The organism is Staphylococcus pseudoxylosus, assembly GCF_003697915.1.
Taxonomy (GTDB): domain Bacteria; phylum Bacillota; class Bacilli; order Staphylococcales; family Staphylococcaceae; genus Staphylococcus; species Staphylococcus pseudoxylosus.
On record NZ_RCVN01000001.1, the window covers coordinates 1 to 230,686 of the forward strand.

Consider the following 230,686-nt stretch of genomic DNA (forward strand, 5'->3'; position numbering starts at 1 on the left):
GTGGCTCTTTAGAGAGTGGTATAAAGGTTTACCTGAGCATACGCTCATGCATAAGAACCACTAGCTCTTAAAAAGCGGAACACCTGAGTACGTACTCAGGCGTAAGAGCCACTAATTCCTACAAGAAGTGGCTCTTTAGAGAGTGGTATAAAGGTTTACCTGAGCATACGCTCATGCATAAGTCCCACTAACTCAATAAATTGAGAGTGGGACTTTACATTTTGTTTTTAAACAGGAATGTGAAGTGTTTTTCGACGAATCGTGGTGCTATTTGGTATATTCGTAAAAATAAATGCATCCATTTAGGTTCATTGATTTCTTGTTTGGTACTGAGCATCCCTTTTATAATTTTATGCGCTAATTCATAAGGATCAAGCATGATGCTTTTATATTTTTGAGCAAAGGCTAATGATGGGTCAGCTTTCTCGTGGAACGGCGTAGCTATTGGTCCAGTATTAACTGTTAATACATGATAATTCGTTTTTTCAATACGTAATGCATTTAGCACTTGATTAAATGCTGCTTTACTGGCCCCGTAATGTGCGGCATAAGCTTGTGTTAAAAATGCAGATTGACTACCAATACCAACGATTGTAGGAAAGTGACTAAAAAATGGTTGTAATGTAGTTAATAATGTATTGAAATTAACTACATTTAAGTTATAAGTATCAAGCATCTCCTCTGTTGAATGTTGTTCTATAGATTTAAAGTAGCCTAACCCTGAACTATAGATAATACCATCAATTGTTTTGCCATTAAATTGATTTTTGAGATTTAAAATTTGTTCTTGAGACTGTAAATCACATTTTAAGACTGTTAATAATGAAGTACCATACTTATTTGCTATCTTTTGTGGATTTCGCGCTAGCACGGTTACATGCACTTGTTTGTTTAATAATAGTTCTAATAAAGCTTGACCTAACCCACTTGTCCCTCCAGTTAACACATAATGCTTGCCAATCATATAGACATCCCTACCCTTTGTTAATTTAATTCTAGTATAAATGAAAATATTTATATGTGTCATCTATAAATATTAGCCATATGTTAAAACTATGTTAGTATGGATACATAAAAACTTAGAGGAAGTGAAATGTTCACATGAAACTAGTATTTTATGGTGCCGGAAATATGGCACATGCAATTTTTACAGGTATCGTTAATTCCAATGTTATTGATTCTAACGATATATATTTAACAAATCGTTCAAATGAAGTTGCTTTAAAAGAATACGCTGATGAATTAGGTGTCAATTACAGCTATGATGATGAAGCTTTATTAAAGGATGCAGATTATGTTTTCTTAGGAACAAAACCTTATGATTTTGATGATTTAGCAGAAAGAATCAAACCGTATATTGTTGAAAATAATAAATTCATATCAATTATGGCTGGTTTACCAATTAGTTATATTCGTGAAAAATTAGATTTTAACAGCCCAGTTGCACGTATTATGCCAAATACGAATGCTCACGTCGGTCATTCTGTAACAGGTATTAGTTTTTCTAGTAACTTTGGAGCAAAATCAAAAGAAGAAGTTGATAGTTTAATTAATGCATTCGGTTCAGCGATAGAAGTCTCTGAAGATAATTTACATCAAGTGACTGCTATTACTGGAAGCGGACCAGCATTTTTATATCATGTTTTTGAACAATATGTCACTGCTGGGACTAGACTAGGGCTTGAAAAAGCTCAAGTCGAAGAATCTATACGTAATTTAATTATTGGAACAAGTAAAATGATTGAACGCTCAGAATTAAGCATGGAACAGCTAAGAAAGAACATAACTTCTAAAGGTGGTACAACACAAGCTGGCTTAAATGCATTAAGTCAACATGACTTAGAAAGTATCTTTGAAGATTGTTTAAGAGCAGCAGTCAACCGAAGTGTTGAATTATCAAACCAAGACGAGGAATAATTCAAATTTAGCTTAATTGACGTTTGTTAATAATTTATAAAAAATGTGGTTAAGACAGAAGAAATGTCTTAACCACATTTTTTAATTTAAGTGAGTAATTAAAATGTCCAAGAATCAAAATCTTTAACGAAAGTAAATGGTGGTGTTGAAGGTTTAGATTTAAGTGCTAAACTAATATCCTCTATTTCATCGAGAGTATATCGATTGCTTAAATGTGTGATTAAACTATATTCCACTTGTGCTGTTTCTATTAAGTCAAACACGTCTTCGATGTGACTGTGATGATAATTATTTGCTAAAGATTTATCACCTTCAATATATGTACTTTCATGGACCATAACATTTGCTTTATCTGCAATAACTGCTTCATTGTTACATGGCATTGTATCGCCAAAAATTGCTATAACAGGTCCTTTGGTTGCTTCTCCTTTAAAGTCTTTCGAAGTATAAATTTGGCCATTATACTCAAAAGTTTCATTGTTTTTAACTTCTTGATATTTAGGTCCTGGCTCAAGACCTATTTCTTTAAGGGCAGCTACATCAATTTTTCCAGATGTATAAGGTGCTTCAATACGATAACCAAATGACGGTATACCATGTTTTAACATATGTGCTTCCACATTAAAACCATTATTTTGATATGATAAATGGTCTTCTATTTCTATGTATGTAATTGGATAATTTAATTTCGATTCAGACAATTGCAAAGTTGTTTCTATAAATGCTTTTATACCTTTTGGTCCGACGACAGTTAAAGGTTTTCCTTCGCCACCTTGAAAAGATCTACTTGTTAATAAACCGGGTAAGCCAAAAATATGATCGCCATGCATATGCGTTATAAAAATATGATCAACTTTACCTAATTTTATAGAGTGATGCAAGATTTGGTGTTGTGTAGCTTCTCCTACATCAAATAACCAAATACTATTGGAGTATGGTTCCAAATTTAAAGCGATAGCTTGTGTGTTACGTTCTTTTGTTGGTAGACCAGCACTCGTACCAAAAAATGTGATTTCCATGCATATGCCTCCTCTTCTTGTTCACATTTTATCACAGAAAAGAATAAAAAATATATTAAAAATAAATTCTTTCAAGCAAAATGGTAGGAACATGTTTGATTATTGTTCTATAATAAATACAGATTTATAAAAAGAATTGAGGTTTTGATCTTGAATACTAAAAATAAAGACATTCCATGCTTAATAACAATTTTTGGTGCAACTGGGGATTTGAGTCATAGAAAATTATTCCCGTCATTGTTCCATTTATATCAACAAGAAAATTTAAATGAGCAAGTTGCTATAATTGGTATTGGTAGAAGAGACTTAACAAATGATGATTTCCGTAATCAAGTGAAGTCATCAATACAAGAACATGTTAAAGATACAAAACATTTAGATAAATTTATGGAACACGTTTTTTATCATAAGCATGATGTTAGTGATGAAGCGAGTTATCAATCATTACTAGAAGTAAGTAATAAGCTTGATAGTGAATTCCAGCTAAAAGGCAATAGACTGTTTTATTTAGCAATGGCACCTAAATTCTTTGGTGTAATTTCAGATTATTTGAAATCATCTGGATTAACAGATACAACAGGCTTCAAACGCCTTGTTATTGAAAAACCATTTGGTACAGATTTAGCATCAGCTGAAAAATTAAATGAGCAATTACGTCGTTCATTTAAAGAAGAAGAAATTTATCGTATCGATCATTACTTAGGTAAAGATATGGTACAAAATATTGAAGTTTTACGTTTTGCCAATGCAATGTTTGAACCTCTGTGGAACAATAAATATATTTCTAATATTCAAGTTACATCTTCTGAAGTGCTTGGTGTTGAAGACAGAGGCGGTTATTACGAATCTAGTGGTGCGCTAAAAGATATGGTACAAAACCATATGTTACAAATGGTTGCCCTACTTGCGATGGAAGCGCCAATCAGCTTAAATAGTGAAGACATCAGAGCCGAAAAAGTTAAAGCATTAAAGTCATTACGTAAACTTGAAACAGAAGAAGTACGCCATAACTTTGTCCGTGGACAATACGACGAGGGTATAATTGATGGTAAAAAAGTTCCTAAATATAGAGATGAAGATAGAGTAGCTGAAGATTCTACAACGCCTACATTTGTATCAGGGAAATTAACGATCGATAACTTTAGATGGGCTGGCGTACCGTTCTATATTAGAACTGGTAAACGAATGAAGAGCAAAACGATCCAAGTAGTCGTTGAATTCAAAGAAGTACCTATGAATTTATATTATGAAACAGATAAAAAATTAGATTCTAATTTACTTGTTATTAATATCCAACCTAATGAAGGCGTATCACTACATTTAAATGCGAAGAAAAATGTCCAAGGTATTGAAACTGAACCTGTGCAATTATCTTACGCTATGAGTGCTCAAGATAAGATGAATACAGTAGATGCATATGAAAACTTACTCTTTGATTGTTTAAATGGAGATGCCACAAACTTTACTCATTGGGAAGAACTAAAATCGACTTGGAAATTTGTAGATGCTATACAAGAAGAATGGAATCAAAACGAACCAGAATTCCCTAACTATGAAGCAGGTTCAAATGGTCCATTGGAAAGTGATTTACTATTAAGTAGAGATGGTTTCCATTGGTGGGACGATATTCATTAATAATTAAGTGAAAAATACGTGGTTTGAATATATAGTTGCTATATAAAAGCTTTATTATCTAGTTATTAAGTTTCGATGTACTGAGTGACCTATTTTAACTACTTCATTTTTGATTACTAACAGATTTATATTAAGAGAGCATGACGTGAAATCAATTATAAATATTTGATTTCAGTTTCGCTCTCTTTTTTCTTATATCTTTTTTGTGTTATTATTTAATTTGTTGAAGTAAAACAGTAGATTAAAACCAGTTATTTACATTTTACCCTATTAATTATTTTTTAGATGTAAGTGGAACGAAAATGATGTAGAATATACTTAATTAGTAAATATGCAAAACATGTAGATATAGCATTAAAATGGTTTGAAAAGTGAAAAGTAGTTAATTGAAAATTAGGAGTGAAAGTTTTGGACGTTATCAAGCAAATACAACAGGCAATTGTTTATATTGAGGATCATTTGCTAGAGCCTTTTCATTTGCAATCACTCAGTGATTACGTTGGTCTTTCACCTTATCATCTTGATCAATCTTTTAAAATGATAGTTGGTCAATCCCCCACTGAATATGCTAGAGCTCGTAGAATGACTTTGGCAGCAAAAGACATTATCAGTGGATCAAGTCGATTAGTAGATGTTGCAAAAAAGTATAATTATGCTAACACAAATGATTTTGCAAATGACTTTAGCGATTTTCATGGTGTCTCACCTATACAAGTAAATACAAAGCGTGATGAATTAAAGATGCAAGCTCGACTTTATATCAAACTTACAACAACAGAAAAACCGCCAAATGCTTATCGTTTAGAGGATACACAAGGTATTTCATTAGTGGGGTATGCTCAGTTTGTTGATTCAGAACATTTAGAAAATCCATTTAAAGTGCCAGATTTTTTAGACGATTTACTAAATGAAGGGAAAATAACTGAGCTTCAACGCTATAATGATATTAGCCCCCATGAATTGTTTGTCGTTAACTGTCCACTAGATGAAGGTATGGAAATATTTGTTGGTGTTCCAAGTGAAAGATACCCTGCTCATTTAGAAAGTCGTTTTTTACCAGAAAGACAATATGCAAAATTCAATTTGCAAGGAGAACTCGATTACGTAGTAAATGAAGCTTGGTATTATATTGAAACTAGCTTACAGATGACTTTGCCATACGAACATAATAGTCTTTACGTGGAAATTTATCCTTTTGATATTTCATTTGACGATCCATTCACCAAAGTTCAATTATGGATGCCTGTTGATCAAGAACAATATATAACAGATGATTTTTAAGTAGTGTCATTACGAAGAACGATTGCACGTTTGTTGTATTGATGCAAAAAGCCTATCTAGAGAGTATAAATGAATAACTGCCAACAAAAACAGTCGTTTTGCTGGCAGTAAGTTTAAAAAAGAATATATTTTGGTAGTTTCTTAAAGTTAGTAAAAATTTAAATTCAAAATCCATTCAGAAGCTGTATTGAATATAATTAAAATATAAATATTGGTATAGGTTGACGTTTATCTTATTAAAAATTAGATGTCGTTAACCTGTACTTTTTTTATTAGAATTTTTCAATTGTCGGTCTATTCATTTCTTAAACGTTAGTTTTTATATAGAGACAACAAATGCTTCAAAAGGTTTGATTGCATTAATATCTATTGCTTCATCTTTATAATTATGAAGTAAAATATCATTCTCATTGACTGGGCCATCATAATTAAACGTAGCAGTTTGATTTGTTAAATTACCTACAATTAGTACTTTTTTATTGTTTAATGTTCTAGTATAAGCAAATACTTGTTCATTATGCTTATCAACTAAGTCGAATGTACCATATGTGTAAATATCATCAGATTTTTTTAAAACAATTAATGATTTATAAAAATTTAATATTGAGTTTGGATCTTGTTGCTGATTGGCAACATTAATTGTTTTATAATTTGGATTTACAGGAAACCAAGGACTATGTTCTGAAAAACCACCATTTGTTTGATCATTCCATTGCATTGGTGTTCTTGAATTATCCCTGTTTTCCATATTATGTTTTTCCAATAATGCAGAAACATCTCCATTTTGTGATTTAACAATATTATATTCGTTAACTACTGCAACATCATTGAAGGTTTCTACACTTTCAAAAGGATAGTTTGTCATACCAATTTCTTGCCCTTGATAAATAAATGGCGTGCCTTGTTGTAAGAAATAAACAGTAGCATGGCTTGTAGCTGATTCATACCAATAATTTTGATCGTCTCCCCATGTTGATACACGACGGGGTTGGTCATGGTTTTCTATAAATAATGCATTCCATCCTATATGCTCTAATTGTTTCTGCCATCTATTAAGAACATCTTTATAGGCTTTGACGTCAAATTTAGAATCACCAGTATTCCATAAGCCCAAATGCTCAAATTGGAATATCATATTAAACTTTCCTTCATTTTCCCCTACCCATTCCACTGCATTTTCCGGGTTTACACCATTTGCTTCACCGACTGTCATTATATCGTACCGACTCAATGATTTTTCTTTCATTTCTTGTAACCAAGTTTGAATCCCAGGTTGATTCATATCCACATCAAATGCAGGGGCATAAGTTTTGCCTTCTGGAACAGGTAAATCTCCTGCTTCAAACGATTTCTTAATATGAGTGATAGCATCTACTCTAAAACCATCAATTCCTTTTTCAAACCACCAATTCATCATTTCAAAAATAGCATTACGAACCTCTGCGTTGTCCCAATTTAAGTCTGGTTGTTTTTTGCTAAATAAGTGGAAGTAATATTCACCTGTTGTTTCATCATACTCCCATGTAGAACCATTAAATATACTTTCCCAATTATTAGGTTCTGATCCATCAGGTTTTGATTCTTGCCATATATACCAATCACGTTTAGGATTATCTTTACTGGATTTGGATTCTATAAACCATGGATGTTCATCAGACGTATGATTAACAACAAGATCAAGAATCAATTTCATGCCACGTTGATGAACTCCTTCAAGCAATGAATTAAAATCGTCCATTGTTCCAAATTCATCCATAATATCTGTATAATCACTAATGTCATAACCGTTATCGTCATTAGGAGATTTATACATAGGACTTAACCATATCACATCAATCCCTAATTCATTTAAGTAATCTAACTTTTCGATAACACCAGGTAAATCACCGATACCATCATTATTAGCATCATTAAAACTTCTCGGATAAACCTGGTACGCTACTGCTTCTTTCCACCATTGTTTGTTCATACTATACCTCCTGAATTGTGGTCGTTGAATCACGTTCAATAATTGATGTTTGTATTAATTTATTAAAATCTACTATATCGTGCCCTTGTATTACATTTATAGCTGATTCAGCTGCTACTTCACCAAGTGATTTTGGATAGATATTCACCGTTGTTTGTGGTGGAGATGCAAATACATTTAAATAAGAATCGTTAAATGTTGCCGTTTGAATGTCTGCAGGAATATGCAACTTTAATTCATAAAAAATACTCAATATTAGATGGTTCAGTAATGTGTCGGATGTAATTACGACAGTAGGTAATGTACGATGTTTAATGAGCTCTTGAAAAAATGACCTAATATACTGGCGATTTTTATCAAAATATACAATTTCTGTAACTGAGCCAGCTTGTTCTATAGCGTTTAGATGGCCAGCTATCCTATCTTTTACAACTTCATAGTCGCCAGTTTCTGCTACAAATAAAAATTTATTATGTCCTTTATCAATTAAGAGACGTGTTAATGACTGCGCTGCACTTACATTGTCATTATCTATATGTATGATGTCATCATTTGTTAAAGACTTGCCAATAATTACATATGGCATAGCATGTGCCTTTAATATATCAATGATAGGGTCATCCTTTTTAGAATAAAGGACTATAAAACCATCAACAGAATGATAATGAATCATTTCCTGAACTTCTAGTTCTATCCCAATAGTTTCACCATTTGTAGTTGAAATTGTGGAATAACCATGTTTTTTACATTCACTAAAAATACCCGAAAGTACATCTAATACAAATGGGTTTTGACTTTCTTCAATAGAAGCAGACTTTTGTATAATACCGATTGTATTTGACTCTTTTGTAGCTAACGTTCTCGCCGCTTGGTTTGGTTGATAATTCAAAGCTTTCATAGTTGCCTTTACTTTTTCACGTGTATGCATGCTAATTCTTGGATTACCACGAATGACTCTCGAAACAGTTGAAGCTGAAACATTTGCTGCTTGTGCAATGTCTTTAATTGTGACCATAAACGTCATCCTTTATTTAGTTTCAAAATGATACTTTATGTTACTAACTCTTATAATAATTAAAGGTGTTTAGCATGTCAAAGAATTTGTGCAAACGCTTGCACAAATTGGATGGTTTGTTGACTTATCAAGATTTGCAAGATACAAAAACTACCCGCAACTAAAGACATATGTCTCTGGTTACGGGTAGTTCATTTTTATAAAATGTAATCAAGCGTTAATCTTAATCTTCAATCCATTGTGTATGGAATACACCATCACGGTCTTTACGCTCATAAGTATGTGCGCCAAAATAATCACGTTGAGCTTGGATTAAGTTAGCTGGTAAGTTTTCTGAGCGATAGCTATCATAATAGTTAATACTTGCAGAGAAACCAGGTGTTGGTACACCGTTTTGAACACCAGTTGCAACAACATCACGTAATGCATCTTGATAATTCGTTACAATATCTTTGAAGTATGGATCTAATAATAAGTTTTGTAATTCAGTATCATTATCATATGCTTCTTTGATTTTTTGTAAGAATTGTGCACGAATAATACAACCTTCACGCCAAATCATAGCTAATTCGCCTAGTTTTAAATTCCATTCGTTATCTTCACTAGCTTTTCTCATTTGAGCGAAACCTTGTGCATATGAACAAATTTTACTCATATATAATGCTTTGCGAATTTTTTCAAGGAACTCATCTTTATTTCCTTCGAATTTAGCACTTGGGCCATTTAATTGTTTAGAAGCATTAACACGCTCTTCTTTTATTGAAGAGATAAAACGAGCAAATACTGACTCAGTAATAATTGTTAAAGGAATACCTAATTCTAAAGCGTTGATTGATGTCCATTTACCTGTGCCTTTTTGGCCGGCAGTATCTAGAATTTGTTCAACTAAAGCTTCGTCTTTACCTTCATCTAATTTAGTAAAGATATCACCAGTAATTTCGATTAAATAACTAGATAATTCTCCAGCATTCCAATCTTTAAAAGTTTTTGAAATTGCTTCATGAGACATACCTAGTAAATCTTTCATCATTGCATAACTTTCTGCAATTAATTGCATATCTGCGTATTCAATGCCATTGTGCACCATTTTTACGTAGTGACCCGCACCGTTAGGACCGATATAAGCGACACAAGCAGCGCCGTCATCAGCTTTGGCTGAGATTGATTCTAAAATATGACTTACTTTATCGAATGCGTCTTGTTGACCGCCTGGCATTAATGAAGGACCAGTTAATGCACCAACTTCACCACCAGATACACCCATTCCGATAAAGTTAACACCACTTTCAGCAAGTGCTTTATTACGTCTAATTGTATCTTGATAGTTCGTATTACCACCATCAATTAAGATATCATCGTTATCTAATAATGGTAATAAGCTATCAATTGTTGCATCTGTTGCAGGTCCAGCTTTTACCATTAATAAAATTTTGCGGGGTTTTTCTAGAGAATTAACAAATTCCTCTATAGAGTATGTTGGATGTATGTTTTTACCTTCAGATTCTGTAACCATTTCATCCGTTTTTGCAGATGAGCGATTAAAAACAGAAACGCTGTATCCACGTGATTCAATATTCCAAGCAAGGTTTTTACCCATTACGGCTAAACCTACTACACCAATTTGTTGTGTCATATTACTAACCTCTCTTATTAAAGTTTTCTAGTATATTGTATCATAAAGACGTAAGAATATTCACTTAATCAGTTTTAAGATTTCTGACTAATTATTTCAACAATCTTTATTAACTGTTCTGCTAACAGATTTAATGAACTAATAGGCATACGTTCATCAGTCGTATGGATATTTTCATACCCTACGCCTAAAATTACAGTTGGTATACCTAATTGATTGATGATGTTGCCATCCGATCCACCGCTAGCAATCACAGCCTCAGGAGCTAATCCTAAAGCGACAGCACTTGACTTAGCTACTTTGGTTACTAGTGCATCATTTGCAATTTCAAAGCCAGGATAACTTTTAATTATTTCAACATCAGCAGTACAGCCGTATTTTTGAGCGGTTTCTTCAAAAACAGACTGCATATGTTCTACTTGGGCTTGTATACTTGACTCAGAATGTGATCGCGCTTCAGCTTTAAGCGTAACTTTATCTGCAACGATATTTGTAGCAGAACCCCCTTCAAAGCGACCGATATTAGCAGTCGTATACGCATCAATTTGACCTAACTTCATTTCACTTACGGCTTTTGCAGCTATATTAATTGCACTGATGCCCTTATTAGGTGTGCTTGCATGTGCTGTTTTACCATATATTGTCGCATTAACTTTCATTTGTGTAGGAGCGTGGGTTACTGTCTTGCCTACATCAACACTTGCATCAATTGCATAACCGTAATCAGCATCCAATAATGTATGATCTAAAGCTTTTGCTCCCTCCAATCCAGATTCTTCGCCCACTGTTATAACGAATTGGATTTGACCATGTGATAATTTATTGTCATTTATTGTTTGTACAAGTTCTAAGATAGATGCCAACCCAGCTTTGTCATCAGCACCTAAAATCGTAGTTCCATCAGAATATATGTAGCCATCATCTTTAATTTGGGGTTTAATATCTTCACCTGGCGTTACTGTGTCCATGTGACTTGTAAAATATACTTTATCTACATCATTCATATTTTCTGTTGCTTTTAATGTGCAAACTAAATTATTAGCGCCCAAATTTTCATTAATGCTTGCATTATCTTCTTCTACAATAACGTCTAAAGCTTCAAATTTGGATTTAAGGAATTGTTGTATGGCTTGTTCCTTACCACTCTCAGAATTGATTTGTACTAATTCTAAGAAAGTATCAATAAGTCGTTGTTTATTTATCATTTATAATTCCCCATTCTTATATTTATGTGTCTCCTCGTTTAGTTTAACGAAATATATATTGTAGTAAAACTAATATGACTCTGTGTTCAGACTAATCATATGCTATAATGACAATATAAAACTAATTTAAATTTGAATATAGTTGGTTAAATGTTATAAATGAACAGATACAGATTAATCCTATTTTCAATGATTTGGAGGAATATACGTTGAACAATAATAAAGTATTGAGAGTTATTATCGTAGTAATGTTAGTAGCTGTTGTACTTGCATTAATATTAACAAGTGTCGTTCCACTAGTGAATTAATCATTAATTAAGTATAAGTTTAAATGTTGTATATCAATCTCTTAAAATAAACGAAGCTCACACATAGTATAGGTACAAGGCTGAGTGTATAAACTCAAACCGCTCTCATACTATGTGTGAGCTTTTTATGTTGCTACAGGTTTTTGATCGCTGTGTAGACGTAATGAACCAAATTGTGATTTAACAGCTAAATATGCTTCTAATTCATTCAATAATTGTAATAGATTCGCACGCGTTCTAAACCCTTCATGCGAAGTTGGCAATTCTAATTTGTTTAATTCTAACCTTATCTCATATAATGAGTGTAGACGTAGCACAGTGTAATCATTGCTATTTACATTGGTAGCGACTTCTGCAAACAAATTAGATATTTTAGACAATAAACAGTCTTTAGTTTCAATGTTTTCAATGATTGCAGACATTCGACGTAAAAGCTCTAATTGTTCCTCACGCATATCAAAATAATGGTAATAAGAGTTTTCATTTCTAACAAAATGATTTTTAACATCTCTAAAAGCGATGGATTTTGCTTTGCGAATCGTATATTTTAATTCGTCAAAAGCTATATTCACATTATTGTTTGGCTTTGTACATGTATTGCTAAACTGTTCAAAAATATAAGTGAATTGTTGTTCAATTTCTTGTTTATAATGTTTTAAATTATTATCTAAACTAGGCATAATAACATTCATTAAGAATGCAATACCCAGACCTACGATTAAAAGAAGAATCTCATTGTAAAACAATTGCAAATCAATGACTGATGCATTGAAAACGTGTAATAAAATAACGCAACTGGTTACAACGCCTTCTTGTACTTTAAATACTACTGTTAACGGTATAAAAAACAGTACAATTAGACCTAAAACAATCGCACTTTGCCCTAACATACTAAAAGCAACAGAACCTAGAATTAGCACCATAAGACATGATACAAAACGAGAAACAATTGCTTGTAGTGAATGCACTTTAGTATGTTTGATGCACAAAACAACTAAAATGGCACTGGAAGCAAAATTATCTAAACCCATTAATTTAGCAATTATGATTCCTAGCGCCATTCCAACTGCAGTCTTAATTGTTCTAAATCCGATTCGATATGGATTTAAACTCATCATCTAATAAGACCTCTATTTTTCGTCACAATAAGTGTCGAATAAGTTTTGTAATTGATTAATCACATCCATCACATCATGGCCTTCGATTTGGTGCCTTTCAATCATTTCTGTGACTTTACCATCTTTGACTAAGGCGAACGATGGACTTGATGGAGCAAAGCCTTCAAAATAGTCTCTAGCTTGTTGTGTAGCTTCTTTATCTTGACCAGCAAATACAGTAACAAGACGATTTGGTAGTTTATCATAGTGCAATGCATGCGTGGCTGCTGGTCTCGCAATACCACCTGCACATCCACAAACAGAATTGACCATTACTAATGTTGTTCCCTCTTGTTTTAAAACATTATCTACTTCTTCTGCAGACGTTAATTGTTCGTAACCCGCTTCTTCAATTTCATTACGTGCTTGATTAACGACATCTGTCATATATAAATCAAAGTTTAAGTCCATAATAAATTCACCTTTCATTTCAAATTGATATCTTCATTCTACTAATATATATTCAATTGTTCAACATGTGTACACACGATTCAATAAACTTTCAAGAATATTTGCTTTTTGGACATAGGTTATATCGCAAAATAAAAGTTATTAGGTTAATTATAAGTTACTTCTTCTTGTTCAAAATTTATATTTTCAAAAAGACTTGAAAGCCCATTCTTAATTTTTACGTTATTTATATTGCTAATAAAATTAATTTATAGCTTATTATTTAAAGTCAGAACAACTACATTAATTATCGAAAATTTTAGGCTGAGACATATATCTTGTGTCTCAGCCTAAAATTTTCTCAACTTTATTAATTTGTAGGTGAATTAGTAAATACTTGTATGTTCAATTGAGTATTGTTCGATACGTGTTTTTACGAAGTTCATAAATCTACCTGCTTGCAAACCATCTAAAATACGATGGTCGATAGATATACATAAGTTAACCATGTTTCGTATTGCAATCATATCATCAATAACTACTGGTTTTTTAATCACAGATTCAATCTGTAATATTGCTGCTTGAGGATGATTTATTATACCCATAGAAGATACTGAACCAAATGTACCTGTATTATTTACAGTAAAAGTACCACCTTGCATATCTTCTGAGCGTAATTTCTTGTTGCGTGCTTTTTGCGCTAATTCGTTAATTTCTCGAGCGATACCTTTAATTGACTTTTCATCAGCATTTTTAATTACAGGCACGTATAATTTATCTTCATCTGCTACTGCTATAGAGATATTAACATCTTTATGCATCACTATTTCAGAATCTTGCCAACTGCTATTTAATAATGGATAAGCTTTTAATCCTTCAGCAACTGCTTTAACGAAAAATGCAAAGAACGTAAGGTTATAGCCTTCACTTTCTTTAAAGCTATTCTTATGATAATTACGTGTTTTAACTAAGTTAGTTGCATCTGCTTCTACCATCATCCAAGCATGGGGAATTTCGTTAACACTGTTCACCATATTTTGAGCTATTTGTTTACGTACGCCATTAACTGGTATTGATGAACCTGGGGATGGATCATTATACGCTGATTGTTGTGATACTTTAGGAGAATCTTTTGGCGCTACAATTGTAGAAGGTGCTTTGTTTGTACCTTCTTTAATGACTTTTTCTATATCTTTCTTCGTTACACGACCTTCAAAGCCTGTACCTACAACTTGATCTAAATCAATTTGATTTTCAGAAGCTAATTTGAAGACGACAGGTGAATAACGGCCATTGTTTTTAGGTCCGTCTGCTTTAGTATTAGCAGTAGTTGAAACTGAATTATTTTGGATGTTATTATCACCTGTTGACTGCTTGTTTTGTAAGTCTTTTTTAACATCTTCAGATTGATTATTCGTAGATTGTTCTTGTTCAGTTTCATTTTGTTCGTCACCAGTATCTAATAGACAAATAATTTCATCTACAGCTATAGTATCGCCTTCTTCGGCTTTTATTTCAGTTATTGTCCCTGCATAAGATGAAGGGACTTCTGCAGTGACTTTATCTGTAATTACTTCACATAATGGATCATATTCTTCAACTTTATCTCCTACCGAGACAAGCCACTGTTCTATTGTTCCTTCATGAACACTTTCACCGAGTTTAGGCATTTTTATTTCCATGATTGTGCCTCCTTAGAATTCTGCGAGTTCACGCATTTTAATTTTTATTTTATCTGGATTAATCATAAACTCGTCTTCGAGTGTCGGTGCAAATGGCATCGCTGGAACATCAGGACCTGCGAGTCTCATTATTGGGGCATCTAAGTCGAACAGACAGTTTTCTGCAATTATAGCTGCTACTTCAGACATAACACTACCTTCTAAATTATCTTCCGTAACTAATAAAACTTTACCTGTTAGTTTTGCTCTTTCGATAATAGTTTGTTTATCTAATGGGTATACTGTACGTAAATCAACAACTTCTATATTAATGCCATCTTCTGATAGCATATCGGCTGCTTGAATACAATAATTTACACAAAGTCCATAAGTAAATACAGTAATGTCGTCTCCTTCACGCTTAACATCAGCTTTACCAATTGGTACTGTATAATACGATTCAGGTACTTCTTCTTTTAGTAAGCGATAAGCTTTTTTATGTTCGAAATATAATACCGGGTCATTTGACTCAATTGAAGCTAATAATAAGCCTTTGGCATCATATGGCGTGGATGGAATAACAATTGTGAGTCCTGGTGTATTTGCAAATACAGATTCCACGCTTTGAGAGTGATAAAGCGCACCGTGAATGCCACCTCCAAATGGAGAACGAATCGTAATTGGACAATGAAAATCATTATTTGAACGATATCTCATTTTAGCTGCTTCGCTCATGATTTGATTTGTTGCAGGTAGAATATATTCGGCAAATTGTATTTCAGCTACAGGGCGTTTGCCTAACATGGCTGCGCCAATACTTGTACCTACGATATTTGACTCTGCTAATGGCGTATCTAAAACACGTGCTTCACCATATTTTTGTTGTAAACCTAATGTGACACCAAATACGCCACCTTTTTTACCAACGTCTTCCCCTAATACAAATACGTCGTTGTCCTTTTCCATTGCTTGATCGAGTCCTTGTTGGATTGCTTCTAAGTAACTTAATTTAGGCATTGTCTAAACTCCCTTCTTCATAAACATGTGTATATGTTTCTTCCGGAGACGGATAAGGTGCTTTTTCGGCTTCTTTAGTTGCTTGGTTTACAATTTCTTTATGTTCACTTTCAACTTTTTCTAACCATTGTTCATTTATAATGCCTTCCTCAAGAAGAAATGTTTTAAATTTAAGATTACAGTCTAATGATTTTAATTCTTCACGTTCTTCTTTAGTACGATATTTATCATCATCATCTGAAGAATGGGCTGTCATTCTTGTACACATAGCTTCAATTAATGTAGAACCCCCACCATTTAATGCACGTTCTCTAGCCTCTTTCATGACTTTATACATTGCAATTGGATCGTTGCCGTCAACGTGTTCGCCATGCATACCATAACCAATAGCACGGTCTGATAGTTTTTCGGCACCATATTGTAGCGAATCTGGAACCGAAATGGCATATTTATTATTTTCAATAACACAAACAAATGGTAATTTATGTACGCCTGCAAAGTTTAATCCTTCATGGAAATCACCTTGGTTAGAACTACCTTCACCAACTGTAGCCATTGCAATATTTGGTTTATTGTCCATTTTCAATGCTAAAGCTGCCCCAACACCGTGTACGATTTGTGTACCAACAGGTGAACTTTGAGATAAAATACCTTTTTCACGTTTACTAAAATGAGATGGCATTTGCTTTCCACCTGAACTAATATCATCACGTTTACCAAATGCTGCTAACATTGAATCTAAAGCTGTCATACCCATATACGTTACAAACGCTAAATCTCTATAATAAGGTGAAGAAATATCTCCTTCTTGCATAGCATACGCCATACCTATTTGAGTAGCTTCCTGTCCTTGACAACTTATAACAAACGGAATTTTACCTGCACGGTTTAATAGCCACATACGTTCATCTATTTTACGCCCTAAATCCATCCATTTATACATTGCTTTTAAATCAGACTCTTCTAGTCCAACTGATTTATAATCAAACATCTTATTTCCTCCTAAATTAAACGTGAATCGATCTGTTCTCAACCTTCAATCCTAATTCCATCAATATTTCAGATAATGATGGATGTGCGTGTGTTGTTAGGCCGAGTTCTAAAGTTGAACCATTCATAAATTGGAATAGCGACACTTCGTTAATTAATTCTGTGACATGGGGACCAATCATATTAAGTCCTAACACAGTATCTTGTTCTTGATCGATTATTACTTCACAAAAGCCACTTTGATTAGTGGTGTTTTCAATAACTGCTTTACCAATTGCTTTAAAAGGTACTTTAACTGCTTTTGCTTTAATGTTTTCAGATTTAGCTTGGTCCATATTCAGTCCAATACTCGCCACTTCAGGTTGCGTATAAACGCATTTCGGCATTTTATTGTAATCAATTGGAAGTGGTGCCTGATCAAACATATGTTCAATTGCGATCATGCCTTCTTTAGAGCCAACATGTGCCAATTGTAAATTACCGATGCAATCACCGGCTGCATAGATATGTTTATCATCAGTTTGCTGATATTCATTAACACGGATATGCTTTTTATCTGTTAACTGAATCTTTGTATTATTTAATCCAATATCTTCGGTATTAGGCAGTCTGCCAATAGATATCAATGCTTTTTCAAATTGTATTATTTCGTCATTTAATGTGATATTAATATGATCTTCGCCGACTGTTATATCAGACTCAGATAATTGTGTATTTTCATAAAATGTGACGCCTCTATCAGTTAATTCATTTCTTAAAGTCTTGGCAATCATTTTACTTTCAGTAGGTAAAATACGTGAGCCAGCTTCAATTACAGTTACATCGACGCCAAAATCAGTCATCAGTGAAGCAAACTCTAAACCGATAACGCCACCACCAATAATAGCTAGATTATTTGGCAATTGTTCCAATTGCAAGATATCATCACTAGAAAGCACAACTTTATGGTCAAACGATAAAAAAGGTAAGGACATAGGTTGTGATCCTGTAGTTATAAGAACATTATTATTAGGGATTAATTCAGATTCACCATCTTCGTATTCTACAGAAATCGTGCCACTTTGTGGTGAGAATATAGAAGGACCTAATATCCTACCTGTCCCATTAAATACATCGATACTGTTATGCTCCATTAAATGGTTAACACCACTAAACATTTGGCTTACTACTTCGTTTTTTCGTTCTTGTATTCGCGTAAAATTTAATTTAAATCCATCAACGTCCACACCAAAATGAGTTGCGTTTGTAATTGTGCGCATAACTTCTGCAGATTTTAACAATGCTTTTGTCGGAATGCATCCTTTATGTAAACAAGTTCCACCTAGTAACGATTTTTCTATTAGCGCAACTTTCTTTCCTAATTGTGAAGCTCTTATTGCAGATACATAACCCGCAGTACCTCCGCCAAGAATGACTAAATCATATTTTTCTTCTGACATATTAATACTCCTAACTATAAGCTTTAACCTTTTCTTTTCCGTCTAGTACGTTTGATGTACGTAATGCCAATGTATCCATTTCTTTTTCTCCTGGATAAATTGTTACAGGTGCAATCCAATCAACGAATGATATTATTTTTTGAACTAATAAATGATTGTAGCTTAAACCACCCGTTAAAATAATTTGATCTACCTGTCCGCGGAAAATAATTGACCGAGCGCCAATAGCATTAGAAACTTGATATGCTAATGCATCAAACGCTAATTTGACTTCGGAGTTTGAATCATATTTATCCGATAATAATTTTAAATCATTTGTTTTGAACATACTAATGAAACCACCTTTTTTACTTAAAAAGTGATTCATCTCTTGTGGTGTGAAATTATGTTTGTATCCAAATTCATAGAGTTGGTCATTGGGCATAGAACCGGCACGCTCTGGACTAAAAGGACCTTCTCCTAACAATCCATCGTTTACATCTACTACCTGCCCGTTTTTATGTGCGCCAACCGTTATGCCTCCACCCATATGTGCAACGATAACATTTACATCTTCGTATGCTTGATGAATCGAGGATGCATATAACCTAGCAACAGCTTTTTGATTTAATGCATGAAATATACTACGGCGTTTAATTTCCTTTAAACCTGTAACTTTTGCAATATCGAATAATTCGTCTACAACGACTGGGTCGATTATAAAAGCGGGAATATTCATCTCTATTCCTAATTCATAACCAATCATACCACTCAGGTTAGATGCGTGTACACCATATTTAAATGCTTTAAGGTCGTCATACATTTTATTATTTATATGATAAACGCCACCTTGCATTGGTTTTAGTAATCCACCTCTACATGCAATCGCATCAAAATTTTTAATTGTGTAATCTGATGTAAGGTTTAATGAGTATATAATCTCTTTGAGTCTTAATGGCTTTTGTTCCAATAATGATGCATTCGTAAGTTGTATATCATGTCGAATCGTGTCATGCCACTTACACTGATGCGCTTCATATACTGCAATTTTTGATGATGTACTACCTAAATTTAAAACTAGAATTCGAGTCATTGTAGCACCTTCTTCTTGAAAATAACATACCTTTTGTATGTTAAGTCTTGATACTTAAAATCAATTACGATAATAGTTAGACGCTATGGACCACTAACTGATTTATTATATTTATAAATTATATTATCTACTTATATATTACATCAAATTCTTACATTATAAAATTAATAACCTGTTTTTGAAATCAATTTAGTAAACTGGGATGTAAAGAAATTTGCAAAATAAAACTTCTTTTATTTATATATTCTAGATAGTCACATCCATAGGATTAAACAATTTGAACAACTGGTTATATCCCATAACTAATTTATTAATTTAATATTTTCAATGCTAATAATAATGAGTCTAGTTTATTTTGTTTCGTATCTGCCCTTGAAGTCAATACAATCGGGAATTTTGCTCCTAAGACTAAACTAGCTACACGTGCACCTGCAAAATAAGTGAAAGATTTGTATAGTGCGTTACCAATATCTATATGTGATACTAATAATGCATCTACATCACCTGCTACGTGGGACTTGATATTTTTTTTAATAACACTTTCCATGCTAATTGCGTTATCAAAAGCTAATGGACCATCGACATATAAATAGTCAGATGTTGTTCTACTAAATATATTCTTGAGCTTTTCAGCATCCGTAGATGACAAGATTTTCTTAGTAGGTTTTTCAACGGATGAAAGAATACCAACTTTAAACTGGTCATAGCCTAGTGCTTTAGAAAATTCAGTTAAATTATTAATAATTTGTTTCTTTTCTTCAACGGATGGATTAATATTTAATGCTACATCACTTAACATCAATGTTTTATGATAAGTTGGCACGTTAAAACATGCAACGTGATTTAAGAAACCGTGTTTAGCAATAAAGCTTTTATTACTCAGTACAAAGGATAATAATGTTGATGACATCAAATTACCTTTGACTAATACTGATACTTTACCAGAAGACAAATCATCAGCACATTGTTTAAAAAGTTCGTTGTCGTTACTAAAATTAAGAATATGAATCCTATTGAGTAATTGTGGATCCATATCAAATGAGCGAATGATCTCTGTAGGATCTTGTGTGTCATATAAATATACATCAATCTCTGTCAAAACGAGCGCTTTCATGATAACGGATAACATTTTTTCATCATTTGCATATAAAATAGCAACATTACCCTTTAAATTATATGAAGAATCAATTAAATGTTGATATTGCATAAAAATCAACACCTTTCTCATTTTATAAAGTGACTATACTTGATATCACTATAAATAGTTATTGAAAATGTACATCGTTAGGCAAGTTGATTTTGTTCTATCATTTCTTTAGCATTTTGACGTGTGATATCAGTTACACTAGCTCCTGAAATCATTCTTGCTATTTCATCTATACGCTCTGAGCCTGAAAGCTCTTTGACGTGTGTTGTAGTACGGTCATCTACTGAATCTTTACTGATAAATAAATGATGATCGCTCATTGATGCTACTTGTGGTAAATGGGAGATACAAATTACTTGAATATGCTTAGCTAAGCCTTTCATTTTTTCAGCCATTTTTTGTGCTGCTTGTCCTGAAACTCCAGAATCTACCTCATCGAATAATATTGCGGTTTGTCCTCGTGTTTTAACGAAGATCGTTTTAAGGGCAAGCATTATACGTGATAATTCCCCACCAGAAGCAATTTTATTTAAACTTTTAAGTGGTTCTCCTTTATTAGGGCTGATTAAAAATTCTACAAATTCAATACCTTCTCGATTTGGAGCATCTAAAGGTTTAAATGAAATTTCTAAATTAGCATCTTTCATTTGTAAATTTTGAATTTCATCTACGATATGATCGCGTAGGGTTTGTGCCACAATTCGACGTTCACGGGATAATTCTGTACCTAGTTTGATTACATCTTCATATAAGCTTTCAATTTCTTGTCTTAACTGTGAAGTGCTTTCTTCGTAGTTTTCGATTTTATTAATTTCATTTTCTAATTTGTCTTGATATTTAATTAATTCAGTAATATCTTTACCATATTTTCTTTTTAAATCATTCAGAACATTCATTCTAGCTTCAAGTTCATTTAAGTAGTGCTCATCAAATTCAGTATTGGTCAATTCATCATACAACTGATGTTTAGCATCTTCTAAAGTATAGTAAAATTGATCGACTTCTTCTTTAAGCGTGTCGTATTTTTCCGGTAGAATATCACTTATGGATTGCAATTGATTGCTCAATTCATATAAGCGATCTGTAATAGCATGCTCGTCTGTTAAAGTAAGATGCGCATTATTTAAAGCTAAACTTAGATTTTCTGAATTTTGTATACGTTTAATGTCTGATTCGAGTTGCGAAACTTCACCGTCGACCAAGTTTGCTTCTTGTATTTCTTCATACTGGAATTTTAGTAAATCTAGACGTTGTAATAAGGCTTGATCGGCAGATTCTAAATCTTCAAGCTCTTTCTTTTTAGCTTTATATTGATCAAAAGTGGTAACGTATTGTTCAAGTAAATTTTTATATTGATTTTCAGCATAGTTGTCGAGTAATTGTAGATGATATTTTTGTTTTAATAAAGTTTGTGTTTCATGTTGTCCATGGATATCTAACAACTCTTGCATAATTTTACGTAAATCTTGCAATGTGACTATTTGATTATTAACCCTACAAATACTTTTACCTGTGTTGAAAATTTCTCTTTTAACTAATAAAAAGTCTTCATCTATATCGATGTCTAAAGCTTCAAGTATCGAAATGGCTTCTTTACTCTCATCAATATCAAATATACCTTCAATAATAGCTTTCTTCTCACCATGTCTTACATAATTAGATGATGCGCGCATACCAATCAGTTGTCCAATGGCATCGATAATAATTGATTTACCTGCGCCAGTTTCACCACTTAACACTGTTAATCCATCACCAAAGTGAACTTCTAATTCATCAATGATAGCGAATTGTTTGATAGATAAAGTCTGTAGCATCCTTTTTAACACTTCCTTACACTTATAATAAATTAAAGATGCGCGTTTTAATTTTTTCACTTGCTAACTCATCTCTACAGATAATCAAGCAAGTATCATCACCACAAATAGTGCCTAAAACTTCCTCCCAATCAATTTGGTCTAAGATTGCACCGATTGATTGCGCATTTCCTGGTAATGTCTTTAGAACTAATAAGTTACCAGTGCCATCTATATTTACAAATGAATCCATTAAATAGCGGCCCAGTTTTTCTAGAGGATGATATTTTCTATCATTTGGCAAACTATAAACATACTGTCCTGTTGGTGTGGGGACTTTTATTAATTGTAATTCTTTGATGTCTCTAGAAACTGTAGCTTGAGTAACGTTTAACTCATACTCATTTAATCTTTTTACTAATTCATCTTGTGTTTCGATTTTTTCGTTTGAAATTATTTCTCTAATTTTAATATGTCTTACTGATTTTTTAGCCATGTATAGCACCTCTATAAACGAATATTTATACATTTATTTTAACACATGCATATCAATACTACTACTAAAGATAGTTGGAATTTTACTTATCTGAAAACGATAACTCTGCATATCAAAAGTGAAATCACAATTTAAAGTACATTTGAATGGTCGGTAAATCATGGTGTATATTATGAATGTGATGAATAATTATTGAATAGTATGTAATTTCTAATATATAAAAATCGGCCTTGTTTTCAAAATAAAGTTTAATATCAAAATATACGAAGTGTATATTATACATTTTTCATAATAAAAAGAGAGCGGGAACAGAAATCAAAATTAGATAAGTGATTTCTCATTCTCGCTCTCAACAAGAACGCATTAAGATTCGCGATTATTAAATAACTCAATAATATAAGTCAAGTTTTCTGTATTGTACTGTTCTGGTAATTGATTTAGACATTCATAAGCTTCTTGTGTATGATATGTCATTTTATCTTCGGCACCTTGTTGTCCTAATAGTGATACATAGGTACTTTTATCATTATCAATATCACTGCCTACGGCTTTACCTAATTTCGCTTCGTCACCATACACATCTAACAAATCATCTTTGATTTGAAACATTAATCCTAAATGCTCGCTAAATGATTCTAATGCATTAGCAACACTTTGTTCTGGCTTAGCAATATCTACTGCAGCCATCACTGCAAATTTAAGTAACGCACCTGTTTTAGCGTTGTGAATTTGTTCGAGTGTGTCGATATTCACTTTGGCACCTTCGCCTTCACTTTGCATATCAAGAGTTTGACCTCCAACCATACCCAAATGACCACTAGCAAAAGTTAAGCGCTTAATTAACTTAATTTTAGCAGTATCATCAACTGCTTCATCATTAACAATAATATCAAATGCTTTAGTTAGAAGTGCATCGCCAGCTAAGATTGCTTTCCACTCACCAAACACTTTATGATTTGTAAGCTTGCCTCTGCGATAATCATCATTATCCATTGGTGGTAAATCATCGTGTATTAAAGAATAGGTATGAATCATTTCTAAGCCAAGCGCCGAAGAAAGCCCAGCTTTATAATCACTAGATAACATCTCTAACGTTAATAGTAATAACACTGGTCTGATTCGCTTGCCACCAGCTTCTAATGAGTAACGCATACTTTCTTCTAAATTTGTATTTAAATCTGAATTTGGGATCGTCTCGGATAATAGTTGGTTAACTTCCGCTGTTAAGTTTTCCATCTTTTTATTCATTTTCATTATCTTCCTTCACGACATCGTCATTATTATCAGTATGCTCATCTGCCATTAATTCGTTGACTTTCTTTTCAGCGTCTTTTAACGTTTCATCGCAAGTTGCTGATAATTTCATACCACGTTGATATAAGTTCAGAGATTCTTCTAATGATACATTTTCGTTATCAAGTTTTTGCACTATATTTTCTAACTCTTTCATCATTTCCTCGAAACTTTGTGTATTACTATTACTCATCATTACACCTTACCTTCTTAACTTGAGCATCAACAACGCCATCTTTCATTGTTAATACTATGTTGTCGTTCTCAGCTAAATCACTAGTACTTGTAATAACATTGTCATCCTTATTAACGATTGTATAACCACGCAACATCGTATTTGTAGGACTCAAATTATTAAGACTTTCTAATTTTCTAGCTAGATTATTTTTTTGATTTTGAATAAAGTTATTCATGACTTTACTTAAATCATCACGCTTTTGAGCATTTGTTATTTGTTCTCTATTGATATTTTGTTTGAAACCTTTAAGGTTAAACTTATTTAACAATAATTGTAATTGCTGTTGATGATTTTTGATTGTTAAATTCATCGACAGGTTAAGTTGCTTTTCTAAATCATCACGTTTTTGAATTTGTTGATCATACAATAATGTTGGTGTTTGAAATTTATAATACGATGATACATGTTGTAAATGCTTTCTTTGTTGCTGTAAATGTTGTTTTATAAAACGAGTAAGCGACAAATTGGTTTGTTGCAAGTATTGACGTAATTCAAATTGATCTGGTGTAGCCATAACTGCTGCTTGTGTTGGTGTAGCTGCACGAACATCTGCAACAAAATCACTAAGTGTGAAATCCGTTTCATGACCAACTGCTGAAATAATAGGTGTAGTACATGCGTATATTGCTTTGACTACATCTTCCTCATTAAAGTTCCATAAGTCTTCTATAGAACCTCCGCCTCGTCCAATAATTATAGTATCTACACCCATATCATCGGCATGTTGTATGTTTTTTATAATATCGTTTTTCGCTTGTTCACCTTGTACTAGCGTATTGATTTGTATTTGTTCTGCTAAAGGATATCTACTGTTGATTGTAGTGTGAATATCTCTAATGGCTGCGCCTGTACCTGCTGTTAACACTGCAATTTTCTTAGGAAACTTAGGTATAGGTTTCTTGTTGTTTTGATCAAAATAGCCATCTTTAGTAAGTTTCTTCTTCAGCTGTTCTAATTTTTGATATAGATTACCAACACCATCTAAATGCATTTTATTGACATAAATTTGATAGTTCCCACGGCGTTCGTATACGGAGACACGTGCCTCTAAAAGTACCTCGTCACCTTCTTTAGGGTCAAAATCAATTTTCGAAGCATTGCCTTTAAACATCATGGCACTAATAACACTATTGTTGTCTTTGACGTTAAAATAGAGATGGCCACTACTATGTTTTTTAAAATTAGAAAGTTCCCCTTTAATCAACACAGATTGTAAATGTGGGTCTTGATCAAATTTATATTTTATATATTTTGTAAGTGTAGAAACACTTAAATATTCTGCCATGTTATATCACTCTTTTATTCAATATTGCTCAATACACCGTTTATAAATTTATAATGATCATCATCACTGAATTGTTTGGCTAATTCCACAGCTTCATTGATGATTACTTTTTGTGGTGTTGAACTATTTAACAATTCATAAGTTGACATTCTTAAAATAATGCGATCAGATTTTAGCAATCTATCTAAAGTCCAATCTTTTAAATGTGGTTGAATTTTCTCATCTAAGACTGATTCATGATCTTTTACACCAGTTACTAGCCAGTTGATAAAATCAAATTCTAAATCAGGATTATCATCTTTAATAAAACTTATCGCTTCATCAATAGTTAATTCATTATTTTTCATTTCAAGCTGAAATAGAGTTTGAAAAGCTTGTGTTCTCGATTCTTTACGACTCATTATAAACTCCCTTAAGCATAGTATTATTTGTAAATCATTTGTATATAGAAATATGATACGTTTTAAAAACAAACGATAATATCAGTTGTATACAAAATGTATTTATAAAGTAAATCTGCTTTATTTAATTTTAATTTATTGGTTCGATATGCGTGATATGGACATTGATTTGACTTGGTTCAATCGTGGTCATTGTAGTTAATGAATTATATATAGCCTGTTGTATTTTTTTAGCTGTTTCTGAGATATTAATTCCATAGGACAAAGTGCAATAAACATCTATATAAATGCCATCTTCTCTTGTATCTACTTTTATACCTCTACTTAATTGTTTCTTACTTATATTTTCGATACTAGTATGTTTTAACTCTTTAAAATGACCTTGAATGCCTTTGATTTCAGATGTTGCTATGCTTGCTATAATTGTTAAAACTTCGGGCGCAATCTCAATTTTCCCTAAATTGGAATGTGTGGACTCTGATACTTTGACCATTTCACTTACCCCCTAATTAGATTCATCATCCATAATATTATATGTTTCTAAGAAATTAGTATTAAATTCCCCACTTCTAAAAATATCATTGTTCAATAGACGGACATGGAAAGGAATCGTTGTGTCTATACCTAATACAAGGTATTCACCTAATGCACGTAAACCTGTCATGATTGCTTCGTCTCTAGTTGGTTCATGAACAATAAGTTTTGCAACCATAGAGTCATAATATGGAGGAATTGTATAATTAGTATAACATGCAGATTCAATTCTTACGCCAAATCCACCTGGAGCCAAGTATTGTGTGATTTGCCCTGGTGAAGGCATAAAGTTTTTATATGGATTTTCAGCATTAATTCTAAATTCCATCGCATGTCCTTCAATTTTAATATCTTTCTGTTTGAAGGGTAACTTTTCACCCATCGCAACTTTTAATTGTAGTTTAACTAAGTCTACGCCTGTAACCATTTCAGTAACAGGGTGTTCAACTTGTATTCGTGTATTCATTTCCATGAAGTAAAATTCATTTGAATCTAAGTCATATATAAATTCAATCGTACCTGCATTTTCGTAATTAACTGCTTTTGCAGCTCTTACTGCAGCATTACCCATTTCTTGTCTTTTTTCTTCAGTTAATATTGGAGAAGGTGCTTCTTCAACAAGTTTTTGCATTCTACGTTGAATGGTACAATCACGTTCACCTAAATGCACCACGTTGCCATAACTATCTCCCATTATTTGTATTTCAATATGTCTAAAGTTCTCGATGAATTTTTCCAAATATAGACCACTGTTACCAAAAGCGGTTTCCGCTTCTTGTTGTGTCATTTTGAAGCCAGTTTCTAATTCTTTTTCATCACGAGCAACTCTAATACCTTTACCACCACCACCTGCAGTAGCTTTGATGATAACTGGATAGCCTATTTGATTTGCAATTTTTTTCGCGTCTTCAATATTTAAAACAAGCCCTTCGCTACCAGGAACAACTGGTACTTCAGCGCGTTTCATTTCTTCTTTAGCTACGTCTTTGATACCCATTTTTTGAATAGATTCAAAGCTTGGGCCAATGAATTTAAGTTGGCATGCATCGCATAATTCAGCAAAATCACCGTTTTCTGCTAAGAAACCATATCCAGGGTGAATGCCGTCACACCCTGTTGATGTTGCTATAGATAAAATGTTTGGGATATTCAAATAAGAATCTTTAGATTGTGTTGGCCCGACGCAGTATGCTTCATCAGCAATTTGAGTATGTAAAGCGTCTTTATCTCCTTCTGAGTATATTGCCACCGTTTGTAAACCTAAATCATGACATGCACGAATAATTCTTACTGCGATTTCCCCTCTATTTGCTATTAAAATTTTATTCATTATTTTACCTTAAATAACGGTTGGCCATACTCTACCATTTGACCGTCTTCTACTAAGATTTCAGCAATTTCACCACTGACTTCGGCTTGTATTTCATTGAATAATTTCATAGCTTCTAATATACATACTGTTGAATCATTTGTTACAGAATCTCCAACTTGAACGTAGGCACTTTCTTCTGGTGACGGTGATTTGTAAAACGTACCAACCATTGGCGCATTAATTGTTTGCAAGTTATCTTCTGCCGTATTAGTATTTGCATTATTATTCGTGCTAATTTCATCAGCACCTTGTGTTCCTGCAGGAGTTGATGCTACGCCTTGTTGTGGTGCTATTTGTTGCATCGGTTGTTGTGAAATTTGAGGTGTTATAATTTCAGTTTCTTTTTCTTTTTTTAAATTTACAATATTGCCTTTATCCTCAATATTAATCTCAGTCAAGCTAGATTGGTCAAGAATTTCTATCAATTCTTTAATTTCTTTAAAATTCATAAATACTGACTCCTTCAGATTGTTTTCATTTACCTTGTTTATTTTACTTTAGTGATATGTTCAATTCAAGCATATACATACTTTCTATAATAAACTGATTAACTTTTATCGTGTTCTATATACCTATAAGCGTGCTGAAATCTAAATTTTTTTGAGTGAGATGGTGTGATTTCTGATTTTAACAAAATAAAGCGAAATATATTGCACATTAAATCGCAATATTTAGCTTCAGGAATCTATAAGTAAATTACATCACTATAATTTAGATATCATCAACTATATAATTGGGTGACAGTTGTTTAATCCACTTCTTTATGTTCAGATACAAATCGATATGTAACAAAGTGTCATACGCTTCATAATGCTTAGGTTAAACATTAAATATAAAGTTAAACATTTATAATTTAACATTTTAATTATAGAATTTATAGTATTCATAAACATTATATTATCTAATATAACCTTTTATATTCATAATAACCATAAAAACCTTTCCAATTTATAAATCGGAAAGGTTTTTGCTCATCACTTTTATTACATATCATTTTTAAATAATAAAATGTTAGGCTCTAGAAATATAACTACCGTCACCTGTATTAATTACAAGTGTGTCTCCTTCATTGACAAATAAAGGTACATTCAATGTATATCCTGTTTCAACTGTAGCAGATTTAGTAGCGCCATTTGCTGTGTCGCCTTTAATACCTGGTTCAGTTTCTGTTACTACAAGTTCAACTGTTTTTGGTAATTCAACACCAAGTGTTTCATTACCGTATGTTTGAATTTGGACTTCCATATTTGCTTTTAAGAAATTTAATTCGTGTTGTAAATAATCTCCTTGTAGCTCCGTTTGATCAAATGTTTGATTATCCATGAAAACATGCGTATCTCCATCGGCATATAGATATTGCATACGACGATTCTCAATCATAGCAGTTTCTACTTTTTCGCCACCTCTGAATGTTTTCTCTTGGATCGAACCAGTTCTTAAATTACGTAGTTTAGAACGTACAAATGCAGAACCTTTTCCTGGTTTAACATGTTGGAAATCTAAAACTTTCCAAATGCCATTATCTACTGATATTGTTAAGCCTGTTTTAAAATCATTAACCGAAATCATTCAGTTTCCTCCTCAATTATAAGGTCTTCTATAAAATAATAAGGTTTTTGGAAGATTTAGTAAAGCGTTCACAGCCATTTTCTTTAATTAAAATGTCATCTTCAATACGAACGCCCCCCAATCCATCTATATATATACCAGGTTCAATTGTAACACAGTTATTAATATCTAATGGCGTCTCAGATTTTCTAGAAAGGTTAGGGCCTTCGTGAACGTCTAATCCAATACCATGACCAAGCGAATGTCCAAACGCCTCGCCATAACCTTTTTCAGTGATATAATCTCTAGCAATAGCATCTAAAGCCTTACCAGTAATACCCTTTTTAGCGGCGTCAATGCCTTTTTGATTCGCCTCTAACACAATATTATATATTTCTTTAAGTTTTGGATCAGGTTCACCTATTGCGAATGTACGAGTGATGTCTGATGAATATCCTTTGTAATATGCACCAAAATCTAAGGTAATTAATTCCCCTGAATTGATAACTTTGTCACTAGCAACTCCGTGAGGTAGCGCGCCACGTTCACCAGAAGCTACAATTGTTTCGAATGAAGTTCCTTCAGCACCAAGTTCTAACATTTTACTTTCTAATTTTGCTTTTAGTTGCTGTTCAGTCATACCAGCTTTCGCGACAGTTAAAATATATTCGTATGCCTCATCAACGATATCTGCTGCTTTTTGAATTAATTCTATCTCTGATCCATCTTTAACTTCACGAATCTTTTCTATCATACCTGAAATACTAATCAAACTAATGTATGATTTACTCAATTGAAGATATGTATCATAGCTGACTAAGTTTCCTTCAAATCCAACATTTTGTACGTCTAATTGTTCAAGTTGCTTTTTGACTTCATCAATTAAACTACCTTCTTGTTTGATGATTTCAAATTCTGGGGCTTGAGCAGTCGCTTGTTCAATATATCTAAAATCAGTTAGTAATAAGTTGTGATCTTTCGTAATAATTAACGCACCACTTGTACCAGTAAAACCGGATAAATAACGTCTGTTAAAGTCAGATAGTACTACCACTGCTTCTAAATGTTTGGCTTCTATAGCGGTATTTAATTTATCAATTCTTGTCATTTGTCATCCTCCTACACAATAAGTTTGTACATTTTCTTTTTATACATTAAAATGATAGCATAATTATTGTATAAATTTATAGTTTTTGAATTAGGAGAGAGTTATGAAGAAAAAAATAGTGGCTATTTTATGTGCTTCATGTGTACTTGCTGGTTGCGGAAGTCAAAACCTTGGTCCTTTAGAAGAAAAGACGACCAAACTTCGCGATGAAAACCATAAGTTAAAGGGGAACATTCAAGAATTAAAACAAGAAATTAGCAAAGAACAAAATAAAATTGCAGCTCTAGAGAAAGATAAGAAAGACATTGGCAAAGCGAAAAGTAATAAAAAGAAAGCTGCTAATTTAAAAGCGTCCTCTACATATTATCAAGATATCGCTAAATTAATTGACCAATATAATGCAATCGAAAGTGATGTATCAAAAAACAAAGGTGATAAGAAAGTACAAGATAAACTTGCAGAACTAAAAAATAAAATGGATACCGCCTTTACGACATATAAAAATGATGTTGATAAAGAAAAAATGGATAGCGAAGATAAAACCAAAAATAAAAATATAACTAAATTGGACAAAGACTTAAATTCAGCATTTAGTGATATTAAAGAGGGTTACGATGCTAAAGATAAGAAGAAGATTCAAAAAGGCCAAAAAGCTTTATCAGTCATCAGTATTAAAGATAGTCAAAGTTAACAATCACATAGGAGTGTTTTAAGTGAAACAAGCAATATTTTATATCGTTATCGCAATTGCCGTCGTAGGATTAGTACTCAATCTTGATGCCTTTATTTTCAGTTTTGTAAGAATGGTCATTAGCTTAGCCATTTTCGGTGGTATTATATACGCAATTTACTATTTCTTCTTCTTAACTGAGGATCAGCGTAAATACAAACGTGCGCAACGTAAGTATAAAAGACAAAATAGAAAGAAAAAGTAACATATACTTGGATATATAAATCCCCGAAAAGATATCTATTTTAAGATAATCTTTTCGGGGATTTATTTTATAATTTATACTTATTCAACATATCTTGATATGTGTTGCTATTTTAAATGTCGAGTGAGCAATTTAAAACGAAACTATTTACGATAGTTCCACTCGTCAGATTTGTATTTATCAATTAACTCATTTATTTCATTTTGTTGTTTTTCATTGAGCTTTAGTGGCTTAAAGTCAATATTCAAACCTTTTTTAAAACCTATTTCAAATGCTTCTTCCATCTCTTCTAAACTAATCTGGCGATCTGAAATATCGTTAATTGCTACAGCTTTTTCTACAAATGCTTGCTTCATCTTATCTTTGAGACGATCATTTTTAAAAACAAACATATCAAACAAATCGTCTATGTCTACATCTTGTAGTAAAGAACCATGTTGTAAGATAACTCCTTTTTGACGAACTTGAGCACTTCCAGCAATTTTACGCCCTTCTACAACTAGTTCATACCAGCTAGGCGCATCAAAGCAAACTGCACTTCTTGGTTGTTTTAAATTTGCTCTTTCCTCTTTTGATTTTGGAATAGCAAATGAAGCATCAAATCCTAAATGTTTAAAACCTTCTAGTAATCCTTCTGAAATTACTCTATAGGCTTCAGTAACTGTAGAAGGCATCTCAGGGTGTGATTCTGGAACGATAACACTATATGTCAGTTCTTTATCATGTAAAACACCTCTGCCGCCAGTTTGACGACGTACAAGACCATAACCTTTAGCATTCACCTTTTCAATATCTATTTCTTTAGTTAGTCTTTGAAAATAACCAACTGATAAAGTCGCAGGGTCCCATGTATAAAACCTAATTACTGGATCTATCTCTCCTCTAGATACAAAATTAAGTAAAGCTTCATCCATTGCCATATTAAAATATGGGTCTTTGCTACCAGTATTTATAAAATTCCATGTTTCTGTCACTTTCAAAACTCCTATCGCTAAATTAAATTGTGATAACAGCATTTTTGTGTTATCGTTTTCAATAATTGTTCAAGTTTGTCAGCAATAACTATTTATCGTGAGAAAAATATTTTGATAAATTGCGCTAACAGTCTTATAATATATAATATCGGTTAATTAGGGAGGATGCAAGATGAGTAACTTTTGGTTTATACCTTTAGCAGTATTAATAATTATCATCGCTTACATGCTAATCAATTATCTTCTTAATAAAAGAGCAGTCACAGAATTAAACCAAAATGAGTTCCATGATGGTTTGCGCAAAGCTCAAGTTATTGATGTAAGAGAAAAAGTGGATTATGATTACGGACACATCAATGGTGCACGTAATATTCCAATTACAATGTTTAAACAAAGATACCAAGGTTTACGAACAGACCAACCTATCTATCTTTGTGATGCGAATGGCATTGCCAGTTATCGTGCAGCAAAAATATTAAAGAAAAACGGCTACACAGATATCTACATGTTAAAAGGTGGATATAAAAAATGGACTGGTAAAATTAAATCTAAAAAATAACTTTATATCTTAAAATTAAAGGCATAAAGTGAATGTTTAAAATAAAAGCGTGGTCAACAATTAAAGTTGACCACGCTTTTTAATTTGCATAAAAAATCGAACTGGATTTATACCAGTCCGATCTTTAAGTGTTTATATATAAAAGGAATTTTCAATATAACTGTGTAAAAGTGTAAACTAACTATTCTTTTTCTGAACGTAAGTTTTCAAATTTTAACACTGGATTTCTTGCTGCTTTGGTTTCATCCAATCTATCAATGATAGTTGTATGTGGCGCTTCTAATACAATATCCGGGTTCTCTTTAGCTTCATTTGCAATTTGAATCATCGTATCACAGAAGTGGTCTAGCGTTTCTTTTGATTCCGTTTCAGTTGGCTCAATCATCATGCCTTCTTCGACATTAAGTGGGAAATAAATTGTCGGTGGGTGTACTCCGAAATCTAATAGTCGTTTAGCCATATCTAGTGTACGAACGCCCTGTTCTTTTTGTTTAGATCCACTCAAGACAAACTCGTGTTTACAATATTGACTGTAAGGAATCTCAAAATGTTCTTTCAATCTTGCTTTAATATAATTGGCATTTAATACAGCAGCTTCAGATACTTCTTCAAGTCCTTTGTTCCCCATACTACGAATATAAGTATAAGCTCTTAAATAGATGCCAAAATTACCATAGAATGGTTTAACGCGTCCTATAGAATTTGTTATATCATTATCATATTTATAAATATCATTTTCTTTGACCACCATTGGTTTAGGTAAAAAGCTCGCAAGTTCTTTTTTTACACCTACTGGTCCAGAACCTGGGCCGCCGCCGCCATGTGGCCCTGTAAATGTTTTGTGTAAGTTTAAGTGAACTGCATCAAACCCCATGTCACCTGGTCTAACTTTGTCCATAATGGCATTTAAATTTGCACCATCATAATATAATAATCCACCCGCTTCATGAACGATATTACGAATATCCATTATGTTTTTTTCGAAAATACCTAAAGTATTAGGATTAGTTAACATGATAGCAGCTGTTTTATCATTAACTAAACGTTTCAAATCATCAATATCTACTTCTCCGCGTTCATTTGATTTAACTGTTACAGACTTAAAGCCTGCAAACGCAGCTGAAGCTGGATTGGTGCCGTGTGCAGAGTCAGGAACAATAACTTCATCACGATGACCTTCTCCGTTTTTTTGATGGTATGCTTTAAAAATCATTAATGCTGTCCACTCACCGTGCGCACCAGCAGCAGGTTGTAACGTTACTTCATCCATACCAGTGATTTCTTTCAACTCTTCTTGTAAACTATGAATAATCTCTAAAGATCCTTGAACTTGCGATTCATCTTGTAATGGATGTGATTCTGAAAATCCAGGAATTCTAGCAATTTTTTCATTTATTTTTGGATTATATTTCATAGTACAAGAACCTAATGGATAAAATCCTGAATCTACACCAAAGTTTTTATTTGAAAGCTCTGTGTAATGTCTCACTAAATCTAATTCAGCAACTTCTGGTAGTTCTGCCTTATTTTTTCTAATATATTTTTCGTCTAGTAATTTTTCAACAGCACCATTATCTATTTCTTTTTTTGGTAACGAATACGCATAGCGACCTTTTTTAGAACGTTCAAAAATTAATGGACTTGATTTACTTACTACCATTTAATTCACCTGCTTTCTTAACAAATGTGTCAATTTCATCTTTTGTTCTCAATTCTGTTACAGCAACTAACATATGATTTTCAAAGGATTCTGTTACTTCACTTAAATCGAAACCGCCTATGATTCCTTCTTGTATAAGTGCATCATTAATATCTTTAACAGGTTTATCGAATTTCACTACAAATTCATTAAACGAAGTTCCAGTTGACACTTCTAAACCAACTTGTTTAAATTGTTCCTTTGCATAGTTTGCATTTTCAAAATTTTGTACTGAAATGTCATAAATGCCTTCTTTTCCTAGTGCTGACATACAAATTGACGAAGCTAATGCATTCAATGCTTGGTTTGAACAAATATTAGAAGTAGCTTTATCACGACGTATATGTTGTTCGCGAGCTTGTAATGTTAAAACAAAACCACGATGCCCATCTGCATCTTCGGTTTGACCTACTAAACGCCCAGGTGTTTTGCGCATTAATTTTTTAGTTGTAGCAAAGAAACCGCAATGAGGTCCACCAAATTGTGCAGGTATACCAAATGGTTGTGTATCACCTACAACAATATCCGCACCAAAACTACCTGGAGGTGTAAGTAAGCCTAATGCTAGTGGGTTAGTATAAACAATAAACAAAGCTTTTTTACCTTCAATAAATGATTGGATTTTCTCTAAATCCTCAATTGAACCATAGAAGTTAGGATACTGAACAGCAACTGCAGCTGTATCATCATCTACAGCTGCTTCTAACTTTTCTAAATCAGTAATAGTACCATCTAAATCAACTTCTACGACTTCAAATTCTTCACGTGTTTTTACATAAGTGTTAAGAACTTGTAAAGCTTGATAATGTAACCCTTTAGAAACTACAATTTTATTTTTACGCGTTTGGTTAAACGCTAAAATACATGCTTCAGCAAAACTTGTAATGCCATCATACATAGATGAATTTGCAATATCCATGTCCGTTAATTCACAAATTAAAGTTTGGAATTCAAAAATTGCTTGTAGTTCACCTTGTGAAATTTCTGGCTGATAAGGTGTATAGGCAGTATAGAATTCCGAACGAGAAATCATCGCATCTACTACTGCTGGTGCGTAATGGTCGTATACCCCTGCACCTAAAAATGAAGTGTGCGTTTCTTTAGTAATATTTTTACTTGCGACTCTACTTAAGCGTTTGGTCAACGTAGTTTCAGCTTCTGCATCTGGAATAGCTAGTTCTCTATTTAATAATATGTCATTGGGTACATCACCAAATAATTCTGCAATTGATTCTGCACCTATAGTATCTAACATTTCTTTCTTATCTTGCTCTGTTAATGGAATATAACGATGACTCACAGTAACACCCCTTTGTATTATTTACTTATTTGATTTTTCTTAACAATTTTCGCTTTAACTTGTCTCTTTCTTACTTGAACTAACACTTCTTTTCCCATTTCAAAAGCATCACGATTAATTAGAGCCAAACCAATGGATTTACCAGTTAATGGTGATTGAGTACCCGAAGTAACCTCTCCAATTTGATTACCTTCTAAATCCAACACTTTATAACCAGTTCTAGGAATACCTTTTTCAATCATTTCTAAGCCGACTGTTCTACGTTTCGAACCATTTTCTTTTTGTTCTTTAAGAACACTTTTGCCAATGAAGTCAGCTTCAATTAATGGTTTGGCTGCAAACGCGATTCCAGCTTCATAAGGTGTGATTTCTTCACTTAAATCTTGACCATGTAATGGTAAACCAGCTTCCAATCTTAGTGTATCTCTTGCTCCTAAACCACATGGCACAACTTTATGTTCTATTAGTTTCTTCCATAAATAAGGTGTGTCATCTGCATCGCAGTAAATTTCAAAACCATCTTCACCAGTATATCCTGATTGTGATAAAATTACGTTTTTCCCAAAAAACGCTACATTTTGTTTAAATTCGAAAGGTTTCATTGCAGATACATCTATATCAACATGTTGTTGAACTAAATTACGTGCATTTGGCCCTTGAATTGCTAATTGACCGTAATCATTCGAAACATTAACTACTTCAACATCGAATTTTTCGGCTTTCTCTTTCATCCAAGCAAAGTCTTTATCTGTATTACCAGCATTTACTACTAATAAATATTGATTTTCATCTAATTTATATGTGATCAAATCATCAATAATACCGCCATTTTCATTACACAGTGCAGTATATTGAGCTTTATTTGTAGTTAAATTTTCAGTATCGTTAGATAGCAAATATTGTACTAGTTGCGCAGCTTCACTACCTTTTATCAGAATTTCACCCATATGACTTACATCAAATAAACCGATTTCTGTTCTAACAGCATTATGTTCTTCTTTAATACTTGAAAATTGGACTGGCATAGCCCATCCACCAAATTCTACGATTTTAGCACCACTATCTATAAAAGTTTGATAAAGCGGTGTTTTTTTCAGTTCATTGGACATGAAGAAACCTCCTATTGTTTAAGTAAATATATTAAAAAAACAGAGTAGACTAAGCTACCCTGTTTAAATTCTCCAGGAATGCGTCACAGTATTATCCTTTTGCCTGAGAGTTTCGTTAAACTTGCACCTTCGGCGATGGACTAAAGTTATAAATAATATAACTAACCATTCTCTCCAATACTGATCATTCGCAAACAATCTCTTCCATAATCTCACTTTGTAATGAGTTTAGAGATTTACTGCTATTTAATTTTATGAATGCGATTTCATTATATCTTGAAACCCTTGAGGAATACAAGCTTTTTAATTCAAAAAGAGATTTATTGTTTGCATTAGGTCTATTGCTATCGTTTTTGATTCTGTTGTAAACAATATTCAAGTCACAATCTAACCATATTACTCGCTTTTGTAGTTTTAAAAAGTTAAATGTTTGATCACTTTCAATAATACCTCCGCCGGTCGAAATAATATGATAATGGTTGATACATTCTTTTAGATACTTGTATTCTAATTCTCTAAAACCCGCTTCCCCTATTTGTGCAAATATATCTGGGATAGATTGAGCTTCTTGTTCCACTATGTACGCATCTAAATCAACGTAGGATAGTTGATTATGCTTTGAAAGATATTTACCTAATGTTGTCTTACCAGTTCCCATAAATCCGATTAATATCAATGGTTCTATTTTAATGTTATTCAAAAATATCTTCCTTCTTCATAAATAAATTAATTTGGTTTTCATAATATTTCTCTATATTATCTAAAGTTTTTAATTGTATACCAATTTGAAATACATAAATTGTAATTAAAGATAAATATAGCATAAATACTACCAACACAAAAGGATAGATGTAGGCATTACTATTAAATATATAGTTGTTTTTCATAAGCATTACCTTTTTCAATTATGTTTAAATTAACTTTCAACGTCTTATAATTTACAACTTTAAATTCTACTGATTTCACATTGTTTAATAATGTTATATTTCCTTTACCGTTTATACTTTTGATTATCTTGTTATTTTTTAATTCATAAATAATATCTTTATCTTTATTTTTTATGACTATTTTACTTTTACGTACGTCATTTACTATAATTTGGGGATTTTTTGCTAACAAGTCACGTGTTAAATCAACAGCAAAAAATTCTAAATCTAAATTGGTTTGATTTGATAAGCGCGCTTCGATAAAGTGCGTTGTTTTAAATAATGAAGGTAATATTGTAAATATCAATATCGTAATGAATAATGCAAACAATACTTCGACATACGTAAACGCTTTAAGTTTTTTTACCATAGCATTTTTCATATTTAGTTCCTTTTCTTGTTATGCAAAGTTTTTGATTACTTAGTTTTAGATGATAAGTATTTAAATCTATACCCTTTTTCAGAACTGATTTGTCATATCGGTACAAGGAGCTAATTATAACCCGTTTCATCTCCATATCAATTATTTTATTTTGAACTTCTTTGGAAAGTTGTAACATGAAAGGGATAAATAAAATACATATCAAGGTTATTGTTGAAAAAGATAAAAGCGCATCTATAAATAATGAACCTTGTAAATTATACTTTTTCATATCTTAAGCGGCCTTTTTCTATATGAAATATTATTTTATATAAAGATTTATCAATACTTAGATATAAAGAACCAAATTTGTTTACATCACCATTTTTGTCGAAGTTTATATAATTTAAATTTGTACGAGGATGTATGTAGGTATTTTGAGGTAAATCGATAGTGGAATTTTGCATATGTTGTTCTTTTACACGGATTTGAGTTGAAAAATCATTGAATATTAATGTGATAGATTGTTGATCTTTAATTGCTTTTGACTTTAAGTAATTAAATTGCATTATTAAGTTATTAATCTTTGAATGTGGTGAAGTTAAGTCATTTTTGTTAAAAGATAGTCGTTGCATTTGTAAAAAAACAAGTAAGCTTACAATGCTTAATATAAATAGCATTTCAATATAAGTAAATGCTCGACTAACTTGCAACTGCTTCACCATCATTAATAGATATTAATGCGCCTGATTTACATCGTTTTTGATTCTCTTTTATATAACCTTCGTTGACGAGTTCGTCCATAGTAGTTGGCTTCTTATTGAATTTCAAGCTATAAGCTTCAATTTGACTATCTACCATTTTAAGCTGTGCTTCACAACTAGTAGTTTGTATGTGTGAAGATTGTTTAGCTATATTAGGTATAATTAATATTAATAATAGGCTTATTATTAGTAAAACCAATAACATTTCAATGAGTGTGAATGCCTTTTTGTTAAACTTATATTTAAAATTTTTCATATATTATTAAACCCTCATTTCATTTTATTGTTTGCATTAAATCAAACATTGGTAACATGATGACTAAATATAATGACACAATCATAATAGCTATTACTAAAAATATACATGGCTGGATAAATTTGATTATGAATTGCATTGATTGTTGAATTTTATCAATAATGATTTCACTATATAATTTTAATTCCACTTCAAGCCGTCCTTTTTTCTCACCTTCTTCTATAAAAATAACTAAATCCTCCTCAAAGCATGATAATTTTTTTAGAATTTCGCTCAATTTCAAACCTCTCTGTGTACCACTCGAGAGCGCTTTTGCTAAATAATTTAAATAACTGTCATCTTTTTGTCCGGAATAAATATCAACAATTTTATGTAGACTAATTCCATTTTTATAAAATAGCGAAAACTCTGAAGATAAGCGAAAAGTTTTATAAAGCTTAAAAAATTTTTGAAACAATGGGCATTGATAACATTAACTTTAATTTATAATGTACAGAGAGCTTTATATATAATAACCAAAGTAGTACCAAAGTTATCAGAACAACAATAATCAAATACCATATGAAAGAAGGCAGATTTACTATTATAAAAGTTAGGTCTCGCTGTACTGAAGTAATTTCTACTCCCATATTATGATATAAATTTTGAAACTCAGGAATAATAGTATGATTAAGAACAATGAGCATAATGATGAATATAGAAAGTAAAAGTAAAGGATATTGTATTGTTTTAAATAAGCGTTGCTTAATCTTATAATTACGTATTAAATACGCTTGAGCATGTGGTAATGTCTCTATTAAATCACCAAACATCTCAGCAAAATAAATTAGCATAATAATTGATTTAGGATACTTTAGTAATTTAAGAATTTGAGAGCAATCAGCACCATGTCTTAATTCCGCTTTAATTAACGATTTGGTTTCTAGCGACCTGATCTTAGTATGCTGTAGTAAAAAATCAAATGAATCACTTAAAGTAAAACCATGTTCCAGTAAGTCTTTTAACTTTGATAGCAAATTAATTTTGTCCTTTTCACTTAATATTGCAAAAGGATAAAATTTAGAGATAACGTTCCATCGATGTTTCACATATCATCCCCTCTTTTGACATTTTGTTTAACTTATAAGATAGGTTATGGAAATCATTGGGTAATGTATAACTGTTTTTAAAGAAATGATAAATATCTTCTCTAGTCATCTGTTCATATACAAGTTCCCTTTTATCTTCTTTAGTAGTAATAAGCCTTTGGTTTAATATACTAATGATTGATTGTATGAGCTGTTGGACTGTTATACCCATTTCTAGCAGCCTTAATATCACACCTTTACAATTACTAGCATGAATTGTCGAAAGTACTAAATGGCCGCTTAAACTGGCTTGTATCACATGTTTAGCTACATTTGCATCTCTTATCTCACCTATTAAAATAATATCTGGATCACATCGCAATATTGCTTTAAAAGAACTTTCATAATTTATCCCTGCCTTTTCATTCAATGAAATTTGCGTTATACCATTTATTAATTGTTCAACAGGTTCTTCAATTGTAATGATATTTAAGTTTAAGTGCTCTTTCGCATAAGACAACATGTGATACATTAACGTACTTTTTCCAGAGCCAGTAGGTCCACTCAATAAAATTAGTCCTTGTTTTTTGTTCATTAGATTATATAAATGCGTTATGTTCTGGTTATTTTTATGTTTTTGAAAATATTGGGGAATAATCCTAATAACGCAACTTTCATTTCCTAGAGATAAAGGAAGGGTTGATATTCTAAGGAAGTAAATTTGTTTTAATTTATAAATATATCTACCACTTTGAGCAACGTTGTGTTTAGAGACATCTAGTCCAGCTTGGTATTTCATATAGGTTAGTAATTTCAAATACGTATTTAATTGCAATGTTTCTATTGATTTCAAATCATCGCGGATTCTAAATTTAATCATAACTTCTTTATCTGCAGGAATAAAATGTATATCTGATGCATCATTATTAATTGCCTTTTCGATCATACTATTAAACAATAGCTTCAATAAAAAAACACCTCCTACATATATACACGTAAGAGGTGTGAAAATTACTTTTATTTTGTATCATTCATATTTACTACAGAAATTTAGCCCTACGCTATTTACCCATGTAAATATGGATTCATTTGTTCATCTTCCACTGTAGTATATGGACCATGTCCTGGGAATAAAGGTAGATCATCATCTAATTCAAATAATTTATCTAATATTGAATTAACTAATGTTTCGTAATCACCTTTATATAAATCAGTTCGACCTATACCCTGTTTAAATAAAGTATCACCCACAACAGCAAACTCATTAAAGACAAACGTCAAACTTCCTGGGGAATGACCAGGGGTATGTAATACGTTGAAATTAAAACCTGCTACATTTGCATCGCCTTCTTCAAGTGGTTGTGGTGTTGCGTGGCTGATAACATTAGGTAATCCATACTGTTTGAATTTTTCTGAACCATTTTTAGTTGTATTTGTTAAGAAATCAAATTCCGATTTATGCATAAATACGGGCACATCGTATTTCTCAATCATGTCATCTAGAGAGCCAATGTGATCAAAATGGCCATGAGTAAGTAATATAGCAACTAATTTTTTATTAATTTGATTTAACTTTTTAATAATTAAATCGCTATCATTAGCCGGATCAACTAAAATGACACTTGTATCATTCTCTATAAAATATACATTTGTTTCGACTAGACCTAAAGATAGACTCGAAATTTTCATTCTAGTTACCTCCGTCGTTCAAATATTTTTCTACTGCCTTTACTTTCTCGTTCATATTGCGTGATTTATCTCTTCGATCATCAATTCTAATATTTGTACATACACGACTTAGCCCTTTATCAAATGGTAATTCATGAATTGCTTGCACCACTTCGAATAAATCTTTTAAATCGCCTTCAATTAACGTGTTCATTGGCGTTAATTGATAATCAATTTTCCCTTGAGCTTTATATTCTTTTAATTTAGTTTGTATTTCGGCAATATATTTACTTACGCTTGGTCCTTCTGTCCCGACTGGTATAACAACTACATCTACGATAGCCATTATTTCACACCATCCTTTTCAATAATATAAGTATAAATTAGCCCTGCAGCACCTGTAATACCTGCATCATTTCCAAGCTGAGCTTGTACAATTTCAGTGTTTTGTTGAGCAGGCGTAAATGTTAAATTATGATATTCTGTTTTAATATTTTCAATTAATATCAATCCTGCAGTAGACATACCGCCACCTAAAACGATGTATTTCGGGTTACTCGTAACGCTGACTATACTACATAAATAAGCGATATAATTAGCTACACGTTCTGTTATAAAGATACAGAATTGATCGCCAGCTTTTGCAGCATCAAAGACTGCTTTTGCGCTTACTTTATTATCTTTAATTAATTGTAGAATTGAAGATTTGAATGTTAGTTTAGGATAATAGAAATTAACTAGGTTAACGACACCCGTAGCAGACGCCACCGTTTCTATACAACCTGATTTTCCGCAATTGCATTTAAAGCGTTGGTCATGGTCTACTCTAAAATGCCCTATCTCAGCACCAGAACCATTATGACCATGCACGATTTCACCATTTGAAATAATACCGCCACCTAATCCAGTACCAAGTGTAATAGCAACTACATCATCTGCACCATTACCCGCGCCTTTGTGCTTTTCACCTAAGGCAGCAACGTTTGCATCATTATCAACATAAACTGGACAATCTACAAATTGTTTGAAAATATTTCGCACATTTACTGTGTCTTTCCAATATAAATTAACCGCTCTGTTTACTTCTCCCGTTTCAAAATTCACAGGGCCAGGCACACCAATTCCAATACCTAAAACATCTGAAAAAGTGTTGTCTGATTTATCTATATGCTGTATGAAAGAATCATATATATTTTTTAATAGTAAATAGCCAGTAGTATCTGAGGTATCTGTATCGATTGACCATTTTGATAAACGGTTAAGATTTTCATCAAAAATTCCTAGTTTACATGTTGTTCCACCAATATCTGCTGCTAATATAATTTTGTTCATTTAATTTTCATCCTTCTCTGATTTATTAAAAGGGTGCACATCCTCTAACTGTAGTTCAAAAACACTTATATATCAAGGGATTTGGAGATTTTACACTAATAAGTATTCCAGATAATAAGCCTTTTTGAATCTAATCTTTATAAACCATTTAATATAGATTTATATTTCCTTATTTACATTTTAATCTTAATCAATTCTCAATTGCAATAATTATGAAACAACTTATCTAACAGTACAAGATACTTGTAATTTATAAGATTTACATGTTAAAAAGCATTAAGTTTAAATTATCAATATAGCGATTATGCTAACTTAAGATAAATAGTCATAATATAATATATTAGGTCGAGACAAAACACTGTCTCGACCTCTGCTACAACTCCGTTTATCCACTTTTTCTTTGGTTAATAATTAATCGACATTTTAAATAGTCATCCTTTGAAATAAGTCCTATGTTATATAGCGATTTTATTTCTTGTTCCATCATTTCATACATGTCTGCTTTATCTTTAAAGTAAACGATAAATCCAAATTTTTTAAGGAGTTGCTGGACGTCATAAAATGTATTAATTTTCTGAATCACTATCATCGCTCAATTCTTTGTTTAAATTAATATAATCATTGTTACTAGGGTCAGACTTTAACGCAGCTTTTATGTATTTCTTAGCTTTATCCTTGTTATCAAGGGACCTGTTTGCAATGGCTAATTGATAGTTCAAGAGTCCTGAATTAGGGTGTGCTCTTAACCCTCTTTCCCATGTTGCAATACCTTCTGCTTTCGAGTCTAACGTTGCTTTAATAAGTCCATTTAAATAATACGTTTCGTCATCGGCATAATCCTTATTAATAGTATGCTTTACCATTTCTTTTGCATCATCATAATTACCTTGTTTCATTTCCTTTGTAATAATCGTATTGTATATATTATCTTCTTTAATTGTAAAAATTCTGATTTGAGCGGCAATAAATAAGACTAGTGTTAATACTATGAGCAACCAGAAACGATTTTTATTTGTTTTAAAATAAAATCCTATTAATGTTATTAACAAACCACCAATGAAGCCGCCTATATGTGCAACAATATTTACATTTTGCATAAACAGTGATAGCCCGATCATAATTAAAAGAACAATTAATAATTGTCCAATTAATTTACGGTTGAACTGTTTACCTACATACATAAATATAAATATTGCACCAATCAATCCGAATATAGCACCACTTGCACCTACAGAAACGGTATCAGTATTAAATGAAAGTGAAGCAAAATTACCAAATAAACCAGCGACAATATATATTACAAGCATTCTCCAATGACCAACGATAGCTTCTACAATTTTCCCAAATATAAATAGACTCAACATATTCATTAAAATATGTTCAAAATTATAATGTAAAAAGATAGAGGTAATCAATCTATACCATTCACCATGTACAACATTAAAATGTACAAGCCCACCTACGTCTAATAATTTTAAATCTGAAAAACGATTTAAAAACAATGTCATAGCTAACCAAATCATAATATTAATAGCAATTATTGTATATGTAACAGGGGCGAACTTAAGCATATGTTTTTCAATAGGATTGTTATTGAGCGCGCGTTGTTTATAGTACGATTTTGTATGCTTGGTTGTACGATGATACATTTTTTTCACAAAGAAATTTGGCATGATTCTTTCTATATGCTCTGCTTCTCTAATGATTTTAACCTTAAATTTAACCGGTTTAGTTTCATTTAAGTTCTCATCTGTAAACATTTTATCTGTAAAAATATATAATTCATAATTCTTGGGTTTAAACCCTAAAAATGTAATGATATTATCTTGGTTTTCTTGGATTCGAGTTTTATCAAATCTAACATCTTGAGTTGAATTAGCGCCATATTTAAATATTACAATACTTTGTGATTTCTTATTCGCTAACCAAACTTCATCATTATCTTTATTTGTGTGAACAACATGATAATTCAGGTATTTAATCCAAGTATATATGCACTTCCAATAATGTTTCTCAGTGATCATATTTGCCTCCATTATTTAGTTGTTGCTATGATTAATTTTTCAACTGGTTCATCATGTTTTTCTGTTTCAAACGAATTTAATTGAAAATCATATAGCAGACTGATAGTAGATTGTTTATTGTTACTTAAAAATCTATCAAAATATCCCCCACCATAACCGATACGGTAACCAATATTATTAAACACGACGCCAGGAACTACTACTAAATCTAAATTATTAGTGATTTCAGTATCTGTATTGACGTGATTAATGCCTTTGTCATCTGGACCAATGTGGTTTAAATCATCTACATGTTTAAATGTCATTTCCTTCGTTTGATAATTTGTTTCGGGTACAAAAACAGTTTTTCCGTCTTCTATCATTTGTTGAATAATAGGATATGTATTTACTTCATGAGGCATCGATAACACAATGCCAATCCGTTGTGATAGTTTATATTCATCTGTATTGAAAAAGTGATCGCTTAGATATTTATCTGCCGCTTGCTTATTCGATTGTTTCATAAATTGTTTCATTAAATTAATATTTTTTTGACGTAATAATTTTTTGGACATTTTGAACCCCTTCCCCCAATACATACTTCTATTATTATAACGTTAAAGATTTGTAATGTCATTTAACTGCTTTTTAAAATAAGCGAAAAAATAACCAGATCCTATACAAGAATCTGGTTTAAAATATTAATTATTTTGTTTCACGGTGCATAGTGTGTTTGTTGTCACGTGCACAGTGTTTTTTCATTTCTATACGTTCAGGATTAGTACGTTTATTTTTTGTAGTAATGTAGTTTCTTTCTCCACATTCTGTACAAGCTAGAGTTACGTTTACGCGCATGCTAATTCCTCCTTACCTTTTCAAAATACGACCTATTAATCATACCATTTAGTTATAAAATTGAAAAGTATTATTTTTCAATAAAGACGACTATATCAGTATTTATAACAAAATCGCTTATTTTATTTTTCAGCTCGTTCTTTAAAATAGTAGTTTATAACATCTCTACCTAAATCTCCACCATTTAACCATGGTTCTGGAACTGGTTGATTGGTATACACAATTGAAAATGCAAGTTTAGGGTCCTTAATTGGTGCATAACCAACATAAGTTGAGTTTACTCTTGATTCACCGTTTTGGAAAACTTCAGCGGTACCTGTTTTACCTGCGGATGGTACTTCGGTATCGTTAAAGCTTTGATAACCTGTACCAGGTTTTTCATTAAACGCCATCTCAAATCCATCTTGAATTTGCTTAATTTGCTCTCCTGAGTTATTTACTCTGTTAAGCACCTTACCCTTAACCTTCTCTTTTACAGGGCCCAATGTATCTTTATTTGTTGCCTGCCTAATTTCTAAGCCAATATGTGGTTGAACTCTATATCCGTTATTACCAATTGTAGAAACATACTGCGCCAATTGTAAAGGTGTATACGTATCGTATTGCCCTATTGCTAAATCAAGGAAATTACCTGGATTATCAGTCAATGGTTCAATTTGTCCATTTGTTTCATTCGGTAAATCAATACCTGTTTTGACACCAAGTCCTACTTGATTCAATCCTTTACGTAGCTTTTGACCTGCCTCAGAAATATCATTTGGTAATGTCATATTTGCTGAATATGGAGACCCAGCCATTTTCAATGCTGTCTTAAACATATAAACGTTAGATGAGTGCATTAGTGCTTCTTTATCGTTTATCGTTTTTCTACCATCTTGGTTAAAGTAAGAGCGTTTTGTCAGACCACCAGCAAATTTCAGTGGTTCATCAACCATTTGGTCACCAACATTAATTGCATTGTTTTGATAACCGGCTAATAAAGTGCCACCTTTTACAGATGAACCAACGGCAAATTGTGATGTAAATGTACCTATGTCATAATCTGTTAAATCGCCGTTCTTATCTATTTGTTTACCAGCCATCGCTAAAATATCGCCGTTATTTGGATTTTGCACAACTATGAGTGCATTATCCATATCTTTAGCGCCTTCACTACGAAGTTTTGATATTTGCTTCTCTAAGTATTCTTCGGTTTTTTTCTGTAAGTCGATGTCAATGCTAAGCACTAAATCATCACCACGGGAACCAGGATTAATGACTTTGGAATCAATGACTTTACCTGATTTATCAGTAGTATACTTCATTTCTTTTTTCTTGCCTTTTAAAATATCATCATATTGATATTCTAGATATGATTTTCCTACACGATCATTACGAGAATATCCTTTAGCCAAGTATTGCTCGGTTAGTTCTTTAGGGATACCCTCTTCAGTCGTAGATACATCTCCAAAGATACCTCTTAATGTATCACCATTAGGGTATTTTCTGTCCCAATCCATTGTTGTATTGACACCTGGCAAATCAGATAATTTTTGTGACACCGCTGCGTATTCTTCATCAGTGACATCCTCATTTTTAATCATTTGTGGGTCAAGCGCTGAACCAGACATCATTTCTCTATAAATAGCTAAGACTTGCAAATCTTTGTCACTTAGTGTGTTGATTTGCTTTTTCCCAATTTTTTTATATAAAGACTCGTCATAGTCGTCTTGAGAAATACTGCCATCATCAAGTAATGCTTGTTCGCTTTGCATTAATGTTCTCGCTTTATTCGGATGTAATTGAATCCAATAGTCTTGTTTATCTCGATCTGTTATTTTGTCAGTATCCATTTTAATTAAATCAGATAGATCTTTAGCAATTTTTAAAACTTCTGTTTGTGAAGTTTTTCTTCCACGCGCATATGTAATCGCTTTTTTAGAAGCGTTATCAACAAGAACTTTACCATTTCTATCTAATATACGCCCTCTCGGTACGGCTTCATTAACTGTTAAATTTTCGCTATTTTTTATCAGTTGTTTATAATGAGAACCCTGTGCAATTTGTAAATAACCTAACCTTAAGACAACTACTGCAAAAATAAATACAATCACACCAAATATAAAACTAATTCTTTTATTCATTGTATTTCTAATTTTTTCATCATTTGACTTTTCTTTTAATCTTTTTAACAAAACAGCATACCTCAATTCAAAAGTTCTCACTACAAATGATATATGAAATTAGCGAATATTTCTATTATTTTAGTTAAAAAAAATGACGACCTAGTAAAAGGCCGTCATATTCGCTAGCTCAATTATTTAGCTGCGTTATATAATTCGTCAACTTTTTCCCAATTTACAACGTTCCAGAATGCACTAATATAGTCTGGACGTTTGTTTTGGTATTTAAGATAATAAGCGTGTTCCCAAACATCTAATCCTAAGATAGGTGTTTTGCCTTCAGTAATTGGATTGTCTTGGTTAGGTGTAGTAACGATTTCTAAGTTACCGTTATTAACTACTAACCATGCCCAACCTGAACCGAAACGTGCTGCTGCTTTGTCTGCAAATTCTTCTTTAAATGCGTCTAAAGAACCCCATTGTTCTTTAATTTTATCAACAACAGTACCTTTTTCTTCTGAGTTTGGAGTTAATAATTCCCAGAATAATGAGTGGTTTAAATGTCCACCGCCATTATTGCGAACAGCTGTTTGAATGTTTTCTGGAACACTGTCTAGATTCGCAACAATTTCTTCAATTGATTTAGATTCTAAATCAGTTCCTTCTACTGCTGCGTTTAATTTAGTTACATAAGTGTTATGGTGTTTGCCATGGTGAATTTCCATTGTTTGTTGATCAATGTGTGGTTCCAATGCATCAAAACCATAAGGTAAATTTGGTAATTCAAAAGCCATAAATAATCATCCTCCTAATTAATCTTTAAATAAAGCATAACAACTAATTTTGATAACAACAATTAATCTGCTTAAAGTTTAATTGAAAAGTTATTGAATAATATTTGTCATCTTTAGTTACTCTACTAGTATATCTCAAATTGGACTTATTTAAACATGTTTATGCAACAATTTTAAAAATTCAATTTAATTCATACGAAAGACCTATGATTTATGGAAAATATTTTGTATTTTGAATCTTATTTGTACAATTTACAATTAAGCTTGCTGACAAGTTTCACACACGCCATAAACTTCTAATTTATGTGTATGGATATCAACTTTAGGAAGAAATGCTTTAATTTGTTCAATAGGACAAAAATCAATTACTTTTGTATCGCCACATGATTCGCATATAAAATGATGATGATGATGATCTGTGCAAGCAATTCTAAATTTCATTTCACCATCTAATTCTGTACCTTCAACTATGCCTAAATCTTTAAATAAATGTAAATTACGATAAATTGTATCGAACGATATGCCAGGGAAATTTTTATCCATTTCTTGTTGGATCATTTTAGCATTGATATATTTATCTTCAGAGACGAATATATCAAGCATTTCACGTCTCTTATTTGTATATTTATGTCCGTGATTTTTAATGATACTAATAGCCTCTTCAGTTTTCATCGTTAGCATCTCCTTTTATTGTTCGTATTTTAAATTTCTGATACATCATCGCAATAGCGAGTATGAGTACAAGTAATACTACAATTACACCACCTGGTGATATATTCATATAAAACGCTAATACGAGTCCTCCAATAACTGAAATTTCTCCAATAACAACGCTTAAAATGATTAACTGTTTAAAACCTTTTGTGAGTCGCATTGAAATTGCTACAGGTAACGTGATTAGTGCACTCACTAATAAGATACCTACTACACGCATAGATGCAGATATAACCATTGCTACAATAATAATAAATATAAATTGAATCCATTTAGGTATTCCTATCACTTTACTATATTCTTCATCAAAAGATAATATGAATAATTCTTTGTAAAAAGAAAGTATAAATACAAGAACAATGATGACAATTACAATAATTGTAAATAGGTCGCTTAATGTGACTGCACTGATAGAACCAAATAGTAGTCCGACAATTTCTTGGTTGAAGCCATCTGCCAAGGAGATAAATATTGCACTTAACGCAATACCAGCACTCATAATAATTGGAATAGCAATTTCTTGATAATTACTGTAAGAAGTTCTTAACTTTTCAATAAGTAATGCACCGATTACAGCATATAAAATACCAAACCACATTGGATTAATAAATGCCAATGTAGGAATTACTGTGACAATAAACATTCCAAATGAAATACCACCAAGTGTGACATGGCTTAATGCATCTGCAATCAATGATAGTCTCCTGACAACAATGAAAGCACCAATTAACGGTGCAATTAAACCGATAAGTAGTCCACTTGCAAGTGAATATCTCATAAAATCAAAATTTAGTAAGGCTTCAATCATGATGAACAACACTCCCTACTATGTTGATGATCAACAAATTGAATAGGGTGACCATAAATTTTTGATATTTCAACTTCGTCTAATGATTTAAAGTCTTCAGTTGTGCCATGAAAATGTAAATGCTTATTCAAGCAAGCAACTTCTGTTGCCGTATCTGCAACAACCCCAATATCATGTGTAACAAGTATGATGGTTACACCTTCTTGTTTTAGTGTGTTCAAAGTCTCATAGAATTCACTTACATGCTTTGCATCAATACCGCTAGTTGGTTCATCAAGAATTAGTACAGATGGTTCACTGATTAACGCACGTGCAATTAATACTCTTTGTTGTTGTCCACCGGATAATTCTGCTATGTTTTTGTCGATCAAATGTTCAATGTTAAGACGTGATAAAACAGTTTTTACACTTTGCTCATCTTTTTTATTGAACCATTGAAATAGTTTCTTACGCTTGGTAAGCCCACTGATAACGACTTCTTTTACGCTAGCTGGGAAACCGGCTTTAAACGCCTGTGCTTTTTGAGAAACGTAACTAATTTTAAGTAAAGACTGATTACCATTATAGTCTTTCCCATCAACATAAATTTGGCCTTTTTGAATTGGTAATAAGCCTAATATGATTTTTAGTAAAGTTGATTTCCCGGCACCATTAGGCCCTACAATTGCAACAAACTCTCCTCGATTAATTTTAATATTTATATTTTCAAGTACTTGTTTGTTGTCAAAATAATAATCTATATTTTTTAATTCGAATACTGGCGTAGACATGTTTTCACCTCGTTCTATACTATACAATGAGATTTTAATTATGTAAATAGTAATGTTTACGAATTAACAAAAAAGAGTAACATGCAAATTCTAAGTGTATTATTAGAATTCACATATTACTCTTCACCGTTCTAGCGGAATAAATCCCCAAAACTTTTCTTCATTTATATTGTTTAAAAGTGATTAATCAGACCCTTTAAAATACGGTCTATTTTTAAGAAACATATTATTGATTTAAAATTTTATTCTTCAAATCTGGATCAAATTGTTGTTGTTTTAACATTTCGATTTCTAATTTATATGGTGGTTTTTTGTTCTTTTTATCTTCACCAACATAAGGTGTTTCTAATATTTTTGGAATTTCTTTAAACGTATCATGATGTACAATATAGTTAAGCGCATCGAACCCAATATAACCAAATCCGATATTTTCATGCCTATCTTTATGTGCCCCAATATCATTTTTACTATCGTTTACATGCACAACTTTAATTCTATCGACACCTATAATTTTATCAAATTCGTTTAAAACACCATCGAAATCTTCTTTTACGTTATAACCAGCATCGTGTGTATGACATGTATCAAAACAGACAGATAGTCTTTCATTATGATTTACTCCATCAATAATTCTAGCTATCTCTTCAAAGTTTCTGCCAATTTCAGATCCCTTACCAGCCATTGTTTCTAATGCTATTCTAACATCATTATCGTTCGTTAGAACTTCGTTAAGACCTTCTATTATCTTTTTAATACCTGCATCTGTACCTTCTCCAACATGAGCACCCGGGTGTAATACGATATCTTTTGCGCCTAATGCTTGTGTACGTTCTATTTCACTTTGTAAGAACTCCACACCAAGTTCAAAGACATGTGGTTTAACTGTATTAGCGATATTTATAATATAAGGTGCATGCACAACGATATTTGATAGATCATGAGCTTTCATTACTTCATGACCTTTTTCAATATTCAATTCTTCGATAGGCTTTCTTCTAGTGTTTTGTGGCGCACCTGTATAAATCATAAATGTAGACTCACCAAATTTGTGTGCTTCCTCAGCTGAGCCTTCTAACATTTTTTTACCATTCATCGATACATGAGACCCTAATAACATAAAATTCACCTATCCTTTTCTATTTTTTCTTTCCTGTCTACTCTTTTGTTTACTAAATTGTTTGCGTTCTTTACGTTTTAAATCATCCAAATCACGCTTGAATTTCTTCTTGTAACCAGGCTTGACTTTTTTCTTATTACTTTTAACTTTATATTTTAATTGATTTGTTAAATGATCGTCTTTATTTTTACGTGATTGACGTAAATTATGCGCTTTAATAGGCTTTAACTCATCGTCTTTAATATCAACGTTTTCAAACTGATAGCCACGTTGTTCAATTAATGCAACATTATTTTCTTCATCAGGGCTGTACAAAGTAATTGCAACGCCTTTATATTGCCCTCTACCAGTACGTCCCACACGATGTGTGAAGAAATCAATATCATTTGGTACATCAAAGTTAATTACATGACTTACACCATCAATATCAATACCACGTGATGCTAAATCACTAGCTATTACGTATTGGAATTCTAAATTTCTAATACGTTTCATTTGTTGTTTACGTTCCCTAGGTGAAAGACCACCGTGAATCATACCTAATTTCAAACCAGCAGCATTAAGTTGGTTAGCTAATTCATCAGCACTATCTCTACTATTACAGAAAATGATACATAAATATGGGTTTAGTATATCAATTAACTTTAAAGTCTTTTCTATTTTAGCTTCGCCTTTTGTCGGAATTAAATAGAATTCTATATTCTTTTTGTTCTTTTCTGTATTTTCTATCTCTACAAAATCTGGATTTTCAAGATATTTATTTAAAAATGGATGTAACGATTTAGGTATTGTCGCACTGAACACTGCAATATGCGCTTTCTCATCTAATCTTGTAGCAATATGATCTACTTCATCTATTAGCCCTAAATCTATCATTAAGTCTGCTTCATCAATAACTAAGTAGGATGCTAAGTGTACATGTAAATCCCCGTGTTTAGCTAAATCATTTATACGTGTAGGTGTACCGATAACAAGTTGTGGTTGATTCTTTGCACGACTACGATCTTTTTCAATATCTGTGCCACCTATGAAAAGTTTTACTGACACATCTTCTTTAAATTTTGTTATATGGCTAGCAACATCAAAAAGTTGTTGCGCTAATTCTCTTGTAGGAGCTACAACAATTGCTTGTGGTTCTTTGTATTCTGTATCTATTGAATTAATTAATGGTAATAAAAATGCATGGGATTTACCTGTCCCTGTTTGTGATTGGCCGATTAAGTTTACTTGTTTTATTATTTTTGGTATTACTCGGCTTTGAATTTCAGTCGGTTGATCAAAATTCAAATCTTTCACAGCATCAATCAGACTTGGTTCTAAATTAAATTTCTCAAATGGGTGATTTGCCATGTCTTGGCCTCCTTAAATCTTCATCTTATCTATTATAAAGCATTACCGTATAATTTTGAACTAAATTATTATCTCAGATTAAATGGGTAATAATTGCTACAAAATATTTGTCAGTAGTAGTATCAATATAAACTCATAACGATATCTCAATATTCTCCGCTAAGAATGCTAACTTTAATAAATTATGATTGTCAAAAATCAATTATATTTTAATTGTCATCCAATATTTCATATTAACGGCTGAAGCATTGAATATGCTTCAGCCACAAATTGTTGTTATAAGTATTCAAAGGGGTCTGTATTTATCTCAGAAGCTTCAATATTAAATGTTTTATCTTCAACATTCAGCCAATCTTCTAAAAGATGGCATAGCCCTTCTCTCATTACATATTCACTGTAATGGTTGATATCTAATAAATTAACACCTGCGATTTTAGCGTCTAAAGCATCATGGTGTTTAATATCACCTGTCACAAAGATGTCAGCACCTTTCTGACTGGCAGCGTACTCAAATCCAATACCTGATCCACCTATTATAGCGACAGTTTCTATGTTTGCGTTGAGATCGCCTGAGAAACGTACACTTGGCATTTTCAATTGCTCTTTAACATGGCTCACAAAATTTTTCACTGTCGTCACTTCTTTAAGCTTGCCTATCATGCCTAAACCATAATTCGCTTGTTTTGTAAGTTCTATAAAATCATAAACCGGTGTTTCATATGGATGGTGTTGTGTAATTAAGTCTTGCGTTAAAGTTCTTTGAGTATATTCAATCATAAATTCTAATTTATATTCTTGTACATGAGAAATTTGATCTTTTTCACCGATATGTGGGTTTGCATTATCAACCGGCTTAAATTGACCCGTGCCAGGGCTTTCGAAAAAGCAGTATTGATAATCCCCCTCTTGAGCTACACCTGCTTCACTTAAAGCTTCTTTAAAATCGCTTAAGTTTTCTTCTGGAATGAATACTTGAACTTTGTAATACGCTATATTTTCAGGATTTAAAATCTGCTGTTTTTCTAAACCTAATTTATTAGCAAGCATCGCATTCACACCTTTTGGATAAACATCCAAATTAGTATGTAATGCAATAAGATTAACATCGTTTTTGATTAGTTTACGTATGATTAGCCCATAACCTTCTTGTTGAGTAATATTTTTTATCCCTTTAAAAATTAGAGGATGATGACAAATTATTGTATTACAGCCTTTATTTAACGCTTCATCAACAATCTCTTTAGTACAATCGAGTGCTGTTAATATGCCTGTTACTTTGTTAGCTTTATCACCAATTAATAAACCTACGTTATCCCATGATTCTGCTGTATCAAATGGAACGTGCGTATTAATAGTTTTTAATAATTCATCTATAGTCATTTATAACACCTCATTAATTAGATTTAACTCATCATTAATTTCATCTAAACGTTTAGCATGTGTTTTAGGGTTTAAATTATTTTTTATCTTTAATAATGCTTCTTTTTCACGTTCCCATTTTTTGTTAAATAAATCATTTTTATCTTTAACTAATTCAGGTCCGAATTTTAATTCTATTTGAGTCATAGATGGTGTTTTTTCGAAATACTCAGCAACAATAATTTCATAGATATGCCCTTTTTCTTCCATAATTTCTTCAGCTATTATGCCATAATTTAATTCTACAAGCTTATTTCTAATGGCACTTGACTGTATATTACTTTGTAACACCAATCTCGGTTTACTGCATAATTTATTAGCGCCATCACCTATAATTTTAGCTATGAGCGGACCACCCATGCCACATATAGTAATTGAAGTTACAGCATCACCATCTTGTATAACTGTTAAACCATCACCTAGTCGTACATCGATATGATGACTGAGTTGATGCTCGCTTACGTTTCGTTTAGAAGCATCAAATGGCCCTTTAATGACTTCGCCTGCAATTGCTTTTTTTGTTAATTTATTTTCTATAGCATAAATAGGTAGATAAGCATGATCCGAACCAATATCAGCTAAATATTCACCTTTAATATAGTTACTTACTCGTTTTAATCTTTGATTTAATGGAATCATAAAAGTGCTCCTCTTTTAATATGTAAAAAAGGAGCGGAATTGAAATCAAAATTTTCAATTTGATCTCGTATTCCCGCTCCCTGTATCACTGACTTGTTTTTAAAGCTATTAAATAGCGTATTGTACACTTCGTCAGCTATTGTACATGCGTACATAGAGACACATCAACACTCGTTCATTACGTAGTTAATGCCTCAAGCACTAAAAATTAGTCCATAAAATCTTTTAGACGTTTGCTTCTACTTGGATGTCTTAATTTTCTAAGTGCTTTTGCTTCTATCTGACGAATACGTTCTCTTGTAACACCAAATACTTTACCAACTTCTTCAAGTGTACGTGTTCTACCATCATCTAATCCAAAACGTAAACGCAATACATTTTCTTCTCGATCAGTTAATGTGTCTAATACATCTTCTAATTGTTCTTTTAATAGTTCATAGGCTGCATGATCAGAAGGGCTTTGCGCTTCTTGGTCTTCAATGAAATCACCTAAATGACTGTCATCTTCCTCACCGATTGGCGTTTCTAATGAGACAGGTTCCTGAGCAATTTTCAGTATTTCTCTTACTTTCTCAGGAGGTAAGTCCATTTCTTCTCCGATTTCTTCAGGAGCAGGATCACGGCCTAAGTCTTGTAATAATTGTCTCTGTACACGGATTAACTTGTTGATTGTTTCAACCATGTGAACAGGGATACGAATTGTACGGGCTTGGTCAGCAATAGCACGTGTGATCGCTTGACGAATCCACCACGTTGCATAAGTTGAAAATTTAAATCCTTTATTAAAATCAAATTTTTCAACTGCTTTTATTAATCCCATATTACCTTCTTGAATAAGGTCTAAGAATAGCATGCCACGACCTACGTATCTCTTCGCAATACTAACAACAAGACGTAAGTTAGCTTCGGCTAAACGAGATTTTGCAACTTCGTCGCCTTGCTCAATTTTTTTAGCCAATTCAATTTCTTCTTGAGCGTTTAATAAATCTACTCGTCCAATTTCTTTTAGATACATACGAACTGGATCATTTATTTTTACGCCTGGAGGTGCACTTAAATCATTTAGATTCAGTTTAGAATCTTTATCAGAACTATCTTTTTCATTAACTAAACTAATATCGTTATCTGTTAATTGATCAAATAGTTCATCCATTTGGTCAGAATCCATTTCGAAGTTTTGTAATTTTTCAGCAACTTCTTCATGGCTTAGGTGCCCTTCTTTTTTACCTTTTTCAATTAATTGTTTTTTTACATCTTCTAAAGTTAGAGATGGGTCAATGGTTTGTTTTTTAACTTTAACTTTATTTCCAGACATGAAAAGGCCTCCCGAATATAATATCAACTTGATATCAAAATATTTTATAGATAAAATTAGTAAAATCTACTCAAAACATTGTATCGTATACACATTAAGTGATATAAACATACAGACAAGTACATATTTTTCAATTCATTCTACTTTTATTATGATTTACAATTTTTTCTAAATAATATTTTTGCAGTTCTAAATCACCTAATCTTGATGCTTCTCGGAGCTTTTGATTAAGCGATTCAATAGTTTCTTCATTTCTATTAGTTGTCAGTGTATTTATATAGTCATCAATTTCATGTTCAAAAGGTTCTTCATTTATCAAATAGTTATCTAATGATATAAATGCTTCTTTAATTTCATTGGAATCAATGTACTGTAATACATCACTAATATTGAACGTATCATTTTCAGAGTAAAACTCGTGTAAAACATTAAATATACGCTTAAAATATTCATTTGTAAAGTCTTCTAATTGAAGTAATTTATGATAATTTAAAAAAGTGTCTTTATCATTCATAAAATGCTTAAGTAAAGCACGTTCTGCCTTCTCATTTTTGTTTAAATTATTAAATTGTGGCGCAGACGGTACATGATAGTCTTGAGGTTGATAATAATCTTGTTGCTGTCCTACTATATTATTTAGACTATCCAAGCTAACTTTAAACAATTCCGAAACTTCTTGCAATATCTTTTTCCGCAAAATAGTTGAACTCATATAAGAAATATCATTAGTGATTTCCTTTAAATATCGTTCATATGCTAAATCATTATTTTCAATTTCATCTTGATGAGTATGAACTTTATAAATAATGAATGATTTTTTCTCATGTTCTACAAAGTAATTGAAGGCTTCAGCCCCATGTTTCCCAATATACGCGTCAGGGTCCATATCTTTAGGTAATTGCACTACAAACACATTAAATCCTTGTTGTAACAGCATTTGTCCAGTTTTTAATGTGGCTTCTGTACCTGCGTAATCCCCATCGAACATCAAAGTAACATTAGACGTTAACTTTTTAATAAATGCTATATGTTCTTGTGATATTTGTGTTCCCATACTAGCAACAACTTGTTTGAGACCAGCTTGATCAGCTTTAATAACATCCATAAAGCCTTCTAATAAAATTAATTCATCAGTTTTTCTGATGGATTTTCTAGCGTGATCAACATTATACAGTAATCTACGCTTTTGAAATATTGGTGTTTCTGGACTATTTAAATACTTTGGTTCTTGATTTGTATACGTTCTACCAGAGTAGCCAACAGTCCGGCCTTGTGCATTTGTTAACGGAAACATAATACGATCTCTAAAACGGTCATAGTAACTAAAATTTTCCTCGTTTCGAGATAGCAACCCAGCCTCATATGCAAGTTGAATATCATACCCTTTTTTCTTTAAAAAATCATGGCAGAAATGTGAGTTGTTTGGTGCATAACCAATTTTCCTCGCATCGATCAATGCATCAGTAAAACCTCGTTCTTTCAAATAATTTAAGGCGGCTTCACCTTCTACTGTTTTTTTCAGCGCATAATGATAATATTCTTGCATTAATTCATGCATTTCAATCATTTTTAAATCGTCTGATGCAACTTGATGTGAAACCGCTTGGTTTGAGCCAGAAGATTCTGTTTCAACTGCAATATTCACGCGCTCCCCTAATTCTTTAACAGCATCAGTAAAAGAAATGTCTTTAATTTCTTGTGTAAATTGGAAAACATTGCCTCCTTTTTTACAACCGAAACAATGACAAATTTGCTTATCTTCTGAAACGGTAAAAGATGGGGTCTTTTCATCATGAAAAGGACACAAACCTATATAATTGCGTCCCCTTTTCTCTAACTTCACATACTCACTAACCAAGTCGAGTATATCAGTTTTTTCTTTTATTTCGTTGATTGTAGATTGTTCGATTCGCAAAATAATCACCTATTAGACATTAGTTACACTATTATAAATGTTTTATTTATTTTTTGAAACTATTTTGCTCTATAATACTAATAATATCATTTGCTGTTTCTTCAATCGCTTTATCCGATACGTCAATTACTGGACAACCTATCCTTTCAACTAAGTCATGGAAATAATTAAGTTCTTCTTCAATGCGCTGTTCTGTAGCATATCTCGCACTGTCTCCTAATCCAAGCTGCTTCAGACGTTCTTTACGAATTTTATTTAATTTTTCTTCACTGATTTTTAAAGCAATACATTTAGATGAATCAATATTAAATAGATCATCTGGTGGCGTAACCTCTGGTACAATTGGAATGTTCATAACCTTATAACTTTTATGTGCAAGGTATTGGGATAATGGCGTTTTTGAAGTTCTTGAAATTCCTAATAGCACAATGTCTGCTTTTGATAAACCCTTTGGATCTTTACCATCATCATATTTAACTGCAAATTCAATAGCATCTATTTTTTTGAAATAGGCTTCATCTAATTGATGAACAAGTCCTGGTTCAAAATAGGGTTGTTCATCAATTTTATCCAATAAAATATTCATCAATGGTCCCATGATATCTACAGATTTAATATTAAATTCACTGATTTTTGCTTCCATATATTTTCTTATTTCTGGTTTCACTAGTGTATAAACTACAATCGCTTCAGTATCTCTTGCGACAGAAATCACTTCGTCCACGTTTTCTAATGCTTCAATGTAAGGATATCTGCTAATTTCACTGTCACATTGATTTGGATTAAATTGTGAAATACAGGCTCTTGCTACTAATTCTGCAGTTTCACCTACTGAGTCGGATGCGACTATTATTCTAATATTTTCCATTAATTTAATACCACCTATTCATTTAATAATGACACAAAGATTTTAGTTATCGTTGTTTTAGAAATGCGACCTTTAACTTCATATTTCCCATTTTCTTTTTTAACCACAATAGGCAAAGAATCGATTTCCTTTTCAATCATGAGATTCGCTGCAAATATCACTCTTTCATCTTCTAAAACGAAACTTAAATTTGGCATGCGTGTCATGATAATATTCACGGGCATCGTATGTATATCTTCCCCAATCATTGACGCTCTCAATAAATCTTTACGTGAACAAACTCCCATAAAATCCCCATTATTGTTAATTACAAACAGTGTACTAACATCTTCTAAAAATATAGTACATATCGCATCATAAACAGTCATCTCACTTTTTACTACTACTGGGTGAGATGCGTAATCTTTAACGACATATTGTTTTAGTTCATCAGCTATTAATTTATTTTTTGGTTTCCCAGAATAATAATAGCCAACACGTGGTCTAGCTTCTAAAATACCAGACATTGTTAAAATAGCTAAATCGGGTCTTAAAGTCGCGCGTGTTAAATTCAGCCGTTCAGCTATACGTTCACCAGTAATTGGGCCATTATTCTTCACAATTTCAACAATTTGTTGTTGCCTTTTACTCAGTTCTATAACGCTCACCCCTTTAATCAATTTACTCAATTATACATTGAATTTTAAATTGCTACAAATACATATATTTACTTGCTTATAAACCATCAATACATTAAAATTAGATTTAAAGCGAGTTAAGGATAGTGAAAGCTTAACAAAGATTAATGGCTACAACTAAATGATTTGTAAAAGCGAGTGTTCACACTAACTTGGGTGGAACCGCGGGTTAACAAAAATTCAGTAAACAAACACATATTTCGAATATGTGATTAAAAATGATTAACTCGTCCCAAGACACGGATAAAGTTTTATTTTTTTCTGTGTCTTGGGACGTTTTTATGTTAAAGAGGAGTGTATTTTTTATGGCAAAAGATATGGAAACAATTGTTTCATTAGCGAAACATAGAGGATTTGTATTCCCTGGTAGTGATATTTATGGTGGTTTATCAAACACATGGGATTATGGTCCACTAGGAGTAGAATTAAAAAATAACGTTAAAAAAGCATGGTGGCAAAAATTCATTACACAATCTCCATATAATGTGGGTATTGACGCTGCAATTTTAATGAATCCAAAAACATGGGAAGCATCTGGTCACCTTGGTAACTTTAACGACCCTATGATAGATAACAAAGATAGTAAAATACGCTATCGTGCTGATAAAATTATCGAAGATTACATGGCAAATGAAAAAGGTGATGAAAATTTCGTTGCCGATGGTTTAAGCTTTGATGAAATGAAGCGCATTATTGATGAAGAAGGTATCGTTTGTCCTGTAAGTGGAACAGCAAACTGGACTGATATCCGCCAATTCAATTTAATGTTCAAAACGTTCCAAGGTGTAACTGAAGATTCTACAAATGAAATTTTCTTACGCCCTGAAACTGCACAAGGTATTTTCGTAAACTATAAAAATGTACAACGTACAATGCGTAAAAAATTACCATTTGGTATTGGTCAAGTAGGTAAATCTTTCCGTAACGAAATCACACCAGGTAACTTCATTTTCAGAACACGTGAATTCGAACAAATGGAACTAGAATTCTTCTGTAAACCAGGCGAAGAAATAGAATGGCAAAATTATTGGAAAACGTTCGCAAGCCAATGGCTAAAAGATTTAAACTTAAGCGAAGAAGCTACGCGTTTACGTGATCATGATGCCGACGAACTTTCTCACTATTCAAATGCAACTACTGATATTGAGTACCGCTTCCCATTTGGTTGGGGTGAATTATGGGGCATCGCTAGCCGTACAGATTTCGACTTGAAAAAACACAGCGAACACTCAGGTGAAGATTTCCAATACCATGACCAAGAAACAGGCGAAAAATATATCCCTTATTGTATCGAACCATCACTAGGTGCTGACCGTGTCACATTAGCATTCTTATGTGATGCTTATGATGAAGAAGGCGTTGAAGGTAGTAAAGATTCTAGAACTGTATTACACTTCCACCCTGCGCTTGCTCCGTATAAAGCAGCAGTATTACCATTGAGCAAAAAGCTTTCTGGTGATGCGATTAAAGTATTTGAAGAATTGAGCGCTAACTTCTCTATCGACTTTGATGAGTCACAATCAATAGGTAAACGTTATCGTCGTCAAGATGAAATCGGTACACCATATTGTATCACTTTCGACTTTGATTCTTTAGAAGATGAAAAAGTAACTGTACGTGATCGTGACACTATGGAACAAGTTCGTATGCCAATTACGGAACTAAATGCTTTCTTAGCTGAAAAAGTTAAATTCTAATTCAGTTATAGTTAATATTACTTATAAATAAACCAAACGTTAAATATAACGTTTGGTTTATTTTAATATATTTAACACTTGAGTATTCATACTAAGGGATTTTTGTGTAATTAATGATTTTACTAAATTGCAAAGCAAGAGCATAGCATGTTGAATCAGTTTTTGTTGAACATTTAATTTATTAGTCCATACCACTACTTTCGTTTTAATTGTTACCACAGATAACAGACGCTAGATTCAACAGTTATAATTTAACTTTTATCTAATTTAATAGCTTTACTTCCCTTAAGCACCGAAAGTTTTATAGTAAACTATCATAAAGTTGATGCTTCTATCTCTCTATATCCTCAATCCTTATTATAGTTCTTGATCCAATTTAATTATATTATAGATTTACATAACATAATTATAGTTTGTTAAAGTCAGACTCTTCTTGTGTTTGGATATATCATTTAGTAAAAAACTATAGTGTCTTTACTTTTGGCTGTTTATATGAACTATACTTAAAAATAAAAAAACACCCTAATACAAGATTATGATAGCTTATACTAGAAGTGCTTTCTTACTTAGTCTAATTTTATGTTTATTCAGTTGATTTTTTATGGAAACTAATAGGAGCCAATGCTTGTACGACCTAATCAAGATAAATTATCTAATCTATGTAATTGATTGATTAGTTTTTGACTTTTAAAATACATCCCTACATATTCTTTATATAATAGGATCATTAATTCAGACATCTCATTAACAACATCATCATGAATACTAAGAGAACTCATTTGATTAATTGGTAATTTTTGAAGAATATCTAGCAAATAAAGTGTTTTATTAGATAAAACGAGTGCATGTGGATCTTGATATTTAACACCTTCAGAAATAGCACCATCATACTTAAAACTATATGCTATTAATTTAGACTGATCATCATTGCCAGTAATAGCACACTTATCAAATGTAGCATTAAATCCAAAACGATTCATACATTTTAATAAAACAACTACTGACATCAGTTGCGCTGAAACACCATTTTTAATTTTGTCCAAAACAAAATGTAAAAGGTCATAGCTATATTTAGAAACTTCATCTGCTTCAAGTGAACGATCAATTGTTTCGGCACATAGACTAGCAAAACTACTTTCGTAAATATCTAAACGAAGATTATAATTTTGTTCAATCACATCGACGGAGCTCAATGTCCCCATGCCTTTCCACTTAGAATAAATAAACAAGCCATACACAAATAATTGGGTGTTGGCTTGTAAACCACTTTTACTTTTTTTAGCTCGCCTTACCATTAAAGGTACCTTTGCGCCATGTTCATTCAAAATTGTTATAATTTTATCGGATTCGCCATAATCAACTGTTTTAATGATTATACCTTTTTGTTTAATCAACACAATAGCTCACCGACTTTCAAAAATTCTTTGCCCTAATCTTGATCTTCTAAATAGCCCATTTGACGTATGAAGTTTACTTTGTTACGCCAATCTTTTTGAACTTTTACCCACAGTTCCAAATAAACTTTGGAGCCTAATAGACGTTCTATATCAAGACGAGCACGTTTACCTACTTCTTTTAACTTTTTACCGCCTTTTCCAATCACAATACCTTTTTGAGAATCTCTTTCTACGAAAATGGTAGCTTCAATTCTCACTCTATCTTCATCTTCTTTAACCATTCGGTCTACGTTAACCCCAATAGCATGAGGTATTTCCTCGCTAGTCAAATGTAGTATTTTTTCGCGAATAAGTTCACCAACTACAAATTGTTCTGGATGGTCGGAAATTTGATCATCCGGATAATATTTAGGGCCTTCTGGTAAGTAAGATTTTAAAACATTGATAAAATGGTCAACGTTGTGGCCTTCTAATGCTGAAATTGGAACTATTTCAGTGAAATCCAAATATTGCTTGTATTTTTCAATTCGTGGCATCAGTTCGTCTGGATGTACTAAATCAATTTTATTCAATACTAAGAATATTGGTGTCTTAATGGTTTTGAGCATGTCCATAATGTACTCGTCACCACGACCGATATCTTCATTAACATTTACCATAAACATAATAGCATCAATTTCAGATAGTGTATTTGTAGCAACACGCATCATATAATCGCCCAATTTATGTTTAGGTTTATGAATACCTGGTGTGTCCAAAAAGATAATTTGAGCATCTTCTTGCGTCATAACACCTTGTATTTTATTTCTCGTAGTTTGTGCCTTATCAGACATTATTGCGATTTTATGCCCAATTACTCGGTTTACAAAAGTTGATTTACCAACATTCGGTCTACCTATAATTGAGATAAATCCTGATTTATGTTCTGTCATTAATTTAAATCCTTTCCTGAAAATCCTAATGGTAGTAGTTCATTTACCGTCAATTCTATCATATCGCCTTGATGGTTTGTCATATACACTGGCATATCATCATCACATAGTTCTTTCAATACCTGTCGACAAGCACCACATGGTGAAGAAGGTTCATCTGCATCTACAGTAATAGTAATTGATTCAAAATCTCCTGGTCGATAACCGTCCGCAATTGCTGACACTAAACTAGATCTTTCTGCACATATAGACATGGGATAAGCAGCGTTTTCTACATTAGCACCATAATATGTTTTTCCATCCTTAGTCTTTAAATACGCACCAACCTTGAAATTACTGTATGGTGCATAGGCATTTGCTTGAGCGTTTCTTACTTCTGTAAAATAATGTGATTGGTAAGTCATAGTTTATCTCCCCTATTTAATAATAAGTTATCCTCAAATATTTTAATTTTGTTAATTGCTATGTCTTATTAGTATAAACAAATTTTCTAAAATTGCACTACTATTTAAATACATATGGTAAAAAAATAATGAGTCCTATAACTAAGGCAACGAGAGAAGCAAGTACAACACTAAAAGCAGCAACATCTTTAGCTTTTTTTGCCAAAACATGATAATCACTAGTAACTAAATCTACGACATATTCTACGGCAGTATTAATTGCTTCAAACGCGAGTACTAGACCAATTGAAATAATAATAAAAAGCCATTCTGTTTCGTTAATTTTAAAAGTAAAACCTGCAATAATCACTATTAAAGCTAATAATAGATGTAATGAAAATTTATGATCTTTTCTTATCAGTACTAGCATACCATGAAAAGCATAACTAAATCGTTTCATATGCGCCTCTAATCTCTTGTTAATCCATAGGCATTAAGGATTTGTTCTTGTCGCCCGAACATCTCTTTTTCATCTTGTTCATTCATATGATCGTAGCCTAATAAATGTAAAAAACCATGTAATGCAAGAAAACCAAGTTCTCTTTCAAAACTATGACCATAATTATCTGCCTGTTCTTTTGCAACATCAGTACAAATTATTATATCTCCTAATACCCTTGGCATATCAAGCCCAGTTATTTCTGGTTCATCTTCTTCTAAAGCGAAAGAGATAACATCTGTTACTTTATCTTTATCGCGATACATTTTGTTAATTTCCTGAATTTCTTGTTTATCAACAAACGTCACAGACAATTCAGCTTCTTCTTCAATATTTTCTTGTTTTTTAGCAAAAGTAAGCAATTCATCTATTTGTGTTAACCATTCATTTTGTACTAACTCTGTATGATCACTAAAATCTATTGTAAACATTTATTCTTCTCCCTCATAACGATCAATAATTTTACTTACTAATGGGTGACGTACAACATCACTTTGGTCAAGGTTATGAATACTTAATCCTTTTACATTTTCTAGCTTTTTAATCGCTTCTTTTAATCCACTTTTAACGCCTTTTGGTAAGTCTATCTGTGTTTTATCTCCAGTTACTACCATTTTAGAACCGAAACCTAGTCTCGTTAAAAACATTTTCATTTGAGCATGCGTAGTATTTTGTGCTTCATCCAATATGACAAAAGCATCATCTAAAGTTCTACCTCTCATATAGGCTAACGGAGCAATTTCAATTATGCCTCTTTCTATAAATCTGGCTGTTTGTTCTCTTCCTAAAACTGTATTCAAACCATCATATAACGGTCTTAAATATGGATCTACTTTTTCTTTTAAATCACCAGGTAAAAATCCTAATGATTCTCCAGCTTCAACGGCAGGTCTAGTAAGTACAATACGTTTCACATTACCCTTACGTAGTTGCTTCGCTGCATATACAACTGCCAAGAAAGTCTTACCAGTACCAGCTGGGCCTACACCAAAAACTAAATCATTATGGTGCATTGCATTGACATACATACGTTGTCCCATCGTTTTAGCACGGATGGTTTTACCATATGCATCTTTAGTAATTTCATCTTCATATAAATCTAATAAGTATTGAATCTTACCATTTTGCGCCATTTTAACAGCAGCCTCTACATCTTTGATAGATATAGAAACACCTTGTTGAATGACTTTCAGTAAGTTTATTAGCACAGATTCTGCTTTTTCAACATGCTCAACTTTCTCACCTTTTACAGAGATTTCTTGTCCTCGAGCATGCACAATGACATCAAAGCCTTCCTCAATTGATTTAAGATGTTCATCATTATTACCAATGAGTGCTTGCGCTTCGTTATTGTCATCTATTTGAATAATTCCAGGCATATAAGTACTCCTTTACAAATATATTCGTTACTTCTTATTTTATCCTATTAGATTTTAAGTTACAAAAAGTTTTTAATAAACAATAAATCATTTCAGATATTTATTCAGTTGAATTTTCATAATTCAAACTTACCATTCAAGTTACACCTTCATTATATCACGAAAATGGCTGATATTATTTTAAAGCGTATTGAATCGTAAGTGATTTCCACAATTTTAACAGAAGATTTACATTCTATCTAATTGAATAAATTAAGCAGTACGCAAATTGAGTAATTATTCAATAATAGTTAAAAATATTTTATTTGTACAGTGTTTTGCAATAAAAAATAACGCCCTATAAAAACCTACATACGTTGATTTTTATAAGACGTTAAAATATGCAATTATAACCTTTTAGGTCTTTCCAGTACTTCAGACCAAATAATACCGTTAACCACTTCATCATCAGCAAACCTAAACTGATCATTATTAGCAGGACTTTGAATAGCGTGTGCATTCATCAATTGTTTCAAGCGAAACCTTTTTGTTCTTTCAGATAAGTATTTATCCGCAATGATTGCACGCGCTTTTTTCTCAGTTCTCTGAAGTCTTTTCTCGTTTTCACGGTCAATTTCAGTTCGAACATCTTGTATTTGTCCCATTAAATCAGCTTCAAGCTCTTTTTGTAATTTATCATCTTGTTGTTTTTGAGCTCGTTTTGCTTTATCTGCTTCAGTTTCATTATCTTTTCTTGTCTTACGCTCAGAACTTGGTGATTCCATTTTTTCTGCACGTGTTTCCGTTGGTGAAGACTGTGAACGTTCGGGTTGAGGCATTTGTTCAGGTTCTCTTCTTTGTGACGTAGGATCTTCGTTAATATGTTTTTCAATCTCTTTGAAAGTTTTACCTATTTCGTCTAAGAATCCACCTTTTTTCGGTTGCTCACCCTTACTATTTGGCCCTTTATTTACTGGTGGCTTTTGATTTTGTCTATCTTTATGACTATTATCATTAATAGCTCCGATTATTGTTACAATCACAGATATTACAAAAATAATAATACCTATATTCATTTAATCACCCCTAAAATTATTTATCCGGTGATTCGTCATCTTGTTGATTTGTACGTTGATTAATAGAATTTCTCATACCTGTATCTGCCTCAACATTTTTCAGGTTGTAATAATCTTTTACGCCTAAGTTTCCAGAACGTAAAGCTTCTGCCATTGCTAATGGTACTTCAGCTTCGGCTTCAACAACTTTAGAACGCATTTCTTGCACTTTCGCTTTCATTTCTTGTTCTTGCGCTACGGCCATAGCACGACGTTCTTCAGCCTTAGCTTGTGCAATATTCTTATCTGCAAGTGCTTGCTCAGTTTGTAAGTCTGCACCGATATTCTTACTAATATCAACATCAGCGATATCAATCGATAAGATTTCAAACGCTGTACCAGAATCTAAACCTTTACTTAAAACAGTTTTCGAAATATTGTCTGGATTTTCTAATACTTCTGTGTGATGTTCACTTGAACCAATAGTAGAAACAATACCTTCACCTACACGAGCGATGATTGTTTCTTCACCAGCACCACCAACTAAACGAGCAATGTTGGCACGTACTGTAATACGCGCTTTGGCTTTTACTTCGATACCATTCATAGCAACACCAGCGATAAACGGTGTTTCTATAACTTTAGGATTTACTGACATTTGTACAGCTTCTAAAACGTCACGACCAGCTAAATCGATAGCAGCGCCACGTTCAAATGGCAAGTTAATATCCGCTCTTTGTGCCGCGATATTCGCATCAACTACACGGTCAACGTTACCACCAGCTAAATAATGAGATTCTAGTTGATTCGTAGTTAAGTTAAGCCCTGCTTTATGTGCTTTAATAAGCGGTGAAATAACTTTTCTTGGTGATACTCTACGTAGCCTCATACCAACCAATGTACCTATTCCTACTTTAACACCAGCGGCAATTGCTGAAATCCATAATCCGACTGGTACAAATGAAAATAATAACAATAATGCTATTACTACTATAGCGACAATAATAATTAATCCGATCATACTTTCTCTCCTTTATGATTCGTTTTCTCTTACAACAACTCTCGTACCTTCTACTTCTAAAATGGTAACTTGTTTATTTCTTAAAATAAAAGAACCATCAGAAACTGCATCAATACGTTCATTGTTATAAGTAATAATTCCTGCAGGTCTTAAATCAGTTGAAGTTGTTGCAGTTTGCCCAACTAAATGAGAGCGATCTTCGTGTGAAGTGTAGCCTGCTTCTGCATTTGTAGAATCTTTCAATACAACCTTGTCTAAAAATGGAATTTTCCGTTTAAATATCTTCACAAGTATCACCCATTCAATAATTGATAGTATTAATGCAACGACGACATTGGCAATCATATAAACTAAATTATCTCCTAAAGTAATAATACTAAAAACTATTAGTGCCATACCGATAATACCGATAACTGCGCCGACTACAAAAAGTTCAATTATTACAAATATAACGCCTATGCCAAATAAAATAACAGAATATAAATTGACATCTCCTTTTATATAAAATCCTAAAAAGAATATTAATAAAGTTAATGTCGCAACAATTCCTATGATGTTAATTTTATTCGAATACAATTGGTATAAGAAACCTAAAAAGATAATACATGTTAAAATTAACGCAACTACTGGATTTACAATAAAATTAGCCATATCGTCAATCCAGTTCCCACTTTCAACAAAATTAGCTGAAAATATTGTATGTAAACTACTTGAAGGAATCACTCTATCACCTCGCTCTCAATCTAATTATACATGAAATTAATACGTGATTATAGCGTTTACAGCATAAAATTTCATAATCAATAAATTAATTTTTAAGCGTTTCTTGATTGTAAGGATATATTAAGAATCGATAATAATTTGTAGTGGCAACTATTATAAATCATTAGCGTTATATACAAATTCAGATAAAAATAATAGCCTTTAGTTGATAATCAACTAAAGGCTATTTTGGTTTATAATTAATGTTGGTGTTGAGGGAGTCAACGAAACAATTAATTATTTGAATTTACGTTTACGTGCAGCTTCTGATTTCTTTTTACGTTTAACGCTAGGTTTTTCGTAAAACTCACGTTTACGTACTTCTTGAATTGTACCGCTTTTAGAAACTGTACGTTTGAAACGACGTAACGCATCTTCAAGTGATTCGTTCTTTTTGACTACTGTTTTAGACATGTGTATTTCCCTCCCTCCAAATATCAACGAAACTTTATTATCATCACATGGTACTAACCATGTATAACTTAGTATAATATATCTGATTAATGTGGTCAATTAGTAAAATTTACATTTTTTTAATTTAACGTTTTTCTTAGACATCTTTTTAGCAGTATTCTTAAATCTTTTGTAAATTATATTAATACTAGTAAATTTGTTATTAAGTTTAATATATTGCTTAAATTCAAAAATGCCACATAAGATTAATCTAACAGTTCCACTTCATAACTAATGGTACTTAGCACATATAGGGGCGCTGTTTCAGCTCTTAAAATTCTAGGACCTAACCCAACTTGATATGAATTTTCACTAAACAATGCTAACTCTTCATCCGCTAATCCACCTTCAGGTCCGAAAATCACTAGAACACGATCATTGGGCTGAAATTGTTTTATCATCCTTTTAAGATTACTAACTTCACCTTGTTTGGCAGCATCTTCGTATGCTATCAAAATATAATCATATAAATCACTTTGTTGAAAAACTTCTTTTAGTGAGGCTTTATAAGCGATAGAAGGTATGGCTAATCTATAGCTTTGTTCAGCAGCTTCTTTAATAATTTTCTGCCAGCGTTCTAATTTCTTAGTTACCTTACTTTCATTTAATTTTACAACAGAGCGTTTCATACCTACAGCTAAAAATTCACTAGCACCTAGTTCAGTTGCTTTTTGTAACAGCCATTCATATTTATCCGCTTTGATCAAACCACTACATATAGTAATGTTTTGAGGTAATTCTGAATCTATATCAATTTGTTCAACTAGCTCGATTTCAATTTCATTAGTAGCTATATTGTTAATTTTACATTTATAAACAGATTGATCCGAAAAAGTGATAATAATTTCATCATCAATTTGATACCTCATTACGTTTAAAATATGATGGATATCACCTTTATCGATAATGGAAAAACGCTGAAGTGAATCAGCGTTTTGATTAATAAAGTATCTTTGCATGTCAATCGCTCACTTTCTGACCTACAATACAGACCCAGCTATTTTCATGGTTAATAGACAACACTTTAAAACCCGTGTTTTCCATGTGCGCTACAATCGCTTCGTGTTTTTCTTCTATAATACCAGACGTAATAAAATAACCATTCTTATTCAAGGTATTATAAGCATCATCGATCATTTCTTCAATAATATGAGCTAGAATATTAGCAATCACAACATCAAATTTTTCAGTTTCTTCTTTTAATAAATTTCCGGTCGTGGCTTCAATTGCATGGTCACAATTATTTTTCTCAAAGTTCTCTTTAGCAACTCTTACTGCCATTTCATCTACGTCTAATGCCTTAATACGTTTTACACCTAATAAATGAGCAGCAATACTTAATATACCTGAACCAGTGCCAACATCAATAACAGCGTCACTTGGCTTCACATATGATTCTATTGCCTTTAAACACATACTAGTTGTAGGATGATCCCCAGTACCAAACGCCATTCCTGGATCTAATTCAATACATAATTCACTTTCGTCTTCTTTTTGATATGTTTCCCAACTAGGAACAATTGTGAACTGTTCTGAAGCTCTAAATGGATGGAAGTAATTTTTCCATTCATTTTCCCAATCCTGCTCACGTAATGTTTGTTCTTCGTACTCAAAAAGTGAAAGATCCAGAGAAGGAACTTGTTTAATTGCATTAATAAGTTCTGATTTGAACTTTTCTGTATATTTAATTTCATTGAAGTACGCTTTTATTCTTACACCTTTTTGAGGATAATCATTGGCATTTAATGCATAAATTTCACCAAATTTATCTTCAAACGCTTGTTCCAAATCTTTAGAATCTTCTATAACTACACCATTTGAGCCAAAATCTTCTAATATATCAGAAATAATTGATGATGCCTCGTGATTAATGCTGATTGATACTTCAGTCCAGTTCATATATTATTCTCCTTTAAAGAATCTTTTAGCTTTATCTCTAAAATTTGACGGTTGTTCTGAAATTTCTTCGCCATCAATTTCTGCAAATTCTCTAAGCAATTCTTTTTGACGCTCACTTACTTTAGTTGGTGTAACTACTTTAATATTTATAAATAAGTCACCATAGCCATAGCCATGTACATTTTTGATACCTTTTTCTTTAAGACGGAATTGTTTGTCTGTTTGAGTGCCTGCAGGAATAGTTAACATTACGCTACCATTTAGCGTTGGGACCTTAACTTCGTCGCCTAACGTTGCTTGGGCAATGCTAACATCAAGAGAATAATAAATATCGTCGCCATCTCTTTCAAATTTTTCTGAAGGTTTAACTCTAAAGACGATATATAAGTCACCTTGTGGCCCACCATTTTCACCTGGAGCACCTTCACCAGCTAGCCTAATTTGTTGTTCATTATCAACACCTTCAGGTATGGTTACACTGATTTTAACATTTTTGTTTTCAGTACCTTTTCCGTGACATGTTGGACATGGTTCTTCGAATTCTTGACCTGAACCACTACATACTGGACAAACTTTTTCAGTTCTAACTCTACCAAGTATTGTATTTTGTTCAACAGAAACGTGGCCAGCACCACTACAATAATGACATGTTTTTTTCTTAGTACCAGGTTTCGCACCTTCACCATCACATGTGTGACAAGTAACATCTTTACGTATTGAAATTTCTTTCTCGCTACCAAAAACTGCTTCATCAAAAGTAACAGTCATTGTATATTGTAGATCGTCACCTTTTCTTGGTGCGTTTGGATCACGTTGTTGTCTGCCGCCTCCGAAGAACGAACTGAAAATATCTTCGAAACCGCCGCCTCCGAATCCGCTAAAGTCTTGACCACCAAAGCCTTGGCCACCAAAACCACCTTGTGGGCCGTCATGACCAAATTGGTCATAATTAGCACGTTTGTTGTCATCACTTAAAATTTCGTATGCTTCTGAGATTTCTTTAAACTTCTCGTCAGCACCTTCTTCTTTATTTATGTCAGGATGGTATTTCTTTGATAATTTACGATAAGCCTTTTTAATTTCATCTTTAGAAGCGCCTTTGCTAACACCTAAGACTTCATAATAATCTCTTTTGGCCACTGTTATCTCTCCTTTTACGGTTTTATTAAATCTTTTATAAAAAAGGAAAAAGTCAAAGCCAATGTTCAATTGACTTTGACTTAATTTGGCTAAGCAATTGTGTCATATATTTCTATCAATAACAATTAATTAGTCCATGACTACACTTATTTTTGCTTATCTTCGTTGTCGTCATCTTTAACTTCTGTGAAATCTGCATCTTCAACATTGCTATCTTGAGAAGCGTTTGCATCCTCACCTTGAGCTTGTTGTTGAGCTTGTGCAGCTTGTTCGTAAACTTTAGTTGATAAGTCTTGAACAACTTGTTCTAATTCTTCTTTTTTAGCTTTGATATCTTCTATATCTTCGCCTTCAAGCGCAGATTTTAATGCTTCTTTTTTATCTTCAGCATTTGTTTTATCTTCTTCGCTGATGTTTTCACCTAAATCAGTGATTGTTTTTTCAACTTGGAATACTAAACTATCTGCTTCATTTCTTAAATCACTTTCTTCGCGACGTTTTTTATCTGCTTCCGCATTTTCTTCTGCATCTTTAACCATGCGATCAATTTCATCGTCTGAAAGTGCTGAGCTTGATTGTATTGTAATGTTTTGTTCTTTGTTAGTACCTAAGTCTTTTGCAGTAACGTTTACAATACCATTTTTATCAATATCGAATGTAACTTCGATTTGAGGTACACCACGAGGTGCAGCTGGGATATCAGTTAATTGGAATCTACCAAGTGTCTTGTTATCTGCTGCCATTGGACGTTCACCTTGTAATACATGGATATCAACTGCTGGTTGGTTATCTGCAGCTGTAGAGTATACTTGTGATTTTGATGTTGGAATTGTAGTATTTCTTTCAATTAGTGTGTTCATACGTCCACCCATAATCTCAATACCTAATGATAATGGTGTAACGTCTAATAATACTACGTCTTTAACATCACCTGTGATAACGCCACCTTGAATTGCTGCACCCATTGCTACTACTTCGTCAGGGTTAACACCTTTATGAGGGTCTTTACCTACTTCTTTTTTCACTGCATCTTGTACTGCAGGGATTCTTGTAGAACCACCAACTAAGATAACTTCATCGATATCAGAGCTAGATAAACCAGCGTCTTTCATTGCTTGACGAGTTGGTTCCATAGTTCTTCTGATTAATGAATCTGCTAATTCTTCAAATTTAGAACGAGTTAGTGTAAGTTCTAAGTGTAATGGACCGCTTTCTCCAGCAGAGATAAATGGTAATGAAATTTGTGTTTGAGAAACACCAGACAAGTCTTTTTTAGCTTTTTCAGCAGCATCTTTAAGACGTTGTAAAGCCATTTTATCTTTTGATAAGTCTACGCTGTTTTCTTTTTTGAACTCTGCAACTAAGTGATCAATAATTACTTGGTCAAAGTCATCCCCACCAAGTTTATTGTCACCTGCTGTTGAAAGTACTTCAAATACGCCGTCACCTAATTCAAGGATTGATACGTCAAAAGTACCGCCACCTAAGTCAAATACAAGTACTTTTTGATCTTGTTCTGTTTTGTCTAAACCGTATGCTAATGCAGCTGCAGTTGGTTCGTTAATAATACGTTCAACTTCTAAACCAGCAATTTTACCAGCATCTTTAGTAGCTTGACGTTCGCTGTCATTGAAGTATGCAGGAACTGTAATAACAGCTTTATCTACGCTTTCACCTAAATAATCTTCTGCTGTACTTTTAAGATTTTGTAATACCATTGCTGAAATTTCTTGTGGTGTATATGATTTACCTTCAACGTCTACTTTGTAATCTGTACCCATATGACGTTTGATAGATTGAATTGTGTTAGGGTTAGTGATTGCTTGACGCTTAGCAACTTCACCTACTTGAGTTTCATCATTTTTAAATGCAACTACAGATGGTGTTGTTCTAGCACCTTCAGGATTTTGGATTACTTTTGGCTCATCGCCTTCTAATACCGCAATACATGAATTTGTTGTACCTAAGTCAATACCTATTACTTTACTCATAAATAAATTCCTCCTGTTATGTTTGAAAATTTGGTGTTTTCAACAATAAAATAATTTATTGATTTACTTTAACCATTGAAGGTCTTAAAATTCTTTCTTTCAATTTATAACCACTTTGTAGCTCTTGAGTAATTTGTCCAGATTCGAAATCAGGATTATCATCTTGAACTACAGCTTGGTGGAAGTTAGGATCAAATTGTTGACCTTCAGTTTCTATTTTTTCTAAACCATTATTTTTCAATGCATTTAATAAGCTTTCATGAACCATTTCTACACCTTTTTTAAGTGATTTAAACTGTTCATCTTCGCCATCAATTTGTAAAGCACGTTCAATGTTATCTATTGTTGGTAAGATATCATTTAAAACATCTTGTGCTTTATACTCTTTCATTGTTTGGTTTTCTTTTTGTATTCTACGCTTATAGTTTTCAAATTCAGCGTATAATCTTAAATATTTTTCTTCATTTTCTTGAACATCTTTTTTCAATTGTTGAATTTCTTCATCTTTAGGATCTACGTCTTCTGATATATTTTGTGAATCGTCCTCCTGCAGATTATCTTGAGATGTTTCTGTAGTTTCATCAGTGTTTTCAACCGTATTATCTTCTGAAGTTTGTTCATTTACGTCTTCGTTTTGGTCGAAAACTGATTCATTTTTTTCTGTCATTGTCTGCCCTCCAATACAATTGTTAATTACCAAATCGTATTTAGTAATCTGATTACGTTCTGATAATTCATTGCCGTTGGTCCGATAACCGCAATTTGACCTTTAAGTCTATCATCAATGTGATATTCACTTGTAACAATTGAAATATCACTTAAACTTGATTCAATTTCATGACCAATTTTGACATTAATAGCTGAATTAGACATTTCATCAAGTAATTGTGTGATTTTATTTGATTCTATATATTGTAGAATCGGTTGAATTGATGATACGTTCGTTTCATTTAACGCATCTATGAGTTTAACCTTTCCGCCCATAAAAATGCCATTACTTTGATTATCAAAATGAATATCTATTGTATTCAACATGTCTTTTATAAAATCTTTTTCAATATCTGATTTCACAAAAGCATTCAAGTCATTTTCGAAATGATGATCATTCCACTCGTTATATTTAGCAGTAACAAAATTAGAAATGTTCGTAAGTTCATTATTTGATAATGGAACTTGAGATGCTAAATGTAAGTTTTCAACATGACCTGATGAGAATACAACAACCATTATAACCAAATAAGCATTTGCTCTAAACAAATGAATGTTATTAACAATATCTTTTTTATGATTTGGACGCATTACCAACGTTGTATACTGAGATTGATTTGAAAGTTCATTTGCAAAATCACTGAGTGAAGTCGCAATATCATAGTGATTTTCAACTAATAAATCTCTCAAACGTTGAATTTTAGTTTGTTGTTGATGAGATGTTTCTTGTAATAATTGATTCACATAATATCTGATACCTGATTCTGAAGGATATCGTCCTGACGACGTGTGCGTCTTCTCTATTAGTTCGAGAAGCTCTAATTGCTTCATCTCATTCCTAATAGTAGCAGGACTAACATTCAATTTATGCCGTTCAATCAGTGTTTTTGAACCAATTGGCTGACCTAAATCAACATAATCTTCAACAATTGCATTTAGTATGCTTAATTGTCTATCACTAATCATGTTTTCACCTCATTAGCACTCTTTTGTTTCAAGTGCTAATTATAATTTATCAAATTGGTCAAAGTAAGTCAATGTTAAAGCACTGGATTTTTATAAATTTTTATACATTAAGTAAAAATGATTCAAACACTAAGTTTCCGACTACTTTTCCACGATTAGTCATAGAAATGTAGTCATCTTGTTCAACAATAAGTCTTTTTTGAGTTAAATCTTTAAGCGACTGCTCATAAACTTGTTCAACTGTTTGATCAAATTTTTCAAAAAACCTATTTTTACTTACACCTTTATTCATTCTCAAACCTAAGAACATTTCTTCTTCCATTTGTTCTGTTTTTGTTGGGTAAGTTGATTGTAATATAGGTCTTTCATTGTTCTTTATTTTTTTTATATAGTGATTTACAGGATTAACATTACTGTAACGTTCGCCATTCACATAGCCACTTGCACCTGCACCAAAACCATAATACCCTTCATTTTTCCAATAAACTTTATTATGTTCCGATTCATGGCCTACTTTCCCAAAATTTGAAATTTCATATTGATGTAAATCAGACTTATTCATTCTATCAATTAGATATTCATACATTTCTTCACCAATATCTTCATTAGGAATTTTCAACTTACCTTTTTTATACATATTATAAAATTGTGTTTTAGGTTCCAATATAAGCCCATAACTTGAAATGTGATCAATATCCATGGCCAATGCCTTTTCTAAACTATCCTTAAAATCCTCTAACGTTTGTTGTGGTAAATGGTACATCAAATCTAAACTTATAGAGGGAATGCCTACCGCACGCGCATTAGAAACAGCTCGATAGATATCTGTAGTATGATGCGTTCTACCTAATATTTCTAAAAGTTCAGGTTTAAACGTTTGTACACCCATAGATAGTCTGTTAACGCCAAAATCTTTCAATAATTGAACTTTTTCAAGTGTTAATTCATCTGGATTAGCTTCAAAACTAAATTCACCTTTAATTTCGAACGTATCAGTAATTGCAATTAGTAATCGCTTGAGTTGTTTATAACTTAAGGCTGTCGGTGTTCCGCCACCTACAAATACAGTTTCTAAAACTCTAACCTCGCTATCGCACATCTCTTTAATTAAGCAATCTAAATATTCATCCACCGGTTGATTGTGTATAAAATATTTATTGAAATCGCAATATGTACATATTCTTACACAAAATGGAATATGGATATATGCACTTTTCACTTCCATATTGCGTGCACCTTCTTTCATTTATTGAAGACATAAAATAATCACAAAAAACTGGGCCATAAATCTTTTGGATTTAAGGCCCCAATTTTTAATTTATATTAATCTTCGTCCATTTTAAGTACTGCTAAGAAAGCGTCTTGAGGAATTTCTACATTACCTACTGCTTTCATTTTAGCTTTACCAGCTTTTTGTTTTTCTAGAAGTTTTCTCTTACGAGTAATGTCGCCACCATAACATTTAGACAAAACATTTTTACCCATTGATTTGATATTCGTTCTTGCTACGATTTTTTGTCCTACAGCTGCTTGTACAGGAACTTCGAACTGTTGTCTAGGTATCAGTGTTTTAAGTTTCTCAACTAAAGCTTTTCCTCGATCATATGCAAATTCCTTATGCACGATAAAGCTTAAAGCATCTACTTTCTCACCATTTAGCAAGATATCCATCTTCACTAGATCACTTTCTTTATTATCGATAAATTCATAATCGAATGAAGCGTATCCTTTAGTATTAGATTTTAACTGATCAAAGAAATCGAACACTACTTCTGATAATGGAATCTCATAAATGATATTCACACGGATATCATCCATATATTCCATATTTATAAATTGACCACGTTTACGTTGACATAACTCCATTACTGCTCCTACATAGTCATTAGGAACCATCATAGTCGCGCGCACAAATGGCTCATATATTGTTTCTATCTTATCTCTATCAGGCATGTTCGCAGGGTTGTCCACCGTGACTTCATCGCCTGTTTTTAAGATGCATTCATAAATAACTGAAGGTGCTGTGGCAATAAGTTCTATTCCAAATTCACGTTCAATACGTTCCTGGATAATTTCCATATGCAACATACCTAAGAAACCTGTACGATAACCAAAACCTAAAGCTTGTGATGACTCAGGTTCAAATTCTAACGAAGCATCATTTAATTGTAATTTCTCTAGAGCCTCTCTTAAATCATTATAATCTTTGTTATCAATGGGGAATAGGCCACAGAAGACCATTGGATTCATTTTCTTGTAACCTTGTAATGGTTCGGCCGCTGGTCTATCGGCATGAGTAATTGTATCCCCGACACGTGAATCATCTACATTTTTGATGCTAGCTATGATGTAACCAACATCACCGACAGTCAATTCATCAACTTGTAATTGCTTTGGTGTATTGATACCAACTTCAGTCACTTCAAACTCTTTACCAGTTGCCATCATTTTAATACGGTCGCCTGCTTTTACAATACCTTCCATCACCCTGATAGAAGATATAACCCCTCTATACGGATCATACTCTGAATCGAATATAAGTGCTTTTAGAGGTTCTTCTGGATCGCCTTCAGGTGGTGGTACTACTTCAACGATTTTCTCTAAGATATCTTCAATACCAATATTTGATTTTGCACTTGCAAGTACCACATCATCTTTATCGATACCGATAACGTCTTCTAATTCTTGTTTCACTCGTTCAGGTTCTGCCGCTGGCAAATCTATTTTATTGATGACTGGTAGTAATTCTAAATCATTATCAAGTGCTAAATACACATTCGCTAAAGTTTGTGCCTCTATACCTTGTGCCGCATCTACAACTAATATAGCACCTTCACATGCTGCAAGTGATCTAGACACCTCATAAGTAAAATCGACATGCCCTGGTGTATCGATTAAGTGGAACGTATATGTTTCCCCATCTTTAGCATCATATTTTAAACGTACTGCATTTAATTTGATTGTTATACCGCGTTCTCTTTCTAAATCCATAGAATCCAATAATTGAGACTGCATGTCTCTAGTCTCGACTGATTTTGTATTTTCTAAAATCCTATCAGCCAATGTAGATTTACCATGGTCTATATGTGCGATAATGGAAAAGTTTCTAATATTTTTACGTCGATTATAGCGTTCTTGTTTATCCATGTATTATCCTTCTCACTTTCATAATTCTAGCCCGTAATATGTATGACATTCTTTGATATAATAACGTTTTTAATAGTTAATTGCAAACTTGCAAAGTATTTGAATAGTAATACTTATTAAGTCATAACATTTTTAAAGAGATTTTGAATTGAACTTTTATGTTACTTTCTTATCTTTCTATCATATATTGTATCATTTATATCTATTTTACGCGCCTTAGATAAATAAATGATTGCAGAAAGTTGCTTGTTTTGATAAAATATTTCTTGTTGTAATCAAATTAACTTTGATAGCGAAGATCACTTTTAGGAGGTGACACACATGCCAAACATTAAATCTGCAATTAAACGTGTTAACACAACACACACTGCTGAAGCTCGTAATATTTCTCAAAAAAATGAAATGCGTACAGCAGTTAAGAGAGCTCATTCAGCTATAGAAGCTGGTGCTGATAACAAAGCTGACTTAGTGAGCTTTGCTTTGAAAAAAGTAGATAAAGCTGCACAACGCAACTTAATCCACACTAACAAAGCTGCTCGTATCAAGTCTTCATTAATGACAGCTGCTAAATAATAAACAGATTCAAGCAACTGCTCGAATCTACTAATCAAACAAACCTTAGGTGATAGTTCGCCTAAGGTTTGTTTATTTATATTTGTATAATTGTTTTTCAAAAAAGCAGTAATCCTTTATCAATTGATTTATTCAACATAATAAATACCGCCACGGTTTAATATATATTACCATCTTTTTAGTGCGAACTGTCGTGCAAACTTACCCTTCAATAAATCACAAACATTTAATTTTTGTGATTTATTTATTATAAAGTACTTTTAAATTACTAAATTATTAAACAAAAAGACTGTCGACAAAATAAAAATATCATCAACAGCCAAATTCTATATACAAATTCAATATTCCATTTAAATTAAACATAAAACGATAAAATATTATTTAAAAGTACAATACCAATGAGTTGAAAATGCACAAATACTATTTCACCACTGTCAAATCTCATTTCATCAAGTTAATCATACTATTTGTATATAATTAAAGTGACAATATAAATAGTTCTAAAATCAATTGTTTATCCATATATGATGACTTCAATTTATAATCTGTTTCTGCACATGTATCAATTATGTTTAATAATTTCTCTAATTGATAATTTCTTGATTGGTTCAAAGCCAATTTAACACGGTATGGATGTGCATTGATTGTTTTAGCTATTTGTTGGCCACTGTAGCCTTTTTGTCCTAATATTTTACATTGATAAAACAAGCGATAATTACTTGTAATTAATGCTAATAATTTAATTGGCTCTTCTTTCATTGCTATCAAGTCTTTCAGCAATTGTATAGCTTGGGATTTTTTATTTTTCTGAATATAATCAGTTAATAAAAAAACATTTTGTTCTAAACTTCTATTAACAATTTGATGTACATCTTGCTTATTAATCGTTGCTCTATCACCTAAAAATAGTATTACTTTTTCAAGCTCTTGCTTTACAATATTAAAATTAATACCCGTAAGTTCTAAAAATAAGTCTAACGCATCTTGTTTTATATCTTTGTAATTTTCGTGAAGTTCATTTTTTATCCATTTTTTTATCTCTTCTTCGGTCATTTGTTCAATTTTGATTAAATTGGCGTGTTTCTTTAAAGTTTTAACTAACTTTTTTCTTTCATCTAATTTTGATTGATAGACTTCAAATATTATTAAAGTTTCCCCATCGTATTTTTCAATAAATTCAATAAGTTGATCAGTATTATGATTTAGGTCTTTTGGCGCTTTTTCGCCTGTAAACACATATGCGTTTTGAACTAATACTGCTTTTTTGTCAGAAAAAAATGGTAAGGTTAGTGTTTCTTCAATTATAGGAGATAAATCACTTTCATATAAATTATATTTAACAAAGTTAAAATCATCTTTAGGGGCATTCAAGTAACGGTTAATAACTTCAGCTGACTTTTTTTCAATAAGTTCAGGTACTTCACCGTAAATTGTAATAATCTTATCGCTCATCTTCAGCACCCTTTCATCACTATTACGCATTTAATTATTATAGCACGGAGAGGTTGATCTCTCTACATAAAATCATTGGTTCATTTCGGTATTTATAGTTAATTTGGAATTTAATTTTATAGTTACCTCTCCATACTCATTTGATTGGAAAACATGAGAACCTAACCTTTTTAATTTATTTATAACTTCTTGGTTGGGTAGATGATATCGATTGGTCTTACCTACAGAAACAAGACAAATGGTTGGTTGTATTTTTTGTATAAATTCATTGCTAGTACTTGTTTTACTTCCATGGTGACCCACTTTTAGTATATCTATCTTTGGCAATTTAAAATTACGCAAAAGTATTTGTTCATTATTAGTGGTAGCATCTCCCATAAACAACATTTTAATCTTATTATATTCTATAAAAGTTACAATAGAATGTTCATTTAAATCCTCTGAATGCTTAATTGTTGAATCAAGCAAAGTAATATTTGCTTTACCTAGGTTAAATTGCTGTATATTTTTAAAATCAATCAGTTTTATATGATTTCTCTCACTTTGGTGGATTAAAGTCTTTAATTTATTTATGTTAAAACTTGTTGTATTAATGATTATATTTTTTATCTTGAACTTAGTTATTAAGTAACTTAATTCACCCATATGATCTACATGGGGATGTGAAATAATAATATAATCTAAAGATGTTAGACCGTGCTTTTTAAGTGTAGGTATTATATGATATTCAGCTATATTATGATTTTCTTTCATTGCTGAATCCATAGCTGAGCCCTTCGATGTGCCACCAGTATCAATAAGTATGCTTTCTCGTTCATTTGTCTCGAATAGAAATGCATCACCTTGATTCACATTTAACATTGTTAATTTATAAGAATCATCATGTGGCATGATTGTAGAAATGATATACAAAATAATCACAGTTATGATAAAACATACATAATATTTATGAACTAAAAAAACTAATGCTATAAAAACTGTAACGAAAGTTAAAGTAATAAATATTTCATTAAGTTCAGGTACATGCCATTTATAAATGTTCATGTATATGAATAGATTGATAGCTACATCGTGGAACATCATCAATAAATTTAGTGGTGTGATAAGGAAGCTTAGTTCTAGGGGGAAATGTAAGAGGATAAAGATGATTATAACAAATGGAAATAGAATAAATGTATAGAAAGGTACAAAAAAGAGGTTAGTTATAATACCAATCCATTGAATATGATTAAAATAAATAGCACTTATCATAAATGAACCCAGTTGCGCAATTAAAGATAGATAGAAAATATTTTTTATCAAATGAGCTTTTTCTAATATTGGGAGAGCGAACAAAATAAAAAATGTGATAAGAAAAGAGAATTGAAAGCCTAAATGATAAACAAAAGGTGGATGAAGCGAAGTCATAAAAATAAATGATAGTGATAGTATATTAAGCGCATTTTTTGCAATTGATTTAGATAATATAATTAATAAGAGACAAGTCATAGTTGCTCTTATAGCACTTGGAGCTAAACCTATATAAAAAACATATAATGGTAAAATAACGCAAATGGCTATTTTAATGATAACAATTGGCCATTTCATATGGTTTAACAAAAAATATAATATGCTTGTTAATGTACCTATATGCATGCCACTAATGGCTAATAAATGATATATCCCAATATCCTTATATTTATCAATGTCGTCTTTACTAATTTCTGATACGTCACCACTTATAAGTGCAAAAATTTTACCCGTAGATTCAATGTGTAAATGCTTAAGTCGTTCTAATACGTACTGCTTGTGATAATCTAAAATATATGAATAATCTCTTTTAGGTTTATAACAACTATTAAAATCAATATTATTTATAAAAAGTGATAATTGGCTGTACGGGTGATTGCTGTACGACTTAAATATAGCATCAATTTTGCAATTTTGCCGAACAATTTTTGATTGTACTCCCCTAGCATTTTCACTTTTTATTTGATAATAATATTTAAATGTACGCTTTCCTATTTTGACATTTCCTGTTAACTTTTTATTGTTCAAATTTGGCTTATTTATAAAATAAGCTTGAGTATGCACTGGTTGTTTCGTTAAAAAGTTTTGTTGTTCAACTGTCACTTTTAAATGATATTGAAAATAAACATTTGATAATATTGGTATTAATATAATGAATAGTATTTGAAACCATCTTAACCTTTTTCTAGTACCTATTACCATTAGGATTACAAAGATCAGCATCGACAATGATTTGACATGTAGCCATAAAATACCAACTAAATATGCTAATGCATAAAAAATCAAGAAGTTATTGATTCATTAAGTATTGTGCTACATGTTCTTGGTTGAAAGGGATTTTCGTGTGTTCGATACCTGATTGATCTAATAATTTCAACGCATAATCATGATTGTGATAATCTTCAGCGTAATAAATTGTTTTGATTCCTGCTTGTATAATTGACTTCGTACAATTCAAACAAGGAAAATGCGTAACATAAATTGTTGCACCATCAGTAGATACTCCCTGTTTAGCACATTGTAATAATGCATTCATTTCAGCATGTATAGTACGTATACAGTGGCCATCTTCTAATAAACAACCTTCATCAATGCAATGAACCTCACCTGAAACAGACCCATTGTATCCTCCAGCTATAATTCTATTATCCTTTACAACAGTAGCACCTACTGATAAGCGTTGACACGTAGAGCGTAGTGCCAATAAATGACTTTGTGCCATAAAATATTCTTCCCATTTAATGCGATCCATGATGTTAGCCTCCGTCTTTTGATTAAAATATGATTTTGATTTAATTATAGGTTAATTTGTATCATTTAAAAATGCAACAAAAACTTAAACTACAAAGTAATCACTGATCCTTTCCAGTGTTTTTGATCCTATGCCTTTAACTTCTTTCAATTGCTCCACTGATTCAAAATTCCCATGTTGCTCTCTATATTCAATAATAGATTTAGCTTTTGTAGGACCAATACCATTTACACTTAATAATTGAGTTTCGCTAGCACTATTTAAGTTTATTTTCCCTTGTTGGCTATCGTTCATTTCAGTTTTCAAAGCTGGTGTTTGGTCTTGTTGGTGGTTATTTGATTTACTTGAACCATTAGTATTTGCGACTGGTGTTTCTCCCTTTTTGGGAATATATACAACTTTTTGATCCAACAACTTTTCTGCAAGGTTAATAGTTGAAAGATCTGCATTATCCAAAATCTGTGCTTTATCTAATAACTGTTTGACTCTATCTGTAGACTTCATTTCGTAGATATTAGGATGTTTAACCGCACCTTTTACATCTACAATAATAACTTCATTTTCGGATTTTCTGGGTTTTTCTTTTCGATTAATATTGGATTCAGTTTCTTTAGATTGAGATTCACTTGCAACTTTATTTATAGATACTGTTGAAATTTCGTTCATCTTTTTGTCATCCATATGAATAAATTTATTGACTAACAAAATAAGTGTTAGTAATAAAACGATTGAAATAAAGCTAAATATAATTTTATATTTGATACAAATTTCTTTCCATCTTTCCCATTGAAAGAACATAAAAATCACTCCTTTATACAATACACGTACAAAGGAGTGATTTTACTTTTATTTTTTAACAATGAAAAACAAGCGGTGTCCTTCAGCATCATGATTATCAATTTCAAAATCTACAAATGTCTGAATATCCTTAAAACCTACTTGGGCAAGCATTTCCTTGTATTCTGATTCTAGGTAGGTACGCTGATAGTGAGATTCATCAAATCGATTATACTTACCATCAGATTGCCTAATGAAAAATGACATATCATGCCATACACTTAATGGTTCTTCACCTTTAACAGCTTCCCATCCAAGAAATACATCATCCGATTCATCAATATAACTTTGATTATTAAATAAAGTATCCATTTTAAAACTTGTGTGCACATCAAACATAAATACTCCATTATTATCTAAATGCTCGAAAACACGTTTGAAAGTAGCAACAACATGCTCTGTCTCAGGTAAATAATTTAATGAATCGCAAAAAATAGTGATAACATCAAATGATGTGTTGAGTTGAAAATCAGTCATATCGCCTTCTAGCCAATTAACATGTTCTGATTTTTGTGCTGCTATCGCGAGCATATCGATACTGAGGTCCATACCAGTCACTTGTTTAAATTCATTAAATAATGACGTTAAGCTACCTGTACCACATCCTATATCTAGGATAGAGCCTTTATCTTCTGCAAAATAATTTACAATCTCTAACCAAGACTCATAAGGTTGATCAAGCGTTAACTGATCGTAAAACAAGCTCATTTCTTCATACTGAGACATAATTAATATACTACCTGTCTATATGATTCTAATGGTGCGTCTCTATATAATTTTTCAATATTATAATAATCTCTTTCGTCTTTGTGGAAAACGTGTACGACTACATTTGCTAAATCAATAAGAATCCATCTCGCTTCATTAAAGCCTTCCATACGCTTAACTTCAATTTCTGCTTCGTTAGCTACGTCTTTAACTGCACGTGCGATTGATTGAACTTGTTTTTCATTATTTCCGTGACAAACTACGAAATAATCTGTCATATCGCTAATACCTTTCATGTTTAATGAAATAATATCTTCTGCTTTTTTATTCTCTGTTGCTTCGACAGCTAGCTTTAATAGTTGATCTGATTTCATCTAATCATCCTTTACTCTTTCGTCACTGTAATTATAATAATTTAAACATGCAATCGTTGCGTCATAAACATTAATATCTTTATTAATTAAATATAACACTGTTCGCTTAGATATTTCGTAAATCGTTTTATCTAAGCTACCTTGATTGTATGCTAAATCTCTAATTTCTTCAACGCCTGGGGTCTGACGGCCCGGTTCTATATAATCTGCAATAAATACAAGTTTTTCGGTTTTCGTCATTTGAGCACGGCCAGTCGTATGATTTTTAATTGCGAGTAATACTTCTTCATCATTAATACCATAGTGTTCTTTCATAATCACTGCACAAACTGGCCCGTGTAATATTTCAGAGCCATAACTTAGTAAATTGCGATCTAAATCTTGTTGTGTAACAATTTGATACATTGAACCTAGGTCATCGTACTTTGAATAATCATGTAAAATACCTGCAAGCTCAGCTTTATCTTTGTCACCATCATAAATTTCTGCTAATTTCACAGCTGTTTCTGCTACTCTTAATGAATGGTTAAACCTTTTTTCAGGTAATTTTTCCTTAACAATTTCAACTGCTTGATCAATTTTCATATAATCCTTCCTCTCGGATATATTGTTCAACACTTGTAGGAACCAAAACCTGAATATTCCTATTAGATTTTATTCTATCTCTAATTAACGTTGAACTAATATCAATACGCGGGATTGTAATTGCTATCATATCTGCATCAACACTTTGTTGTGCCTTGTCTCTATTAACAATTACAAATGTGATGAGCTCTTTTAATTCATCTATTTTATACCACTTATCTAGCTGATCATACTGATCAGTGCCAATCACCAAATATATTTTAGCTTCGGGATTTTCTTCTAACATCGAACGAACGGTATCAAATGTATAGCTCTGTCCCTTTCGCTCTATTTCGTCTAGATAAACTTCGCCGAATCCAAGTTCCTTAATAACATTGTGTATCATTGTAACCCTATGATTTGCGTCTAAGAAATCATCATGAACCTTTAAAGGTGACATATAACTTGGTAAAAAATAAAATACATCCGGTTTAATGACATCATTAACTTCACTAGCTACTACCATGTGAGCAAGATGAATCGGGTTAAACTGCCCACCATATATTACGATTGATTTTGTCATTATGGTAATTGAATTTGCTTATTGTCTTGAGATTCTTTATACAACACAATCATAGACCCGATTACTTGCACAATGTCACTACGCGTTGCATCGCTTAAAGTCTGTGCTAAATCATTTTTATCTTCAGAATTATTTTGTAACACATGTATTTTAATGAGTTCTCTATTTTCTAAAATATCTTGTAGTTGATCTACCATATTATCATTTATACCCGCTTTACCTATTTGAAAAGTTGGGTCGACATTATGGGCTTTACTGCGTAAAAATCTTTTTTGCTTACCTGTTAACATAATTAGCTCCTTTATAAATGCTTTAAAACTGCCTCTTTCATAATTTGGATTTGAGGTAGTTCATTTGTCCATATTTTAAAACTCTCTGCTCCTTGATATACAAACATATCAAGGCCATTGTGAATTGGATTTCCTTTCGCTTCTGCTATTTCTAAAATTGGCGTTTTAAAAGGTACATACACAATATCACTAACTAAAGTTCGCGAATCTAAATGATCTAGATTAATAACTACTTCCTTGTTTTCATGCATACCGGCCGGTGTTGTATTAATCACAATATCAAATTCATCTAGCGCTTGTTCTGCTTCTTCCAAAGTAATTTGGTTCACATCTAAATCCCAATTTTCAAAACGTTTCAAAGTTCTATTAGCAATTGTTAATTTAGAGTGTACATGCTTAACTAATTCATTTGCAATACCTTTACTTGCACCGCCAGCACCTAAAATTAATATATAAGCATTTTCCAAATCTGGATATACCTGTTTTAAGCCCGTTACATACCCAATACCATCTGTATTGTAGCCAATCCATTTACCATCTTCAATTTTCACTGTATTAACTGCGCCAACTGTCTTGGATTGATCATCTATTTCATCTAGATATGGCAATATATTTTCTTTATGAGGAATCGTCACATTAAATCCAGAAAGTGCTTTTTCATTAATAATTTCTTTGATTAGGTGAAATTGGTCTTCTGGTATATTGATTGCTTCATAAGATGATGGATTGTTTAACGCTTTAAAATTCGCATTATGCATGATTGGGGATAATGAATGTACTATTGGGTTACCTATTACCGCATATTTCATGTTTATGCCACCTTACATTATTGAATTTCTTAATACTACATCAACATTTTTAGGTACGCGAATGATAACTTTAGCACCTTCATCAATTGTAATAAACCCTAAACCAGAAATCATCACGTCGCGTTTTTCTTTTCCAGTTTCCAACCTTACCGCTTTAACATTTTGTAAGTCAAAATGCTCTGGGTTATTAGGTGGCGCAAGCACAGCACCTAACTGATTACGCCATAATTCATTGGCATTTTCAGTTTTGGTACGATGTATATTTAATTCATTAGAAAAATAACAGACTAGTGGCCGTTTCCCACCACTCACGTAATCGATTCTTGCTAGTCCACCAAAGAATAGGGTTTGACCTTCATTCAATTGGTATATACGTTGTTTAACTTCCTTTTTCGGCATGATTGTCTTAAGTTCATTTTCAGTGACATAATGTGTCATCTGATGTTCTTGAATTACGCCAGGTGTATCGTACATGAAAGAAGTATCATCTAAAGGAATATCAATCATATCTAAAGTCGTACCTGGAAATCTTGATGTTGTAACTACGTCTTTTTCGCCAACACTTCGTTCAATTAATTTATTAATAAGCGTTGATTTCCCTACATTTGTCGTACCTACAATATATACGTCTTCACTGTTTCTTAATGTATTTATTGAATTTAATAAATCTTCAATCCCTTCATTTTTCTCAGCAGAAATAAGTACAACATCATCAGCTTCTAGGCCATATTTTCTAGCAGTCTTTTTCAGCCGCTCTTTCACACGACGCTTATTAATTTGTTTAGGTAATAAATCTATTTTATTGGCTACTAAAATAATCTTTTTGTTACCTACAATACGTTTAATTGCATTAATAAATGAACCTTCAAAATCAAATACATCAACTACATTCACAACAATTCCGCTTCTATCAGCTAAGCCATTGAGTAATTTTAAGAAGTCTTCACTATCTAACCCTACATCTTGTACTTCGTTGTAATTCTTCAATCTAAAGCATCTCTTACAAATGACATCCTCGCGGTATAAATTATGTTCTGGTACATAACCGGGCGCATTTGGATCTTCAGCTTGTAATGGAGCACCACAACCAATACATTTCAATATTTCAGTTTCAGCCAATCAGTTTTCCTCCCATGTAATATAACCTTTTTTTCTAAAATGTTGTAACAATCTTCGCTCGATTAAACGGTTGAATTTTGTTATAAAGCCATCTGTTTGTTTTACAGGAACAACCATAATTGTAAATAAGCCTCTTCTATTACCACCAAATACGTCTGTTAGCATTTGATCTCCTATTACTACAATCTCAGAAGGCTTCAAATTCATTAATTTTGATGCTTGGTTAAAAGCTCTACCTCTTGGTTTTTTCGCCCTAAATATATAATCAACTTTTAATGATTCTGAAAAACTTCCAACACGTTGTTTATTATTATTAGAAACAATTGTTACTGTAATACCTGCTTCTTTTGCTTGTTCAAACCATTGTTTAACAGCCTCTGTTGGATTTGCTACATCCCATCCTACAAGTGTATTATCTAAATCTGTAATTATACCTTTAACACCAGATGCTGCAAGTTTTTCAATATCTATTTGAAAAATAGATTGAACATATTCATTTGGCATAAAATAATGCTTTATCATACCCATTTTATTTTCACCTTTTTATATAGTTTTAATTAAGTGTTCTACGATTTCACTTGAAGATATTGCTGCTTTTTCTAAAAATGCTTCAAATGTAATACCCGCATCGCCATCTGCTAAATCTGAAATTGCACGAGTAATTATAAATGGCATGTTGAATTGATGACAAGTTTGTGCAATCGCAGTAGCTTCCATTTCCGCTGCCATAGCTTGAGGAAAGTTTGTTTTAATTGCCATTCGTTGTTCACTAGTACCAATAAAACTATCGCCACTAACGATTAAGCCTGTCTTGGCATTGATTTGTTGTTGCTCAATAGCTTCAATTGCTTTGTTTATTAATGCTTTATCTGCAACAAATTGTGCCGGCATTTGTGGGATTTGTCCTAGTTGATAGCCAAAAGCTCTTGCGTCTGCATCATGATAGGCAACCATATCACTTGCGACAACGTCTCCTACATTTAATGATTTGTCTAGTGCACCGGCAGAACCTGTATTAATAATTAAGTCAGGCTTAAATTGATTAATTAATAATGTAGTTGAAATCGCTACATTCACTTTACCAATACCACTTTGTGTAAGAATTATGTCTTTACCTTCTAAATTCCCTTTATAAAAGATTACATGCGCGATTTTAATTTCTTCTAAATTTTTTATTTTATCTTTTAAGATTGCTACTTCTTCTTCCATAGCACCTATAATACCAATCACATTCATTCACCTCATCTTAAAATCCTAGCCTTAGTTATTCTACCACATTTAAAGGAATAGCTCGATATTAGTTCTATGTTTTTATTCAAATTCCAAATATTCAATTCATTAACTATTTCGATTTTTAATATAAATCATTTCTATCCTATTTAATTGTGACCGTTTCATAGTTAAAACCCTGTAAGTATGCGTCAATGACAATACTTACAGGGTTTATAAAATTATTTATTAACTACCAAATAATTCAGTGAGTCCTTGTAATGAGAACACGCCCGTCACTATAGTTACTATGACTGCAACAATACCGAAAATCAACATCCATGTCGGGTGCTTATAATCTCCGACTATAGATTTACGTTTACTAGCAATCAATATTGTACCTAACGTAATTGGTAAAATCAAACCATTTAATGCCCCTGCAACTATTAATAGTGTTACAGGCTTACCTAATGATAAGAATACTAAAGTTGAAAACACAATAAAACTAATTACAATGATATTTGTTTTATTATAGACTGATTTATGAAGTGTTTTTAAGAACGTAGCACTCGTATATGCAGAACCAATAACTGATGACATGGCTGCAGCAAATAATACAACACCAAAGATATTACGTCCTATCGGTCCTAGAACATGTTCAAACACAGAAGCTGGTGGATTTTCTGAGTTTAATGTTACACCGGTAACTACTACACCTAGTACTGCTAAGAATAGCAATGTTCTTAAAACACCTGTTGTTAAAATACCTGAGATGGCTGCTTTATTTACAAATGGTAAGTATGCTTTCCCCTGAATGCCTGAGTCTAATATTCTATGTGCTCCTGCAAAAGTAATATAACCACCAACCGTACCACCGACTAAAGTAATAATAGGCAAGACTAGTGCAAGTGGTTGTTCAGGCATTACTAAATGCTTAGCCGCTTCAGCATAAGGTGGATTCGCCTTGAACATAACAAATGCTACTACAATAATCATCAATACACCTAAGAACATTGTAACTATATCCATTATTTTCTGTCCGCTTTTACTAATAAATATACCGATTGATAAGACGGCGGTAATGGCTGCACCAATTTTAACATCTAAGCCAAATATGGCATTTAGTCCTAGTCCAGCACCAGCAATATTACCGATGTTAAATGCGAGACCACCTATTGCAATAAGAATAGAAATAAATGTTCCTAGTCCATTGAATATTTCATTAGCTATTTCTTGTCCTCGTTTTCCGGTTACAACTAGCACACGCCAAATATTAATTTGTGCACCTATATCAATAATTATTGATAGCAAAATGGCAAATGCAAAACTTGAAGCAAATTGCGCAGTAAAGACAGCAGTTTGTGTTAAAAATGCTGGTCCTATTGCGGAAGTCGCCATTAAAAATACTGACCCTAATAGTAGTCTTTTGTGATTCTTAGTAAACTTAAATTCTTGCTCATCTGACTTTAATCTTTCCCCCATAATTTAGCCCTCCAGCCTTGAAATAGAAATACCTTCTTTCGACAATCTTTCTCTTATTTGCGATACAAATTCAAGCGCATGCGCACCATCCCCGTGTACGCAAATAGTATCTGCTTCTATATCTATTGTATTGTTATTTTTGGTAATAACTTTTTGTGATTTTACCATATTTATAACTTGTTCGATAGCTTCATTTGTATCTGTAATAAGTGCATTGGCATCTTTTCTACTTACAAGCTGTCCATCATCTTCATAGCGTCTATCAGCAAACACTTCTGAAGCAGTTGCTAATCCTACTGATTTAGCTTCTGATATAAGCAATGTATTTGATAGTCCAACAAATATCAGTGATTCATCAAAGTCATAAACTGCTTGTGCAATTGCTTGTGCAATTGCTTTATCTCTTGCCCCCATTTGATATAGCGCTCCATGAGGTTTCACATGATTCATTGAAACATCATGGATTTTACAAAATCCATAAAGTGCACCTAGTTGATAAACTACAATATCGTAAATCTCATTCGGCGTAATATCCATATTTCTGCGACCAAACCCTTGCAAGTCTGGTAAACCTGGATGTGCACCAATTCCAATATTATGTTGTTTTGCGAGTGCAATCGTTTGATTCATAACATGTTGATCACCAGCATGAAAACCACAAGCTATATTTGCTGATGTAACGAGTGGAATAATATCTTTGTCGCCACCAAAAGAATAATTACCAAATGCTTCTCCTAAATCGCAATTTAAATCCACTTTCATTTTGTTTCCTCCTTAATGATTTGATGCCTATCTAAAAACTTGATATCTACTTCTTCAGCATTTCCTTCTGCATACAAAGGATATGATAATACAGCATATAGGAAATCTGCGGTGGTAGTAAATCCATCTATCACCATTTCATCAAGTACTACTTTCAATTTCTTAATTGCTAATTGGCGAGTCGATGATTTAACAATAACCTTAGCAACCAACGAATCATAATTAGGGGAAACTGTGTACCCATGATATAACAAACTATCCACACGAATATTAAAACCTTGTGGTAAATGTAAAGATTGGACTGTCCCTGGTGAAGGTTGAAATTGTCTTTCTGGATTTTCAGCATTAATTCTTGCTTCTATTACGTGACCATCAAAAATAATGTCTTCTTGCTCAAATGGCAAAGTACCATGCTGCATCAAATAAAGTTGCGCCTGTAATAAATCTCGATTAGCTCTCATTTCAGTTACAGTATGCTCTACTTGAATACGCGCATTCATCTCAATGAAATAGTATGCATCTTTAGTAACTAAATATTCTATTGTGCCTGCGCTCCTATAATTTGAAGCTTTCGCAACCTTAACTGCATCTAAACACATAGATGCCCTCATTTCATCAGTTATAGCTGCACATGGTGATTCTTCGATCAACTTCTGATTTTTTCTTTGTACTGAACAATCTCTTTCGCCTAAATGTATGTAATTTTCGTTCCCATCGCCTATTACTTGAACTTCAACATGTTTTGCAACTGGTATAAAGGCTTCTACATAAATACGATCATCATCAAAATATTTTTTTCCTTCGCTTTTTGCTTCTTTAAAAGATTTAGCAAGCATATCTTCAGTTTTAACAATTCTAATCCCTTTACCACCGCCACCACTAGCAGCTTTCAACACAAGTGGGTAACCAATTTCTTGTGCAATGTTTTGCACCTCTTCAATTGATTCTACAGCTTTAGTCGATCCTGGAATAATTGGTACGCCTGCATTATCTACAGTTTGCCTTGCTGTAATTTTATCTCCCATCATTTCCATCGTTTTTTGCGTAGGACCTATAAAGTAGATATCATTTTCTTCTACTTTTTTTGCAAAAGATGAACTTTCTGATAGAAATCCATAACCCGGGTGAATCGCATTTGCACCTGTAATTTTAGCTGCACTTATAATTCTGTCCTGATTTAAATAACTTTCTAATGGATTAGCGTCACCAATACAAACTGCTTGATCCGCTAAACTGACATGTAAACTTTTCTCGTCACCTAGAGCGTATATTGCAACCGTTTCAATATCAAGTTCTCTACAAGCTCGAATAATTCTTACTGCAATTTCACCTCTGTTTGCGATTAAACAACGATACATACAAACACCCCTTTTTACAAACTTATTTCACTTTTATAATCTGTTGATTATATTCAACATTAGACCCGTGCTCGATAAGAATCTCATCAACCACGCCAGAAACATCACTTACTACTTCATTTAAAACTTTCATCGCTTCTATGTAACCAATCGTATCTCCTTTTTTAATTTCGTCACCAACATTTACGATTGGGTTGGTTAACTCTTTCTCATCTTGCAAGAAAAATGTTCCGACCATAGGTGATTTAACTGATTGATAATTTGATTCGTTTGTTTCATCATTAGACGCATTGTTCGAATATGTTTCACCCGACTGATTAGATGGTTGGTTTGAAACAACATGATTAGCTACGCCTTCTGTAAAATCTATTGATATTTCATGTTCAAAATCTTTATAGCTGAATTTCTTAACTTCATTTGATTTAACCAATTTAATTAATTGTTCTACTTTTTCTAAATTCATTATTATTCTCCTTTAAGTAATTTATTAATTCGATTAGAAGTTTTTCTCAGTTGAGATATATCGAAAATAGGTGCTTTTAATATTTGATTTTGCTTTTCATTAAACGCTTGCTCTTTTTCCTTTAGCTTTTCTGTAGCTGTTGCTACCGTTACCCATTCAAATTTAATCGTTTCAATAGGTTTTTTCTGCGCAAGTATCGGTAAATCGGCAGCACACACTGTTGCAATTTTAGTATAACCACCAACCGTTTGTTTATCATTTAATAAAATAATAGGATTACCATCATTTGGAACTTGAATACTACCCAAAGCTACAGGTTCAGAAATGATATCTGCAGATTCCATTGGGGCAATGTTTTCACCTTGTAAACGAAAACCCATACGGTCTGATTTTTCTGAAATTTCAAAGACTTCGTTTACTAACTTTTGTTTAGCTTCATTACTAAAATGCTCTATTTGAGGACCTTCTATTATATGAATTAATTCTTGATTTAACGCCTCACCTGGACAACTCAAACCTATCCGTTCTGTGTACATTTTATTTTGTTGACATGTGATTACATCAGAAGATTTTAATGCTCTGCCATGATAGCCACCTATCTTACTTCTGGTATGTGTTGAATAACTATTGGCTATTTTTGGTATCTCGAGTGGTTTCCCGAACAATATATATCCTCTTGCCCCATCAACAACTGACCCTATTTTTAATTCATCACCCTTCTCAACAAAAATAACTGTTTGATGAGAGATAGTTTGATCGTTTAATGTCGCTTCAAAATGCCCACCTGTTAACACAAATGTATTATCGTTTAGAAATTGTATTGTCGGCCCAATTATCGTGAATTCAATGGCCGGTCCTTCATTACCTATTAATGTATACCCTATTCTTAAAGCATAAGTATCTAGTGCACCAGCTGTTGAAAAACCTTGGTCTTGATAACCAATTCTACCTAAATCTTGAACTGTACTAAATAAGCCAGGATTTAATATTTTAATACTCATACTATCTATTCACCCACTTTGCAATTTCAAAATCATCTTGTAGTTGTGACTGTTGTATATGCTCAAATGTTTCTTCATCAATTGAATAAAACTTAATTGTATCTCCTGAATTATATAAGCACATCGGAGTGCGATTAATATCGAATACTCGAATTGGTGTACGACCAATTATCTGCCATCCTCCCGGTGATTCCTTTGGATATAAACCAGTTTGATTATTAGCAATACCAACTGAACCAGCAGGTATACTTGTTCTTGGTTCCTGCCTTCTTGGAGTATGTAACTGTGGATTCAAACCTCCTAAAAATGGAAAACCAGGCATAAAGCCAAGCATATATATTAAATATGTATTATCTGTATGTAATTGCACAACTTCTTCTTCTGATAAATTATTATATGAAGCAACTTCACTTAGATCTTGACCATACGCTCCGCCGTAAAGTACAGGGATATTGATTTGCTTAGCTTCCCCGTTTGTATGCGCTTCCAATTCGTTGTCTGATTGGTCCAATTTAAGCGCTTCAACTACTTGTTTAACATCGCATTGTGCGATATCAATATTAAGCATAATCGCTCTATAGCTCGGTACAATATCTATAATTGCAGGATGTTTTTGATTTATAATATACTGTTTGACTTGTTGAACTTTATTAAAAATATCTTGATTTATTTGAGCTTCGAAATAAATCATAATAGTTTGTTCGTTTATTAATTTATACTCCAGAAACGTATCCCCCTTTATGCTTTCTGCAATTAATTTTAAATAAAAACTTAATTACGAGATTAACGTTATCATTATATCATTCATTTTATTTTCCTGTTTAATAGTAAATAATTATCAACAATAATAATAAATGCAAATACATAAAACCTTAATGTTTAATTATTAAGTAGAGTCATTTTTTATCAATATACTATTAAATAACTTTTAATGTTATTCTTTAAAATGCAATACATTAGTATAGAAACACTACAATATATTTTAAGTACCCCCCAACAGTAAAGACACTGCTAGGGGGTACTTAATTATATTATTTAATATTAACAATTTTCACGTTGATTTCTCCACCATTTGGTAATGGTACACGTACTTCATCATCTAATTTTTTCCCAATCAAGCTTTTTGCCATTGGTGATTCGTTAGAGATTTTCCCTTTAAAAGCATCAGATTCTGCAGAACCGACAATTTGATATTCTTCTTCTTCATCGCCAGGTAATTCTACAAAAGTTACAGTTTTACCTAACTGCACTTGGTTATTATCGCCATTATCTTCAATAATAAGTGCATTACGTAACATATGTTCTACACGTTGGATATCTTGTTCAATAAAACCTTGCTCATCTTTAGCTGCATCGTACTCTGAGTTCTCTGATAAATCTCCGAAAGAACGTGCAACTTTAATTTTTTCAACGACTTCAGGTCGCTTAACTGTTTTTAACTCTTCAAGTTCATTTTCTAACTTTTCAAATCCTTCTTGAGTCATTGGATATTGTTTTTGATTTTCCATTATGTCATCTTCCTTTACATATAAATACTATTGTTTACTTACTAAAGTTTGAATCTTAGTTGTCATTATATCGATCGCTACTTTATTACTTCCACCTTCTGGAATAATGATATCTGCGTATCTTTTTGTAGGTTCTATAAATTGATTGTGCATTGGTCGAACTACATTTAGATATTGATTGATTACAGAATCCATTGTACGTCCTCTTTCTTCAGTGTCCCTAAGAAGACGTCTTAATATACGTAAATCAGCATCTGTATCGACATAAATTTTTACATCCATTAAATCTCTTAATGTTTTGTTTTCAAGCGCAAATATACCTTCTACGATAATAACATCTTTTGGCTCAAATGCAATCGTTTCCTCACTTCTTGTATGATTTGTATAATCGTATGTTGGCACTTCAACCTGTTTACCATTTCGTAAGTCGGTTAAATTTTCAATTAACAAATCATTATCAAAAGCGAAAGGATGGTCATAATTGGTTTCCAAACGTTCATCAAAAGTTAAATGCGATTGGTCTTTATAATAATAGTCTTGAGCCAATAGTGCAACACTATGACCTTCTAAATTTTTCATAATTTCATTTGTGACTGATGTTTTACCTGATCCAGACCCACCAGCTATACCGATTATTGTTGTACTTTTCATTATCCAATTTCCTTTCTCATCATGTTATTTGCATAAATTGGATGATTAACTTTAATTTGCACAATTTGTAATGGGTGACGGGCAGCATCAAGTTCATTACCCTCTTCGTCATAAATTGTCTCTACAACTTGTCGAAAAGTCTCAATTTCTGGGCCAAAAAATTCTATTTCTTGTCCAGGCTCAAATTTATTTCGTTGTTGAATCGTTGCAATCTTAGTTTTCTCATCATAATCTAATACTAATCCACAGAAATCATAAGCTGAATTTTTCTTATTCTGATGTCCAAACATCTGCTCTTCATAACCAGGTGTACCTTCTATAAAAGCAGAAGCAGTATCTCTATTGGCACATTTATCTAATTCTATCAACCACTCTGGTTTGATTTTGAAATTTTGAGGGTCATCGGCATAAGCATCAATCACTTTTCTATAAACAGAAACAACTGTAGCAATATAGTGAATTGACTTCATACGCCCTTCTATTTTCAATGAATCAACACCAATATCCATCATATTTGGAATAGATTCTATTAATTTTAAATCTTTCGGGCTCATTGCAAATGGTGTGACTTCCTCATCTCGATAATATAAGTCTAATTCCCCGTCAGATTCCACTTGCAGTAAATCATAATCCCAACGGCAACTTTGACAACAACCACCTCTGTTTGAATCTCTTGCAGTCATATGATTACTTAAAGTACATCTTCCTGAATAAGCAATACACATAGCGCCATGTATAAATGACTCAATCTCGATGTCTACTTGCTCTTTCATTTCTTTCATTTCCATTGCACCGGTTTCACGTGCTAAAACAACTCGGTCTAGACCTTCTTCTTTCCAAAATTCAACCGCTTTATAATTTGAAAGTGATTGTTGTGTAGATAGATGAATTTCTAGTTCTGGCGCAACACTTTTACAAGTCTCAATAATTAACGGGTCTGCAACAATGATCCCTGTAACACCCGCCAATGCTAAGTCACGTAAATAGTCATCTAGACCTTCCATGTTTTCATCATGAGCGATTATGTTCGTAGTAACATAAATTTTAGCTTGATACCGTTTGGCAAATTCAACGCCTTCTTTTATTTCTGCTAATGTAAAATTATCGGCGTTTGACCTCAAACCATATGCTTGTCCACCCAAAAAAACAGCATCTGCACCATAATGTACGGCGATTTTCAGTTTTTCTAAATTTCCAGCTGGTGCAAGAAGTTCAGGCTTTTTCATTTTAGGCTTATGTTGAATATTAATTTCTTCTAAAATTTCCACTGTTCAACCTCCATTAATATACTGTTTGTTTATATAAGAAACCTTCATCAAATGGGCGATGTTCTGGTTGTATTGCTTCTATTGGATCAACAAGCATAAATTTTTCATCTTCATAAGCTTCAGGATCTTCATTATATAAATCAATGGCTTCTCTATATTGTTCAGTACACACGTTTATATATTCTTCTGACTGTAACACACCATCTATTTTCAGTGCATCTATACCAGCCTCTAATAAAGGTTCTAATTCTTCTATTAAACATATATCATGTGGAGACATGATATGAGTGCCATTATAATCTTCGAAGACTGGATATTTGTTATCACGTTCCTCGTCATATAACAATAATTCATCAGCTTCTAGATTACGCTCAATCTTTAATTGTCGTTCTTGGAATGTGTAATAGTTACCTAACAACATACGCTTAGATTGAAACATACATGTCATACCATGGACTTGTACTTCAATTTCCACATTTGCATTAGCTTTTATATTTAGTATTTCTTCTAAATTCAATTCTCTTGCTAACTGAGCACGTTTGGCGCCTTTTTTCCCCCAATAATTACACTGAAAATAATTTGTCACTAACGTTTCAGCATCCCAATTAAGTGGAATCGGGTTATCTTGATTTTTAACAAACATAATTACAGCTGGGTCACCAAAAATAATGCGGTCAACTTTAATTTCGTGCAAAAATTCTATATAGGATTCAACGGCATTTAAATGATAGTTGTGAAAAAGCCCATTGACGGCTGCGTAAACCTTTTTACCATTACTGTGTGCCAAATTCACAGCTTCTCGCATAGCCTCTCTATTAAATTCACCAGCAAGCCTCAATCCAAATTTCTGCTCACCTATCACAAATGCATCAGCGCCTTTTTCAATTAACGCTTCAATATGTTTAACAGATTTGGGTGTAACTAATAATTCTGTCATTGTGATTCTCCTTTAATTGAAATTGCTAAACCATCATCTATGTTTAAAAAATTAGTTGTGTAACCTTCATGATTAATTAACCATTCGTTATACTCTATTACTTTTTTAACCATTTGACGTACATTACGTGTGCGTACCACGGATATATCCGAAACAAAACCGTGGTATAGAACATTATCCGTAATCACAACACCACCATCTTTTAAGATTGGCGTAAAAAGTTCAAAAAATTTCTTTGATTGCGCTTTAGCAGCATCAATAAATATCATATCATACGTTCGATCGTTCACCTTATTGAACTGTTTTAACGCATTGCCTTCAATTAGTTTTACTTGGTTATTAAAACCAAATAATTCTATATTTTCTTTTGCTTTATTTATCATTTCTTCATCACGTTCTATTGTCGTCACTTGAATTTCTTTAGATATCGAAGCAAATTGCATTGCGCTGTAGCCTATAGCAGTACCAATTTCTAATATGTTTGTTGGTTTATGTAATCTGATTACTTGTTTTATCATCTCAAGCGTCAGTCTATCTACAATTGGGACATTATTTTCCTCTGCAAACGTTCTTAGAGATTCTATATTTTCATCGGTTTGCTGGTGTAAATTTAATAAATAGGATTGATTATTATCCATTTCTTCATAACTTCCTTTGTTGTAAAATCATACTTTGGATTCAAGCAATAAAATAAATCAGTCATTTAGTGACTGATTAAATAATTTAAACAAAATATTAAATCCTAAATTCAATATGCGTATTTATTTTAATTATGATTCAGTATAAAACTTTTTCTTTTATGTATGTACGCACAAATTTAACTTTATATATTTTATCACAAACAAATAGAGAATATAAGTGTAAAGTCACAGTGAATACTAAATTAAAAAGTTGAATTATCATACCGGTCATTGTTTTATCTATGATTCATAGTAATTAAGATTGTATTTTCCATTGGTAATAAAATTAGAATCGAGTCATAATATAATTACAAAAAATGCCTCATTTTAAAGTTAATCTATAATTATTTCAAAGCATAGACCAACATATGTCTTTGCATAAATATTACATACTCTACTAATTTACTAATAACTGAAAGAAATAATTGATGAGGATTACAGTATCGATCATAAGCTCAAAATCATATCCAAAGGGACCATACTTGATCAAATTTTTAAGATTTTAAATATAAAAGAGGGCTAATCCCTTACGGATTAGCCCTCTTATTTTAAAAATAGATATTTCAATTCCAAATTCTTATGCTTTTACGCATCTTAATTAATTATTATCTATTACTCGTGATCGTGGTCATGATCGTCCATTTCAGTATTAACTACTTCTTCAATCATGTCCCACTCTTCATCTGTTTCTACAGGTAAGAATTTACCACCTTCACCATTTTCATCTGGTTCATTAATCATTGGTACCAATTCTATTAAATCATCATCATCAGATTCTGCGCCTTCTTCAGCAAGAATTACATATTCTTTTTTAAATTCTGGGTGGAAGAATTCTAATACTTTACGATATAAGACTTCATTACCTTCCTCATCGTATAGAGTAAGTAATTCCTCTTCGTTGTTAATTTCTAATTGAGAATCGTGATTGTGTTCAGTCATAATTAAACGCTCCTTTTTATTGTAATGAGTCTAAATAGCCTTGCAATATAAAGACCGCAGCCATTTTGTCGATTACTTTTTTTCGTTTCTGTCTAGAAACATCTGCTTCAAGCAGTGAACGTTCTGCAGCCATAGTGCTTAAGCGTTCATCCCACATGATTATCTCTAATGATGGCAGTGCTTCTTGAAGTTGCTCCTTGTATTGTAACGAAGCCTCGCCTCGAAATCCAATAGAATTGTTCATGTTTTTTGGTAATCCGATAATTACGGTACCAACTTTCTCTTTTTGTATAATATCTACAAGTTGATTTATACCTAATTCATTTTTTTCTTCGTCTATACGGAGTGTATCTAATCCTTGGGCTGTCCAACCCATAAGATCACTTATTGCAATGCCAACAGTTTTACTACCTACATCTAAACCAATAATTTTATGTTTTAACATAAATTAGTTAGTTTTCTCTTGTAAATAACTAGAAACTAATTCTTCCATAATATCATCACGATCAATGCGACGTATTTGATTTCTAGCTTCATTATGACGTGGAATATAGGCAGGGTCGCCTGAGAGTAGATAACCTACGATTTGATTTACTGGATTATATCCTTTTTCTTTCAACGTATTATAGACATTTTGTAACACTGTTTTGACATCTTCTTTTGGAATTTCATCATAATTAAATTTCATTGTTTTATCAAAATTTTCCATGTACAACACTCCTTTTGTATCGAGATAAAAAAGTTCTTATTCTCATTCTACATGAGAATGGCTTGAAGTTATAGCGATTTAATGTAATCTTTAATAAATCGTAATGCTTCTGTTATGTTTTCTGGCTGAGTTCCGCCACCTTGAGCCATGTCTGGGCGACCTCCACCTTTACCACCTACAATTGGTGCCATATTTTTAATAATATCACCAGCTTTTACTCTATCAGTAAACGCTTTTGGTACAGTTGCTACTAAAGATACTTTGCCATCTACATTACTAACGAGTACTATCACTGTATCTTGTAATTTTGATTTGAAGTCGTCCATCGTTTCACGTATAGCTTTAGCGTTAGGCACTTCAACTTCGGTAGCAAGGAATTTCAAACCGTTAATTTCTTCAACTTGGTTTGTAATGTCTCCCATCTTCAGTGAAGTAACTTCTTTATTTTTTTGTTCTAGTTGTTTCACTAATTCTTTTTCTTCTGTTTGCATTTGTATTACTTTATCTAATACTTGGTCATCTGTTTTAACTTTCACTTGAGTTTTAACAGCATTAAATTGCGATTGTATCGTTTCTAAATATAGAAAAGCTGATTTACCAGTTAAAGCTTCTATTCGTCTAACTCCAGCACCAGTACCAGATTCACTTACGATTTTAAATAGACCGATTTCAGAAGTGTTATTAACATGAATACCGCCACACAACTCAATTGAGAATGGTGCCATATTTACTACTCTGACTACATCACCGTATTTCTCACCAAATAAAGCCATAGCACCTATTTGTTTAGCTTCTTCTATAGGCATTTCTTGGATATTAACTTCAATGCTGTTCCATATTTCTTCATTAACTCTGCGTTCTACTTGATCAATTTCTTCTTGAGTCATAGGGCCGAAATGTGAAAAATCAAATCTTAAACGCTCTGCTTCAACCAATGAACCAGCTTGATTAACGTGTTCGCCCAACACTTCTTTTAATGCTGCATGTAATAAATGTGTTGCACTGTGGTTTTTCTTAATTGCACTACGGTCTTTATGGTTAACACTTGCAGAAACTTCTGCATTTGTTTTTACTGTACCAAATTGAATTTCACCTTTGTGTAAGTTTTGGCCATTAGGTGCTTTCGTAACTTCAGTTACTGCAATTTCAAAGTTTTCATTACTTACTTTACCTTGATCGGCAACTTGACCACCACTTACTGCATAAAATGGCGTCTCTTTAAGGATGAAGTAAACAATCTCACCAGCTTCTGCAGTATCAACTAATTCGCCATTATAAATGATATCAGTTATTGTAGTAGCTCTGTCCATTACATCATAACCAACAAACTTACTTTCAGTCGTAATTTTCTTCAATACTTCACTTTGCACTTGCATTGATTGTGAATTTTGTCTTGCTTGTCTAGCTCTATCTCTTTGTTGCTGCATTTCAGATTCAAATGTGGCCATATCTACTGTTAAATTTTCTTGTGTTGCAATCTCTTCAGTTAGTTCTACAGGGAACCCGTAAGTATCATACAGTTTAAAAGCATCTTTACCACTAATTTCATTAGATTGTTCTTTTGCTTGAGCCACAAGATTATTTAAAATAGCAAGCCCTTCTTCTAATGTTTCGTGGAAACGTTCTTCTTCAGATTTAATTACACGTTTAATAAAATCAGACTTTTCTTTTACATTTGGATAATATGGTTCCATAATTTCAGCAACTATATCAACTAATTGATACATAAATGGTTCATTGATATCTAAAGATTGGCTAAATCTCACCGCACGACGTAACAAGCGACGTAATACATAACCACGGCCCTCATTAGCTGGTAATGCACCGTCAGCAATTGCAAATGCAATCGTGCGAATATGATCTGATATAACTTTAAATGCAACGTCATATGCATCTTTTTCTAAATATTTTTTCCCTGATAGTGTTTCTACTTCACGGATTATTGGCATGAATAAATCTGTTTCATAATTTGTACGTACATTTTGAGCTAATGACGCCATTCTTTCTAATCCCATACCCGTATCAATGTTTTTATTTGGGAGGGGTGTATATGTGTGGTCTTTATTATGGTTAAATTCACTAAACACTAAATTCCAAACTTCAAGGAAACGTTCATTCTCTCCACCTGGATACATTTCTTCAGCTGGATCATCTTTACCATAACTATCTCCACGATCATAGAAAATTTCTGTATTAGGACCTGAAGGACCTTCACCAATGTCCCAGAAATTTCCTTCAATTCTAATAATTCTACTTTCCTCTAAGCCAATGTCCTCATTCCATATACGATACGCTTCAATATCTTCTGGATGTACAGTCACATATAACATTTTAGGGTCCATGGCCATCCATTTCTCACTAGTTAAAAATTCCCATGCAAATTCAATTGCTTCTTTTTTAAAATAATTACCAATTGAGAAATTACCTAACATTTCAAAAAATGTATGATGACGTGCAGTAAACCCTACATTTTCAATGTCATTTGTTCTAATTGCTTTTTGTGAATTCACAATACGTGGTTTTCTTGGCGTTTCCCTACCATCAAAATATTTTTTTAACGTTGCTACGCCAGAATTAATCCATAGTAAAGAATCATCATCAATTGGAACTAATGGTGCTGATGGTTCAACCATATGACCTTGTTCTACAAAATAATCGATAAAATTTTGTCTAATTTCACTTGCTTTTAAGTTTTTCATACCTTAAATTTCCTCCATCTCAACTCAAGTTATAACAGTAATTCATAAAAAATGAAAATAAAAAACGCCCATCCTCATAAAAGGGACGAACGTTTCGCGGTACCACCCTAGTTATAAGCATCAGTAAATCTTTATAGACGTCGTTGTTAAAATGATGCAATTCAACAGTCTTAACAAATTTACTAACATACACTTATCACTCAATTAGTTATTATGCTTACTGACACAAAGTAGCTTTCAACTATATTCATTGTACTTTTCACCAACCAGTACATCTCTTGGGATAAAACATAGTTTACTTATCTTCATGCGAAGTTATTTATATTGTATTTATTTTCAACGACAATGTCAATCTTCAACGAAGTCATATGGGGAAAACTCTCCCATATTAATCATAGGATTTATTTTAAATATATTTTCTTCAGACAATATAATATCTGAATCAAAGGATTTACTAACATCAGCACTTTCAGTTTCTTCATCATTATTAAAATATGCTTGAAGAAAAGCACACAATTGTGTCATTCTCACTTGGCCGTGCGTCTTTAGGCCAATATCAAATGCTTGTGGGTCTCCTAAGAACACAAGCGACTGTTTAGCACGTGTTAAACCTGTATATAATATAGGTTTTTGAAGCATTCTAAAGTACTGTTTAACCATTGGCATAATAACGATTGGAAATTCTGAACCTTGTGACTTATGAATTGATGTACAATAAGCGTGTGTTAATTCCATTAAATCTTGCCGAACAAATGTAATCTCATTACCTTCAAAATCAACTACCAAAACATCTTTATTTAACGCATTTTCTTTAGCCCAGAAGATACCTACAATAACGCCAATATCACCATTAAATATATTATCGCTTGGTCGGTTAACAAGTTGTAAGACCTTATCACCTTTTCTAAAGACAATGTCACCAAACTCAATTTCTCGAGTATCCCGTTCTTTAGGATTCAAGATATCCTGCAATACTGTATTTAGTTTCTTAATACCTGCAGATCCTTTATACATCGGAGCTAATACTTGAATATCACTCATATCATAACCTTTATTCACTGCACTAGATACTACTTTTTCAACAACAGAGGGTATCTGTTCTGTTGTACAGTTTATAAAATTACGATCATGAAATCGTTGTGTAATATCAATTGCTTCACCTAGTTTCATCCTATGCGCTAATTCAATAATACTTGAACCATCTTGTTGACGGTAAACTTCAGTTAAATTCACACGAGGAATTACTTTCGAATCAATTAAATCCTTAAATACTTGACCTGGTCCAACAGATGGCAGTTGATCTTCGTCCCCTACTAGTATAACTTGCGCATCAATTGGTACAGCACTTAAAAATTGATGAAATAACCAAGTATCAACCATTGACATTTCATCAATTATGATAAGTTTGGCAGAAATTTCATTATCTAAAATATCTTCTGGTTGCGTATCTTGATTCCAACCTATTAGGCGATGTATCGTCATAGCCTCCAAACCAGTTGACTCTGACAAACGTTTTGATGCTCGTCCAGTTGGCGCACCTAGAACGACTGGATAATCATCATTTTGATAATCATCATAATCTAATGATAAGCCATGCAACTCTGCATACAGTTCGACAATACCTTTAATGACAGTAGTTTTTCCTGTACCTGGCCCACCTGTCAGCAACATTATTTTAGAGTTAATCGCTGTTTGCAAGGCTTCTCTTTGTGAATCTGCATATGTAACATTATTGCGATCTTCAATTTCACCGATTTCAAGCAGTAAATCCGATTGCTCAATTTCTTTAAGTTTATTTGTATAAGTAAAATTACGATATAAATTTTGAACGCTTTTCAGTTCTGAATAGTACAGACTTGGAATAGCGACTTCATTTTCTTGCTGGATTAATTTAGTGTCATTTACTAGATCCTGTAAAACTTGCTCAAGTTGCTGTGTTTCTATTAATTCGCTTGGTGGTTGTGATAACATATCTTGAGTCATCTCTAGTACATTATGAGTTGGTAAATAAGTATGGCCTTGTTTTATGCATTCTTCTTCTAGCACATAAAGTAAACCTGCTTTAAGACGTTCTACATCGTTAAATTGAATGCCAACATTACGCGCTAATGTGTCCGCCTTATTAAAACCGATACCTTTGACGTCATATACAAGTTGATAAGGCTTGTTTTCAACCACGTTGAGCGTTTCTCCTAAATATGCTTGGTATATAGCCATTGCTAGCTTAGGTCCAAAACCTAAATCATGAAGTCGAATAATAATTTGTTCTGTTTCTTGATTACTTGCGATTTGTTCAGCAATTTGTTTTTGTTTCTTTTTAGGTAAGCTAGGTACTTGTTCTAATACAGTTGGATCATTTAATATGTCACTAATTGCATTTTCACCTAATTTATTTACAATACTTTGTGCTGTTTTTTTACCTATTCCTTTAAAAAGGTCACTGGATAAATAACTTATAATTGCTTCTTTCGTTTGTGGTAACTCTTTTTCAAATGTTTCAGCCTTTAATTGTTTACCATATTTCGCATGCGTAACGACTTGGCCTTTAAATGTATAAACGTCACCTTCTGCAATATCTGGAAAAAACCCTACAATTGTAGGCATTGAATCGAATGTTTCGTTGGATTCAATCGTATCAACTTTTAAAACCGTATAAAAATTTTCTTTGTTTTGAAACAAAATCGCATCAACGGTCCCTTTAATCATTGAATTATTAAATAGTGTAGGGTTTTCCATAAGTTATTCCTCCTCTGCGATAGATTTAAAAGTTTTAATAGCATGATGGCTCATGACATGATCTGGATTGGCATCGACAGCCGCTTCAAAGTGACGAATAGCTTCGTCAGTATTCTCCGTTTGCATATAAGTCGCTAAACCTAAATTATAAAGCGCATCTGCATGTTTATTATCAATTGCTAATACTCGGTTTAGCTGGTCAATAGCTGGTTCAAACATTTCTAAATGACATAATACAAGCCCGTATTGGAATTGTACCTCAGCATCATCACGGTCATCTTGTTCCGCTGCAGTCATTAGGAATGGTAAAGCTTCGTTAAATGCTTCTAGTTGATTGAAAGACATTCCAATCATGTAATTTGTATCAACTTTATCAACGTTAAATTTCAGCGCTTGTTGGTATAATTTTATTGCTTCATTAAAACGACCTTCATTGTAATATACATTACCTAAATTATAATAAATTGCACCGTTTTCCGGATCTAAAGTGATTGCTCTTTGAAAGAATTTTTCAGCTTTTTCTACTTCTCCCGCTTCAGCCAATAATATTCCAGCATTTATGTAATTTTCAACTTCTTTTGGACTAGCTTCTATATTTTCAAATAATGCTTTAAGTGCTTCTTCAAAATTACCCTGTTTAATTAATTTATATATTTGCTCTTGATTCAACTTTAACCCTCTTTTCTGACTATTAATTATAACATTTACTCATTTTTTTGAAATATTAATTTCAAAAAAAGAAATCGCTAGATACTATATTATATAGTCTACTAACGATTTCTAAATAATACTTCATCTTTTGGTTTATAAAACGTAACTTAATTGTCCAGATTCTTTGAAAACATCATCAATTGTAGCACCGCCAAGACAAACATCGCCATCATAAAGTACAACAGATTGACCAGGCGTAATCGCACGAACAGGTTCATCGAATACTACACGAATTGCGTTATCACTCTCTCTTTGTACAAATACTTTGGTATCTTTTTGACGGTATCTGAATTTTGCAGTACATTCAAATCCGTTTTCCAAGCCAACATCATTTACAAATGAGATATCTGACGCAATCAAGTAGTCACTGTACAATGCTTCATGGTGGAAACCTTGTTCAACATATAATACGTTATCATTTAAGTTTTTACCAACTACAAACCATGGATCACCGTCTCCACCAATACCTAGGCCATGACGTTGTCCGATTGTATAATACATTAGTCCAGCATGCGTACCGATTTTTTCACCTTGTAGTGTTCGCATTTCTCCAGATTGTGCTGGTAAATATTGTGAAAGAAATTCTTTGAAATTACGTTCACCAATAAAACAAATACCTGTTGAATCTTTCTTTTTAGCAGTTGCTAAATTTTGTTCTTCAGCAATACGACGTACTTCTTTTTTATCGATATCACCTATTGGGAACATTACACGAGATAATTGATCTTGTGATAATTGATTTAAGAAATAAGTTTGATCTTTATTGTTATCCACGCCTCTTAACATTTCAACGTGTCCATCCTCATGACGATGTACACGTGCATAATGACCTGTAGCAACATAGTCAGCACCAAGTTTTAATGCGTGTTCTAAAAATGCTTTGAATTTAATCTCTTTATTACACATTACATCAGGGTTTGGCGTACGTCCTTTTTTATATTCATCTAGGAAATACGTAAATACTTTATCCCAGTATTCTTTCTCAAAATTCACTGCATAGTATGGAATATCTAATTGATTGCATACTGCGATGACATCATTATAATCTTCAGTAGCTGTACATACGCCATTTTCATCAGTATCATCCCAATTTTTCATGAATATACCTATGACATCATAACCTTGTTCTTTTAACAAATGTGCTGTAACGGAGCTATCTACGCCACCAGACATCCCAACAACAACTCGTGTATCTTTATTTGACACTTACACGTCCTCCTTAAATTTATGATAAATTTTATGAATTTCTGTAGCTATATATTTTATTTCTTGTTCAGTTGTTTGTTCATTAAAACTAAATCTTACTGAATGTTTTGCACGATTATCTTCTTCATCATACATTGCTTGTAATACATGTGATGGTGTTGTAGTCCCTGCAGTACAAGCTGAACCTGATGAAACATATATATTGGATAAATCTAATAAAGTCAGCATTGTTTCTACATCTATAAATGGTAAATATAAATTTACAATGTGACCAGTTGAATCTGTCATAGAACCATTTAATTCAAATGGGATTGAGCGTTCTTGTAATGAAACTAAGAATAAATTTTTAAGATTCATTAAATGAACATTGTTTTCGTCTCTATATTGGTTTGCAAGCGTAACAGCTTCAGCTAATCCAACAATTTGCGGTAAATTTTCAGTACCAGCTCTACGTTTAGCCTCTTGTTCTCCACCTAATTGTTGATACTTTAATGAAGTACCTTCTTTTAATAGTAGTATGCCAACGCCTTTAGGACCACCAAATTTATGTGCAGTAATACTCATAGCATCAATATCAAATTCATGAAAATCTATTTCTAAATGACCAATCGCTTGTACTGCATCAACATGAAACAGTGCATTGGATTTACCAACAATTTCTTCAATATCGTACATTGGTTCGACAGTACCTACTTCATTATTAACAAACATGATTGAAACTAAAATCGTCTGTTCTGTAATAGCATTTTCTAATTGCTGAAGGTTGATTATACCTTGTTTATCAACATCTAAATATGTGACTTCAAAACCTTCTTTTTCTAGTTGCTCAAATACATGGAGTACAGAATGGTGCTCAATTTTGGAAGTGATAATATGTTTTCCTCTGTGCATCTGGTCATAAGCCATCCCTTTAATAGCAGTGTTATTAGATTCTGTCGCACCGCTTGTAAAAATCACTTCACTTAGTTTTGCGTTAAAAGAAGATGCAATTGTACGACGTGCTTCATCTAAATACTTTCGTGCATCTCTTCCTATACTGTGAATGGAAGACGGATTACCATAATGAACAGAATAAATATCCATCATTTTATCAATTACTTCTTGCTTAACTGGTGTTGTAGCAGCATAATCTGCGTATACTTCCATGCTTGACACTCCTTAAATTTTTATCAATGTTCCAATGATAGCACCATATAATTAATTTTTCTAGTTGTCTGTTTCAAAATGACCATTTTCATCAATATCTTTAAAATCCTCTAATAATTTCATAGTGTTTTTAATATCTGATGGTTGTTTACTATTCAATGACATATTTTGCAATCGCTTATCATTAATATGCCAGTGCGTAGCAGTGATTTTTGATTGTAAATACTGATCATGTGTAACGATAAGTACTTGACCTTGAAAACTTTCAATCATTTTTAATATTAAATCTTGCGTAGCTATATCAAAATAATTGGTTGGTTCATCTAAAATAAGAAGATGTGGGTTGGAGAAATATAATAATACAAACTGCAATCTACTTTTCTCACCCATGGATAAAAATGCGATAGGTTGCTTAATTTTTTCCTTATCAAAATCAAAAGAAGCTAAAATCGTTTGCGCTTCACTACGAGTCACACTGTCCAATGCCATCACCATATCTAATGGACTGCTGTTAAAGTTCAAGTTGTTATTTTGCTGGTCAAAACTAGCCGTTTTAAGCGATGGTGTAATATATATATCACCTTTATCCGGTTTTATGTCTTGTTTAATCATTGCGATAAATAATGATTTACCACTACCATTCGGACCCGTTAAAAGAATATTTTCCTTATTTTTCATTTCAAAATTAGCATTCCTATAAATTTCCTGTCGATTTATAGTTATACTAACATTTTCAAATCTAATTAAGCTGCGCTTTCGTAAACGCGTTTGCTCATTAAAATGAAAATCCCTATTATCATTTTCGGGCGCTTCAATTTGTTTTTCATTAATCTTTTGTTTTAGTTGTGATTCCTTTACTTTAGCTTTTTGAGCTAATTTACTTAATCTTTTTTGTTGTATTGGATCGCGCACACTAGTTGATTTTTGTGAAGCTGAGTGCCATTCATTCACCCGTCTAATAGTCGCTTCAAGTGCTTTGATTTCTTTTTGTTGTTTTTCATAAGCGTTGACTTGTGATTGATGAGCCAAATCTACAACTTGTTTATAATGATCATAATTACCTTGAAATTTTCTCGTTCCGTTACGCGTTATTTGATAAATGTGTGATGCCGTTTGATTGATGAAACCTCTGTGATGAGACACAAAAACGATAGTCTGTTTAGATCTATTTATATTCGTTATCAAATTATCTAGCATTGTCATATCAAGATGATTAGTAGGTTCATCAAGTAATATTAACGATTTTTTTGATAAGAATGCTTTTAATATCGCTACACGTGTTTGCTGTCCTCCGCTAAGCGACTCAACTTTTTTATCTAAGTCGATTTCCGTTAAATCAAATAATTTTGCTTGCGTAATGATTTCTTGTTCAAATTCATAGCCTTCCAATGCAACGTAATCACTTATTTTTTCATAATTATATCGTATTTCTTTTTTCAATTGAGCTAATTGTGGTTTTAGAAATAGGATAAAATCCATTGCTGACATCTCATAATAATCAGTCATATCTTGTTCCATTAAATATGCACTTTCTTTATAAGTATCCTTAAGCGCATGCAAGAGTGTTGATTTTCCAACACCATTGTCCCCTAAAAATGCAACATGTTCCCCTTCTTCTATCTCAATTAGCACCTTATCAATCAGTATTCGTCCATACTGTTCAAATGGTTTTTGTTCATAATAAAAAGACATATCAATACCTCCACTTTTAGGACATGACATATCTTTACCGTGTTATATATTACTTTGTATGTGGTTGCTTAAGTATTTTCACGTAATTTAGACAGGGTCATATCCCATAACTTTTATTTATATTTAATTGGTTTGTATATTTCTTATGAGATTTATCCATTGTCTTAATTAAGCCACCTAACGTTTTAATTTTGTATAAGTATAACAATGAGCAATTTCTTACGCAAGTTTTAAATCGCCTGTTATACTACTTTGTATTAACAAGCTCAAGGAGGATTACGATATAAAATGAACAATTTAAAATTATCTGCGCTTAACTTAGTACCAATCCGCGAAGGTCAAGATGATCAAGCAGCAATCAAAGATATGGTTAAACTTGCGCAAGATTTAGAAGCACTTGAATTCGAACGTTATTGGATAGCTGAACACCACAACGCTCCTAATCTAGTTAGTTCGGCAACTGCATTATTAATTCAGCACACACTAGAACACACTTCAAAAATACGTGTCGGTTCTGGTGGTATTATGTTACCAAATCATGCACCATTAGTTGTTGCAGAACAATTTGGAACAATGGAAACTGTTTTCCCAAACCGTGTAGACCTTGGATTAGGACGTGCGCCAGGCACAGACATGATGACTGCTAGCGCTTTACGTAGAGATCAACATAACGGTGTTTATGAATTTCCAGAAGAAGTTGAACAACTTTCAACTTACTTTGGCCCAGCTAATCAGCAAGGATATGTACGTGCCTATCCAGCTGTTAATAAGCAAGTACCACTTTATATACTTGGTTCTTCTACAGATTCAGCACATTTAGCCGCACGTAAAGGCCTACCTTATGTCTTTGCTGGCCACTTTGCACCGCAACAAATGAAAGATGCGATACAAATATACAATGAACTATTTGAGCCATCTGACGTACTAGACAAACCTTATGTTATTGTTTGCCTTAATGCAGTTGTTGCAGATACAGATGAACAAGCTGAATACTTAGCAACTACGCAAGCACAAGTAATGGTGAGCATCACTAGAGGCAGAATGCAACCTGTACAACCACCAACTGATGATTTAAAAGGGCTCTTAACGCCTACAGAATATGAAATTGCAAAACAAAGAATGCAACAATCCTTAATCGGATCTAAAGAGACAGTTAAAGCTAAAATTCAAGACTTTATCAAAGAACACGGTGAAATAGATGAACTGATGGCGATTAGTTATATTTATGATCAAGACGCACAGCTAGATTCTTATAAAAAACTAAAAACAATTGTCGAAGAGATATAATTTATTAAATAAGCCAAGACTTTTCACAATTCAATGTTTAATATTCATCCAAACAGTAATTAAGTAAGGGAATATACGAAATATAAGATTAAAATTTTAATTACTTTATAAGTGTTTATATTTTGAAATTCATTATAGTTAAATTTCAAAATATAAACTTGCGATTATTCCATACTAGATTGTCACATGCTATATTATTGTCCTTCACATATTGTCACAACCTATCACAAAAATTAATGCCTACTAAACAGTGGAAAGCTTATGTCTAGTTTTTATCCGATGTTTAGTAGGCATTATTTATCATAGTTTTTAATTGCAAATAAAAAGGAGCAAGACATCATTATGTCTTACCCCCTCTTCATTATCCTATTTGTTTACAACAAACATTATTTTTTATCGTCTTTTTTGTCATCTTTTTTATCGTTATCACTGCCGCCAGTGAATTTATCGATTTGTTCAGATGCTTGTTTTGCTTTTTCATTGTCTGTATCTTTTAATTTATCTGATACATTTTTTGCAGTTTCTTTTGCTTTATCTAAAAAGTTTTCAGCCATTTAAAATCTCTCCTTTAATAGTCATAAATTATAGATTATTTTTTAAATTTATCGATAACATCATTAGCTTTATCTTTTGCATTTTCTACAAATTTTTTAGCTTTACCAGAAGTTTTATCTTCTTTACCTTCGTTTTCTAGTTCTTTATTGTCAGTAACGTTACCTAATGTTTCTTTCACATTACCTTTTGCTTGTTCTACTTTGTTTTCGTCTGCCATGTAAATTACCTCCTTAATGATGTATATATTGTACATACCACTAATTTTAATAAATAAACATCTCAAACATAGATTAATAAATATTTTTCAAAATTGTTATATCATTAATATAAAATGATATTTCTGTATAATTTAGATATAGAACATGTACCCATCTAGATTATTTGTATCTTTATACTCTGCTAAATATTTTAATGATGTATTATCTAGCACATCTCTTACTGCGTCTCTCATTCTAATCCAAAGTTGTTTTTGAGCAGGTGGTTCTGAATCAATACTTTCAACGAATGTGATTGGACCTTCTAATAAACGAATAATGTCACCCGCTGTTATCTCTTCAGATGGTACTCTTAACTGGTAACCACCTTTTGCACCACGAACACTTCGAATTAACCCGGCATTTCTCAATGGACCGACTAATTGCTCTAAATACAGATCGCTCAAATTATTTTCTTCCGCAATAGATTTTAAAGACACACACCCTTGACCTTCTTTTTTAGCAAGAGATATCATTAGTGTTAACCCATATCTTCCTTTAGTTGAAATTTTCATTATATTACCTCACTTAATTCGAATACTATATAATAACATTCTATCACTTTTTACGTTAATATAGAATTAGAAAGGTGTGAAACATTGTGTCAAACGAACCACTAGCTTCAAGAATGCGACCAATCAACATTGATGAGATTATATCTCAAGAGCATTTAGTTGGTCCAAAAGGCATTATCAAAAGGATGGTAGAAACCAAAAGATTATCCTCAATGATTTTTTATGGACCACCTGGTATCGGTAAAACAAGTATTGCTAAAGCTATATCAGGAAGTACTCAGTTTAAATTCCGTCAATTAAATGCAGTTACAAATACAAAAAAAGACATGCAACTTATAGTTGAAGAAGCCAAAATGTCTGGGCAAGTTATTTTATTATTAGATGAAATCCATCGTTTAGATAAAGCTAAACAAGATTTTCTATTACCACATTTGGAAAATGGAAAAATTGTGCTTATTGGGGCTACGACATCAAATCCATATCACGCAATAAACCCTGCCATTCGTTCAAGAGCTCAAATATTTGAACTTTATCCATTAGATGAAGATGACATCAAAGCTTCATTGAATAGAGCTCTAAATGACGAAGAACGTGGCCTAGCAAGTTATAATCCTATAGTGGACGAAGACGCGATGGCCTATTTTACAACTCAAAGTCAAGGTGACGTTAGAAGTGCTTTAAATGCATTAGAATTAGCAGTTTTAAGTTCAGATACAACAGATAACCAATGTCACATCACCTTACAAGATGCTAAAGATTGTCTACAAAAAGGAGCTTTTGTAAGTGATAAAGATGGCGACATGCATTATGATGTGATGAGTGCGTTTCAAAAATCAATTCGCGGTAGTGATGTAAATGCTGCACTTCATTATTTAGCACGCTTAATTGAAGCAGGCGACTTACCAACAATCGTTAGGAGATTGTTAGTAATAAGTTATGAGGATGTTGGCCTCGCCTCTCCTAGCGCGGGACAACGCACATTAGCTGCTATCGAATCAGCTGAGCGTTTAGGCTTTCCAGAAGCTAGAATACCCTTAAGTCAGGCTGTTATTGAACTCTGCTTATCACCTAAGTCTAACTCTGGCATTGCTGCTATTGACGCTGCCCTTTCTGATATACGCAAAGGTCATATAGGACAAATTCCTGATCATTTAAAAGATGGACATTATGCTGGCGCTAAAGAACTAGGACGTGCTATTGGTTATAAGTATCCTCACAGTTATGACAGTGGATTTATTCCTCAACAATATCTACCTGATAAATTAAAAAGTAAAATTTATTATGAACCGAAAACGACTTCTAAAAGTGAGCAACAATTCAAATCAGTTTATGAAAACATCACCCAAGCGCAACAAAAATAAAAAATTCTAGATTTAAATTAGAAAAACAGAGGTTGAGATTATTGCATCTCAACCTCTGTTTTATATATATATAATATTGGATAACTACATACTAAATATGACTTTATATTTTATCTTTAATACGTGAAACAGGTATATCTTTTAAAATATCATTAACAACATAGCTGGCGCTAATCAAACCAACTACACTTGGGACAAATGCATTAGAAGATGGTGGGATTTGCCCTTTTCTCGTGGGTGCGTTTGCGTCACCTACAGTATCTTTAACATCTTCTCTTATTACTATGGGACTTTCATCTGAAAACACGACAGGTATGCCTTTATATATGCCAAGTTTTTTCAATTTACGACGAATAATTTTAGCCATTGGATCCATATACGTTTCAGAGATATCAGCAATCTTAAATCGTGTTGGATCTGTTTTATTTGCAGCACCCATACTGGAAATAACAGATATGCCTCTTTCCAAGCATTCTTTCATTAAATGCACTTTATACATAATAGTATCACTTGCATCAACAAAGTAGTCAATATCATAATTATTGAACAAAGCTTCGTATGTTTCTTCTGTATAAAACATATGTAATGAAGTTACCTTACATTCAGGATTAATCAACTTAATACGTTCTTCCATCAAAGTAACTTTACTTTGTCCAACTGTAGTTGTTAATGCATGTAATTGACGATTCACATTAGTGATGTCAACATCGTCTTTGTCTATTAAAATGATATGTCCGATATTAGTACGCGCTAGAGCTTCGGCAGCAAATGAACCAACACCTCCAACGCCTAAAATCACCACAGTTTTTTGTTTTAATAATTCTAAACCTTCTTGGCCATAAGCCAATTCATTTCTTGAAAATTGATGTTTCATGCCATTCTCCTTAATAATAAGAGCAATTAAATATAATTTTTACATTTGAAGTTCTTTTTTCTCTTATTGAATTTAATATATTTATTTTATTTCAATTTAATTAAAAATATCAAGTTTTGTATTTTATATCAAAAAAATACGCAAGACCGAAGTCTTGCGTACCGATAGAGTCCATAAGTGCCGTAGTTATAAAATGCTTGATCATTCGGCCTGCTTAAAACAGGTGGGTGCCCTGTTTCTTGTTTTGCAAGTCCTCCTAATGAGGCGTGTGCGCTGCAAGAAAACCCATTGGGCTCCCGGATCAAAGAGTGTTAGGCCCAAATATAAAGCAAACATACGAACACTACAGATGACTATCTTATGGGATTAATAATAACACAATATTTGAAATTAGCAAGAATAAAAGCTTATAACAAAAATTAATGTCTAATACGTAATGACAATTCTTCTAATTGGCTTTCAGATACTTCGCTTGGTGCATTTGTTAATAAACATGTAGCTGAAGCCGTTTTAGGAAATGCAATTGTATCACGTAAGTTTGTACGACCTGTTAATAACATTACTAGACGGTCTAATCCAAGCGCGATACCGCCATGTGGTGGCGCACCATATTTGAATGCATCTAGCAAGAAACCAAATTGTTCTTGCGTCTGTTCCTCAGTAAAGCCTAATACTTCAAACATTTTAGATTGTAAATCACCATTATGAATTCTGATAGATCCGCCACCTAATTCATAACCATTTAATACAATATCATAAGCGTTAGCTTGTGCATTTTCAGGTTCAGTATCTAATTTAGCGATATCTTCTTGTTTTGGTGCAGTGAATGGGTGGTGAGCTGCAGTATAACGTTTTAAGTCTTCATCATATTCTAGTAGCGGCCAATCTGTTACCCATAGGAAGTTTAATTTAGATTCATCAATTAAATCTAACTCTCTAGCTAACTTAAGACGTAATGCACCTAAACTTTGTGCAACAACACTTGGTTTATCCGCTACAAATAAAACTAAGTCACCTGGCTCTGCTTCAGTTAATGTTTGTAGTTTAGCAACGTGGTCTGCTTCAAAGAATTTAGCAATTGGACCGTTCACACCTTCATCAACGACTTTTACCCATGCTAAACCTTTAGCACCATAAATATTTACAAATTCAGTTAAACCATCAATATCTTTTCTCGTATATTGATCTGACGCACCTTTTGCAACTATCGCTTTAACTTGGCCATTATTAGTCACAGCATCTTTAAACACTTTGAAATCCATGATTTCTCCTAATTCTGATACGTCTATCAATTCCATACCGAAACGTGTGTCTGGTTTATCTGAACCAAAGCGTTGCATTGCTTCATCATATGTCATTCTAGGGAAAGGTCTTGGAACTTCGACATCTTTTACATCTTTCACTACATTTTGGAGCATTTCTTCTCCCATTTCCATAACGTCTTCTTGATCTACAAAACTCATTTCAATATCAACTTGTGTAAATTCAGGTTGACGATCAGCACGTAAGTCTTCATCACGGAAACATTTTACGATTTGATAATATTTATCGAAACCGCCAATCATTAATAATTGTTTAAATAGTTGTGGTGATTGTGGTAATGCATAGAATTCACCGTCATGTACACGTGAAGGTACTAGATAGTCACGCGCCCCTTCAGGTGTTGATTTAGTTAGTACAGGAGTTTCAATATCGAAAAAGCCCTCTTTGTCTAAGTATTGTCTGATTGAACGTGTAGTTTGGTGTCTCATTTTAAATGTTTGCGCTAATTCTTGACGTCTTAAATCTAGATATCTATATTTTAATCTGATATTTTCATCAACGTTTTGATTCTCTTCATTCAATGCAAATGGAGGTGTTTCTGCTTTGTTTATAATTTCAATATCTGAAACTTGTACTTCTACCTGACCTGTAGCAATTTTCGGGTTCACTGTTTGAGGATCACGTTTCTTGACGATACCTTTAACTTGAACTACATATTCAGATCTCACTGTCTCAGCTATTTTTAATGCTTCTTCAGAAAAATCAGGATTAAATACGACTTGTACATATCCTTCACGGTCTCTTAGATCCACAAAAATCAGACCGCCTAAGTCTCTACGGTTGTGTACCCAACCTTTTAATATTACTTCTTGGTCTAATAATGATTCAGTTACTAAACCACAGTATGTTGTGCGCTTACTCATGATATCTTCTCCTTAGTTTTTAAAATAATTTATAATTGCATCTAAATTAATAGTTTCACTTTCACCTGATTGCATATTTTTAACATTTATTTTATTATCTTCTAATTCTTGCTCACCTATAACAATAGTATAATTTGCTTTTAATCTATCGGCTTGCTTCATTTGCCCTTTTACTTTACGTTGTAAATAATCTTTGTCGGCTTTAATACCGTTTCTACGTAGATCATTAAGTAATTTGACAGCATAACGATCTGCTTCTTCACCCATAGTTACGATAAATAAATCAAAATCATGATCAACATCAAGTTCGATTTGTTCCTCGTCTAAAGCTAATAATAACCTTTCTATACTTAACGCAAATCCAATACCCGTTTGACTTGGTCCATCTAACAATTCTAGTAAACCATTGTAGCGACCACCACCACATAATGTTGTAATCGCACCATCATAATTTGGGTTATCAATCATTAATTCAAATGCTGTATGCGTATAATAATCTAAACCTCGAACCAAGTTAGGGTCTTCTACATAAGGTACACCTAAATCATCTAAATGTTGCTTAACATCAGCATAATATTTTTGAGATTGTTCATTTAAAAATTCAGTGATTCTAGGAGCAGTTTTAATAGCTTCTTTGTCCTTATCAACTTTACAATCTAATATTCTCATTGGATTTGTGTGTAAACGTGCCTTACAGTCATTACAGAAATCATCAATTACAGGTTCAAAATGTCTAACTAGTGCATCATTATATTCGCGACGTGATTCAATGTCACCGATACTATTAATCACTAATTTTAAATGCTTCAATCCAAATGATTGATAAATGTGCATAGCCATCGCTAAAATTTCAGCATCTATACCTGGATCTTCAGCACCAATGGCTTCAACACCAAATTGTGTAAATTGACGATAACGCCCTTTTTGTTTACGTTCATATCTAAACATTGGCCCATTGTAATATAATTTAATTGGTTGATTAGGCAAACCTTGCATCTTATTTTCAATATAAGAACGTACTACCGCTGCTGTGCCTTCTGGGCGTAGCGTAATACTACGATCTCCTTTATCTTTAAACGTATACATTTCCTTCTGGACCACATCTGTCGAATCACCTACACCACGTGCAAATAATTCCGTACTTTCAAAAATTGGTGTACGAATTTCTTGATAATTATAAACTTCCATTAACTCATCTAATCTTGATTCAATATAACGCCATCTTTTTGTTTCGTCTGGTAAAATATCTTGCGTCCCTCTAGGTATATTTATCATAGAATCTCTCCTTTTATGCAATAAAAAAACCCTTGCATGACTAATAAGTCATACAAGGGACGAATTTCCGTGTTGCCACCCTAATTGATTATAAACGTTAGGTTTATAATCCACTTCATACGAATAACGCTCGCTAAACGGCTTTTATCAAAGCACCTGTTCTTGTGTTCAATTTCTCAAAACTACTATGCATAATTTTTCAGCCAGGAATTATGTCTCTTCGCATATTTGCTACCATTTCGTAAAGAAAATTCAAGAATCATATCGGTTTTAATATAGAATTCATATTTAATAATAACCAGTTTATGAGAATTATGCAACCTTTTTATTCTGAAAAATATGCACGCAAGCCATCGACAACTGCTTTTTCAAGTATATGTCTGTGCAATTGATCCGTAATCATATCTTCATCAGTAGGATTACTAATATAACCTAATTCTAATAATACAGCTGGTACATCTGTCTGTCTCAATACTTGGAAATTTTCCTGTCTAGCACCTTTATTTGTCAGTAATGCTCTTTTTTGCAAACTAGCATTTAATGTTTCGGCTAATGCCTTTTGATTATCTTTGAACCAATAAACTGTGCTGCCGTTTGCTTTAGATGACTTTAATGAATCATTATGTATACTAATATAAGCATCACCTTTTATGTTTCGCTCATCAAGACTAACGTATTCATCGCTTTCACGAGTCATGTTAACTGTAGCACCTTCTTTTTCCAAAAGTGATTTTAGTTCTTTAGCAGTTTTTAAAGTGTATACTTTTTCGATACTTTTTTTATTTGTATTACTTGATGCTCCCTGGTCACTACCACCGTGACCAGGATCAAGTACTATCGTTTTATCTTTTAAAGGTTTGGCATTATGGTTAGCATCTGCTTCAATATCTAAATTCGTATGCCATCCTGCTACCCAACCTTTTTCTTTCTTGTTAGAAGATTCTACTTCTATCCACTTACCTGTCTTACCTATTTTTTGGAAGTTTTGCCCTTTATCGATGTTATTAATAACTGGATAGGCCGAGCTTGGACCAGTTCTTAGTTCAGCATCTTCAGTAACATAGATACTACTACTATTCTCATCATTATGATTTAAGAAAGAGATGATCATAATGATAAAGACAACAAATGTTACAATGACAATTAGCGCGGGGAAATTTTTAAGTTTATTTTTTTCTAGCCAAGTATTGATTTTTTTCATATAATTTTGCCATCCTGACTTTCATAAATAATTGTTACAGGTCCATCATTGGCAATATTAACTAACATGTCTGTTCCAAATTCACCTGTCAACACATTTATTCCATAAGAACGGAGTGTTGCATTTAATTTTTCATATAATTCATTAGCACGTTCTGGGGGCATGGATTGGGTAAACCCAGGTCTATTACCTTTTCTAACATCTGCATAAAGTGTAAATTGAGAAATAGATAAAATCTCTCCACCAATTTGTTGAAGGTTTAAGTTTAACTTTCCATCCTCATCCTCAAATAATCTTGCATTGAGGATTTTTTTAGCTAATGTAGCTATATCTGCTTCTGTTGAAGTTTTACCAACACCCACAAGCAAACAGTAGCCTTTATTTATTTTGTTTTCAATAGAATCATTTGAAACTGATGCTTCTTTGACTCTCTGGACTACTATTCTCATTTAGTTACACCTCTAATTCCAAACTCTTGTTACAGTATATACATCTCCAAGTTGCTTGATTTTATCTACAACTTGATATACTTCATTCACATTTTTAACCATTACACTAATATTTATCACTGCATTCTTATCGATATCAGAGCGTCCAGATACTTTTACTAAATTACTTTGTGTTGAATTAACTGCTTGCAACACTTCATTAAGTAAACCGTTTCGATCATATGCAGAAACTTCTAAATCCACTTGATAACGTTGGGTTGAATCTTTAGAACGTACCCACTCTACATGAATCAGACGTTCATTTTCATTTTTTATATTTGGACAATCTGTGCGATGCACTTTTATACCATGGCCTTTTGTGATATATCCTACAATATCATCACCAGGGATTGGATTACAACATTTTGATAATCTAATTAAAACATTTTCAATACCTTCAACATAAACACCACTATCAGTCGTTATATCCTCTTTGATAGGTACTGATTTAGTTATCTCTTGAGCTTCATTTAATGCTTTTTGTTTATCTAAAATACGTTGTTTTTCAGTCAGTTTATTAACAATTTGCAATGCTGTCACGCCACCAAAACCTACTGCTGCAAACAAATCATCTTCATTAGCAAAATTGTATTTATTGTTGACAATTTCGATATTTTCATCTGTTAAAACTGCATCCACTCTAAAGCCTTGATCTTTAATTTCAGCCTCAACCATAAATTTACCTTTTTCAATGTTTGAAGAACGGTCTTGTTTTTTGAAGAAACTTCTAATTTTACTCTTAGCACTTGATGATTTTACTATTTTCAACCAATCACGACTAGGGCCATATGAATGTTTACTTGTTCTTATTTCAACAATATCTCCTGTTTGTAACACATAGTCGATTGGTTCAATTTTGCTATTTACTTTTGATCCAATCATTTTATTACCAACTTCACTGTGAACTGCATAAGCAAAATCAATTGGCACTGCACCATATGGTAATTCAATGACATCACTTTCAGGTGTAAAAGCATAAACTTTATCACTTTGTAAGTCGAATTTTAGCGTTTCCATAAATTCTTCTGCATCAGAAGTAGTATTATCAGTTTCAGCTAACTCTTTGATCCAATTTAATTTTTTATTGAAACTTTGAGATTTTTCGGTAACTTTTTTGCCCTCTTTATACGCCCAGTGCGCTGCTACACCGTGCTCTGCTATCTCGTGCATTTCATAAGTTCTAATTTGAATTTCTAGTGGATCACCATTTGGTCCTACTACAGTAGTATGTAAGGATTGATACATATTTTGTTTCGGCATGGCAATATAGTCTTTAAATCTTCCAGGCATCGGTTTCCACAATGTATGAACAAGGCCTAAAACAGCATAGCAATCGTTAATGGAATTAACAATCACTCTAATTGCTAATAAATCAAAGATTTGATCGAATTGTTTTTTCTGTTTAACCATTTTTCTATAAATGCTATAAATGTGCTTGGGACGCCCGTTTATGTCCCCAATAATATGCATATTGGACAAATCATTTTGTATTTGGTTAATAGCATTTTGAATGTATTCTTCTCGTTCGCTACGTTTCTTCTTCATAAGATTTACTATTCTGAAATATTGAACAGAATCTGTATATCTTAGCGCAGTATCTTCCAATTCCCATTTAATAGTGTTAATACCTAATCTATGTGCCAATGGCGCATAAATTTCAAGTGTTTCTTTTGAAATTCGAATTTGCTTTTCTCTAGGCATTGCTTTCAATGTTCTCATGTTATGTAAGCGGTCTGCTAATTTGACTAAGATTACCCGCACATCTTTAGCAATCGCTATAAATAATTTTCTATGATTTTCTGCTTGTTGTTCTTCTTTTGAACGATACTTCACTTTTTTTAATTTAGTTACACCCTCAACGATAACTGCAATTTCTTCATTAAACATGCCCTTCACATCATCAAATGTATAAGGTGTATCTTCTATAACATCGTGTAAAAACCCTGCAACAATGGTTGGACCATCTAAATGCATTTCAGTCAAAATGCCCGCAACTTGAATTGGATGCATAATATACGGCAAACCATTCTTTCTAAATTGGCCTTCATGTGCCTCATAGGCTATGTGGTAACTTTTCAACACATATTCATACTCTTCCTTAGATAAATATGATTTTGCTTTGGATAGTACTTCATCGGCACTATATGGATATTCATTGTTCACTTAAGACACCCCTATACTAAATATTAATCGCTATTAGATACCCAGTATTATATTTCGTTAGCTTCAATTAATTTTTGTTTAATTATGATTGTAACGTATTTTAACGTTATTCGGCCAAATTATGTATAATAGTTATATAATACTACATGTTAATAAATAAATAAATGAGTATGCGATACTAATAGTAAAATATGATTTATTTTCTGGAATAATTAATGCCTCACGTCACTTATTACATATAGCAAACCCTCTCGTACTATTAGCCTTAGCTCTAATTTAATCACAGTCAAATAATACTATAGCGCTCATTTTGTTTAGTGCGATTAAACTAAAAAAATACACCCTCATTTAGAAAATGAAGATGCACTTTTATTTTTAAGCAATGTTGGTAATTCAAGCCTTTAACTTAATTGTGCTGATTATTCATCATATGAGATTAAACTCATAACATCGTAGTCTCTGATTTTTTCTATGCCATTTAAATATTTAAGTTCAATAATAAATGCAATACCTACCACAATGCCACCCAATTGTTCTATTAGTTTAATAGCCGCTTCTATTGTTCCACCTGTCGCAAGTAAATCATCCGTAATCAATACACGTTGACCTGGTTTAATCGCATCTTTATGCATTGTAAGTACGTTTGTTCCATATTCCAAATCATATTCATAACGAATTACTTCTCTTGGTAATTTACCTTCTTTTCTTACTGGAGCAAAACCTATCCCCATTGAATAAGCTACTGGACAACCAATGATAAAACCACGTGCTTCTGGTCCAACGATAACATCAACATCTCTGTCTTTTGCGTATGCCACGATTTGATCAGTAGCATAACCATATGCCTCACCATTATCCATAATCGTTGTTATATCTTTAAAATTAACGCCTGGTTTTGGCCAATCTTCAACCTCAGACACATATTGTTTTAAATCCATTCAAACTTCCTCCTATTTATCTATCAGCTCTGATTTAATCCATTTCTTTAAGTTACTAAAGTCATCGTATAATAGAACTTTTTCAACTTCTATTCTATTTAGTCGACCTTGGTAGTATTTACTGGATTCAATCTCTCTCTTTGTGGAAACACTGTTCATCTTAATTATACCATTTTCCTCTTTTATAAACTCTAAATCGAGAAAAACTTTTAAGATAAATTTAAGCATACTCGGTTGTATATTTAAAAACTTGCATAATTGCATGCCGTCATTAGCTAAATTGGTTTCACGTTTCGTTGCTAATGCTTTAAAGCAATTTTTGAATGTTTCTATTTTTGGCATACCTTCAAAGTATATTGATTGCTCATGATTTAAAACTAAATAAATTTGTGAAACATTCACCGTTTTTAGTGTGTCTTTAATTTCTTGAATAGACGTTGGTAAATCACGAAATACATACTTATCGTATGGTTGTTGAATTGTTTCTCCATAATAATAATAATTATCTCCTAATTTTTCATTCTTCTTATGGATTAAATATGCGACATCCTTATTGCCTTGTTCAAAACTACTAATATTACGTTTACTTCTATAGTCTAAAATCTGTAAATTATTACTAGCTAAATCTTGTATCATAAATTGAGGCGATTGGAAGCCGTTCCATTCATTAATTTGTAATGTTCCTATTACATTAATTGGTTGCTGTTCACCCAATTCCTTAACTAAGTGACCATGTTGCCAAAATATAGCTTGTAATTTACTGTCTCCCATAACTAATTTTAAATGCTTACTGTCTTGACCAATTGCTTTACTTTGATTAACTGTAATATCTTCTAATTCAAAACACGGGCTAGAAAAATCTGTACCGAACGGACGTAACCTTTGTATATCTTGAATATTTTTAATCGTAATATCAGATTCATCTATTTTCACGTCAACTTTTTTACGTGGTTCCAATGAAGTTGTGCTTGCTAGTTGTTCCATCCAATCATTTAAACCATTGCGTAACGAATCAATATTTTCAATAGGCATAGTAATACCTGCAGCCATATGGTGCCCACCAAATTTTGTTATTAAATCTGTGTGCGCATTCAAAATTTCAAACATAGACACTTGCTCAATACTACGTGCAGAACCTTTAGCATGATCTTGCCCTTCATCTATATTTAAAATTAGAGTTGGTAGACTATATGTTTCTACGATTTTAGAAGCTACGATGCCTAATACACCCTCATGCCAGTCAGCCTGAGCTAAAAGTAAAAATTTCGCTCCTTGCTTAACTTGAATTTCCGCTGCTGCTAATGCCTCTTCAGTAATTTGAGCTACGATGTCTTTTCGTTCTTGATTAAAAAATTCTACTTGTTCTGCAAGAAATTCTGCTTCCTCATCTGAATCAGTCATTAATAATTCTGCAGCAAGTCCTGCGTCTTCAAGTCTACCTACCGCATTTAATCTTGGACCTATAATAAAACCAATTGTTTCTTCCGTAATACTATCACTATAACCCGCTTGACTTAATATAGCTTTAATAGATGGTGGGCAATGATCGTTTAATACTGCCAATCCTTTTTGAACTAATGCTCTATTTTCATTTGTCAATGATACTAAATCTGCTACTGTTCCAATCGCAACTAAGCCTAAGAAATATGCTGGAGGTTCATCCAATAATTTTTGTGCCAATTTATATGCCACACCTGCGCCACATAAATACTTAAATGGATAATCAAATTCTGGGTGCATAGGATGAACAATTGCATATGCGTTTGGTATTGTACGACCAATTTCATGGTGGTCGGTTACTATTACATCCACACCTAAATCTTGCACCATTTGTATTTCATCATGGCCTTGAATACCGTTATCGACAGTAATGATTAATGAGATACCTTCTTCATATGCATTTTTAAAAGCCATTTCATTGGGTCCATAGCCTTCAGAAAAACGATTCGGTATGTACCAACCTACATGTGCCCCTAATTCCTTTAGTGTATTCACTAAAATTGTCGTAGACGTAACACCATCTGCATCGTAATCACCATAAACTAAAATCTTTTGATTTTGATCTATCGCTAAATTAATTCTTGCTATTGCTTTATCCATATCACTCATCAACATCGGATCATGCATTTCAGGTGTACCGTTAAGGAGATTATTAATTGTGTCTTTATTTGTTAATCCTTTACTCTCTAGGATTTTTTTTACAATAGGAGTTAGTTTTAAATCCGAAGAATCTGCTTCTGCAATTTCATATTCTGGTAAATTAACGTCCCAAGTATATTTTGATTTAATCATACTATTCTCCCTCATTTCCACAAGTCATTATACAAAAGATATACCAAAATAAAAAGTAGTTTCTTTTATAGAATTGATTGAATCGACTATTTGATAATAAAGTCGTCATATACTGTTATAAATTCACTATTTTATAACAAATCAATTAATGTGTTTTCATAACAATTAAACAGATAAAGACCACAATTAATGCATTTGCAAAAATTGTGGTCTTTTGAAATTTAATATGAAGTTATACTAAGATTTTTTCGTCATTTGATTTTTTCTCTTTATAAACTACAAGTTTATTATCATCAGATTTTTTAAGTTGACGTTTCTTCATAATACCCCAAAGCGGTACTGCGATAAATACAGAAGAAAATACGCCTGTAATCAATCCGATTAATAATGCTAGTGAGAAATTAAAGATACTTGGAGCGCCAAGTAACAATAATGCAATAACAACGATAACTACAGTTAGTACTGTATTTATAGAACGTGTCATTGTCTGACGAATCGATCTGTTAACGATATCATCAATTTGAGATTTCTTAGTTATCACTTTTACTTTGTGTAAGTTTTCTCTAACTCTATCAAATGTCACAATTGTGTCATTTATTGAATAACCAATAATAGTTAACACAGCTGCTATAAATGTAATATCTACTTCTAATCTAAATAAACTGAACACTGCAACAATAATAAATGCATCATGTAATAATGCGAGCACAGATGAAAGTCCCATGCGCCATTCGAATCTAAATGTAATATAGATGATAATACCAATTGCAGCATATAGTAATGCGAGCATAGCATTTTTAGCGAGTTCTTGACCTATTACTGGTGAAACCGTATTGACAGTTGGTTTGTGACCAAATTGGTCATCTATCGTATCCTGTATTTTAGATACTTCATCTTTAGATAAATCTTTTTTGAATTGAACCGTTGCTGTTTTACCATTTTCACCTAAAGATACTTGGTTAGGTTTAAAATCATTATCTTCTAAAGTATTTTTAACCTTAGTTTCAGTGACTTTATTATCTGATTCAAAGTCAACCCGAGTACCACTTGTGAAATCAATACCTAAGTTTAACTTAAATACAAATAAAATAATTGCACCTACGGCGATTATAACTACACTTAGTCCTAGCAATGGTTTAGCAAGTTTCATAAAGTCAATACGTTCATATGGTGTTTTCAAATCATGAACTTCTTTTTTATCATTAATATCATGAATATTTTTCTTACTTACACCGAACAGCCAATTTGATTTTTTAAAGTAATTAGATGATACAAGTAAAGTTAACAACCATCTTGATAGGAATACGGCTGTTACAAATATCATTAAAATACCTAATAATAGCATTGTAGCGAAACCTTTAACTGAACTTTCACCAAAGAAGAATAATACAGCAGCAGCAATTACTGTTGTTAACTGGGCATCTACGATAGTTAAGAAAGAGCTCTTATTCGCTTTTTTATATGCCTGTTTAAGCGTACGTCCAATCTTCAGTTCATCTTTTATCCGTTCATACATGATTATATTAGCATCAACAGCCATACCAACACCTAGTACTAAGGCTGCTAGTCCAGGGAGTGTTAATACGCCAGAAATAAAGTTAAATGCTAATAACGTTAAGTAAATATATGCTGTTAACGCAATAATAGCTACTAAACCAGGTAAACGATAAAATCCTAACATGAATAGATAAATAACAGCAATACCGATTGCAGCAGCAAATACCGTTTTATCTAAAGCATCTTGACCAAATTGAGCGCCTACAGAATTTGAATATATTTCATTCAAATCAACTGGCAGTGAACCAGAATTTAGTAAATCTGCAATTTGTTTTGCTTTTTCTACGCCTTCTTCACCATTAAAACCACCTGAAATTTCAACACTATCAGAGTTTATTGGTTGATCAACTGAAGCTGCAGAAACATACTTAGGATCTTTCTTATTCATTTCTTTATGATAAGTGTCACCTTTTTCATGATCTAGCCATACGACCATTACATTTTCATCTTTTTTAGAAATTTCTTCAGTTACTTTTTTAAATTTAGCACTATCTTTCAATTTAAATGTAACCGCTGGTTGATTTGTGTTTTGTTTAAATTCTTGTTTTGCAGAACCTTGCTGGATATCTTTACCAGTTAGTTTGACATTATCATCAGCGTCACGAATTGTTAAATTCGCTTGAGAAGATAATATCTCACGTGCTTGTGATTGGTTTTTAACACCGGCAAGTTGTACGCGAATTCTATTTTTATCTTCTACTTGTATCTTAGGTTCCGAAACCCCTAAGACGTTTACACGATTTTCAAGCGTTTTAGCCGTAGCTTTCACCGCTTTATCGTCTATTTTATCACCTTTTTGTAAAGGATCTACTTGGTATAAGACTTCAAATCCACCTTGCAAATCAAGACCAAGATTAACATCCTTAACTACGCTCTTATACGTGAGGCCCATGCCTGCAAACAGGAGCACTACAAGTAATATAAACGCAACTATTCGATTACTTTTCTTCACTTGAACACCTCATTCTAAGCTTATATTTTAAGAATACGCTTCTAATATCAATTATTGCAAGTTTTATTAAACTACGCTAAATTATCTGAACGACCTATATATCTTAACATATTACATCCTCTGTAAAAACTAACTCTATTAAATATTGTGAGAAAATTTAATTGTAAGCGTTACAATCATCGGACCTAGTAGGTATAAATGTTTTAAAGATAATAGGCATATGATGCTTAAGATATATTTTAAAGTATAACATGACCTGAATAAAATGACCTTTAAGTAAATAAAGTTGCGACATTTATTTTACATATTTAATTAGAATAAAATAAAAAAACAAGCCTTAGGCGTATTATCCCCTAAGGCTTGTTTTTTTCAAAATTAATACACTCCCATGTATCAATACATTATTTATTATGAAGGATCAACTTGTTTGATAGCAGGTTTTTCTAAAGTGATTTCAGTACCATTACCATTTAAAGTTAATACAACTGTCGTTTCATCAACACTGCGTACAGTACCTTTGATACCGCCGATAGTTGTTACACGTTGGCCAGAAGTAATTTGGCTAATCATTTCACGATGCTCTTTAGCCTTTTTCTGTTGTGGTCTAATTAAGAAGAACCACATTAATACTAATAATAAAATTGGTAATATCAATGAAGTAAATTGCATTATTTTATTTCTCCCTTTTTAAAAGTTTTTTGGGTTTTCAACATTCAGTCCATACTGTTCAAAGAATTCTTCTTTAAAATCAAGAAGTCGATCTTCACGAATTGCTTGTCGGATATTTTCCATTAATTTAAGCAAGAAATGTAAATTATGATAAGTAGTAAGACGGATACCAAAAGTTTCTTCTGCTTTTATTAAATGTCTTATGTATGCTCTACTATAATTTTTACAAGTATAACAATCACAGTTTTCATCAAGCGGACCTAAATCTTCTGCATACTTAGCATTTTTAATAGTCACACGGCCATGAGATGTCATACAAGTACCATTACGTGCAATTCGTGTTGGCAACACACAATCAAACATATCCATACCTCTGATGCTACATTCTATTAATGCATCTGGTGAACCCACACCCATTAAATAACGCGGTTTATCTTTCGGCATAAATTGTTCGGTATGCTTTACCATATCATACATAACTGGTTTAGGTTCGCCTACAGACAAACCACCAATTGCGTACCCCGGAAAATCTAAAGCAACTAATTCTTCAGCGCTTTGTTTTCTTAGATCTTTATATTCTCCGCCTTGTATAATTCCAAACAAGGCTTGATCGTCAGGTCTTTTATGTGCTTTGAGGCAACGTTCTGCCCATCTTGTTGTTCTTTCAATGGAGTCTTTCACATATTTATATTCAGCAGGCATAGGTGGACATTCATCAAAAGCCATCATGATATCAGAACCTAAATCATTTTGTATCTCCATAGCCTTTTCTGGGCTCAAAAACAATTTCGAACCATTCGTATGATGACGGAACTCTACACCTTTTTCACTAATTTTCCTCAAATTACTTAAACTAAATACTTGAAAACCACCAGAGTCAGTCAGTATTGGACCGTTCCAGTTCATAAACTGGTGTAATCCCCCACTCTTTTTGATGATATCATTTCCAGGTTGTAACCACAAATGATATGTGTTTCCTAGAATGATTTTTGCTTCCATTTGATTTAATTCTTCTGGACTCATCGTTTTAACTGTTGCCTTTGTTCCAACAGGCATAAACATTGGTGTTTCAAAAGAGCCATGAGGCGTGTGTACGATACCTAATCTCGCACCAGATTGTTTACAAGTTTTAATATGCTCATACGTTACTGCTGGCATATAAACGCTCCTTTCATTCTCTAAATAATTAACATTGCATCTCCAAAGCTAAAGAATCTATATTCTGAAGAAACTGCTTGATTATAAGCGTTTAAAATATTATCTCTCGAACTAAAAGCTGAAACTAACATTACAAGTGTAGATTTCGGCAAATGGAAATTAGTAATCAATCCATCAATTGCTTTAAAAGTAAATCCTGGGAAGATAAATATATCTGTCCATCCACTTTGTGCTACAAATTTATCATTTGATTGCATAATTGTTTCTAATGTTCTTGTAGATGTTGTACCAACCGATATAATACGGTGGCCACTTTCTTTCGTGTTATTTAATAGCTCCGCAGTTTCTCGATCCATTTGATAGTATTCACTATGCATCTCATGGTCATCTATATTATCAACGCTAACCGGTCTAAATGTGCCTAGTCCTACATGTAATGTGATAAATGCAATATTAATACCTTTATCTCTAATATTGGCTAATAATTCATCTGTAAAATGGAGGCCAGCTGTCGGTGCCGCTGCAGAACCCGATGCTTTTGCATATACAGTTTGATAGCGATCTTGATCATCTAAACGTTCCTTAATATAAGGAGGTAAAGGCATTTCACCTAATTCATCTAAACGTTCTTGTAAGATACCATCATAATGCAGTCTCATAATACGACCACCTTGATCAAGCTCTTTTATGCACTCGGCTACAATTTTACCTTCACCGAAAGTTAATCTGTTGCCTACTTTAATTCTTTTAGCTGGTTTTAGTAACACTTCCCAATCATTACCCTCTATTTGAGTAAGCATCAACATTTCTACTTTTGCACCAGTTTCTTCTTTTAAACCGAATAGCCTTGCAGGCATTACTCTTGTATCGTTTAATACAAGGGTGTCCCCACTTTCTAAATAATCAATAACATCTTTAAAGTGTTGATGTTCAATATTACCAGATTGTCTGCCAAGAATTAGCAATCTACTTTCATCTCTGTTTTTCAGAGGTGTTTGTGCAATTAATGATTCAGGCAAATGATAATCAAATGCTTCAATATCCAAACTTATTCCCTCTTTTCATTCTTCTTACTAAAATGCTCAAATGCATAAGGTGTCGCTTTACGACCACGGGGCGTGCGTTCGATAAAACCCTTCTGAATTAAAAAAGGTTCATAAACATCTTCAATTGTAACCCGTTCTTCACCAATCGAAACGGCAATTGTATCTAGCCCAACAGGTCCACCTTTATATTGCTCCAAAATACAGTTCATCATTTTATGATCAATATAATCCAATCCTTCATCATCAACTTGTAGCAATTGCAATGATGCTTTCGTGGTTTCAATACAGATTAATTCGTCATCATTGACTTGTTGAAAATCACGAACTCGTTTTAACAATCTATTGGCTACCCTAGGCGTACCACGACTACGTTTCGCTAATTCTATAGCACTTTCGTCATCAATTGAGGTACCAAGCACTTCTGCAGTACGCACAATAATTTCTTTCAATTCATGTTCTTTATAATATTCTAATCTGAGATGCACACCAAACCTGTCTCGCAATGGGGCCGTCAAGCTGCCAGCACGAGTCGTCGCACCAATTAAAGTGAATGGTGGCAAGTCTATACGTATACTACGCGCTTCTTCACCTTTGCCTATAACAATATCTAGAAAGAAATCTTCCATAGCTGGGTACAAAACTTCTTCTACAACACTACTTAGTCTATGAATTTCGTCTATAAATAAAACATCACCAGGTTGTAAACTAGACAGAATTGCAGCTAAATCTCCTGGCCTTTCTATTGAAGGTCCGGAAATTGTTCTAATATTAACATCCATTTCATTTGCAATAATGTTAGACAAAGTCGTTTTACCTAATCCAGGGGGACCGAATAATAGCACATGGTCTAATGGTTCTTGTCTAATTTTAGCTGCTTTTATAAACACCTCTAAATTCGATTTAATTGTTGATTGACCTATGTACTGACGTAATTTAGTCGGTCGCAATGAAAATTCAAATGAAGATTCCTCATCATGCATAGATTGATCTACCATTCTATCGTCCATTGATTACACCCCTTTAAAATATTATTTCCAATTATGATATCAATAATTGCAATCCTTTTTTAACTGCATCATCTACAGATTCGAATGAGTCTTTTGCTAATGCTTTCTCCACTTTTGTTAGCTCTCGTTTTGAGTACCCTAACGCTTCCAATGCTAAGAGCGCTTCTTTAATAATCGGTGTATTATCACTAAGTGAAGCTTCAACATTTAATATTTGACTACTATCTACTTCATTTATTTGAACTTTACCTTTAAGATCTAATACGATTTGACGTGCTGTTTTTTTACCAATACCAGGGAACTTTGTTAAATAGGCATCATTTTCGTTCTCTATAGCTATCTTAACCTCATTAGGCGAACTACTAGCTAATATAGCTAACGCAGATTTCGGTCCAATTCCAGTTACTTTAATTAAGCTTAAAAACATGTCTTTTTCTTCTTGATTTATGAAACCATAAAGAAGTTGAGCATCTTCTCTAACTATTAATGACGTATGAATGACAACCTCTTGGTCCATAAATTTTTGAAAACGGTAAGAATTGGGCGTTTGAATTTCGTACCCTACACCTGAGGCTTCTACAACCACGTGTGTAGGGTTCAAAACTGCTAACGTCCCCTTTATATATGCATACATAGTTACACTTCCTTATATAGTCATACTAATTAATTCTACTTTAGAAACGTGATCAATAACTCGCAACGCTTCCATAACATCATCAATTTCTAAATTTGTACCTTTAGCGTCTAATGAAAGTGTAATCGTTGCTCTACTTTCCATTGGTATACTTTGATGAATAGTTAATACTGACAAACTTAAACTTGATAAAGTATTTAAAACTTCTGCCAACATCCCTACGATATCATTCACATATAATATTAATGTGAATTCACGTGTAGACTCCATTTTTTCATCAATAGGGAATATTGTATCTCTATATTTATAAAAAGCACTTCTTGATAAATCGAATTGTTTAACTGCTTCAAATATGGACAGTGACGGATCATTTTTTAAAACTTCTTTAATTTTCAAGGTTTTTACAACAGATTCTGGTAATACATCCTCGCGAATTAAGTAAAACTTTTTATAATCTTTTTTGTCCATTTTCAAGCACTCCTATTCAACGAATTCAAATTCTCCACCAAGGATTCTAACAATATCTCCATTTTTACATCCGCGTGCTCTCAATGCTTCATCAATACCCATAGAACGCATTTGACGCGCAAATCTACGTACTGCAGGGTCACTATTAAAGTCAGTCATTTTGAACATTCTTTCGATTGCTTTACCGCTTACAACGTATGCAGCATCATCATCGCGTGTAATTGTGAATTTATCTTGACTAGGTGTATGTTTGTAAATCACTCTATTAACACCTAAATCTTCTTCTTCATCTTTACTAAAGTCAATATCTTTTACTTCTTCTAATTTGTCTGCTATAGCATAAAGCAGTTCATCAATATGGTCATGCATAAATGTTGAAAGTGGGATAATGTGCACAGAATCATCATTCAAAGCTTCTTTAAATGCTTCTAAATTTTCTTCTGCGTTAGGCATATCCATTTTATTAGCAACCACAATTTGAGGTCGCTCCTCTAAACGATGTTCGTAGGCATTTAATTCCTCATTGATAACTTTGTAATCTTCATAAGGATCACGACCCTCAGAGCCACTCATATCCACCATATGAACTATTACTTTTGTACGTTCAACGTGTTTTAAAAATTGATGTCCTAATCCTACACCTTCAGACGCACCTTCTATTAATCCTGGTAAGTCTGCCATTACAAAACTTCTTTGATCTTTCGTAGAAACCACACCAAGATTAGGTTTAATTGTTGTAAAATGGTATGCACCTATCTTAGGTTTAGCTTTTGATACAATAGATAATAAAGTAGATTTACCTACACTTGGGAAACCTACTAAACCAACATCCGCTAGTAATTTTAATTCTAACGTAACATCAATTTCTTCACCAGGTTCACCATTTTCACTGAAATCTGGTGCTGGGTTTCTAGGAGATGCGAAACGTGAATTTCCTCGACCGCCTCGACCACCTTTCGCCACTACTGCACGTTGACCATTTTCAACTAAATCAGCTAAAACCTCTTCTGTTTCAACACTTTTAATAATCGTACCAGGTGGAACTTTTAATACGAGTTCCTCAGCATTTTTACCATGCATATTACTACTTTGACCGGCATCGCCTCTTTTAGCCTTGAAATGCGTTTGGTATCTAAAATCTAATAATGTTCTCAAACCTTCATCCACTTCAAATATAATAGATGCACCATCACCACCGTCACCGCCGGCTGGACCACCGAATGGAACATATTTCTCTCTACGATATGCTGTTATACCGTTACCGCCATCACCTGCTTTAAGTGATATTTTAACTTGATCGACAAACATGATTTCACCTCTTTTTCTTAAATTTTATTCTTTATATCATTCTGTATATTATATCATTATCTCATTAACTAGAAAATAAAGACAAAAAATAAACACCAGAAGTGATCACTTCTGGTGTTAACGATGACAAATTACTCAGCTGCTGCGTAAACAGAAACTTGTTTTTTGTCGCGACCTTTGCGTTCAAATTTAACCACGCCGTCGATTTTAGCGAATAATGTATCGTCGCCACCACGACCTACATTTTCACCAGGATAAATTTTTGTACCACGTTGGCGGAATAAGATTGAACCACCTGTAACGTGTTGACCATCAGCACGTTTAGCTCCTAAACGTTTAGAAACTGAGTCACGTCCGTTTTTTGTAGAACCAAGTCCTTTTTTAGATGAGAAGAACTGTAAATTTAATTTTAACATTATGATTGCACCTCACTTATAGTTTAATCTGATATTTTCTTTATATTCTTCTTCAATTGTTTGCAACGAAACTAACATTGCTTGAAGAATTAATTGCGCTTGTTCATTAGAAGTATCAACACTTCTAATATGGAAATGTCCACCGTCATCATTGTAATCAATATCGGGCTTCTCATTTGTTAATCCCATTATAGCATTAACACTTCCGAAAAGCACTGCGGATGCACCTGCACAAACTATATCATGTCCATACTCGCCATGTTCTGCATGGCCATCCATGATAACATCAGTGATTTGACCGACATCGTTCAATGTAACATCAACAGTAATCATAATTATGCGTTGATTTTGTCGATTGTTAATTTAGTGTAAGGTTGACGATGACCTTTTTTACGTTTTGAGTCCTTACGACGTTTATATGTGAATACAGTGATTTTCTTACCGCGACCTTGTTTCTTAACAGTAGCAGTAACTGAAGCACCTTCAACAGTTGGCGCACCAACTTTAACTGCGTCTCCACCTACGAATAATACTTTGTCAAATGTGAAAGAGTCACCTTCGTTAACATCTAATTTCTCAACAAAGATTTCTTGTCCTTCTTCTACTTTAACTTGTTTTCCACCTGTTTCAATAATAGCAAACATACTTTGCACCTCCTATAATTTAAGTCACGCCAAATTTAGGTGACATACATGTTCTTTAACCTAAATCCGAGCGGTTGTATGTAGCTAAAAACTACTCAACTACTGCATTTTAGCATTAGGCTTTCTTACTGTCAATCTTCAATTGTACTTTTCTAAAGAATTTAGTAATAATCGGATAGAAAATAATAAGTAATATAAAATTAAGTACCAATGTAGGTATTAATCTATACAACACAAAGTCAAATAAATTAAATGCTATCAATCCCAATATACTATATATAATAGCTACGTAAATTTCTAAGAAAATTGTACTTAATAAAACTACAAAAAATAACATTGTATCGTCTCTATAAAATGTTTTGAAGAAAAAGTCTTGTATTACAACAAACAATATATAACCAAATAAATACAAGCCATAAAAACTACCAAAATATAAATCTGTAATTAGGCCTAACACCGTAGATAATATAATGGCTACACCAAAACTTCTGTGAACACATATTATGAGTAAATACATTAGAGTCAAGTGTGGGACAAAAATGATGTCTTTCGTGCCAATTTGCATTGGTATAATTAACCCAATTGCAGTATCAATATAAAATAATACAATACCGATAAGAAAGTAGTATAACGCACGCATTAATTATCACCACTTTCATTATCTGGTATTGTTTTAGGATCTCTTTTAGCTACATATACATGATTTAAATCTGATAAATTAGCAGCTGTTTTCACTCTAACCTCTTTTGATAAGCCATATTCATCATTTTCTACTTTTGAAACTTCACCTATGTATATACTACTTGGTAATTGATCAGCTAAACCACTTGTAACAACTTTATCTCCTTTTTTCACACTATCTTTATTATTAATATCAGTAATAATAAGTTCTTCATTTTTAGAATCATAATGATCGATTAATCCAAATACATTTTCATCCTCATGTTGAATATTTACTGATAAACGGTTAGCACGTGTGTTTGTTGAAATTAAATCAACTTGTGATGAAAATTGATTTACTTTAGAGATTCGACCTACTAATCCTTCTGAAGTCATCACAGCCATATTATTTTTTATACCATCTTTAGCACCTTGGTTAATGACTAGTGTATTCATCCATTGATCTGGATTTCTAGATAATATGGTACTAGAAATTGGTTCGAATTTAGATATATCTTCTATATCCAATTCTTTTTTATACTTTTTGTTTTCTGATTTCAGTCTTTCGTTTTCAGCTTCTAATTGTTTAACCTTGCTTTGTTGCTCTTTTGAACTATCTTTTGCAAAAAGGTTATTGATTGAACCTGTTACGAAATGAACAGGATAACTCACTGCCTTTTGACCGAATGCAACTGAATCTCCTACGTATTGTTCTACTGGTGATTGTGACTGCGAACGTAAAGATACACCAATTAAGGCAATAAATACAATGATTGCACATAAAATAACAATCAACTTGTTGTTTTTAAAAAACTTTGACAACCTAAACACCTCTATTACCCGACTATTTTACTACTTGATATCATTTTATATTACTCGTAGATCGAAATAAAGTAGTAACCTTATTATTCACAAATTAAATTCTAGCCACTCATTTAATTTACTAAAGCTAGAATAGAAATTGCTGAGACTCTACTTTAAAACATAAAATGTAGTGTTACTTTATATTATAACAAGTTTCAAAGTAAATAGTGCATTAAAGTCTTGAAATCACCATTTTTTTAAATTCAAAATTATGTATATAAGTTAACTATATTTTAAACAAATAAAGAAAAATTACTGAGATAAGACAAACAGGCTAGCTAAACAATAATTTTGATTATATTTTCTACCATTTATATCCTCTTGCGTTTATCACTAGAGCAGTTTAAGTTTAATTTATCATCAACTTTTTATATTTTTACGTTTTGTATAAAAGAAAAAAGCTGACACATGAAATAATCATGTCTCAGCTTTTTAGTATAATTTTTACAACAGTACTAGAATGGAAATCGTGTTTTCGATTATTACAAACTTTAAATTTAGACTTGTTATCATCAAGTCATTAAATGTCCGCTAAAATTTTAAATTTCAGTTTCGATTCAAATAAAGTTATGTCTTGGAAATAATTAAATATCCATTTGTTTTAGCAAAAATATAATTATTTTTCTTCTGCGTCGTTTTTTTCTGTTTCAGCAGATTTTTCAGCTTCTTTTTCGTCTTCTTTATATAAAGTTTCTTCTTTACGCCAACGTGCGAATAGATTTTGTGCTTTTGCTTGTTCATCTACTTTTTTATCTTTAGACTGTTCACTCATATTTAGACACCAACCTTTTACGTTTTTACTTATATAAGGCTAACGCATTTTAGCTTAGAATTCAAACCACTTACTCGTAATTAGATGGTGGCTGTAGTTCGATATGCTCCCCAAGTTGATTTAGGTCTTGTTCCATCTCTATTTCTGTTTTATAAACACGAATGGAGTCTGAACCAAATTTATAAATTATAAATTCATCACCGCGTTGGCCTGCCAGATATTTATCGCTATATCCCATTCTACCAATACCCGATACAGACATAAATTCTTTCTTATCTATCCAATCAAATACATTTTTAGCCTGACTGCGAGGGACATTTTTTAAAATATCATTGTCTTCTACAGAATAACGTTGACCACCTGTTAAATCACCTTCTGATTGCGTGTTGCTTGTAGGTGGCTCATTATTATGTACTGGGTTCCATTGCTGGTCTTTTAAAAACGGCGCATATTTCAACGCGAAGAATACAATGATTATAATTGCTATAATAGCTATAAAGTTTTTAATAATACTAAATATAAACCGCATGAACCACCCTCCCATAATTTCACCCTATATTATAAAATCCATAAAATTAAATATCATCAGTCTGCAGTAGTATTCAAAAGTTAACGATAGACCGATGCATACATGCTTTTTTCATAGTACAATGGTATACAAAGGGAGTGAAATATAATATGAGTATTATATCTATAATCCTACTTGCCCTCTTAGTTATATTATTATTTAGAGTAGGTTTATCAATTTTAAGATTTTTAATATACGTTGGAATTATCGTATTATGTATATATCTAGGTTATCAAGGTATTCTTTGGATAATGGAAAACTCCAATAATTACTTTAGTTTTATATAAATTAGAATATAAATAACACAATCTATGTATGTTATCACAGATTTAGATTATTCCAGTAGTAGACTATAATATTACTTAAATATACTTGTAGTATTATAATTTGATTGTTCAGACGAAGCAAGGCATCAAAAATAGATGCTTTGCTTCGTCTTTTTTAACATTCAACTATAGTTACAACTATGGAAGTTAGTATATCAAACTTGTTTCATAACCAAAGATATTTTCTAACCTTAATATAAAAACTAACGTTTCACAAACATTATAGTTATTTTTTAACATTATTTGATAACACTTGATAAAAATAATAACAAGCACACAACAATAGCGCCCAAATAACCGCGATAATCAATGCACCAATTAAGTATAGCCAAAAAGTTGTATGATTCGTACTAAAAACAAAGAATAGCATAGTAGTTAATAAGACCCCTACAATAGAAATGATTACTGTTTTTTTAGTACTATTAAAATCAATAGGCTTTTTATTTTTAACTAATTGCATTAAATAAACTACCGGCAGTAACAAACCAATCAATAATATCGTTCCCACTTGATAACGCCTCCTTAATTATCAACTTGATTATACCGTACCTGAGCGAGCACAGAAAGCCAAAATTAATTTTAAAGCATACAATAAAAATGGAATAATGCGATAATCCTTCTATGTAATGATGTAAGTTTATGTGAGCAACTTTGTATATCATGTTTAATCAAAATAGCCGTCCTCTACCATACTCATATAAGTATGATCTCCAATAATAATATGGTCTAGTAAATCTATCCCTAAAATTTCTCCACATTCTCTTAATCTATTAGTTGCGCTAATATCTTCTTTGGACGGCGTAGTATCACCTGATGGATGATTGTGAAGCACAACAATTGCATTACTTGCGCATTTTATCGCTTCGCTAAATATTTCTCGAGGATGAACAATTGATGAATTTAAAGTCCCAATAAATATTGTTTTCTGTTTAATAACCACATTCTTAGAATTAAGAAATAACACAATAAACTTTTCCTGAGTTAAATGCTCCATTTTCCCCATCATAAAATTAGCAACATCTTGAGGACTAGTAATTTGTATTTTCTCATCTAAACTACCCGAATGCATACGTTCCCCTAGCTCAAACGCAGCTTTTAGAATCAATGCTTTATACAAACCAATTCCCTTTACTTTATTTAAATCATTGATGGATAATGCCTTTAACTGTTTTAAACTTTCTACTGACTTTAACAATTCATTAGCTATATCTAAACTTGAAAACCCTTTTCTACCTGTATTAATTAAAATGGCTAGTAATTCACCATCAGATAAATGAGCAGGTCCGTTGTTTAACAACCTTTCTCTAGGTTTCTGATTATTGGCAAGTTCTTTTATTTTCATTATGAAAAACCTCCAAAGTTTAAATTTTGAGATGTTAATAGCATGATATTAAATGCAATATAAATAAAAGGTATCAGTGGAATTCTTGCTCTTTCATTACGCGAAACAAGTAACACGAGCAAAGCAAAAACACCACCACAGATAAATGTAAACAAAAGTGTGATTAAAAACTCTGAAGATGATAAAGCTAAAGCTAGCAAAGAAAAGATAATTATATCTCCATAGCCAATGGCATGATGAAATAGTAAATAGAATATATGAAGCAAGCTTGTGACGCAAAAAAATGACATGATATGTATTGGAGTGATAAAACAAATGCAAATAGCAAATACGACTACCACATGCAAAGGAACTGTGTACGTCTTAATATCAAATATAGAAAAGGTGAGAAGGAATAAATAAATTAATATTAAAGTAGTATGATCAATCATTAGTTTGTGAGGTAAATAAAGCAGATAAAATACAGGAGCCAAAGAAAGCAACTCCCCAAACAGATAAAAAACACTAATTCTGCGATTACAGCATCTTGAAGTGCCTTTTAAAAAAATAAAACTTAAAATTGGGATTGTTTCTATCATAGTTATTTGTTTGCGACAATAATCACATCTTGAACGGGTTGTGAGATATCTTAATTTCAGGTTTTCTACAAAACATAGCTGATATAAAAAACTAAATAATATAGGACAAATTAAAAGCAGCGTTATCAACACTTCACCTCCTAATAAATATTATAGCATCAATACATAACACCCATAAGAAAAATAACACTATTGAAATAATTTCAATAGTGCACAATCAGCAAACCAAATTTTGTGTATAATTCGGTTTGTTGATTGTGCGTTATCATCACACATGATTTCGTTTATGGATTACATTTTAGAATAATAAAACCAGCTCAACAATAAAGTGAGCTGGTTTTATATGTATATAGTTGCTAATGGTTTTGATTTTGTAACATTAATAAAAACAAATCATTCAAAAAAGAATTTTAGCATCTAATCTTTTTGAATTTCATCGACAGTTTCTTCAACTTCTTTTCTGGATATCTTCTCTCTACCATTTTTCATTGCCTTAAGTGATTTATGAGCCAGTGCTAATGGTAAACGACAAAATAGTAAAATGGTTTTTTTATTAATATCTTTCATATATGCATCTGCTTTAGCTAAATTATCTTCAGCATATTTAAACAAATCATCGCGTGTCCAATCATCCGGTACAAAACTTACACCACGTTCTGCTAAATCTTCTTGTTCATTTCTAAGAATGTTAACAGCTTGCAAGCCTCGTCCGTATCCAATTGCCAATTCTCTATCTGTTTTAACATTTGCACATAAGTCCCACAATTGCGAGAGCATGACGCCGACAAGTCCCGCTACATAATATGTATAATCATCTAAATCATCCTTGGTATGGATATCCCAGTTTGCTTTCGCCCATTTTGCCATACCGAATGCCATTTCGCTAGAAGCATCTAATACAATTGTTACTGTCTTATTAGGACAAGCTTCTATCCACTCACCTAGTCTTAAAGTGACTTCAGGCATTTTATCCTTCACTGGTTCAAGAATTTGCATGTATTTTGCTTCATCAAAAGGTGCTTTAAATAACTCACTCACTTGCATCAGTATTGAATGTTTTAAATCGTTATCCAATTCCTCATGATCTTCAATTTCATCAATTGCTCTTAATACTAAATAAGCAGATGCTACCGTATGTTTTAACTCTTTTTCTAAGAAAGTTATCGGAATATAAAAAGTACGACTTGTTTCTTTTAAAACACGCATTGCATCTTTTGGGAATTTCTTTTCAGTCATTTTAATCTAATACCTCCCCTTTTTTAAATATTATCATATAATCACAAAATAAAATAGGAAATGCTTGTTACCTAGTTTAATCAAAATAGACTCGTCAAAAAATTGACAAACCCCAGGTTTTCAAACTAACTTTTCACTCTTTATTAGAACTATATGTAGATACCACGTTTCTTTTATTTAAAACAAAAATAAGCGAATGATCCAATAAACTATCGAACCGTTCGCTTATTTAGTAAATATATATTTAACTAAAATCAACTTTAGCTTTTACTTCACTTATAAAGTACAAGCTTCCAGTAATGATTAAACCGTCACCTTCATATGATTCAATAAACTTCACATAATCATCAACGAGTGCTTTTTGTTCAAATCGAACTTCGTCAAAAATCGCTTCTTTTGTTAAAGCTTTCGGAAAATCAAAATCTGTTATATAGAATGTAGAAGCAATTGTTTTAAGTTGATCCACCATAGCATTTAAAGGTTTGCCTTTGATTGCAGAAAATAAAATATCAATATTTTCAGTGTGATAATAATTTTTCATCGTACTTATTAGTGCTTCCACACTTTCAACGTTATGTGCGCCATCGACAATCATCAAAGGACGTTCTTTCACTTGTTCTATTCGACCAGTCCAACTCACCGACTCAATACCATCAATCATTTTATTGAAATCTAAATCAACGATATCTGACTCATTTAATTCTATAAGTGCGGTAATTGCTAACGCGGCGTTCTCTTTTTGATGTTCACCTAACATATTTAATAAAAGCGTTTCAAGTTCATAATCTTTATAGCGATAAGTGAATTCTTCATCTTCGGAGATAACACTAATATCTCTATCCAACTCAATACCTTCAGCATTTTGTTGTTCAACATAATCACGAATAACTTTAAGCGCTTCTTCGTTTTTTACAGCATAAATGATAGGTGTGTTTGGTTTTACAATCGCACCTTTGTCTTTTGCAATATCTACATACGTATCACCCAATATATCAGTATGGTCTAAACCTATACTTGTCAATATAGATAAGATTGGTTTAAAAACATTAGTAGAATCATTTTTAATACCTAATCCCGCTTCAACAATTACAAAGTCAACTGGGTGGATTTCACCAAAATATAAAAACATCATCGTTGTAATAATCTCAAATTCGGTTGCAGTTCCAAGGTCAGTTTCCACTTCTAAGGCTTCGCTTACTGGTTTTACTCTTTGAACTAATTTAACAATATCATCATCACTTATTGGCAGGCCATTCAAACTAATACGTTCGTTGAATGTTTCAATAAAGGGCGATGTGAAAGTCCCCACATCATATCCGTTATCAACAAGTGCTGAACGTAGATACGACACCGTGGACCCTTTGCCATTTGTGCCACCAACATGAATACCGTTTATATTAAATTGAGGATTATTTAGTCTATCCAACATCCATTCCATACGTTTTACGCCTGGTTTAATGCCAAATTTAGTTCGTTCATGTATCCAATATAAGCTGTCTAGGTAATTCATCTTAAGGACTCCTATGCTTTTAATTGATTAATTCGTAATTTCACACCATCATATTTTTCTTGATATGTTTGTTTTTTCTCACGTTCTTCATTAATAACTTTTTCAGGTGCTTTATTGACGAAGTTTTCATTTGCTAATTTCTTATTAACGCGGTCGAGCTCTTTTTCCCATTTCAAGAGTTCATTCTCTAAACGCTCAATTTCTTTATCCATATCTATTAGACCTTCTAATGGTAACACAACTTCACCAGCAGTCGTAACAGAGGTCATGGCTTTTTCAGGAATTTCAATATCCATATCAATTGTCAATTCACTCGGATGACAGAATCTATCGATATAATTCGAGTTGTTTAACAACGTCTCTTTGATATTGTCATCTTTTGCTTTAATAAAGATTGGAATTGCCTTTGAAAGTGGCGTATCTACTTCAAGACGTGATTGTCTAACTGATTTAATAATTTCAACAAGTTGTTGCATCGTTTCTTTACTATCATCAAATGTGAGTTCGTCGTTCACTTTTGGCCAAGATGCATTTACAATTGTTTCACCTTCATGAGGTAGGTTTTGCCAAATTTGCTCTGTAACAAAAGGCATAAATGGGTGTAACATTCTCATTGTGTTATCAAGTACATACGTAAGTACTGAACGTGTAACTTGTTTTTGCGCTTCATCTTCACCGTTCATAGGTATCTTACTCATTTCGATATACCAATCACAGAATTCATCCCAAATAAAGTTATAAAGGGTACGACCAACCTCACCAAATTCATATTTATCACTTAAATCTGTAACATTTGCAATGGTTTCATTTAATCGAGTTAAAATCCACTTATCCGCAAGAGAAAGGTTGCCTGATAAATCTACATCTTCTACCTTAAAGTCTTCACCAATATTCATAATACTAAATCTCGCAGCATTCCATATTTTATTAATGAAATTCCACACAGATTCAACTTTTTCAGTAGAATAACGTAAATCATGACCAGGAGATGAACCAGTGGCAAGGAAGTATCTTAAGCTGTCTGCACCATACTCATCAATGACATCCATAGGATCTACACCATTGCCAAGTGATTTACTCATCTTCCTACCGTCTTCCGCACGGACTAATCCATGTAATAATACATCATTAAAAGGACGTTTTCCAGTAAATTCTAAACCTTGGAATATCATTCTTGCAACCCAGAAGAAGATAATATCATATCCAGTTACTAATGCATTCGTTGGGAAGTAACGTTGGAAGTCTTCAGCTTCTGTATCTGGCCAACCTAATGTTGAAAATGGCCATAATGCACTTGAGAACCAAGTATCTAATACATCTTCATCTTGAGTCCAATTTTCAATATCTTCAGGCGCTGATTCACCTACATAAATTTCGCCTGTTTCTTTATGGTACCAAGCTGGAATTTGGTGCCCCCACCAAAGTTGACGTGATATCGTCCAGTCTCTAATCTCTTCCATCCAACGATTAAACGTTTTTTCAAAACGCGCAGGAACAAAATCAATTCTATCGTCTGTTTTTTGATTATCCAATGCTTGCTCAGCAAGTGGCTTCATTTTAACAAACCATTGTGTTGATAAATATGGTTCTACAACTGCGCCAGAACGCTCTGAATGACCTACTGAATGTTCATGTGCCTCAATTTTAATAACAAGTTCTTCAGCCTCTAGATCTTTCACTAATTGTTCACGACAATCAAATCGATCCATGCCTTGATATTTACCAGCTTTATCATTCATTTTGCCAGATTCATCCATTACAATAATGCGTTCTAACTCATGGCGATTACCTATTTCAAAGTCATTAGGATCATGTGCTGGTGTTACTTTCATCGCACCACTACCAAATTCAATATCAACATATTCATCTGCTAATATTGGTAGTTCCCTACCAATGATAGGTAAAATTACCTTCTTCCCAATAACATCTTTATAACGCTCGTCATTAGGATTTACGACAATCGCAGTATCACCTAACATGGTTTCAGGACGTGTTGTAGCAATTTCAATAAATCCATTACCATCTGCATATGGATATTTAAAATGGTAAAACTTACCTTCAACATCTTCATGTATTACTTCAATGTCAGATAAAGCAGTACGTGCGATTGGATCCCAATTTATAATATATTCACCACGATATATCAAACCTTTATTGTACATATCAACGAATACTTTTTTCACAGCTTTACTTAAACCTTCATCTAACGTGAAACGCTCTCTGCTATAATCTAAGCCTAGACCTAATTTTGCCCACTGTTCTCTAATAAAAGTAGCGTATTCTTCTTTCCAATCCCAAGCTTGTTCAAGGAATTTTTCTCGACCTAAATCATGTCTTGATAAACCTTGTTCATTTAACTTTGCTTCTACTTTTGCTTGCGTAGCAATACCTGCATGATCCATGCCTGGTAAATATAAAGTATCATAGCCTTGCATCCGTTTCATTCGCGTTAATATATCTTGTAATGTCGTATCCCACGCATGCCCTAAATGTAATTTACCAGTTACGTTTGGTGGTGGAATTACAATTGTATATGTCTCTTTTGAACTATCTTCTGTCGCTTTAAAATAACCATTGTTAACCCATTGGTCATAACGTCCGGACTCGACTTCGTTCGGATTATATTTTGGTTTCATTTCCATTCGTTAAAATCCTCCTTAAAATAAAAATATCCGCCCTATCAATATAGGACGGATATTCCGTGGTACCACCTAAATTCAAGAAATTATAAATATAATTTCAAGCACTTAATTATATGATTAACGCTCAAACACGCTTTAGCCTATACTATAATTATGTAAGAGCATTATATTTCAGCTAAAGTTCAATGTGGGCTACCTTCAATAAGTTAAATTATACATTTACACCAACCATGTACTCTCTTCTAAATTTCAGCTTATTTACTCTTCCCAGTAGACAATATTCTTTTACTTAATTATAGTATAATGGATGTTAAAATAAGTCAATGCACTGGAGTGAAATTTATGAATGAATGCGCATTTGGAACAAAAGATCCACTTTACATCCATTATCACGATGAGGAATGGGGACAACCTATTTATGATAGTTTGAAATTATTTAAATTAATTGCACTTGAATCACAACATGCAGGTCTTTCATGGTTAACTATTTTAAAGAAAAAAGAATCTTACGAACAAGCTTTTTATAACTTTGATCCAACTAAAATTTCAAAAATGACAACTGAAGATGTTGATCGGTTAATGACTTTTCCCAATATCGTCCATAATCGTAAAAAGATTGAAGCAATCGTTAGCCAAGCACAAGGTTATTTCGATATAGAAAATGATTATGGTAGCTTTAGTGACTTTTTATGGTCCTTTGTAGATTATAAGCCGATTGATTGCGCCTACGTTTCGCCACATGATCGCATTACAGTAGATGAACGTGCTACAAAACTTTCAAAGCAACTTAAAAAATATGGTTTTAAATTTTTAGGTCCTGTTACTGTTTTTTCTTTTTTAGAAGCTGCAGGCCTATACAACGCACATCTTCAAAGTTGTCCGAATAATCCTAAAGTATATAACGGAAAAGGGTTCGATTAAATCCTTTGCGAAAATCTTAACAGACCACCTTACTTATTAAGATTTTCCATTACACTACTGGTATAGTTGAAAATACGTTCTACATTTATCATTTATAGATAAAACCACAGCAAACGCATAGTGTTTACTGTGGTTTTATTATATTTCATCGTAATTTTTAAGATTTCTTATTAATAGAATCTTTCGCTACTCTGTATTTTAGGAAATAACTTAGTAAAGGAGCAATTAGAAATAGTATGAAGAATATTCTAAAGATGTGATAACTTGAAATCAATGCTACATCTGCACCAGTTTCAATTGCAACTAATACGATTTGACTCATACCGCCTGGCGCAGCACCTAAAAACAATTCATTAACAGAATGGTCGGAAACCATTGCAATAAATAGTACCATTACAAAAGTCAATAATATTAATAGTATATTTTGAAATGCAATTGCTACAGCAATTCTACCTTTCATTTGGTCTAATAATTTAGCAATTTGTATACCAATACGTATCATATAAATAACTTGTGCTGCCGCAATAATATAATTGTCTAGGGTAAATGTAACGCCAGTTAATAAATTCCAACAGATAAGCACTAATATCGGTGCAAGTAATTGTCTGGTCGGAAAATTAATTTTCCCCATAATGACATATACTAAAAATACTGCAAGTGCTAATAAAAGTATATTGGGAATAGTCAATGCTTCGGTTAGTGTATTGACTACACTATCCTTCGCAGAACGATTATCACCACTGCCTTGAAAGAAATACGAAATAAATGGTACAAGAATAACAACAAATATAATTCTTGATGTTTGCGTTAAACTGACGACCATAATATTCGCTTTCTTATTTTCCTCTGCCATTATTAGCATTTGACTTAACGCACCTGGAATCACACTTAAAATTGCAGTTTCAGTATTTACATTAGCAATTTTTTTAAAGAAAAAGGCTATTATTAATGCAAGTCCTAACAGCATAACTGTGATTAATATGATGGTCAGCCAATCATCTTTGATATCAAATATTACATTTTCAGTAAAAGTTGATCCTATTTGGACACCTAATAATACCAACCCAATTTGACTTAGCCAAAACGGCCATTCAACTTCCATGTGAAAGCATCTAACACAAATGACACTGGCAATTATAGGTCCAAACATAAATGGTAACAATATATTTGCTGCATTTAAGATTAGACTTAATAAAATAGCTAGCAATAAAACGATGATATTATTTCTTAATTGCTTACTCATGTTCTCACAACTTTCATAGTTATCGTCATACTTAACTGAGCTATCCATATTAAAACCCGATCAACGCATTGGTTGTTCGGGCATAATTTAAGCTTTATACAATTCGACTTAGAGCAGTGTCGAACGCTTCTATAGTTTGTTGAATATCTTCTTCGGTGTGCGCGGTTGAAAGAAATGTACCTTCAAACTGTGATGGCGGTAAAAATATACCCTCATTCGCCATTTCTCTGTACATTTGACTAAACATTTCTAAGTCACTATTGTTTGCTTCTTCAAAGTTTGTAACAGGCCCTTCATTCAAGAAATATCCTATCATAGAACCTGCTCGATTTACAGTGATTGGCACATTATGTTTTGCAAACACTGCTTTTAATCCTGCTTCTAATTGGTCACCTAATTTATTAAAATAATCATATGTTTCTGGTTTAAGTTGCACTAATGTTTCATAACCACTAGTCATAGCTAATGGATTACCTGATAAGGTACCAGCTTGATAGATGTCACCAGCTGGGGCAATATGATCCATGATTTCTTTTTTACCACCAAAAGCACCTACTGGTAGACCTCCCCCAATGACTTTACCTAAACAAGTTAAGTCTGGTGTCACATTAAAATATCCTTGAGCACAATTATAGCCCACTCTAAAGCCTGTCATAACTTCATCAAAAATTAATAATGAGCCATATTCAGTTGTAATATCTCTTAAACCTTGTAAAAAGCCTTCGATCGGTGGTACGACACCCATATTACCTGCAACGGGTTCTACAATTACGCCTGCAATGTCGTCGCCAAATTCTTCAAATGCAACTTTAATTGCCTCTAAATCATTATAAGGGACTGTAATTGTATTCTTAGCGATCCCTTCTGGTACGCCTGGAGAATCTGGTAAACCTAAAGTCGCAACGCCCGAACCAGCTTTAATTAGTAAAGAGTCACTATGACCATGATAACAACCAATAAATTTAATGATTTTATTTTTTCCAGTATAACCACGTGCTAAACGCAAAGTATCTAGTGTCGCCTCTGTACCAGATGATACCATACGTACCTTTTCAATAGATGGAACTCGATCTATAACAAGTTCTGCTAATTTATTCTCTTGTGTTGTTGAGGCACCAAAACTTGTACCCTTATCTACCGCCTCATGAATTTTATCAATTACTTGCTTGTTTTTATGGCCTAAAATTAATGGCCCCCAACTTAGTACATAATCAATATAAGCATTGCCGTCAATATCATATATCCTTGAACCTTCACCATGATCCATAAAAATTGCTGGTGTATCTACAGATTTAAAGGCTCTAACTGGACTATTTACACCACCAGGCATTAAATGTTCTGCTGCTTCCATTGCTTTTTCAGAATTACTGTAACGCATTGTATCCATCCTCCTACTGTTCTTCATCTAAATATCGACAAATGTCTTTTGAGAAATAAGTGATAATCATATCTGCACCTGCACGTTTCATAGAAACCATTTGTTCCATCACCACTGCTTTTTCATCTATCCATCCATTAATTGATGCAGCTTTAGTCATACTATATTCGCCACTTACATTATATGCAACGACGGGTACATTTGTTGTGTTTCTGACGTCTCTAATAATATCTAAAAAGCTTAATGCAGGTTTAACTATCATCATATCTGCACCTTCATTTAAGTCACTTTCTAATTCTCTTAAAGCTTCTCTACGATTTGCTGGATCCATTTGGTATGTTTTACGGTCGCCAAATTGTGGTGCAGATTCAGCAGCATCACGGAATGGTCCGAAGAAACTTGATGAATATTTAATTCCATAACTCATAATAGGTATATTATGATAACCTGCTTGATCTAAGCCTTCACGAATCTCTGCTACAAAGCCATCCATCATATTACTTGGGGCAATGATGTCAGCTCCTGCTTCAACTTGAGAGATTGCAGTTTTTACTAGTAATGGTAATGATTTATCATTGTCGACATCTTTCGTTTCTTCATTGATCACTCCACAGTGTCCATGGTCTGTATATTCGCATAGACATGTATCTGCTACAATTAGTAAATCACTATACATTGATTTTGCTTTTCTAGTGGCTTCTTGTATGATACCGTTATGGTCATAAGCGCCAGTACCTACAGCATCCTTTTCATTTGGAACACCGAAAAACATAATACCTCTAATACCTAAATTATAAGCTTCTTTAATTTCATCACCAAGTAAATTTAAACTTATTTGATAAATACCTGGCATTGATTTGATTTCTTCTTTAACATTATCACGCTCAACAACAAAAATAGGATAAATTAAATCTTCTTTTCTTATATGTGTTTCACGCACCATACTTCTCATTGATTTACTACTACGTAATCTTCTATGTCTATCAAATTGCATTTGTTTCCCAACTTTCTATTATTTTGCTAACTAATGATTCTAGCGTTTGAATGTCTGATACCATGGCTTTAGCATGATATTGATGTAATGTTTCCAATGTTTGTAGACCAATTACAAAATAATGGTCAAAGTTCACTGTCATTTCATGATTAAAATAGTAACGTACAGCTGATGAGCTTGCAAAAGCTACAGCATCTATTTCACCTTTTTTAATCATCATTTTAACATCACTGATATTTTCAGTATGTGGAACTGGTTTATACAAGTCAATTTTCTGAACTATATAATTTTGATTATACAATTCCTCTTGTAATAAAGGCCTGGCCGCATCACTTGAAGGCAACAAAATTTTACTACCTTCATCGGCACAAAACGATTCAAGAAATCCCTCTTGAGAATAGTCTTTTGGGCAGAAAGACACCTTTAATCCCAATGATTTGCAGTAGTTTGCAGTTTTCTCACCAATAACTGCTATTTTATCTACACTAACATGTTTTAGATATGGTTGAAAAAACTTTACCGCATTTTTGGACGAAAAAATAAGCCAGTCATAGTTCACATTCAATAAATTTAAGTCAAAAGATAATGGCTCTACACGGATAAATGGTCTGTGTAAGATACATGCATCATTTCTTTTAAATTCACTGGTTTGTGTCATAACTATAACTGGTCTCATTATTTTCACCTCGAAGGATTATTGTTCTTCGTTTAGTGCTTTAATTATTTCGTAAGCGCCTTGCGCATTTAATACTTCAGTAACTTTTTCCCCGAGTTCAACTGGATTTGTACCACGCTCTGTGTGTTCATAACGTTCTTTGCCATCAGGTGACATAATTAATCCGGTGAACTCAATTGTACCATCACTTTCTTTAGTTGCATAGCCACCGATAGGCACTTGGCAACTACCGTTCATACGCGTTAAAAATGTTCTTTCAGCAGTCACACATGAAGCTACATCACTGTTGTGAACTTTGCTTAACAAATCTAGCAACTCTTTGTCATCTGAACGACACTCAATACCTAAGGCACCTTGTCCGATTGCAGGGATTAAGGTTTCTTTATCTAAGTAAGTCGTGACGATATCATCAGACCACCCCATACGTTTAAGACCAGCAGCAGCAAGAATAATAGCATCATAATCTTCAGTTTCCAATTTACTTAATCGCGTATCAATGTTACCTCGAATCCATTTAATTTGTAGATTCGGGTATTTTGCTAGAATTTGTGCGCCACGGCGTAATGAACTAGTACCTACAATACTATTGGCTGGAAGTTCATCCAATTGAATGTGATTTTTGGCTATATAGGCGTCATATGGATTTTCACGATCTGGTATACAACCTAATGTTAAACCTTCAGGTATAACACTTGGTACATCTTTTAAAGAATGAATCGCCATATCTATTGAATGGTCGAATAATTCGTTTTGTATTTCTTTAACAAATAATCCTTTGCCACCAACTTTTGATAGCTGTTTATCTATTATCCGATCGCCTTTTGTTACTATTTCTTTAATCTCAATATCTAAATCCGGCTCTATTGCTTTTAAATTATCTATAAACTGTTGGCTTTGTGTCAATGCTAATTTACTTCTTCTTGAACCAACGACTAACTTACGCATCATGCGCAACCTCCTAAAAATACAACGATTTATCATTTAAATTTTATAATTATATCCCTGTCCATTGATGAAAATCAGAAACATGTGAAGCAAAAAATAAATTTATCATACTCAGACAAAATAAGATGATATTAAAATAAATTAATTTATGTTTAGTCAACGTATGTTTCACTCTAAAAATGATAAAAATACCATATAGCAAAGTAATAATTATCGACATAACTACTTTAGGATCAATCAAAATATTCAATCCTAAAGCATTGAATCCCCACTGAGCACCTAAGATAATACTTAAAATGATAAATAAAAAACCAATTAAACTACTATAGAATACAATTTGCTCCAGCGTGGCAACGCTTGCTATTCTAAAATATTTTTGATCAAATCGCTTTTGTTTTAAATTTTTATACTGAATTAAGTATAAAATGCTATTTACAAAGGCAAAAGCAAATAGTGCGTAACTAATAATGGCAAATGTGACATGTACAATAAGCAATTCGTTGATTAGATTTAATTTTTCACCTGTACCATGATAATGCATTGGTTGAAAGGTACTCATCGCAATAAAGACAAAACCTATTAAGTTGAATAAAAAAATCGAAAAATCTATTTGCTTAATGACACTAATCACAATAGAAATAGAAATAATCAACCATGCTAATGCGAAAAACACATCAAAAATATTACCTAAGGGTACTTGTTTCGTAGCATTAATATAAAATGATAAAGAGATTGTTTGTAACACCCAAACAATCCCTAATGTAACAAATCCAATTCTTCTTACTTTATAAAACTTTTTGATAAAATCAAAAAAGTAACAAGCGATACTAAAAAAATAAAATAATAATATAAGTTCATTTAACCTTATGAACATAATTTCTTGCATATCATCACCATTTGAATATGCTTATTCAAAACTCAATATTTGGCTGTTTACCACCTTGTTAGTAGTTTCCTTTTTAGGTTCATATGCATTTTCAGCCTCAATGTCAAAAATGTTTTGAAATAGCTCTAATTTTTCGGTACTTTTCTTATCACTACTTAATTCTTTAGCTTGTTTTATAGGATCTTTCAACATTTGATTGATAATACTTTTCGTGTGTTTTGAGATTATTTTTCGTTCTCTTTCTGATAATCCAGGTAATTTGCGATCTAAACTATCCATAGTGTCTTCTTGAATGTTCATTGCTTTTTCTCTTAGTGCGCGAATAACAGGAACAACACCTAGCATATTCACCCACTCATTATGCGCTGCAATTTCATTTGGAATACTTTGCATAATTTGATTAGCTGCATTTTGACGTTCTCTCAAATTGGCATCTACCAACCCTTTTAAGTCATCAACGTCATAATTAAACACATCTTCTATTGCATCGATTGTAGGTTCAATATCTCTAGGAACCGCAATATCAATTAATACTAAAGAATCATTTTTACGTTCAGACGCGCATGATTGCAACATTTTATTCGTTACAATATATTCATCAGAACTTGTTGAACTGATTACTATGTCCACGTTTGCTAAAAGTTGTGGTAAAGATGTCATTGCTTCAAATTTCACGTTATGTTTCATTGCAAGATTTTGAGCTTTGCTCAACGTTCTATTTACAACCGTGATATCTGTTACACCTGAACCGATTAAATTAAGGAGTGATAGTTCACTCATATCCCCTGCACCAATAATTAAAGCTTGCTTGTTATTAATTTTGCCAAATACTTTTTTACTTAGTTCAACTGCAGCATATGAAACACTTACTGCATTATCAGCAATATCTGTTTCATTATGTGCTTTTTTCGCAAAAGTAATTGCTTGTTTAAATAAATGATTAAAGATTGTACCTGTTGTATCTTCTTCTTGAGCAATAAAAAATGCATTTCTTATTTGTCCAAGAATTTGTGTTTCTCCAAGAACTACAGAATCTAATCCTGAAGTAACTTGCAGTAAATGTTTTACTGCATCGTCCCCCACTTTTACTTCAGTCATTTGTTTAATTTCTTCAACCTCAAAACCAAATGATCTCGCTAAAAATCTTTGAATATAATAGCGCCCCGTATGAATTTGATCTGTTACAGCATATACTTCTGTACGATTACAAGTTGATAATATGACGTTTTCTAATATAGATTTCGTTTCATATAAACCAACATTGGCTGAACGTATGGCATCATCCTTAAAAGCAACTTTTTCTCTAAGTGCTACATCTGCTGTGCGATGATTTATGCTAACCGCAATTAAATGCATTTATAACGCCCTCCATACATATTACAATAAGTAAATTATAACACAATTATAGCTTGAGTTAAGTAACTTGCACCAGTAAATTAGAAGAATTATAATTTACATTCATATTGTTGTCATAATTAAACTCAAATACAACTCATCCTTAATAGTTGTAATAATTTTTTTAATAATTACTAAAGATATTTAGCAATAATATTCCAAATCTGTTGTTGATTATTATTTTTGATTGAAGAGTAGCTTATAATTTCATCTTCAGGTTCCATTTCTAATTTTTGCTGTATATTAGCTAAATGTTTTTGTACTTTACCTTTAGCAATCTTATCTTCTTTTGTAGCTACTACAAAAGTTGGAATTTCATAATATTTTAAATAGTTATACATTAAAACATCGTCTTCAGTCGGATTATGTCTTAAATCTACAAGTTGTATAACTAATTTTAATTCTTCTCTTTGTGAGATATATTTTTCTATCATTATTCCAAAAGCTTCACGTTGTTTTTTACTTACTTTTGCATACCCATAACCAGGCACGTCTACAAATACAAGTTGATTGTCTATATTATAAAAATTCAGTGTTTGGGTTTTACCTGGTTGTTGTGATGTACGCGCCATATTTTTTCTGCCAATCATACTGTTGATAAATGTTGATTTCCCCACATTAGATCTACCACTTAAGCCAACTTCACTTAAGCCAGTTTCTGGGTATTGTTCTGGCTTCACAGCACTAATCAATAATTCTATTTCATTAGGATTAATTTTCATTATCGACCCTCTTTTCTTCTAAATTCACTTGTTAATTATATTACACAAAGTCTTATATGAATATGTATTTTTTAAATATCGTATTATTTTCATAAAAAATGAGGCCGGACATCATAAACGTGTCGGCCTCAAATATGATATTGACAATAATAAACGCATTTGAAATGGTATTTAAACTCACTTCAAAGTTTGCCTCTTATGCCAAGTTTGCATTATAAAAACGAATATTTTTAAAAAGTATACACTATAAATGCTTTCTTATTTATAGATAAATTATGCAGAAGTTTGTTCCTTGTTTACAAGGTTACCCTCTTTATCGTATAGTTCAGGATCTTTTTCTTCAGTTATTGTTTGATCAGTAATGACAACTTTTACAACGCCATCTGTGGATGGTACATCATACATAATGTCAATTAAAGCTTCTTCAATAATTGAACGTAATCCACGTGCACCTGTTTTACGTTCTATTGCTTTGTTACTAATTGCAGATAACGCTTCGTCTGTAAACACTAACTCAACATCATCTAGTTCAAGCATTTTAGTATATTGTTTTACCAACGCATTTTTAGGTTGCGTTAAGATGTTTTTCAATGCATCAACGTCTAACGTTTCAAGATTAGCTACGATTGGCACACGACCAATAAATTCAGGAATTAAACCATATGATTGTAAATCTTCTGGTCTAATTTGTTCAAGAATAGCATCTTCATCGTATTTAGAAGCTTCACTACTTGAGAAACCAATAACTTTTTCACCTAATCTACGCTTGATAACTTCGTCTATTCCGTCAAACGCACCACCAAGTACAAACAAGATATTTGTTGTATCAATTTGTATTAATTCTTGGTTTGGATGTTTACGTCCACCTTGTGGCGGAACGCTTGCAGTTGTACCTTCTAAAATTTTAAGCAAGGCTTGTTGTACACCTTCACCAGAAACATCACGGGTAATTGATGTGTTTTCTGATTTTCTTGCAATTTTATCAATTTCATCGACGTAAATAATACCTTTTTCAGCTTTATCTACATCAAAATCTGCTGCTTGTATTAAACGGAGTAAAATGTTTTCAACATCATCACCGACGTAACCAGCTTCAGTTAAACTAGTAGCATCTGCAATCGCAAATGGAACGTTTAATGTTTTAGCTAATGTTTGTGCTAAAAGTGTTTTACCACTACCAGTTGGACCAATTAAAGCTACGTTACTTTTTTGTAGCTCAACTTCATCCTCATTTGGACCTAACTGTTGAACACGCTTATAGTGATTATAAACTGCAACAGCTAATGATTTCTTAGCTTTCTCTTGTCCAATTACATAATCATTTAATTTGTCCATAATTTCTTTAGGTGTTGGTAATTCAGTTAAACCTTCAGGTTCTGCTTGAGCTAATTCTTCTTCAACAATTTCTGAGCATAGCTCAATACATTCATTACAAATATACACGCCACTTCCTGCAACTAATTTTTTTACTTGGTCTTGATCTTTGCCACAGAAAGAGCATTTTAAATTTTCTTCATCTTCATTGAATTTGAACATTCTATTTACACCCCTATTCCCTAAAGACTATACTAGATAGTATTTTAATATGCAACTTGCACCTTTCACAAGTTATTTGCACAAAATAGTGTAGCAGATACATCTTTGAATGCATCTGCTACTAGTTTACTATATTAAACGACTAACATATAATTCACAAAATAATTTGCTCACTCTATATTTAGTTACGCTTCTGAGTCATCTTTAGATGGTTCTACTAATTTAGCTTCATCAACTAATAAGTCAATCACTTTTTGGATACGTACATCGTTTTTAACAATGTCAGTATTACCAAGTGTTTGTTTAATATCTTCAACAGAGATATTAAATTGTCCACTCATTTTTTCTAATTCTTTGTCGATGTCATCATCAGATACTTCAACTTCTTCAGCATCTGCGATAGCAGTCAATGTTAAGTTTGTTTTAACACGCTCTTCTGCATCATCTTTCATTTGCTCTCTTAATTGTGACTCATCTTGGCCAGAAATTTGGAAATAAGTTTCTAGATTAAGACCTTGTTGTTGCATACGTTGACCAAATTCTTGAACCATACGGTCTAACTCAGTGTTAATCATTGCTTCTGGAACATCAATTGTAGCATTGTTTGCTGCTTTGTTAATTGCTTCTTCTTTTTGATTGTTTTCAGCGTCAGTTTCTTTTTGTTCAGTTAGACGTTTGCGTAAGTTTTCTTTGAATTCGTCAACAGTGTTTGCTTCTGCGTCTAATTCGTTAGCAATTTCGTCTGTTAATTCTGGAACATCTTTGAATTTAATTTCATTTACTTTAGTTTTGAAAGTAGCTTCTTTGCCAGCTAATTCCTCAGCGTGGTATTCTTCTGGGAAAGTAACGTTAACGTCTTTCTCTTCACCAGTTTTAACGCCTACTAATTGCTCTTCAAATCCTGGGATAAATGAACCTGATCCAATTTCAAGATCATAGCCTTCAGCTTGTCCACCTTCAAATTGTTCGCCATCAACATAGCCGTCGAAATCGATATTAACAGTGTCGCCGTTTTCAATAGCGCCGTCTTCTTTAACTACCATTTCAGCTAAATGACCTAATTGATGATCGATTGATTCTTGTAATTCTTCATCAGTTAGTTCAACGTTTTGTTTTTCAATTTCTAAACCTTTGTAATCACCTAATTGTACTTCTGGTTCTACAACAACATTTGCTTCAAATGTCATTTCGCTACCTTTTTCAATAGATGTTACATTAATTTCTGGTTGATCAACTGGTTTTATGCCAGTTTCATCTATAGCTTCACCATAAGCTTCTGGTAATAAGATATCAACTGCATCTTGATATAATGCTTCTACACCAAAGCGTTGTTCAAAGATTGGACGAGGTACTTTCCCTTTACGGAAGCCCGGTACGTTTATTTGTTTAACCACTTTTTTGAAAGCTTGATCAATTGCTTTGTCTACTTTTTCTGCTGGAACTGTAACGGTTAAAACACCTTCGTTACCTTCCTTTTTTTCCCAAGTTGCTGTCATGTATAAAAACCTCCATGATTATCCTATTTTATTTTTTCAACTTCACTATTATAGCACACGTCTATGCTCTACACAAACACTCTGTTTATAACACGTGATTTAAAATGTAAACTTGAAAATTTTCGTTATAACTACTTTCTTCCATTACCCGAAAATCAAATGATTAATTATTCTACACTATCAATGTTAGTTATGAATTTCACAACTTCATTTGACATATCTAAACTTTCTAAACCTAGCATAGATTTAAAATAATTTACGTATGCTTCAATCCATACTGATTCTAATGCTATGCGTTCTAATTCTAATGGATAAAATAAAATCGCATGATTATTCATTAAGCGAAGCGCCTCTTCCATCATTTGTGGCGCACTATCTTCAATTTGATCAATTACTTGCGGTATTAAATTTGTTTTAAACACTGTATGTTCTAAACCAGATAATTCGGCTGGAACAACTTCTATATTAAATCCAAATTTTTGAATTTGAATGGTCTGATTGTAACCACCAAAAAGTAAATATTCAAGCATTATACTTACCACATTGGGTGGCAAGCTCATTTCATTGATAATATTGACAATCGTTCCCTGATATCTATATTGGCTATGGTCAATTAACGTTAAAATAGTATTGATTTGTTCTCTAAGAGAGATAGCTTCGAAATTTTGCAACATATGTGTAGCATGTTCGTTATGTTTATCGATTTGGCTTAATGCATATTCTTTAATTGGAAACAATTCCATACGTGTTCTATGATCATGAACTTCATCAATAATTTGGTTAATAACTTCCACTACTTCAAAATACTGTCCTAGACCATTCAAACTTTTAATATAATACATCATCAAATCATCATACTTAGTCGTGCCTTGTTTTAATAAAATAATAGCTTCTTCACGTAGTTCGAGAAAATGTCCCATTTTATATAACATTGAACATTTTAGTAAAGACATTTGTTCATCTAGTTCAAATTGTTCTTCAAAGTCTTCAAATAAGTCATAAGTATGCTCAAAATCGTTATCATTAAATGATTGCTTAATTTCTCTCACTAATTTATCTTTTGAACGTGGAAAAGGAATGATATCAGACATCTTCAGACACCCCTATTTTATAGCTTGTAATATTAAAGCGCTCCATGTTTCAAACTCATCATAATCTTCAATTTTACTTTGGTCTACCCACTTTATACGAAGTGTGTCAGTTTCCATAGCTTCTACGTCATTACTGTTTACATGAATTTTGAACACAACGCCTAGATGAACCTCACCAACTTCATTCGTATCATCATTGATAAAACCTATGTAAGCTAAATTCTGAGACTTACTTTCTGATAAGCCTACTTCTTCTTCTAGTTCTCTTTGCGCATTAACTCTCAACACTTCATTAATTGACTCGGCACCTTTAACATCATTCATATGGCCACCTACACCAATAGATGATTGGCCGTGCAAACGGGATTCTCCTCCACCAGATAAACGTTCGTATACTAATAACTCATCGTTTTCATTTTCCAATATACAATAAGAAATTAACTGCTTATATGCTGGATCTTCTTCCATATCTCCGCGACGTTTAACTTCAAATTTAGAAAGTGTGTCAAAAATTTCTTGCCCTTTAACAGTATTTTTATCTAAGAAACCATTGAATTTATTCTTTTCATCATTAAATAAAATTTTTCTCGGAACTACTGTAATCATTTCATCGAATTTAGACATTAGTTTCTCCTCCATTTATGACTTCTAAGCTATTTTATCAAATGATGGTTATTTATCAAAATGATAATTCGTATCTTAAAATACAACTAAATCAATTCATCGGCGCTTATGTCACATATATATTTAAAAACGCGTAATAAAAAATAAGGAGCGCGACAGAAATCTATTTTTTATAATAGTATTTCTGTCGCACTCCCTCTATAATTAGATACTATTTTAAAGCATCTTTAGCTTTAGTTACTAACTCAGCGAAAGCTTTTTCGTCTGAAATAGCAATTTCTGAAAGCATTTTACGGTTAATGTCGATTTCAGCTTTTTTCAAACCGTTCATAAGTCTTGAATAACTCATGTCGTGTTGACGAGCTGCTGCGTTGATACGTGTAATCCATAATTTACGGAAATCACGCTTTCTTTGACGACGGTCACGGAATGCATATTGACCTGATTTCATAACTTGTTGTTTTGCAACTTTATATAATGTACGTTTTGAACCGAAGTAACCTTTAGCTAATTTAATCGTCTTTTTACGACGCGCTCTTGTTACTGTTCCACCTTTAACTCGTGGCATAATAAATTCCTCCTCTAAATATGTTCAATCTTTCAAATTGATACGTTATGACATTTTAGTCATTATTTTTTGTAAGCTAATAATTGTTTTACGCGTTTCATATCTGATTTAGATACTAATGAAGCTTTACGTAATTTACGTTTTTGTTTAGTTGTTTTGTTTGCAAACATATGAGATGTGAAAGCTCTAGAACGTTTTAATTTACCTGAACCAGTTCTTTTAACACGTTTAGCTGCTCCACGGTGTGTTTTCATTTTAGGCATGATTCATTTCCTCCTGTAATATCTTATTATTATTTTTCATTGATTGGACTTAATGTAATAAACATTTGGCGTCCATCCATTTTTGGTCTTTGTTCAACTGTAGCGATATCTTTACATTCATCTGCAAATTTCTCTAAAACACGTTGACCAATTTCTTTATGCGTAATCGCACGACCTCTGAAACGAATTGAAACTTTACATTTGTCGCCTTTTTCTAAGAATTTACGTCCATTCTTCAACTTAGTTTGGAAATCATGTTCCTCAATAGTTGGGCTTAAACGTATTTCTTTAAGGTTAATTGTTTTTTGTTTTTTCTTCATTTCTTTTTCTTTTTTCTGTTGTTCAAATTTATATTTACCATAATCCATAATTCTAGCAACAGGTGGTTTAGCGTTCGGAGCCATAATGACTACGTCTAAACCTACTCTATCTGCCATTTCTAGAGCTTCTGTCTTAGTTTTTACACCAATTTGTTCTCCATCTTGACCGATTAAGCGTAATTCTTTTGCACGAATCTTTTCGTTAACTTGAGTCTGATCTTTTGCTATGGTTGACACCTCCAAGATTTTTACGAAATTATCCCAAGCAAAAAGAGCGAGTATATAATATACCCGCTCTCCTCTACGCATGACTACATCATGCATATATAAGACCTGCCAACAGCTTTTGCGTCGCAACAGGTGAGAAGCGGGAGCTTCTACTTGGTTCGTTTCGTATTCAACGTTACCTATCATAACAACAATAATGACATTAGTCAACTGTTTTTTTGCTATTTATTAATTTCATCCATATCAACGTCTTGACGTAAATCCACTTGTTCTAACGGAACGATTTTCGTTCTGTATCTCAATTTATGATAAATGAAAAATGCTAAAAATACAGGTATGCCCATATAAGTTATAACGAATCTATTTAGATTGAAATCACCCGTTTTTATAAAGTCTACATCTTGCCCTATTATAACAAGTACACAGAGTACACCTGCAAATATTGGACCGAACGGGAATAACTTAGCTTTGTATTTTAATTTTGACTTATCATAATTTTGTTTATCAAATGCTTTCCTAAATCTATAATGGCTGACTGCAATACCAACCCATGCGATAAATCCTGTCATACCACTAGCAGCAACAATATATTCATAAGCATCACCACTTAAATGTTGTAATACAAATATACCTATTACGATAAGCGCTGTGACTAATAATGATACATAAGGTACACCATATTTATTTGTTTTACCAAATACAGGATATGCTAATTTATCTTTACTCATTGAATATAACATACGCGTTGATGCGTACATACCTGAGTTACCCGCAGATAGAACTGAAGTCAATATGACAGCATTCATAAATGATGCCGCAAATGCTAATCCTGCATTTTGGAATACAAGTGTAAATGGCGATGTTGAAATGTCGTCGCCTCCACCCATTAATGCTGCACTGTCATAAGGAATTAACATACCAATAACAAAAATTGCCATAATATAGAAAATCAATATTCTCCAAAATACTTGTTTAATTGCTTTTGGTACAGCGCGTTCTGGATTTTCTGATTCACCTGCAGTTATACCAATCAGTTCAGTTCCTTGGAATGAGAATCCAGCAACTAAGAATACACCTAAGATAGTTAATAAGCTACCTCCTAGTCCATCACCTAGTATTGGTCCGCCACCTTTAGTAAAGGTATCAAAACCAACAAATTCTCCACCCATAATCCCTAAGATAGTTAGTAAACCAATTCCTATAAATATGATAACCGTAACTACTTTAATTAATGCAAACCAGTATTCACTTTCACCATATACACGAACAGATAATGCATTAAGTCCAAAAATAATTAATAAAAATAGACAACTCCAAGCCCAAGCTGGCATCCCGGTTAAAGGTGTCCAATATTGTATAACTTGTGCTGCAATCGTAACATCTGCCGCAACCGTGATAACCCAGTTGAACCAATAATTCCAACCCAATGCAAATCCTAGTGAAGGATCAACAAAACGTGTAGCATAAGTACTAAATGACCCTGATACTGGTAAATATGTCGCCATCTCTCCTAATGACGTCATAAGGAAGAAGACCATTGCCCCAATAATTGCATAAGCTAATAGTGCACCTAAAGCTCCGGCATCATGAATCGCTCCACCCGAAGTCATAAATAGTCCTGTTCCAATACATCCGCCAATCGCAATCATGGAAATATGACGATCTTTTAATCCTCTTTGAACTCCATTGCTTTGATTTTCTTGTTTTGCCATAGAAGCGTCCTTTCTTTAAACTTAGAGGCTAACTTACTATTATGATTAAAACATACGATTTATAGTATGAAAAACTTAAACGCAGCACTAAATAGTTGTGCCACTACATTCACTACAATTTCCACTCTATCCCGTAAAAGTATTCTTTTAATCACTCAACCAAAACAAAATGGTTGCATACCTATTAGATATGCAACCATTTTAATAATAGCATTTATATAGGTAGCACATCACATATGTGACAGTCCAGTCTCTTTCGATAACTGTCCCAACTGATATTGTGTCAATGGTCAACACCAGTTTCGGCATTTTTACCTTTCATGAATTCAACATACGCCCCATACGGCTTCTGAATACTTACTCTTTAAAAATGCAACCTCTAACTCAAATTTAATTTTATTTTAACTCACTAACCTGTAATATACATGATTTCTACATTACTTTCAAGACTATCTTTGTTTTTTCAATCTAATCTCATCGATCAAGTTCCAAATAAACTCGTCTTTCTCTATAGTTTCTTGATCTTGTGAGCCATATTTCCTCACATTCACTTCACTATTTTCTACTTCTTTATCACCTACGACAAGTTGATATGGGATTTTTTGCATTTGTGCTTCTCTAATTTTATAACCCATTTTTTCATTTCTGTCATCAATTTCAACTCGAACACCTTGTGACTTAAGCTCATCTTGAATAAGTCTCGCATAATCATAATGTAAATCAACATTTACAGGGATGATTTCTACTTGTTTAGGTGCTAACCAAGTTGGGAAAGCTCCTTTTGTTTCTTCAGTTAAAAACGCAACAAAACGTTCCATAGTTGAAACAACACCACGATGTATAACAACTGGTCTATGTTGTTCTCCATCATTACCAATATAAGTTAAATCAAATTTTTGTGGTAATAAGAAATCAAGTTGTGCTGTAGATAATGTTTCTTCTTTATCCATTGCAGTTTGTACTTGTACATCTAGTTTCGGACCATAGAATGCCGCTTCACCAATGGCTTCTTCATAATCTAAGCCTAACTCATCAACAGCTTCCTTCAACATGCTCTCTGCTCTATTCCACATTTCATCGTCATCGAAGTATTTCTCTTTGTCCTCTGGATCTCTATAACTTAGTCTGAAGCTATAGTTTTCAAAGTTAAAGTCTTTATATACATCAATAATTAGATTAACAACACGTTTAAATTCTTCTTTAATTTGATCCGGACGAACAAAGATATGCGCATCATTTAGAGTCATACCACGTACACGTTGTAAACCTGACACAGCTCCACTTGCTTCATAACGGTGCATTGTGCCTAATTCAGCAATTCTTATTGGCAATTCACGATATGAATGTGGTTTATTAGCATAAATCATCATATGATGCGGACAATTCATTGGTCTAAGCACCATTTCTTCATGCTCATCAAGTTTCATAGTTGGGAACATATCCTCTTGATAATGATCCCAGTGACCAGATGTTTTATATAAATCAACATTAGCCATAACCGGTGTGTAAACATGGTCATAACCCATACTCACTTCTTTGTCTACGATGTAACGTTCAATTTCTCGACGGATTGTTGCACCATTTGGTAACCAAAGTGGTAAACCAGCGCCTACCAATGGATTGTTTGAGAATAGCTCTAGTTCCTTACCAATTTTACGATGATCACGTTCTTTTCTTTCTTCAAGCATTTGTAAGTGTGCTTTCAAATCCTTTTTATCGAAAAATGCTGTACCGTAAATACGTTGTAACATTTTGTTGTTACTATCACCACGCCAATAAGCTCCGGCTGTCGATAATAGTTTAAATTCTTTGATTTTTGAAGTAGAAGGTACATGCACGCCACGACATAAATCTGTAAATTCACCTTGAGTGTATAATGTGACATTTTCATCTTCAGGAATTGCATTTATAAGTTCTAATTTATAAGGGTCTTCTGAGAAAAATGCTTTAGCTTCGTTACGAGAAACAACCTTACGCTCAATTGGATAATTCTCATTAACAATCTGTTTCATTGTCTTTTCAATTTTCTCAAAATCATCCGAGGAAAGACTCTCTTCCATATCAAAGTCATAATAAAAACCGCCTTCAATTACGGGACCAACACCAAAGTTTACATTTCCATATAAACGTTTTAATGCTTGCGCCATAAGATGGGCTGTTGAATGTCGTAACACTTTCAAAGCTTCATCTGTACCAGGTGTAACGATTTCTATATCGCCGTCTTCTTCAATTGGTCTAGTTAAATCAATTAATTGACCATTCAACTTTCCAGCTACGGCTTTTTTTCTTAATCCTGGACTTATTGATTGTGCTATATCTTCTGTTGTTGTGCCTTTATCAAACACTTTCGCATTACCATCTGGAAATTTTATATTAATTTGGTCCATTTAACATTCCTCCTATTTATTCAAGCACTTAAATCAAAGCGAAATACAATTTATCAATAATCGCAGAGAAAACAAAAAGACCTCATCCCTAAAAAGGGACGAGGTCTTCGTGGTACCACCCTAAATTAAAACTTTTCTGCATAAATACAAAATAGCTTCTCTCTACGTAAGATAACGGTCTTGAGCCGGATGTTCATTACAACATCACTGACGAAGGAGTAATCAATAAATATACTTACCATATCTCAACATCCAATGGCTCTCTGTGAAGCAGTGAAATATCAATCGTATCTTCGTTTCATTTCGTTTGATTTAGATTTAGTTATATTATACAACATTTATTTTAGATTTCAATCGTTCCTATAATTTTTTCCTTCTAAATAATAAGGTGTCGCCAAAGTTTTGATACGTTCCATGATTCGAGCTGCTTTGGTCTTCTCAGTACCATCACGTGTTACAGAAAGATGATATTCTAATTCTTCAAAGCTTAGGTTAGAACTGAAAAATGTTGGTAATTCCTGTACCATTCTGTAATGTAATAGCGGCCCTATGACTTCATCTCTAGCCCATGGTGTAATTTCTTCAGCACCGATATCATCTAACATTAAAATATTTGCTTCTCGCACTCTGGATAACTTTGTTTCAAAGCTTCCATCCTTAAAGCCGCCTTTAAGTGAACGAATAAATTCAGGTAAATAGACAATAGTAGAAGGAATTTTTTCCGTTTTTAACTGATTCGCAATGGCGCCTAAAATAAATGACTTCCCTGTGCCAAATGGGCCGTGCAAGTATAGTCCTTTAACTTGAGGATCGTGCTTCGTGATTTTATCGCAAATTTTGTTTGCTGCCATCGCAACATCTAATCTATCTCTTCTATCCATATAAATATCTTCAAGTTTAGCGTCTAAAGTATCACGTTGCATATGGTGTGAAGTAATTAGATGAGAGTTAAACCTTTCTTCATCGTACTTTATCTTACACGGGCATGGTAAATAACGAATTTTGATATGGTTACTTTCAATATATAGTTCTGGAACATGGCCTTTTACAAAGTTAGGACAATCCTTATAAGCATGTCCATCATAGTGTTTCACTTGGTCTTTGTATTCTTGTAAAATATTTAAGTCTTCATCTATCATAGCGTTTGTCAATTCTGATTGGTGCTCATTTAAAAAGCGTTTAACATCAGAATCATTAATCACATCTTTTTTTATTTTTTCTATGCGCTTTGATAAATCATCTGACTCTCCCATGATATTATTAAAAGATTTCATTTATTCGCCCTCCTTCCATCTATTTTTTAATTGATTTAAAAATTGCTCTCTGTCATTTTTTAGCTTCTCATCCTCTTCGACGTTATGCTGTTCGTTATCTTTTTCTGGTTTCTCATCTCGCTCTTCTAACCATTTCGGTGTCATCTCTCTAGAAGCTAATTGTTTTTGTTTATATCTATTTTTGGTCGGATAAGAGTCTTTTTTAGGTTGATTAACTTTCATTGCATATTCATATGCCTGTTCAGCCGTTTTAATACCTTTTTTCTTCCAATTTGATGCTATTTCAAAAATATAAGTTTTAGGTAACTTCATATCTTCCTTCAACATAACAAATTGCAATAGAATATTAATAACACCAAAAGATAAGTTTTCACGTTCAATCAATTCTTCAATCATGAATTTTTGCTGTGTCGTCGGTTCAGATTCTGACCACGATGCTAACATATCAATTGGGCTTGTTTGCTCCAATTGTACCAACCAATTATCAGATTGACTTGACGTTTCTTCAGAAGTGTTTACTTGTGAAGGAACATTATCTTTTTCTAATTTAACTTGTAAATTAGGTAACTGTTGCTCATGTTCCATTAAATAATAAGTACGTGCGTGTTTTCTTAATTCTTCAAAAGATAATTCTTGCGCACTCGTTATCGATTTTAAAATAATACGCTTCATCGATTCAGGCGTCAAACCATATAATGTTGCAATTTGTGTTATTAACGCTTTAGCATCATTCGTAACAATTTTTGAACTAATAAAATGATTCTGCAATAAATCATATAATGTTTCAAAGTCAAAGTGAACGCGTGTAAGGTCTAAACCTTCATACGGCTTATCATCTTGGATGTATGTTGTATCTTGTGTTAATGCTTTATTAGGGATTTTAAAAACATCAGTAAATGTGCGCGTTATATCTTGATAACTATTTAAGTCTATAGCATTTTTAGTTTCAAAGTGACGTTTTAATTGTTGGTAACGTTGTTTGCTCACCTCACTATATAGATAAACTGATAGCATAGGGTCACTGAAAAACTGTTTCGCAGTAGGAGGTTGATTAAGAACGTAAACAAATGAGGAATGTTGCTCGTTATGATTTACATAAGATTTTACCAATCCAATACCTTCCAATAAATCCATTTCTTTTCTGAATTCTAATAGATTAATTTTCAACTCACTCATAATAATATAGTGCGTCAACACCGCATCTACTTCGTGGTCCACAAATTGGTTTAAATAATGATATAGCCCTGTCGCATTAGCGCCTATCATCGGTGTAAACAATCTGTTCAAGATTTCTAAATGATTATTATTTAAATAAAATTCACGCACGATAGTAAAATTATCATGTGGTCTCAATCCATAATCATATGATTGTAACCCCATTTACGAATCACTCCGTTTATTATTTACTAATATACCTTGCATTGATTGCAACAATTGATCTACATCTTTGAATTCTTTATAAACAGAAGCAAATCGTACATAGGACACTTGATCTACGTGCATAAGTAGATTCATCACATGCTCTCCTATTTCTCTAGAAGAAATTTCTGCGTGTCCCTCATCACGCAACTTCCATTCTACTTTATTAGTAATATCTTCTAATTGTTGGTAACGAACCGGTCTCTTTTCACAAGAACGTACTAAACCATTTAATATTTTCTCACGCGAAAATTGCTCCCGGGTTCCATCTTTTTTCACCACGATAAGTGGTCTTTTCTCTATATGTTCAAAGGTTGTGAATCTTGTTTCACAGTTTTCACATTCTCTTCTACGACGAATCGCATTAACTTCATCTGCATGCCTAGAGTCTACAACACGAGAATGAGTCGAATTACATTTCGGGCATTTCATCGAATTATCACCCTCTCATTTATGATTATCTTCTATTATACTATAAATATGCATGTCACAAAAGAATCGCTATTACACAATTTAGCATATAAGAATTAATGCTGAATTATTTCAAACTAACCCTTATATATTTTTCTGATGACAACTCCTACTATAAAAGGATACTTCATTACACCAAATATTTGAATATATCTAGCTTCTAATTCCTCGTTGTGTTAATAACATAAATAAAACTCCTTCTAAGTTAGTATGCTTAAATTCAAACTAACTTAGAAGGAGTTTATAAATTAATATCATCATATTGCTATTACAGGCATAATTTTAGTTTTAATATGTTACTGCTGCAACATCACTTTTCAGTAATTGACCAATTTGAACGGCAACATCCACAACTCTATTTGAATAGCCCCATTCGTTATCGTACCATGCAATTACTTTTACTTTATTATCATCCATAACCATTGTACTCTGTGTATCAATGATAGCAGAATGTGGATTAGTATTGAAATCCATTGATACTAATGGTGCATCTTCAGTTGAAATAACACCTTGTAAATCATTGTCTTTAAATGCTTGATTAACTTGTTCTGCCGTTACATCTGCATCTAAATCTACAACCAAGTCTACTAAAGATACATTTTTCGTTGGTACTCTTAAAGCCATACCATGTAGTTTCCCTTCTAATTCAGGTAAGACTTCTTTTAACGCTTTTGCAGCACCTGTAGAAGTTGGGATAATACTTTCATTACATGAACGTGCACGTCTTAAATCTTTGTGAGGGTTGTCGATGTTATTCTGATCATTAGTAATAGCATGAACAGTAGTCATTAATCCATTTTGAATACCAAATTCATCATTTAAAACTTTAGCGACAGGTCCAATGCAATTTGTTGTACATGAAGCGTTGCTAAAGATATCGTATTGCTCTATGTCTAATTGATCACTATTTACACCCTTGACGATCATTTGCACATCGCCACCTTTTGATGGTCCTGTTAACAATACTTTTTTAGCACCTGCATTAATATGCGCAATTGCTTTATCTCCATGATTAAATTTACCTGTTGCCTCTATTGCTATATCAACATTCAATTCTTCCCAAGGTAAGTTTTCCGGATTTCTATCAGATACCAATTGGATGACATGGTCATTCACTTTAATACCCGCTTCCGTTGGCTCTACTTTTAAATCATATGCACCATGTGTTGTGTCATAATTAATCAGGTGAGCAATTGTTTCAGCTGGGTAGCTGGCATTAATTGCTACTACATTCAAATCTTTATTATTGAGCGCAATTCTCAATACCATTCTACCTATTCTACCCATTCCGTTAATCGCAATATTTGTCGTCATTCGAAGCACCCCTCGTTTTAGTGTTATACTTTATGGAAATAGTATAACATAAATTAGATTTTAAGAAAGCGTTTTCTAAAACAAATGTAAATTTTTTTAATTTCAAATAATCTATACTTTTCGTTACACAAAATCATACAATTCAATTTCAAACCTCTTATTCAAAACATCATATGTAGCATTATTGATTGTTGCAATATGCACTGTTAAATAACTTCTTTATGTTTATATATAAAAATCATCCAATTTTCATAACGAAAACTGGATGATTTTACAATTCTATTATTGTGCTTCTTCTGTGTCACTCTCAATGTAACCTTCTTCAAGCAACAAATTTTCTAAATTTTGTTTAAGTTCTAATTTAGTATCTCTGTTATCTATGACATGATCTGCCATTCTACGTTTTTTATCAATTGATATTTGACTATAGACACGTGCTTTCGCTTCTTCCATAGATAAGTCATTACGTTCCATCAATCGATCTATTTGAATACTTTCAGAAGTGTACACTAGCCACACTTCATCTACAGTTTCTTGTAAATCATTTTCAAATAACAATGGAATATCCATAATCACATTATAACCTTGCTCAAGATACGTTTCCTTTTCTTCTTCCATTATATCGCGAACAATTGGATGAACGATTTCATTTAAAATCAATCTCTTCTCTGGTTGATTAAAAACAACTTCACCAACATACGATCTATTCATATTCCCATCTTCATCTATTGCCTCATCGCCAAATACCTCTTTGACGCGTGCTAGTCCTTCAGTTCCTTTTTCAACAGCTTGTCGAGATGCAATATCTGCATCTACAACTTTAAATCCGTGTGCTGTTAATAGTTCTGATACTGTCGATTTACCTGATGCGATACCACCAGTTAGTCCTATAACTTTTGGCATATTCTCACTCTTCCTTTATTTTTGGCAAGTAGGGCAGAAATGACTGTTTCTAGTTGCAATTACTTGCGTTTCTATGTCGTTTCCACAAACCTTACAAACCTTTTGTTTATAAACATTAAGGTGTTGTTGCATCGTTCCAGTACTGCCATCTGCATGACGATAGTCGGAGATGCTTGTTCCACCATATTTTATACCCGATTCTAACACATCTCGAACATAATAAAATAATATGTCTCGTTCTTGATTGTTTAATGATTTTGATAACCGAGCTGGATGTATCCCAGCTCTAAATAATGCTTCACAAGCGTATATGTTACCGCAACCTGAAATCACCCTATGATCTAAAATCATTTGTTTAATAGGCTTATTTTGATACATCTTTTTAGCAAACCAAGCTAAATAATGCCCTTTTGCATCTTCCTCAAAAGGTTCTGGAGCAATTTCTAAAAATGACGGATACGCCTCAAAATCAGGTACATTTCTAATTTCTCCAAATCGTCTAATATCTGAATAAACTAGCAATTTATCATTATCTAACTTAAATATAACATGCCAATGTTTTCTATAATTTGGCACACTAATATCTTCAATTTTATCAACCACAAAGAATCCACCAGCCATACCTAAATGACTGATGAGTATTCTTTCTTCGTTATCTTTTTCGAGGTGAAACACAATATATTTACTACGACGTTCAATCTCTTTAATTACATATTGTTCTGTGAATTTTTGGAATGTATCTAATGCCATACCTTTAATTATGGTTTCACGTTGACTTGCCTTGCCTGCCTTAACTTTCTCTGAAAATATAACAGATTCAATTTTTTGACCGGTAGCAAACGGTTCAATACCTCTTTTTACATGTTCTACTTCTGGGAGTTCAGGCATTTAAGTACCTTCTTTCTATTTTGCATCATACCATGTAGCACCATAACTAGACTCTACTTTTAATGGAACATCTAGTTCAAGGGCATTATCCATGATTTCTTCTATAAATTTACTGAATGCTTCCACTTCATCTTTCGGTAATTCAAATATTAATTCATCGTGTACTTGTAATAATAATTTTGCGTGAAAATCTGTATGCTTAATTTCTTTATCAAAGTTAACCATAGCTAATTTAATTATATCAGCAGCACTACCTTGAATTGGCGTATTCATTGCAGTTCTCTCAGCAAAACCACGCAAATTGAAATTTCTACTAGTTATATCCGGAATATATCTACGACGATGTAACAAGGTTTCTACATAACCTTGTGCTTTACAATCTTTGACGATATCCTCCATATATTGCTTTACACCAGGGAAACTATCTAAATAATCATCAATAAATTGTTTAGCTTGTTTCCGTGTAATTCCTAAACTTTGGCTTAAACCATAATCACTAATACCATAAACAATGCCAAAGTTAACTGCTTTAGCTTGTCTACGCATCATGCCATCTACTTCATCAGGTTCTACACCAAATACTTTCATCGCCGTTGCCGTATGAATATCATCATCATTAATAAATGCTTGCTTCATACTTTCATCTTGTGTGATATGAGCTAAAACTCGAAGTTCGATTTGCGAGTAATCCGCAGAAAAAATAACATTGTTTTCATCACTAGATTTAAATGCTTTTCTTATTTTTCTACCCTCTTCTAAACGGACAGGGATGTTTTGTAAATTTGGGTCAATAGACGATAATCTACCTGTTTGTGCTAATGTTTGATTAAATCTTGTATGGATTCTATTATCATCACTTATAACCTTCTGTAAGCCTTCAACATAAGTAGATTGTAACTTTGCAAGTTGTCTGTACTCTAATATATATTCAATGATTGGATGTTGTCCTTGTAATTGTTCAAGTACATCTACTGCAGTAGAATATCCTGTTTTTGTTTTCTTAATTACTGGTAATTCTAATGTTTCAAACAATACAACACCTAATTGCTTTGGAGAATTAATATTGAACGATTCTCCTGCAGCTTGATAAATATTATCAATCAATACATCCAATTTTGTTTGAATTTCTTTTTCCATTTCTTCTAAATCACTAGCCACAGTGTAAATACCAGTTTCTTCCATATCACTTAAAATGCGCGCTAATGGTAGTTCTAAATTATCTAACAGGTCCGTTTGGTTATATTCGATTAATTGTTCTTGCATGATTGGTTTCACTTGACTAATCGCTTCTATCACTGTTGCAACATAACGATTCAAAACATCGGCTTCAGGTAAATGTCTTTTCTTACCCTTACCATATACTTCAACACTTTGTTGAACATAATATTGACCGTAATTGCTAACCACAGAGTTTACATCATCAATAGCTCGAGATGGATCAATAATATAACTTGCAAGCATCACATCAAACATAATATTTTTAATCGATATATCTAACCTGTGCGCAACAACATACGTTTTTTTAGCATCATAAACATTTTTTTCTGTTGTGTCATCCTCTAACCAAGCTATAAGTTCAGGATTATCATGAATAGTTGTTGCATCAACAACAACATGATGATCACCATCAAACATTCCAAATTTCAAAATATCATCTTTCAAATAATTGGGGCCATCCAATTCAAAATGAACAGTTGCAGAAGTTAAAGATTTAAAGTCAATATTTGTAAAGTCAGATTCTACATTTAATTCTTTTTCCTCAGCTGTAGACTGTGTTCCATCCACATCTATTTGTTCAAGCAATTGTTTAAATTCTAGTTTTTTGAATAAATCTATTTTAGCTGAAGTATCTGGATGCTCTGGCAGTTTTGTATCTTCGAGTGATACTTCAATAGGGCTTTCACAATTAATAGTTGCAAGCGCTTTACTCATCAAAGCATCATCTTTACTATTTTCTAGTTTTTCTTTCAATTTCTTACCAGAAACTTCATCCAAATGTTCATAAACGTTTTCCACGGTTGAAAATTGTTTTAGCAACTTGATTGCAGTTTTTTCACCGACTCCAGCTACACCTGGGATATTATCTGATGCATCACCCATCAAACCTTTCATATCTATGATTTGATTAGGAACTAAACCGTCATATTTTTCCGCAATAAAATCAGGTGTGTAATGATCAACATCTGTCACACCTTTCTTAGTATAATAAATTGTAACATCATCCGTCGCTAATTGTGTTAAGTCGCGATCACCTGTGACAATAATCGTTTCAAATTGTGCGTCATCAGCCTCTTTACTTAATGTCCCTATAATATCATCGGCTTCATAGTTTTCTAATTCATATCTCTTAATTTGATAAGCATCCAACAACTGTCTTACATAAGGAAATTGCTCACTCAGCTCGGGTGGCGTTTTTTGACGTCCACCTTTATATTCATTATATTTATCATGTCTAAATGTAGTCTTTCCTGCATCGAACGCAACAAGAAAATGTGTGGGCTGTTCTTCTTTGATTATTTTTTCTAGTAACATTGCAAAGCCATACACAGCATTAGTGTGTATACCTGCTTTATTTTGTAATAGTGGTAAAGCATAAAAGGCTCTGAAGCTCAGGCTATTACCATCAATTAGAATTAATTTATTCACTATTTTAACCTCCAACACATATTTATTTAACATTTTAGCATAAATTACTAACTAACCTATATCGAAACATTGTTTTACCTTATTTTATAATCATCATTTTAACTGTGAAGTATGTAGTTCCATGCAATGATCAAATATAAATCATTTGATTCTATGACTAGCTTAACACGTTTAGCCCTTTTAAATATACGTTTAAAATTTCAATGTTATACCAGTTATTCCACTTAAAAAGCATAAAAAACCGACGCCGAATTTAAATTTCAGACGTCGATTTCTAACTCACGCACAATACTCCATAGCACAAATTAGTGTTAGTGCCGAACACAGATACGATGCTTTTTATATGTTATTTGAATTCCATATACATCTTTAATAATTGTCACATTCATAACTCAATCATCATAACTTTTATTTACAAACGCTATTTAAAAAAAGTAACTCTGAACGTTGACCCTTTACCAATTGCACTATAGACATTAATTCTACCACCATGTGCTTCCATAATATGTTTAGTAATAGATAAACCAAGTCCAGTACCACCTGAATCCCTACTTCGTGCTTTATCAACCCGATAAAAGCGTTCAAAAATATGCTTTTGATCTTCTTCGCTTATACCAATACCAAAATCTTGTACTTCCATGATGCGCTTCTGTTCGTCTTTATAAACACGAATTATTACATCACTATCTTCCTTAGAATAACTAATTGCATTTGATAATAAATTAAGTGCAACTTGAGATACTTTGTCTTGATTTGCATCAATAACAATATCAGAATCAATTTCATTAATTATAGTAATATTTTTGTCTTCTGCAATTTTTTGCATATTCTTAATTGTTGTTTCTGCAATATCTGACAAACTCATATATGCTGTTTCTATTTCTGTTTGTTGTTCTACGTGCGATAAATCTAATAAATCAAAAACTAAAGTTTCTATACGATCAGACTCTTTAGAAATAATTTGTAAAAAGTCATTGAGTGTTTGTTCATCGTTTTTAGCACCATCTAATAAGGTTTCCGCAAATCCTTTAATTGACGTAATCGGTGTTTTCAATTCATGAGAAACATTAGCTACAAATTCACGTCTTAAATTCTCCAGTTTTTTAAGGTTCGTTATATCATGTAAAACAATGACCATACCATAAAGATTTTTCCTTGTTCTTGATAATATGGGAACGCAGGCTGTATCAAAATATTTCTCATGTACTTGATCTATAGTTAATTTAATTTGATCATAAATAGGTTTCTCAACTTTAAATGCTTCAGTAATTAGCTTTTGTAATTTAACATCTGTAAAATCAACATAGCTTTTATGTTCAACAGCTTCATCTGGCGTAAATACATGATAAAACGATTTATTTGCTACAACAATTTCACCATATTTATCAATCATTAAAATCGAACTTGGAATATTTTCAACAGTTGTTTTCAACCTATTTGATTGCAGTTTCTGTTTATGGTTTAATCTTTGCAATCTACGTGCTAACTCATTAGTAGTTACAAACAGTTCTCTTGTCTCTTTGACATTGCTTTCTGGTACTCTTACATGATAATAGCCTTCAGCCAATAGATTTGTGGCGTAGGTCACCTCATTGATTGGTCTGATATATGTTCGATTAATGCTTCTAACAACTAAAAATATAATGATTAAAACAAACAAACCAATAATCGCTATATATTTCCAGACTTCAATCTGTATTTCTAAAATCTCATTATTTATACCACTAATTAAAACATCTTTATCATTTATAGATGTCTTAAAGGTAAATCTATGGTCATCATTTTGCTTATCATAGGTCAATTTAGAAGGAATAGCAGGATTATTTATATCATTATTAATTTGTGTCCCTTGTTTAGTCGAAAACAAGACATCGTCATTTTCTTTAATATACACTGTAAGTTCTTCGCTTTTAGCAACATCACTCATCTCATCTTTTTTATCATCATTATAAAGATTAACAAAATGTTGAGCTTGATGTTCTAAATCGCCTTCTTGACCAGTTGTAATCGTGTTATGGATTACGTGTGTAATAATTGTACCCAATATTAAAAAACTAATAATAACGATGGTACATAATAAAAATAAAAGTCTTTGGTGAAACTTAAGCATTAGACTTTGGGTCTTTCCAATTTATACCCTAATCCACGAACTGTTTTAATGAGTTTCGGTTGTTTAGGGTTTTCTTCTAATTTATCTCTCAAATGACTAATATGTACGTCCACAATTCTAGAGTCTCCTGCGAATTCATAATTCCATACTGAATTCAACATATGCTCGCGGGTAATCACCCTGCCTTGTCTTTCAATAAGATATAATAATAATTCAAACTCCTTTGGAGTCAATTCTAGCAATTCATCTTCTCTATACACTTCGAAATATTCTGGTCTAATTCTTATTGATCCAATCAGTATATCATCTTCATCATTTTCAACTGGTACTGCCTCATTAACAATTGCTGATCTTCTCAATATCGCCTTTACTCTTGCTACCACTTCTCTAGGTGAAAATGGTTTAGTCATGTAATCGTCTGCCCCTAACTCAAGACCTAAAACACGATCAAATTCATCATCTTTGGCAGTTAACATCAAAATAGGCACTAAGTTTTTATCAGAACGAATTGATTTACAAACTTCTATACCATCTTTTTTGGGAAGCATGACATCTAACACAATCAATTCAGGATTTGTAGAGTTAACTTTCTCTAATGCATCTTCTCCATCATAAGCCACTTCTACTATGTATCCGGCTTGCTCTAAATTATATTTTAATAAGGTTACGATTGATTGTTCATCATCTACTACAAGTACTTTTTGTGACATAGTATACCTCCATAATTGTGTTTACAAATTAATTATAACTTATATTTTAATAAAAATAACATAGTTTAAAATTTTTTAACATAAACTTTACAATGCGTTGATTGCTAAACTATACCAATATACACGCGATTTTTGCTACATTAGACTATACAAAGAATCAAACAAATCCGCTTGAATTATTACACCATTCTAATTACCCTTTGTTAATAAAATCTTAACATTTAATTCATAATATGAACACTTATTACATGATAGTCAAGCGAGCCTCAACTAACATCATGAAAAAATTACACTTTTACATTAAAATAAAGATACTATTTTCTACTCGCTCTAGTTCATTTGCCCTTATAAATTTGAACATAAAAAATAAAAAATTTCTCTTTGTTATTTCTCAGATAACTAGAAAAAAGAAAAGCCCGAGACATCTAATCATGTCCCAGACTTATCTGTTGATTTTAATTCAAGGTAGCTTACCTTTGATTATATATAATTATAGGTTTTTAATTAATTCGTCTGCGAAGTCAGAAGTAGAAACTTCTGTTGCACCGTCCATTAAACGTGCAAAGTCATAAGTTACAACTTTAGAAGCAATCGTTTTTTCGATTGAACTTGTAATCTTATCAGCAGCTTCTTGCCATCCAAGATGCTCTAACATTAATACAGCACTTAATAATTCAGATGATGGGTTCACTTTATTTAATCCAGCGTATTTAGGTGCAGTACCATGTGTTGCTTCGAAAATTGCATGTCCAGTTTCATAGTTGATATTGGCACCAGGAGCAATACCAATACCACCAACTTGTGCAGCTAATGCATCTGATACATAATCACCATTTAAGTTCATAGTAGCTACTACATCGTGATCAGCTGGACGTGTTAAAATTTGTTGCAAGAAGATATCAGCAATTGAATCTTTGACAATAATTTTTCCTTCTTGTTCAGCTTTATCTTGCGCAGCATTTGCAGCGTCTTTGCCTTCTTTTTCAACAATTTCATCATATTGTTGCCATGTAAATACTTTATCTCCAAATTCATTATGAGCTAAATCATAACCCCATTGTTTGAAAGCACCTTCAGTAAATTTCATAATATTACCTTTATGTACTAAAGTTAATGATTTACGATTATTATCTATAGCATATTGAATAGAAGCACGAACTAAACGCTCAGTACCTTCTTTAGAAACTGGTTTTACACCGATACCTGATGTTTCAGGGAATCTAATGTTTTTAGCGCCCATTTCGTCTTGTAAGAAGTCAATTAATTTTTTTGCTTCTGGCGTACCTTCTTTAAATTCAATACCAGCATAGATATCTTCAGTGTTTTCACGGAAAATGACCATATCAGTATCTTCAGGACGTTTTACAGGTGAAGGTACCCCTTGGAACCAACGTACTGGACGTAAGCATGTGAATAAATCCAACTCTTGACGTAATGCAACATTTAGTGAACGAATACCGCCACCAATTGGTGTAGTTAATGGACCTTTAATCGCAATTAAATATGCTTCAATTGTTTCGAGCGTTTCTTTAGGTAACCATTCGCCAGTTTCATCATAAGCTTTTTGACCAGCCAATACTTCTTTCCATTCAATTTTCTTTTCGCCGTTATAAGCTTGTTCAACTGCAGCGTCAATTACGCGACTTGCTGCGTTCCAGATATCAGGGCCGATACCGTCGCCAATTATAAATGGAATTATTGGATTATTTGGTACTGTTAAACCTTCATTTGTTTTAACTACTTTTTCTCCTGCCATGTAAAAAAACCTCCGTCATTTTGAGTTCTATTTTAGTTGTACTAACCACTATCATACATGAATTGATTATAATTTCAATTTTATAAATAAAATTTCTTATTTAATTATTTTTTTATCTTTCTTCGATTGGTTCATAAGTTCTATTCGTTTCACCAATGTACTGAGCTCTTGGACGCATGATTCTGTTATCTCTATACTGTTCTAAGATATGAGCAATCCAACCAGAAGTTCTACTCACTGCAAAGATTGGAGTGAATAAGTCATGCTCAATATTCATACTATGATATACAGTAGCACTAAAGAAATCGACATTGGCAATTAAACCTTTTTCAGCTTTCATTTTATCTGCAATTTTCACTGAAATATCAAATAATTGACTTTGTCCTGTTTCAGAAGTGATTTTTCTACTCATTTCTTTTAAGTATTTAGCTCTTGGATCACCATCTTTATAAACACGGTGTCCAAAGCCCATGATTTTTTCTTTGTTTTTAATTTTATTATCAATATATTCATCGACTTCATCAATAGATTTCACTTCAGATAGCATGCTCATTACACGTTCGTTTGCACCGCCGTGAAGTGGCCCTTTTAATGAACCAACAGCCGCTACAATTCCTGAATACATATCTGATAATGAAGATACTGCACATCTAGCTGTAAATGTTGATGCATTTAATTCATGATCTGCATGTAATACCAGTGCTTTATTAAATGCTTCAATTTCAATCTCAGAAGGTAGTTCTCCTCTTAACATGTACAAGAAGTTCCCCGCATAGTTTAAATCACTACTTGGTTTAACAATGTCTTTTCCTTCTCTCACACGTGCATAAGCCGTAACTAATGAAGCAATTTTGGCTTGAATACGTATAGCTCGGTCCAGTGTTTGACTTTCTTCTTCATCTTCTGCATGCTCGTCAAAATGAGCAATATATGAAACTGAAGTTCTTAAAGCTGTCATTGGATGAACGTTGCCTGTCGCGTATTCTTTAAAGTGGTTATACACTCTAGGATTTAAAGTCATATATTCAAAAAGCTTTTGTTTTAAGTCTTTTAATTCATCCTCATTTGGCAATCGATAATGCCATAATAAGAAGATGATTTCTTCAAATTCAGCATTCTGTGCTAAGTCATCAATATCGTAACCAGCATAAGTTAATTGGCTATCGATAATAGAACTTACTTTCGTTTCAGATGCAATTACCCCTTCTAAACCTTTCTGTAACTCTGCCATATATAAATTCCCCTTTTCTATTTCATTATGAAATGGCTTTCACAACTCATTATATCCAATCTTGACTCTTTTGTGAATATTTTGAGTGTATTTTCTTATCAAATCAATATGAAATACTTATTTATTTATATGCCCTTTAACACACTTCTATCTCTTGCATTGTTATAAATTCATTTTAATATGGAAACTGTCTCACTTCAATTTTTATAGCATTTTAATTGGTTATCATGATTAATAACAAATAATTAATGTATTATTATACTAAACGCTATAGACTCTGTTTAAAAAAATAGTTGTTTTATTTTATATTGCATAGCATAATAATAATTAACTAAATAAAGGAGTATAATTTTATGGCTAATCATGAATTACAAAGAGAACTAAGTAATCGTCACATCCAGCTAATTGCAATCGGGGGAGCAATTGGTACAGGACTATTTTTAGGAGCAGGTCAAACTATCGCGTTAACTGGCCCCTCTATTTTACTTACATATATCATAATTGGTTTTATGCTTTTTATGTTTATGCGTGGACTGGGAGAAATATTAGTAACAAACACGAATTTCAAATCATTTGCAGATGTCACCAATCATTATATTGGCCCATTTGCAGGTTTTGTAACAGGATGGACTTATTGGTTCTGTTGGATTATTACAGGCATGGCAGAAGTAACTGCTGTTGCAAAGTATGTTAGTTTTTGGTTTCCAAACATACCAAATTGGATAAGCGCACTATTTTGTGTACTTGTATTAATGTCACTAAATTTATTAAGTGCTAAACTATTTGGTGAGTTAGAGTTTTGGTTTGCACTTATCAAAATATTTACAATTATTGCTTTAATTATAGTGGGTGCAATTATGATTATTATGGCTTATGACACACAATTTGGTCATGCGTCATTAACCAACCTATATAACAATGGCATATTCCCTAAAGGTATGAGCGGCTTCGTAATGTCTTTCCAAATGGCGTTATTCTCGTTTGTAGGTATTGAACTTATAGGAGTCACAGCTGGAGAGACGAAAGATCCAACAAAGACACTACCTAAAGCTGTTAACAGTGTGCCTATTCGTATCTTAGTATTCTATGTAGGTGCATTAGCTGTTATCATGTCCATCATTCCATGGAATCAAATCAACCCAGAAGAAAGCCCATTTGTGAGACTGTTTGCACTGATTGGTATACCTTTTGCAGCAGGAATTATAAACTTTGTAGTATTAACAGCAGCAGCTTCTTCTTGTAATAGTGGTATATTTTCAAATAGTCGTATGTTATTTGGACTTTCGACACAAAAACAAGCACCACCTTACTTTGAGAAAACAAATAAAAATGGCGTGCCACATATTGCAATATTTGTTTCGTGTGCATTGCTTATGATTGCAGCACTGTTAAACTATATTATTCCAAATGCAACACTTGTCTTCACATACATCACTACAGTTTCAACTGTATTATTCATTGTTGTTTGGGGCTTAATCACTGTAGCTTATATTAATTATCACCGTAGAAATCCTGAATTACATAAAAAAGCAACATTTAAATTACCAGGTGGAAAATATATGGGGTATGCTATTTTAACTTTCTTCTTATTAGTTTTTTGTTTATTATTTGTAAACACTGATACAAGAATAGCAGTATTTTTAACACCTATCTGGTTTATCTTATTAACTCTTATGTATCTCAGATATAAACAGGTATCTCGCAAGCAACAGTAATAACAAATAAAAACTTAGAAAACCGGGACATCAAATGATGTTCCGGTTTTTTATATCTATGTACTTAACAGAATTTAGATGGCATTTATTATTGCGAATATAATAAAAAGACGAAGTCATTTTTATTAATGACTTCGTCTTTTTACTATATACTTGGACAAATTTGTCCCTAATTATTATAAGTTTTAAACTAAGCTGCTAATCGAAAACTTGTTTAGATTATAGTACGTTTGCATAACCTTCGAAGATTTTTCCTTGATTAGCATCTACAGTAATTAAAACGTCATTTTGGATATTTGAAGTAGCATTTTCAACACCAACGATTGTAGGAATTCCTTTTTCTAAACCAATAATCGCACTTGGTGATGTAATACCATTTTCTTCTGTAATAAGACCGATTGCTTTCTCAATATAAGGTACAAGTGTTTCATCTACAGAAGTTGTAACGATAATTGATTCTGATAAATCTTTACCTTCTAATTCACTAGCGTCATTCACGACTAATGTTTGTCCGACAACTGAGTTTCTTCCAACGCCTTGACCTTTAGCAAGTTCGTCTCCAACAAGGTGTAATTTCATCATGTTTGTAGTACCTTTTTCACCTGTTGGTACACCAGCAGTGATAATAATTAAATCACCATTTTGAACTCTTTCAGTTTCAACTGCAGTGGCTACCGCATTATTTAATAATGCATCTGTTGTCTTACGTCCTTCTTTAACTACTGGGTGGATACCCCATACTAAAGCACATTGGCGTGCTGTTTCAGCACTAGGTGTCACAGCAATAATATCTGATTGTGGACGGTATTTAGAAATTGTACGTGCAGTTGAACCACTTTCTGTAGCAGCAACAATTGCTTTAACGCTTAAGTTTAAAGCAGTATGTGCAACTGATACACCAATTGCGTTAACTAATGAAGTTTCAACTAATTTAGTGCGGTCAGATAATAGTTTTTTATAATCTTGAGCAGCCTCTGCTGAAACTGCGATATTACGCATAGTTTTAACAGCTTCTTCAGGGTATTGTCCTGCAGCTGTTTCGCCAGAAAGCATAACAGCATCTGTACCATCATAAATTGCGTTAGCAACGTCACTAGCTTCTGCACGTGTAGCACGTGGATTACGTTGCATAGAATCTAACATTTGTGTTGCTGTAATAACAGGTTTACCTAATTTATTACATTGTCTAATTAAATCTTTTTGTACCATTGGTACTGATTCAGGTGGGATTTCAACACCCATGTCACCACGGGCAACCATTAAACCATCAGATACTTCAAGAATTTCTTTGATATTATCAATACCTTCTTGGTTTTCAATTTTAGGAATAATACTTATATTTGTATTTTTTTGTGCTTCCAATAATTTACGGATATCTAATACGTCGCTTGGACGACGTACGAAACTTGCCGCGATAAAATCTACGCCTTCACTGATACCGAATTTAATATCTTCAGCATCTTTATCAGTGATACCTGGTAAACTAACTTTTACTCCTGGTAAGTTAACACCTTTTTTGTTTTTTAATTCTCCTGTGTTTAAAACATCACAAAGAACTTCGCCATTAGCTTTATCAATTGATTTAACTTGTAATTCGATTAAACCATCATCTAAAAGGATATAAGAACCTTCGTCTACGTCATTGATAAGGTTATCATAAGTTACTGAGAATTTGTCTGAAGTGCCTTCTACTTCAGTCATACTAACGATTACTTCATTGCCCTTTTCAAGTTCAATCACACCATTTTGCATGTTGTGTGTACGGATTTCAGGACCTTTCGTATCTAGTAAAATCCCAACGGTTTTTCCTAATCTCTTAGAAACTTCACGGATAGTATCGATTCTCGCTTTATGTTCTGCATGGTCACCATGAGAGAAGTTTAAACGCGCCACATTCATTCCAGCTTTAATTAATTTCTCAAGCATTTCTTCTGATTCAGACGCAGGTCCAATTGTACAAACAATTTTAGTTTTTCTCATTATTATTTCCTCCCAGTATTTTATATAGATAATTCGTTCGTTAATTCAAAAGTTTCAAAGTCAAATTCATGTTCATTTGATCTAAATATTTCTTCAAATGACGTATCAGTAAGTTCATTGTTTCTAATCCCAACACCAATCGCAGTTTTACCTTCTAACAGTAAATCCACTGCATGGCCACCAAGACGTGAAGCTAGAACCCTATCTGCACCACTTGGGCTACCACCACGTTGGATGTGTCCAAGCACAGAAACACGAGCGTCAACATTAATGTATTTAGTCAGTTCTTGAGCACAAACTTCACCTGACATGCAACCTTCAGCAACCATAACAATTGAATGTTTTTTGCCTCGTTTAATACCATTATCAATCTTTTCAGCTACATCTTTCATATCTGTCTCAACTTCAGGAACAATGATTGTTTCTGCACCGACTGAAAGACCAGCCCAAAGTGCTAAATCACCACAATCACGACCCATGACTTCAATGATAAACGTTCTGGCATGACTTGATGCTGTATCACGAATCTTATCAACACAATCAATTATAGTATTTAATGCTGTATCAAATCCAATTGTAAAGTCGGAACCGTTGATATCATTATCAATCGTACCCGGAACACCTATCGTTTGGATTTCTTCACATTCTTCACTTATACGTTGTGCACCTCTATAGCTACCGTCACCGCCAATAACTACAAGTCCTTCGATGCCTCTTTTACGTAAATTCTCAATACCTTTTTTACGAACTTCTGCTTCTTTAAATTCAGGACACCTTGCTGAATATAAAAAAGTTCCGCCTCGTTGAATTGTGTCACCCACTGAACCGAGTTCAAGTTTCTCGATATCATCGTTTAACAAACCTTGATAGCCTTGGTAAACACCATAAACTTCAATGTTATTGTAAATCGCTTTTCTAACTACAGCTCTTACTGCTGCATTCATGCCTGGAGAATCTCCACCACTTGTCAACACTGCAATTTTTTTCATGACGACATACCTTTCTAACATGTATTTCTTATTCTAAAAATACCATAAAATTTAGCCTGGTGCCATTAAAATAAGGCTTTGTGACTAATGTAAACGTTTTTAATCCAACGAATCTTTTAGAAAGCGTTTCCTTTAATTTAATTATAAATAGAACTTTAGACCTTTTATTTAATACCTTTTATTTAAAATAATTAAACAAATTAAATAGTTTTTACTTTAAAAAACAAAAAGAAGCCCTAGGTTATTAGAACTTCCTTTTGTTTACTATTTTATTCTTTATAAGAGCCTATCGTTCTAAATTTTTGATAACGATCTTCGACAAGTTGTTCTTTACTGAACGAACTTAAATCTTTTAAATGTGCCTCAAAAGTACGTTTAATATTTTGAGCTTGTGTTTCAACATCTTGATGCGCTCCACCTAAAGGCTCTTTGACTACTTCGTCTGCAATCTTTAATTCATGTAAATCTTCTGCAGTGATTTTCATCGTTTCTGCTGCTATTTTTGCAAGGTTACTATCTTTCCATAATAATGCTGATGCACCTTCTGGCGAGATTACTGAATATGTACTATTTTCAAGCATTAATATTCGGTTTGTAATACCTAATCCTAGAGCACCACCACTACCACCTTCACCAATAACAATTGAAATAACAGGTACAGTTAATGCGGCCATTTCCACTAAGTTTCGTGCAATAGATTCGCTTTGACCACGCTCTTCTGCAGCTTTACCTGGATAAGCACCCTTTGTATCGATAAAAGTAATAATCGGTCTATTAAATTTTTCAGCTTGTTTCATTAATCTCAACGCCTTGCGATAACCTTCTGGATGCGCCATACCAAAATTACGATAAATATTATCCTTTGTATCTTTACCGCGTTGTTGTCCTACAACAGTAACTGGTTGTCCATTTAAATAACCTATACCACCAATCATTGCTGGGTCATCTCTATAGTTTCTATCTCCATGTAATTCAATAAATGAATCAAAGATATACGGAATATAGTCTAATGATGTTGGTCGTTCTTGTAAACGTGCTAGTTGCACACGATCCCATGGTTTAAGGTTAGTATATACTTTTTCAGTTTCTCTATCTAGAGATGCTTCAAGCATTTCTATTTCCTCTTGAAGATCCACATCATTTTTTTCTTGAGATTCCTTTAGGGATTCGATTTTATTTTTTATTTCAAAAAGTGGCTTTTCAAAATCAAGCATTTATTTTCACCTCTTGATGCATTTTTAGAATATTAGAGAGTGTCGTTCTCATTTCTTTTCTATGAACAACTTTATCTAATTGTCCATGCTCTAATAAAAACTCAGATGTTTGGAAATCATCAGGTAATTTTTCATTGATAGTTTGTTCAATAACACGTCTACCCGCAAAACCTATCAATGCTTTAGGTTCACTAATATTGATATCACCAACAGATGCGAAACTTGCTGAAACTCCACCTGTTGTTGGATTTGTTATATATGAAATATATAATAAACCAGCATCAGCATGTCTCTTTAACGATACACTTGTTTTACCCATTTGCATTAATGAAATAATACCCTCTTGCATTCTTGCACCACCACTCGCTGAAAACAAAATAAATGGTAAACGATTTTCGATGCAGTGTTCAATAATTCTGCAAATTTTCTCACCTAATACTGATCCCATGCTGCCCATTCTGAACCGAGCATCCATTACAGCGACACCATATGTAATGCCATCCAACTGTGCTGTTCCTGTAACGACAGCTTCATTCAAACCAGTTTTTTGCTGATCTTTATGAATTTTTTCTTCATAACTCGGAAAATCTAATGGATTAGCTGAGGTCATTCCTCTATCAAACTCAGTAAACGTACCTTCATCTGAAATAGCCTCAATGCGTTTATGTGCCGTTAAAGCAATATGATGATCGCAATTAAAACAAACATTTAAGTTTTCTGCTAATTCTTTTGTATACATAATTTTTTTACATTTAGGACATTTTGTCATAATCCCTGCTGGTACATCACTTTGTTTCGAATCAGATACAGTTACGTACTTTTTCTTTTTACTGCTTCTATTGAAAAAATCTTTAAACATTGTAAACCTCCACTTAACCATCGCGATCTTAGTTCAATATTATTCTTAAATAATATATGTGATCAGCGTTAATGAATATTATTTATCTAAGTCTGTTAATTTCATTGTTTTGTCATAAACATCTTCAGGATTAACGTCTATTCTAGCAACACCTGATTCCATTGCAGCTTTCGCAACTTCTCTAGCTACTGAAGGTGCTACGCGTTTATCAAAAGGACCTGGGATACAATAATCCGCGTTTAACTCGTCAGGTTTAATTAAATCTGCAATTGCTTCAACTGCAGCTTGCTTCATTGATTCATTAATATGTGTAGCTTCTACATCTAAAGCACCTCTGAAAATACCTGGGAATGCTAACACATTATTAATTTGGTTAGGATAATCTGAACGACCCGTACCAATGACCTTAGCGCCAGCTTCTTTTGCTACATCTGGATTTATTTCTGGATTTGGGTTTGCCATAGCAAAGATAATTGGGTCATCTGCCATCGACTCCACCATTTCTTTTGATAATAAATCTGCTACTGATACACCAATAAATACATCAGCATCTTTAATAACATCACTTAAACTACCATCTATTTTATCTCTGTTTGTCCATCTTGCAACATAAGATTTTGTATCGTTCATACCAAATGAACGAACTTCATAAATCGCACCTCTTGAATCACACATAATCATATCTCTTACACCATAAGAATAAAGTAATTTTACGATAGCGATACCTGCTGCTCCAGCACCGTTTAGTACTACTTTAATATCAGATAGATCTTTGTCTACAATTCTTAATGCATTAATCATACCTGCAACCGTAACAATGGCTGTACCGTGTTGATCATCATGAAAAACAGGAATTTTCGTTTCTTTTTTTAAACGTTCCTCAATTTCAAAACAACGTGGTGCAGAAATATCTTCTAGGTTTATACCACCATAATTAGGTTCTAGTAATTTCACTGTATTAACAATTTCGTCTGTATCCGTTGTGTCTAACGCAATTGGTACACCGTCAATTCCTGAGAAGCTCTTAAAGAGTACAGCTTTACCTTCCATTACAGGTATACTCGCTTCTGGTCCAATATCGCCCAAACCTAAAACTGCTGTACCGTCAGTAACAACTGCTACTGTATTACCTTTCATTGTATATTCAAAAACTTTTCGCTTATCTTCATGAATTTCTTTACACGGTTCTGCTACACCCGGAGAATAAGCTAAGCTCAATTCTTCTTTATTTGTAACTTTTACTTTGGGTGAAACTTGTAATTTTCCTTGATTTCTTCTGTGCATTTCTAAAGCGTCGTCTCTCAAAGTCATGTAAACCTACCCCTTTACATTCGATTAGTATAAATATCATTTCATATATATTTTTATTACAAAGCAACTCAAATTACAAATGATATCGTTAACATTTTTGCCAAATTACGCTTGAAGTTATTATTTGTAATAAAAATATATATACAGCTAAATTATTATATATTTTTAGAATCTTAATTTATAGAAAATAAAAACTGATGGCAAATTTATGCTCAACCATCAGTTTACTATACCATAGTTTATAGCGCTATTAAAGTTAAATAATTCGAATATCCCATGGTGAAAAGTGTTGAATCAATTTTTCTATTATATTATTTTCTCTAGGAACAAAGCCAATTGTCTTTATTACATTTTGACTTTCATCAAAATATTGTACCGGCATATTATTTTCGTTTGAATCATTCATTAAAATTCGATCTATCTCTAACGCATTATTATGATTACGAATAACGATTTTTTGTGCATGTTGCAGTTTGGATTGCTCAAAACTTTCAATTGATTCGATTTTGTTAATAATAAGTTGCTGTTTATTATTTCTTTTTTCAAATTTCCCACTTATTATTAACATTTGATCTTTGTTCAATTCTGTTTCGTATTTTTTAAATGTCTCAGGGAAAACAACACCATCTAAATTATTAATGCCATCATTCAAAGTTATAAAAGCCATATTTTGACCATTTTTCGTTCTGATTTTTTTAAAGCCTTCGATTTGAATGAAGATAGGTTGATGATCTCTCGCATTGGCTAATTTATAAATACCTAGATATTGCTTTTGTTCAAATGCTTTCTCAACTGGATGCGTTGACACATAAAATCCTAAGTATTCTTTTTCGTAATCGCTTAGCACCTTATCAGGCAATTCTTCTTTATCCTCATAATTCGTTTTAGGTGTGAGTACATCAAATATAAAACCATCTTGTTCAACATCTGAAACATCATCTAACACTTGGTCTATAGATTGTAATAATGTCGCACGATTTTTACCTAATGTATCAAATGCCCCTACAAGTATCAATGCTTCTAATAATTTTCTAGATTTAATTCTTTTAGGAATACGTCTTGTAAAGTCAAAGAAATCTTTGTAGTATCCATTTTCTTTTCGTTCATCAACAATAAGTTTGACACTTTGATATCCAACACCTTTTATCGCTCCAATAGACAAGTATATTCCTTTATTAGTTGCTTTATAAAACCAATGACTATAATTAATATTGGGCGCTAATATATTGATATTTTGATGTTTTGCTTCATCAATCATTTGTGCAGTCTTCTTCTCGCTACCAATTGAGTTGCTTAATATATTCGCATAAAAATAGTTTGGATAATGTACTTTTAAATACCCCATAATATAGGCAATTTTTGAATAACTAACTGCGTGCGCACGAGCAAAGCCATAATCAGCGAATTTTAAGATTAAATCAAAAATCTGTTTACTCAATGCTTCTTCATAACCATTTTTCATCGCACCATGAACAAAATGTTGTCTCTCACTTTCAAGTACAGCCCGATTTTTTTTACTCATTGCTCGACGTAAAATATCGGCTTCACCATAATTGAAATTCGCAAACTTGCTCGCAATTTGCATAATTTGTTCTTGATATATAATCACACCATAGGTCTTTGATAATATTGGTGCTAAATCTTGATGTAAATATTGCACTTTGTCTGGGTCATGTCGACGAGCGATATAAGTTGGTATCTCTTCCATTGGTCCAGGGCGATAAAGTGAGGTAACGGCAACTATATCCTCGAAATGTTCAGGTTGTAACCGCTTCAATACATTTCTAATCCCATCAGATTCTAACTGGAAAATACCAGTCGTGTCACCTTGGGATAATAATTGAAATACTTGCTTATCATCGAAAGGTATTTGTTCAATATCAATATCTATTTGCATGTCATGTTTTACTTGTTTCACAATCTGATGAATAATTGAGAGGTTTCTTAATCCTAAGAAGTCAATTTTTAACAGTCCGATTCTCTCTGCTTCTGTCATCGTCCATTGTGTCAACAAGCCTGTATCACCTAAAGTGAGTGGCGCATAATCGTAAAGTGGATGGTCATTTATAATTATGCCAGCCGCATGTGTAGAAGTATGACGTGGGAGCCCTTCTAGTTTTTTACATATTTCAAACCAACGTTCATTACGATGATTACGATGAACAAACTGCTTAAAATCTGCTTGTTGATAAGCTTCATCCAATGTAATTCCTAATTTATGCGGTATTAGTTTCGAAATTTCATTCAATGTTATTTCATCAAAACTCATAATTCTACCCACGTCCCTAGCCACAGCTCTTGCAAGTAAATGACCAAAAGTGACAATACCCGCAACGTGATTATCACCATATTTCTCTTGGACGTATTGAATCACCTTATCTCGATGTGTATCTTCAAAATCTATATCAATATCTGGCATTGTCACACGTTCTGGATTTAAAAAACGTTCGAATAAGAGGTTGTATTGAATAGGATCTATCGTTGTAATATTTAATAGATAACTGACTAAAGACCCAGCTGCTGAACCACGTCCTGGGCCTACTAATACATCATGTGTTTTAGCGTAATGAATCAAATCGCTTACAATTAAGAAATAATCTTCAAAGCCCATGTCAGTAATAACTTTATATTCATGTAACAACCGTTGCTTATAAGTTTCAAAATGCTGTTGATTTAAATTCAAATCATTTAATTTCGTCTCCAATATTTGCCATAAATATTGTTTTGACTGTGTATTATTTGGCGTTTTGAATTTAGGCAAGAGAGATTGGTTATACGTTATCTCAGCTTGACAGATATTTTCAAGCTGATTTGTATGTTCCCATACTGCTTCACTTAATCCTAAATCGTCTCGTTGTGTTTTTGAATATAGATGCGCATCATAATCTATCGGTTCACTCACTAAATCTAGTTTACTATTATCTTTAATCGCTGATAATGCGGTTAGTGTATCTGAGTCTTGTTGATTTAGATAACGCGTACTTTGTGCCCATACAACTGGCAAATTAAATGTATATTGGCTCGTGTGGTTGACATATACGTATGGGTAACCCTCAAATTTTGTTACTAACGCCTCATTAGATGATGAGACATCTTTAAAAATAACGACAAGGTGTTCTATATATTTTTTCAACCATTCTATAGGGGTTTCTGTTTTTTCTTTCATTTTTATAGCAGAAGATAACTTAAATAAATCTTTAAGACCTGTATTGTCTCGTGCTAATACTATTGTTTCAACGACATCTAATCCATCTGTAACGTTAACAGTCATACCAAAGATAGGATGAATATTTGCTGCGATACATGCATCATAAAATTGTGGATAACCATATAATACATTTGTATCTGTTATAGCTAATGCTGTATAACCTTCTTTAGCAGCTTTAGCAACGACATCTTTAATTCTCAAACTGGAATACAACAAATCATACGTCGTATGAACATTTAAATGTACTACCATCAGCAAATACCTCCAATCTTTCTACAATTTATTATTTAATGCGTCTGCCAATTCATTAAAACGATCCCAATCGCTCACCGATACACCTGAAGCATTTGGGTGTCCGCCGCCTCCAAAGTCACTAGCAACATCATTGATAATGATCCCTTTAGATCTAATACGACATCTAATTTCAGACCCTTCATCTACAGCAAATACCCATATTTTCAAACCTTGTATATCTGCAATGGTATTTACAAATAATGACGCTTCATTTGCTGCAATATCAAATTGTTCGAGGATATCTTTGGTAATGATGACTTTACAAAATCCTTTGTCATTCAAATCGAAATGTTGTAAGACATATCCTTGGAAAGGTAATAATTTCGGATCTTTTTCACCCATTTTATTAAGCTCTTCATTATGGCTGAATGGGAAGGTCAACAATTGGCTTGCCACACTCATTGTATGAGGCGTCGTATTGTTAAATAGGAAACGTCCTGTATCGCCTACAATACCTAAATAAAGTACTCTCGCTACTGAAGCATCAATTATTGATAAATCGTTAAAATGTTCTATAAAATCAAATATAATTTCACTTGTTGAAGATGCTTGATCATTCACGTAGTTAATATCACCATATTGATCTACTGCTGGATGATGGTCAATCTTGATTAACATACGTCCCTTGTCAAAACGTTCATCACTAATTCTAGGCGCATTGGCAGTATCACAAACAATTACGAGTGCGTCTTTATATTGGTCATCAGCAATCTCATCAAATGTTCCTATAAAGTCTAATGAAGGTTCTGACTCCCCTACTGCATATATGTACTTGTCTGGGAACTTTAATTTCAGATAATTTTTCAATCCTAATTGTGAACCATAAGCATCTGGATCTGGTCTTACATGCCTATGTATAATAATCGTTTCTGCTGCTTCTATTTCTTGCATAATTTGGTTAAACGCTTTAGTCATCTCTATACTTCCTTTTCACTTTTATATTTAATCTATCATCTGGCAAATGATCATTGCTTTAGCTACTTGTTGACTATCACTGGTCATTGTTATTTCTAATTTAGCAAAATTTCTTCCGACATCTAACATTTCATAATGTACATGTATTTCCGACTCAATTTGAACTGTTTTGATATAGATAATATTCAAACTTTCTATCATAACTTCTAGTTTTTTTAGTTTTCTCATTTCATATCGTACTGTTTCTTCTATGATTGCTACGAAAACTGCTTTGCTTAATGTACCATATTGGTTAGTTAGTAACGGAGTGGTTTGCACTTGTATACCATCATTAGCAATCGTAATGTGCTTGGCAATTTGATCATTAATTGTTTCACCGACTTGAGGTTGTCTACTCAATAGTTGCATGGCTGTCAGTACATCTTTTCTTGTGATGACTCCTATAAGCTTCTTGCTCGGCGTAATCACCGGTAATAATTCAATACCTTCCCAAATCATCATATGTGCACAATTAGCAACAGTTGTTGACAATTGTACATGAATTGGTGCTTTTGTCATAAATTGTGCAAGCGTATCATTTTCTTGCATCTTTATAATCTCTTTGCTAGTCACTATACCGACAAGTCGCCATTCGTCATCAATAACTGGAAATCTTGAGTGACCTGTTTCACTTGCTTTAACTTTATAATCATTGAGCGACATATGATCGAAGACGACTGTGTCTTCATTGACAGGTTTAACGATATCCTCAACGACTAAAATTTCTTTGCGAATCATTTGGTTATACATTGCTCTATTAATAATATTTGCAACTAGGTATGTATCATAATTCGATGAAAGTATAGGTAAATCATGGTCATCTGCATATTTGATTATTTCAGGTGACGTATTAAACCCACCTGTAATCAGTACTGCACTGCCTCTTTTCAATGCTGCTAATTGCACGTCTTTACGGTTACCAACAATTAGCAAAGTGTGCGTACTTAAATATTTTACAACATCCTCTATTTCCATCGCACCTATTGCAAATTTTGTGAGCGTTTTAATTAATCCATTTCTACCACCAAGTACTTGACCATCTATAATCTTTACAATTTCAGCAAAAGTTAATTGTTCAATTTGTTCTCGTGATTTTTTCTCAATGCGAACAGTTCCGACCCTATCAATTGTAGCTACTAAACCAATTTGGCCAGCATCTTTGATAGCACGATAAGCTGTCCCTTCAGAGACATTGAGATCTTTCGCAATTTTTCTAACAGAAATTTTTTGACCAACTGCTAGAGATTCTATATATGATAAAATTTGTTCATGCTTTGTCATTTCAATAACCTCATTTATTTTGAACAGTTTCTATCATATTATAACTTTTTATAACTAAAAATGCGATGTAACAAACCAAATAAAATAATTTATATCGATAAAAGTAAAAAGATTTCCTTAAAATTATATAAAACAGCTTTATTAATAATTTAATATGTTAAATCCAATATTTTAGTTGGCTTTATCAATAAACTTTTATTAGAATGAAGGTAAGGAGGGATGAACAATGTTCAAAAATATTTTACTTGGTGTTGATACAACACTTAAAAATGAAAAAGCACTTGATGAAGTTTCAAAATTAGCAGGAGAAGGTACAAAGGTTACAATTTTAAATGCAATTAGCGAACAGGATGCACAAGCATCAATCAAATCCGGTGTTCATTTAGATAAACTCGTAGAAAAACGTAGCGAAGGTCTCGAGAGTACACGTAACGCTTTAAAAGAATACGGTATTGATTATGACGAAATTATAGTCCGCGGCAATGCCAAAGAGCAATTAGTCAGAGAAGCTAACAGTGGTAAATATGAAATTGTTGTACTTAGTAACCGAAAAGCTGAAGATAAGAAAAAGTTTGTCTTAGGCAGTGTAAGTCATAAGGTTGCTAAAAGAGCACGCATCCCTGTATTAATAGTAAAGTAATTATAAAAAGCCTGAAGTTCTATAAAGTACTTCAGGCTTTTCTATATAAATTAGGTTGTATTTTATATCATGTTTAAAATTTTACTGCTTCACCAGGCTTCAATATTTGAACCTCTCCTGTTGTAACAGCATCTTTAAACGCATTAGGATCTTGTTCAATAAGCTCAAACGTATCATAGTGCACTGGCACTGTAATGTTAGGTTTAATAAAAGTATTTATTGCATAACTAGCGTCGTCTATACCCATTGTAAAATTATCGCCAATTGGAATAAAGCATACATCAACAGGATGGCGATCAGCAATTAATTTCATATCACTAAACAACCCTGTATCTCCAGTATGATAAATCGTTTTACCTTCAGCCTCTATAATAACTCCCATTGGCATGCCTAAATATACTGGCACCCCATTATCATCTGTTAAACTTGAACTATGAAATGCTTGTACAAACTTGACACTTCCGAAGTCTAACTGTGCTTTCCCACCTATATTCATTGGTCTAACATGCTCTACATTGTGATATGTAGTTAAATAATCTCCTAATTCTGCAGACCCAATAACCGTTGCGTGGTTTCTATTAGCTAGTTCAATTGTATCACCAAAATGATCTCCATGACCATGTGTCAAAATGATATAGTCAACTTCCAATGTGGATGCATCTAAATCTGACATACCGTTACCCGTAATAAATGGATCTACAATGACCTTCTTACCATTCGCCTCAAAATATATTGTTGATTGTCCATGAAATGAAAGTTTCATTATTTTAATTCCTCCCATAAATCTATTTATTTTATTTATACCACGATTCCACTGTCTTATAACACACTAATTAACTTAAAATAATTATGAGCTATATTAAACTAATGTATAAATGAATGAAATATGAATAATATAATATTTAACTTTTGAATTCCTCCATGAAGTGGCATAAAATTAAAATGATTATAATTTTAGGAGGACGAATAAAATGAAATTAGAACAGATTACTAAAGAATTACAAACACAACAAGCTGATGCAGCTTGGATTACTACACCACTGAACATCTTTTATTTCACAGGTTACTTAAGTGATCCTCACGAACGTTTATTAGCTTTATTAATTAAAGCTAACGGAGAGCAAATTTTATTTTGCCCACAATTAGAAATGGAAGATGTTAAAAATTCGCCATTTGAAGGAGAAGTTATTGGCTATTTGGATACAGAAAATGGTTTAGATAAGTACCCTCTTAAAATCAATAAATTACTTGTTGAAGCAGAACACTTAACACTTCATCGTCAACGTGCACTGATAGATGCATTTGGAGTCCAACAATTTGGCGATATCGATCAAACAATTAAAGAATTGCGAAATGTTAAAAGTGAAAATGAAATTGCTACTATTAAAAAAGCGTGTGAACTCGCAGATAAATGTATTGAAATTGGTGTAGCATTTTTAAAAGAAGGTGTCACAGAACGTCAAGTTGTTAACCATATAGAAAATGAAATTAAAGCTTATGGTGTAAACGAAATGAGTTTCGATACAATGGTATTATTTGGTGATCACGCTGCTTCTCCTCACGGCACGCCAGGTGACCGTCAACTTCAAAAAGATGAATTTGTATTATTTGATTTAGGCGTAATTTATGATAATTATTGCAGTGATATGACAAGAACTGTTAGATTTGGCACACCGAGTGATGAAGCGCAAGATATTTATAATATTGTATTAAAAGCAGAACAAGAGGCTATCGCTGCTATAAAACCTGGTGTAACGATTAAAGATGTTGATGATATTGCACGTAATATTATTAGTGATGCTGGTTATGGTGAATATTTCCCTCATAGATTAGGTCATGGTTTAGGTCTAGAAGAACATGAATATCAAGATGTTTCTAGTTCAAATACAAATCAATTTGTCGCTGGTATGGTGGTTACAGTAGAGCCAGGTATTTATGTACCTGGCGTAGCAGGCGTGCGTATTGAAGACGACATTCTTGTTACCGAAGATGGACATGAAAGCTTGACTGGATACGAAAAATGATTAAAGAGGCAGTAGTTGAAACAATTCAACAAGTCGAACAAGCGATAAGTAACGGTGCGAATCGTATTGAACTATGCGACAACTTAACTGTTGGGGGCACAACACCAAGTATTGGCATGGTCGAAATTGCTACAGAAATATGTCACGCAAACCATGTGGAAATAGCGGTAATGATTCGACCACGTGGCGGAGATTTTGTCTATAATCTATATGATTTCGAGATTATGCAACGTGACATAAAGGCACTAAAACAATTTAACGTTGATTATTTTGTATTTGGCTGTCTGACGCAAGATGCAGTTTTAAATGAATGGCAAATGAAAACATTAAAACAACTTGCTGATTCTATTCCAGTTGTTTGTCATATGGCATTCGATGAAATTCATCAGCACGGTCAGATTAAAGCGCTACACCAACTAATCGACCTTAAATTCACTAGATTACTAACGCACGGTGGTCCTAGTGACACTGATATCTTTGATAATTTAAATCATTTAGGTAAATTAGTCGTTAATTCAGGTGGCGATATCGAAATTATGCCTGGTGGCGGATTAAATAAGGATAATTTACAAGAACTTCTTGAAGCTTTCCCTTTTCAAGAGGTACATGGAACAAAAATCGTCTAAATCAATTTAAAGCGAATAAGATGATTTTTTAAATTCGGATAAAATATTTATCAATAAAAAACTGGTAATGCCCATAATGTGTTAATTCACATTGGCTTACCAGTTTTTATTTTTATATAATTATTTTAATGCGCTTTCAATCTCGGTATACGATAATTTTAATGCTTCAGCTACACCTTTATTAGTAAGCTCACCATTAATTGTGTTTAAACCTAATGACAATGCTTGATTATCTTGTAATGCTTTTAAATAACCTTTTCCAGCAAGTTGTTGCGCATATGGTAGAGTTGCATTGTTTAAAGCAATCGTTGATGTACGAGGAACTGCACCAGGCATATTTGCTACAGCATAATGTACAACACCATGTTTCTTATAAGTTGGATCATCATGTGTAGAAATGCGGTCAGTTGTTTCGAATATACCACCTTGATCAATAGCTATATCAACTATGACTGCGCCATCTCTCATTTGTTTAACCATATCTTCAGTTACAAGGTTAGGAGCTTTAGCACCTGGAATTAATACTGCACCAATGACTAAATCACTATCTTTCACACATTGCTCTATATTTAAAGGATTAGACATGATTGTGTGTACGCGACCATCAAATAAGTCTTCTAATTCTTGTAATCGTTTAGGATTAACATCTAAAATCGTAACATCTGCACCTAGTCCAAGCGCAATTTTTGCAGCATTTGTACCTGCTTGACCCCCACCGATAATTGATACGCGTCCTTTAGAAACGCCCGGTACGCCACCAAGTAGTATACCCATGCCGCCTTTATATTTTTGTAAAAATTCAGCTCCAATTTGAGCAGACATACGTCCCGCTACTTCACTCATTGGAGTTAACAATGGTAACGAACGATCTGGCAATTGCACGGTTTCATATGCAATACCAACAACTTTATTATCTAATAAAGCTTGAGTTAAAGCTGGTTCGTTCGCTAAATGTAAATAAGTAAATAAAATTAAGCCTTCTTTAAAATATTGGAACTCTTCTTCTAATGGTTCTTTAACTTTCATGACCATATCTACGTTCCAAACTTCTGCTTGCTCATTAACAATTTTAGCCCCTGCTGCAGTGTAGTCCACGTCTTCAAAGTATGAACCCAAACCTGCAGATTTTTCAACGATAACAGTGTGACCTTGTTCAACTAGTGCATGTACACCACTCGGCGACAAACTCACTCTATTTTCGTTATTTTTAATCTCTTTAGGAATACCTATAATCATTTCATCCACCTCCAAATTCATAGTAACGCGTATCCAATGAAAGCGCAATCATAGTTTAGGGTAGTTTTACAACATACAAATTGTGTTAATATTCTGTAAACGGTGGTATAATATAAGTAAGAAAAATAAGGAGGTAATTACGATGCTAACTTATAAAAATATTTTAATAGCAGTCGATGGATCACATGAGGCAGAGTGGGCATTTAACAAGGCTGTAGACGTAGCAAAACGTAACGATTCAAAACTTACTGTTGTGAATGTGATTGATTCAAGAACATATTCTTCATACGAAGTATATGATGCGCAATTCACTGAGAAATCTAAAAATTTCTCTGAAGATTTGTTAAAAGGTTATAAAGAAGTCGCTACAAATGCTGGTGTAACTGATGTCGAAACACGTTTAGAATTCGGTTCACCAAAAGCAATTATTCCTAAAAAATTAGCTGCTGATGTCGATGCAGATTTAATCATGTGTGGTACGTCTGGTTTAAATGCAGTAGAAAGATTCATTGTTGGTTCAGTGTCTGAGGCTATTGTGCGTCATTCTCCTTGTGATGTATTAGTTGTACGTACAGAAGAACTTCCTGAAGACTTCCAACCACAAGTTGCTACTGATGAATTCAGATCACAATACCAAGCACGTTAAGTTCATACGAATAGTGAATGATATAATTCACTTAAAACACAATAAGGTTTGAAGCAGGATATTTTGTTCATATTAGCCGGGCATTTTATCCTGCTTTTTATAATTTAATTGATTAGTATTACATAACGAACATGTTTATAACGCTCACTTTTACAACATTGTTATCCAATATTCAACTATCCTTCACAATCATAACTTATCCTTTAATTAGTAAGCATATGAAAGGAGCATAACAGTTATGCAACAAGCCACAAAAATCATCTTTCTTACATTACTCGTTACTGTAATGATAAATATGATATCACTTCATGCCTTCGCAACAAGCGCACAGGACGTTGCACCACACTCTCATCAAGTAGATAAGCTAAGACTTATAGATAGTAAAACAATACCACATGAACAAACCTATAATAAAACTAATGTCGGTGGTATATCAGGCATTACATATAACCCAAAATCTAATAAATGGTATCTCCTTAGTGACGACCGTTCGGAACATAGTTTTTCCAGATTTTATGAAGCGAATTTAAATTATAATCTTCGTCAGTTTAATAACATAAATATTAAAAATGTTAATAGCTTAAAACAACCAAATGGTAGTAATTATATTAGTAAAAAACAATTTAGTAATAAATCAAAGGATATTGTGGCAGACCCAGAATCAATCCGTTTTGATCCTTTGACGAACAATATTCTATATACAAGTGAAGGTGATCGAAGTTTAGGATTAAATCCATTTATCAGGTTTAGTAATTTAAACGGTAATTTTATTTCTGAATTGCCTATTAACGAATCATTAAAAATGGATACGCAATCAAAAAAAGGGTTCCGTAATAATTTAGCCATTGAAGGCAGTACTTTTTCAGTTGACGGTACATCTATATGGACATCTATGGAAGCACCAGTAATACAAGACGGACCTGTTCCTACAGCCGATTCAGGCGCCCTATCACGTATCACACAATATGATCGCCGAGGTAATGTATTATCAGAATACGCCTACCCAATCGATTCAGTACCCCATGTAGGAAACAACGCCAAAACAGCAGAAAACGGTGTTTCTGAAATGTTAGCAATTAATAAGCATGAATTTTTAACATTAGAAAGAGCTAGTGTTCAGTCATCAGACGGTACATTTAAAAACTATGTCCGAATTTATAAAATAGATATTAATCATGCATCTGACATAAAAGATACACAGACTTTGCAAAATGCCGAAGTAACACCAGTTAAAAAGAAATTAGTTGCTAATTTAAACGATGCACAATTAGATAAAGTAGATAATATCGAAGGAATGACATTTGGAAAAAAACTAGCAAATGGTAATGATTCACTTGTAGTCGTATCAGATAATAACTTCAACAAATCACAAATATCACAATTCATTGTATTTGAAGTAGTAAACAACAAGACGTAATTTCAACACTGCAATATAGCTTAACATTTACAAAAAGCACCACGGGAACCTCATGCTATGCATAAGGCAACCGCGGTGCTTTAATTTTAATGCTCGCTTATAATATCTTTATCAGATCTATTTGGTCTTACATCTAATATTCTATCATTATAAATATTATTTAACGTCACCAAATTCTACTACATCACGTGCGATCATAACTTCTTCATTTGTTGGAATAACAATGACTTTAACTGGTGAATGTGGGTAGTTAATAAATCCTTCTTCACCGTGAATTGCTTCATTTTTCTTAGCATCCCAATAAACGCCCATAAATTCTAGACCTTCTAATACTTTTGCTCTAACTGGATCTGAGTTTTCACCAACGCCAGCTGTAAATACAATCACATCTACACCATGCATACGTGTTGCATATGAACCAATATATTTATGGATACGAGAAGCAAATACATCAAGTGCTAATTGCGCTCTTTCTTTGCCTTCTTTAGCTTCATCAATGATATCTCTTAAGTCACTAGAAGTACCTGAAATACCTAATAAACCAGATTCTTTATTTAAAGTATTTAAAACTTCTTCAGCGTTTTTACCAGTTTTCTCCATGATGAATGGAATTAATGCTGGGTCAATGTTACCTGAACGTGTGCCCATAGTCACACCTGCTAATGGTGTGAAGCCCATAGAAGTATCTACAGATTCACCACCATCAATAGCAGCAATAGAAGCACCATTACCAATATGACATGAAATAATACGTAACTCTTCAATAGGCTTGCCTAAGATTTCTGAAGCACGTTGAGAAACGTATTTGTGGCTCGTACCATGGAAACCATATTTACGAATTCCAAAATCTTCGTAATATTGATACGGCAAACTATAGAGATAAGATTTCTCTGGCATAGTTTGATGGAATGAAGTATCAAACACAGCAACATGAGGTATCTCAGGAAGTAATTTACGGAATGCACGAATTCCCATTAAGTTAGCAGGGTTATGCAATGGTGCAAGCTCACTTAGTGATTCAATTTGTTTTTCTACTTCATCATCTACGTAAGTTGATGAAGGGAATACTTCCCCACCATGAACAACACGGTGGCCAGTACCATCAATATCATAAATACTTTCAATAATACCATGTTCTTTAAAGCTTTCTAACATAATATTAACTGCATCTTCATGGTTTTCGATGTCTTTTGTTTCAGTTACTTTTTCCCCGTTCACTTCAATAGTGAAAATAGAATTTTTCAACCCAATACGTTCAATAAGTCCCTTAGTTACAATTTTCTCTTCCGGCATTTCAATAAGTTGAAATTTCAAAGATGAACTACCAGCGTTAATGGCCAAAATTAATTTTGACATAAGCATAATGCCTCCATTTTTTTAAGTTTTTAATATCCATATCTATTTAATCATTAATACAGTTCAAATACAAGAATATTACAGCTTAATTTTCAGGGTGATTTTCTTGCATCCATGCATTTAAATCTTGTAAAAAACCTTGGAATTGTTGTGGGCTTTTGAAATCAGGAATATTTGCTAGTAAAACTTCTACAGATTTGGTTACATTCGTTTCTTTTTTCTGTAATACAAGTATAGATTTACGCGCTTTTTCATTTTTAAATAATGTCGCTGGTAAATTTAAAAAGGCTTGCATTTCTGTTTCTGTAGCAATGAAATTTTGTAACTGTTTCACATTTTCGCCTTCAAAAATATTGCTTGGTACAACTAAAAAAGCATAACCAGATGGTTTCATTGCTGTAATAGCCTGTTCGATGAGTAAGAAATGTGAATAACTATGTCCTTCTTCAAAACCGAGTGCCATTTCCTTACTTCTATCATCTACCGGATAATATCCAATCGGTAAATCACCAATAACAACGTCAGCATCTTCAAACGGTAATGGCATAATAGCATCTTGTGGATAAACGTCAAATGGAATTTCTAAGAAATTAGCTAAATGCACACTTACTCTAGATAATACTGGATCGACCTCTACCAAATGATGCATTAACGTATGATCAGAAAGTACTTCATGAACAGAGGCGCTTAAATGTCCTGCTCCACTCGCAAGATCAGCGATATGCATGGCTTCACTATTTTTCAAGAAACGTTCAGATAGAAAACCTAGGATTAGACCTATAGAGTCTGGTGTAATTTGATGATTCGCTTGTATATCTTCATTTTGCATCAAACTTAAATAAGCAAATTGAAAAGCTTTCCTTCTATCTTGCAAAGTAGCTTGTTCTAACAAGTCTCTTTGATTCGTATAAACATGCTCCATTGCAAGTCCTAAATTCTCAATAAAACTTTGTCCATTATCTTCATTTAACGTTTTAGCTTTTTCATCTAATGTCTGGAATAACTTCTCCATTACTGTTTCTTCTTGTGTCATTTAATAGTCCTTTCTAAAAAAACTGTCCATAATTTAATTGAAATCAAGTTAGTTTCAGCTAACTTATTTTACCAAATAATTATGGACAGTAAATTTTATAATGTCAATGATACTGTTTTTCTGTGTAACAATATTTTAACATATGATATTTTTATTAAAACTAATCGAATTAAATGCTACGGTAAGCTTCTAAAGCAGCATCGAAATCTGGGAAATCTGTACCTTCTGAAACAATTTCAGTATATACAACTTTATTATTTTTATCTAAGACAAAAACTGAACGTGCAAGCAAACGTAATTCTTCCATTACAACGCCATAGTTTTTACCAAAAGATAAATCTTTATGATCGCTTAATGTAATAACATTATCTAATCCGTTTGAGGCACACCATCTTTTTTGTGCAAATGGTAAATCAACAGAAACAGTTAATACAACGCCGTCTTCTTTTGAAGCTTCTTCATTGAATTTACGTGTTTGTTGATCGCAAACACCAGTATCTATAGATGGTACAACACTAATAAGTTTTTTCTGACCATCGTAAGTTGATAAGTTTACTTCATTTAAATCATTATCTAATACAGCGAAATCCGGTGCAGTTTCTCCTTTTTTCACTTGAGAACCTAATAAAGTAATTGGATCTTGCTTGAATGTAATTTGCGCCATTAGAACGCCTCCTAAATTAAAAGTGTTTACTTTGTAATTATAACTGTTTGTGTTTCTGAAATAAACTATTCAACTTATAAATTGTGTTAAACTACTTCAAATAAAACAATTTATCTAATTTATTTTTTATAACGACCGTATCTGCAAAATAATCGTGAATACCTCTATGTTTGTTCGTAAATATAACTACCAAGTATGGTAAATTCATAAATACACCACTAATAATACGACCTATCCACTCTCTAAATAATACATCTTGCCAAGTCAAACGTTGTCTGTCTATACGCTCAACCCTTACATTACATATCATTTTCCCTAATGTTTGTTTAAAATACTTCGTAAGTAGTACAAAATACAAGTAAAAAACTAATGCATTTAGCAAGTGTCCAACACTAAAATAATCAATCCACAACTTTAAAGAATCAATGTTTGTAAAATGATAAATAGGTTTCAAAATAAAACTCTCTACACCAAAAATAATTAGCAAATCTATGATAAATGCGAAAAATCTTATTCCAAATCCTGCATATAACGCTTTGGATATTTGTTCGTGGTAAAGATCACTTGTTTCGACTTGCTTGCTATCATTACTTATTTTCTCATTATCTCTATATTCATTTTGTATATTGTCCATGGTCACACCTAACCTTCGTATAGATACATAGGTTCAGTTTTAGTATCATTATTAATTACTGATTTGATATCTTTAAAACTATCTGTAAACTGAGAAACGCTCGTCTTCATATCTGAAAATGAAGAGAAGAATCCACCGCCTTCTGTATATTCAAATACTTCAGCATCTTTAGATTTAATATCTTTCTGTAAAGCTTCTATAGTCTTATCTTCATAACCAATTTCATCAATTAAGCCATTACTTTTTGCTTGTTGTGCACTATAAATGCGGCCGTCAGCTAATTTTCTTACTTTACTTTCTGACATGTCTCTGCCTTCTTTAACAATATTTACAAAACGATCAAAGCTATCATCTAATACAGATTGTAAGATACTTCTTTCTTCTGAAGTCATCTCTCTTGAACTACTTAAAATATCTTTATGGTCGCCTGATTTAATCACATTTTCTTTTATTCCTAAGTTCTTCTGTAATTCTGAATAATCGACACTGGACATAATTACTCCGATAGAACCTGTCATTGATTGTGGTCCTGCATAAATTTTATCGGCAGGCGCTGAAATATAATAGCCTCCTGATGCTGCCATCGATTCCATATGTACATATACTTTTTTATTCTTCTGTTTAATTTCTTTTATTTTTTCGTATATTTCATCGCTTGGGTATGTGCCGCCACCAGGTGTATTGACGGTTAATAACATACCTTTAATCGTGTCATCTTTTTTCACGTTATCTAACTGTTTAAGAAAAGACTCATGATTATAGCCACTTTCACCGAACAATCCACCACCCGTGCCTTCAGCGATTTCTCCATTTAATGTTAAATGTGCAATACGTTTGCTAGAATTTCCTTCTTTCTCTATTTCTTCTGTAAAGGGATCCATCGCTGTAGAAGACGAATCATTAAACATTGTGGTTACAAAAGCTGATATCGAACTCATAACTATACCACCAACCACTATAATGATCGCAATTATAATAGCAATCATGCGTTTTTTCGACATTTACTAGTCACTCCTATATTTTAATAATTTTGTTATCTCACGCTTAATTTAAACATAATTAATTCATTTATGTATACCTTTTACCAAACAATTCAAAACAAGGCAGAACAGAAATCGTAAACGTAAAATTGATTTCAGTGTTCTGCCTTGTCATATGGTGCATATAAATTTCGCAACAATTAAATTTCAAGAAAAATGTGTATTACAGTTGTATATGTTTCCACTTAACAACTGCTAAACCCGCATTTTATCACTTCGTTAGTTTTATTAAATTAGATGCTTTTACATTATTTGCATGATGTAATCATATGTATTTTTCAAAATCAAAATTGCAGTAACAATAATGAATAAAGCTTTAACATAGCCAACGCCTTTTTTAATAGCAAACATCGCCCCGATATATGAACCACAAATCATACTCGCTGCCATAATAAAGCCATAAAAATAATCTACTTGATCTAAAAAGATAAAAAGAATTAATGCGCCTAAGTTAGATGCAAAATTAAGTACTTTAGCATTTCCTGCTGCACCTAAAAAATCAAAACCAAACATCAATAATATAAACAACATAAATGACCCTGTACCGCCACCAAGAAAGCCGTCATAAAGACCAACCAATCCCATTAAAGATGTAAATAAAATCGCTTTAGGTAACGTTAATGTTGTGAAAGTTCGTACATTACCCCAATCCTTCTTCATAATCGTATAAATCATTACAACTGTTAATACGACAATGACGACAGGTTTTAATAACTGAGAGGGCAAGAATGTTGCAATACTTGCGCCTCCCATAGCCATAATAAATACAATTGGGAATAACTTCCCTACAATTTTTAAATCTACATTACCTGACCGTAAAAATCGAAAAGCACTTGTCATTGAACCAAATGCACTCGCTAATTTATTTGTACCTAAGGCCATAGACGGTGGCATTCCAACAGCTAGCAGTGCAGGAATAGAAATCAAACCGCCGCCTCCAACAACAGCATCAATAAATGCTGCCAAAAACCCTAAAAGAATAATGATGATTACGATAGATATGTCCCATTCCAACATCCCATCACTCCCCTTGTTTAATTAATTTTTAAAGTTAAAATAGATCATCAGCTAGCGCTTGTGTAGCTGAATCTTTCTCACTTTGATAATCGCTTGTAATATATAATGTCTCAATTTCGTCCGCAGCCTGTTGTACAAGTGGTTCAAAATCATAACCACTTTCATATTTTTCTACTTTTTCTAATTCCGGTTCAGTAACCGGATTTTTAGGAGTGAAAATTGTACAACAATCCTCAAATGGTTGGATAGATACATCAAATGTACCTATATCTTTAGCTTTTTTAACAATATCTTCTTTATCTAAAGTCAGTAAAGGACGTAATACAGGCGTAGATGTGACATGATTTATCGCATACATACTCTTTAATGTTTGACTTGCAACTTGGCCTAAATTCTCGCCATTTACAATCGCATGTGCGCCAATATCATGCACCACTTTGTCAGCTACTCGCATCATCATACGACGTGTTGAAGTCATAGTATAACGTTCATGAACTTCTTTGTTCACCTGTTTTTGCAGCGCTGTAAATGGCACAATGTGTAATTTAATTGGTCCAACATGTTCTGATAAAATTCTCGTTAGTTCGATTACTTTTTCTTTTGCTTTTTCACTTGTAAACGGTGGACTATGGAAGTGTATTGCTTCTACAGTAACACCTCTACGCATAACTTCTATACCGGCAACTGGAGAATCAATACCACCAGATAGCATTAATAAAGTTTTACCTCCAGTACCAACAGGTAATCCGCCAGAGCCTGCAATCACTTGATCATACATGTAAATGGCATCTAAACGCACTTCAACTTTAATCACGTGATCAGGATTGTGTACATCTACGCTTAAATGATCCGTTTCACTTAATACAGCTCCACCTAAAGTTCTTTGTAATTCATATGTGTCATATGGGAAGTTTTTATCCGAACGCTTTACATCAATTTTAAAAGTGTCATCTTGTGCATACTCTTTAGCAAATCGGACAGCTAACTCTTTTGCCGCTTCCACTGTTTTATCAATTTTTAATACAGGGCTTATTGAATAAATACCAAAGACTTTTTTTAATCTGTTGCACATTTCTTCAATATCTGCACCTTCCGCTAATTCTATATACATTCTATCTCTATTTGCTTTTACCGTGTATCCTTGTAATGGCATTAGTGAACGTTTTACATTTGAGCGTAATTTGTTCACAAATATTTTACGGTTAGCTCCTTTTAATGTTAACTCACCGTACCTAACTAATATATGATCATATATCATACTAATAAATCCCTCACTTCTTCATAAACTAATTTAAATTTATCTTTAAACCCTTGTATATCTTCTGGTGTAGTATGACTTCCCATAGAAATTCGAATACTACCTTCAATTTGTTTTACTGGTATATTCATAGCCGATAACACTTCATTAAGACTCGCTTTTTTAGATGAACAGGCGCTTGTTGTCGATAACATAATGTCATTTTTAGAAAATGCATTTACTAAAACTTCCCCCTTAACACCTGGTAAGCCTACATTCAGTATATGCGGTGCACCTGCTTGGGGTGAATTAATCTTCACACCCATAAAATGAGTTAAGAACTGGCTAAGTTCATCATGAAAACGACGTAACTGACTATTTAATGCAGACGTTTGATTTACGGCTGCTTTCATTGCTTTTACAATCGCTATATCCATTGGCAAGTTCACTGTGCCACTTCTAACGCCATATTCTTGACCACCGCCATGTATAATGGGTTCTAATTGATGAATATTACGAACAAAGAGTACACCTTGCCCTTTTAATCCATTAAATTTATGACCACTTAAACTAAGTGTATCTACGCCGTCAAATATTAACGGTATTTTACCCAGTGCTTGTACTGCATCGACATGTAAATGCGCTTTAGGATATTGATGAACAATATTAGCAATATCCTTAATAGGCTGTATTTGCCCCATTATATTATTAACATGCATACAAGTTACTAATCCCACGTTGTCTGTCATTAACGTTTCTAAATGATTCAAATCTACTTGTCCATCATCTAAAACATTTACATATTTAATAATAAAACCTTCTGCCTCAAGCGAACGAACTACTTCTAAAACTGAAGGATGTTCTAGCACTGAAGTAATAATTTCATTGGCAAATGATTTTTTCTTATATGCAATACCTTTAATTGCTATATTATTACTTTCAGTAGCGCCACTTGTATAGATAATATCAAATGATTGCTTCAAATCAAATAGATCTTTAATTTGTTGCTTTGATTGTTGCAGTAATTGTTCTGCTTGTAATCCAGCTTGGTGTGGACTGTTAGGGTTAAAATATAGTGACTGATTCACTTTAACAAAGGTATCCAACACTTCAGGATTGGGTTTTGTCGTCGCAGCATTATCTAAGTATATCACCGCGTTCACTCCATTCATTATATATATTATAAACTACATAGTATTCAACTTTGCTTCACGTAATCTTTTTAAGTTTTCCCTTTAGCATTATACTCGCTTTTATTAAAAAGAAAAGACACGAAATGTTAAATCATTTCGTGTCAACTTACTATATAATATGAGTTATAACCGAACTTAACCGATAATTTTTGATTCAATTTGCTTTGTAACACCTGGCTCTACGCTTTCTAAAGCTTGCTCAGAAATTTCAATCGAACGTTTGTAACGGTTATTTTTAAAGAGACGTTCTGCTTCGTTTAGGCTCTTATCTATATTCGAGCTGTCTTTACGATAACGGTTGCCGTATTCAATTAATTTTTCGGCATAAACAGCATTCACAAGTACATCAGTAGCTTCATCTTCAAATTTATTCATTTGTAGTACTACTTTAGAAACTTTATCTTTTAGCTGTTTAACATGTATTGGGCGTACGCTGAATTTTTTATTTACTTCTCTTACTTCGTAATCAATTTCATTCTTCATGATAATAAAGCGTTCTGGTACACTAGGTAGGTTTGAAGCAAGTAACTTTCTGTACACTTCTTCTTTTTTACTTTGTACACGTAAGATATTTTCTTCTGCTTCTGCTTCATCTTCACGCAATTGAATTAAATGATTTTGTAATTTTTCTTGTTTCTCATTAATAACATCAACATGTTCTTCGATATATTTCAAGTTATCTTGAACTTCGCTATATCTTACTGCTGATTTTGACATTTCTCTAAGGATATCATCGTATACAGCAATCATGTTTTGTATTTCATTTTCAAATTGTCTTACATTTTGAACATCGCTTTCATTAATATAATAATTTTCACGAACATATTCGATTTCAGTTTGTAGTGTATAATTCATTTCTTTAGCTCTAAATAAATTATCAGTAATAACTTCTTTGGTTTCTTCTACTTCATTTTTGGCTGTCACTTCATGTTCAATTAAATCGTACATCTCATCTAATCGATCATTAATACTATTAAGTTTTTCATTTGCTTCATCTAGTTCTAATCTACTAATCATTGGTTCAACAAAACTAAGTTCTGTCTTCAATGTTTGTAGCGTGCTGTCAATCTTGACATGGTCTAAATCATAACCTTCAACTTTTAGGTCTCTACACCCATATTTAAGATCTTGGAATTGTCCAGGTAATTCTTTTTGTGCTTCTCTAATCAAGTCAGGAATTTCGTCCATATCTTTTTTTAAATAATTCATATCATCATTTAAAGTTTTAATATGCTCATGTGCTTGATTATAGTTGCCTTCATTTTTTAATGTTTCGTACGTCTCCATTTCAGGGACAAACGATTCAATTTCTTGTTCAAGTGGCGTAGCTGCTTCACCAAATTGATGTCTATTTGCTAATACATCACGTTTCATTTCACGATAATCAGTTGTACATTCTTCGTATAAATGATCGCTTTCTTTATGTAGTTCTATAATATTTTCTACTTTGGTAGTAAGTTCATTATAGTTCGCTTCATATTGATCCATCATTTCGTGGGCTTCATCCACTTCGGTTTGCGCTTGTGAAAACTTAAATTTATCTAACAAACCTTCTGCGTTATGAATTTTTTCTTCTACTGGTACTAAATATTGGTTTTTACTATCTAATGATGATTGTTTTAAATTGTCATAGGTAGATTTTGTTTCACCAGTTAAATTTAACTCAGATAATTGAGATAAACTCTCATCATAAGGCAATTGTTCTACTTTTACTTTGCGTTCTTCTGCCTTTTCAATAATTTGGCTTTTGCTTGAACGCATATAGAACAATACACCAACAATAATCAGTATTATGACAATAATTGCTAAAATGATATACAATACCATACGTTTTCTCCTCCTATTTTATCACTATTTATTATAACGTAATTTACCTATGCATTAAAAGAGAAAATGAATTAATTCATATGAATATTTCAATATTTGCGTCAAATTCACCTCTAGTAATTATATGTATAAAGTTATTTTAAAAAAGCCCTTACAAATCATTTGTTTGATTACTATTAAAACAGTCTTTATACTAAATGAAAAGTAAAAAGTGAGGTTTTTGTATGTCAGAGGTTAAAGAAACCAATTATAATTTATTAGAAAAACAGGTTTCTAGTTTAATAGAAGATGAATCCAATTTAATCGCTATACTCAGTAATGTGTCTGCTTTATTAAATGATTCTTTAGATCAAGTCAATTGGGTGGGTTTTTATCTAATAGACAATAATGAATTGATTTTAGGTCCCTTCCAAGGTCATCCAGCGTGTGTACACATTGCAATTGGTAGTGGTGTATGCGGTACCGCAGTAGCTCAAGATGAAACACAATTAGTAGCAGATGTTCATGCCTTCCCAGGTCATATTGCTTGTGATGCTAACAGCAAATCAGAAATTGTGGTGCCTATTCATCAAAATGAACAAGTAATTGGAGTATTAGATATTGATGCGCCAATCACAAATCGTTTTTCAGAAACGGATAAGAATGCATTAGAAAATATTGTAAAAACTATTGAAAATCAAATCGCATAAGTGTAAAAGAAAACTACTTATCATTAAAATCCTCATTAGTTGTTGACAGTTCTTAATATCATGATACAATGTACTTTGTGTGAATAAACGAAATTAGCAGTTGTATATTATTTGGCACTATGTTGTTCCCAACGCGGACGTGCCGTGTAACCGTAGCTATGAGGCGAGGACACATAAAACAATATATCCAAATAAGCATGCAACACTCTTTTTTGTTTTTTCATAACAACAAAAGAGAAAAAGGAGGAGTCTACTATGGCTCGATTTAGAGGTTCAAACTGGAAAAAATCACGTCGTTTAGGTATCTCATTAAGTGGTACTGGTAAAGAATTAGAGAAGCGTCCATACGCACCAGGTCAACACGGTCCTAACCAACGTAAAAAATTATCAGAATATGCATTACAATTACGTGAGAAACAAAAGTTACGTTACTTATATGGAATGACTGAAAGACAATTCCGTAACACTTTTGAAACTGCTGGTAACCAACACGGTGTCCACGGTGAAAACTTCATGCAATTATTAGCTGCTCGTTTAGATGCAGTTGTATATTCATTAGGTTTAGCACGTACACGTCGTCAAGCTCGTCAAATCGTTAACCACGGTCACATCGAAGTTGATGGCAAACGTGTTGATATCCCATCATACACTTTAAAACCTGGTCAAGAAATCTCAGTACGCGAAAAATCTTTAAAATTAGATATCATCGCTGAATCTGTTGAGATCAACAACTTTGTACCAGATTATTTAGAATTTGATGCAGACAACTTAAAAGGTAAATATATCCGCGTTCCAGAACGTAGTGAATTACCTGCTGAAATCAACGAACAACTTATCGTTGAGTACTACTCAAGATAAGCGTGATTATGTCGAACCAAGAAATCTTATTGATTTCTTGGTTTTTTTATTGTCTTCTAATCGTTAACTCTCCTCTCCCCTAAACAGTGATATAACGTCTTTAAGTATGGAATGAACTTTTCAACATATTGATGTATATCAATAATATATACACAGTTTATAATTACATCATGATTTACAATCTTGCTATATTTGAGTATGATAAGCATATATAATTAAAGGAGTGTATATTTTGATTATTAGAGCTTTAGAAGAAACTGACCTAGAATTTGTACATCACTTAAACAATGAATATTCAATTATGTCCTATTGGTTTGAAGAGCCATATCAATCATTAAGTGAACTGCAATCATTATATAAAAAACATTTATTGGATGAATCTGAACGCCGCTTCATCATAGAAGATGACAATGTTCGCATCGGGGTCGTAGAACTAGTAGAAATTAACTTTGTACATAGTAATTGTGAGATTCAAATTATTGTTGACCCTCAATATAGCGGGCAAGGATATGCAAAAAATGCGTTTAAAAAGGCAATTGACTATGCATTTCTAGTGTTGAACTTGCATAAGATTTACCTTTTTGTAGATGTTCAAAACGAAAGAGCAGTCCATATCTATAAAAGCCAAAATTTCGTTTTTGAAGGAACACTGCAAGAACACTTTTATACTCGAGGAAAATATAGTAATTGTCATATTATGGGTTTACTTAAAAAACATTGGATTAATACACATGAAGATAGCTAATTGTAAATAATCCATACATCTATTGTTAAATTAAAATATGTGAACTTAGTTGAAATCAATTCATTTACAAAGTTCACATATTTTTTATATTAAATTATTTTAATTTTGTCGGATTATCAGAAATTAAACCATCAACGCCTAATATGATTAACTTGTTAGCAATGCTCGGCTCATTAACAGTATATGGCATAACTGACAATTCAAGGCTATGTGCAGCAGTCATAAATTTATGATTTACTAAAGCATAATGTGGATTTACATAATCCGCATATACGGCAATTTTGTCAAAATTCGGCATTCTATACCAGTACTTCCTTTTGCTAATTAAAACACCAAGCTTAAATCCCACTTTCATGTCATAGAGGTTACGAATACATTTTTGATCAAAGGATTGTATCATTACTTTTTCCTCAGAAATGTCATGTTTTTTTAATATATCAATTAATTGTTGTTCAATCCCTGGATAAAAATGTGGTTGCTTAATTTCAATTAAAAGCTTCTGTGGGTAATTTTGAATTAATACCAACACTTGCTCTAACGTCATCAAACGTTGCCCTTTAAATTTAATATGTTTAATTACACCATAATCAAATTGCATCAAATCATTTAAACTATAATCTTTCACCTTGCCTTTACCGTTTGAAGTGCGATTTATTGTGTCATCATGAATCACAACTAAGTAATTATCTTTTGTTCTATGTATATCTATTTCAAGCATATCTATATCACTTTCTAATGCAGGTTCAAAAGCTGCTCGTGTGTTTTCTGGAAAATCAGTTGAAAATCCACGATGTGCAATCAACATTACTCTACTATCTTCTAAATAGTTATGCATTCTTATCATGCCCCACTTTCATTATCTCTTAGAATCGTCTAAACTAAAGTTATCATAATTATACTGGAGGTCAATCTATATGGTACAACATGAATTTGTAGTACAAACAAATTGGTCAGGCGGCCGTGAATCAGTCGGTGACCTCAAAGGTGATGTTTTAAGTGAGCAAATATCAATCCCCTCAGGACTTGGTGGTAATGGAACAGGCACAAACCCAGATGAATTATTAGTGTCCGCCGCTTCATCATGTTATATCATTTCACTAGCAGCTGTATTAGAACGCTCAGGTTTCAATAACATTACAATAGACCAATCCTCTATTGGAACAGCAATTTTTGAAAATGCAAAATTCCGCATGGATACAATAATACATTATCCAGTCATTTCAGTTGAAACGAATCAAAAAGAACTTTTGACTCAAAAATTACCGAAACTATTAAAGGTTGCAGACAACAATTGTATGATTTCTAATTCTATTAGAGGCAATGTTTCTGTAAAAATAGAACCAAAAATAAAATAATTTTAAAAAAATTTTATGTGTGACGGAATATGATTAAATTAGCAATGAATACCCTTACATTTGATTGATAACTTGTCTATTCCGTCTGTTTTTTTAATATTTGCACTTTTATATTATCTGAAAATTTGCTAAACTTGTACAATCTTAAGCATTGGGGGAATTACTCATGAAATATTATCATCCTTTGTTACTAACACCAGGACCTACACCAGTACCAGAACAAATTTTACATGCTACACAGTCACCTATGGTCGGTCATCGATCAAGTGATTTCGAAGCAATTGCTGAAGAAGCATTTCGTGCACTTAAACCAATTTTTGGTGCACAAAATGATGTAATGATACTTACTTCCAGTGGTACAAGCTCACTAGAAGCAAGTATGCTAAATCTTGCAAATCCAGATGATGAAATTGTTATTATCGTATCTGGCGCATTTGGTAATCGTTTTAAACAAATTGCAGAAACTTATTACAATAATGTACATATTTTCGAGGTCGAATGGGGTGAAGCTGTCAATGTACCTGACTTCATAGATTTCTTGAAATCTTTAAATACTAATATTACGGCTGTTTACAGCCAATATTGTGAAACTTCAACAGCTGTATTGCATCCAGTAAGCGAATTGGGCCATGCACTTAAAGCATATGATGAATCTATTTACTTTGTTGTCGATGGCGTAAGCTGTATCGGTGCAGTAGATGTGGATTTACAACGTGATGCAATTGATGTCCTTATCTCAGGTAGCCAAAAAGCAATCATGTTACCACCCGGTTTAGCATTTGTAGCTTACAATGATCGTGCTAAAAAACGCTTTAGCGAAGTTACAACGCCACGTTTTTATTTAGACTTGAACAAATATTTAAAATCACAGTCTGAAAACTCAACACCTTTCACACCTAATGTTTCGTTGTTTAGAGGTGTAAACGCATATGCAAAATTAGTTGAAGCAGAAGGTTTTAGTAATGTAGTCGCTCGTCATTATGCAATTCGTGATGGTCTTAGAGAAGCATTGACAGCACTAGAATTAGATTTACTAGTCGAAGACGAATATGCTTCGCCTACGGTCACTGCATTTACTCCTAAAACAAAAGATGAATTAAATTTCATCAAAAATGAATTAAAAAACCGTTTTGCTATTACAATTGCTGGCGGTCAAGGTCACTTAAAAGGCGAAATATTACGCATTGGTCATATGGGGCAAATCTCTCCATTTGATATTTTACAAGTAGTTTCAGCATTGGAGATTCTGTTAACAGAATTTAGAAATGAATCTTATGTTGGTAAAGCAATCACTAAGTATATGGAGGTCGTCAAAGCTTATGTATAAAATTTTAGTATCTGATCCAATCTCACCAGAAGGTTTAAAAAGTTTAATTGACCATAAAGATTTTGAAGTTAAAATTAATACAGATTTAACTGAAAATGAATTAATTGAAGAAATTAAAGATTACCAAGGATTGATTGTACGTAGCCAAACACAAGTCACTGAAGCTATTATTGAAGCGTCACCTAACCTCAAGGTAATTGCTCGTGCTGGTGTTGGTGTAGATAATATCGATGTGGATGCCGCTACCAAAAATGGTGTGATAGTAATCAATGCACCAGATGGTAATACAATTTCTGCCACTGAACATTCAATGGCAATGATTTTATCGATGGCACGAAACATCCCACAAGCACATCAATCATTAAAAAATGGAAAATGGGACCGTAAGACTTATAGAGGTACGGAACTTTTTAATAAAACACTTGGTGTAATCGGTGCAGGTAGAATTGGACTTGGTGTTGCAAAACGCGCACAAAGTTTCGGTATGAATATATTAGCCTTTGACCCTTATTTATCAGAAGATAAAGCTAAAGAATTAAATGTAACACGTGCAACAGTTGAAGAAATTGCAGAACAAGCAGATTTCGTTACTGTACACACACCATTAACGCCTAAAACAAAAGGTATCGTTGGTAAAGCATTTTTTGAAAAAGCAAAACCAACATTACAAATCATCAATGTAGCGCGTGGTGGTATTATTGATGAAGAAGCATTAGTAGAAGCTTTAGATAATGATCAAATACAAAGTGCAGCGATTGATGTTTTTGAAACAGAACCAGCAACCGAATCCCCTCTTGTAGAAAATGAAAAAATTATTGTTACGCCTCACTTAGGTGCTTCTACAGTTGAAGCACAAGAAAAAGTAGCTGTATCAGTTGCTAATGAAATCGTAGATATTTTTGAAAACGGTAATGTATTAAATGCAATAAATGCACCACGTATGACTTACAGTGAAATCAATGATGAGTTAAAACCATATATCGAATTAAGCAAATTAACAGGTGAAGTTGGCATCCAACTACTTGAAAAAGCACCTCGTGAACTCCACATTAAATACGAAGGTGACATCGCGCTAGATGATACAAGTTTATTGACTAGAACATTAGTATCAGGAGTACTAAAACGAGATTTAGCTGAACGTGTTAACTTGATTAATGCGTTAGTACTTCTAAATGAGCAAGGTGTATCTTATAACATTGAAAAAAATACAAAACACCGTGGTTTCAGTAATTATATTGAATTAACGCTTATCAATAAAGACAAACAAATCAAAATTGGTGCTACTGTATTAAACGGTTATGGTCCAAGAATCGTTCGTATTAATGACTATCCAGTAGACTTTAAACCTGAACAACATCAACTGGTAATTAATCATAATGATAGACCTGGTATTGTAGGACGTACTGGTCAAATCTTAGGTGAATATGGTATCAACATTGCCTCTATGCACCTCGGCCGTACTAATCAAGGTGGTAACGCACTAATGATTTTATCAATCGACCACCCTGTAACAGAAGATGTTATTGACGGTCTATACCAAATTGAAGGTTTCAATTTAATTAGAAGCGTAGAATTAGAAATTGATAATAATATTAATTACAATATTTAATGCTCTTTCCTTTTAAATACATGTAATAACATAAGCGCGAGTAAGGAATTTAATTAAAATTTCTTACTCGCGCTTTTTAATGCTCAACCATTCTCATTTTAATGTCGCTCAAGACATTAAAAGGTGATACTAAACTATGCTATTTAATATACATTAGTTTTAATGTTTTCAACTTGATTATTACTCTTAATTGATTCAGACAAAAAAATGACACATCTACAAATTTATAATCATTTTTAAGAAAATAAATTTGCAATGTGTCAGCAACCATTATAATAAAATATTTCTTATCTCGCCTACATGATCGACTATGTAATCTGCTTCATAAGCTTCTAGTTCTTCACGTGCGTTTTGACCTTTCAATCCAGTTAAAGGACCAATAAAAGTTGCGCCAATTTTTTTAGCGCTTAGCAAATCAGCTAATGAATCCCCTACTACAAAAACTTCATTTTTAACAACTCGATTTTCTTGATTTGTTGCATATTTTCTATAATCTTCTTCGAAATTGCCTTCAAGTGTTGCCAAATAGCTAAATGGATTTGGTTTACCTAAAGGTTTCAATTCAGGATAAATATCTTCAGCAATTAGTACTTCGCTTGCAGTCACAATGTGTTTATCTTCGAATATGTCTTTAATACCAATTGTATCAAATGGAACTAACGTTTCCGTGCGCGGTCTCCCTGTGGCGATCGCGATATGATATCCTGCTGCTTTTAAGTCTTCTAACAATTGCTTAATCTCATCAACTGGTCTTAATACCACTTCATTATATATGTAACCTTTTTTAAAGTCAGAACGATTCAATTTTTGTTCAACCTGATTATAAAGTTGATGACCTAGGTACCATTCTTGATAAATTTCCTGTGAAAGTAACCAAAATGGACTTTTCAACTCAAATAGTGTTGTTTGTTGTGTGTCTAATTGTTCACTCACATACTTAATCAAGTCCTGATATATATTATCTTTACCTGTACGCACATGTTCTAAAAATGATAATGGTGCGTCAAAGTTCAATGTTATATCAGAAATTTGATTCCCTATTTTTTGTAATGTTGCTTGTCCAAAATTTTCAGGATTTAAAATTTCTGCTAACGCATCAGCAGATAAAGTTTTACAAATATCAACGAAATGAATAGCTATTACAACAAATAGCATATCCCAATTTGAGTTTAAACCAAGTGATTTTAGCTTAGTTAATATCTCATCATGATAGAATACAATATCCCTGATTTCTGTGATTTGTTCATCACTCAAATTTTCAAATTGTATCGAGGGATCTAACCCAATATAATCCTTACTCATAAGCATTTCATATACGGTTAACGCCGATACATCAAAACACCTTTCTTCACTTAAAAAAACGCCATCAACATCAAATAATACCGACTTCATACTACCTACTCTCCTTTAATCAGAAAATTCTGATACTATTATATCGTACTATTTTACAAACAAAAGAGCAATGCATTTACAGTGTTTTGTTAAACAAATCAACAGTTCTTTTTACAAGATTCAGCTATTAAAAAACACCTAACCAGGCTGAAATCATATTATAAATTTCAGCGAGTTAGATGTCTAAAATACCTTTATTTTAATTTTCCATTTGAAGTTCTATTTCATCAGCAACTTGTTGGACTTGAGTTCCAATGATAACTTGTGTATTGTGTTTACCACTCTTCGTTACACCAACAGCACCGGCACCTTTAATCTTAGCTTCATCAATCACATTATTATCATGTAATTCCATACGTAATCGTGTAGCACAGTTTGTTAATGTTACAATATTTTCTTTACCGCCTAAGCCTTCTAAGATTTGGCTAGCTGTCTTTGAATATTTACCTGTTTGTGATTTTCCTGTACTTGAAGTCTCAGGCGAATCTTCGGCATCTCCTGTAGTAGCTTCATCGGATGTTGGATCAGGTAATAGATTATCACCACGACCAGGCGTATTTAGTTTCAACCATTTGATTGCAAATCTAAATACGACGTAATAAATAACAAAGAATACAAGACCTTGAACCATTAACATCATCGGATGGTTTGCTACTGGGTTAATCAACGATAATAAAAAGTCAATTAATCCCGCACTAAATGAAAATCCTGCTGTCCAATGGAATAAAGCGGCTATAAACAAAGATAAACCCGTTAACGCAGCATGTATTAAGAATAATAGCGGTGCTACAAACATAAATGAAAATTCAATAGGTTCCGTAACTCCAACGAAAAACGCTGAAATAGCTCCACCAAACATTAACCCGTAAACTCTTTTCTTTTGTTTTGTTTCTGCTGTATGATACATCGCTAATGCGGCGGCTGGGATACCAAACATCATTACCGGGAAGAAACCGGCCATATAACGTCCTGTAACACCTTGAACTGCGCCATCACCAGTTTGGAATTTTGCAATGTCATTAATACCAGCTAAATCAAACCAAAATACCGCGTTTAATGCATGATGTAGTCCTGTTGGAATTAAGAGACGATTGAAAAATCCATACAAAAATGCCCCTCCAGGTCCTAAATCTAATATCCACGTCCCAAAAGTAACAATGCCTGAGTACACAATTGGCCAAACAAATAACATAATAACTGCTATAAATATGCTGAAAAACGCAGTTAAAATAGGTACCAAACGTTTCCCACTAAAGAATGATAACGCTGTTGGCAATTCTGTTGTGCTAAATCTGTTATACGTATATGCTGCCACTAAACCAATAACCAAACCAATTAAGACATTTTGATTATTCATTTGTTCAAATGCTGCATTAACACCAGATTCTTTCACGCCTAATAATGGCGCTAATTTTTCTGGGCTCAGTACAACTGTCGTTAAGAAAAAACCAACGGCTGCCGCAAGTGCAACTGCGCCATCATTTTTCTTCGCCATACCTAATGCAACACCAATTGCAAATAAAATACCCAATTGTTCAAGAATCGTTGATCCTGCCGTAGAGAAAAAGGCAGCTACTGTAGGCAATATGCCAAGTGCAGTTAATGCATTACCTATACCAACGATAATGGCTGCTGCTGGTAATACAGCTACAGGTAGCATAAGTGATCTTCCTAAACGTTGAAAGAAACTATACATAAATATTCCCCATTTCAAAATAAATTCCCAAAAAAATCACCACATGCACAATATTGTCCACGTGGTGTTTGTAAACCCTTTACTAACTGTTATTGTACAGTTATATAATAACATATGATTTAAAGATTACGTATCAAAAATAAAAAAAGTCTAATTATTCCAATATATTAATATTTTTATTTAGTAATTTTTTACATAGTCATTTAATTCTGACTGTAATTGAATGGTTCTTTGCTCTAATTCTTTAGTTAAATACTCTAATTTTTCATTACGCTTCATGTCTTTTGGAAGATGTTTAGTTTCTATTGGTTCACCAAATCTGATAATCGCTTTTCCAGTAACCAACCCTTTTATTTCTTTTGGTCCAACATAAGCTGCAGGTAAAATCGGCGCTTGTGCCATCATCGCTATAGTTACAGCCCCTCTTTTCATTGGTGAACCTTCATCATACTTCATGCGATGTCCTGTTGGAAAAATACCAACAGTTTTATTTTCTTTTAACAGTTTTATCGGTTTTTTTAATGTGCTTGGTCCAGGATTATCTCTATCTACTGGAAATGCATTTAACGACGATAAAAATTTACCAAAAACTTTGTTATTAAATAGTTCTTTTTTAGCCATATAATGTATTTGGTTAGGATAAATTGCTGTGCCTAACATGATTACTTCATTATAACTCTCGTGCGTACAAGTCACTACATACCTATGAAGTTGAGGTATATTTTCTTTTCCTTGAACTTCTAACGAATTACTCAATTTTATAATAATAAATTTCAACAAACCACTTATAAATTTATACATTTTTGCACCTACTTCATTTTGCTTATCTTTCCCCATTGATTTTATCATTTAGTACGATTATGGACAAGAAGATTTATATTTCAGTCTAAAGTCGTATAGTGGTATACTAGAAAAAGTTGCACAAAACTTTCATAATAGGATATATAGTATTAATTGGAGGTAGAATATGTCAGAATTTAACAATGAGCAAAATACAAACAACAACCAAAATTACCAACAAAACATAGAGCAATACACCTCAAATAAACGGATAAGGCAAAAACCTAAATTCCCATGGTTTAGAACAGTTATAGTTGCCTTAGTCGCTGGTATCATTGGAGCCCTTATTGTCTTAGGTGTCGGTAAACTAATGGAAACTACAGTATTAAACGATAATGGCTCATCTGTAAATGAAGCGTCAAACACTGGCAACGGTGGAAATACGCTTGATGGAAAAAGCGAAAAGTATGATTCCGTCAATCAAATGATTAATGATGTTTCTCCAGCAATTGTTGGTGTCATCAATATGCAAAAAGCTCAAAACCTAGATGATTTATTAAAGGGTAAATCTTCGAAAGCGCAAGAAGCCGGTGTAGGTTCTGGTGTAATATATCAGAAAAATAACGGTTCTGCGTACATCGTTACTAATAATCATGTAATAGATGGTGCGAGTGAAATCAAAGTTCAACTTCATAACTCTAAACAAGTAGATGCTAAATTGATTGGTAAAGATGCATTAACTGATATGGCAGTACTAAAAATTAATGAAACTAAGGGTACAAAAGCAATCAACTTTGCCAATTCTTCAAAAGTTAAGACTGGAGATAGTGTATTTGCCATGGGTAACCCATTAGGCTTAGAATTTGCTAATTCCGTAACTTCTGGAATTATTTCAGCAAGTGAACGTACAATTGATACACAAACATCAGCTGGTTCCAACAAAGTCAACGTACTTCAAACAGATGCAGCCATAAACCCAGGTAACTCTGGTGGTGCCCTTGTAGATATCAATGGAAATCTAGTAGGTATAAACTCAATGAAGATTGCTAATGAACAAGTGGAAGGCATTGGCTTTGCTATACCAAGTAACGAAGTTAAAGTTACGATTAAAGAGCTAGTAGAAAAAGGTAAAATTGATCGTCCTTCTATAGGTATTGGGTTACTCAATGTCAGCGAAATTCCAGACGAATATAAAGATCAACTTAAAACATCACGTAAAGATGGCGCATACGTAGCAAAAGTTGATGGTGATAATGGTCTTAAAGAAGGCGATATTATTACAGCAATTGATGATAAAAACGTTAAAGAAGATACAGATATTCGTTCTTATCTTTATGAAAATAAAAAACCTGGTGATTCAGTGAAATTGACTGTTGAACGTAAAGGTAAACAACAAACAGTAGATGTAACATTAAAAAAACAAAAAACAACATCACAATCTTCTGAAGGGTCAAGTGAAGAAAAAAGCTCACCGTTCAATTAATACCATCTAAGATATTTGTAAATTATTAAACAGAATGTGCTTAGGACTGTATAAACCTCGCTCGGTTTTACCTCCTTTGCACATTTTTTATAGCCTTTTTAATTTAATTTACGCATAAATCACTTTCCATACAATAATTACAGAATGCCCTCTTGCTTATTAAAAGCGCGAGAAAAATTATCTTGAACTCATATGTATTATAGTTTAAGGTCTAATCAATATTGACCAGCGTTTAATCAATCTCAAATTTAACTATATTAAAAAGCAGCAATCTACTAGATTCAAATAGACTGCTGCATAAAAATGATTATTTATAATTAACCATAAAGTATTTTTTCTTACCTCGACGTATAATTGTAAACGCATCTTCAATCTTATCATCGTTAGTAAGTTCATAATTAACATCTTTTTGTCTTATACCATTGATGTAAATAGCACCATTATTTACATCTTCACGTGCTTGTCGCTTAGAAGAAGAAATTCCAGCTTCAACGATTGCTTCTACAATATTTGTCGTCTCTTGATTTAATTCTACTTGTGGCACATCTTTAAATCCTTCTTTTAATTCCGTCGCAGAAAGTGATTGTAAGTCCCCTGCAAATAAAGCTTTAGATATACGTATCGCATCGTCTAAAGCAGCTTGACTATGAATAAAGCGTGTTACATTTTCGGCCAATGCTTTTTGTGCTTCACGTAAATGAGGTGCTTCATTTAATGATTTTTCCAATGCTTCAATCTCTTCTTTTTCTAAGAAAGTAAAGTATTTTAAAAACTTGATTACATCTTCATCTGTCGTGTTAATCCAAAATTGATAAAATTCATAAGGGCTCGTTTTGGCAGCATCTAACCAAACTGCACCACCTTCAGTTTTACCAAACTTTTTACCATCTGACTTCACAACTAATGGAATTGTTAACCCATAAGCCTCAGTTTGACCATACATACGGCGCATCAATTCAATACCACTCGTAATATTTCCCCATTGGTCCGAACCACCAACTTGAATTTTACAATTATATGTTTTATTTAAATGTCCGAAGTCAATCGCTTGTAATATCGTATAGGTAAATTCTGTAAATGAAATACCGTGTTCTAAACGTGTTTGAATAGAATCTTTGGCTAACATGTAATTTACACCTACATGTTTACCATAATCACGTAAGAAATCAATTAAAGAAATTTGGCCTAGCCAGTCCTTATTATTAACTAATTTAGCACCTTTTTCAGTACCAAATTCAAAAATTTTGTGCATTTGATTACTGATTCCTTGTACATTGATTTCTACTTGATCTTCGGTCTGTAATTTACGTTCTTCTGATTTACCTGAAGGATCACCTATCATACCTGTTCCACCACCAATTAATACAAGTGGTCTATGTCCATGTTCTTGGAAGCGACGCAATGTTAAGAATGGTAATAAATGCCCAATGTGCAAACTATCTGCTGTTGGGTCTGCACCACAATATAATGTGACTTGCTCTTTATTTAATATTTCTTCTATACCAGACTCATCAGTTTGTTGATAAACCAAGCCTCTCCATTTTAAATCTTCTAATAGTGCATTTGCCATTGTATCAGCCTCCTGTTTTAATTTATGATTTCGTTTCGGATAAAAGTTTTGCAATAATAACGTTACCTTTGTTAAAAATTAAAAAAACGCCCTTACAAATTAATGTAAGGGCGCATGCGCACGGTACCACCATACTTAAGTCAAACAACTTTATTAATGATACGTTCATTAACTAAAACGTTTGGATTACTTTAATTAATAAGGTGTATTCACAAAATGTGCAACGTTAGTTCACAACAACCACTAACTCTCTGAAGATAACACAAGAAGTTACTTCTCCTTTATCCAAAAAACGATATCGAATTGATACTAATTATAAGTAACTATAATTTAAAAGTCAATATGTTAATTTATGTTATAATATTGCATACATAAGGAGGCTGTATATGACGCATCAAACAGTTGAAAATCAGCATCAACCATCATGGTTTGATAAATTTGAAAGCATCTATAAAAAACTGAAACATATTTTCATCGGCTTGTTTGCGATACTAACATGTACCTCGGTGATTATATTAGCAATGACTGTTTTTTATTTTCAAAGTATTACAAAAGAAGCAATACATATGTCTGACGACGATTTAAGACTTAAATTACTTTACATTGTCGGTAGTCAAGATATAGATTATGACAATAAACATATTTTAACTGAGTATAACGAATCCATGAACACCTTAATTGTTGGACCTAAAAATGTTAACAAAAATGTCATCAAAGCATTAACCGCTTCAGAAGATAGTTTGTTTTTCAGACATAATGGCATTTTACCTAAAGCTTTGGTTCGAGCAGTTGGCCAGGATATTTTTAATACTGAAAGTGCCACTGGTGGCAGTACAATAACACAGCAACTTGTTAAGAATCAATTACTAACAAACGAAAAAACATATAACCGAAAAGCGAATGAGTTAGTTCTATCAATGCGAGCTGAAAATTTATTGACCAAAGATGAAATTATATTTACGTACTTAAATATCGTACCATTTGGACGTGATTATAATGGCTCAAACATATCCGGGATAGCTTCAGCTTCATATAGTTTATTTGGAAAGCCAGCATCAGACTTAAATATTGCTGAATCGGCCTATTTAGTAGGTTTATTGCAAAGCCCTTATTTTTATACACCCTATGAAGACAATGGCAGTCTAAAATCGGATACAGATATACAAATTGGTCTAGATAGACAACATTATGTATTAAAACGAATGTTAGTAGAAGGGAAAATCACAGAATATGATTATAAAAGAGCTGAAAAGTTCAATATTCGCCAACACTTATTATCAAAATAAACGCTTTGACTTAAATTACTATAGCTAAATTTAAGGGAGTAGGATTGTGAAACCATTCAAGCAACTATGATTTCATTCCTACTCCCTTATGTATTATCATTTTATCAATCATAAACCAAATGAAAATATTTTATACTTAATGTAACTATTAAAATTTAGTTATCGCAAATCATTTTCTATAGTCATTATTTATACAGTATCAAGCGTTAGTAATTTTAGAATAATCCAACTGCGTGGCCATCATCAGTCACATCCATATTTAAAGCAGCTGGTTTCTTAGGTAATCCAGGCATAGTCATAATTGCACCTGTTAGTGCAACAATAAATCCTGCCCCTGTTTTAGCTTCTAATTCACGGATTGTAATTTCAAAGCCCTCAGGTGCACCTAATTGCGTAGCATCATCACTAAATGAATACTGCGTTTTAGCCATACAAATTGGATAATGATCCCAACCATTATCTTTGAATTGTTGTAATTGTTTTTGTGCTTTACTACTGAATGTCACTTTTGAACCACCATAAATTTCTTTAACAATCGTTTCGATTTTATCTTCTAAAGGTTGTTCTAAATCATATAAATGTTTAAATGTTTGTGGTTGTTCTATAACTTCTAATACCTTATTAGCTAAGTCGATGCCGCCTTGGCCACCTTTTTCCCATACTTCAGTTAAAGCTAGACGAACACCATGATCTTTTGCCCATTGTTGCACAAATTCTGTTTCTGCATCTGTATCATGCACAAATGCATTTAATGCTACAACTGGTTCTAATCCATATTTTCTTACATTTTTAACATGACGTTCTAAGTTAACGATACCAGATTTCAATGCTTCTACATTTTCTTCTTTTAAATTATCTTTTGCTACACCGCCATGCATTTTAATAGCACGGATTGTTGCAACTACAACAACTGCTGAAGGTTCAAAACCTGCTTCACGTGCTTTAATATTAATGAATTTTTCTGCACCTAAATCAGATCCAAACCCTGCTTCTGTAACAACGATATCCGCTAAGTCTCTTGCAGTCTCCGTAGCTAATATAGAGTTACAACCATGAGCAATGTTAGCAAATGGTCCACCATGTACAAGTGCTGGTGTGCCTTCAATAGTTTGTACAAGATTAGGTTTAATCGCATCTTTTAATATCATAGCTAATGCGCCTTCAACTTTTAAATCTGCCACTGTCACTGGTTTACGTGAACGAGTATAACCAATTGTGATATTACTAATTTTTGTTTTCAAATCATTTATATCATTTGCTAAGCAGAGAATTGCCATGATTTCAGAAGCTACAGTAATATTGAAACCATCTTCACGAGGTACGCCTTGAGTCGGGCCGCCTAAACCAACAATCACGTTACGTAATGCACGATCATTCATATCTAAAACACGTTTCCACTCGATACGTCTTTGATCTATTTCTAACTCGTTCCCCTGATGGATATGGTTATCAACAAAAGCTGATAACGCATTATTTGCAGTTGTAATAGCATGAAAGTCCCCATTAAAATGCAGATTGATATCTTCCATAGGTAGCACTTGAGCATAACCGCCACCAGTAGCACCACCTTTAATACCAAAAGTTGGCCCTAAAGCTGGTTCACGTAGTGCAACCATGACATTTTGTCCAAGTTGATTAAATGCATCAGATAAGCCAACTGTAACTGTTGATTTCCCTTCACCTGCTGGCGTTGGACTCATAGCAGTTACTAAGACTACTTTGCCCTTGCCATTTTTTTGTTGAACTTGATTAATATCAATCTTTGCTTTGTAATGACCATAAGGCTCTAATGCA

At 32.8% G+C, this 230,686-nt stretch carries 220 protein-coding genes, 1 other RNA gene, 2 riboswitches and 3 other annotated features (1 of these 226 cut by a window edge); of the genes, 27 read left to right on the forward strand and 194 right to left on the reverse strand.

Features of this window, described 5'->3' with window-relative positions; all coding sequences use genetic code 11:
• Positions 1-214: 214 nt before the first annotated feature.
• Entirely contained in the window at positions 215-964 is a 750-nt protein-coding gene (locus D9V42_RS00005; protein WP_122062332.1) for an SDR family NAD(P)-dependent oxidoreductase, read from the reverse strand.
• A gap of 137 nt (positions 965-1,101) precedes the next feature.
• On the opposite strand from D9V42_RS00005, the gene proC reads away from it, so the two are divergent.
• Positions 1,102-1,917, forward strand: coding sequence for a pyrroline-5-carboxylate reductase (proC, locus tag D9V42_RS00010; RefSeq protein WP_107530807.1), 816 nt, complete (start codon positions 1,102-1,104; stop codon positions 1,915-1,917).
• Positions 1,918-2,015: 98 nt separating this feature from the next.
• Here proC and rnz read toward each other — a convergent pair whose 3' ends face one another.
• On the reverse strand, positions 2,016-2,936 hold the full coding sequence (gene rnz, locus D9V42_RS00015; RefSeq protein WP_107555747.1) for a ribonuclease Z: 921 nt from the start codon (positions 2,934-2,936) through the stop codon (positions 2,016-2,018).
• A 150-nt stretch (positions 2,937-3,086) separates the two neighbouring features.
• Between rnz and zwf the strand changes: the two genes are divergently transcribed.
• The gene (gene zwf / locus D9V42_RS00020) at positions 3,087-4,571 is read left to right on the forward strand and encodes a glucose-6-phosphate dehydrogenase (protein ID WP_107555748.1); all 1,485 of its coding nucleotides are present in this window, start codon (positions 3,087-3,089) and stop codon (positions 4,569-4,571) included.
• A gap of 408 nt (positions 4,572-4,979) precedes the next feature.
• Positions 4,980-5,852: an AraC family transcriptional regulator gene (locus D9V42_RS00025; protein WP_122062334.1), complete on the forward strand. Its 873-nt coding sequence runs from the start codon at positions 4,980-4,982 to the stop codon at positions 5,850-5,852.
• A gap of 319 nt (positions 5,853-6,171) precedes the next feature.
• Here D9V42_RS00025 and D9V42_RS00030 read toward each other — a convergent pair whose 3' ends face one another.
• The 4 genes from D9V42_RS00030 to D9V42_RS00045 all read right to left on the reverse strand — a co-directional run bounded on the left by D9V42_RS00030 (position 6,172) and on the right by D9V42_RS00045 (position 11,674).
• Positions 6,172-7,821 (reverse strand): glycoside hydrolase family 13 protein, encoded by a 1,650-nt coding sequence (locus D9V42_RS00030; RefSeq protein WP_122062336.1) that lies wholly within the window; start codon positions 7,819-7,821, stop codon positions 6,172-6,174.
• A 1-nt stretch (position 7,822) separates the two neighbouring features.
• Positions 7,823-8,836 (reverse strand): LacI family DNA-binding transcriptional regulator, encoded by a 1,014-nt coding sequence (locus D9V42_RS00035; RefSeq protein ID WP_122062337.1) that lies wholly within the window; start codon positions 8,834-8,836, stop codon positions 7,823-7,825.
• Positions 8,837-9,059: 223 nt separating this feature from the next.
• Positions 9,060-10,469, reverse strand: a complete 1,410-nt coding sequence (gndA, locus tag D9V42_RS00040; protein ID WP_107555293.1) for an NADP-dependent phosphogluconate dehydrogenase — start codon at positions 10,467-10,469, stop codon at positions 9,060-9,062.
• A 74-nt stretch (positions 10,470-10,543) separates the two neighbouring features.
• On the reverse strand, positions 10,544-11,674 hold the full coding sequence (locus D9V42_RS00045) for a M20/M25/M40 family metallo-hydrolase (RefSeq protein ID WP_122062339.1): 1,131 nt from the start codon (positions 11,672-11,674) through the stop codon (positions 10,544-10,546).
• 209 nt (positions 11,675-11,883) lie between these two features.
• On the opposite strand from D9V42_RS00045, the gene prli42 reads away from it, so the two are divergent.
• Positions 11,884-11,982, forward strand: coding sequence for a stressosome-associated protein Prli42 (prli42, locus tag D9V42_RS15080; protein WP_017724546.1), 99 nt, complete (start codon positions 11,884-11,886; stop codon positions 11,980-11,982).
• 125 nt (positions 11,983-12,107) lie between these two features.
• Here prli42 and D9V42_RS00050 read toward each other — a convergent pair whose 3' ends face one another.
• The 19 genes from D9V42_RS00050 to D9V42_RS00140 all read right to left on the reverse strand — a co-directional run bounded on the left by D9V42_RS00050 (position 12,108) and on the right by D9V42_RS00140 (position 30,923).
• Positions 12,108-13,100, reverse strand: a complete 993-nt coding sequence (locus tag D9V42_RS00050) for an aromatic acid exporter family protein (protein WP_107555291.1) — start codon at positions 13,098-13,100, stop codon at positions 12,108-12,110.
• A gap of 12 nt (positions 13,101-13,112) precedes the next feature.
• Positions 13,113-13,550 carry a bacilliredoxin BrxB gene (gene brxB / locus D9V42_RS00055; RefSeq protein ID WP_107530800.1) on the reverse strand — a complete coding sequence of 146 codons (438 nt, stop codon included), beginning with the start codon at positions 13,548-13,550 and terminating at the stop codon, positions 13,113-13,115.
• 365 nt (positions 13,551-13,915) lie between these two features.
• Positions 13,916-15,211, reverse strand: a complete 1,296-nt coding sequence (locus tag D9V42_RS00060; protein WP_122062341.1) for a dihydrolipoamide acetyltransferase family protein — start codon at positions 15,209-15,211, stop codon at positions 13,916-13,918.
• Between the two features lie 12 nt (positions 15,212-15,223).
• Positions 15,224-16,207 carry an alpha-ketoacid dehydrogenase subunit beta gene (locus tag D9V42_RS00065; RefSeq protein WP_107555289.1) on the reverse strand — a complete coding sequence of 328 codons (984 nt, stop codon included), beginning with the start codon at positions 16,205-16,207 and terminating at the stop codon, positions 15,224-15,226.
• The gene (locus D9V42_RS00070; protein WP_122062343.1) at positions 16,200-17,198 is read right to left on the reverse strand and encodes a thiamine pyrophosphate-dependent dehydrogenase E1 component subunit alpha; all 999 of its coding nucleotides are present in this window, start codon (positions 17,196-17,198) and stop codon (positions 16,200-16,202) included. The genes D9V42_RS00065 and D9V42_RS00070 overlap by 8 nt, the downstream gene beginning before the upstream one ends.
• A 16-nt stretch (positions 17,199-17,214) precedes the next feature.
• Entirely contained in the window at positions 17,215-18,636 is a 1,422-nt protein-coding gene (gene lpdA, locus D9V42_RS00075; protein WP_122062345.1) for a dihydrolipoyl dehydrogenase, read from the reverse strand.
• A 10-nt stretch (positions 18,637-18,646) separates the two neighbouring features.
• The gene (gene buk, locus D9V42_RS00080) at positions 18,647-19,708 is read right to left on the reverse strand and encodes a butyrate kinase (protein ID WP_122062347.1); all 1,062 of its coding nucleotides are present in this window, start codon (positions 19,706-19,708) and stop codon (positions 18,647-18,649) included.
• A 310-nt stretch (positions 19,709-20,018) separates the two neighbouring features.
• A complete protein-coding gene (locus D9V42_RS00085) occupies positions 20,019-20,915 on the reverse strand; it encodes a phosphate acyltransferase (RefSeq protein WP_122062349.1) in 897 nt (298 codons plus the stop codon).
• A gap of 77 nt (positions 20,916-20,992) precedes the next feature.
• The gene (gene recN, locus D9V42_RS00090) at positions 20,993-22,669 is read right to left on the reverse strand and encodes a DNA repair protein RecN (protein WP_107555284.1); all 1,677 of its coding nucleotides are present in this window, start codon (positions 22,667-22,669) and stop codon (positions 20,993-20,995) included.
• A 22-nt stretch (positions 22,670-22,691) separates the two neighbouring features.
• Positions 22,692-23,144 (reverse strand): transcriptional regulator AhrC/ArgR, encoded by a 453-nt coding sequence (gene ahrC, locus D9V42_RS00095; RefSeq protein ID WP_017724556.1) that lies wholly within the window; start codon positions 23,142-23,144, stop codon positions 22,692-22,694.
• Positions 23,145-23,507: 363 nt separating this feature from the next.
• Positions 23,508-24,392 carry a polyprenyl synthetase family protein gene (locus D9V42_RS00100; protein WP_172592852.1) on the reverse strand — a complete coding sequence of 295 codons (885 nt, stop codon included), beginning with the start codon at positions 24,390-24,392 and terminating at the stop codon, positions 23,508-23,510.
• Positions 24,385-24,630 carry an exodeoxyribonuclease VII small subunit gene (locus D9V42_RS00105; protein WP_122062794.1) on the reverse strand — a complete coding sequence of 82 codons (246 nt, stop codon included), beginning with the start codon at positions 24,628-24,630 and terminating at the stop codon, positions 24,385-24,387. The genes D9V42_RS00100 and D9V42_RS00105 overlap by 8 nt, the downstream gene beginning before the upstream one ends.
• Entirely contained in the window at positions 24,623-25,960 is a 1,338-nt protein-coding gene (gene xseA, locus D9V42_RS00110) for an exodeoxyribonuclease VII large subunit (protein ID WP_122062351.1), read from the reverse strand. Before xseA ends, D9V42_RS00105 begins: the two co-directional genes overlap by 8 nt.
• Positions 25,961-25,974: 14 nt before the next feature.
• Entirely contained in the window at positions 25,975-26,361 is a 387-nt protein-coding gene (gene nusB / locus D9V42_RS00115) for a transcription antitermination factor NusB (RefSeq protein WP_017724560.1), read from the reverse strand.
• A gap of 130 nt (positions 26,362-26,491) precedes the next feature.
• A complete protein-coding gene (locus D9V42_RS00120; protein WP_107531610.1) occupies positions 26,492-26,854 on the reverse strand; it encodes an Asp23/Gls24 family envelope stress response protein in 363 nt (120 codons plus the stop codon).
• A gap of 12 nt (positions 26,855-26,866) precedes the next feature.
• The gene (gene accC / locus D9V42_RS00125; protein WP_017724562.1) at positions 26,867-28,225 is read right to left on the reverse strand and encodes an acetyl-CoA carboxylase biotin carboxylase subunit; all 1,359 of its coding nucleotides are present in this window, start codon (positions 28,223-28,225) and stop codon (positions 26,867-26,869) included.
• A complete protein-coding gene (gene accB, locus D9V42_RS00130) occupies positions 28,225-28,716 on the reverse strand; it encodes an acetyl-CoA carboxylase biotin carboxyl carrier protein (protein WP_122062353.1) in 492 nt (163 codons plus the stop codon). The genes accC and accB overlap by 1 nt, the downstream gene beginning before the upstream one ends.
• A gap of 562 nt (positions 28,717-29,278) precedes the next feature.
• Positions 29,279-29,836: an elongation factor P gene (gene efp / locus D9V42_RS00135; RefSeq protein ID WP_017724564.1), complete on the reverse strand. Its 558-nt coding sequence runs from the start codon at positions 29,834-29,836 to the stop codon at positions 29,279-29,281.
• A 28-nt stretch (positions 29,837-29,864) separates the two neighbouring features.
• On the reverse strand, positions 29,865-30,923 hold the full coding sequence (locus tag D9V42_RS00140) for a M24 family metallopeptidase (RefSeq protein ID WP_122062355.1): 1,059 nt from the start codon (positions 30,921-30,923) through the stop codon (positions 29,865-29,867).
• 103 nt (positions 30,924-31,026) lie between these two features.
• On the opposite strand from D9V42_RS00140, the gene D9V42_RS00145 reads away from it, so the two are divergent.
• Both D9V42_RS00145 and D9V42_RS00150 read left to right on the forward strand, forming a co-directional pair.
• Positions 31,027-31,614 (forward strand): hypothetical protein, encoded by a 588-nt coding sequence (locus tag D9V42_RS00145; protein ID WP_122062357.1) that lies wholly within the window; start codon positions 31,027-31,029, stop codon positions 31,612-31,614.
• Between the two features lie 22 nt (positions 31,615-31,636).
• Positions 31,637-31,858 carry an SA1362 family protein gene (locus D9V42_RS00150; RefSeq protein WP_107555279.1) on the forward strand — a complete coding sequence of 74 codons (222 nt, stop codon included), beginning with the start codon at positions 31,637-31,639 and terminating at the stop codon, positions 31,856-31,858.
• 143 nt (positions 31,859-32,001) lie between these two features.
• Here D9V42_RS00150 and D9V42_RS00155 read toward each other — a convergent pair whose 3' ends face one another.
• Entirely contained in the window at positions 32,002-32,832 is an 831-nt protein-coding gene (locus tag D9V42_RS00155) for a lipoate--protein ligase family protein (RefSeq protein WP_122062359.1), read from the reverse strand.
• Positions 32,833-33,004: 172 nt separating this feature from the next.
• Here D9V42_RS00155 and D9V42_RS00160 point away from each other — a divergent pair, with 172 nt between their 5' ends.
• Positions 33,005-33,391 (forward strand): rhodanese-like domain-containing protein, encoded by a 387-nt coding sequence (locus tag D9V42_RS00160; RefSeq protein WP_029377201.1) that lies wholly within the window; start codon positions 33,005-33,007, stop codon positions 33,389-33,391.
• Positions 33,392-33,572: 181 nt separating this feature from the next.
• On the opposite strand, the gene gcvPB is transcribed toward D9V42_RS00160, so the two are convergent.
• From gcvPB to ccpN, 31 genes are all read right to left on the reverse strand, one after another.
• Entirely contained in the window at positions 33,573-35,051 is a 1,479-nt protein-coding gene (gene gcvPB / locus D9V42_RS00165) for an aminomethyl-transferring glycine dehydrogenase subunit GcvPB (RefSeq protein WP_107555277.1), read from the reverse strand.
• On the reverse strand, positions 35,038-36,390 hold the full coding sequence (gcvPA, locus tag D9V42_RS00170) for an aminomethyl-transferring glycine dehydrogenase subunit GcvPA (RefSeq protein WP_122062361.1): 1,353 nt from the start codon (positions 36,388-36,390) through the stop codon (positions 35,038-35,040). Before gcvPA ends, gcvPB begins: the two co-directional genes overlap by 14 nt.
• A gap of 17 nt (positions 36,391-36,407) precedes the next feature.
• Positions 36,408-37,499, reverse strand: coding sequence for a glycine cleavage system aminomethyltransferase GcvT (gene gcvT, locus D9V42_RS00175; protein WP_122062363.1), 1,092 nt, complete (start codon positions 37,497-37,499; stop codon positions 36,408-36,410).
• Positions 37,500-37,580: 81 nt separating this feature from the next.
• A riboswitch (glycine riboswitch) is annotated at positions 37,581-37,687 on the reverse strand.
• On the reverse strand, positions 37,684-38,199 hold the full coding sequence (locus D9V42_RS00180) for a shikimate kinase (RefSeq protein WP_208639061.1): 516 nt from the start codon (positions 38,197-38,199) through the stop codon (positions 37,684-37,686). It overlaps the preceding riboswitch by 4 nt.
• 164 nt (positions 38,200-38,363) lie before the next feature.
• A complete protein-coding gene (gene comGF, locus D9V42_RS00190; protein WP_244204762.1) occupies positions 38,364-38,795 on the reverse strand; it encodes a competence type IV pilus minor pilin ComGF in 432 nt (143 codons plus the stop codon).
• Positions 38,779-39,078 (reverse strand): hypothetical protein, encoded by a 300-nt coding sequence (locus D9V42_RS00195; RefSeq protein WP_107556414.1) that lies wholly within the window; start codon positions 39,076-39,078, stop codon positions 38,779-38,781. Before D9V42_RS00195 ends, comGF begins: the two co-directional genes overlap by 17 nt.
• A complete protein-coding gene (comGD, locus tag D9V42_RS00200; protein ID WP_244204763.1) occupies positions 39,065-39,511 on the reverse strand; it encodes a competence type IV pilus minor pilin ComGD in 447 nt (148 codons plus the stop codon). The genes D9V42_RS00195 and comGD overlap by 14 nt, the downstream gene beginning before the upstream one ends.
• Positions 39,489-39,806, reverse strand: coding sequence for a competence type IV pilus major pilin ComGC (comGC, locus tag D9V42_RS00205; protein WP_122062371.1), 318 nt, complete (start codon positions 39,804-39,806; stop codon positions 39,489-39,491). Before comGC ends, comGD begins: the two co-directional genes overlap by 23 nt.
• Positions 39,807-39,825: 19 nt before the next feature.
• Entirely contained in the window at positions 39,826-40,263 is a 438-nt protein-coding gene (locus tag D9V42_RS15370) for a type II secretion system F family protein (RefSeq protein WP_233665219.1), read from the reverse strand.
• Positions 40,244-40,894, reverse strand: coding sequence for a type II secretion system F family protein (locus tag D9V42_RS15375; protein ID WP_233665217.1), 651 nt, complete (start codon positions 40,892-40,894; stop codon positions 40,244-40,246). Before D9V42_RS15375 ends, D9V42_RS15370 begins: the two co-directional genes overlap by 20 nt.
• The gene (gene comGA / locus D9V42_RS00215; RefSeq protein WP_122062373.1) at positions 40,866-41,840 is read right to left on the reverse strand and encodes a competence type IV pilus ATPase ComGA; all 975 of its coding nucleotides are present in this window, start codon (positions 41,838-41,840) and stop codon (positions 40,866-40,868) included. Before comGA ends, D9V42_RS15375 begins: the two co-directional genes overlap by 29 nt.
• A 98-nt stretch (positions 41,841-41,938) precedes the next feature.
• Complete coding sequence (locus D9V42_RS00220) at positions 41,939-42,562, reverse strand: MBL fold metallo-hydrolase (protein WP_122062375.1); 624 nt, start codon at positions 42,560-42,562, stop codon at positions 41,939-41,941.
• 1 nt (position 42,563) lies between these two features.
• The gene (locus tag D9V42_RS00225; protein ID WP_029377188.1) at positions 42,564-42,887 is read right to left on the reverse strand and encodes an MTH1187 family thiamine-binding protein; all 324 of its coding nucleotides are present in this window, start codon (positions 42,885-42,887) and stop codon (positions 42,564-42,566) included.
• Positions 42,887-43,873 carry a glucokinase gene (locus D9V42_RS00230; protein ID WP_122062377.1) on the reverse strand — a complete coding sequence of 329 codons (987 nt, stop codon included), beginning with the start codon at positions 43,871-43,873 and terminating at the stop codon, positions 42,887-42,889. Before D9V42_RS00230 ends, D9V42_RS00225 begins: the two co-directional genes overlap by 1 nt.
• Positions 43,874-44,258: 385 nt before the next feature.
• Positions 44,259-44,456, reverse strand: coding sequence for a YqgQ family protein (locus D9V42_RS00235; RefSeq protein WP_107555987.1), 198 nt, complete (start codon positions 44,454-44,456; stop codon positions 44,259-44,261).
• Positions 44,440-45,897, reverse strand: coding sequence for a rhomboid family intramembrane serine protease (locus D9V42_RS00240; RefSeq protein ID WP_122062379.1), 1,458 nt, complete (start codon positions 45,895-45,897; stop codon positions 44,440-44,442). Before D9V42_RS00240 ends, D9V42_RS00235 begins: the two co-directional genes overlap by 17 nt.
• Positions 45,898-45,908: 11 nt before the next feature.
• Positions 45,909-46,451, reverse strand: coding sequence for a 5-formyltetrahydrofolate cyclo-ligase (locus D9V42_RS00245; protein WP_122062381.1), 543 nt, complete (start codon positions 46,449-46,451; stop codon positions 45,909-45,911).
• A gap of 130 nt (positions 46,452-46,581) precedes the next feature.
• Complete coding sequence (gene rpmG, locus D9V42_RS00250; protein WP_002483181.1) at positions 46,582-46,731, reverse strand: 50S ribosomal protein L33; 150 nt, start codon at positions 46,729-46,731, stop codon at positions 46,582-46,584.
• A gap of 122 nt (positions 46,732-46,853) precedes the next feature.
• Positions 46,854-48,905: a peptidoglycan D,D-transpeptidase FtsI family protein gene (locus D9V42_RS00255; protein ID WP_122062383.1), complete on the reverse strand. Its 2,052-nt coding sequence runs from the start codon at positions 48,903-48,905 to the stop codon at positions 46,854-46,856.
• Positions 48,906-49,027: 122 nt separating this feature from the next.
• Positions 49,028-49,627: a superoxide dismutase gene (locus D9V42_RS00260; protein ID WP_017724588.1), complete on the reverse strand. Its 600-nt coding sequence runs from the start codon at positions 49,625-49,627 to the stop codon at positions 49,028-49,030.
• A 258-nt stretch (positions 49,628-49,885) separates the two neighbouring features.
• Positions 49,886-50,299: a Fur family transcriptional regulator gene (locus D9V42_RS00265; protein ID WP_107531630.1), complete on the reverse strand. Its 414-nt coding sequence runs from the start codon at positions 50,297-50,299 to the stop codon at positions 49,886-49,888.
• A complete protein-coding gene (locus D9V42_RS00270; RefSeq protein ID WP_122062385.1) occupies positions 50,289-51,149 on the reverse strand; it encodes a metal ABC transporter permease in 861 nt (286 codons plus the stop codon). The genes D9V42_RS00265 and D9V42_RS00270 overlap by 11 nt, the downstream gene beginning before the upstream one ends.
• Complete coding sequence (locus D9V42_RS00275; RefSeq protein WP_107555982.1) at positions 51,146-51,919, reverse strand: metal ABC transporter ATP-binding protein; 774 nt, start codon at positions 51,917-51,919, stop codon at positions 51,146-51,148. Before D9V42_RS00275 ends, D9V42_RS00270 begins: the two co-directional genes overlap by 4 nt.
• Positions 51,920-52,145: 226 nt before the next feature.
• Complete coding sequence (locus D9V42_RS00280) at positions 52,146-53,036, reverse strand: deoxyribonuclease IV (protein ID WP_122062387.1); 891 nt, start codon at positions 53,034-53,036, stop codon at positions 52,146-52,148.
• A 9-nt stretch (positions 53,037-53,045) separates the two neighbouring features.
• On the reverse strand, positions 53,046-54,386 hold the full coding sequence (locus tag D9V42_RS00285) for a DEAD/DEAH box helicase (protein WP_107555984.1): 1,341 nt from the start codon (positions 54,384-54,386) through the stop codon (positions 53,046-53,048).
• A 276-nt stretch (positions 54,387-54,662) separates the two neighbouring features.
• Positions 54,663-55,766: a Nif3-like dinuclear metal center hexameric protein gene (locus D9V42_RS00290; RefSeq protein WP_122062389.1), complete on the reverse strand. Its 1,104-nt coding sequence runs from the start codon at positions 55,764-55,766 to the stop codon at positions 54,663-54,665.
• Positions 55,767-56,444, reverse strand: a complete 678-nt coding sequence (locus tag D9V42_RS00295) for a tRNA (adenine(22)-N(1))-methyltransferase (RefSeq protein WP_107531636.1) — start codon at positions 56,442-56,444, stop codon at positions 55,767-55,769.
• A gap of 208 nt (positions 56,445-56,652) precedes the next feature.
• Entirely contained in the window at positions 56,653-57,759 is a 1,107-nt protein-coding gene (gene rpoD, locus D9V42_RS00300) for an RNA polymerase sigma factor RpoD (protein ID WP_017724596.1), read from the reverse strand.
• Between the two features lie 130 nt (positions 57,760-57,889).
• Positions 57,890-59,674: a DNA primase gene (gene dnaG / locus D9V42_RS00305; protein WP_122062391.1), complete on the reverse strand. Its 1,785-nt coding sequence runs from the start codon at positions 59,672-59,674 to the stop codon at positions 57,890-57,892.
• Between the two features lie 46 nt (positions 59,675-59,720).
• Positions 59,721-60,542, reverse strand: a complete 822-nt coding sequence (locus tag D9V42_RS00310; RefSeq protein ID WP_107530692.1) for a pyruvate, water dikinase regulatory protein — start codon at positions 60,540-60,542, stop codon at positions 59,721-59,723.
• A 14-nt stretch (positions 60,543-60,556) separates the two neighbouring features.
• Positions 60,557-61,189, reverse strand: coding sequence for a transcriptional regulator CcpN (ccpN, locus tag D9V42_RS00315; protein ID WP_107555997.1), 633 nt, complete (start codon positions 61,187-61,189; stop codon positions 60,557-60,559).
• A 335-nt stretch (positions 61,190-61,524) separates the two neighbouring features.
• Here ccpN and D9V42_RS00320 point away from each other — a divergent pair, with 335 nt between their 5' ends.
• Positions 61,525-62,916 carry a glycine--tRNA ligase gene (locus D9V42_RS00320; protein ID WP_107555995.1) on the forward strand — a complete coding sequence of 464 codons (1,392 nt, stop codon included), beginning with the start codon at positions 61,525-61,527 and terminating at the stop codon, positions 62,914-62,916.
• Between the two features lie 638 nt (positions 62,917-63,554).
• On the opposite strand, the gene recO is transcribed toward D9V42_RS00320, so the two are convergent.
• The 18 genes from recO to lepA all read right to left on the reverse strand — a co-directional run bounded on the left by recO (position 63,555) and on the right by lepA (position 80,627).
• Positions 63,555-64,313 carry a DNA repair protein RecO gene (gene recO / locus D9V42_RS00325; RefSeq protein ID WP_107555994.1) on the reverse strand — a complete coding sequence of 253 codons (759 nt, stop codon included), beginning with the start codon at positions 64,311-64,313 and terminating at the stop codon, positions 63,555-63,557.
• 32 nt (positions 64,314-64,345) lie between these two features.
• On the reverse strand, positions 64,346-65,245 hold the full coding sequence (gene era, locus D9V42_RS00330) for a GTPase Era (RefSeq protein ID WP_122062393.1): 900 nt from the start codon (positions 65,243-65,245) through the stop codon (positions 64,346-64,348).
• Entirely contained in the window at positions 65,245-65,649 is a 405-nt protein-coding gene (gene cdd, locus D9V42_RS00335) for a cytidine deaminase (RefSeq protein ID WP_122062395.1), read from the reverse strand. Before cdd ends, era begins: the two co-directional genes overlap by 1 nt.
• Before the next feature lie 100 nt (positions 65,650-65,749).
• Complete coding sequence (locus D9V42_RS00340) at positions 65,750-66,088, reverse strand: diacylglycerol kinase family protein (RefSeq protein ID WP_107555992.1); 339 nt, start codon at positions 66,086-66,088, stop codon at positions 65,750-65,752.
• Positions 66,089-66,096: 8 nt separating this feature from the next.
• A complete protein-coding gene (ybeY, locus tag D9V42_RS00345) occupies positions 66,097-66,558 on the reverse strand; it encodes an rRNA maturation RNase YbeY (RefSeq protein WP_107530698.1) in 462 nt (153 codons plus the stop codon).
• A complete protein-coding gene (locus tag D9V42_RS00350) occupies positions 66,559-67,506 on the reverse strand; it encodes a PhoH family protein (RefSeq protein WP_107530699.1) in 948 nt (315 codons plus the stop codon).
• Between the two features lie 386 nt (positions 67,507-67,892).
• Entirely contained in the window at positions 67,893-68,561 is a 669-nt protein-coding gene (locus D9V42_RS00355) for a hypothetical protein (protein ID WP_122062397.1), read from the reverse strand.
• A gap of 16 nt (positions 68,562-68,577) precedes the next feature.
• A complete protein-coding gene (gene floA, locus D9V42_RS00360; RefSeq protein WP_017724608.1) occupies positions 68,578-69,561 on the reverse strand; it encodes a flotillin-like protein FloA in 984 nt (327 codons plus the stop codon).
• A gap of 12 nt (positions 69,562-69,573) precedes the next feature.
• Positions 69,574-70,212 (reverse strand): NfeD family protein, encoded by a 639-nt coding sequence (locus D9V42_RS00365; RefSeq protein ID WP_216652801.1) that lies wholly within the window; start codon positions 70,210-70,212, stop codon positions 69,574-69,576.
• 348 nt (positions 70,213-70,560) lie between these two features.
• Complete coding sequence (rpsU, locus tag D9V42_RS00370; protein WP_002483157.1) at positions 70,561-70,737, reverse strand: 30S ribosomal protein S21; 177 nt, start codon at positions 70,735-70,737, stop codon at positions 70,561-70,563.
• A 245-nt stretch (positions 70,738-70,982) separates the two neighbouring features.
• Positions 70,983-71,735 carry a 16S rRNA (uracil(1498)-N(3))-methyltransferase gene (locus tag D9V42_RS00375; protein ID WP_122062401.1) on the reverse strand — a complete coding sequence of 251 codons (753 nt, stop codon included), beginning with the start codon at positions 71,733-71,735 and terminating at the stop codon, positions 70,983-70,985.
• A gap of 1 nt (position 71,736) precedes the next feature.
• The gene (gene prmA, locus D9V42_RS00380; RefSeq protein ID WP_122062403.1) at positions 71,737-72,675 is read right to left on the reverse strand and encodes a 50S ribosomal protein L11 methyltransferase; all 939 of its coding nucleotides are present in this window, start codon (positions 72,673-72,675) and stop codon (positions 71,737-71,739) included.
• Between the two features lie 3 nt (positions 72,676-72,678).
• Positions 72,679-73,815, reverse strand: a complete 1,137-nt coding sequence (dnaJ, locus tag D9V42_RS00385; RefSeq protein WP_029377161.1) for a molecular chaperone DnaJ — start codon at positions 73,813-73,815, stop codon at positions 72,679-72,681.
• Between the two features lie 146 nt (positions 73,816-73,961).
• On the reverse strand, positions 73,962-75,806 hold the full coding sequence (gene dnaK, locus D9V42_RS00390; RefSeq protein ID WP_017724615.1) for a molecular chaperone DnaK: 1,845 nt from the start codon (positions 75,804-75,806) through the stop codon (positions 73,962-73,964).
• A gap of 55 nt (positions 75,807-75,861) precedes the next feature.
• Entirely contained in the window at positions 75,862-76,473 is a 612-nt protein-coding gene (gene grpE / locus D9V42_RS00395; protein WP_107555491.1) for a nucleotide exchange factor GrpE, read from the reverse strand.
• 26 nt (positions 76,474-76,499) lie between these two features.
• Positions 76,500-77,480, reverse strand: a complete 981-nt coding sequence (gene hrcA, locus D9V42_RS00400) for a heat-inducible transcriptional repressor HrcA (protein ID WP_107555492.1) — start codon at positions 77,478-77,480, stop codon at positions 76,500-76,502.
• Between the two features lie 100 nt (positions 77,481-77,580).
• Positions 77,581-78,705 (reverse strand): radical SAM family heme chaperone HemW, encoded by a 1,125-nt coding sequence (gene hemW, locus D9V42_RS00405; RefSeq protein ID WP_122062405.1) that lies wholly within the window; start codon positions 78,703-78,705, stop codon positions 77,581-77,583.
• Between the two features lie 98 nt (positions 78,706-78,803).
• Complete coding sequence (gene lepA / locus D9V42_RS00410; RefSeq protein ID WP_122062407.1) at positions 78,804-80,627, reverse strand: translation elongation factor 4; 1,824 nt, start codon at positions 80,625-80,627, stop codon at positions 78,804-78,806.
• Between the two features lie 321 nt (positions 80,628-80,948).
• Here lepA and rpsT point away from each other — a divergent pair, with 321 nt between their 5' ends.
• Entirely contained in the window at positions 80,949-81,200 is a 252-nt protein-coding gene (rpsT, locus tag D9V42_RS00415) for a 30S ribosomal protein S20 (protein WP_017724620.1), read from the forward strand.
• A 477-nt stretch (positions 81,201-81,677) separates the two neighbouring features.
• On the opposite strand, the gene holA is transcribed toward rpsT, so the two are convergent.
• The 33 genes from holA to sal form a co-directional block, all read right to left on the reverse strand.
• Positions 81,678-82,652: a DNA polymerase III subunit delta gene (gene holA, locus D9V42_RS00420; RefSeq protein WP_122062409.1), complete on the reverse strand. Its 975-nt coding sequence runs from the start codon at positions 82,650-82,652 to the stop codon at positions 81,678-81,680.
• Positions 82,653-82,724: 72 nt separating this feature from the next.
• Positions 82,725-84,947 (reverse strand): DNA internalization-related competence protein ComEC/Rec2, encoded by a 2,223-nt coding sequence (locus D9V42_RS00425; RefSeq protein WP_244204764.1) that lies wholly within the window; start codon positions 84,945-84,947, stop codon positions 82,725-82,727.
• 4 nt (positions 84,948-84,951) lie between these two features.
• The gene (locus D9V42_RS00430; RefSeq protein WP_017724623.1) at positions 84,952-85,413 is read right to left on the reverse strand and encodes a ComE operon protein 2; all 462 of its coding nucleotides are present in this window, start codon (positions 85,411-85,413) and stop codon (positions 84,952-84,954) included.
• Positions 85,414-85,497: 84 nt separating this feature from the next.
• Entirely contained in the window at positions 85,498-86,211 is a 714-nt protein-coding gene (locus D9V42_RS00435) for a ComEA family DNA-binding protein (RefSeq protein WP_122062411.1), read from the reverse strand.
• Between the two features lie 48 nt (positions 86,212-86,259).
• Positions 86,260-86,976: a class I SAM-dependent DNA methyltransferase gene (locus D9V42_RS00440; RefSeq protein ID WP_122062413.1), complete on the reverse strand. Its 717-nt coding sequence runs from the start codon at positions 86,974-86,976 to the stop codon at positions 86,260-86,262.
• A 2-nt stretch (positions 86,977-86,978) separates the two neighbouring features.
• Positions 86,979-87,332, reverse strand: coding sequence for a ribosome silencing factor (rsfS, locus tag D9V42_RS00445; protein ID WP_029377151.1), 354 nt, complete (start codon positions 87,330-87,332; stop codon positions 86,979-86,981).
• A complete protein-coding gene (yqeK, locus tag D9V42_RS00450; RefSeq protein WP_122062415.1) occupies positions 87,333-87,917 on the reverse strand; it encodes a bis(5'-nucleosyl)-tetraphosphatase (symmetrical) YqeK in 585 nt (194 codons plus the stop codon).
• Positions 87,907-88,479, reverse strand: coding sequence for a nicotinate (nicotinamide) nucleotide adenylyltransferase (gene nadD / locus D9V42_RS00455; RefSeq protein WP_107556094.1), 573 nt, complete (start codon positions 88,477-88,479; stop codon positions 87,907-87,909). Before nadD ends, yqeK begins: the two co-directional genes overlap by 11 nt.
• On the reverse strand, positions 88,479-88,769 hold the full coding sequence (yhbY, locus tag D9V42_RS00460; protein WP_017724629.1) for a ribosome assembly RNA-binding protein YhbY: 291 nt from the start codon (positions 88,767-88,769) through the stop codon (positions 88,479-88,481). Before yhbY ends, nadD begins: the two co-directional genes overlap by 1 nt.
• A gap of 11 nt (positions 88,770-88,780) precedes the next feature.
• Positions 88,781-89,578, reverse strand: a complete 798-nt coding sequence (gene aroE / locus D9V42_RS00465) for a shikimate dehydrogenase (RefSeq protein WP_122062417.1) — start codon at positions 89,576-89,578, stop codon at positions 88,781-88,783.
• Between the two features lie 12 nt (positions 89,579-89,590).
• Positions 89,591-90,697 (reverse strand): ribosome biogenesis GTPase YqeH, encoded by a 1,107-nt coding sequence (yqeH, locus tag D9V42_RS00470; RefSeq protein ID WP_122062419.1) that lies wholly within the window; start codon positions 90,695-90,697, stop codon positions 89,591-89,593.
• Positions 90,698-91,225: a YqeG family HAD IIIA-type phosphatase gene (locus D9V42_RS00475; protein WP_017724632.1), complete on the reverse strand. Its 528-nt coding sequence runs from the start codon at positions 91,223-91,225 to the stop codon at positions 90,698-90,700.
• A 15-nt stretch (positions 91,226-91,240) separates the two neighbouring features.
• On the reverse strand, positions 91,241-91,927 hold the full coding sequence (gene mtnN / locus D9V42_RS00480) for a 5'-methylthioadenosine/S-adenosylhomocysteine nucleosidase (protein ID WP_122062421.1): 687 nt from the start codon (positions 91,925-91,927) through the stop codon (positions 91,241-91,243).
• A 228-nt stretch (positions 91,928-92,155) separates the two neighbouring features.
• Positions 92,156-93,388, reverse strand: a complete 1,233-nt coding sequence (locus D9V42_RS00485; protein WP_122062423.1) for an NRAMP family divalent metal transporter — start codon at positions 93,386-93,388, stop codon at positions 92,156-92,158.
• Between the two features lie 3 nt (positions 93,389-93,391).
• The gene (pxpA, locus tag D9V42_RS00490; RefSeq protein WP_107530721.1) at positions 93,392-94,150 is read right to left on the reverse strand and encodes a 5-oxoprolinase subunit PxpA; all 759 of its coding nucleotides are present in this window, start codon (positions 94,148-94,150) and stop codon (positions 93,392-93,394) included.
• On the reverse strand, positions 94,147-95,508 hold the full coding sequence (locus tag D9V42_RS00495) for an acetyl-CoA carboxylase biotin carboxylase subunit (RefSeq protein ID WP_122062425.1): 1,362 nt from the start codon (positions 95,506-95,508) through the stop codon (positions 94,147-94,149). The genes pxpA and D9V42_RS00495 overlap by 4 nt, the downstream gene beginning before the upstream one ends.
• 22 nt (positions 95,509-95,530) lie before the next feature.
• The gene (locus D9V42_RS00500) at positions 95,531-95,971 is read right to left on the reverse strand and encodes an acetyl-CoA carboxylase biotin carboxyl carrier protein (protein WP_122062427.1); all 441 of its coding nucleotides are present in this window, start codon (positions 95,969-95,971) and stop codon (positions 95,531-95,533) included.
• Between the two features lie 2 nt (positions 95,972-95,973).
• Positions 95,974-96,972 carry a 5-oxoprolinase subunit C family protein gene (locus D9V42_RS00505; RefSeq protein ID WP_122062429.1) on the reverse strand — a complete coding sequence of 333 codons (999 nt, stop codon included), beginning with the start codon at positions 96,970-96,972 and terminating at the stop codon, positions 95,974-95,976.
• Between the two features lies 1 nt (position 96,973).
• Positions 96,974-97,696 carry a 5-oxoprolinase subunit PxpB gene (pxpB, locus tag D9V42_RS00510; RefSeq protein WP_122062431.1) on the reverse strand — a complete coding sequence of 241 codons (723 nt, stop codon included), beginning with the start codon at positions 97,694-97,696 and terminating at the stop codon, positions 96,974-96,976.
• Between the two features lie 307 nt (positions 97,697-98,003).
• On the reverse strand, positions 98,004-98,480 hold the full coding sequence (gene greA / locus D9V42_RS00515; RefSeq protein WP_017724640.1) for a transcription elongation factor GreA: 477 nt from the start codon (positions 98,478-98,480) through the stop codon (positions 98,004-98,006).
• 27 nt (positions 98,481-98,507) lie between these two features.
• Entirely contained in the window at positions 98,508-99,131 is a 624-nt protein-coding gene (gene udk / locus D9V42_RS00520) for a uridine kinase (protein ID WP_017724641.1), read from the reverse strand.
• Positions 99,131-100,399, reverse strand: coding sequence for a peptidase U32 family protein (locus D9V42_RS00525; RefSeq protein WP_411775545.1), 1,269 nt, complete (start codon positions 100,397-100,399; stop codon positions 99,131-99,133). Before D9V42_RS00525 ends, udk begins: the two co-directional genes overlap by 1 nt.
• Positions 100,400-100,412: 13 nt before the next feature.
• Complete coding sequence (locus tag D9V42_RS00530) at positions 100,413-101,336, reverse strand: peptidase U32 family protein (protein WP_122062433.1); 924 nt, start codon at positions 101,334-101,336, stop codon at positions 100,413-100,415.
• On the reverse strand, positions 101,333-101,974 hold the full coding sequence (locus tag D9V42_RS00535; protein WP_122062435.1) for an O-methyltransferase: 642 nt from the start codon (positions 101,972-101,974) through the stop codon (positions 101,333-101,335). Before D9V42_RS00535 ends, D9V42_RS00530 begins: the two co-directional genes overlap by 4 nt.
• Positions 101,975-102,628: 654 nt before the next feature.
• The gene (locus tag D9V42_RS00540) at positions 102,629-102,955 is read right to left on the reverse strand and encodes a DUF1292 domain-containing protein (protein ID WP_017724645.1); all 327 of its coding nucleotides are present in this window, start codon (positions 102,953-102,955) and stop codon (positions 102,629-102,631) included.
• A gap of 16 nt (positions 102,956-102,971) precedes the next feature.
• A complete protein-coding gene (gene ruvX / locus D9V42_RS00545) occupies positions 102,972-103,400 on the reverse strand; it encodes a Holliday junction resolvase RuvX (protein ID WP_017724646.1) in 429 nt (142 codons plus the stop codon).
• 3 nt (positions 103,401-103,403) lie between these two features.
• Positions 103,404-103,664 carry an IreB family regulatory phosphoprotein gene (locus D9V42_RS00550; RefSeq protein ID WP_017724647.1) on the reverse strand — a complete coding sequence of 87 codons (261 nt, stop codon included), beginning with the start codon at positions 103,662-103,664 and terminating at the stop codon, positions 103,404-103,406.
• A 68-nt stretch (positions 103,665-103,732) separates the two neighbouring features.
• Complete coding sequence (alaS, locus tag D9V42_RS00555; RefSeq protein WP_122062437.1) at positions 103,733-106,363, reverse strand: alanine--tRNA ligase; 2,631 nt, start codon at positions 106,361-106,363, stop codon at positions 103,733-103,735.
• A 348-nt stretch (positions 106,364-106,711) separates the two neighbouring features.
• Complete coding sequence (gene recD2, locus D9V42_RS00560; protein WP_122062439.1) at positions 106,712-109,099, reverse strand: SF1B family DNA helicase RecD2; 2,388 nt, start codon at positions 109,097-109,099, stop codon at positions 106,712-106,714.
• Between the two features lie 3 nt (positions 109,100-109,102).
• The gene (locus D9V42_RS00565; RefSeq protein WP_107555753.1) at positions 109,103-109,768 is read right to left on the reverse strand and encodes a tetratricopeptide repeat protein; all 666 of its coding nucleotides are present in this window, start codon (positions 109,766-109,768) and stop codon (positions 109,103-109,105) included.
• A gap of 135 nt (positions 109,769-109,903) precedes the next feature.
• On the reverse strand, positions 109,904-111,016 hold the full coding sequence (mnmA, locus tag D9V42_RS00570; protein WP_122062441.1) for a tRNA 2-thiouridine(34) synthase MnmA: 1,113 nt from the start codon (positions 111,014-111,016) through the stop codon (positions 109,904-109,906).
• Positions 111,017-112,162, reverse strand: a complete 1,146-nt coding sequence (locus tag D9V42_RS00575; protein WP_122062443.1) for a cysteine desulfurase family protein — start codon at positions 112,160-112,162, stop codon at positions 111,017-111,019. It abuts the gene before it with no gap.
• A gap of 60 nt (positions 112,163-112,222) precedes the next feature.
• Positions 112,223-113,854, reverse strand: coding sequence for a Sal family ABC-F type ribosomal protection protein (gene sal / locus D9V42_RS00580; RefSeq protein ID WP_122062445.1), 1,632 nt, complete (start codon positions 113,852-113,854; stop codon positions 112,223-112,225).
• A gap of 288 nt (positions 113,855-114,142) precedes the next feature.
• On the opposite strand from sal, the gene D9V42_RS00585 reads away from it, so the two are divergent.
• Positions 114,143-115,141 (forward strand): LLM class flavin-dependent oxidoreductase, encoded by a 999-nt coding sequence (locus D9V42_RS00585; RefSeq protein WP_122062447.1) that lies wholly within the window; start codon positions 114,143-114,145, stop codon positions 115,139-115,141.
• Positions 115,142-115,527: 386 nt separating this feature from the next.
• Here the strand turns inward: D9V42_RS00585 and D9V42_RS15215 are convergent, their stop codons facing one another.
• The 3 genes from D9V42_RS15215 to cymR all read right to left on the reverse strand — a co-directional run bounded on the left by D9V42_RS15215 (position 115,528) and on the right by cymR (position 116,465).
• Positions 115,528-115,695 carry a hypothetical protein gene (locus tag D9V42_RS15215; protein WP_167456072.1) on the reverse strand — a complete coding sequence of 56 codons (168 nt, stop codon included), beginning with the start codon at positions 115,693-115,695 and terminating at the stop codon, positions 115,528-115,530.
• A 35-nt stretch (positions 115,696-115,730) separates the two neighbouring features.
• Entirely contained in the window at positions 115,731-115,913 is a 183-nt protein-coding gene (locus tag D9V42_RS00590; RefSeq protein WP_122062449.1) for a CsbD family protein, read from the reverse strand.
• Between the two features lie 132 nt (positions 115,914-116,045).
• Positions 116,046-116,465 (reverse strand): cysteine metabolism transcriptional regulator CymR, encoded by a 420-nt coding sequence (gene cymR, locus D9V42_RS00595; protein WP_017724657.1) that lies wholly within the window; start codon positions 116,463-116,465, stop codon positions 116,046-116,048.
• An 86-nt stretch (positions 116,466-116,551) separates the two neighbouring features.
• On the opposite strand from cymR, the gene D9V42_RS00600 reads away from it, so the two are divergent.
• Positions 116,552-117,826 carry a replication-associated recombination protein A gene (locus D9V42_RS00600; RefSeq protein ID WP_167456073.1) on the forward strand — a complete coding sequence of 425 codons (1,275 nt, stop codon included), beginning with the start codon at positions 116,552-116,554 and terminating at the stop codon, positions 117,824-117,826.
• A 103-nt stretch (positions 117,827-117,929) separates the two neighbouring features.
• Here D9V42_RS00600 and D9V42_RS00605 read toward each other — a convergent pair whose 3' ends face one another.
• The 24 genes from D9V42_RS00605 to D9V42_RS00715 all read right to left on the reverse strand — a co-directional run bounded on the left by D9V42_RS00605 (position 117,930) and on the right by D9V42_RS00715 (position 141,927).
• On the reverse strand, positions 117,930-118,700 hold the full coding sequence (locus D9V42_RS00605) for a tRNA threonylcarbamoyladenosine dehydratase (protein ID WP_039068301.1): 771 nt from the start codon (positions 118,698-118,700) through the stop codon (positions 117,930-117,932).
• Between the two features lie 164 nt (positions 118,701-118,864).
• Positions 118,865-119,055, reverse strand: a non-coding RNA gene (ssrS, locus tag D9V42_RS00610) — 6S RNA.
• 64 nt (positions 119,056-119,119) lie between these two features.
• Positions 119,120-120,886 carry an aspartate--tRNA ligase gene (aspS, locus tag D9V42_RS00615; RefSeq protein ID WP_107555759.1) on the reverse strand — a complete coding sequence of 589 codons (1,767 nt, stop codon included), beginning with the start codon at positions 120,884-120,886 and terminating at the stop codon, positions 119,120-119,122.
• Between the two features lie 12 nt (positions 120,887-120,898).
• Positions 120,899-122,161, reverse strand: coding sequence for a histidine--tRNA ligase (gene hisS, locus D9V42_RS00620; RefSeq protein WP_122062451.1), 1,263 nt, complete (start codon positions 122,159-122,161; stop codon positions 120,899-120,901).
• A gap of 325 nt (positions 122,162-122,486) precedes the next feature.
• Complete coding sequence (locus D9V42_RS00625) at positions 122,487-123,362, reverse strand: N-acetylmuramoyl-L-alanine amidase family protein (protein WP_122062453.1); 876 nt, start codon at positions 123,360-123,362, stop codon at positions 122,487-122,489.
• Complete coding sequence (gene dtd, locus D9V42_RS00630) at positions 123,359-123,811, reverse strand: D-aminoacyl-tRNA deacylase (protein WP_107530503.1); 453 nt, start codon at positions 123,809-123,811, stop codon at positions 123,359-123,361. The genes D9V42_RS00625 and dtd overlap by 4 nt, the downstream gene beginning before the upstream one ends.
• A 12-nt stretch (positions 123,812-123,823) precedes the next feature.
• Entirely contained in the window at positions 123,824-126,013 is a 2,190-nt protein-coding gene (locus tag D9V42_RS00635) for a RelA/SpoT family protein (RefSeq protein ID WP_122062455.1), read from the reverse strand.
• 419 nt (positions 126,014-126,432) lie between these two features.
• Positions 126,433-126,951 (reverse strand): adenine phosphoribosyltransferase, encoded by a 519-nt coding sequence (locus D9V42_RS00640; RefSeq protein ID WP_107530505.1) that lies wholly within the window; start codon positions 126,949-126,951, stop codon positions 126,433-126,435.
• Positions 126,952-126,963: 12 nt separating this feature from the next.
• The gene (gene recJ, locus D9V42_RS00645; protein WP_122062457.1) at positions 126,964-129,243 is read right to left on the reverse strand and encodes a single-stranded-DNA-specific exonuclease RecJ; all 2,280 of its coding nucleotides are present in this window, start codon (positions 129,241-129,243) and stop codon (positions 126,964-126,966) included.
• A gap of 232 nt (positions 129,244-129,475) precedes the next feature.
• The gene (secDF, locus tag D9V42_RS00650) at positions 129,476-131,752 is read right to left on the reverse strand and encodes a protein translocase subunit SecDF (protein WP_122062459.1); all 2,277 of its coding nucleotides are present in this window, start codon (positions 131,750-131,752) and stop codon (positions 129,476-129,478) included.
• A 408-nt stretch (positions 131,753-132,160) separates the two neighbouring features.
• Positions 132,161-132,421 (reverse strand): preprotein translocase subunit YajC, encoded by a 261-nt coding sequence (gene yajC, locus D9V42_RS00655; protein ID WP_039068310.1) that lies wholly within the window; start codon positions 132,419-132,421, stop codon positions 132,161-132,163.
• 18 nt (positions 132,422-132,439) lie between these two features.
• A complete protein-coding gene (tgt, locus tag D9V42_RS00660) occupies positions 132,440-133,579 on the reverse strand; it encodes a tRNA guanosine(34) transglycosylase Tgt (protein ID WP_122062461.1) in 1,140 nt (379 codons plus the stop codon).
• Positions 133,580-133,599: 20 nt separating this feature from the next.
• Positions 133,600-134,625 (reverse strand): tRNA preQ1(34) S-adenosylmethionine ribosyltransferase-isomerase QueA, encoded by a 1,026-nt coding sequence (gene queA, locus D9V42_RS00665; RefSeq protein ID WP_122062463.1) that lies wholly within the window; start codon positions 134,623-134,625, stop codon positions 133,600-133,602.
• Between the two features lie 2 nt (positions 134,626-134,627).
• Positions 134,628-135,632 (reverse strand): Holliday junction branch migration DNA helicase RuvB, encoded by a 1,005-nt coding sequence (gene ruvB, locus D9V42_RS00670; protein ID WP_107530510.1) that lies wholly within the window; start codon positions 135,630-135,632, stop codon positions 134,628-134,630.
• Positions 135,633-135,663: 31 nt separating this feature from the next.
• Positions 135,664-136,266, reverse strand: coding sequence for a Holliday junction branch migration protein RuvA (gene ruvA, locus D9V42_RS00675; protein WP_107556002.1), 603 nt, complete (start codon positions 136,264-136,266; stop codon positions 135,664-135,666).
• 12 nt (positions 136,267-136,278) lie between these two features.
• On the reverse strand, positions 136,279-136,734 hold the full coding sequence (locus tag D9V42_RS00680; RefSeq protein WP_017724673.1) for an ACT domain-containing protein: 456 nt from the start codon (positions 136,732-136,734) through the stop codon (positions 136,279-136,281).
• A 12-nt stretch (positions 136,735-136,746) separates the two neighbouring features.
• Positions 136,747-138,042: a GTPase ObgE gene (gene obgE, locus D9V42_RS00685; RefSeq protein ID WP_107530513.1), complete on the reverse strand. Its 1,296-nt coding sequence runs from the start codon at positions 138,040-138,042 to the stop codon at positions 136,747-136,749.
• A 131-nt stretch (positions 138,043-138,173) separates the two neighbouring features.
• On the reverse strand, positions 138,174-138,458 hold the full coding sequence (gene rpmA, locus D9V42_RS00690) for a 50S ribosomal protein L27 (RefSeq protein WP_017724675.1): 285 nt from the start codon (positions 138,456-138,458) through the stop codon (positions 138,174-138,176).
• 12 nt (positions 138,459-138,470) lie between these two features.
• The gene (locus D9V42_RS00695; RefSeq protein WP_026113597.1) at positions 138,471-138,791 is read right to left on the reverse strand and encodes a ribosomal-processing cysteine protease Prp; all 321 of its coding nucleotides are present in this window, start codon (positions 138,789-138,791) and stop codon (positions 138,471-138,473) included.
• Between the two features lie 2 nt (positions 138,792-138,793).
• A complete protein-coding gene (gene rplU / locus D9V42_RS00700; RefSeq protein WP_017724677.1) occupies positions 138,794-139,102 on the reverse strand; it encodes a 50S ribosomal protein L21 in 309 nt (102 codons plus the stop codon).
• A 12-nt stretch (positions 139,103-139,114) separates the two neighbouring features.
• Positions 139,115-139,188 (reverse strand) — a sequence feature (ribosomal protein L21 leader region).
• Positions 139,189-139,217: 29 nt separating this feature from the next.
• On the reverse strand, positions 139,218-139,742 hold the full coding sequence (gene mreD / locus D9V42_RS00705) for a rod shape-determining protein MreD (protein WP_107555999.1): 525 nt from the start codon (positions 139,740-139,742) through the stop codon (positions 139,218-139,220).
• Complete coding sequence (mreC, locus tag D9V42_RS00710; RefSeq protein ID WP_122062466.1) at positions 139,742-140,584, reverse strand: rod shape-determining protein MreC; 843 nt, start codon at positions 140,582-140,584, stop codon at positions 139,742-139,744. Before mreC ends, mreD begins: the two co-directional genes overlap by 1 nt.
• Positions 140,585-141,242: 658 nt before the next feature.
• A complete protein-coding gene (locus D9V42_RS15220) occupies positions 141,243-141,398 on the reverse strand; it encodes a hypothetical protein (RefSeq protein WP_017724680.1) in 156 nt (51 codons plus the stop codon).
• Positions 141,399-141,468: 70 nt separating this feature from the next.
• Entirely contained in the window at positions 141,469-141,927 is a 459-nt protein-coding gene (locus D9V42_RS00715) for a DUF4930 family protein (protein WP_107556420.1), read from the reverse strand.
• 149 nt (positions 141,928-142,076) lie between these two features.
• Here D9V42_RS00715 and D9V42_RS15380 point away from each other — a divergent pair, with 149 nt between their 5' ends.
• Entirely contained in the window at positions 142,077-142,253 is a 177-nt protein-coding gene (locus D9V42_RS15380; RefSeq protein WP_122062468.1) for a hypothetical protein, read from the forward strand.
• 265 nt (positions 142,254-142,518) lie between these two features.
• Here the strand turns inward: D9V42_RS15380 and D9V42_RS00725 are convergent, their stop codons facing one another.
• The 6 genes from D9V42_RS00725 to D9V42_RS00750 form a co-directional block, all read right to left on the reverse strand.
• Positions 142,519-142,800: a hypothetical protein gene (locus tag D9V42_RS00725; protein ID WP_122062470.1), complete on the reverse strand. Its 282-nt coding sequence runs from the start codon at positions 142,798-142,800 to the stop codon at positions 142,519-142,521.
• Between the two features lie 156 nt (positions 142,801-142,956).
• On the reverse strand, positions 142,957-143,634 hold the full coding sequence (gene radC / locus D9V42_RS00730; protein ID WP_122062472.1) for a RadC family protein: 678 nt from the start codon (positions 143,632-143,634) through the stop codon (positions 142,957-142,959).
• On the reverse strand, positions 143,634-144,341 hold the full coding sequence (locus tag D9V42_RS00735; RefSeq protein WP_122062474.1) for a prepilin peptidase: 708 nt from the start codon (positions 144,339-144,341) through the stop codon (positions 143,634-143,636). The genes radC and D9V42_RS00735 overlap by 1 nt, the downstream gene beginning before the upstream one ends.
• A gap of 288 nt (positions 144,342-144,629) precedes the next feature.
• Positions 144,630-145,448, reverse strand: coding sequence for a squalene/phytoene synthase family protein (locus D9V42_RS00740; RefSeq protein WP_122062476.1), 819 nt, complete (start codon positions 145,446-145,448; stop codon positions 144,630-144,632).
• Between the two features lie 244 nt (positions 145,449-145,692).
• Positions 145,693-146,958, reverse strand: coding sequence for a bifunctional folylpolyglutamate synthase/dihydrofolate synthase (locus tag D9V42_RS00745; RefSeq protein ID WP_107556312.1), 1,266 nt, complete (start codon positions 146,956-146,958; stop codon positions 145,693-145,695).
• Between the two features lie 11 nt (positions 146,959-146,969).
• The gene (locus D9V42_RS00750) at positions 146,970-149,600 is read right to left on the reverse strand and encodes a valine--tRNA ligase (protein ID WP_122062478.1); all 2,631 of its coding nucleotides are present in this window, start codon (positions 149,598-149,600) and stop codon (positions 146,970-146,972) included.
• Between the two features lie 41 nt (positions 149,601-149,641).
• Positions 149,642-149,884: a binding site (T-box leader), on the reverse strand.
• A gap of 58 nt (positions 149,885-149,942) precedes the next feature.
• Here D9V42_RS00750 and D9V42_RS00755 point away from each other — a divergent pair.
• Complete coding sequence (locus D9V42_RS00755) at positions 149,943-150,521, forward strand: DNA-3-methyladenine glycosylase I (protein ID WP_122062480.1); 579 nt, start codon at positions 149,943-149,945, stop codon at positions 150,519-150,521.
• A gap of 157 nt (positions 150,522-150,678) precedes the next feature.
• Here D9V42_RS00755 and D9V42_RS00760 read toward each other — a convergent pair whose 3' ends face one another.
• The 28 genes from D9V42_RS00760 to D9V42_RS00895 form a co-directional block, all read right to left on the reverse strand.
• Entirely contained in the window at positions 150,679-151,764 is a 1,086-nt protein-coding gene (locus D9V42_RS00760) for an AbrB family transcriptional regulator (RefSeq protein ID WP_122062804.1), read from the reverse strand.
• Positions 151,765-151,858: 94 nt separating this feature from the next.
• Positions 151,859-153,142: a glutamate-1-semialdehyde 2,1-aminomutase gene (hemL, locus tag D9V42_RS00765; RefSeq protein WP_107556335.1), complete on the reverse strand. Its 1,284-nt coding sequence runs from the start codon at positions 153,140-153,142 to the stop codon at positions 151,859-151,861.
• 13 nt (positions 153,143-153,155) lie between these two features.
• A complete protein-coding gene (gene hemB / locus D9V42_RS00770; RefSeq protein ID WP_122062482.1) occupies positions 153,156-154,136 on the reverse strand; it encodes a porphobilinogen synthase in 981 nt (326 codons plus the stop codon).
• Entirely contained in the window at positions 154,126-154,812 is a 687-nt protein-coding gene (locus D9V42_RS00775) for a uroporphyrinogen-III synthase (protein ID WP_122062483.1), read from the reverse strand. Before D9V42_RS00775 ends, hemB begins: the two co-directional genes overlap by 11 nt.
• An 18-nt stretch (positions 154,813-154,830) precedes the next feature.
• Positions 154,831-155,757 (reverse strand): hydroxymethylbilane synthase, encoded by a 927-nt coding sequence (gene hemC, locus D9V42_RS00780; protein ID WP_122062806.1) that lies wholly within the window; start codon positions 155,755-155,757, stop codon positions 154,831-154,833.
• A 49-nt stretch (positions 155,758-155,806) separates the two neighbouring features.
• Positions 155,807-156,643, reverse strand: a complete 837-nt coding sequence (locus D9V42_RS00785; RefSeq protein ID WP_122062485.1) for a cytochrome C assembly family protein — start codon at positions 156,641-156,643, stop codon at positions 155,807-155,809.
• A 21-nt stretch (positions 156,644-156,664) separates the two neighbouring features.
• Positions 156,665-157,999: a glutamyl-tRNA reductase gene (gene hemA, locus D9V42_RS00790; protein WP_107555188.1), complete on the reverse strand. Its 1,335-nt coding sequence runs from the start codon at positions 157,997-157,999 to the stop codon at positions 156,665-156,667.
• A 173-nt stretch (positions 158,000-158,172) separates the two neighbouring features.
• The gene (gene yihA, locus D9V42_RS00795; RefSeq protein ID WP_107555187.1) at positions 158,173-158,760 is read right to left on the reverse strand and encodes a ribosome biogenesis GTP-binding protein YihA/YsxC; all 588 of its coding nucleotides are present in this window, start codon (positions 158,758-158,760) and stop codon (positions 158,173-158,175) included.
• Positions 158,761-159,033: 273 nt separating this feature from the next.
• The gene (gene clpX / locus D9V42_RS00800; protein ID WP_039069378.1) at positions 159,034-160,296 is read right to left on the reverse strand and encodes an ATP-dependent Clp protease ATP-binding subunit ClpX; all 1,263 of its coding nucleotides are present in this window, start codon (positions 160,294-160,296) and stop codon (positions 159,034-159,036) included.
• 185 nt (positions 160,297-160,481) lie between these two features.
• On the reverse strand, positions 160,482-161,792 hold the full coding sequence (gene tig, locus D9V42_RS00805) for a trigger factor (protein ID WP_107555185.1): 1,311 nt from the start codon (positions 161,790-161,792) through the stop codon (positions 160,482-160,484).
• 167 nt (positions 161,793-161,959) lie between these two features.
• Positions 161,960-162,883, reverse strand: a complete 924-nt coding sequence (locus tag D9V42_RS00810; RefSeq protein ID WP_122062487.1) for a hypothetical protein — start codon at positions 162,881-162,883, stop codon at positions 161,960-161,962.
• A 12-nt stretch (positions 162,884-162,895) separates the two neighbouring features.
• Positions 162,896-163,507 carry an NUDIX domain-containing protein gene (locus tag D9V42_RS00815; RefSeq protein ID WP_122062489.1) on the reverse strand — a complete coding sequence of 204 codons (612 nt, stop codon included), beginning with the start codon at positions 163,505-163,507 and terminating at the stop codon, positions 162,896-162,898.
• Between the two features lie 211 nt (positions 163,508-163,718).
• Positions 163,719-164,075: a 50S ribosomal protein L20 gene (rplT, locus tag D9V42_RS00820; RefSeq protein WP_017724704.1), complete on the reverse strand. Its 357-nt coding sequence runs from the start codon at positions 164,073-164,075 to the stop codon at positions 163,719-163,721.
• 62 nt (positions 164,076-164,137) lie between these two features.
• On the reverse strand, positions 164,138-164,338 hold the full coding sequence (gene rpmI, locus D9V42_RS00825) for a 50S ribosomal protein L35 (RefSeq protein WP_002507378.1): 201 nt from the start codon (positions 164,336-164,338) through the stop codon (positions 164,138-164,140).
• 29 nt (positions 164,339-164,367) lie between these two features.
• Positions 164,368-164,895 (reverse strand): translation initiation factor IF-3, encoded by a 528-nt coding sequence (gene infC, locus D9V42_RS00830; RefSeq protein WP_039069398.1) that lies wholly within the window; start codon positions 164,893-164,895, stop codon positions 164,368-164,370.
• A gap of 23 nt (positions 164,896-164,918) precedes the next feature.
• Positions 164,919-165,047: a sequence feature (ribosomal protein L20 leader region), on the reverse strand.
• Positions 165,048-165,107: 60 nt separating this feature from the next.
• Positions 165,108-166,598, reverse strand: a complete 1,491-nt coding sequence (locus D9V42_RS00835; protein ID WP_122062491.1) for an amino acid permease — start codon at positions 166,596-166,598, stop codon at positions 165,108-165,110.
• Positions 166,599-166,813: 215 nt separating this feature from the next.
• Positions 166,814-166,988: riboswitch (Lysine riboswitch) on the reverse strand.
• Between the two features lie 59 nt (positions 166,989-167,047).
• The gene (gene thrS / locus D9V42_RS00840) at positions 167,048-168,985 is read right to left on the reverse strand and encodes a threonine--tRNA ligase (protein WP_122062493.1); all 1,938 of its coding nucleotides are present in this window, start codon (positions 168,983-168,985) and stop codon (positions 167,048-167,050) included.
• A 350-nt stretch (positions 168,986-169,335) separates the two neighbouring features.
• Positions 169,336-170,259: a primosomal protein DnaI gene (dnaI, locus tag D9V42_RS00845; protein WP_039069385.1), complete on the reverse strand. Its 924-nt coding sequence runs from the start codon at positions 170,257-170,259 to the stop codon at positions 169,336-169,338.
• Positions 170,260-171,639: a replicative helicase loading/DNA remodeling protein DnaB gene (locus tag D9V42_RS00850; RefSeq protein WP_122062495.1), complete on the reverse strand. Its 1,380-nt coding sequence runs from the start codon at positions 171,637-171,639 to the stop codon at positions 170,260-170,262.
• Entirely contained in the window at positions 171,640-172,110 is a 471-nt protein-coding gene (nrdR, locus tag D9V42_RS00855) for a transcriptional regulator NrdR (RefSeq protein WP_107555179.1), read from the reverse strand.
• A gap of 327 nt (positions 172,111-172,437) precedes the next feature.
• Positions 172,438-173,463: a type I glyceraldehyde-3-phosphate dehydrogenase gene (gap, locus tag D9V42_RS00860; protein WP_107555178.1), complete on the reverse strand. Its 1,026-nt coding sequence runs from the start codon at positions 173,461-173,463 to the stop codon at positions 172,438-172,440.
• A gap of 282 nt (positions 173,464-173,745) precedes the next feature.
• A complete protein-coding gene (gene coaE / locus D9V42_RS00865; RefSeq protein ID WP_107555177.1) occupies positions 173,746-174,366 on the reverse strand; it encodes a dephospho-CoA kinase in 621 nt (206 codons plus the stop codon).
• A gap of 15 nt (positions 174,367-174,381) precedes the next feature.
• Positions 174,382-175,254, reverse strand: a complete 873-nt coding sequence (mutM, locus tag D9V42_RS00870) for a bifunctional DNA-formamidopyrimidine glycosylase/DNA-(apurinic or apyrimidinic site) lyase (RefSeq protein ID WP_107555176.1) — start codon at positions 175,252-175,254, stop codon at positions 174,382-174,384.
• Positions 175,255-175,269: 15 nt separating this feature from the next.
• Complete coding sequence (gene polA / locus D9V42_RS00875) at positions 175,270-177,900, reverse strand: DNA polymerase I (RefSeq protein ID WP_122062497.1); 2,631 nt, start codon at positions 177,898-177,900, stop codon at positions 175,270-175,272.
• Between the two features lie 421 nt (positions 177,901-178,321).
• Positions 178,322-180,010 carry a two-component system histidine kinase PnpS gene (gene pnpS / locus D9V42_RS00880; protein ID WP_122062499.1) on the reverse strand — a complete coding sequence of 563 codons (1,689 nt, stop codon included), beginning with the start codon at positions 180,008-180,010 and terminating at the stop codon, positions 178,322-178,324.
• Complete coding sequence (locus D9V42_RS00885; RefSeq protein ID WP_107531411.1) at positions 180,010-180,720, reverse strand: response regulator transcription factor; 711 nt, start codon at positions 180,718-180,720, stop codon at positions 180,010-180,012. The genes pnpS and D9V42_RS00885 overlap by 1 nt, the downstream gene beginning before the upstream one ends.
• Positions 180,721-181,210: 490 nt before the next feature.
• Positions 181,211-182,476: an NADP-dependent isocitrate dehydrogenase gene (icd, locus tag D9V42_RS00890; RefSeq protein ID WP_122062501.1), complete on the reverse strand. Its 1,266-nt coding sequence runs from the start codon at positions 182,474-182,476 to the stop codon at positions 181,211-181,213.
• Between the two features lie 112 nt (positions 182,477-182,588).
• The gene (locus tag D9V42_RS00895; protein ID WP_107555172.1) at positions 182,589-183,707 is read right to left on the reverse strand and encodes a citrate synthase; all 1,119 of its coding nucleotides are present in this window, start codon (positions 183,705-183,707) and stop codon (positions 182,589-182,591) included.
• Positions 183,708-184,060: 353 nt separating this feature from the next.
• Here D9V42_RS00895 and D9V42_RS00900 point away from each other — a divergent pair, with 353 nt between their 5' ends.
• A complete protein-coding gene (locus tag D9V42_RS00900; RefSeq protein ID WP_107555171.1) occupies positions 184,061-185,422 on the forward strand; it encodes an amino acid permease in 1,362 nt (453 codons plus the stop codon).
• 219 nt (positions 185,423-185,641) lie between these two features.
• Here the strand turns inward: D9V42_RS00900 and pyk are convergent, their stop codons facing one another.
• The 8 genes from pyk to D9V42_RS00940 all read right to left on the reverse strand — a co-directional run bounded on the left by pyk (position 185,642) and on the right by D9V42_RS00940 (position 197,512).
• The gene (pyk, locus tag D9V42_RS00905) at positions 185,642-187,402 is read right to left on the reverse strand and encodes a pyruvate kinase (RefSeq protein ID WP_107531083.1); all 1,761 of its coding nucleotides are present in this window, start codon (positions 187,400-187,402) and stop codon (positions 185,642-185,644) included.
• Positions 187,403-187,422: 20 nt separating this feature from the next.
• Complete coding sequence (gene pfkA / locus D9V42_RS00910) at positions 187,423-188,391, reverse strand: 6-phosphofructokinase (RefSeq protein WP_017724721.1); 969 nt, start codon at positions 188,389-188,391, stop codon at positions 187,423-187,425.
• Between the two features lie 269 nt (positions 188,392-188,660).
• Positions 188,661-189,605, reverse strand: a complete 945-nt coding sequence (locus D9V42_RS00915) for an acetyl-CoA carboxylase carboxyltransferase subunit alpha (protein ID WP_122062503.1) — start codon at positions 189,603-189,605, stop codon at positions 188,661-188,663.
• Positions 189,598-190,464, reverse strand: coding sequence for an acetyl-CoA carboxylase, carboxyltransferase subunit beta (gene accD / locus D9V42_RS00920; RefSeq protein WP_017724723.1), 867 nt, complete (start codon positions 190,462-190,464; stop codon positions 189,598-189,600). The genes D9V42_RS00915 and accD overlap by 8 nt, the downstream gene beginning before the upstream one ends.
• Before the next feature lie 78 nt (positions 190,465-190,542).
• Positions 190,543-191,775, reverse strand: coding sequence for an NADP-dependent malic enzyme (ystJ, locus tag D9V42_RS00925; protein WP_122062505.1), 1,233 nt, complete (start codon positions 191,773-191,775; stop codon positions 190,543-190,545).
• Positions 191,776-192,031: 256 nt separating this feature from the next.
• Positions 192,032-195,235: a DNA polymerase III subunit alpha gene (locus tag D9V42_RS00930; RefSeq protein ID WP_122062507.1), complete on the reverse strand. Its 3,204-nt coding sequence runs from the start codon at positions 195,233-195,235 to the stop codon at positions 192,032-192,034.
• Between the two features lie 21 nt (positions 195,236-195,256).
• Positions 195,257-196,192 carry a DHH family phosphoesterase gene (locus D9V42_RS00935; protein ID WP_107556209.1) on the reverse strand — a complete coding sequence of 312 codons (936 nt, stop codon included), beginning with the start codon at positions 196,190-196,192 and terminating at the stop codon, positions 195,257-195,259.
• 27 nt (positions 196,193-196,219) lie between these two features.
• Complete coding sequence (locus D9V42_RS00940) at positions 196,220-197,512, reverse strand: DRTGG domain-containing protein (RefSeq protein WP_107556208.1); 1,293 nt, start codon at positions 197,510-197,512, stop codon at positions 196,220-196,222.
• Positions 197,513-197,738: 226 nt separating this feature from the next.
• Between D9V42_RS00940 and D9V42_RS00945 the strand changes: the two genes are divergently transcribed.
• Positions 197,739-198,152 carry a universal stress protein gene (locus D9V42_RS00945; RefSeq protein ID WP_107556207.1) on the forward strand — a complete coding sequence of 138 codons (414 nt, stop codon included), beginning with the start codon at positions 197,739-197,741 and terminating at the stop codon, positions 198,150-198,152.
• Positions 198,153-198,225: 73 nt separating this feature from the next.
• Here the strand turns inward: D9V42_RS00945 and D9V42_RS00950 are convergent, their stop codons facing one another.
• Complete coding sequence (locus D9V42_RS00950; RefSeq protein WP_122062509.1) at positions 198,226-198,915, reverse strand: metal-dependent hydrolase; 690 nt, start codon at positions 198,913-198,915, stop codon at positions 198,226-198,228.
• Between the two features lie 208 nt (positions 198,916-199,123).
• Between D9V42_RS00950 and D9V42_RS00955 the strand changes: the two genes are divergently transcribed.
• Together D9V42_RS00955 and D9V42_RS00960 are read left to right on the forward strand one after the other, a co-directional pair.
• Positions 199,124-200,176, forward strand: coding sequence for a M24 family metallopeptidase (locus tag D9V42_RS00955; RefSeq protein WP_107556205.1), 1,053 nt, complete (start codon positions 199,124-199,126; stop codon positions 200,174-200,176).
• Positions 200,173-200,802 carry a copper homeostasis protein CutC gene (locus D9V42_RS00960; protein ID WP_107556204.1) on the forward strand — a complete coding sequence of 210 codons (630 nt, stop codon included), beginning with the start codon at positions 200,173-200,175 and terminating at the stop codon, positions 200,800-200,802. Before D9V42_RS00955 ends, D9V42_RS00960 begins: the two co-directional genes overlap by 4 nt.
• Before the next feature lie 120 nt (positions 200,803-200,922).
• On the opposite strand, the gene ald is transcribed toward D9V42_RS00960, so the two are convergent.
• On the reverse strand, positions 200,923-202,038 hold the full coding sequence (gene ald / locus D9V42_RS00965; RefSeq protein ID WP_122062511.1) for an alanine dehydrogenase: 1,116 nt from the start codon (positions 202,036-202,038) through the stop codon (positions 200,923-200,925).
• A gap of 142 nt (positions 202,039-202,180) precedes the next feature.
• Between ald and D9V42_RS00970 the strand changes: the two genes are divergently transcribed.
• Together D9V42_RS00970 and D9V42_RS00975 are read left to right on the forward strand one after the other, a co-directional pair.
• The gene (locus D9V42_RS00970) at positions 202,181-202,684 is read left to right on the forward strand and encodes a universal stress protein (protein WP_017722132.1); all 504 of its coding nucleotides are present in this window, start codon (positions 202,181-202,183) and stop codon (positions 202,682-202,684) included.
• A 238-nt stretch (positions 202,685-202,922) separates the two neighbouring features.
• Positions 202,923-204,101: an esterase-like activity of phytase family protein gene (locus D9V42_RS00975; protein WP_122062513.1), complete on the forward strand. Its 1,179-nt coding sequence runs from the start codon at positions 202,923-202,925 to the stop codon at positions 204,099-204,101.
• A 156-nt stretch (positions 204,102-204,257) separates the two neighbouring features.
• On the opposite strand, the gene D9V42_RS00980 is transcribed toward D9V42_RS00975, so the two are convergent.
• The 9 genes from D9V42_RS00980 to ezrA form a co-directional block, all read right to left on the reverse strand.
• Positions 204,258-205,457, reverse strand: coding sequence for an acetate kinase (locus tag D9V42_RS00980; RefSeq protein WP_107556009.1), 1,200 nt, complete (start codon positions 205,455-205,457; stop codon positions 204,258-204,260).
• 85 nt (positions 205,458-205,542) lie between these two features.
• Positions 205,543-206,490, reverse strand: coding sequence for a class I SAM-dependent methyltransferase (locus D9V42_RS00985; RefSeq protein WP_107556010.1), 948 nt, complete (start codon positions 206,488-206,490; stop codon positions 205,543-205,545).
• Between the two features lie 169 nt (positions 206,491-206,659).
• Entirely contained in the window at positions 206,660-207,154 is a 495-nt protein-coding gene (tpx, locus tag D9V42_RS00990; RefSeq protein WP_107531098.1) for a thiol peroxidase, read from the reverse strand.
• A gap of 91 nt (positions 207,155-207,245) precedes the next feature.
• Positions 207,246-207,788 (reverse strand): RDD family protein, encoded by a 543-nt coding sequence (locus D9V42_RS00995; RefSeq protein WP_122062515.1) that lies wholly within the window; start codon positions 207,786-207,788, stop codon positions 207,246-207,248.
• Between the two features lie 8 nt (positions 207,789-207,796).
• Entirely contained in the window at positions 207,797-208,789 is a 993-nt protein-coding gene (sppA, locus tag D9V42_RS01000) for a signal peptide peptidase SppA (protein WP_122062517.1), read from the reverse strand.
• 282 nt (positions 208,790-209,071) lie between these two features.
• The gene (locus D9V42_RS01005; RefSeq protein ID WP_107556014.1) at positions 209,072-209,845 is read right to left on the reverse strand and encodes a sulfite exporter TauE/SafE family protein; all 774 of its coding nucleotides are present in this window, start codon (positions 209,843-209,845) and stop codon (positions 209,072-209,074) included.
• A gap of 34 nt (positions 209,846-209,879) precedes the next feature.
• A complete protein-coding gene (thiI, locus tag D9V42_RS01010) occupies positions 209,880-211,103 on the reverse strand; it encodes a tRNA uracil 4-sulfurtransferase ThiI (RefSeq protein ID WP_122062519.1) in 1,224 nt (407 codons plus the stop codon).
• Positions 211,100-212,236 carry a cysteine desulfurase family protein gene (locus D9V42_RS01015; protein WP_122062521.1) on the reverse strand — a complete coding sequence of 379 codons (1,137 nt, stop codon included), beginning with the start codon at positions 212,234-212,236 and terminating at the stop codon, positions 211,100-211,102. The genes thiI and D9V42_RS01015 overlap by 4 nt, the downstream gene beginning before the upstream one ends.
• Before the next feature lie 174 nt (positions 212,237-212,410).
• Complete coding sequence (gene ezrA, locus D9V42_RS01020; RefSeq protein ID WP_107556017.1) at positions 212,411-214,102, reverse strand: septation ring formation regulator EzrA; 1,692 nt, start codon at positions 214,100-214,102, stop codon at positions 212,411-212,413.
• A 224-nt stretch (positions 214,103-214,326) separates the two neighbouring features.
• Between ezrA and D9V42_RS01025 the strand changes: the two genes are divergently transcribed.
• From D9V42_RS01025 to D9V42_RS01040, 3 genes are all read left to right on the forward strand, one after another.
• Positions 214,327-214,791 carry a GAF domain-containing protein gene (locus D9V42_RS01025; RefSeq protein WP_122062523.1) on the forward strand — a complete coding sequence of 155 codons (465 nt, stop codon included), beginning with the start codon at positions 214,327-214,329 and terminating at the stop codon, positions 214,789-214,791.
• Positions 214,792-215,046: 255 nt separating this feature from the next.
• Entirely contained in the window at positions 215,047-215,649 is a 603-nt protein-coding gene (gene rpsD, locus D9V42_RS01035) for a 30S ribosomal protein S4 (protein ID WP_017722144.1), read from the forward strand.
• A 232-nt stretch (positions 215,650-215,881) separates the two neighbouring features.
• Positions 215,882-216,394 (forward strand): GNAT family N-acetyltransferase, encoded by a 513-nt coding sequence (locus tag D9V42_RS01040; RefSeq protein WP_122062525.1) that lies wholly within the window; start codon positions 215,882-215,884, stop codon positions 216,392-216,394.
• A 94-nt stretch (positions 216,395-216,488) separates the two neighbouring features.
• On the opposite strand, the gene D9V42_RS01045 is transcribed toward D9V42_RS01040, so the two are convergent.
• A complete protein-coding gene (locus D9V42_RS01045; RefSeq protein WP_122062528.1) occupies positions 216,489-217,229 on the reverse strand; it encodes a glycerophosphodiester phosphodiesterase in 741 nt (246 codons plus the stop codon).
• A 79-nt stretch (positions 217,230-217,308) separates the two neighbouring features.
• Between D9V42_RS01045 and D9V42_RS01050 the strand changes: the two genes are divergently transcribed.
• The 3 genes from D9V42_RS01050 to serA all read left to right on the forward strand — a co-directional run bounded on the left by D9V42_RS01050 (position 217,309) and on the right by serA (position 220,685).
• Positions 217,309-217,749: an SACOL1771 family peroxiredoxin gene (locus D9V42_RS01050; protein WP_107531451.1), complete on the forward strand. Its 441-nt coding sequence runs from the start codon at positions 217,309-217,311 to the stop codon at positions 217,747-217,749.
• A 166-nt stretch (positions 217,750-217,915) separates the two neighbouring features.
• Complete coding sequence (locus D9V42_RS01055; RefSeq protein WP_122062530.1) at positions 217,916-219,076, forward strand: pyridoxal-phosphate-dependent aminotransferase family protein; 1,161 nt, start codon at positions 217,916-217,918, stop codon at positions 219,074-219,076.
• On the forward strand, positions 219,069-220,685 hold the full coding sequence (gene serA / locus D9V42_RS01060; RefSeq protein ID WP_122062532.1) for a phosphoglycerate dehydrogenase: 1,617 nt from the start codon (positions 219,069-219,071) through the stop codon (positions 220,683-220,685). Before D9V42_RS01055 ends, serA begins: the two co-directional genes overlap by 8 nt.
• Before the next feature lie 270 nt (positions 220,686-220,955).
• Here serA and D9V42_RS01065 read toward each other — a convergent pair whose 3' ends face one another.
• The 3 genes from D9V42_RS01065 to D9V42_RS01075 form a co-directional block, all read right to left on the reverse strand.
• Positions 220,956-222,077 (reverse strand): HAD family hydrolase, encoded by a 1,122-nt coding sequence (locus D9V42_RS01065; protein WP_122062534.1) that lies wholly within the window; start codon positions 222,075-222,077, stop codon positions 220,956-220,958.
• Between the two features lie 199 nt (positions 222,078-222,276).
• The gene (nagE, locus tag D9V42_RS01070) at positions 222,277-223,773 is read right to left on the reverse strand and encodes an N-acetylglucosamine-specific PTS transporter subunit IIBC (protein ID WP_122062536.1); all 1,497 of its coding nucleotides are present in this window, start codon (positions 223,771-223,773) and stop codon (positions 222,277-222,279) included.
• Positions 223,774-223,953: 180 nt separating this feature from the next.
• A complete protein-coding gene (locus D9V42_RS01075) occupies positions 223,954-224,574 on the reverse strand; it encodes a lysophospholipid acyltransferase family protein (RefSeq protein WP_122062808.1) in 621 nt (206 codons plus the stop codon).
• 166 nt (positions 224,575-224,740) lie between these two features.
• Here D9V42_RS01075 and D9V42_RS01080 point away from each other — a divergent pair, with 166 nt between their 5' ends.
• Positions 224,741-226,036, forward strand: coding sequence for a S1C family serine protease (locus D9V42_RS01080; protein ID WP_122062538.1), 1,296 nt, complete (start codon positions 224,741-224,743; stop codon positions 226,034-226,036).
• A 307-nt stretch (positions 226,037-226,343) separates the two neighbouring features.
• Here the strand turns inward: D9V42_RS01080 and tyrS are convergent, their stop codons facing one another.
• Positions 226,344-227,606: a tyrosine--tRNA ligase gene (gene tyrS, locus D9V42_RS01085; protein ID WP_122062540.1), complete on the reverse strand. Its 1,263-nt coding sequence runs from the start codon at positions 227,604-227,606 to the stop codon at positions 226,344-226,346.
• A gap of 386 nt (positions 227,607-227,992) precedes the next feature.
• Here tyrS and D9V42_RS01090 point away from each other — a divergent pair, with 386 nt between their 5' ends.
• On the forward strand, positions 227,993-228,892 hold the full coding sequence (locus tag D9V42_RS01090; RefSeq protein WP_107555150.1) for a biosynthetic peptidoglycan transglycosylase: 900 nt from the start codon (positions 227,993-227,995) through the stop codon (positions 228,890-228,892).
• Positions 228,893-229,107: 215 nt separating this feature from the next.
• On the opposite strand, the gene D9V42_RS01095 is transcribed toward D9V42_RS01090, so the two are convergent.
• Positions 229,108-230,686 carry the 3' portion of a formate--tetrahydrofolate ligase gene (locus D9V42_RS01095; protein WP_122062810.1) on the reverse strand. It continues 89 nt past the right edge of the window, so 1,579 of the gene's 1,668 nt are visible here — the last part of the coding sequence; its start codon lies off the right edge, out of view; it ends in the stop codon at positions 229,108-229,110.

Coding starts and splice junctions, on each gene's coding strand:
- D9V42_RS00005 (WP_122062332.1), bottom strand. CDS start 964: ATGATTGGCAAGCATTATGTGTTAACTGGAGGGACAAGTGGGTTAGGT.
- proC (WP_107530807.1), top strand. CDS start 1,102: ATGAAACTAGTATTTTATGGTGCCGGAAATATGGCACATGCAATTTTT.
- rnz (WP_107555747.1), bottom strand. CDS start 2,936: ATGGAAATCACATTTTTTGGTACGAGTGCTGGTCTACCAACAAAAGAA.
- D9V42_RS00030 (WP_122062336.1), bottom strand. CDS start 7,821: ATGAACAAACAATGGTGGAAAGAAGCAGTAGCGTACCAGGTTTATCCG.
- D9V42_RS00035 (WP_122062337.1), bottom strand. CDS start 8,836: ATGGTCACAATTAAAGACATTGCACAAGCAGCAAATGTTTCAGCTTCA.
- gndA (WP_107555293.1), bottom strand. CDS start 10,469: ATGACACAACAAATTGGTGTAGTAGGTTTAGCCGTAATGGGTAAAAAC.
- D9V42_RS00045 (WP_122062339.1), bottom strand. CDS start 11,674: ATGATAAATAAACAACGACTTATTGATACTTTCTTAGAATTAGTACAA.
- D9V42_RS00050 (WP_107555291.1), bottom strand. CDS start 13,100: ATGATGAGTTTAAATCCATATCGAATCGGATTTAGAACAATTAAGACT.
- brxB (WP_107530800.1), bottom strand. CDS start 13,550: ATGGACTTAAACTTTGATTTATATATGACAGATGTCGTTAATCAAGCA.
- D9V42_RS00060 (WP_122062341.1), bottom strand. CDS start 15,211: ATGGAAATAAAAATGCCTAAACTCGGTGAAAGTGTTCATGAAGGAACA.
- D9V42_RS00065 (WP_107555289.1), bottom strand. CDS start 16,207: ATGCCTAAATTAAGTTACTTAGAAGCAATCCAACAAGGACTCGATCAA.
- D9V42_RS00070 (WP_122062343.1), bottom strand. CDS start 17,198: ATGTTTGATTATAAATCAGTTGGACTAGAAGAGTCTGATTTAAAAGCA.
- lpdA (WP_122062345.1), bottom strand. CDS start 18,636: ATGTCAGAAGAAAAATATGATTTAGTCATTCTTGGCGGAGGTACTGCG.
- buk (WP_122062347.1), bottom strand. CDS start 19,708: ATGACTCGAATTCTAGTTTTAAATTTAGGTAGTACATCATCAAAAATT.
- D9V42_RS00085 (WP_122062349.1), bottom strand. CDS start 20,915: ATGCAATATCAACATTTAATTGATTCTTCATATAATTTAAAGGGTAAT.
- recN (WP_107555284.1), bottom strand. CDS start 22,669: ATGCTACAGACTTTATCTATCAAACAATTCGCTATCATTGATGAATTA.
- ahrC (WP_017724556.1), bottom strand. CDS start 23,144: ATGGCTAAAAAATCAGTAAGACATATTAAAATTAGAGAAATAATTTCA.
- D9V42_RS00100 (WP_172592852.1), bottom strand. CDS start 24,392: ATGAATAAAAAGATGGAAAACTTAACAGCGGAAGTTAACCAACTATTA.
- D9V42_RS00105 (WP_122062794.1), bottom strand. CDS start 24,630: ATGAGTAATAGTAATACACAAAGTTTCGAGGAAATGATGAAAGAGTTA.
- xseA (WP_122062351.1), bottom strand. CDS start 25,960: ATGGCAGAATATTTAAGTGTTTCTACACTTACAAAATATATAAAATAT.
- nusB (WP_017724560.1), bottom strand. CDS start 26,361: ATGAGTCGTAAAGAATCGAGAACACAAGCTTTTCAAACTCTATTTCAG.
- D9V42_RS00120 (WP_107531610.1), bottom strand. CDS start 26,854: ATGGTCAAAGTATCAGAGTCCACACATTCCAATTTAGGGAAAATTGAG.
- accC (WP_017724562.1), bottom strand. CDS start 28,225: ATGAATAAAATTTTAATAGCAAATAGAGGGGAAATCGCAGTAAGAATT.
- accB (WP_122062353.1), bottom strand. CDS start 28,716: ATGAATTTTAAAGAAATTAAAGAATTGATAGAAATTCTTGACCAATCT.
- efp (WP_017724564.1), bottom strand. CDS start 29,836: ATGATTTCGGTTAATGATTTTAAAACAGGCTTAACAATATCAGTAGAT.
- D9V42_RS00140 (WP_122062355.1), bottom strand. CDS start 30,923: ATGACAAGAATTGATAAATTAAATACCGCTATAGAAGCCAAACATTTA.
- D9V42_RS00145 (WP_122062357.1), top strand. CDS start 31,027: ATGAAGAAAAAAATAGTGGCTATTTTATGTGCTTCATGTGTACTTGCT.
- D9V42_RS00160 (WP_029377201.1), top strand. CDS start 33,005: ATGAGTAACTTTTGGTTTATACCTTTAGCAGTATTAATAATTATCATC.
- gcvPB (WP_107555277.1), bottom strand. CDS start 35,051: ATGGTAGTAAGTAAATCAAGTCCATTAATTTTTGAACGTTCTAAAAAA.
- gcvT (WP_122062363.1), bottom strand. CDS start 37,499: ATGTCCAATGAACTGAAAAAAACACCGCTTTATCAAACTTTTATAGAT.
- comGF (WP_244204762.1), bottom strand. CDS start 38,795: ATGGTAAAAAAACTTAAAGCGTTTACGTATGTCGAAGTATTGTTTGCA.
- D9V42_RS00195 (WP_107556414.1), bottom strand. CDS start 39,078: ATGAAAAAGTATAATTTACAAGGTTCATTATTTATAGATGCGCTTTTA.
- comGD (WP_244204763.1), bottom strand. CDS start 39,511: ATGGTGAAGCAGTTGCAAGTTAGTCGAGCATTTACTTATATTGAAATG.
- comGC (WP_122062371.1), bottom strand. CDS start 39,806: ATGAAAAATTTTAAATATAAGTTTAACAAAAAGGCATTCACACTCATT.
- D9V42_RS00220 (WP_122062375.1), bottom strand. CDS start 42,562: ATGAAAATTTCGAGTCTATCTTTAGGTCTAGTCGAAACAAATGTATAT.
- D9V42_RS00225 (WP_029377188.1), bottom strand. CDS start 42,887: ATGGCTATCGTAGATGTAGTTGTTATACCAGTCGGGACAGAAGGACCA.
- D9V42_RS00230 (WP_122062377.1), bottom strand. CDS start 43,873: ATGAACAAAATTATATTAGCAGCAGATATTGGTGGAACAACATGTAAA.
- D9V42_RS00240 (WP_122062379.1), bottom strand. CDS start 45,897: ATGATCACTGAGAAACATTATTGGAAGTGCATATATACTTGGATTAAA.
- D9V42_RS00245 (WP_122062381.1), bottom strand. CDS start 46,451: ATGTCCAAAAAATTATTACGTCAAAAAAATATTAATTTAATGAAACAA.
- rpmG (WP_002483181.1), bottom strand. CDS start 46,731: ATGCGCGTAAACGTAACTCTAGCTTGTACAGAATGTGGAGAAAGAAAC.
- D9V42_RS00260 (WP_017724588.1), bottom strand. CDS start 49,627: ATGGCTTTTGAATTACCAAATTTACCTTATGGTTTTGATGCATTGGAA.
- D9V42_RS00265 (WP_107531630.1), bottom strand. CDS start 50,299: ATGAAAACTGAAGAGGCTATTAGTATCATTAAAAATCACGGACATAAA.
- D9V42_RS00270 (WP_122062385.1), bottom strand. CDS start 51,149: ATGATTGAAGCCTTACTAAATTTTGATTTTATGAGATATTCACTTGCA.
- D9V42_RS00275 (WP_107555982.1), bottom strand. CDS start 51,919: ATGTCTACGCCAGTATTCGAATTAAAAAATATAGATTATTATTTTGAC.
- D9V42_RS00280 (WP_122062387.1), bottom strand. CDS start 53,036: ATGTTATTAGGGTCTCATGTATCGATGAATGGTAAAAAAATGTTAGAA.
- D9V42_RS00285 (WP_107555984.1), bottom strand. CDS start 54,386: ATGGCAAATCACCCATTTGAGAAATTTAATTTAGAACCAAGTCTGATT.
- D9V42_RS00290 (WP_122062389.1), bottom strand. CDS start 55,766: ATGACTATAGATGAATTATTAAAAACTATTAATACGCACGTTCCATTT.
- D9V42_RS00295 (WP_107531636.1), bottom strand. CDS start 56,444: ATGATTCCATTAAATCAAAGATTAAAACGAGTAAGTAACTATATTAAA.
- rpoD (WP_017724596.1), bottom strand. CDS start 57,759: ATGTCTGGAAATAAAGTTAAAGTTAAAAAACAAACCATTGACCCATCT.
- D9V42_RS00310 (WP_107530692.1), bottom strand. CDS start 60,542: ATGGAAAATATTAGAATAATAGTCGCATCCGACTCAGTAGGTGAAACT.
- D9V42_RS00320 (WP_107555995.1), top strand. CDS start 61,525: ATGGCAAAAGATATGGAAACAATTGTTTCATTAGCGAAACATAGAGGA.
- era (WP_122062393.1), bottom strand. CDS start 65,245: ATGACAGAACATAAATCAGGATTTATCTCAATTATAGGTAGACCGAAT.
- cdd (WP_122062395.1), bottom strand. CDS start 65,649: ATGACTTACCAATCACATTATTTTACAGAAGTAAGAAACGCTCAAGCA.
- D9V42_RS00340 (WP_107555992.1), bottom strand. CDS start 66,088: ATGAAACGATTTAGTTATGCTTTTCATGGTATGCTAGTACTGATAAGA.
- ybeY (WP_107530698.1), bottom strand. CDS start 66,558: ATGTTTACAATAGATTTTAGTGATCATACAGAGTTAGTACAAAATGAA.
- D9V42_RS00350 (WP_107530699.1), bottom strand. CDS start 67,506: ATGCCTGGAATTATTCAAATAGATGACAATAACGAAGCGCAAGCACTC.
- D9V42_RS00355 (WP_122062397.1), bottom strand. CDS start 68,561: ATGAATATAGGTATTATTATTTTTGTAATATCTGTGATTGTAACAATA.
- floA (WP_017724608.1), bottom strand. CDS start 69,561: ATGATCGGATTAATTATTATTGTCGCTATAGTAGTAATAGCATTATTG.
- D9V42_RS00365 (WP_216652801.1), bottom strand. CDS start 70,212: ATGGCTAATTTTATTGTAAATCCAGTAGTTGCGTTAATTTTAACATGT.
- rpsU (WP_002483157.1), bottom strand. CDS start 70,737: ATGTCTAAAACAGTAGTCAAAAAGAACGAATCACTTGAAGATGCGTTA.
- D9V42_RS00375 (WP_122062401.1), bottom strand. CDS start 71,735: ATGCAAAGATACTTTATTAATCAAAACGCTGATTCACTTCAGCGTTTT.
- prmA (WP_122062403.1), bottom strand. CDS start 72,675: ATGAACTGGACTGAAGTATCAATCAGCATTAATCACGAGGCATCATCA.
- dnaK (WP_017724615.1), bottom strand. CDS start 75,806: ATGAGTAAAGTAATAGGTATTGACTTAGGTACAACAAATTCATGTATT.
- grpE (WP_107555491.1), bottom strand. CDS start 76,473: ATGACAGAAAAAAATGAATCAGTTTTCGACCAAAACGAAGACGTAAAT.
- hrcA (WP_107555492.1), bottom strand. CDS start 77,480: ATGATTAGTGATAGACAATTAAGCATACTAAATGCAATTGTTGAAGAT.
- hemW (WP_122062405.1), bottom strand. CDS start 78,705: ATGGAAGTGAAAAGTGCATATATCCATATTCCATTTTGTGTAAGAATA.
- lepA (WP_122062407.1), bottom strand. CDS start 80,627: ATGGATAAACAAGAACGCTATAATCGACGTAAAAATATTAGAAACTTT.
- rpsT (WP_017724620.1), top strand. CDS start 80,949: ATGCCAAACATTAAATCTGCAATTAAACGTGTTAACACAACACACACT.
- holA (WP_122062409.1), bottom strand. CDS start 82,652: ATGAGCGATAAGATTATTACAATTTACGGTGAAGTACCTGAACTTATT.
- D9V42_RS00430 (WP_017724623.1), bottom strand. CDS start 85,413: ATGGATCGCATTAAATGGGAAGAATATTTTATGGCACAAAGTCATTTA.
- D9V42_RS00435 (WP_122062411.1), bottom strand. CDS start 86,211: ATGTTCTTTCAATGGGAAAGATGGAAAGAAATTTGTATCAAATATAAA.
- D9V42_RS00440 (WP_122062413.1), bottom strand. CDS start 86,976: ATGTCTCAGTATGAAGAAATGAGCTTGTTTTACGATCAGTTAACGCTT.
- rsfS (WP_029377151.1), bottom strand. CDS start 87,332: ATGAAATCAGATCAACTATTAAAGCTAGCTGTCGAAGCAACAGAGAAT.
- yqeK (WP_122062415.1), bottom strand. CDS start 87,917: ATGAAAATTGATCAAGCAGTTGAAATTGTTAAGGAAAAATTACCTGAA.
- nadD (WP_107556094.1), bottom strand. CDS start 88,479: ATGACAAAATCAATCGTAATATATGGTGGGCAGTTTAACCCGATTCAT.
- yhbY (WP_017724629.1), bottom strand. CDS start 88,769: ATGTTAACAGGTAAGCAAAAAAGATTTTTACGCAGTAAAGCCCATAAT.
- aroE (WP_122062417.1), bottom strand. CDS start 89,578: ATGAAATATGCGGTAATAGGTAACCCAATAGTACATTCATTATCCCCA.
- D9V42_RS00475 (WP_017724632.1), bottom strand. CDS start 91,225: ATGGGTATGATAAAGCATTATTTTATGCCAAATGAATATGTTCAATCT.
- D9V42_RS00485 (WP_122062423.1), bottom strand. CDS start 93,388: ATGGGGGAAAGATTAAAGTCAGATGAGCAAGAATTTAAGTTTACTAAG.
- pxpA (WP_107530721.1), bottom strand. CDS start 94,150: ATGAAAGTGGATTTAAATTGCGATTTAGGAGAAGCATTTGGTAATTAT.
- D9V42_RS00495 (WP_122062425.1), bottom strand. CDS start 95,508: ATGTATCGTTGTTTAATCGCAAACAGAGGTGAAATTGCAGTAAGAATT.
- D9V42_RS00500 (WP_122062427.1), bottom strand. CDS start 95,971: ATGAATTTAGAAAAAGTAGAACAATTAATTAAATTGGTTAAATCAAAT.
- D9V42_RS00505 (WP_122062429.1), bottom strand. CDS start 96,972: ATGAGTATTAAAATATTAAATCCTGGCTTATTTAGTACAGTTCAAGAT.
- greA (WP_017724640.1), bottom strand. CDS start 98,480: ATGGAAAATCAAAAACAATATCCAATGACTCAAGAAGGATTTGAAAAG.
- udk (WP_017724641.1), bottom strand. CDS start 99,131: ATGAAAAGTACAACAATAATCGGTATAGCTGGTGGGTCTGGATCAGGT.
- D9V42_RS00530 (WP_122062433.1), bottom strand. CDS start 101,336: ATGACAGAATTATTAGTTACACCCAAATCTGTTAAACATATTGAAGCG.
- D9V42_RS00535 (WP_122062435.1), bottom strand. CDS start 101,974: ATGGATAATAATCAATCCTATTTATTAAATTTACACCAGCAAACCGAT.
- D9V42_RS00540 (WP_017724645.1), bottom strand. CDS start 102,955: ATGACTGAACACAATCACGATTCTCAATTAGAAATTAACAACGAAGAG.
- ruvX (WP_017724646.1), bottom strand. CDS start 103,400: ATGTTAAAACATAAAATTATTGGTTTAGATGTAGGTAGTAAAACTGTT.
- D9V42_RS00550 (WP_017724647.1), bottom strand. CDS start 103,664: ATGGAAAATTTTGATAAAACAATGAAATTTAATTATGATGAAATTCCA.
- alaS (WP_122062437.1), bottom strand. CDS start 106,363: ATGAAAAACTTAAAAGCAAGTGAAATTAGACAAAATTTTATCGATTAT.
- recD2 (WP_122062439.1), bottom strand. CDS start 109,099: ATGGAAAACCCTACACTATTTAATAATTCAATGATTAAAGGGACCGTT.
- D9V42_RS00575 (WP_122062443.1), bottom strand. CDS start 112,162: ATGGAAGTATACGCAGATTATGCTGCTACAACACCAGTTAAGCAAGAA.
- sal (WP_122062445.1), bottom strand. CDS start 113,854: ATGTCTTTTTATTATGAACAAAAACCATTTGAACAGTATGGACGAATA.
- D9V42_RS00585 (WP_122062447.1), top strand. CDS start 114,143: ATGAACAATTTAAAATTATCTGCGCTTAACTTAGTACCAATCCGCGAA.
- D9V42_RS15215 (WP_167456072.1), bottom strand. CDS start 115,695: ATGGCTGAAAACTTTTTAGATAAAGCAAAAGAAACTGCAAAAAATGTA.
- D9V42_RS00590 (WP_122062449.1), bottom strand. CDS start 115,913: ATGGCAGACGAAAACAAAGTAGAACAAGCAAAAGGTAATGTGAAAGAA.
- cymR (WP_017724657.1), bottom strand. CDS start 116,465: ATGAAAATTTCAACTAAAGGAAGATATGGGTTAACACTAATGATATCT.
- D9V42_RS00605 (WP_039068301.1), bottom strand. CDS start 118,700: ATGAAACATCAATTTTCAAGAAATGAATTGGCTTATGGCCAAGAAGGT.
- aspS (WP_107555759.1), bottom strand. CDS start 120,886: ATGAGTAAGCGCACAACATACTGTGGTTTAGTAACTGAATCATTATTA.
- hisS (WP_122062451.1), bottom strand. CDS start 122,161: ATGATAAATATACCTAGAGGGACGCAAGATATTTTACCAGACGAAACA.
- D9V42_RS00625 (WP_122062453.1), bottom strand. CDS start 123,362: ATGAAAAAAATCAATACTTGGCTAGAAAAAAATAAACTTAAAAATTTC.
- dtd (WP_107530503.1), bottom strand. CDS start 123,811: ATGAGAATAGTAGTCCAGAGAGTCAAAGAAGCATCAGTTTCAAATGAT.
- D9V42_RS00640 (WP_107530505.1), bottom strand. CDS start 126,951: ATGGATTTAAAACAATATGTGTCTGAGGTTGAAGATTGGCCAAAACCA.
- recJ (WP_122062457.1), bottom strand. CDS start 129,243: ATGATTAAATCAAAATATACTTGGGACGTTAATTTACCAGAATATGAA.
- yajC (WP_039068310.1), bottom strand. CDS start 132,421: ATGCAATTTACTTCATTGATATTACCAATTTTATTATTAGTATTAATG.
- tgt (WP_122062461.1), bottom strand. CDS start 133,579: ATGCCAGCAGTAACGTATGAGCATATTAAAACTTGTAAACAATCTGGT.
- ruvB (WP_107530510.1), bottom strand. CDS start 135,632: ATGGACGATAGAATGGTAGATCAATCTATGCATGATGAGGAATCTTCA.
- ruvA (WP_107556002.1), bottom strand. CDS start 136,266: ATGTATGCATATATAAAGGGGACGTTAGCAGTTTTGAACCCTACACAC.
- D9V42_RS00680 (WP_017724673.1), bottom strand. CDS start 136,734: ATGGACAAAAAAGATTATAAAAAGTTTTACTTAATTCGCGAGGATGTA.
- obgE (WP_107530513.1), bottom strand. CDS start 138,042: ATGTTTGTCGATCAAGTTAAAATATCACTTAAAGCAGGTGATGGCGGT.
- rpmA (WP_017724675.1), bottom strand. CDS start 138,458: ATGTTAAAATTAAATTTACAGTTCTTCTCATCTAAAAAAGGACTTGGT.
- D9V42_RS00695 (WP_026113597.1), bottom strand. CDS start 138,791: ATGATTACTGTTGATGTTACATTGAACGATGTCGGTCAAATCACTGAT.
- rplU (WP_017724677.1), bottom strand. CDS start 139,102: ATGTTTGCTATTATTGAAACAGGTGGAAAACAAGTTAAAGTAGAAGAA.
- mreD (WP_107555999.1), bottom strand. CDS start 139,742: ATGCGTGCGTTATACTACTTTCTTATCGGTATTGTATTATTTTATATT.
- D9V42_RS15220 (WP_017724680.1), bottom strand. CDS start 141,398: ATGAGTGAACAGTCTAAAGATAAAAAAGTAGATGAACAAGCAAAAGCA.
- D9V42_RS00715 (WP_107556420.1), bottom strand. CDS start 141,927: ATGCGGTTTATATTTAGTATTATTAAAAACTTTATAGCTATTATAGCA.
- D9V42_RS15380 (WP_122062468.1), top strand. CDS start 142,077: ATGAGTATTATATCTATAATCCTACTTGCCCTCTTAGTTATATTATTA.
- radC (WP_122062472.1), bottom strand. CDS start 143,634: ATGAAAATAAAAGAACTTGCCAATAATCAGAAACCTAGAGAAAGGTTG.
- D9V42_RS00740 (WP_122062476.1), bottom strand. CDS start 145,448: ATGACTGAAAAGAAATTCCCAAAAGATGCAATGCGTGTTTTAAAAGAA.
- D9V42_RS00745 (WP_107556312.1), bottom strand. CDS start 146,958: ATGAATTACCTAGACAGCTTATATTGGATACATGAACGAACTAAATTT.
- D9V42_RS00750 (WP_122062478.1), bottom strand. CDS start 149,600: ATGGAAATGAAACCAAAATATAATCCGAACGAAGTCGAGTCCGGACGT.
- D9V42_RS00755 (WP_122062480.1), top strand. CDS start 149,943: ATGAATGAATGCGCATTTGGAACAAAAGATCCACTTTACATCCATTAT.
- D9V42_RS00760 (WP_122062804.1), bottom strand. CDS start 151,764: ATGAGTAAGCAATTAAGAAATAATATCATCGTTTTATTGCTAGCTATT.
- hemL (WP_107556335.1), bottom strand. CDS start 153,142: ATGCGTTACAGTAATTCTGAAAAAGCAATGGAAGCAGCAGAACATTTA.
- hemB (WP_122062482.1), bottom strand. CDS start 154,136: ATGCAATTTGATAGACATAGAAGATTACGTAGTAGTAAATCAATGAGA.
- D9V42_RS00775 (WP_122062483.1), bottom strand. CDS start 154,812: ATGAGACCAGTTATAGTTATGACACAAACCAGTGAATTTAAAAGAAAT.
- hemC (WP_122062806.1), bottom strand. CDS start 155,757: ATGCGTAAGTTAGTCGTTGGTTCAAGAAGAAGTAAATTAGCATTGACA.
- D9V42_RS00785 (WP_122062485.1), bottom strand. CDS start 156,643: ATGCAAGAAATTATGTTCATAAGGTTAAATGAACTTATATTATTATTT.
- hemA (WP_107555188.1), bottom strand. CDS start 157,999: ATGCATTTAATTGCGGTTAGCATAAATCATCGCACAGCAGATGTAGCA.
- yihA (WP_107555187.1), bottom strand. CDS start 158,760: ATGAAAATTAATCCTAATGAAATAGAATTATTGATTAGTGCTGTGAAG.
- clpX (WP_039069378.1), bottom strand. CDS start 160,296: ATGTTCAAATTCAATGAAGATGAAGAAAATTTAAAATGCTCTTTCTGT.
- tig (WP_107555185.1), bottom strand. CDS start 161,792: ATGACAGCAACTTGGGAAAAAAAGGAAGGTAACGAAGGTGTTTTAACC.
- D9V42_RS00810 (WP_122062487.1), bottom strand. CDS start 162,883: ATGTCTGATATCATTCCTTTTCCACGTTCAAAAGATAAATTAGTGAGA.
- D9V42_RS00815 (WP_122062489.1), bottom strand. CDS start 163,507: ATGTCTAAATTCGATGAAATGATTACAGTAGTTCCGAGAAAAATTTTA.
- rplT (WP_017724704.1), bottom strand. CDS start 164,075: ATGCCACGAGTTAAAGGTGGAACAGTAACAAGAGCGCGTCGTAAAAAG.
- rpmI (WP_002507378.1), bottom strand. CDS start 164,338: ATGCCTAAAATGAAAACACACCGTGGAGCAGCTAAACGTGTTAAAAGA.
- D9V42_RS00835 (WP_122062491.1), bottom strand. CDS start 166,598: ATGGCAAAACAAGAAAATCAAAGCAATGGAGTTCAAAGAGGATTAAAA.
- thrS (WP_122062493.1), bottom strand. CDS start 168,985: ATGGACCAAATTAATATAAAATTTCCAGATGGTAATGCGAAAGTGTTT.
- dnaI (WP_039069385.1), bottom strand. CDS start 170,259: ATGAAATCTTTTAATAATATCATGGGAGAGTCAGATGATTTATCAAAG.
- D9V42_RS00850 (WP_122062495.1), bottom strand. CDS start 171,639: ATGGGGTTACAATCATATGATTATGGATTGAGACCACATGATAATTTT.
- nrdR (WP_107555179.1), bottom strand. CDS start 172,110: ATGAAATGCCCGAAATGTAATTCGACTCATTCTCGTGTTGTAGACTCT.
- gap (WP_107555178.1), bottom strand. CDS start 173,463: ATGACGACAAATATTGCGATTAACGGAATGGGTAGAATAGGTAGAATG.
- coaE (WP_107555177.1), bottom strand. CDS start 174,366: ATGCCAAAAGTTATAGGACTAACTGGTGGTATCGCATCAGGTAAATCG.
- mutM (WP_107555176.1), bottom strand. CDS start 175,254: ATGCCTGAACTCCCAGAAGTAGAACATGTAAAAAGAGGTATTGAACCG.
- pnpS (WP_122062499.1), bottom strand. CDS start 180,010: ATGCTTAAGTTTCACCAAAGACTTTTATTTTTATTATGTACCATCGTT.
- D9V42_RS00885 (WP_107531411.1), bottom strand. CDS start 180,720: ATGTCACAAAAAGTACTTGTAGTAGATGATGAACAATCAATCGTAACC.
- icd (WP_122062501.1), bottom strand. CDS start 182,476: ATGGCAGGAGAAAAAGTAGTTAAAACAAATGAAGGTTTAACAGTACCA.
- D9V42_RS00895 (WP_107555172.1), bottom strand. CDS start 183,707: ATGGCAGAGTTACAGAAAGGTTTAGAAGGGGTAATTGCATCTGAAACG.
- D9V42_RS00900 (WP_107555171.1), top strand. CDS start 184,061: ATGGCTAATCATGAATTACAAAGAGAACTAAGTAATCGTCACATCCAG.
- pyk (WP_107531083.1), bottom strand. CDS start 187,402: ATGAGAAAAACTAAAATTGTTTGTACAATTGGACCTGCGTCTGAATCA.
- pfkA (WP_017724721.1), bottom strand. CDS start 188,391: ATGAAAAAAATTGCAGTGTTGACAAGTGGTGGAGATTCTCCAGGCATG.
- D9V42_RS00915 (WP_122062503.1), bottom strand. CDS start 189,605: ATGCTTGATTTTGAAAAGCCACTTTTTGAAATAAAAAATAAAATCGAA.
- accD (WP_017724723.1), bottom strand. CDS start 190,464: ATGTTTAAAGATTTTTTCAATAGAAGCAGTAAAAAGAAAAAGTACGTA.
- ystJ (WP_122062505.1), bottom strand. CDS start 191,775: ATGACTTTGAGAGACGACGCTTTAGAAATGCACAGAAGAAATCAAGGA.
- D9V42_RS00930 (WP_122062507.1), bottom strand. CDS start 195,235: ATGGTAGTACATTTAAATGTTCATACGACGTATGATTTGTTGTATTCC.
- D9V42_RS00935 (WP_107556209.1), bottom strand. CDS start 196,192: ATGACTAAAGCGTTTAACCAAATTATGCAAGAAATAGAAGCAGCAGAA.
- D9V42_RS00940 (WP_107556208.1), bottom strand. CDS start 197,512: ATGACAAAGCATGAACAAATTTTATCATATATAGAATCTCTAGCAGTT.
- D9V42_RS00945 (WP_107556207.1), top strand. CDS start 197,739: ATGTTCAAAAATATTTTACTTGGTGTTGATACAACACTTAAAAATGAA.
- D9V42_RS00950 (WP_122062509.1), bottom strand. CDS start 198,915: ATGAAACTTTCATTTCATGGACAATCAACAATATATTTTGAGGCGAAT.
- D9V42_RS00955 (WP_107556205.1), top strand. CDS start 199,124: ATGAAATTAGAACAGATTACTAAAGAATTACAAACACAACAAGCTGAT.
- D9V42_RS00960 (WP_107556204.1), top strand. CDS start 200,173: ATGATTAAAGAGGCAGTAGTTGAAACAATTCAACAAGTCGAACAAGCG.
- ald (WP_122062511.1), bottom strand. CDS start 202,038: ATGATTATAGGTATTCCTAAAGAGATTAAAAATAACGAAAATAGAGTG.
- D9V42_RS00970 (WP_017722132.1), top strand. CDS start 202,181: ATGCTAACTTATAAAAATATTTTAATAGCAGTCGATGGATCACATGAG.
- D9V42_RS00975 (WP_122062513.1), top strand. CDS start 202,923: ATGCAACAAGCCACAAAAATCATCTTTCTTACATTACTCGTTACTGTA.
- D9V42_RS00980 (WP_107556009.1), bottom strand. CDS start 205,457: ATGTCAAAATTAATTTTGGCCATTAACGCTGGTAGTTCATCTTTGAAA.
- D9V42_RS00985 (WP_107556010.1), bottom strand. CDS start 206,490: ATGACACAAGAAGAAACAGTAATGGAGAAGTTATTCCAGACATTAGAT.
- tpx (WP_107531098.1), bottom strand. CDS start 207,154: ATGGCGCAAATTACATTCAAGCAAGATCCAATTACTTTATTAGGTTCT.
- D9V42_RS00995 (WP_122062515.1), bottom strand. CDS start 207,788: ATGGACAATATACAAAATGAATATAGAGATAATGAGAAAATAAGTAAT.
- sppA (WP_122062517.1), bottom strand. CDS start 208,789: ATGTCGAAAAAACGCATGATTGCTATTATAATTGCGATCATTATAGTG.
- D9V42_RS01005 (WP_107556014.1), bottom strand. CDS start 209,845: ATGTTGGAATGGGACATATCTATCGTAATCATCATTATTCTTTTAGGG.
- thiI (WP_122062519.1), bottom strand. CDS start 211,103: ATGATATATGATCATATATTAGTTAGGTACGGTGAGTTAACATTAAAA.
- ezrA (WP_107556017.1), bottom strand. CDS start 214,102: ATGGTATTGTATATCATTTTAGCAATTATTGTCATAATACTGATTATT.
- D9V42_RS01025 (WP_122062523.1), top strand. CDS start 214,327: ATGTCAGAGGTTAAAGAAACCAATTATAATTTATTAGAAAAACAGGTT.
- rpsD (WP_017722144.1), top strand. CDS start 215,047: ATGGCTCGATTTAGAGGTTCAAACTGGAAAAAATCACGTCGTTTAGGT.
- D9V42_RS01045 (WP_122062528.1), bottom strand. CDS start 217,229: ATGCATAACTATTTAGAAGATAGTAGAGTAATGTTGATTGCACATCGT.
- D9V42_RS01050 (WP_107531451.1), top strand. CDS start 217,309: ATGGTACAACATGAATTTGTAGTACAAACAAATTGGTCAGGCGGCCGT.
- D9V42_RS01055 (WP_122062530.1), top strand. CDS start 217,916: ATGAAATATTATCATCCTTTGTTACTAACACCAGGACCTACACCAGTA.
- serA (WP_122062532.1), top strand. CDS start 219,069: ATGTATAAAATTTTAGTATCTGATCCAATCTCACCAGAAGGTTTAAAA.
- D9V42_RS01065 (WP_122062534.1), bottom strand. CDS start 222,077: ATGAAGTCGGTATTATTTGATGTTGATGGCGTTTTTTTAAGTGAAGAA.
- nagE (WP_122062536.1), bottom strand. CDS start 223,773: ATGTATAGTTTCTTTCAACGTTTAGGAAGATCACTTATGCTACCTGTA.
- D9V42_RS01075 (WP_122062808.1), bottom strand. CDS start 224,574: ATGTATAAATTTATAAGTGGTTTGTTGAAATTTATTATTATAAAATTG.
- D9V42_RS01080 (WP_122062538.1), top strand. CDS start 224,741: ATGTCAGAATTTAACAATGAGCAAAATACAAACAACAACCAAAATTAC.
- tyrS (WP_122062540.1), bottom strand. CDS start 227,606: ATGGCAAATGCACTATTAGAAGATTTAAAATGGAGAGGCTTGGTTTAT.
- D9V42_RS01090 (WP_107555150.1), top strand. CDS start 227,993: ATGACGCATCAAACAGTTGAAAATCAGCATCAACCATCATGGTTTGAT.